Genomic DNA, 225,619 nt, shown 5'->3' with positions numbered 1-225,619 from the left:
GGCGGACTTCCCGCCCGGCGAGAAGTGGGCCTACAACAACTCCGGCTATGTACTGCTCGGCGCCGTCGTCGAGGCCATCTCGGGCAGGAGCTGGCACCAGTCCATCGACGAGCTGCTGCTCAAGTCGGCGCAGATCACCAGCGTGCACTACCAGGCTGGCGACAGGCTCTTCAAGGGCATGGCCCAGGGTTACACGCTGAATGCCCAGCGCGAGGTGGCGCCAGCCGGCTTCCTCAGCATGACCCAGCCCCACGCGGCCGGCGCACTGATCGGCAATACCGAAGGCCTGTGGCGCTGGAACCAGGCGCTGCATGGCGGCAAGCTCATCAGCAAAGCCAGCTACGAGCGGATGACGACGCCCGAAGGCCCGGCCAAGCCCTCGCACTATGGCTTTGGCATCACCACCGCCACGCTGCGCGGCCAGCCGATGCTGATGCATGGCGGCGGCATCCATGGTTTCGTGTCGACGCTGAACTACCTGCCGCAGAGCCAGACGACGATCGTCATCCTTCGCAACAGCGATGGGCCCGGCTTCTCCATGGATCTGGTGGCCCGCAAGCTGGCCGCCTTCGCCGTCGGCGAGCCCTTTGCCGAGCCCAAGGCCGTGGCCGTGGCCGCCGAGCAGCTCAAGTCCGCCGAGGGCGTGTTTGTTCGCGAGGACAAGCAGACCCGCATGTTGCGCGTGAAGGACGGCGTGCTGCACAGCCAGCGCAGCGGCGGCGGCAGCACCGCGCTGATTGCGCTGGGCAATGACCGGTTCGCCCTTCCCGACTCACTGACCGAGCTGCAGATCGAGCGTGGTGCCGATGGCAAGGCCGTGGCGGCGCGTGTCTTCAACAATGGCGAGAGCGCCGACGTCGAGCGCTGGGCGCGCAGCGGCGAGCTGCCGAGCGAGATCGCCTTCATGGCGCTCACGCCGGCCCAGATGCAGGCCCTGGTGGGCGACTACAGCTCGCCGCAATTCGCGGTCAAGGTCTTCATCGACGACCAGGGCCGTCTGCAAGGCCAGGCACCTGGCCAGCCGGCCTTCGAGCTGAAGGCCAGCACGCCGCGCCGCGTGCATGTGCCCCAGGTCGACGCCCAGCTCGACTTCGGCGCCGAGGAGGGCCAGGCCGCTTCGGTGACGCTGATCCAGGGCGGCAACAAGCTCGTCATGCCCAGAAAGTAGTCGTCACACCCACTGCAGCACGACGTCGCTGCGCGGGCAGGCCACGCAGGGCAATACCCAGCCTTCGGCCTTCTCTTCAGCGGAGAGGCCGGGCCAGGGAATGTTGTGCTCGATGCGGCCTTGCAGCAGCTGCGAGATGCAGGTGCGGCAGGTGCCGTTGCGGCAGGACCAGGGCAGCGCGACGCCGGCGGCCAGGCCGGCCAGCATCAGGGGCTGGTCGGCGGCGCAGTCGAAGCTCTCGCCACCGGGCAGCAAGGTCACGCGAAATAGGGCTGTCTCGGACATGACCGCCATCATGCCGTCAGCACCGCTAGCATCCGTGTGCCGGCGGGGCCTGTTCCCCCAATGGCAACGGGTCGCGTTGCGCCCATAAAGGCCGCGAGCAAGGCGCAAACCGCAGCCGGATTGAAGATCCGGCGAGGATTTGCAATGCAGCGCGCGGCCTTTATGGGCACAACCCTTAGGGAAGGCCAGCCGCCAGGGCCACTCGGCGTTGCGCCACTTGCCCGCACATGAGTGCGGGCGGCGTGCCGCGCCTTGATTGACCCTGGCGGCTGGACTTCGCGGCCCATTGCCATTGGGGGAACAGGCCCAAGACCGGCAGCGTTCTCAGGGCGGGGCGAAATTCCCCACCGGCGGTATGTGCGCAAGCACGAGCCCGCGAGCGCCCGATGGTTTCGGCTGTCGGGGTCAGCAGACCTGGTGCGATGCCAGGGCCGACGGTCACAGTCCGGATGAAAGAGATCGCGGAGCGTCGGCGTGCTTGCTTGAGCGGGCACGCCGCTGCTGCGTGCGCTTGCCCTGATTCTGGAAAAACCGTCTTTCAAGAGGACACCATGAATCAGACCCTCAATCCCACCTTCAACCTGACCCGCCTGCCGCGCGTGGCCATCGTGGCCGCCAGCTGGCACAAGGACATCGTCGGCGTCGCCGTGTCGGCCATTCGGCATGAATTCGACCGATGTCGAATCCCCGCGGAACAGGTCACGGTCATCGACGTGCCCGGCGCCTTCGAGATCCCGCTGCATGCCAAGCGTCTTGCGCGCAGCGGCCGCTTCGATGCCGTCATCGCCTGCGGCCTCGTCGTCGACGGCGGAATCTATCGCCACGATTTCGTCGCCCAGACCGTCATCCAGGCGCTGATGGACGTGCAACTGGACACCGACGTGCCGGTCTTCTCCGCCGTGCTGACGCCGCACCACTTTCATGAGCATGGCGAGCACAAGCGCTTCTTTGCCGAGCATTTCTCCACCAAGGGCCAGGAGGTGGCACGCGCCTGCCTCGCGACAATAGCGAGCCTGGACCAGCTGAACGCGCTGGTCGCCTGACCTCGCTACCCGCGCGGCGCACTCGATGCGCCGCGCCTTGAATCCCGACTGCATGCTTGCCGCCCGCTACCTCGCTGGCTACCCGCCCGAACTCATTGCCCAGGCCGAACAGCTGCGGCTGGACGGCCGCCTGGCCGACCATCTCGCCCGCCGCCTGCCTGAGCGCCACGAGGTGCGCAGCGATGGCGCCCTGTTCGACTACGTGCAGGCGCTCAAGGCCCGCCACCTGCGCAATGCCGAGCCGCTGAATTTCGTCGGCTATGACGCCAAGCTGCGCGTGCTGCAGCAGGCGCTGGGCACGCACACCCGCCGCACCCAGGTGCAAGGCTCAAAGCTGAAGATGCGCCGCGAGATCCGCGTGGCCACGCTGTTCAAGGAGGCGCCGGCCGCGCTGCTGCGCATGATCGTCGTGCACGAGCTGGCGCATCTTCGGGAGCTGGAGCACAACAAGCCCTTCTACAAGCTCTGCCAGCACATGGAGCCGGACTACTTCCAACTCGAGTTCGACCTGCGGCTCTATTTGATGAACCAAGAGGAGTCGAAATGATCCTCTTGGCGCCCATGGAAGGGCTGTTGGATCACATCCTGCGCGACGTGCTCACGCGCGTCGGCGGCGTGGACCGCTGCGTGTCCGAGTTCATCCGCGTGACCGACCAGTTGCTGCCCGGCCGCGTGTTCACGCGCATCGTGCCGGAGCTGAGGAACGGTGGGCGCACGGCTGCCGGCGTGCCGGTGCATCCGCAGTTGCTGGGTTCCGACGTGACCTGCCTGGCCGAGAACGCCGGGCGACTTGCCGAGCTGAAGCCCGAGGGCATCGACCTGAACTTCGGCTGCCCGGCCAAGTGCGTCAACCGCCACCGTGGCGGTGCCGTGTTGCTGGACGAACCCGAGCTGATCCACGAGATCGTCTCGGCCGTGCGCCGTGCGGTGCCGATGGACGTGATGGTGTCCGCCAAGATGCGCCTGGGCTATATGGATGACAGCCGCACGCTCGACGTGGCCCGCGCTATTCACGACGCGGGCGCCCAGGAGATCGTCGTGCATGCCCGCACCAAGGCTGATGGCTACAAGCCGCCGGCCTACTGGGAGCGCATCGCCGCCGTGCGCGAGGCCGTGCCCATCACCATCATTGCCAACGGCGAGATCTGGACCGTCGAGCATGCCGAGCTGGCCCGCGAGCGCAGCGGCTGCGAACACCTGATGCTGGGCCGCGGCATGGTGGCCGACCCGGGCCTGGCGCTGCGTGTCGCCGGCGCGCGCGCAGACCCGGTGCCCTGGCGCGAGCTGCTGCCGCTGATGCAGGTCTTCTTCGACCAGGTGCGTGCCACGGTCGCCGCCAAGCATCAGGGCGGTCGACTCAAGCAGTGGCTGCACTATCTGAAGCGCGCCTACCCCGAGGCCGAAGCGGCCTATGCCGAGCTGCGCACCGTGAACTCGGCCGACGATTTGGCGACGCGCCTGTTCGCTGCCTGAGTCACAGCTCGAAGGCCGCGCGCATCGCGTCGGACAGCTTCATGCGCCGACCTTCCTGCGCGAGCCGTTCCACGTCCTCCGTGCTGAACCGCTCCGCCAGCTCTGCCGCGAGTGTCGCGCGGTCGGCAGCCTCGTTGGGCTGGCGCTGCATCTGCCCGTGAGCCTCGAACTCCCGGTCCGCCGCGCCGGCCAGTTGCGCGGCCAGCGCCGTGCGGCCGGCTTGCAGATGCAGCAGCGCCAGCGCGTCCAGCGACACCCACAGTTGGTCATCCACCGCCAGCCGACCCAGGCGGCTTGGGGCTTGCCGCGCCACCTCGCGGGCGCGCTCGAACCGGCCCTGTGCGACCAGCGCGCCGATCAGGTTGCCCATGATGGTGGCCAAGCAGGCCAGGTCGCCGGCATCGCCCGGCTCGGCCAGCAGCGCCTCGCCCAGCTGCACGGCCAGGTCCAGCTCACCGGCGGCACGGGCCTGGTCGGCCAGGTTCAGCCGGGCGCGCATCACGCCGGCGTCAAAGCCACCACGCTCGCACAGCGCCAGCGCCGCCTGGTAGCAACGCCGGGCCTCCTCGTGCCGGCCTGAGGTCAGATGCAGCACGGCCTCGGTCGTCAGGCCGCGCTCCAGCACGGCGGCCGGCCAGCCGGGGCTTTCCAGCGTGCGCGCGGCGGCCAGTGCGGCGCGGGCTTCGGGGCCGTCCACGCGCCAGTTGAAGGCGTGCTCCACCAGGGCCAGGTATTCGCCACGCTCGTCGCCCAGCTCGCGGTACAGCCGGGCGGCGCGCTCGGCGGCGTCGCGCGCCAGGCCCGGGTGGATGGCGCTGTGACAGCGCGCGCAGGCCGACCAGAAACGGGCCAGCTCCGGCTTTGCAATGGTGGTGTCGTCCGCCAGCCGCGCGGCCAGCGCCAGTGCATGCGGGCGGGCCTGCGTGGCGCGGGGCATCCACAGCGGCGCGGCGGCGCCGAACAGGGCCACGGCGCCGGTCAAGTCGTGCTCGCCGGCCCATGCCAGCGCTGCCCACAGCCCGGGCAACTCGGGTTCATAGCGCGATTTCCAGGCGGCATACGGCAGCCGCCATGACTCTTCGTAGGCGTCGTCCAGCAGCCAGCGCAGCCCCGCGCAGTGGCGGGCCTGGGCCAACGCCGTCTCGCCGGCGGCGGCGAGCTTGTCCAGCGCGAAAAGGCGCATGGTTTCCAGCAAGCGCAAGCGCCGCTGCGCCGTGCCGCGGTCGATGCTGACGAGGGATCGCTCGACCAGGCTGAGCACTGCGGCCACCGCGGCTGCGGCAGGCAGCTTGTCGTCGGCCAGCACCAGGGCTGCGCCTTCCAGCGAGAAGCTGCCCGGGAACACGGCCAGGCGGCGCAGCACGAGGCGTTCGCGCTCGGCCAGCAATTCGTGCGACCAGCTCAGGGCTTCGGCCAGCGCATTGCGGCGCGACGGGCTGCGCGCATCGCTGGGAGCCAGCAGCGTCAGCCGCTGGTGCAGCCGCGCGGCCAGGCCGTCCAGCCCCAGCACATCCAGGCGCGAAGCGGCCAGCTCGATGGCCAGCGGGTTGCAGTCCAGCGCCTCGCAGATCTCCTCGGCCCGGTGGCTGACGCCCGCTTCGGCCGCGCCGGTGCGCGCGGCCAGCAGGCGCACGGCGTCGGGCAGGGGCAGCGGCTCCAGGCGGTAGACGCGTTCGCCCTGGGCCTGCAGCGGCAGCTGGCTGGTGATGAGCAGACTGACCCGCTCGGTGTCGCGCACCAGCGTCGAGACGAGCTCGGCGACATCCGCGGCACGGTGCTCGGCGTTGTCCAGCACGATCAGCAGCGCCAGCGCCGACAGCTTGGCCGCCAGCGTCGCGAGCGGGTCCGGGCCGGGTGGCAGGCCCAGCGCGCGGGCCACGGCGGCCACGACGGGCTCGTCCTCGCGCAGCAGCGTCAGGTCCACCCACCAGGCCCCGTCGGCGTGGTCGCCGCGCAGGCTCAGCGCGAGCTCCTGCGCAAGCCGCGTCTTGCCGACGCCTGGGCCGCCGCACAGCGTGACGGCCGGCTGGTCGCGCAGCATGGCCTGCAGCTCGCCCAGCTCAGTCTCGCGGCCGATCAGCGGCGGCAGACGCACCGGCAGACGGCCGCGGGCACCCAGGCCAGGCTCGCTGGGCGCGGCCTCGGCCACATCCAGCACCGGCAGCGCGAAGCGGTAGCCAAAGCCGGGGATGGTCGTGATGGCCTCGGCGCCGAGCAGCTTGCGCAGCACGCCGACCTGCACGGCGAGGTTGTTCTCCTCGACGACGACACCGGCCCAGACGCGCCGCAGCAGCTCGTCCTTGGCCAGCAGTTGCCCGGCCCTCTCGACAAACGCGACCAGCAGCTCGAAGGCGCGCGCCGTCAACGCCACCTCGGCGCCGCGGCGGAACAGCAGGCGCTCGGCCGGAAGCAGCTTGTAGTCGCCGAAGCGGAATCGGTTGGTGGACATCGAAGGGTCGAATTTAGCCAGATTTCAAGCCGGCTAAAGGACGTCGCCCACTCCCTGGAAAGAGGATGGCGTCAGGCCGGTCGACTTCCGGCAGGCCCGCTTCAACAGGAGTTCTCCATGCCCAAGTACGTCATCGAAAGAAACATCCCCGGCGCCGGTCAGCTCACGGCCGAGCAGTTGCAAGGCATTTCCGCCACGTCCTGCGGCGTGCTGCGCGACCTGGGCCCCAGCATCCAGTGGGTGCACAGCTACGTGACCGACGACAAGATCTACTGCGTCTACAACGCGCCAGACGAGGCCAAGGTGCGTGAGCATGCGCGGCTAGGCGGCTTCCCGGCGGACCAGGTCAGCCAGGTGCGCCGCATCATCGACCCGGTGACGGCCGAGGTCTGAGCTTCAGTATTGGAGCTTGGGGTACCAATCGGTGCCCCGCCCCTCGGGCGTGAGGTCCAGCACGGACCACAGCGAGGCGACGTCCGGCGCATCGCGCGGGTCCTGGCCGGGGTCGCCCATGGCCTTGGTCATCTCGCTGGCCCAGAACAACCTGACCTGCTCGCCGTCGCGCCTGAACACCACGAGGGCCGGGTACTCGCTGCCGTCGGGCTGCAGGATGCCAAGATCCTTGGCGTAGTCGTCGCCGACGGTCTGCACGAAGTTGAGATCGCGCCAGCCGCGCTCTTGGGCGAAGGCGTATTGCCGCTCGACCGGCGAGCGGCCGAGGATCTTCAGCGCCACGCGCTGCTTGATGTCGGCGGCATTGCCGTTGACGGCGCCCAGCCAGTTGGTGCACATCGGGCAGGGGCGCTCGCGTTGCGGACCGTACATCCAGAAGTAGGTTACCAGCGTGTCCTTGTCGCCGAACAGCTCGAGCAGGCTGACGTCGAAGGCCTGCTCGTCCTTGAACTTGTAGGGTTTGGCGATGACCGGCCCGGGTGGCAGCGCGCGCCGCTGCTCGGTCAGGCGCGTCATGTGGCGGCGGAACTCGATCTCCTCGGCGAGCAGGGCCTTGCGGGCCTGCTCGTACTCGGCGGAGGCGCCGGGAAAGGGTGTCTTGGCCCGGGAGGCCAGTTCGGTGGCGGAGGTCAGGTCAGGCATGCGGTGTCTCCTGCAACTGTGCAACAGGCTGATGTTGTCCGGCCCGCTCCGCCGGCGACATCGGTCTCGGCCATGCGCCTGTGCAGGCCTGCACCTACAGCGGCACAGGTCCTGGTTGCGGGCGTGCGCCGCCTCATCGACCCGGTCATGACGGCGGTCTGACGCAACGGCGCAGGCCAGGCTGCCCGCTGTCCACCGAGTTGGGGACGGCACGGGCGGCCTGCCGACCGCAAACTGCGGCGCATGACTGCGATGTCCTTCGACGAGCTGCGCACGCTGAGCCAACTGCTGGACGAGGGCCTGGAACTGGCGCCCGCGGCGCGCCCGGCCTGGCTGGCGGCGCTGCCCCTGGGGGCGCTGCGCGAGCGTTTGGCGCAGATGTTGGATCGCCATGACGCCGGGGAGCACGAGGGCTTCCTCGCCGCGCTGCCAGGCCTGGCAGAACCGCTCGCTCTGCGGGCGGGCGAGCGTGTCGGGCCCTATCGGCTGCTGCGCCCGCTGGGCCGCGGCGGCATGGGCGAGGTGTGGCTGGCCGATCGGGCTGACGGCCTGTTCGAGCGCCAGGTGGCGCTGAAATTGCCTCGCGGGCACTGGGCTGACGGCGAGGCCTTTGCCCGGGAGACCGGTCTCGTCGCCCGCCTGGAGCACCCGCGCATCGCGCGTTTGTACGACGCCGGCCTGGAGCCCGGCCCCGACGGCCAGCCGCGGCCGTATCTGGCCATTGCCTACGTCGAGGGGCGGCCGTTGGACGAGGCGGCCGCCGGACTGGCGCTGCCGGCGCGGCTGCGCCTGTTCGTGACGATCGCCCGCACGCTGGCGTATGCCCATGGCCGCCTGGTGCTGCATCGCGATCTGAAGCCGGCCAATGTGCTGGTCGACGCCGAGGGCCGGCCGCATCTGCTGGACTTCGGTATCGCCGCCGTGCTGGGCGTCGTCGGCCCGGGCGCGCCGCCGCCGGCCTGCACGCCGCGTTACGCGGCGCCCGAGTTGCTGCTGGGCGGTGAGCTGAGCGTGCAAGTCGACGTCTATGCACTGGGCGTCATGCTGGGCGAGTTGGTGGCAGAGGCGGGCGATGCCGACCTGGCCGCTGTCGTCGCCCGCGCCTGCGCGACGGAGCCGGGCCGGCGCTACGCCAGCGCCGACGCGCTTGCCGACGAGGTCGAGCGTTGGCTGCGTCAGGAGCCGGTGCAGGCGCGCCCTGCGGCGCCGCTGCGGCGGTTGGGCCTGTTGCTGCGTCGTCGCCGTCGTGCCGCGATGCTGGCTGGCGGCGTGCTGGTTGTGGTTGGCGCCCTGGCCGTGCAATTGGCTGGCCAGCGCCAGCGCGCTGCTCAGGCCGCCGAGCGCGAGAACGTGGCCACGACGTTCGTCGCCGAGATGTTCCGCTTTGGCGCCGAGCCGCAGGCCCGTCATCCTCACGGTGACGGCGAAGTGCCGCTGCTGGAGCGCGGTGCGCAGCTGATTGAGCAACGCTTTGCCGGCGATCCCGCCCAGCGGGCCCGGCTCTACCGCGTGCTGGGCGATGCCTACGAAACCATGGGGGCCGCGCCACTGGCCGTCAACCTGCGGGAGCGTGAACTGGCCTCGCTGCGTGCCCAGGCCGCGCCGGCCGACGAGACACGCGCGGCTGCGCAGCGCCTGGGGCGTGCGCGGCTTGACGCCGGGCGGCCGGACGAGGTGCTGGCGGCCCTGCCCGACACGCCCGGCGACGTGGACACCGGCCTGTTGAAGGCGCGTGCCCTCGTCGATCTGGGTCGCATGGACGAGGCCGAGACGTTGCTGGCGCGCCTGCCCGCGCCAGCCGATGCCGCCGGGCAGGCGTGGCGCCACTTGCTGCGCGGCGAGCTGCTGAACCGCCGTGGCCATGAGCCCGAGGCCCTGGTTGAGTTCCGCGCCGCCGCTGCAGGCGAGGACGCGCTGGCTGCCGCTGAGGCCGGCCTGCGTGGCGCGCGTTGGGCCGCCCAGCAGGGTCGGCACGACGACGCCCTGGCCCTGCTCGCGCCGGCTCTGGCCACGCTGCGCGAGCGCGGTGGCCTGTACGCGGTGCGCGCGGAGGTCGGCGCGGCCAACGTCTGGTCGGCCATGTATGCGACGACGCTGTCGCTGCCTTTCGAGCGCGTGCGCGCCGAGCTTGAGGCCTGCCTGCAACGGCTGCGCGCCCTGGGCGACGGTGTGCCGCCGCTGCTGCTCGCCCAGGTGCAGGGGCATCTGGGCAACCTGCTGTTGAGCTGGGGCGATGTGGCGCAGGGCGCGCCGCTGGTGGAGGCCGACTACACGCAGCGCCTGCGGCTGCTGCACCGCCCGGTCGAACTGACCATTGCGCACGGCCGTGCCGGCGATGCAGCCATGGAGCGCGGGCAGCACGAGTTGGCGGCCCAGCGCTTTGCGCTGCGCCGCCAGGCCCGTGTAGTGGCCGGCAAGGGCCTGCATCCGCTGCTGGCCGGAGATATCCGCAAGCAGGCGCTGAACGCCAGCATGGCGGGTGAGATGGCCGGCGCGCTGCGTTTTCTTGACGAAGCGCCGGCGCCCGAAGCGCTGCGCGGCGCAGGGCACGACCCGGCCTGGTACGAAGAGGTGCTGCGCGAGGCCCGCGCCCGCGTCCTTGTCGACAGTGGCGACGCGGCGCTGGCCCGCCAGGCGCTGGCGCTGGCGTCGCGCCACGATGTCAAGCCGCAGGACGCCATGCTGACGGCCGGCTTCGCCACCGGGCCTGAGCTGCTGCGCGCTGAAGGCCAGTGCCTGCAGCCGGACGCCCGCGCCGGCTTGGCCCGCATGCGCGCCTTCTTCGCCGCGTTGAGCCTGCCGCACCACCCGGCCGCGCCGCAGATCGCGCGCTTGCACGGCGTGGCCGCGCTGTGCGCCTGGCGCGCTGGCGACCGCGACCAGGCCGCGCGCTGGGCCGCGCTGGCCCGCACGGCGCTGGCCACCCAACCGGGTGTCAGCCCCTACTACAGCGCGCCGCTGCACCGCCTGGAAGCCCAGGCGTGCGGGTCTCAGGTGGGCTGCTTGGTGATGCGCAGATAGGGCTTGGGCGCCTTCCAGCCGGCCGGGAACAGCGTCTTGGCGTCCTCGTCGCTTACCGAGCCGGCAATGATGACGTCGTCGCCCTGCTTCCAGTTCACCGGCGTGGCGACCTTGTGCTTGGCGGTCAGCTGCATGCTGTCCAGCACGCGCAGGATCTCGTCGAAGTTGCGGCCGGTGGTCATCGGGTAGGTCAGCATCAGCTTGATGCGCTTGTCCGGGCCGACGATGAAGACCGAGCGCACGGTGGCATTGGTGGCCGCCGTGCGGCCCTCGGAGGTGCCTTCGGTATCGGCCGGCAGCATGTTGTAGAGCTTGGCGACGGCCAGGTCGCTGTCGCCGATCATGGGGTACTTGGGCAGATGGCCCTGGGTCTCCTCGATGTCGGCGGCCCAGCGGTGGTGGTTGTCGACCGGGTCCACCGACAGGCCGATCAGCTTGGCATTGCGCTTGGTGAATTCGGGTTCGATCTTGGCCATATAGCCCAGCTCGGTCGTGCACACCGGCGTGAAGTCCTTGGGGTGGGAGAACAGCACGGCCCACTTGTCGCCGATCCAGTCGTGGAACTTGATCTCGCCTTGCGTGGTCTGGGCGGTGAAGTCGGGGGCGATGTCGTTGATGCGCAGGGACATGGTGGTCTCCGTTGGGGGCTTGGGTGGGGGTGGGGCCTGCTAACACTGCGGCAATTCGCGGCCCATTGCCGCAGTGTTAGCAGGCCCCATGATAGGAAGGAAGCAAGGGCCTGTTCCGCATGAGCTTGATCGAAACAGGTCTATGGAAATCAGGCGGCCAGGCTCGGGACTTCGGCCAGCACGCCCGCCCAGACCTCGGGCGGGATCGCGCGGCGGGCGATCGGGCCGTAGCGCGCCCACTGCTCGGGGGTGCAGACGGTCTTGAGCGAGTGCACGAACACGCGCGTGGCGCCGACGGGTGAGTTCTTGGTGCTGCCGAACGCGGCCAGTGACGCGACGCCGTGGGTCACGAGGTGGTCGAAGCCGCCGTGGGCGATGCCGGCCGACACGCACCACTGGGCGAAGAGGGCGGCCTTGCCTTCCTTGGGCAGGCGGTTAACGAGGGGCATCATGATGTCCTCCTCGTGCAGCAGGTGCGCCTCGGCACAGCCGCGGTAGGCGGCGAAGGCATCGCGCAGCGCGCCGACGCCCAGCGGGATGGCACGCGTCACGGCGGCCTGCAGTTCGTGCTCGTCGACATGCTCGGCGCGGAACATCGCTGCGTTTGCAGCGCCGTCGAAATGCAGGTCCAGCATCGACGTGATGCCGCCGCCCGCGCCCTCCACGCCGTCTTCCATGGCCGCATGCACGGCGATGGCGTCGACATATGCGGCCCAGGCCGGCGCGAAACCGCCCAGGTCGCCGCGCTCGGCCAGCGGCGCCAGCACCTTGGCCAGGTCGTTGCGCAGCACCTCGTGGTAGTTGCGCATGATGGCGGGAACGGAGACTTCGGGTTCGGTCATTGCGGCTCCTGGTGGCGTGTTGCTGTGGGACGAATGCTCGCGGCAGGCGCGGTTCGATGGTTGTTCAACGTTGTTAAACCCGCGGCCTTACAGTGCCCGGCGCAATCACCGGAGCCGCCTTGCCTGCCACCGAACCCGCCCACCCGCCGACCCAGCCGCTGCGCTTCGGCCCGGGCGGCCGCTTCGAGCTGCGCCCGGCGGAGTACCGGCTGCTGGTGGACGGCGAGCCCTCGGCCCTGGGCGGCCGCGCGCTGGACCTGCTGCTTACGTTGGCCGCCCGCCCCGCCGATCTGTTCACCAAGGCCGAGCTGATCGAGCGCGTCTGGCCCGGGCTGGTGGTGGAAGAGGGCAACTTGCGCGTGCAGGTCAACGCGCTGCGCCGCCTGCTGGGCGAGGACGCCATCGCCACCGTGCCCGGGCGCGGCTACCGCTTCACCGCCGCGCGGCACGACGAGGCACAGGCCGCCGCCGCGCCGCCGCCCGCGTCCGACACGACCACGCTGTTCGGCCGCGACGCCGACCTGGCCCGCCTGCGCCAGGCGCTCGCCGCGCCCGGCTGCGTGAGCGTCGTCGGCAGCCCCGGCGTGGGCAAGAGCAGCCTGGCGCGCGAGGCGCTGGCGCGCTGGCCGGGCCGCAGTGCCTGGGTCGACCTGGCGCCGCTGACGCTGCCCGCACAACTACCCGATGGCATCGTCCGTGCCTTCGGCGGCCAGCTGAGCCCGGGCGAGGCGCTGCCCCAGCTGCTCAACCTGATCCCGGCCGACGTCGACCTGCTGCTGGTGCTGGACAACGCCGAGCACCTCGCCGCGGTCTGCGCCGAGTGGGCCGCCCAGCTGGCCACGCTGCCCCGGCTGCGCCTGCTCGTCACCAGCCAGCTGCCGCTGGGCGTGGCCGGCGAACGCCTGCTGCGCCTGGAGCCGCTGCCCGTGGCCGAGGGCGTCGACGGCCCCGACCCCCGCGAGGGCGCGCTGGCGCTGCTGGTGGCCCGCATCCGCGCGGTGGACGCACGCTTCGACGTGTCCGCCAGGTCGCTCCCGCTGCTCGCCGCGCTGTGCCGGCAGCTTGACGGCCTGCCGCTGGCGCTGGAACTGGCCGCCGCGCGCGTGCCGCTGATGGGCCTGCAGGCCGTGCACGACGCGCTGGCCGAGCGCTTCGCGCTGCTGTCCCGTGGCCGGCGCGATTCATCGGCCCGCCACCGCAACCTGCTCGACGCGCTGGACTGGAGCCACGGCCTGCTGGAGCCGGCCGAGCAGCGCCTCTATCGCGCGCTGGGCGTGTTCGCCGGCGGCTTCACGCTGGACCTGGCCGTCACGCTCAGCAGCGACGAGCACACCAGCCGCTGGGACGTCGTCGACGGCCTGGCCACGCTGGTGGAGCGCTCGCTGGTCAGCCTCGACAACCAGGACCCGCCGCGCTACCGCCTGCTGGAGACGATGCGAGCCCATGCGCTGGCCCGGCTCGGCGACGCCGACGGCCATTCCGCACGCCGCCGGCATGCCGTGGCCGTGCTGGCGCTGATTGCACCCAGCGACGATGCGGCGCTGTGGCTGGCCGACATGCAGAACGTCCGCGAGGCCTTCCTGTGGGCGCGCGAGCACGACCTCGCTACCGCCGCCCAGATCGGCGCCCGCGCCGCGCGGGTGATGGTGTTCACCGTCTGGCGCCACGAGGTGACGGAGTGGATGCTGTCGCTGCTGCCCGCGATGGAGGCCCGCGGCGAGGCGGTGCCACCGCAGGTGCAGGCGCTGTGGTGGTCCATGCTCGGCTACCTGCTGCTCATCCGCAGCGACCCGCGCGCCGTGCCGGTCTCGCGCAAGGCCGTCGACCTCTGGCGGCCGCTGGGCAACCCCGCCGAACTGCTCATCGCCGCGGCCCACTGGGTGCGCGCCTTCACCGAGGACGCGCCCGAGCTGGACGAGGCCTGCACGCTGCTGCGCGAGCTGGCCGCGGGCGACGACTCGGCCCCGACGCGGCTGCGCCTGAACGGCGCGCTGGCCGTGGTGGCCCGCCTGCGCCGCGACACCGCCGAACTGCTCGCCTGCATGGAGCGCGAGCAGCTCGCCGCCCGCGAACTCGGCCAGTCACAGCGTGTGCAGGTGGCCGAGAACAACATCTGCCTGACGCTGGTGCGCCTGGGCCGCTTCGAGGAAGGCGCCACGCGCACCCGCGCCCTGCTGGAGGTGCTGGATGCAGACGGCAGTGGCAGCAACGGCAGCCTGCCCTGGGTGCTGAACGCCCTCGTCGAAGCCCTCATCGGCCTGGGCCGGCTTGACGAGGCGCAGGCCCTGCTGCCGCGGTCCCTGGCCGCACAGCGGCGCTTCGGCACGACGGTGGCCTGGCTCGGCATCCTGCCGCTGCTGGTGGCCCACGGCCGCATCGAAGCCGCCTGCCGCCTCGCCGGTCATGCGCGTACGCGCTGGACGGCCAACGACACGACGCTGGACTCACTGGAACTTCGCGCGTTGGACGGCGCGCTGGACGCCGGCCGGGCCTTGCTGGGCAGCGACATCACCGCGGCGCTGGAGGCGGAGGGGAGGGCGTTGGGGGATGAGGCGGTGGAGGGGTTGGTGTTGCGACGGTAGGCGGGTGTGGCTCGTGGCGGCTGCTCAGAGACCGCTTTGCAGCGACTGCCGTCTTTCGCGGCCAGTAGCCGGCTTCTCGGTCCAGGCCACGAAGCCGTCATCGGCTCACCTGTCGACTTGCCACCTGTGATGACCGCTGTCGCGGGTGAAGCAGCCACCCAGGCGGCCTGGCCGCCGCTCACCGCGCCAACCCGCGACGAATGTCTGCTGCCTGACGGGTCGAACGGGTGATCCCGACCGAGAGCGGAAGTCGGCCTTGGTGAAGTGAACAGCCAGAAAGCTGCCGTTCAACGTTGAACATGAGCGGCGGCTGGAAGCGTGCGAAGCGCGTTGGAAGACGTCCGCTCGGTGGAAGGGTTAGCCATTTAGTGCATACCGCATTAGGGCTCTTTGTACGGGCAAGAGGAGCTCCTTTTGCTGATAGCCAACAAAGCCCGAGTACGCCAGCGGATCGAATGAAAGTTCACGCCCAATCGCGAACGGCGGGGTGGGTAGCAGCTTGGGCGAACCCATCTCGGCAAGGAGCGCTTCTGTCAGTGACCTACGAGAGCCTTCCGCACCGGCGGGCCACCCGTCGGTGATCACGATGTCGGCAAATGGTGGCAACTCCTCCGTGAATGTCACGCTTCTCGTTGGTTCATGGAACTGAGCGTCGCAAACGTGCGTGACAGTGAATCCGAGTACGCCGGCCAATTCATGCCAAGAACGGAACACGTTCGTTGGCGGCCCCCAGAGGCAGATTCGAGCTCGCTCCAGCGGAAGCAGTCTTGAGTGGACGTAGTAGGCATCCGTGAGTACTTCGCACGGGTGGCCGACATTGGACATTGCGTTGATCACGGGCCTGCAAGTGGCCTCTGTGAATTCGGCCAGGCGCGCGTGATTGGACTCGCGGATCACGTAAATGTCATAGAACGGATCGAGGTAACCGGCTAGGTCGCAAGCTCGCTCGCCGGTCTTGAGGAAGTTTGGCAGCTCAGTAAAGGCCAACCCAAGTTCCCGGAACGCCTGGATGAAAGTCGTTCGAGTCCGGATGCCGTTACCCTCGAAGGACCAAGCGACCGTGCCAGACAACTGCGTTGGCGGACTGGCCACAAGATCCCAGACCTTGAGAAGGTCGGCGCTGCTGAGATCCGAAAGGCGAAGGAGGTTCATTCGGGTCTAACTTGTTGTAGGTGGATCGTTAACGATTTCTGCCCAACATTCGAGCATGCGATCAAGGTGTCCGCTGGACTGTCGACGCGACAGCAAGCCGACATTGACCACAGACCGCTCCTGGCCGGGACTACCCGTTCGCGAATACGCCGGAAGCGGCCACACAGGCTACCCGACGGCCTGCACGAACTGCTGGATTGCCCTTGCAGCCTCGGTTGGCGCCGCTTGAAGAAGGCAATGTGGGCCAGAGATCTGCACCACGCGCGCCGCAGGCTGAATGGCACGAATGATGTCCCCCGCTGAGGCCGGGACCACGCGGTCCTCGCTCGCACGCAGGTACAGGATGGGAGCGCTGACCCGACCGAAGTCCGAAGCGACATCGACCGAGAGAACGGCCTTCAAACGTGATCGCAGCGCTGTGGCTGAAACACCCGCCAGCGCTGAGCCAAGAGCAGCTCGGAGCTTTGGCGTTTCAAACCGTCCCAAGAGCAGGGCCGCTGCAAGGCGCGTGGGCACCACCTTGACGGGGGCCAGCCCGGTCAGGTTCTTGAGCAGCGATAGACCGGGGTACGGGTTGCGTACAAAGGTGCAGCAAAGGATGAGGCCCATGACCCTCCCGGGGTGGTTCGCTGCCAGTGAGATGGCAATCGGGCCGGAGAAGGATTCACCCAACAAGATCAGCGGACCCTCGGCCGGCAGACTTGCTTCCGCCAAGCGCTCAAGTACGGAATACCCGGCCGGTGGCGCCGATGGATACCGCACCACCTCGACTTGAACCTTGCCAGCTAGCGCCTCTACGAGGGGATCGAACAGCGAGCCTGTGCCATCCATGCCAGGCAACAAAACCAGGGTGGTCATGAAAGGAGTATCGAGCGTAACCGCCGTGTCAACCTGCGATGTGGGACCGACGAACAGGCCGAGGCAAATCCGGCCGAGATGATGTCCGCCCAAGTAATCGGTGTGGTGCCCGAAGGCGACCGCTGGGTCGCCGTAGTTCCTCACGACGAAACACTGCTGTGCATCGGCCCGTTCGATACGCACTCAGCGGCCCACGATGCATATGCGACCGCTGCATCGACGGCACTTCGTAGGGAACCCCGCGGAAGCACGCACACATGAAGGGGAGATGGTCCCTCGAAGCCCGCAAGGCCAACGAGACCTTCAAGCCGGTCTGGATCGGCTGACACTCCCCACGTCGGCTTTACAGCGAAATCGCCCACTGCGTCGCATTGGGCCGGCGCGCGCTGCGAACACTCGAGTCAGGGGGGTGTGCGCAGGATGCCCTAGTTCGACTGCGTCGTATTCTGCGTGCCTCACAAAACGCAGGGAGAAATGCAATGAATGGGTTTGCGGTGAAGAGCTGTGGTGCGCTGGCCTTGCTACTCAGTTTTGCCGGCGCCGCGAACGCGGTGTACGTCGTGGACACGGGTCAACCGGCTAACACGGGCGTTGGATCCACGTCTTCGCCCCTTGGATCCGTGTTAGACGGAACCGTGAGTACTGGGGGGTCGTTCTCGGTCAGTTCATCAACGACTATCTCGGCAATCGAAGGCTTCATGGTCGTGTTCGGAGGTGGCACCTTGGCCGTGTCGTTGCACGCGGGTTCGCCCACCGGCCCGCTGCTCTTCAGCGCGCAGAAAGCCGTTCCCTGGCCAACGGCCTTCCCCTTCGAATGGGTAGGCATTGATGGCTTGAACTGGACAGTCCCTGCGGGCACATACGGTTTCACAATTGGCTCACCTGACTGGTTTTCGGCAAACATGCCATGGGGCGCCCCGATGCCACTCGGCGAAGAATGGCAGGGATTCAACGGCAACTGGAATCGATTCGACGAAATGGACCTTGGCTTCAGAGTCAGCGCAGTTCCGGAAGTTGCACCCCATGCTCTACTGTGTGCCGGCCTAGGTCTGATGTTTGCCATGAGGATCCGCCGCAGGGTCTAACGCGCTTAAGGGGCATCGCTGCAACGTGGCGCGCCTCGACCAGCGACGCGGCTAGCCGCCTTTGACGTCTCGGCCAGGAGCCGTCGCTCGTCAGTGCCATTGGACGGCAGCAAAGTGCCCAAAGCCGAAAATGACCGGGTGGCAGCAGGAGGCTGGGGCTGGCATCCAGTGTCGGCGGCCCATCGACCGCTGCTGCCAGCACCGGTCGTTTGACGGTTTCGCAGTTGCATGACTGATCCACCACCGGAACCGGACCTTGAGAGTTGGTCTTGCCTCAGCCGACCAAAGAGTGAGGTGCGGCCGGGATCAACGGCAGCTCTCCTTTCAAAGCGCTTTCTCGCAACGACGGCACGGCAATTCTCAAGGTCTGCAAGCGCACCATATCAAACGACCTGGAGCGCGGCGAGCTACGTCCGCAGAAATTGTCGCCAGGCATGCGTACTGGCACCATGACGTGTTCTATCAGTGGCTGAACAGGCGTCTGGGTGGAAGTGTGACGCCCTCGTGCGAAGGTGAAGAACATGTAGAGGCATACGGTCTTGTCCTCCCGGATAAGCTGTCGGCTGCAAATATCGAACAACACGCACTGCTGGGGCGTGCCGTCAAGACCGTGGGTTCTGAGTTGGTATCTGCGCCTAAGCCTCGGCGCCAGAGACTAACGGACGCCGAGTGAATCCGCCGCCTCAATGCGCACGTTGGAACCAATCAGCATTGATGTTGGTCAGTTGCCGGCGGTGACCTTGTCACAAGCCCGCCATTCCGCCTTGAGATGCAGAATTTATGTCATCCTTGTACGCAGTCAATTGGATTAGCGTATGAGGTGCGATTACCAACTGAGCTAAGGGTAGCGCACCCCTCAAAGTGCTGATCGCCTCATTCACTATCTGCGACGGCTGAATACGTGCCGGAGTGTTAGCAAATGTCCCGCCAAATAGAGTACGGACCAATATTCGTTGACCGGCTTTGCGGCTTCGATTCAGCACAGATGGGCTATTCAGGAGCTGTCTGCTTATCATTATGTCGCTATTAGGCGAGAGCTCGACTGCCGCTCGAAATGTTACAGAATCGCTGACTGAGCATCCCACGCGATGAGAAATTCCTTGCCGTAACACGTCTTCACAGAACCGAAGAAAATCATCCGAACGAACCTGCCGCACCGCCGGATTATGCAAAAGTAGACAACTGACGCGCGATCTACGAAGCCTGGTCAGGCTCCCCTCCAGACTTCTCCAATACTCGCTGTATGAGTATGCTAATTGAGGCAGCGTGGAATCAATGTTAACGCCGACCTTGGTTGTGATCGCCAGATCCTCTGAGGAAAAATCGCCAAGCGCCTCCTCCGCGATGCCACGGCAGTATATTGGCGCGGTATCAAATGAGCGAAAGCCAAAATCAATCGCTCGCGATAAAAATCGCTGTACGTTGTGTCGGCTGCGGGGGCGCACCTTCAGACCATCGAATACCCCTGCTAGGCGCATTGTGCCTATCACTAGACCGATTTTTCGCGGCGCAATAGAAGCTGCATCTAACATCTGCAGAGCAGTAGCCATTCTTCGTATTTTCTTTCACCGTGGCAGGATCGTCAAAGACTGAAGCAAGCGACTTCCCATAGGGGCATAGACGGATTTCACCAGAAGGTGATATGTAGATTTGGTTGCCGCAACATCGCCCTTGTGAGGGGGGGCTCAATCTACTCTCGAGTCCTTGGTAAAATTCAACAGGTAGAAGAAATCTAGCCTCCAATTTCTTGATATCTTCGCGTAGCACATCGGTGCTGTACCTTGGAAAGCTTCTATTCCTTTGAATTTCTGAAAATACCAAAGGCGAGAACTCGATGGAACACTGAGACGCCTTCACACTTCTATATACGTCGTCAACTTCATTGCCATTTAGGTCGTAAAAAGAGAAGCTAATCGCTCTAGAGTTGGCTTCAGAACACGCCTCAAGCAAGCGCTTGCCGGATTCAAGCGTTCGTGAAGTGCGCCCAATTCTCTGAACGGCACTGGAGTCGACCGATACGGTCACACGCTCAAGCAGTCGCGACATGCGACTTAGCCGCTTTTCACCAATGGCATTGCCGGCGGCAGTTATGATGGATACGGAAATTCCGTACTGGTGCGAAATTCGCACAAACTGCGCAAAACGGGGATGATGTGTCGGCTCACCGCCAGTGAGACAGATTGCAGTTACACCAATATCGCGCAAGCGAGTAAGCGCACGACAATACGTTGCCACCGACATATCCGCTCGACCAGTGTCGGCACGGAAGCAAAACGTACATCCAATCAGACAGCGTTCGGAAACAGATATCAGCGCGGTGCGTCTCATTTCGTCTCACTGAAGACCGGTGTCATCCCAAAGCGCCAACTCCACCAATCGTTGATAAAAGGCGCAGAACTCTGGGTCTGGGAGATCAATGGACGTCAGAAATGCGTCGTTCTTACTTGGACCACCGCAAACCGCTATGGCCGGACATCGCTCGCAATCGCTATACGGTGCAATTTCTTTGTTTAGTCGAGTTAACAGCGAACTGTCAGCGCGAATCTTTTCTATTGGAAATATAAATTCCGGATTTTTCCAATTGATATCGCATATGCTTATTTTCGATCCTGGCAACAAGGCAGCAACTATTGCATTGCCAGCTTGCAAGTGCTCATATGCAGTTGATCGACGAGCGTCTAGTGCTTGATACACACGGTCAGCTGCAGAGTGGAAGATTCCTCCAAGCTGAAGTGCTCTGAAACGAGCATTCACTAAGCTTTCTGCTAGTATTTTTCCGGGAACTTCCCATTTCCCAGTCGCGGGAATTGGTGTGTTTGCATAGAGAAAACGTACGCCTAGCGATGATATGCCGTACTCGACTATTTGATTTAGGTTGTCGTAGTTAAATGGCGTGGGAGTTATATTCAATCCAACCAATATGTCGCCGGCGCCTACCAGCTTTGAGATGCTTCGTTCGATCTTGGAGTCGGCCGGAGTGCCGTTCAAAAGAGTTCGATATTTCTGATTGATTGCGGGCGGGCCGTCATATGAGACTCCGACGCCATAATGAAACTCCTTAAAATGGGAGAGCATTTTATCAGTTATCCGCATGCCGTTTGTTACAACGGTATGTTGTACTCCGCGCACTTTTAATTTCTTTGCGAGACTGCGTGCGAAATGGTCACCGTACTCCATTAGATCAAAACGAATTGTTGGCTCGCCGCCAAACCATTGAATGGAAACCTTGTCTCTCCCTTGGTTAGACTCAAAAAGGAAGGTTAATCCCTCTTCCAGTTCCTCTTGGGTTATATCTTTGGCGCCTGTATTGGTCTGGACAAAGCAGTACTTGCAATCCATATTGCATTTGTCGGTGACGACAATACGAAATCCACATACTCGTTCCGGCGCTGACCGGGGCTGCGAATTGGCGAGTCGAAGCAGTAAAGAGTCGCGGTTGGTCCTGATGGATTCAAGTTCCGAGAAGCCTAGGTCAGTCAATAGGCGTTTGGCTGCCGAATCCTTCCCCGTGTTTAGTGACTTGATTTCACTTGAGTTGAGGAAAACACTTTCAAGTGAGACCGCATCAAGAACAACATAATCACTCCCGGAATTGAAGACCGGATAGCGACTCCACAAAAGATCGTTTGTCGCCGAGTCCATAGTTAATTCTTGGTTTCTGTCTTCTCGGTGGCGATGCTTAGGCTCTTGGTGCATTCCTCAATGAGCTTCGTGTAGCGCCGCTGAAGCGCCTCGGTATTTGATTTTGTGGTTCCATCGGCGAGGACAATGATTCCTGGAAGGGACGGATTCGGCGCAATTACGACGATGCCATGGGGCTTCTGCGATATGGCCAAGATCGCACCGGGAAGTTTTATCCAGTCGACCTTGCTCGCGATACATTCCATGACCTTCTTCTGCTTTGATTTAAAACCCTTTTGCTCACTAAACCAAATGCCAGCCTTGGCTTTCGAATCAGTAACATCGGCCTGAATCAAATGGTCTGTCTTGACACGACGCGCTGTTGCCATGTTGTCCTCCGCGTAGGTTGATTGCAGTTAAGATGCAGGCGATGTTTTAGCTTGTAATGCCGCAATATGAAAGCTGTGTCGCCCAAGATTAACCCTATCCTTAAATTTTGGGATGACGAAATATTGGGCATCGTTTATGAACGCGGAGAGTTCGAGCGCGGGTAGGAACTAGAAGTGGGTATGTCTTGAGCAGTCGGGCTGGTGCCGGCAAGCGAGCAGCCCCGCGCTCAAGTTCCTTGGCTCGCAGCGACATCCCCGGCCGCGATGGGCGGGCCAAAAGTCGCGAATTCGACTGCCAGTTGACGGTGCGACATGCCGCCCACGAAAGCTGGATGACAGCACCAGCCCCGAGACCGGTCATTGAAGACGGCGACCGGACGGATGAGTCGATGACTGGTTCGTGCCGCGTACTGTGGGCTCAGCTCGGGGACGCGAACGACTGCAGCCGCTGTCGGGCCGTCTATCGGTACAGATCTCGAATTTCGGCTTTGGGCACTTTGCGGACGCCCGCGACGCTTGACCTTGCGGCTGCAACGGGTCGGAAGCTGTCAGCGAACGCGCCGAGGCGCAGGCCAGCTTGCAGCCGAAGCAGTCTTCCGGCCCACGCACGTCTTCCAAGACGCATCCCTACCGCGCCACCCCAAAACTGCTCCGATAAGCCCGCGGCGCCAGCCCCAGCCGGGCCTGGAAGTGGTGGCGCAGCGACTGCACGCTGCCAAAGCCCGCCTCGGCCGCAATGCTTTCAACGGGCAGGCTGCTGGCCTCCAGCAGTCGCTGCGCCTCGGCCACGCGCTCGGCGATCAGCCAGTCGCCGGGGGACTGGCCGGTGGCCTCGGTGAAGCGCCGCAACAGCGTGCGCGGGCTCATGGCGCTGGCTACGGCCATGCGCTCCAGCGTCCATGGCGCGCGCAGGTCGGCGCGCACCAGGTCCATCAGGCCGGACAGCCGGTTCGTGCGGTCGCGCGGCACCGGTCGCTCGATGAACTGCGCCTGCCCGCCGCCCCGGTGCGCCGGCATGACGAGGCGGCGGGCGACGCTGTTGGCCGCCTCCACGCCGAAGTCGCTGCGCACGAGGTGCAGCATCAGGTCGATGCCCGCCGCGCTGCCGGCCGACGTGAAGACGCGGTCCTCCTCGGCGTAGAGCACGCCGGCATCGATGTCGATGGCCGGGTGGCGCTCGCGCAGCTTGTCGGCATAGCGCCAGTGCGTGGCCGCGCGGCGGCCGTCCAGCAGGCCGGTGGCGGCCAGCACGAAAGCGCCCGAGCAGATCGACGCCAGCCGCGCGCCGCGCTGCCAGGCCTTGCGCAACCGCTTGGCCAGCGCCTCGGGCACCGGCACGTCGGCACCCTTCCAGCCGGCCATGACGATGAGGTCGGCCTGGTCCAGCAGCTCGATGCCGCCGTCGCTCGTCACGCTCAAGCCGCCGTGGGCGCGCAGCGGCCCGGGCTCGATGGCGGCACTGGCGAAGCGATACCAGCCCAGGCCCATCTCCGGCCGCGCCAGGCCGAAGACCTCGGCGGCAATGGCGAACTCGAAGGTGCACAGGCCGTCGTAGACCGGCGCGACGACAAGCGGCCCCGTCGTCGTTGGCGAAATCTTGTCGATGCTTGTCATGTGCGCCAATTGTGGCGCAGCGCCCCGCTGGGCACGATGACGACACCATCAACCAGGAGCCGAAATGCCCAGCCAAGTCACCGCCATTCCCGCCGCGCCCGCCCATCTGGCCGAGGCCCACTTCGCCGCTGAGTTCACCTTCGAGGCCGACTGCTGGGACGTGCACGATGCGCTGGCCCAAGGCGCCGATTTCGTACTGCTGGACGTGCGCTCCGCCGAGCTGTTCGCCCGCGGTCATGTGCCAGGCGCCATCCACTTTCCGCACGGCAAGCTTGTCGAGAGCAAGCTGGCTGCCTGGTCCAAGGACACCCTCTTCGTGACCTACTGCGCCGGCCCGCACTGCAACGGCGCAGCCCGCGGCGCGCTGCGCCTGGCGCGGTTGGGCCGGCCGGTGAAGATCATGGCCGGCGGCATCACCGGCTGGCTGGACGAGGGCTTCGAGCTGGCGACCGCGGCCGTGCCTGCCTGAGCCCTGGACCGAGGCGCGGCTAGCATGTCGTGATGAAGATCCTCATGACCCTGCTGGCCGCCCTCTGCGTCACAAGCGCGGCCTCGGCCCAGACCCTGACCCTCGAACGCCTCACCGCTGACCCGCCGCTCGCCGGCCGCCTGCCGCGCCAGGCCGAGATCTCGCCCGGCGGGCAATGGGTCAGCTTCCTGCGCCCGTCGGCGGCGGACAGCGAGGTGCTGGAGCTCTGGGCCCAGCCGAGCAGCGGCGGCGAGCCGCGCAAGCTGGTCAGCGCGGCCGACCTGCTCGGCGGCGCGGCCCAGAAGCTCAGCGAGGCCGAGAAGATGGCGCTGGAGCGCCAGCGCATCAACCAGCGCGGCATCACCGGCTACCAGTGGTGCGGCAGCGGCGACAGCGCGTTGCTCTTTCCACTGTCGGGTGACCTCTATCTGGTCAAGTTGAGCGCCGGGGGCCCTGAGGCCCAGCGCCTGACGAACACGCCCGAGGCGCCCAAGCAGGACCCGCGCTGCGCCCCCGACGGCAAGACCCTGGCCTATGTGCAGGGCGGCGAGCTGATGGTGCTGCCCCTGCAGGCCGGCGCACAGCCACGCCCGCTGTTCGGTGCGCGCATGAATCCCCGTGTGACCTGGGGCCTGGCCGAGTTCATTGCCGGGGAGGAACTGGGCCGGCATCGCGGCTTCTGGTGGAGCCCCGATGGGCGTCAGCTGCTGGCGCTGCGCGTCGACGAACAGCGCGTGGGCTTGAAGACGCGGGCGCAGATCTTTGCGGACCGCACCGAGATGACGGAGCAACGCTATCCGGCTGCCGGTGAAGCGAATGCCCAGGTCTCCGCCTTTGTCATCGGCGTTGCCACCGCAGAGGCGCATGCGCTGCAGCTGCCGACCGGCGCCGAGTACATCTCTCGCGCCGGCTGGTTTGCCGACGGCACGCCTTGGCTGCAATGGTTCAACCGCGACCAGACGCGATTGACGCTGACCGAGTTCAAACCCAATGCCGCGCCACGCGACATCACCGTCGAGACCGATGCGGCCTGGGTCGAAGTCCATGACGATCTCATCGAGACGCCGCGCGGCCTGCTCTGGTCCAGCGAGGCAACGGGCCGTCGCCAGTTGCTGCTGGTCAACCGCGCGACCGGACAGCGCACCCCGCTGACGCAGCAGGCCGAAGCGGTGGCGCATGCGGTGTGCGTGGGTGAGCGAGGTGTCGTCTTCGCCGCCGCCGGCGACCGCGGCAGGACCAGGGAGCTTTACCTGCAGCCGCTGGCCGGGGGCAAGGCCCAAGCCTTGTCAGGCATGGCTGAACGCCAGTGGCGCGATGCCAAGGCCGACAGAGCCTGCGCCCGCCTGCTCGTCACCCGCTCGGCCTGGGGCCAGCCACCGCGGCTGGAACTGCGCAGCCTGGGCCGCGACAGTGCCATCGCCCTGGCCGGTGATGCGCCCGACCCGGCGCTGGAGGCCTTCGCCAACGTCCCGCTGGCACTGGACCTGACGGCGGCCGACGGCAGCACGCCGTTGAATGCCTTCTTCTTCGCGCCCGCCAGCCGTCCCGGCCAGGGCAAGCATCCCGCCATCGTGCTGGCCTATGGCGGCCCGGGCTCCGCGACGGTCAACTGGGGCTGGGGCCGCGACATGCCATTGATCGCCTACTGGCAGCAGCGCGGCTATGGCGTGCTGATGCTCGACGTGCGCGGCATGGAGCACCGTGACCGCGCCTTCACGCGTGCCCACTACCGGTCCTTTGGCCAGCACGAAGTGGCCGACCTGTTTGCGGCCGTGCGCCAACTGCCCAGCCGAGTGAACAGCGTGGACCCGACGCGCATAGGCTTCTTCGGCTGGAGCTACGGTGGCTTCCTTGGCGCGCGGGCGATGCTGGATGCCGACACGCCGTTCGCGGCTGCCGTCGCCGTTGCGCCGGTGACTGACTGGACGCTCTACGACACGGCCTACACCGAGCGCTATCTCGGCATGCCGGAGGGCGGCAAAGCGGCGACGTACGCCAGCGCCAATCTGCCCGCTCGCGCAGCGCTGCTGAGCAAACCGCTGCTGCTGGTGCACGGCACGGCCGACGACAACGTGCTGTTCGAGCACACGCTGCGCCTGGTCGAGGCCCTGCAGACCGCCGGCAAGACCTTCGACCTGCAGATCTACCCCGGCAAGGCCCACGGCATCGCCGGCCGCGCAGCGCGGCTGCATCTCTACCGCACGATGGATGCCTTTTTCGAGCGGCATCTGAAGCCAGCGCCATGAGCCTCGTCTACTCGACCGACGTCGGCCGGGTCTGCCCCGGTTGCGGGCAACCCATCGCTCAATGCGTCTGCAAGGCCAAGCTCCGCCCGGCGGGCGACGGCATCGTGCGCGTCAGCCGCGAGACGGCGGGGCGCAAGGGCAAGGGCGTGACCGTCATCAAGGGCCTGCCGCTGGACGACGCGGCCCTGACCGCGCTGGCCAAGCAGCTCAAGGCCCTGTGCGGCAGCGGCGGCACGGTCAAGGACGGCGTCATCGAGATCCAGGGCGACCATCTGGACAAGGTGATGGTCTGGCTGAAGGCGCGGCCCGAGGGCTGGACGGTCAAGCGAGCCGGCGGTTGAGCCCCAACGACAATCGCGGTATGACCGATACCGCTTTCGACCGCCTGCCTCTCAGCCCCGCCATGCTGGCCAACCTCGGCCAGCTCGGCTATGCGCAGATGACGCCCATCCAGGCGGGCAGCCTGCCGCTGGCCCTGGCCGGCAAGGATGTCATTGGCGAGGCGCAGACCGGCTCGGGCAAGACCGCCGCCTTCGCCATCGCGCTGCTGCATCGGCTGAAGGCCGACCTGCCGCGCGTGCAGGCCCTGGTGCTCTGCCCCACGCGCGAGCTGGCCGACCAGGTCACGCAGGAGATCCGCCGCCTGGCCCGCGCGGCCGACAACATCAAGGTGCTGAGCCTGTGCGGCGGCAACCCCATGAAGCCGCAGATCGAGAGCCTGTCCTTCGGCGCCCACATCGTCGTCGGCACGCCGGGGCGCCTCATCGACCACCTGGAGCGCGACACGCTGGACCTGTCGGCGCTGAACACGCTGGTGCTGGACGAGGCCGACCGCATGCTGGACATGGGCTTCCTGGACGACATCAAGGCGATTGCCAAGCGAGCGCCCGCCAACCGGCAGACGCTGCTGTTCTCGGCCACCTTCCCCGAAGGCGTGACCGAGATCGCCGCCAAGTTCATGCGCGAGCCGCAGACGGTCAAGGTCGCGGGTTCAACGAGTGCCGCGGCGTCGACCATCCGCCAGATCGCCTTCGAGGTGGGGGAGGGCGAGCGCCTGGACGCCGTGCCGCGCCTGCTGCGCGCCTTCCGGCCCGAATCGACGATCGCCTTCTGCAACACCAAGCAGCAGTGCCGCGACCTTGAAGCCGTGCTCGCCGCCCAGGGCTTCATCGCGCTGGCCCTGCATGGCGACCTGGAGCAGCGCGATCGCGACCAGGTGCTGATCCAGTTCGCCAACCGCAGCGCCTCGGTGCTGGTGGCCACCGACGTGGCCGCGCGCGGTCTGGACATCGCCAACCTGGCCTGCGTCATCAATGTCGACATCAGCGCCGACGTCGAACAGCACGTGCACCGCATCGGCCGCACCGGCCGGGCGGGCGCGGAAGGCCTGGCGCTGAGCCTGGCCAGCCTGGACGAGATGGGCCGCATCGGCCGCATCGAGCAGCTGCAAGGCCAGGAATTCAAGTGGGAGCCGCTGGATGCCCTGAAGGACGCCCCCGGCGGCCCGCTGCTGCCGGCCATGGACACGCTGCAGATCCTCGGCGGCCGCAAGGAAAAGATCCGCCCCGGCGACATCCTCGGCGCGCTGACCGGCGAGGCCGGCTTTGCCGGCACGCAGATCGGCAAGATCAACGTGACCGACTTCCACAGCTATGTGGCCGTGGAGCGCGGCATTGCCAAGGAGGCGGTGCGCCGGCTGTCGCTGGGCAAGCTCAAGGGTCGCAAGGTCAAGGTCCGCCGGATGGCCGACCTGGAATAGGGCCTGTTAGCGCCACGGCAATGGGTCGCGAAGGCCCGCCGCAAGGGGCCAATCTAGACGCAGCGCGCTGCCCGCACTCGCGTGCGGGCCAGGGCTGCAACAACGAGTGGCCCCTTGCGGCGGGCCTTCCCGAAGGGTTGCGGCCAGAAAGACCGCATGCTGTGTTGCAGATCCTCGCTGGGCATGAGCCCAGCTTACGGTCTGCTGTCGTGCCTGCGGCCTTTCTGGCCACAACGCGGCCCATTGCCGTGGCGCTAACAGGCCCTCTAATTCAGCCCCTGCTTGGCCCGTTCGCGGGCCATGTAGTTGGCTTGATCGCGATCACGATCGCGCTGCACGCGGGCCTCGCGCGTCTCCCAGTCGCCGCAGCTGAAATAGGAGCCACCGAACAGCCAGCCCAGCAGGCTGGAGTCGTCGACAGCTTTCCCTTCACCGCCGGTGCAGACCATCGCCGCCTTGGAGCTGCTCTGCTCGGTCAGTGCTTCCTGCACGAGCATGGAGCGCGACATCAGCACCGAGGCCGGCATGGCCACGGCCAGCAGCACGCCGCCGATGACAACGCCCTTGGCCCAGCGTGGCAGCGCGCCGCTGGCAGGCGCGGGTGCCGCCGCCGCACGCGCGGTTGCCGGTTGGGGCCGGTTGAAGGGAATCGTGGCGGCGAAGGACGTCGCCTCGGTCGCCGTGGTGGTGCCCGAGCGGCCGCCCGCGCCACTCAGCAGCCGCGGCTGGGCAGGTTGTTGGGGCGGATTGGTTGTGGCGGCCGGCATGGGGTTCGAGGGCCCCCGAAAGAGAGCCGAACGCGATGCTAGGGAGGCCGTTGCGGGCGGATTGTGAGCAATTGCAAGGGCGCGGCGCTGAGGGTGGAAATGCGTGGAGGAAGTCACGATCTCCAGTTGCGCCATAACGTGCCCGTTCAGGGGTGGTCACCATTCCCGGGCCTGGCTGGCAGAGCTACATTCGGCCCGTGTCCAGCATCCTCGACCTGCTCAGACGCCGCCTGTTGAAGGGCCTGCCAGCGCTGCTCGCGGTGGCAGCCGGAGTGGCCCATGCGCAGGAACTGACGCTGACGCTGCGTGCGCCTGACAGCGAGGCCGACCTGCGCAACGCCTACATCCGCGATGCGGTGCAGTTGGCGCTGGACAAGACGCGCGCGACCGACGGCGCTTACCGCCTGCAGCTGTCAGCGCCCATGAACAAGCGGCGCGCGCTGCTGGAAGCCGCCCAGCAGGCCGCACCGAACTTCCTCGTCGTCACCGGGCCGGAAGCCGGCCGGGCCGCGGGCCTGGTGCCGGTGCTCTTTCCCATTCATCTGGGCGTGAATCGCTACCGCGTCTGCTTCGTGCACACGCCCCAACGCGCCGTCGTGCGCGAGGCCGATACCTTGAGCGCGGTGGCGCGGCTGCGCCACGTGCAGGGCCGCGGCTGGGCCGATGCGGACATCCTGCGCGCCAACGGCTTCACGGTCGCCGAGGCCAACGGCTACGAGGCGCTGTTCCAGATGGTGGCCATCGGCCGGGCCGACCTGTTCTGCCGCAGCGTGCTCGAGGTCGGCCAGGAAGTGCAGGCCCACACCGGCCTCAAGGGTCTGGCGCTGGACGACAGCCTGCTGCTGTCCTACGACCTGCCGCAATACATCTATACCCATCCCGGCAACCAGCAAGCCATCGAGCGCATTGCGCGCGGCCTGCGCCAGGCCTTTGCTGACGGCTCGCTGCAGGCTCTGCTGCGCCAGCACCTGCAGCCCTCGCTGGCGCTGCTCAACCTGCCTCAGCGCCGGTTGATGACGCTGAACGTGCCCAGCCCGGCCCTCATCGAGATGAACGACCGGCCCTTCCAGATCGACGTGCTGCGCGGGGCGCTGCGTTAGGACATGCTACGGGCGTGACATCTTGGCGCCCGGGCAGTCAAGTGCGGGGGGCAGCAAGTTCAGCTGCGACCTTTTCACGCGCAAGGGCCCCATGCGGCGCCTAGTCTGCAAGCAAGACGAGGTGCCCCATGAACTCACGCCCCATGCCCCTGATGAGCGACAACTACGAGTTGCGTTTCGAATCCCTGTTCCAGGCCGGCCGCGGACTGGCCTTTCCCTGTGATGCGCAGGGTGGCGTGCGGCTGGATTCCCTGAGCGACCGGGCGCGGCAGAACTATCTGTTCGCCCGCGCCGTCGTCGGCCGCGAATACGCCGTGCCCATCGTGCTGCGTTGCGGGGGCGCGCGCGACTGAGGGCTATTTGGAGAAGCTGTCCTTCAAGCCGGTAATCTTGTTGAACACCGGCTTGGTCGCGCTGTGGTCGACGCGATCCGTGACGAAATAGCCGTGGCGCTCGAACTGCCAGCGTTGGTCGGCGGCGGCACCGGCCAGTGAAGGTTCGACGAAAGCCTGCACGACGCGCAGGGAGTTGGGGTTCAGGAACTCGATGAAGTCGCGGCCACCAGCATCGGGCTGGGGCTCTGCAAACAGGCGCTCGTACAGACGCACTTCAGCCGCGACGGCCTCGTGTGCCCCAACCCAGCCAATCGTGCCCTTGACCTTGACGGCATCCGCGCCCGGCGTGCCGCTCTTGGTGTCGGGAATGACCGCCGCCAGCGCCGCGGTGATGTTGCCCGCGGCGTCCTTCTCGGCGCCGGTGCATTCGATGATGTAGCCGGCCTTCAGGCGCACCTTGTTGCCGGGGAACAGACGGAAATAGCCCTTGGGCGGCACTTCGACAAAGTCCTCGGCCTCGATCCACAGTTCGGGGCCGAGCGAGAACTTGCGCTGACCCAGCTCAGGCTTGTGCGGGTGGGCGGCGGTCTCGCAGGGCTCGCGGTGATCGTTGGAACCGAAGACTTCGGCGTAGTTCGTCAGCTTGAGCTTGAGCGGCTGCAGCACGGCAAAGGCGCGCGGCGCCTGCGGCTCGAGGTCGGCGCGCAGGGCCTGGTCGAGCACGGTGTCGTCGATCCAGGCGTTCTGCTTGCTGGCGCCCGTGGCCTCGACCATGGCACGCACGCTGGCCGGCGTGAAGCCGCGGCGGCGCAGGCCCACCAGTGTCGGCATGCGCGGGTCGTCCCAGCCGCTGACGTGCTCTTCTTCCACCAGCTGGCGCAGCTTGCGCTTGCTGGTGACGACGTAGTTCAGGTTCAGGCGGCCGAACTCGATCTGCTGCGGCAGCGGGCGGGCCAGCATGCCGAGGTCGGCCAGGTGCTCCAGCAGCCAGTCGTAGAAGGGGCGCTGGTCTTCGAACTCCAGCGTGCAGATGCTGTGGGTGATGCGCTCCAGCGCGTCCTCGATGGGGTGGGCGAAGGTGTACATCGGGTAGATGCACCACTTGTTGCCGGTCGCGTGGTGCTCCGCATGCTTGATGCGGTAGAGCGTCGGGTCGCGCAGATTGATGTTGGGCGATGCCATGTCGATCTTGGCGCGCAGCACCATGGCGCCGTCGGCGTGCTGGCCGTCGCGCATTTCGCGCAGGCGGGCCAGGTTCTCAGCCGGCGTGCGATCGCGGAAGGGGCTGTTGACGCCGGGGCGGCCGAAGTCGCCGCGGTTGGCGCGCATGTCCTCGGCGCTCTGCTCGTCCACATAGGCATGGCCGGCGTTGACCAGCGCCTCGGCGGCGGCGTACATGAAGTCGAAATAGCTGCTGGCCTCGAACAGGTTGTCGCCCCAGGACCAGCCCAGCCACTGCACCATCTCCTTGATGGCGTTGACGTACTCCAGCTCCTCCTTCTCGGGGTTGGTGTCGTCGAAGCGCAGATGGCAGGCGCCGCCGTAGTCGCGCGCCAGGCCGAAGTTCAGGCAGATGGCCTTGGCGTGGCCGATGTGCAGATAGCCATTGGGCTCGGGCGGGAAGCGGGTGCGGATGCGCGCCTCGTCCAGCGGGCCGGCATTGTGGTGGGCGGCGTCGCCCGGCGTGCCGGCGAAGTGGCGGCCGGCGAACGCGCCGGTCTCGAGGTCGTTCTCGATGCGCTGGCGCAGGAAGTTCGTCGCAGGTGCAGCGGGTGCAGCGGGGTTGCTCATCGTCGGCTCTGGAAATGGAAGCGGGCCGTGTTCCAGGCCCGCAGTGCGCCGATTCTAAGGACGTGGCTGCTGTACCCGCAGCGGCAGCCGCACATGGGCCAGCCCAATGCTGATCCAGACGGCCACGCTGAAGTACAGCGTCATCCAGACGACTTCGCTGCGCCAATGCGCCCAGTCGTGCGAGACCGTCCAGCGGCTGCTGGCATCGGCCACACCCGCCACGAGGCTGGGGTAGGCCCGGCCGGCGGCTTCGTCGGCCAGCCAGCGTGCCCAGTACATGGGCACATCCACCGCGAACATATAGGCCGCGTAGATCGCACCTGCGACGATGGCCAGGCCCAGCCAGCGCCGCGCCGCTCGCGTGGCGTGCGGCCACATGGACAGCAGCGCCAGCACGCTGAGCAGGGCGACCGTGCCCCACAGGGTCTCTTCGACGACATGGCCGATATTGCGCGTCGTCAGCACGGCATACCAGGAATTGACCTCGGCGATGGCGATCAGCGGCAGCACGGCGCCCGCTACCCGGAGGCTGAAGCGGTGCCCGGTCGCCAGCGCCGCGCCGCGCAGCAGCAGTGCCCATTGGGCGGCAAAGCTCAGCTCGGCGATGGTGGCGACGGTGCGGCCGACCAGCACGCTGGACGCCCAGGAATCCACCATGACGAGGCGCGGCACGTCAAAGACCGGCAGCAAGGAGCGGTAGCCGCAGCCCAGCACGTAAAGCGCCGACAGCAGCAACTGCAGGCGCTGGTGGGGCCAGGTGGTGCCGTCGGGGCGGTTGCGGTGCAGCCAGGCGGTCGAGGCCGTCCAGGCGATCAGATTGAGGCCGGCGATGGCGCAGAGCAGGTGCCACCAGTAGGTTGCGTCGAGCATGGTGTTCTCCTCAGCCCGCCTTCGGTGGCCGTCCGGTCTTGACCGGCGCCAGCCGGTCCAGCGCGGCGGCCAGCGCCTTGGCGTCGAGCTGGGCCAGGGCCTGCAAGCCCGCGCGCAGCAGCTCGCTCTTCTTGGCTTCACGCTTCACGTCGTGCAGGCGCAGCTTGAGTTCCTTCAGCAGCGCGTAGTCGGCTTCGGGCATGGTGAAACCGTCGCGCACGAGCTTGGCGCGTTCGGGAGGGGCGGGTTTGCGGGCGTGGCTCATAAAGATGGAAACCGTTTATACGGTTTTCATCCCGGTCCCGCTATCGCGCGGCTACAGGGCTTTGAAACGATTTGCGTGCACGCGGCTGACAGTCAGCTTTTCGGGGCGCAGGCGCAGTTCCAGCAGCACCGTGCCGTTTTCCTGGCGCAGGGCGCGCGCCACGGCGTCGATGTTGACGACGGTGGAGCGGTGCACCTGCCAGAAGCGCTCGGCGTCCAGCTGCGGCAGCAGTTCGCGCAGCGACACGCGCACCCAGTAGTCGCGCTCGGCGGTCACGGCGCGCACGTATTTGTCGGCGGCTTCCAGGTAGACGATGTCGTCCAGCGGCACCAGCTCGATGGCATCGCCGACGGCCGCCTGCAGATGACGCAACCTCGGTGCTGGCGCCCTCACCTGGGTCAGCAACTGGCGCAGCGAGGCCAGCGTCGCGTCGCCTTGTGCCACTTGCTCGGGCTCGGCCAGGCGGGCCTGCAGCCGCGCCACGCACTGGGCCAGGCGCTCGGGCGTGACGGGCTTGAGCAGATAGTCGGCCGCGGCGGTCTCGAAGGCCTGCAGCGCGTACTGGTCATAGGCCGTCACGAAGACGAACAGGGGCAGAGCGCCAGCGTCGTCGGGCCAGTCCTCGCTGATGGCCTGGGCGGCTTCCAGCCCCGTCATGCCAGGCATGCGGATGTCGAGGAAGCAGACCTGGGGGCGGTGCTGCAGCGCCAGCTCGACGGCGACCGTACCGCTGCCGGCCTGGGCGACGATGTCCAGCGCTGGCCACGCGGCGGCCAGTTCGGCGCGCAGGTTCTCGGCGAGCAGGGGCTCGTCTTCGGCGATCAGGGCGGTGGTCATGTCGGAATCTCGATGCGGGCGACGCTGCCGCCGCCGGTTTGAGGTGTCAGCGCGAAGCTGGCGGTATCGCCATAGCGCTGCGCGAGGCGCTCCTTCACCTGCGCGAGGCCGAATCCCGTCCCGACGCCAGTCAACTCGCCGGGCGTGGCCAGACCGGCGCCGCTGTCGGCCACTTCAAGGATGAGGCGCTTGTCATCGCGCGCCGCCGTCACGCGCAGCTCGCCGCCCTCCACATGCGGCTCCAGCCCATGCTTGATGGCGTTCTCCACCAGCGGCTGCAGCAGCAGCGGCGGGATGGGAAGGCCCCCCAGTTCGGCCGGCAGAACCAGCTTCACGCGCAGCCGTTCGCCCATGCGCAGCTGCATCAACGCGAGGTAGTCCGACAGGCGCTCGAACTCCTCGCTCAGTGGGTGCTCGGTGGCGCGGCTGGCTTGCAGCGTGGCGCGCAGATAGGCGATGAGCTGGTCCAGCATGCGCTGGGCTTCGTCGGGCCGCAGCTTGATCAGCACGCGCAGATGGGCCAGCGTGTTGAATAGCATGTGGGGTTCGAGCTGGCTCTGCAGCAGCGTCAGCCGCGCCTCGGCCGCCTGGCGCTGGGCCTGGGCCTGCTCCAGCCGCAACGCGTTCAGCCTGAACAGCGAGAAGAAGAAAAAGGTGCCCAGCACCGACACCAGCAGCACGAAGCTCACCGACACTGCCGCGCGGCCGCCGGGCATGTCCCAGGGCCGGCTGGCGTGCCGGCCGCTGAGGAGGTCGCCCAGCCACAGCCCGCCCGCGTAGCCGGCCAGCGCGCCCAGCAGCACGCAGGGGGCCACCCAGCCCCAGCCGACCCAGCCGTGGCGCAGTTGGGGCGAGTCGCCGCCCCGGCGGCGCAGCAGCAGGGCCACGCCGGCCATCAGCAGGGAGATGTAGAGCGAGATCTGCGCGCCGACGGTGAAGGAATACAGCATCGCAATGCCGAAGCTGCCGCCCTGCAGCAGAAAGTTCAGCAGGCCGACGACGACGCAGATGAGGGCGGTGCCGCCCACATGCGTCGTCCAGTCGTGGTTGCGGTCGGTGGAGGTCATGCGGCCAGCATCATGTGGCCTGCGCACTGGTGCAAGTGGTCTGCGACGAGCGGGGCCGACGCGGCGCGAGGCGCACGGCGTTCAGCGCCGGCGGCTGCCGCTTCCGCCCAGGATGCTGCCCAGCACGCCGCGGATGATCTCGCGGCCGACGGCCGAGCCGATGCTGCGCACGGCCGACTTGGCTGCGGTCTCGGCCAGGCCGGCGTGATGGGCGCCGCGCGGGCCGGTGGTGCCGAAGAGCACGTCTTTGAGCCCGCCCAGCATGCCGCCGCCGGCATCGGCAGGGGCTGGCGCGGCGGTACCGCCTTGGGGAACCTGGCCGCCCGAGGGCGCCGCTGCGGGCTTGCCGGCGAGCTTCTCGTAGGCGGATTCGCGGTCCAGATGCTTCTCGTAGACGCCGGCGACCAGCGAGCTGGCGATGAGCTGCTGGCGCTGGGCCGGCGTGATCGGGCCGATCTGGCTGCCGGGCGGCAGCACGAAGACGCGCTCGGTGATGCTCGGCCGGCCCTTCTCGTCGAGCAGGCTGACCAGGGCCTCGCCGACGGCCAGCTCCATGATGGCGGTGGCAATGTCCAGCCCCGGCTTGGCACGCATGGTGTCAGCGGCGCTCTTGACCGCTTTCTGGTCACGCGGCGTGAAGGCGCGCAGGGCGTGCTGCACGCGGTTGCCGAGCTGGCCCAGCACCGCGTCGGGAATGTCCAGCGGGTTCTGCGTCACGAAGTACACGCCCACGCCCTTGGAGCGCACCAGGCGCACGACCAGCTCGATGCGCTCGACCAGGGCGTCGGGCGCATCCTTGAACAGCAGGTGGGCCTCGTCGAAGAAGAACACCAGCTTGGGTCTCTCCAGGTCGCCGACCTCGGGCAGCGTCTCGAACAGCTCGCTGAGCATCCACAGCAGGAAGGTCGCGTACAGCCGCGGCGCGTTCATCAGCTTGTCGGCGGCCAGCACATTGATGACGCCCAACCCCGATTCCGTCTGCATGAAGTCGGCGATGTTCAACATCGGTTCGCCGAAGAACTTGTCGCCGCCCTGGGCCTCGATCTGCAGCAGGCCGCGCTGGATCGCGCCGACGCTGGCGGCCGAGACATTGCCGTACTGCGTCGTGAACTGACTCGCGTTGTCACCCACATGCTGCAGCATGGCGCGCAGGTCCTTCAGGTCCAGCAGCAGCAGGCCGTTGTCGTCGGCGATCTTGAACACCATCTGCAGCACGCCGGCCTGCGTCTCGTTGAGCGCCAGCATGCGGCTCAAGAGCAGCGGGCCCATGTCGGACACGGTGGCGCGCACCGGGTGGCCCTGCTCGCCGAAGACGTCCCACAGCGTGGTGGGGCAGGCGAGCTTCTCGGGCGCCTCCAGGCCGCGCTCCTTGAGCACGCCGAGCAGCTTCTCGCTCGGGTTGCCGGCCTGGCTGATGCCGGTCAGGTCACCCTTCACGTCGGCCATGAAGACCGGCACGCCCAGTTTGGAAAAGCTCTCGGCGAGTTTCTGCAGGCTGATGGTCTTGCCGGTGCCGGTGGCGCCGGTGATGAGGCCGTGGCGGTTGGCCAGCGCGGGCAGCAGCAGGCACTCGGTCTGCTCATGGCGGGCCAGCAGGATGGGGTCGGCGGGCATGGGGGTCTCCGGATCAGGGGCAGGTAGGCTGCGGCGAGTCTAGCGGTCCGCTTTGACCACTTCGACTCACCGCAGCCGCTGTCCGGAGGCTGTGACGTGCCCGCTGGCGCTCAGCTGGCGCGGCGCTTGGCCAGGCCCAGCAGCACCGAGCCGCCCAGCAGCAGGAGCAGGCCTGACGCCGGCTCGGGCACCGGCGCCAGGTGCACGTCGGCGACGGCCAGCGCCGAGGCGCCGAGCGCGTCGAAGCCGTCGAACACGCCCAGGCTGACGTTGTGTGCCCCGGCGGTCAGCGGCGCGCTGGTGAAGGTCAGGTAGGCCGTCTCGTCGAACAGCGGCGATGCCGAGCCGCCCAGGAAGGTGGCGCTGTTGACGCTGGTCAGCTTGATGACGGTCGTCTTGTCGAGCACGACGTAGGCCGTGTCGTCGGCCGGGGTGCCCGGTGGGTCGTTGCTCATGAACTTCCACTGGAAGATCAGCCGCTCGCCGGCGGCGGCCGTGAAGTCCGCGCTCAGCCCGGAGCCGACGACGGCACCCATGCCGCTGAGCGAGGCGGCCCCGAGCCCGGCGAAGGATTCCAGCGAGGCTGCGGCCACCGCGCTGCCACCGAACAGGAAGCCGGAGGTGTCGGCTGTGCCGAGCACGGCCTGGGCGGTGAAGCCGGCAGGTGGGGCGCCGAACTGGCTGGTTGTGTCCACGGCGACGTTGCCGGCCTTGGCCCAGCCCGTCAGGCCGCCGGTGAAGTCGCCATTGGTGACGCCCGCGGCCATCGCCGTCGATGCCACCAGGCTCAGTGCGGCCAATGTGAATTTGAGTTGCTTCATCAGGGTCTCCAGACAACAGGGTAGGAAAGGGTGGTCGGCGCCTTCAGCGCACGGTGCCGATTTGCGTGATCTGCAGCGTGCTCTGCTGCTCGACGCCGAGGCCGGCCTTCACGCAGTCGAGCGCATTGGTGCTGACTTCGGGCTTGAACGACACGGACTGGCGCGAGCGCAGGTTGGTGCAGGTGACCTTGGCGATGTCCATGCCGCCGACCTGCACGGCCGGCAACTGCGTGTTGACCAGGCCTACCTGCGAGACCTGCACCCGCTCCCCGTGCAGGGAGACGAGACCGGCCTTTTCGCAGTCGAAGCTGCCATCGGTATTGGCTTGAACGCTGACCGACTGGCGGGTGTTCAGGTTGGCGCAGACCACCTTGCCGCGCAGCAGGCCGATCAGGATGCCGTCCACCGGCTTGGCACGCTTGCCGGCCACCTGCAGGAACACGTGGGTGACCAGGTCCTTGGTGACGAAGGTCTTCTTGTCGGCGTCCCACTGCAGCGCATTGGGCTCAACCAGGTCGCCTTCGAGGAAGACCGAGGCGCCGGGGAAGGGGTCCGTCGCCAGCGCGCCCTTCACGTCGGGGTTGACTTCCTGTGCGCCGGCCGTCGCGTCCGTGACCTGGCCACGGAACTTGATGCGCACGTTGTGCCCGTCCTTGAGCAGGTTGCCGAGCACGAAGCGGGCTTCGCCGGGCTTGTCGGTCGAGCCGGCGGGCAGTTCCATGGCCGTCGGCAACTGCAGCTGGCGCCATGGCGTGATCGGCTCCTGCTGGTTGTCGAACAGCTTCACGCCACCCGTGGGGTCGAACAACATGCTGTCGATGTGTGCGGGCCGCGGCAGCACGAAGCCCCGCCAGTTGCGCAGCACCAGATTGGCCGCTGCGAGGTTGGCCAGGCCCAGAATGAAGTTGCCGTCCGCCGACAGGGTGCCGGTGTCGAAAGTGGGCACGCGTGGGTGCAGGGGCAGCGCCGACCCGCCGGCATCCAGCAGGGTCGCGTCGGCGATGACCACCTGGGTCGTGGTGTTGAGGATGTTCTCTTCCGCGAAATGCGTGCCGACGTGGAACTGCTCGGCGCCGCGCACCTGGCCGGCGATGCTGCCGGGCTGGTTGGGGCTGGCCCAGCCCTTGGCGGACTGCCAGGTTACGAAGTAGCGGTGGTAGCTGGTGCCCTTGAAGGTCCGCGTGCCGGACGCCACCACGCTGGGCGGGTTCCAGGGGCTCAGCGAGCCGGTATAGGTGGACACCGGCGTGAGCGTGGTGCTGAGGCTGAGCACCTCCATGCGCAGCCGCGACGCGGTGGCGGAATTGGGGTTGACGAAGTCCCAGTTGGCCAGAGATTGCAGCGTCAGGCCGACGTTGTTGGCCAGGATGCCGAAGTCCTGATCGCTGAAGTGGCGGCGTTCGCCGACGCGATTCGTACAGGGCATGGAAGGCCCGGCGGGCATGATGTGGTGGATGAAGGCGTCCTCGCCGGTGTGCACCACCGCGCTGTGCGAGAGGCCGTAGTTGTGCCCGGCCTCGTGCGCGGCCGTGCCGCCGATGCCCAGGGCCCAGCGGTCCAGCGTGTTGTTGGCGCCGGAAAGCTCGGCGCTGCAGAACACGCCATAGGAGCCGCCGAAGACGCGGGCGTGGTCGATGACGTCGGCGTCGCCGGTGTCCACCGCCTCGGCGATGCCGAACAGTGAGGGGTCGGTGTCAGCGCCGATGGCGACCATGTTGCGCCGCGCCGGCGGCGCGCCCAGCGCGTCCGGGTTGGTCGTCGTGGGTGGCAGCACCTGGACGTTGAACTCGCAGTAGTCGGTGGACACCACGTCGAAGATGCGGTCGCGCAGCTGGGTGGTGGTGCCGGCAGGCGCGCCCGGCAGCGAGCCGATGGCGAAGGTGCGTGCGGGCGAGACGTTGGTCGCGTAGGCGGGAAACGTGGCGTCGTTGGCCGTCGGGTAGTAGAGGAAGAGCTTGTTCGGCTTCATCGCGTCGATGGCGCCGTAGTTGTGATAGCAGACCGGGGCGGCCTGGACGGATGTGGACAGCAGCGCTGCACCTAAGCAGCCAGTCCATCGGAAATGAGCGGACAAACGGGTCATGAAAATCTCCTGAGAGCGGACCCTGGCGGGCAGGGACGACTCAAAGCTAGGCGCCGGCCTGCAGGGCTTCACCCACCCCTCACCCTTCAACGTGAGGAAGACTGCAGCTCTTAGGGGGACGCCCTTAGGGGGAGATTTCTAGGGGGAAGGTCCCAGCGGGCCGGGAGCTCCGCATGCCGCACACCCCCGCAGTTAGGCCAGTCCGGGCTGCGAATGCATGATGAAATTCCGGGCGCGTTGGCGCTGGCGAGGCCGCGGGAAGATGGACGCCCGCGAGCAGGCGGTGGGGTCGGGGACAGGAGGCGGCCTCGTAGAATCGAGGGTTGCATGGCATCTGCGCCGTGCTGCCAAAGGAGCTAGAGCCACATGGCCGGACATTCCAAATGGGCCAACATCCAGCATCGCAAAGGCCGTCAGGACGAGAAGCGCGGCAAGATCTGGACCCGCATCATTCGTGAGATCAGCGTTGCCGCGCGCCAGGGCGGCCCCGACATCAAGGACAACCCGCGCCTGCGTCTGGCGGTGGACAAGGCCAAGGCCGCCAACATGCCGGCCGACCGCATCAAGTACAACATCGACAAGGCCAGCGGCAACATCGATGGCCTGACCTACGAAGAAATCCGCTATGAAGGCTATGGCATCGGCGGCGCGGCCATCATGATCGACACGATGACGGACAACCGCGTTCGCACCGTGGCCGAGGTGCGGCATGCCTTCAGCAAATACGGCGGCAACATGGGCACGGACGGCTCGGTGGCCTTCCAGTTCAAGCATTGCGGCCAGCTGCTGTTCGCGCCGGGCACGTCGGAAGACAAGGTCATGGAAGTGGCGCTGGACGCCGGCGCCGAAGATGTCGTCACCGGCGACGACGGCGCCATCGAGGTGTTGACCTCGCCAGCCGACTACGAAGCCGTCAAGGCCGCGCTGGAAGCCGCCGGCCTGGTACCCGAGCTGTCCGAAGTGACGATGCGGGCCGAGAACACGATCGAGTTGACCGGCGAAGACGCCGAACGCATGCAAAAGCTGCTTGACGTCATCGAAGACCTCGACGACACGCAAGCGGTCTATCACAACGCAGAATTGAACTGATGCGAGTCCTAGTCATTGGCAATGGTGGCCGCGAGCACGCGCTGGCCTGGAAGCTCGCCCAGGGCGAACGCGTCAGCCAGGTGTACGTCGCCCCCGGCAACGGCGGCACGGCGCGTGACGAGCAGATCGAGACCGTGCCCATCGGCATGACCGACGTGAAGGCGCTGGCCGACTTCGCCGTCGAACAGAAGATGACGCTGACCGTCGTCGGCCCCGAGGTCGCGCTGGCCGCTGGCGTCGTCGACGAGTTCCGCTCGCGGGGCCTGCGCATCTTCGGGCCCACCAAGGCCGCGGCCCAGCTCGAGAGCTCCAAGGCCTTCGCCAAGGACTTCATGAAGCGCCATGGCATTCCGACGGCAGCCTACGAAACCTTCTCGGACGCCGCGGCCGCTCACGCCTATGTAGACGGCCGCGGCGCGCCCATCGTCATCAAGGCCGACGGCCTGGCAGCAGGCAAGGGCGTCGTCGTCGCGATGACGCTGGCCGAGGCCCACGAGGCGATCTCGTGGATCCTGGAGGACAACAAGCTGGGCGTGACGCACAACGCCGGCGGTGCGCGCGTCGTCATCGAGGACTTCCTCGAAGGCGAGGAGGCCAGCTTCATCGTCGTCTGTGATGGCAAGCATGTCGTGTCGCTGGCCACCAGCCAGGACCACAAGCGCCTGCTGGACGGCGACGCCGGCCCCAACACCGGCGGCATGGGCGCCTACTCGCCTGCGCCGGTCGTGACGCCGAATGTGCATGCCAAGGTCATGCACGAGATCATCCAGCCGACCATCACCGGCATGGCGCGTGACGGCCATCCGTTCACTGGCTTCCTGTACGCCGGCCTGATGATCGACGAGCACGGCCAGCCGCGCACGGTCGAGTTCAACACGCGCATGGGCGACCCCGAGACCCAGCCCATCATGATGCGGCTCAAGAGCGATCTCTTCGAGCTGATGATGCACGCGACCGATGGCACGTTGGACGAGGTCGAGCTGCAGTGGGACCGTCGCGTGGCGCTCGGCGTCGTGCTGGCGGCCGAGGGCTACCCGCTCAACCCGCGCAAGGGCGACGCCATCAGCGGCCTGCCGGAAGATGACGACGAGGCCATGGTCTTTCACGCCGGCACGGCGATGGTCGATGGCCAGCTCGTCACCAGCGGTGGCCGCGTGCTTTGCGTGACGGCCCTGGGTGAATCCGTGCGCACCGCCGCGCAGAGTGCCTATGAGCTGGCCACGGGCATCCAGTTCGCGGGCCGCCAGTACCGCAGCGACATCGGCCATCGGGCCATCAAGCGTTGAACGCAGCACCCATTGTCCTGACCGGGCCCCTGCGCCCGCATGGCCCGTCCAGCGCCCTGGCGCGCTGGCTGCTGGGCCTGTTCGGCTGGACGGTGGATGCACCCGGCGTGCCAGCGGAGCAGGGCGTCATCCTGGTCTATCCGCACACCTCCAACTGGGACTTCGTCATCGGCCTGCTGGCCAAGTGGGCCGTCGGCATCCAGCTGCGCTTCTGGGGCAAGGACAGCCTGTTCAAGACGCCCTTGCTCAGCCACTGGATGCGCTGGATCGGCGGTGTCGGCGTGGATCGCAGCAGCTCGCATGGCATCGTCGCTGACACGGTGCGCCAGATGCAGGCCGCCGCGGCGCGTGGCGAGCGCTTCTGGCTGGCCGCCGCACCCGAAGGCACGCGTTCGCTGAAGAGCGGTTGGCGCACCGGCGCTTACCAGGTGGCCGTGCAGGCCGGCGTGCCGGTGGGGCTGTGCTATTTCGATTTCGAGCAGCGCGTCGTCTCGGTGACGCGCTTCGTCATGCTGACCGGCGATGTGCAGGCCGACTTCGCGCTCTTTGCCGCCTATTTCGGCACGCGCGTCGGCAAGCGCCCCGAACTGGCCAGTCCGATTCAGCCTCGCTCATCGAACACCGGCCCGCGCACATGAACACCCAAGCCGTCCGCGACTATCTGCTCGAGTTGCAACAGCGCATCGTCACGGCGCTGGAAGGGGTCGACGGCAATGCCTTCGCGTCCGACGGCTGGACACGCGAGCCCGGTGGCCGGCTCGAAGGCGACGGCCTGTCGCGGCTCATCGAGGGCGGCCCGGTCTTCGAGCGCGGTGGCGTCAACTTCTCGCATGTGAAGGGCCGCGTGCTGCCGCCGTCAGCGACGCAGCATCGCCCCGAACTCGCCGGAGCGCCCTTCGAGGCCTTGGGCGTGTCGCTGGTGCTGCACCCGCACAACCCCTTCGTGCCGACGGTGCACATGAATGTGCGTGCCTTCATCGCCTTGCCGCCTGGGCTGCCTGCCGTGACCTGGTTCGGCGGCGGCATGGACCTGACACCCTACTACGGCTACGAGCGCGACGCGCAGCATTTCCATCGCGTCTGCCGCGACGCGCTGCAACCGCATGGCACCGAGCTCTACCCGAAGTTCAAGGCCTGGTGCGACGACTACTTCTTCCTGAAGCACCGCCAGGAGCCGCGCGGCATCGGCGGCATCTTCTTCGACGATTTCGCCGAAGGTGGCTTCGACACGGGCTTTGCGCTGATGCGTTCCGTCGGCGATGCCTTCCTGGCTGCCTATCTGCCCATCGTCGAGCGCCGCCAGGGGTATGCCTATGGCGAACGTGAGCGCGACTTCCAGGCCTATCGCCGTGGTCGCTATGTCGAGTTCAATCTCGTCTGGGACCGCGGCACCCTGTTCGGCCTACAGTCGGGCGGCCGCACCGAATCCATCCTCATGTCCATGCCCCCACAAGTGAAGTGGCGCTACGACTGGGCGCCCGAGCCGGGCACGCCCGAGGCGAAGCTGTACAGCGACTTCCTGCGCCCACGCGATTGGGCCGGCGAAACACCCACCGCACTGTGGCTGTGAAACTGGCAATCTTCGGCGGCAGTTTTGACCCGCCCCATCTCGGCCACCTGGCCTTCGCCCGCTTTGCGCTGGACGCGCTGGCGCCGGACCGCATGGTCTGGCTGCCCGCCGGCCGGCAGTGGCAGAAGCCCGACCAGATCATGGCCGCCGCCGTGCACCGCGCAGGCATGATCAAGCGCCTCATCGCCGGAGAGCCGCGCTTCGTGCTCGATGAGCGCGAACTGCATCGCCGCGGCCCCAGCTTCACGGCCGATACCCTGCGTGAGTTCGCCAGCCAGAACGCTGGCACGGAGTTGATGTTCCTGATCGGCCAGGACCAGTACGCCCGCCTGCCGAGCTGGTACCAAGTTGAAACCATCACCACGCTGGCGACGCTGGTCGTCGTGCCGCGTGCTGGCGAGGCCGTCGTGACCCCTCCGGGCCTGCCGGCACACCGCCTGCAGGTGCTGGCCCTGCCCGAAATTCCCCTTTCGTCCACCGCCGTGCGCGACGCCGTCGCGCGCGGCGAGGACATCAGCCCCATGGTGGGCGCCGAGGTGGCGAGCTATATTGCCTCGCACCGCCTCTACGAGAAGAAGCACTGAATGGACATTCGCAAGCTGCAACGAGCCATCGTCGATGGTCTCGAAGACGTCAAGGCCCAGAACATCGTTGTGTTCAACACCGAGCATCTGTCGCCGCTGTTCGAGCGCGTCATCATCGCCTCGGGCACGAGCAACCGGCAGACCAAGGCCCTCGCGTCCAGCGTGCGTGAAACGGTCAAGGGGCGCGGCATGCAGGTCATGCGCACCGAGGGCGAGGACAACGGCGAATGGATCATCGTCGACTGCGGCGCCGCCGTCGTCCACGTGATGCAGCCCGCCATCCGCGACTACTACCACCTCGAAGAGATCTGGGGCGACAAGCCCGTCAAGCTCAAGCTCGGTAGCACCGAGACCAGGCTGGTCAAGGCCTCCGAGGAGCCCGCTGCCGCACCGGTCAAGACGGCGCGCAAGGCCACGGCGTCCAAGCCCATCACGACCAGGGCAGCGCCCAAACCCGCCGCGAAACCCGCAGCCAAGGCGGGCGCCAACAAGGCGGTGCCGTCGGCGGCCGCCAAGAAGGCGGTTGCCAAGAAGGCCGCGGCGGGCACCCAGGCGCCCAAGAAGGGCGTGACCCGCAGCGTGGGCGTGAAGACGGCGGCCCCCGTCAAGACCGTGAAGGTCGGCGCTGGCCAGGGCGTCGGCAAGGCGGCTACGGCCAAGCGGGTCGCGCCTGCGGCCAAGCCAGCCGCCAAGGCAGCACCTCGCGCGCCTGCCAAGCCTGCCGGCCGCGCGGCGCCGAAAAAGGGCTGATGCGCCTTTTCCTCGTCGCCGTGGGCCAGCGCCAGCCGGCCTGGGCCGACACCGCCTACGAGGACTTCGCCAAGCGCTTTCCGCCCGAGCTCAAGCTGGAGTTGAAGGCTGTCAAGGCCGAGACGCGCGGCAGCAAGACGGCGGAGCAGTTGATGGCGGCCGAGGCCGCACGCATCGAGGCAGCTTTGCCCAAGGGCGTGCGCCGCATCATCCTGGACGAGCGTGGCGAGCGCCGCACCTCAGTGCAGTTGGCTGAGCGGCTGAAGCTGTGGATGGGTGAGGGCCGCGATGCCGCCCTCATCATCGGCGGGCCCGACGGCCTGCATCCCGATCTCAAGGCCACGGCCGACGAGACCTTGCGGCTGTCGGACCTCACCTTGCCCCATGCCTTCGCCCGCGTGCTACTGGCCGAAGGCCTGTACCGCGCCTGGACCGTGACGACCGGCCACCCGTATCACCGCGAATGATTCCAAACTTCATCTACCTCGCCTCGCAAAGCCCGCGCCGCCGCCAGTTGCTGGAGCAGCTCGGCGTCAGGCATGAGTTGCTGCTGCCCGGTGCCGACGAAGATGCGGAAGCGCTGGAGGCGGTCCAACCCGACGAGGTGCCCGAGACTTATTGCGCCCGCGTCACGGCCGCCAAGCTCGATGCGGCGCTGGTGCGCCTCACCGCGCGCGGCCTGCTACCGGCGCCCATCCTGTGCGCGGACACCACGGTGGCCATCGACGGACTCATCCTCGGCAAGCCCGCGGACGACGTCGATGCGGCGCGCATGCTGGCGCTGATGTCAGGCCGCACGCACCGAGTCATCACGGCCGTCGCCGTGGCCGACGCGGCGCGTCGTGTGGCGGCGCTGAATGTCTCTCACGTGGAATTCGCGCCGCTGTCGGCCGCGCAGATCGACCGCTACGTCGCCAGCCGCGAGCCGTTCGGCAAAGCTGGCGCCTATGCCATCCAGAGCCAGGCAGCCGCCTGGATCGTGAAGATTGCCGGTAGCTACTCGGGCATCATGGGGTTGCCCCTCTTTGAGACGGCGCAGCTGTTGGACAAATTCGGCTTTGAGTTCTGACCTGAGTTTTGATGCGTGCCGCCTCCACCGGCGGCACGCATCAGCATTCAAAGGCAAGAGATGGAAGACATCCTGATCAACTGGTCACCGCAGGAGACGCGGGTGGCCGTGGTCGAGAACGGCGCGGTGCAGGAGCTGCACATCGAGCGCACGTTGGAGCGGGGCCTGGTGGGCAACGTCTACCTCGGCAAGGTGGTGCGCGTGCTGCCGGGCATGCAGAGCGCCTTCATCGACATCGGCCTGGAGCGCGCCGCCTTTCTGCACGTTGCCGACCTGCACAGTGCCTCGCAGTTCGGACATGGCCGGCACCAGAACGGCCATGGCGTCGAGGTGCCTCCCACGCCCATCGAGCGCCTCATCTTCGAAGGCCAACCGCTGACGGTGCAGGTCATCAAGGACCCCATCGGCACCAAGGGCGCACGGCTGTCCAGCCAGATCAGCATCGCCGGCCGCATGCTGGTCTATCTGCCGCAGGACGAGCACATCGGCGTCAGCCAGAAGATCGGCTCGCCCGAGGCGCGCGAGGCCTTGCGCGCGCGCATGGTCGCACTGGTGGGGACAAAGGAGCAGGGCGGTGGCGGCGGCTTCATCCTGCGCACGAACGCAGAGGACGCCAGCGACGAGGAGCTCGGTGCCGACATCGCCTATCTGCGCAAGACCTGGCAGCAGATCCGCGCGGGTGCGCTGACAACGCCGCCGGCCAGCCTGTTGCACCAGGACTTGAGCCTCGTCGAGCGCGTGCTGCGCGACCTGACGAGCGAACGCACGGGCTCCATCCGCATCGACTCCAAGATGCAGTACGACGTGTTGCGCGGCTTCGGCGAGACCTTCATGCCGGCCGCCACGGCCAAGCTGGAACATTACCGCGGTGAACGGCCCATCTTCGACCTGTGCAATGTCGATGCCGAGATCGCCCGCGCGCTGGCGCGCAAGGTGGAGCTGAAGTCCGGCGGCTCGCTGGTGTTCGACCAGACCGAGGCGATGACGACCATCGACGTCAACACCGGCGGCTTCGTCGGTGCCAAGAACTTCGACGACACCATCTTCAAGACCAACCTCGAAGCGGCGGGCTCCATCGCCCGCCAGCTGAGGCTGCGCAACCTGGGCGGCATCATCATTGTCGACTTCATCGACATGACGCGTGAGGAGCACAGGACGGCGGTGCTGGCCGAGTTCCGCAAGCAGCTGGGCCGGGACCGCACCAAGGTGACCGTCGGCGGCTTCACGCAGTTGGGCCTGGTCGAGATGACGCGAAAGCGCACGCGCGAGTCGCTGGCGCGCATGCTCTGCGAACCCTGCCCGACCTGCGAGGGCCGCGGCCAGGTCAAGACGGCGCGTTCGGTCTGCTACGACATCCTGCGCGAGATCCTGCGTGAGGCACGCCAGTTCTCGCCCCGGGAGTTCCGCGTCGTGGCCGCCGCCAACGTCGTCGAGATGATGCTCGACGAAGAGAGCGCCCACCTGGCCGGCCTGTCGGACTTCATCGGCAAGCCCATCTCGCTGACCGCCGAGCCGACCAACCAGACGGAACATTACGACATCGTCCTACTCTGAAGTGGCGCGGCACTGCGGCAGAATTCCGGACCGCACTGCAAAGTCCACTGCATGATCTCTCGCCGTCTCAGCCTTGCCGCGCTTGCGGCCTTTCCTGCCGCCTCGGCCCTGGCCCAGGTGCGCATCGACATCGCCGGCACGGGCGGCACCCGCATCCCGGTGGCCATCGTCGATTTCCGCGATGACGCCAAGGCCTCGGCCCAGCCGATCGCCGCCATCGTGCGCGCCGACCTGGAACGCAGCGGCCTGTTTCGCAGCGTCGATGCACCCACCGGGCTGAACGAGACGAGCAGCCCGGCCTGGCCCGACTGGAAGGCCCGCCAGGCCGATGCGCTTGCGGCGGGTTCGATCACCCGCCTGGCCGACGGACGGCTGGATATCCGCTTCAAGCTCTGGGACGTCGTCAACCGCACCGAGCTCCTCGGCGAAGCGCATGCCGTGCATCCCGATGATGCCCGCCTTGCCGCGCATCGCATCGCCGACACCATCTACCAGAAGCTCACCGGCGAGCGCGGCGTGTTCGCCACCCGCATGGCCTATGTGACCAAGGCCGGCCCGCGCTACAGCCTGGTCGTTGCCGACGCAGACGGCGAGGGCGCCAAGGTCGCATTGACCAGCCCCGATCCCATCATCTCGCCAGCCTGGGCGCCCAATGGCCGCGAACTCGCCTACGTGACCTTCGAAAGCCGCAAGGCCACGGTGCGCGTCCAGGACGTGCAGACTGGCGGCCGCCGCGTGCTGGCCGACTTCAAGGGCACCAACAGCGCGCCGGCCTGGTCGCCCGATGGCTCGCAGCTCGTGCTCAGCCTGTCGCGCGACGGGGGGACCCAGCTCTTCGTCATCAACCGTGACGGCTCGGGCCTGCGTCGCCTCACGCAAAGCGGCGCCATCGACACCGAGGCCTGCTACTCGCCCGATGGCAGCAAGATCTTTTTCGTTAGCGACCGTGGCGGCGGCCCGCAGATCTACCGCATGCCGGCCAGTGGCGGCGCGGCCGAGCGTGTGACCTTCAACGGCAACTACAACATCAGCCCGGCGGTCAGCCCTGACGGCCGCACGCTGGCCTACATCACCCGCATCAGTGGTGCCTTCCGCCTGTCGGTGATGGATCTCGGCACCGGCCAGTCACAGCAGATCAGCGAAGCCAACGACGACGAAAGCCCGGCGTTCGCGCCCAATGGCAAGCTCATCGTGTACGCGAGCCGTGCCGGCGGCAAGGAAGTGCTGATGACGACGACGCTGGACGGCAAGATGAAGACGCCGCTGCTCGTCACTTTGGTAGAGGTTCGTGAACCCACGTGGGGTCCTTTTACACGCCAGTAACTTGACAGTTCGCACCGTGTTGGACAATGGCGCGCCCGCGCCGCCGATGGCGCTGCGCCCCCCCATCCCCCGCCCCCTGTCTGTTGTGGAGACTATTCGAATGAAACTGACCCGCTATGCGCTCACTTTGATTGCCGCCGCCGCCTTGGCCGGCTGCAGCTCCGCCGTCAAGTTGGACGAGCCCGCGCCGGTCGAGACGCGCCAGCCCACACCGCCCCCGGCGACACCTGAGCAGCAGCCGACAACCGCGCAGACCGCTGTCCCGACGGTTGACCTGTTCAGCCAGTACACCCAGGAAGTCAACAAGGGCGCCAATCGCGTCGTCTACTTCGACTACGACAGCGACGTCGTCAAGGAAGAGTACCGCCCGCTGGTCGACCTGCACGCCAAGCGCCTGAACGCCAACAAGCGCGCCGCGTTGAACCTCGAAGGCCACACCGACGAGCGCGGCGGCCGCGAGTACAACCTGGCCCTCGGCCAGCGCCGTGCCGAAGCCGTTGCCAAGTCGCTGACGCTGCTGGGTGTCGGCGCCAACCAGGTGGAAGCTGTCAGCTACGGCAAGGAGCGCCCTGCCGCTCAAGGCAGCGGCGAAGAAGTCTGGGCCAAGAATCGTCGCGTCGAGCTCAAGGACAAGTGAAAGTGATGCGCGCTCTGCGACTGTCGCTGATGACGCTGGCCGCGAGCGCGGCTTTCATGCAGCCCGCAAAGGCGGGCCTGTTCGAGGATGATGAAGCCCGCAAGGCCATCCTCGAGCTGCGTGGCACGGTGAAGGCCAACGAGGACGCTGCCAAGCAGCGTGCCGAACAGCTCAACACGCTGGTCCAGGATCAGTTGCAGCCGCTGCGCCGCAGCATGCTGGACCTGAACGGCCAGATCGATGCGCTGCGCAGCGAGATCGCCAAGCTGCGTGGCGCCAACGAGCAGCTCGCTCGCGACCTGGCCGACACCCAGCGCAAGCTGGCCGATCAGTCGCAGTCCGTCGAGGCTCGATTCAAGCCGCTGGAGCCGCAGAAGGTCAGCCTCGATGGCCGCGAATTCCAGGTCAACCCTGACGAGCGCAACCAGTATGAAGCCGCCATCGGCCTCGTGCGCCGTGGCGACTTCGCCGAGGCTGTCGCCGCGCTCAATGCCTTCCTGAAGCGCTACCCCGCCAGCGGCTATACCGACTCGGTGCGCTTCTGGCTCGGCAACGCCCAGTACGGCAAGCGCGACTACAAGGACGCCGTTGCGACCTTCAAAGCTTTCATCGCCGGCAATCCTGACCATCCGCGCGCGGCCGAAGCCCTGCTCGCGCTGGCCAATTGCCAGATCGAGCTGAAGGACAACAAGTCCGCCCGGCGCAGCCTCGACGACCTCATCAAGGCCTATCCCGGCACCGAGGCCGCCCAGGCCGCCAAGGAACGGTTGGCGGCACTGCGTTGATGTCCGCTGATCAGCTGGACGCTGATCTGGAGCGCCGCTTCGGCGGCCTGCGCCGTCTGCACGGCGACGTCGCCTACCAGCGCCTGCGCGCCGCGCGCTTCGCGGTCGTCGGCCTGGGCGGCGTCGGTTCCTGGGCCGTCGAGGCCCTGGCGCGCAGTGGCGCGGCGGAGCTGACGCTGATCGACCTGGACCAGGTTTCCGAATCCAACATCAACCGCCAGATCCAGGCTCTCGGGTCGACCGTCGGTATGGCCAAGGCTGAGGCGCTGAGGCAGCGTATTGCCGACATCCACCCCGGCTGCGCGGTGCACGTCGTCGAGGAATTTGTCGAACCCGAGAATTGGCCCGCGCTGATCGGCGATGCGGAGTTCGACGGGCTCATCGACTGTTGCGACCAGGTCCGCGCCAAGGCCGTGCTGGCTGCCTGGGCGCGTGAGCTTGAGCTGCCCTTCGTCACCGTCGGCGCCGCCGGTGGCAAGCGCGAGCCGCATCGCGTGGAGCTCGACGACCTCAGCGCCACGACTCACGATCCGCTGCTGGCGTCGCTGCGCCAGCGCCTGCGCAAGCACCACGGTGCGGCGCGTGCCGGGAAAATGGGTGTCGCCTGCGTGTACTCACGTGAGCCGGTGCATCTGCCGCAGCAAGGTGAGGGCGAAGCCTGTGATGTTGACGGCAGCCTGAACTGCCATGGTTACGGCTCCAGCGTCACCGTCACGGCGACCTTTGGCCTGTGCGCGGCAGCCGAGTTGCAGCGCCTGCATCTGAGTCGAAAACCGGGCTGACGGCAATTCAAGGATTTCTTGCGGAGCCTCTAAAAACCTGCCTATAATGGCGGGCTCTGCTTGACACGGGACGTTAGCTCAGTCGGTAGAGCAGCGGACTTTTAATCCGTTGGTCGCAGGTTCGAATCCTGCACGTCCCACCAGAATTTAGAGCGACGATTCGACGGAATCAACGCTACAATCTTTGGCTTAGCTTCGGTCCCCCGAAGTTGAATCAGGGCTCTTAGCTCAGTTGGTAGAGCAGCGGACTCTTAATCCGTAGGTCGAGTGTTCGAGTCACTCAGGGCCCACCAAAATTTAAGAAGCAAAAAGGCACTTGGCGAACCGCCAAGTGCCTTTTTTGCGTTTGGGCGTGGCGTCGGGAGACGTCGCAGCAGCGCGAGGTTCAGAGCCCCAGCAGGGCCTTGGCGCGCGCCAGATGCTCCAGGCGATCGTCCAGCCCGTTGTAGCCGCCATTGATCCGCTTGGTGACAGCCTTGGCGTCGTCGGCTTCGGCGAGCGGGCCGATGCCACGCGTCTTCCAGAACCAGCAGGCCACGTCGACGCAGGCGAACGGGTCCTGGGCCAGCTGCGTGGGGTCGCTGATGTAATCGGTGCCGGTGAACTTGCTGTAGTCCCGGTAGTTGTTGCGACCGGTGAGCTGGATCAGCCCGCGGCCCTTGAAGCGTGGGCCGTCGCCGGGCTCCGTGTTGCCGAGATCGGTGCGGCCGTCATAGGCGTTGCCGCTGGCCAGTTCCTCGGAATAGAGCAGCGAGCCGGACTCGTGTGCGAGCTGGGCGATGAAGTGAGCGATCTGCCGCGGCGTGTCGATGCCATAGCGTGTCATGCCCTTCACCAGCGGCTCGAAGTAGAGGTCGATGCGCTTTTGCATGGCCCGTGGCATCACGATGCCGAGCTTCTCCTTGGTCGCGCCGGGAGGCAGGCCCGCCAGCAACCGCGTCATCGTGGCGTCGCCCGGTGTCACCAGGCCATCCGACTCCGGCAGGCCCATGGCCTGGGTCTCGAAGGCACGGATCGCGTCGATGGTGTTGGGGCCGATCTGCCCGTCCACCCCCAACTGCTTGAGCGCTGCGCCGCTCCAGGCCTCGCTGTTCATGTTGAGCAGGACCTGGACGATGCGGACATCGGCGACATCGTTGCGGGCACCCAGCCCGACGCTCTTGGCAATGCACATGGCAACGGCTCCCATCAGGAAGAAGAGGTGTCGACCTTATGCGCCCGCCGCCGCCAGCGAATCCCCAATCAGGATGAGACAGCGATGGCCCGCAACTGCCGGTCCCACCAGGGCGTGTCGCCGATCTCCGCGCGCAGGTGGTCGATGAAGAGCCTGGTTTTGGTGGCGTGGCCGCAGCCGGGCAGGCGCACCGCGTGGATGCGCCAGGCGGGCAAGGGTTGGCAGTGGCTGCCGCTGGACTAAAGCAGCCAGGTGCGCTGAATCAGGGCAAAGGCCGGATGCTGACGCCCAGGCTGCCGGCCGGGTGGGCCTCGTTGAAGAGCTGCCACACGCGCCCGTTGCGTGCCATCTGGCCGAAAGCCTGGCGCAGCAGGCGCCGGTCGGCTTCGACGAGGCCGCGGCGTGACAGATACAGGCCGCTGGCGTGCCAGCCCAGTTCCTCCAGCGGCTCGACACGCAGGCGCTTCAGCAACGGCGTCAGCTCGGGCTCATTGACCAGCGTGCCGACCAGGATGGACGCCGTCATGACGCTGGCCTGGGCCAGGCCCTGGCGCAGTGCGCGGGCGACGCCGGTGGGGTCGGCCTCCTCGACGAGGCGCTGGCGCTGGCGCAGCGTTGCGATGGCACCGTCATAGGCCGGACCGAAAGAGAAGCCGCGCACGACGACGAGCTTGTAGTCCGGCTGGGCCAGCAGCTCGGCCAGCGAGCGCGGCACGGGCGTGTCGGCGTCCAGGGTCAGCAGGCTGGCCCGCACCTGGATCAGTGGCACGAACTCGCCCACGGCATCACGTGCGGGATTTGATGAGGCCGGCATGAGGATGTCGGCCTGACCAGCGTCGAACATCGTTTGCAGCCGCGCCCGTGGCACCTTGTGGATATTGAACTGGCAGGGCGCGCTGGCCGCCACTTCGCGCAGCAGCGTCGGATAAATGCCCTGGGCGCGCCCGTCCTCGAAGCTGACGCTCAGGCCGATAGGGGCCATGGGTACGTTGAGGGGGCGCGAGCAGCCGGCCTCGGCGGTCATTGCCACCAGCCAGCCCAATAGCCACAAGCCCGATCGCACCCTTGCGTTCATGCCCCTCGATCCCGAGATTCTTGTGGCCCATTGTGCGCGACCCGGCGTTCCAGCGCATCAAACAGCAGTTGCACGATGACGGCCAGGGCCGCGGCGGGCAGGGCGCCGGCCAACATCAGCTTGCTGTCGTTGACGGCCAGGCCCGCGACGATGCGCTCGCCCAGGCCGCCCGCGCCGACGAAGGCCGCGACGGTGGCCGTGCCGACGTTGGTGACCGCTGCCGTCTTCACCCCTGCCATCAGCGTCGGCAGGGCCAGTGGCAGCTCAATGGCGCGCAGCGTCTGGCCGCGGGTCAGGCCCAGCGCCAAGGCGGCATGGGTCAGCCCGCCAGACACGGCCTGAAGCCCGGCATGGGTGTTGCGCACGATGGGCAGCAGTGCATAGACGAACAGCGCCAGCAAGGCCGGCACGAAGCCGATGCGGCCAACCAGGGCAATCAGGAAGGCCAGCAGGGCGAGCGAAGGCAGGGTCTGCAGCAGGCCCGTCACGGCCATGACGGGCGCCGCCAGCCGCGGCAGGCGATGCGCCGCAATGCCCAGGGGCACGGCCACGGCCACGGCCAGCGCGAGCGAGGCCAGCACCAGGGCCAGATGCTGGGCGAGCAGCTTGGGCAGATCGGGTGCAAACAGTCGGTCCATCAAGCCCTGGTGTCCCGTGCCGCCCGAGTCTGACCGCAGGAAGCCGTGCGCCACGTCGGCAAAGGGCCGGCCGTCCAGCTCGGCGGCGGCGTTCAGGCGGGTCATTTCGGCTTCGGGCAGGCGGCCGGCCAGGCCCTGCAACGGCTTGTCGTCGACCGCCGTCCGCATCAGCAGCACCGCGTCGTAGCGCGGGAAGAAGCCGCGGTCATCGCGCAGCACCCGCACGGGCTGGCGGGCGAGCTGGGCGTCGGTGGTGTAGACGTCGATGAGGTCGACCTGGCCATTGGCGAGGGCTTGATACGCCAGGCCGTGGTCCAGGCCGGCGCCGGGTTGCAGCTTCAGGCCGTAGGCGCGCTGCAGCGCCGGCCAGCCGTCGGCGCGGGCCAGGAACTCGTGCGACAGGCCAGCCTTGAGTGCCGGCGGTGCCTTGGCGGCAAGCTCCGAGATCGTCGTGATGCCCAGCCGCGCCGCGTCGGCCTCGCGCAGGGCCAGGGCATAGCTGTTGTTGAAGCCCAGTGGCACGCCGGCCTTCAGGCCCAGCGGCTTCAGCCACGCGTTGATCTGCGCCAGCGGTGCCTGCGCATCCGCAGATGACTCGCGCTTGAGCAACTCGCGCACGATGGTACCGGTGTACTCCGGGTAGAGATCGATCTGGCCTTGCTGCAGGGCCGCGGCCAGGATGGCGGTATTGCCCAGGCCCTGGCGGTGTTCAGCGGCGACACCCTGACCGACCAAGGTCTGCGTGACGATCTCGCCCAGCAGATAACTCTCGGTGAAGCGCTTGGAGCCGACTTGCAGCGCCGCTGGCGCGGCCTGCGCCATGCCGGCAAACCACGCGGTTAGCAGGGTCAACAACCAAAGTGCTTGCCGGCTGGTGCTCATTGCCGCATGGTGCCTCATGGCATGCGTCGCAATGTCAGACAAGGCCTACACGCGGGCCCCTTCGTGTCCGAATGCAACGAAGCCAGGTTCTCTCTACAGTTGAAGGCATCGTTTTCAGAGGAGGTCATCCATGTCTCGCGCCACCGATCATCTGCTGCGTCAGCACCTGGACAGCCTGGGCGTTCACCTGCGCCAGTGCCGCACGCTGTCAGACCGCAAGCAGCGCATGCTGTGCTCGCTGGAATTCCTGGACAGCGCCATCGGCGACCGGCTGTTCACGACCGTCGTCCTGGGTAGCGTCCTCATGGCCGTGGTGTTGAGCTTGGTCGTCTGATCCTCCCCTGATTCGCTACGGCGGCCCCTTTCGGGGCCGCTTGCTTTTTGGGGCTTCAAAACGCTGCCGCCGGTTCCGGCCTGCGGGCCGGCAGGGCATCGGTGACTGGCACCCAAAGCTGCAGGTCGCCTTCGACCTCCCCGAGCGCCAGCGTCGATCCTGGCACCAGGGTGCGGTAGCCGGCGGGCGGCGCGGTGCCGGCGCCCGTCGGGGCACGCTGCAGCAGCAAGTCGATACGCCGACCCTGGTGCACCAGGCGCAGCCGCGCCTCGGGCCAATGGGGCGGCAGGCAGGGCTGCACGCGCAGCAGGCCATCGGCCAGCTTGACGCCGCACAGCGACTCGACCGCCGCGCGCAGCAGCCAGCCGGCGGCGCCCGTGTACCAGCTCCAGCCACCGCGGCCGGCGTGCGGCGCGGCGGCTTCGATATCACCGGCCACGGCGAAGGGCTCCAGCCCATAGGCCGCGCCGTGTGCCCCGCGGTGGGCCGGGCTGATGGCCGTGAAGGCCGCCCAGGCGCGCTCGGCCTGACCGAGCTTGGCGCTGGCCATCAGGGCCCAGGTGGCGGCGTGGTTGTACTGGCCGCCGTTCTCGCGCACGCCGCCGGGGTAGGCCTGGATGTAGCCGGCTGGTGGCTGGTGGTCCTTCAGCGGCGGCCACAGCAGGCGCAACAAGTGGGCGTCGCGGTCATGCAGCTCGCGCCAGGCGCTGTCCAGGGCCAGGCGGGCGCGGTCGGCCTCGGTGGCGCCGGTCAGCACGGCCCAGGCCTGCACGATGAGGTCGATGCGGCATTCGCTGTCGTCATGGGTGCCGAGGACGCTGCCGTCATCGAACCAGCCGCGGCGGTACCAGCGGCCGTCCCAGGCCTCGGCGTCCAGGGCCTTGGCCAGCTTGTCGCGTGCCTGGCGCCAGCGCGCCGCGCGGGCCTGCTCGCCGCGGGCGATGGCCAGCGGGTGCAGGGCGTCGATGACGGCGCACAGGAAGAAGCCCATCCACACCGACTCGCCCTTGCCCTCGGCGCCGACGCGGTTCATGCCGTCGTTCCAGTCGCCGGTACCGAACAGCGGCAGGCCATGGACGCCGACGGGCAGGCTGACATCGATGGAGCGCGCGGCGTGCTCGTAGATGCTGGCCTGCTCGTCGCTGATGGCCGGCACCTCGTAGATGTCCTCGGCGCCCTCGGGCACGGGGCGTCCCTGCAGGAAGGGCAGCATCTCGTCGGCCAGCGACGTATCGGCGGTGCGCTCGACGTACAAGGCCAGCGCCAGCGCCAGCCACAGCCGGTCGTCCGCGAAATGCGTGCGCACGCCGGCACCGGCCGGCTCATGCCACCAGTGCTGCACGTCGCCGGGCGGGAACTGGTGGGCTGCGTGGCGGCGAATCTGCGCGGCCAGGCGCTCGGGTGCATGCTGCACCAGGGACATGGCGTCCTGCAGCTGGTCGCGGAAGCCGAAGGCGCCGCCCGCCTGGTAGAAGCCGGCGCGCGCCCAGATGCGGCAGCCCAGCACCTGGGCCGGCAGCCAATGGTTCACCAGCGCGTCGAAGGCGGGGTCGGGCGTGGCCACCTGAACGGGCGCGCTCAAGGCCCGCCAGACCTCGCGCTGGGCGGCCAGCCGGTGCAATGGGTCGGCCGCCCAGGCGTTGGCGGCCTGCTCGCGGGCCGCGGGCAGGCTCTGCGCATGGCCGAGCAGCACCGTGCCATGCCAGGCGTGGCCGGCTTCCAGTCGGATCGGCACCGCGAGCAGGGCCGCCGGGTCGGTGGCAGCACCGGCCTGGCCATCCAGCGCGTGCGGCATGACGAGACGGCCTTCGTCGTCGAACAGCAGGCGGCGGTCGCCGCTGGCCTCAATGGCGGCCGTCCACGGGTGCGGCCGGTTCAGGTCGGGCGTGAAGCCGGCGTCCGCGGGCCAGGGCCACAGGGCCTGATCGCTGGCCAGGCTGTTGATCTGGTCGGCCGTCGCATCGCCCTCGCGGGTCGGGCGCAGTGCCATCCAGGCCGTGTGGCCGCCGAAGCCATTGAGCCCATCGGCCTGCGTGGCCAGGGCCAGCAGCGGACCGTCGCCCTGGGGCGGTTCCAGTCGCGTCACGACACTGCGGCGCGCACCACTGTCCATGCCCAGCTGCCACTGCGCGGCGGCCAGCAGCCGCAGCAGGCGCGGCGGGCGGCCGGGCGCCGCGTGCAACTCCACCTGGCATTGCTTGACGGCGGTTGTTGCGTCCACCGTCCAGCGCAGGCGCACCACCATGCCTGGCAGCTGGAAAGCCATGGCCGTAGCTCCTGGCAGGTGGGACACGTTCTGGTGCGGGCTGGCGCGGCCGAGCAGCCAGGCCTTGCCGCTGGACAGGCAGTGCAGGATCAGCCATTCGCCGGGCGAGTCCAGCAGCGCGTCGTTGGACCAGGGCGTGATCTGGTGCAGCCGGCTGTTGCCGGCCCAGGCCATGCCGGCACCGCGCTCGGACACCTGGCAGCCGAAGTTCTCGTTGGCGATGACGTTGATCCACGGCCGCGCCGGCTGGCTTTGCTCGGTCAGCTCGAAGCGGCAGGCACCGCTGTCGGCCTCGAAGTCGCTGTCTGGCGCCTCGGCGCCGGGCGGGGCGGCGAGGGCGGACACCAGCGTCGCGCCGGCGCCGCGCCGGGCCTTGGCGGCTTGCTCGTGGCTCTGGCCCAGGCGCTCGAGCTGCTGGGCCAGCGGCCGGCCATCGGCGAACCAGCGCACGCGCGCCAGCATGTTGAGGGCAAAGCGCGTGTCCGGCCCCACGGTCTCGTCCGACAGCACATGCACGCGGCAGCGCCCATGGGTTTGCTGCTCGGCCAGCGACCGCAACGCGCGCGACACCGGCGCCAGATAGGACGGCGGCTCGGCGTCCAACACGACGACGTCCACTGGCAGCGGGCTGCCCTGGGCCTGCAGCAGCGCGCACAGCTCGCGCACCATGATGACGCCGGTGGGATCGGCCACGCGCATCAGGATGATGGGGTCGTCCCCCGAGATGCCATGGCGCCACAGCGCATCGCGCTCGTAGCCGGTCTCGGGCAGAGGCAGGTTCTCGCGGGCGGCCTGCGAGGTCAGCAGGGTCTGCAGCGTGAGGCCGGCCCGCCAGGCGCCCGGCGCGAGGCTGGCGCCTTGGGTGCGCACGCCGGCCATGGTGTGGGCCAGCGTCAGCGCACGCTCGACGAGGGCCGGCTGACGCAGCTTGTCCAGCAAGTGGCTGAGCGTCTGCGGCTCGCGAGCGGCGGCGGTGGCCAGCGTCAGCGTCACGCTGGCACCGGGCGGCAGCTGCAGCACCAGGTGCAGCAGCGAGATCGGGTCGTTGCCGGTGTCCAGCATGCCAGACGCGGTGTTGAGGCCGGTCACATCGGTGCCCAGCAGCGCTTGCACGCCGGCATGCGCAATGACGCCGCCGGGCTGGCCGGGCATGCCGCCGCGGGCCAGCCAATGGGCACGGTCGGCACCGGCGCGCACACGGTCCAGCCGCGCGCCGCCCTCGAGCTCCACGCCCACCAGCGCATGCACCGCGTGCAGGGGCGCCTCGTTGGGACTGCGCGGCAGGCGCTGCCAGTTCAGGGCCTGCTGGCCCGGTTCCCAACGTGCCTGGAGGAAGAGCTTGCCGAAAGCCGGGTGGGCCAGGTCGGCCTTGGCCGGCGCCAGCACGGGCTCGAAGCTGGATACCAGCGCCAGGCGGCGCGGCCGATGGGCGAGGTTGCGCAGCGTAATGCGGCGCAGCTCGACGTCGTCCTCGACGGCCACCCAGGCCTCGGTGTGGGCGTGCAACTCCTCGCCCTCGGCCGTGAACTGCGCGCTGGCGGGGTGCAGGCGGCAGCCATAGCGCCATTGCGGGCCGGGCGTGGGCCGCAGCGTGAGCGATCGCCAGGGGCTGGACTCGGGCGCGCCGTTCCAGTGCAGGTCCAGGTCGCGCAGATGCAGGTGGTGGCCGAGCAGGTCCTGCGGCAGATCGTCGCGCCAGCGGCTCACCAACACCAGTGAACCCGGCTCGCCCCAGACCAGCGTGCCGCCGCCATGCTCGCGCACCATCGCGCTGAGACGCCCATGGCCCAGCCAGGCGGTGGCGGGCAGGGCGCGGCCATGCAGCTCGGGCACGACCAGCGAGATGCGGGCGCGGCGCGGTGCGCTTCGAGTCGGCTGTGGCGGCGGTTCGCGCAACGGCGCCACCTTGTGCGGCGCGCGCTCGTGCAGCAGCCAGCGCACGGCGCACAGCCGCGGCTCGGCATCGGCCCAGCGCTGCGGCGCGCCGCCGCACAGCACCTCGGTCAGCGCGACGAGGGACATGCCGTGGTGGTGGGCCATCGTCGTGCCGATGCGCTGGAAGCGACGCCCTTGCGGGGGTGTCTCGCTGGTGGCTTCGGGCTGGCGGCCGACTGTGTAGTCCAGCGCCTCCATGAAGCCGCCCTCATGGCGGGCACCCAGGGCCTGCAGCGCGCGCAGGTTGGCGACGGCCGCGCGCGGCATCACCATGGTCGCCATCAGGCTGGCATAGGGTGCAATGACGATCTCTTCCACCGGCGTGTCGCGCAGTGCCAGGCTGGCCACGCCCTGCGGGCCGTACTGGTAGGCCAGGCTCCGGTCGCGCTTGGCATAGGCGCTCTCGGACACGCCCCAGGGCAGGCCGGCCGCACGCCCGGCGCGGATCTGCTCCATGACGGCCGCGCGAGCGGCTTCCGCCAGCGCGCTACCGGTGGGCTCGTCCAGCACCAGCGAGGGCATCAACATCTCGAACATCGAGCCCGACCAGCTCTTCAATCCGGTGACGCGGCCACGCGAGAAGAAGGGCCGGCCCAAAGCGCCCCAGTGCGCCGGCGGGATGTCGCCCTTGGCGATGGCTACCAGGCTGGCCAGCCGAGCTTCGGAGGCGAGCAGGTCGTAGTGGTTCTGGTCCAGCCGCTCGGTACCGGGTTCGGAGCCTTGCGCCGCGACGGCGCCGATGTGCAGCAGGTGGCGCTGCGGGTCGTAGAGCCAGCTGAAGTCGTGGGCCAGCGCAAGGGCGCGCGCCCGCATGGCGACGGCGTTCAGCGCCTCGGCCACGGCCGGCGGCGGCGGCATGCCCTCGCCCCCGCGCGCAAAGCCCTCGCAGGCCGCCGCGACCACCAGCAGATGGGCGCAGAGGTTGCCGCTGTCCACGCTGGAGATGTAGGGTGGCTCCAGCACGCCCAGGCGCTGGGTGTCGATCCAGTTGTAGAAGTGGCCGCGGTGGCGGGGCAGCTTGTCCAGCGTGTCCAGCGTGCGGCCGATGCGCTCGGCCAGGCCGACGTCATGCAGCCAGCCGAACTCGCGCGCGCAGCAGGCCGACAGCAGGTACAGGCCGATATTGGTGGGCGAGGTGCGGTGGGCGACGGCGATGTCGGGGTCGAACTGAACGTTGTCGGGCGGCAGATCGTTGTCGTCCTTGGTGACCCAGCGTTCGAACCAGCGCCAGGTGTCGCGGGCGACGCTGAGCAGGTACTGGCGCTCGTCGTCGGTGATGGCCTCGCGGCGCGGCCGGGCGCGCGGCCGGCTGGCCAGGCCTATCCACAGCGGCGTCAGTGCCCAGGCCAGCAGCAGCGGCAGGGCCTGGTCCCAGTCGACGGGGCGGCCGATCAGGGCCGGCGTCATCAGCAGCAAGGCCAGCGCGCCGGTGGCAAAGGTCACATGCTTGTGCTGGCGCCACAGCGAGCGCCAGTCGGTGCGCGCCGCGGCTTCCGCCGCGTCGGCGGTGGTCCATTCCAGCAGATGCTGGTGGCTGACACGCTGGCGCCACAGCGCGCGCACGATGGCGTCGATGCTGAGCCAGCTTGCCGCCGGAAGCAGTGCGATGTGCCAGACGACGCCGCCGATGGCACGCCCGAGTTCAATGGCCGCCTGCCGGTAAAAGCGCGGCAGGGAGATGCGGTCGCCCGACGGCGCGCAGGCCGCCAGGGCGCCCATCAACGGCCCGGCGCCGAAGGTGGCGGCCACCAGCCCCAGCGCCCACGCCGGCGCCAGGCCCAGGCCCATCCACGACGCGACCAGCAGCAGCAAGGCGGCCGGGGCGACGAGGGAGCGGCGCAGGTTGTCCAGCATCTTCCAGATGTGGATGCCGTGCAGGCCCCAGCGGCGCGGGTGGCCGAGGAAGGGCAGCAGCTGCCAGTCACCGCGCGTCCAGCGGTGGATGCGCGAGGCCGCCACGTCGGCATGCATGGGGGCGGGCTCCACCAGCACCACGTCGCTGACGCCGGCGCAGCGCATCAGCGAGCCTTCCAGCAGGTCGTGGCTGAGCACCTGGCCCTCGGGCATGCGGTGGGCCAGTACCTGCGCTGCGGCCTGCACGTCGATCAGTCCCTTGCCGGCGGCGCTGCCTTCGTCGAACAGGTCCTGGTAGACCTCGGAGCTGGCGGCGCTGTAGGGGTCCAGCCCCGGCTGGCCGGCGAACAGGCTGTGGAACCAGGTGCCATGCACCGTGGAGCTGCCGGCGGCTGTGGCCAGCGGCGTGGCGACGCGTGGCTGCAGCATGCCGTGGCCGCGCACGACGGTGACGGCGCCGCTGGATGTGCGGCTCAACCGTGGGCGGTTCAGCGGGTGGGCGGCGATGGCGACCAGCTCGCGCAGCGCGCCGGGGGGCAGGGCGTTGTCGGCATCCAGCGTGATGATGTGGCGGATGTCCGGTGCGGGCGTGGACAGCTCGCCCAGGTCGACAAAGCGGTCAGGCAGCAGCTCGGGCGGCTGACCGGCCAGCAGGGCGGCCAATGCCTCGGTCTTGCCGCGCTTGCGCTCCCAGCCGATCCAGCGCTGCTCGGTCTCGCTCCAGCGCCGCTCGCGGTGCAGCAGCAGGAAACGCGGCCGGCCCTCGCAGGCCGTGCCGTGGCGCTGGTTCAACGCCTCGATGCCGGCGCGCGCCTGGGCGAGCAGGCCCGCGTCCTGGGGCTGGTGCTCGGCCTTGGCATCGGTCCAGTCGCTGAGCAGCGCGAACTGCGCCTCGTCTTCCAGGTTGGCCAGGTGGTGGCGCTCCAGCTGGGCGAGCAGGGTCGCGATGCCCTTGGAGCGCGTCAGCATGCAGGGAATGACAACCAGGCTGCGCGCCCCGGCCGGAATGCCGTGATGCCAGGTCAGGCGCGGCAGCTGCGCCGGCGCTGCGGACTCGCTGATGAGGCGGTTGGCCAGCGCAACCACGGCCTCGCTGGCCGGCAGCAGCGACAGCAGCACGGCCGCCACCACCATGGGCCAGCCGGCGCCCGGGGGCAGGCCCAGCAGCAGCAACGTCAGCTCGGCCAGGATCAGCAACCCTGCCAGGCTGGTCAGATAGAGGGCGACACTGTGGCGGCGCAGCCCGGCGGCAAAGCGCTCGCCGGCGGTAGGCTTGAGGCGAAGTTCGCTCAGCAGGCGTTCGCGGCCAGGGCCGGACAGCCAGTACAGCGGGGCGCGCTCTTCTGCGTCCTCGGCCCAGGCGGGGTCGTTGCAAAGCAGGCGCAGCACCTGGGCCACGTCGGCCTCGGGTACGTTGTGGCGCTCGGTCAGGGCCTCGATGGCGTGCATGGCCATGTCGCGCGTGGCCTCGTGCTCCTGGCGGTAGACGGCAATGTGGCCCAGGGCGCGCAGCGTCGGGTGCACAGCCTCGAACAGTCCGGCCCAGTTGGCCGCGCCGAGGTTGCGCAGGCTGCTGATGGCGTTGCGAATGCTCTGGTGGTCGGCCGCGCTCTCGGCCTGCTCGCTGGCCTGCGCAGCGGCTGGGTCGGGCAGCGCCTCGGCCAGCCAGGCGTGCACGGCCGCCCAGGACGAGTCATCGGAGTCACGCTGCTCGGCTTGGCCCAGGGCGCGGTCGGTCAGCCGCTCGTGCAGGCGCAGGGCCAGGGCCGTGATGGCAGGGTCGCGCGGCCAGGCCGATTGCCATTGCTGCAGCTGATTGCGCACCGCTGCCGCGTCCAGCTGCGGCAGCGCCTCGAACAGGTGCTGGGCGGCGCGGCGCGCCAGATGACGCCAGGCGGCGCGCTCGGCCAGGCGGCGCAGGTTCTCCACCAGCACGACGCGCAGCGTGGACGGCAGGGCCCACAGCTCGCGCAATGTCAGCGCCTCGGCCTCGTGGTGGCCGGCCAGGAAGTGGTGCAGCAGGGCCAGGTCCAGCGAGCTGTCCGCGTGGGCCACCCAGGCCCAGGCGACGCCATAGATGCGCGGCAGGCCCTGAAGCGGTTCGTCGGCCAGCCGGGGCAGGCGCTGGAAGTAGCTGCGCGGCAGGTCGTGCAGCACCTCGTCGAGCTGCTGCTGCACGATGCGGGCGTTGTCCAGCAGCCAGGCGTGGGCGGGGTCGATGTCGGCCTGCAGGCCTTCCTCGGACAGCACGCTCAGGGCGGCGGCCCAGACCTGCAGATTGCTGCGCAGCCGCGGCGAGAAGGGGCGGGGCTGCTGGCGCGGGTCGTCCACCCGCTGGGCCGCGGCCAGGCTGCGGCCATGTTCGGCAAAGCGGTCGGCACCGAACTGCACCGCTCGTACCGGGGCAGCGGCCGCTTCGGCGCCGCCGGCGAGGCGTAGGAAGGCTTGTGCAGCGCCGGTGGGCGTCAGGTCATGCGGCGGGTGTTGCGGCGGTGCGGACATGCTCCGACTTTGGGTGCCGGCGCGCCGCCGGCACAGCAGCATGCGTCGCGTGTCTCTGTCAGCGCAGTCCTACATCTCCCCCATGAAAAACGTGGGTTCTGCCGCATCGTGGAAAGGCAGCAGCTTTTGTCAGCTCGGACAGGCCGTTTTGGGCGGCCTTGACCCTGGCCAGCTCAGGCTTCGCTGCGCAGGCGCGAGGCCAGCTCGACGTAGGCCGGTTCGACGGGCATGGGCCTCGCGTCCGCCAGGTGCGCCCGCAGCACGCGCCTGAGCGTCTCGGGCTGCGGCGTCAACGGCCCGGCGAAGCGGATGTGCTCGCCGTCGGCGATGAGCAGCGTGGGGAAGGTCTCGATGTCCAGGTCGCCGATGAGTTCGGCTTCGTCCTCGATGTCGATCCAGCGCACATGCAGGCCGGCCTGGGGCAGTTCGGCGCAGGCGGCTTCGAAAATTTCTTGGTAGGACTCGCAGGTGCGGCACCAGGCGGCGCAGAGGCAGGCGATGTGCAGGGGCATGGGCCAATATGGTGCCATGGCGGGACAACGGGCTGTCGTCGTGCTGGAATTCGCAGACTATGCTGCCCTCAACCCACGGAGAGACCAGATGCACAACAACACGCTCCAACCCGCATTCCTGAGTTCGCTGATGACAGCCGGAGCGAACCTCGAGCTTATCTACAACGACCTGGCGCCTCATGCCAACGACAGGATGACGGCGGCGTTGGCACTGGCCAAGCACGCCAAGGAAACTCAAAGGCAGCTCAGGTTCATCGGCATCAGTGCCGGTACGTCGGGCATCAAGCATCTGGCCGAGGAGGGTGAGGGCTACGTCACCTTCTCTCTCGTGTACTGATCGTCAATCGAGCGCCGCCAGTGCCGGCTCTGGGCCATTGCCCATTGCGCGAAGGCTTGCAGCTCGGACGAGCCTTCCCGGTCGGCCCATTGGCAGAGGTAGAAGCCGCGCCCCCGATGACAAAAAGCCGCTGAAGGCACGACGAACCGCCCGGCGGCCAACTCCATTTCTTCGCTCGGGATGTTCGGCACCGCACGGAGATCGCGTTAGACAGGGCGTACGGTGAGCTGCATTGCGTCGACTTGCCCGCCGGGCTGGATGACGCAGGGCGAGGGAGCCGAACTTGATGAATATCTTGACCGTGAGGCACCGCATCCTCGCCAGCTTCGCCGCCGTGCTGGTGTTGATGATCGTCATGGGCGCCGTCATCTATTCCCGCCTCGCTCGCGTGGCGCAGGACGCGACCGTCATCCAGAAGGAGGCCTTGCCCGGCATGCTGTACAGCAGCCAGCTGCTGGCCGCCTGGCAAGAGAACTTCGCGTTGACCCAGGAGCAGGTGTTCGAGAAGGATGAAACCGAGGCGCGCAAGATCGAGTCGCAGTTGCAGGTCAACCGGGCTCGGCTGGAGACCCTGGCCAAGAGCTACGAGAGCACCATCTTCTCGGCCGAGGATCGCGAGAACTACGAGGCGTTCAAGAACCTCCACGTTGCCAATCCTTACCTGCGCACGCAGGACGACATCCTGAAGCTGAGCGCGGCCAGCAAGCGCGACGAGGCCCGGGCGCTGCTGCACAGCCAGCTTGACCCGCAGTACAACAAGCTGCGCGCCGCCGTGCAGTCCGTCGTCGACTACAACATGGCCGATGCCGAGGCGGCAGGCCGGCAGATCATGAGCGCGGTCGCAATGGCCAACATGGCCATCCTGGTCAGTCTCGCCGCGGCACTGTTGCTGGCGCTTGCGCTCGGCTATGTCCTGCTGCAATCGATCACCCGGCCGTTGCACCGGTTGCTCACCGCCACCGACGCGATCAGCACCGGTGACTTGACGCAGCGGATGAACCTGGAGCGGCGCGACGAGTTCGGCACGCTGGCGCAGGGGTTCAACCGGATGACGGAGAAGCTGACGGAGCTGTTCGGCCAGGTCCAGCAGTCCGGCATCCAGGTCAACACCTCGGCGACCGAGATCGCCGCCACATCCAAGGAGCAGCAGGCCACCGCCAGCGAGATCGCTGCGACGACCACCGAGATCGGCGCCACCTCCAAGGAAATTTCCGCCACGTCGCGCGCGCTCGTGAGGACGATGAGCGAGGTGTCGCAGGTCGCCGAGGAGACCGCCTTGCTCGCCGGCGGCGGGCAGGAAGGTTTGCAGCGCATGAGCGAGACCATGCACAACGTGATGGAGGCGGTCGGCTCGATCAACGCCAAGCTCGCCGTGTTGAGCGACAAGGCCGGCAACATCAACCAGGTCGTCACCACCATCACCAAGGTGGCCGACCAGACCAACCTGCTGTCGCTGAACGCGGCCATCGAGGCCGAGAAAGCCGGCGAATATGGGCGCGGGTTTGGCGTGGTTGCCACGGAGATCCGCCGGCTCGCCGACCAGACCGCAGTCGCCACCTACGACATCGAACAGACGGTCAAGGAGATGCAGTCCGCGGTGTCGGCCGGCGTGATGGGCATGGACAAGTTTTCCGAGGAGGTGCGCCGCGGCATGCAGGAGGTGCAGCAGGTCGGCGCGCAGCTGTCGCAGATCATCTCGCAGGTGCAGGCCCTGGCGCCGCGTTTCGAGGCCGTCAGCGAAAGCGTGCAGACGCAGGCGACCGGCGCCGAGCAGATCAGCCAGGCACTGACACAGTTGACCGAAGCCGCCCAGCAGACCGTCGACTCGCTGCGCCAGTCGGGCCAGGCGATCGACGGCTTGCACCAGGCGGCTGGCGGGCTGCGCAGCGGCGTCTCGCGCTTCAAACTGGCGCAGGCCTGAGGCCCGAGGGCCGGCCGGATGCTGTTCATCCTCTTTCAGATCGGCAGTGAACGCTACGCCCTCGACGCGGGCCAGGTCGTCGCCGTCCTGCCGCGGCTTGGCGTGAAGGCGATCCCGCTCGCGCCGTCGACGGTGGCCGGCCTGTGCGACTACCGAGGTGTGCCGGTGCCGGTCATCGACCTCAGCGAACTCGCGCTCGGCCGCCCGTCAGCGAACCGCCTGAGCACGCGCATCGTGCTCGTGACTTTCCCCGGTCCGGCAGCCGGCCCGCACCTGCTCGGCCTGCTGGTCGAAAGGGCGACGCAGACGCTGCGCCGCGAGCCGGCGGAGTTCGTTGCGGCCGGCGTCAACGTCGACGCAGCGCCCTGGCTCGGCCCGGTGACGACCGACGCGCAGGGGCTGATCCAGCGCGTCGAGGTGCAGGGCCTGCTTCCGGCGTCGCTGCGCGCGATGTTGTTCGACGAGGCCGGGGCAGCGTGATGGACATGACCCGTTTCGAGCAATTGCTCAAGCAGACGATGGGCCTGGATGCGGCCTCGATCGGTTCGGCGGCCGTCGAGCGTGCGGTGCAGGAGCGGCTGTCGGCCTGCGGGCTGGCGGACGCGCAGGCCTACTGGGAACGGCTCTGCGGCTCGAGCGTCGAGTTGCAGGAACTCATCGAGGCGGTGGTCGTGCCCGAGACCTGGTTCTTCCGCGACCCGGCAGCCTTCGTGGCGCTGGCGCGCCTGGCCGGCGAGGAAGCGCCTGCTCAGGCGCAGGGCGTGCTGCGCTTGCTGAGCGTGCCGTGCGCGACCGGCGAGGAGCCCTATTCGATGGCCATGGCATTGCTCGACGCCGGCTTTCCGGCCAATGCGCTGCGCATCGATGCCGTCGACATCAGCCTGCGTGCGCTGGCGCGGGCGCAGGTTGCGGTCTACGGCCGAAATTCGTTTCGCGGCAGCGACCTGGCGTTCCGTGATCGCCACTTCATCGCGACGGCGGGCGGCCACAGCCCGACGGAGGCGGTGCGCGGGCTCGTGCAATTTCGACCGGGCAACCTGCTGGACGGCCTGGTGGCCGGGACGGGGCTCTACGACGTCATCTTCTGCCGCAATGTGCTGATCTACTTCGACCGCGCCACGCAGGACCGCGCCATCGCGGTGCTGGGCCGGCTGCTTGCGCCGCGCGGCTGGCTGTTCGTCGGCCCGTCGGAGACGGCCCTGCTGTCGGATCACGGCTTCGTCTCTGCAAAGCTTCCGCTCGCGTTTGCCTTCCGCAAGGGGCCGGCGCCCGGCAGCGTCATCAAGCTCCGTGCAACCCCGGCGCCACCCAGGCCCGTACGTGCTCCGGCCCCGGTGGCCGCGCCCCCGCGGCCCGCTCGGCCCCGGGTGGCGCCCCCCGCTACCGCGCCGCAGGCGACTGTGCGGGCCGAAGCGGCGACGGGCATAGCCCACGCACAGCGCCTGGCCGACCAGGGCCACCTCGCCGAGGCTGCGTCGCACTGTGAAGCACATCTGCGCGAGCACGGGCCTACGGCCGATGCGTTCAATCTGCTCGGCCTGGTGCGCGACGCAAGCGGCAACACGGGCGATGCGGCCGACCAGTACCGCAAGGCGCTCTATCTGAACCCGAATCACCACGAGGCGTTGATCCACCTTGCCCTGCTGCTGCAAAAGCAGGGCGACGCGGCCGGCGCGCGGCGCTTGCAGCAGCGCGCGAGCCGGCTGCAACCAGGCGGGGCTTGACATGAACATGCAAGTGGCCCTGGACGACTGCTGGAACCGCATCGGCATTCGCGGCGATGGTTCCTGCCCGGAACTGAAGCAGCACGTGCACTGCAGCCACTGTCCAACCCACGCCGCCGCCGCGCTGGCCTTACTTGACCGGCAGGCGCCGCCCGGCTACCTCGCCGACTGCACCCGCCACATGGCGCAGGCTCACGAGGCTGGGCTGGCCGAGGTGGGCTCGGCGGTCATCTTTCGCATCGGTGCCGAATGGCTGGCCCTGCCGACGCCGGTGTTCCAGGAAGTCGCCGCCTTGCCGGCGATCCATTCGCTGCCGAGCCGGCGCGGCGGCGTCGTGCAGGGTGTGGCCAACGTGCGGGGCGAGTTGCTGGTCTGCGTATCGCTGGGCAGCGTCCTCGGCCTGGCGCACGTCGCCGAGACGGGGCACGCACGGCAACGCCTGACACTGCGGCGCCTGGTGGTGATCGGCCTGGACGGCCAGCGCCTGGGCTTCGCGGTCGACGAAATGCACGGCATCCGGCGCTTCGATCCGGCCACGCTGAAGCCAGTGCCTGCCACCGTCGCGCGTGCCACGGCGACCTACTCCAAGGCGATCCTGGCCTGGCACGAACCCGCCACCCGGCCGCCCGAACGCGGGCGAACCCCTCGAGAAGCGCCAGGGGGCAGCAATGAGCGCGCGGTCGGCCTGCTCGACGAGCAACTGCTGCTCTACACCATTCAACGGGGCCTCGCATGAGCCCCGCCCGGCCGCCCGAAGGGGCTCATTCCCGCTTGGCGGGATGGCGCGCAGCGCCTAGGGAGCCCCAATGAGCAGCGTCGATCTCAGCGACCTGTCGATGCTGGACCTGTTTCGCATCGAAGTGGAGAACCACGCCCCGTTGCTGACGCAGGGACTGCTGGCCCTGGAGCGCAGTCCGGACGCCGCCGACCAGCTCGAGTCCTGCATGCGCGCCGCCCATTCGCTCAAGGGTGCCGCCAGCATCGTCGGCATTGGCGCCGCGGTGGAAGTGGCGCATGCGATGGAAGACTGCTTCGTCGCCGCTCAAACGGGCCGGTTGCGGCTGCGCCAACGTCAGATCGACCCGTTGCTCGCGGGTGTGGACCTGCTCGCGCGCCTGGGCCGGACCGCCGGGACGGACCCTGGCGACGCGCTGCAGGTGAAGGCCTTCGTCGAGGCCCTGAAGACCGCGATGCTGGCCAGCGACGAAGACGACCCGGCGCCCGACGCGGCAGCGCCGGTGCTGGAGGCAGCGGTGGCGCCCCCCGCGGCGGTGCCGGTGCGCGACGCCTCGGACCGCGTCGTGCGCGTCACCGCCGACAACCTGAATCGGCTGCTCGGGCTGGCCGGCGAATCATTGGTGGCCGCAAGGTGGCTCACGCCCTTCGCCAACTCGCTGCTGCGGCTCAAGCGGCTTCAGCATGAGGCTGCGCAAGAGCGGGCCGCACCGCCCGAGGTCAGGCGCCGCATGCTTGAGTGCGAGCAGCTGTTGGCTCAGGGGTTGGCCGATCTGGAAACTTTCGAGCGGCGCTCGGCCGACCTCTCGCGCCGGTTGTACGACGAGGCGGTGGCCTGTCGGATGCGGCCATTCGCCGACGGTGTTCAAACCATGCCCCGCATGCTGCGCGACCTGGGGCGTTCGCTGGGCAAGCAGGTCAGGCTCGACATCGTCGGTGCCGCGACGCCGGTGGACCGCGACGTGCTCGAGAAGCTGGATGCACCGCTTGGCCACCTGCTGCGCAATGCGCTCGACCATGGCATCGAATCGCCCGCGCAGCGACATGCCGTGGGCAAACCCGCGGAAGGCGTCGTGCGGCTCGAGGCGCGCCACAGCGCCGGGGCGTTGCAGATTACCGTGTCCGATGACGGCGGCGGCATCGCCTTGGAGGCACTGCGCAGCGCCGTCGTCGAGCGCCGCCACGCCAAGCCCGAGGTCGCGGCCGAGCTGTCGGAGTCCGAGCTGCTGGAGTTCCTGTTCCTGCCGGGTTTCACGCTCAGCCGGCGGGTGACCGAGGTCTCCGGGCGGGGCGTCGGGCTCGACGTCGTGCAGGACATGGTCAAACAGGTGCGCGGCAGCGTTCGCGTGTCGACGCAGCCGGGCCTGGGCACGCGCTTCCAGCTGCAATTGCCGCTCACGCTGTCGGTCGTGCGCACCCTGCTCGTGCACATCGGCGGCGAGCCCTACGCCTTCCCGCTGGCGCGCATTTTCCGCGCCCTGAAAGTAGCGCCACAGCGGGTCGAACTGCTCGAGGGGCGGCAGCACGTCGAAGTCGACGGGCGACGCGTCGGCCTGGTCACTGCGCACCAGTTGCTGCAGGTGGACGCGCCCCGGGCCTTGGCGGGCGACTTGTCGGTCCTCGTCGTCGGCGACCACGAGGACATCTATGGCCTGGTGGTGGACCGTTTCCTCGGCGAATGCGAGCTGGTGGTGCAGGCGCTCGACCCGCGCCTGGGCAAGGTCAAGGACGTCAGCGCCGGCGCGCTGATGGAGGACGGATCGCCGGTGCTCATCATCGACATCGAGGACATGATCCGCTCGGTGCAGAAGCTGATTGCCTCCGGCCAGCTGAGCCAGGTGCGGCCAGGCACCGGCGCCGCCGGGGCGAGCAAGCGCAAGCGCGTGCTGGTGGTCGACGACTCGCTGACGGTGCGTGAACTCGAACGCAAGCTGCTGGCCCAGCACGGCTTCGACGTCGAGGTGGCCGTCGACGGCATGGATGGCTGGAATGCGGTGCGCACCGGCCACTTCGACCTGCTGGTGACCGACATCGACATGCCGCGCATGGACGGCATCGAGCTGGTCACGCTGGTCAGGAAGGATCCGAACCTGAAGTCGCTGCCGGTGATGATCATGTCGTACAAGGATCGCGACGAGGACCGCCGGCGCGGGTTGGAAGCCGGGGCCAACCACTACCTGACCAAGGGCAGCTTTCAGGACGAGACGCTGCTGCAGGCGGCCGTGGATCTGATCGGCGAGGCGGTCGTCACATGAAGATCGCCATCGTCAACGACCTGCCGCTTGCCGTGGAAGCCTTGCGGCGCGTGCTGGCGCTGAGGCCGGAACACCGCGTCATCTGGGTGGCCGAGAACGGCGCGCAGGCGGTGCAGCGCTGCGCGGAACAGCGGCCCGACCTCGTGCTGATGGACCTGCTGATGCCGGTGGTCGACGGGGTCGAAGCGACACGGCGCATCATGGCCGAGACGCCGTGCGCCATCCTGCTCGTCACCTCCAACATGGGTGCCAACACCGCCCGCGTCTTCGACGCGATGGGCCACGGCGCGCTCGACGTCGTCGACACGCCGACGCTGGCCGGCACCGACCCGCACGCAGGCGCCGCACCGCTGCTGGCGAAGATCGAGATCATCGGCAAGCTGATCGGCGACAGCGCCCCGGCCCGGGTCGACGCTGCCCGGTCCGCTGCGAGGTCGCGCAAGAGCTGCCCGCAACCCTTGATCGCCATCGGCGCCTCGGCGGGTGGCCCGGCGGCGCTGGCCACCTTGCTGCACGGCCTGCCGGCAGATTTCCCGGGTGCCGTCGTCATCGTGCAGCATGTGGACGAGCAGTTCGCCGCCGGCATGGCGCAGTGGCTCGGGCAGCATTCGACGCTGCCGGTGCGGGTGGCCGCGGAAGGCGACCGGCCCGCCGCGGGCGTGGTGTTGCTCGCCGCCACCAACGACCATCTGCGGCTTGTGGCGGGCGGGTGCCTGGCGTACACGCCGATCCCGCGGGAGTACGTCTACCGTCCCTCGGTCGACGTGTTCTTCCACAGCGCCTGTGCGCTGTGGCGGGGTGGCGTCGTCGGCGTGCTGTTGACCGGCATGGGACGCGACGGCGCACTCGGTTTGAAGGCGCTGCGCGACCAGGGGCACCACACCATCGCGCAGGACCAGGCGAGTTGCGCCGTCTACGGCATGCCGAGGGCCGCCGTGGCGCTGGACGCTGCGGTGGACGTCCTGCCCATCGACGCGATCGCACCGCGGCTGCGCGCTGCACTTTCCATGCAACCAGAACCAGGAGGCCATGATGATCGACCTTGATATGAAGAGCCTCGACCTCCCGAAGCCATCGGCGGCCAGGCGCCGTCCCGTCATGGTGCTGCTGGTCGACGACCAGGCGATGATCGGCGAGGCCGTGCGCCGCGCGCTGCTGAGCCACGCGGACATCGATTTCCACTACTGCGCCGATCCCGGGAAGGCGATCGCCTTGGCCGAGCAGATCGGGCCGACGGTGATCCTGCAGGATCTGGTCATGCCCGGCATCGACGGCCTGACGCTGGTTCGCCGCTACCGCGCCAACGCGGCCACCATGGACATCCCGATCGTGGTGCTGTCGACCACCGAGGACCCGGCGGTGAAAAGCGAAGCCTTCGAGGCCGGTGCCAACGACTATCTCGTCAAGCTGCCGAGCCAGGTCGAGCTGGTGGCGCGCATCCGTTACCACTCCAGGGGGTATTCGATCCAGTTGCAGCGCGACGAGGCGTACCGGGCCCTGCGCGAGAGCCAGCAGCAGCTGACGGAGTTGAACATCGAGCTGCAGCGGTTGACCTACGTGGACGGGCTCACCGAGATCAGCAACCGGCGCCGCTTCAACGAGCACATCCAGATGGAATGGAGCCGGGCGCTGCGCGACCAGAGCACGCTCTCCGTGCTGATGGTCGATATCGACGATTTCAAGCAGTACAACGACACCTACGGCCACCCGGCCGGCGACGAGGCCTTGCAGAAGGTGGCAGGCACCTTGCACCTGAATGCCAACCGCTCGACCGATCTCGTGGCGCGCTACGGTGGCGAGGAGTTCGCGCTGGTCATGACGACCACGCCGGCGGCCGGGGCCAGTTTCATGGCCGAAAAACTTCGCCTGGCCGTGCAGGACCTTGAACTGGCGCCGGGCGATTCGGCGCCCGCCCGACACCTCACGGTGTGCATCGGCGGCGCCTCGATGATCCCGCAGCGCGGTGGCTCATCCCTTGAACTCATCGAAGCCGCGGACAAGGCACTCTACGAGGCCAAGCGAGGCGGGAAGAACCGCGCCGTGATGCAGGAGCGCAGTCATTGATGGACCGCCGCGGGACGAGGGTTACGTCACCTTCTCTCTCGTGTATTGACCGTCAGTCGAGCGCGGCCAAGGCCTGGCGCCGCCAGCGCCGGCTCTCGGCCACCGCCCATTGCGCGAATGCATGGAGCTCGGAAGAGCCTTCCCGGTCGGCCCGCCGGCAGAGGTAAAAGCCGCGCCCCGACGACACCCAGCCGCTGAACGGCACGACGAGCTGCCCGGCGGCCAGCTCCCTTTCGATGAGGCAGAGCTGCACGACCGCGATGCCCATGTCGGCGACGACGGCCTCGATCAGTGCAGCGGCCAGGTCGAAGCCCGAGGCCAGTTGGGGCTGGCTCGCCTGCACGCCCTGGGCCTTGAGCCAGAGCGCCCAGTCGGCGGGATGGGCGCTGTGGTGCAGCAGCGGGTGCTGCAGCACGTCTTGCGGCCGGGTCAGCCGGGCAGCGCGCGAGGGGCGGCACACGGGGACCAGTTCGCGCCCGAGCAGGTATTGCGCGACGACGCCTTCGGGCCAGCGGCTGTGTGCGCTTGGCTTGGGGTTGATCCAGCAGTCGACGTCGTCGCGCTCGAAGCGGTCGTCGTGGCGCCAGCGGCGGAACTCGAGCTTGAGCTGCGCATGCTGCGCTTGCAACGCCGGCAGCCGCGGCACCAGCCAGCGCGCGTACAGCGACGGCACGGGCGCCATGCGCAGTGACGGGCCGGCAGGCGCCGCGTGCAAGGGAACGGCCCGTTCCAGCATGTCCAGGGCGGGCTTGATGCGGGCAAGGTAGCTGGCGCCCTCGGGCGTCGGGGTGACCTGGGCGCCGCCGCGCGCCAACAGCGCCAGGCCCAGCTCCGACTCGAGCCGCTGCACCGCCCGGCTGACTGCGCCCTGGGTGACGGACAACAGCTGCGAGGCGGCGGAGAAGCTGCCCAGCTCGGCCACGGCGACGAAGGCATGGAGTTCGGCCAGCGACGGCGAGCGAAAGCGCATGGGAGGGCCTGTTCGCACTACGGCAATGGGTCGCGAAGGCCCGTCGCCAGTGGCCAATCAAGGCGCAGCGCGCCGCCCGCACTCGCGTGCGGGCCAGCGATGCAACGCCGAGTGGCCCCTGGCGACGGACCTTCCCGAAGGGTTGTGACCAGAAAGGCCGGATGCTGTGTCGCAAATCCTCGCCGGGTAATGACACGGCTTGCGGTTTGCGACTTGCCTGCAGCCCTTCTGGTCACAACGCGACCCATTGCCGTAGCGCGAATAGGCCCTATTACATCACTGCATAGGGTGGGGAAAACTTGTCGATGGGCGTTGTGAAAGGTCGCTGGCACAGTCCGCTCGGTCCCAGCTCCACGTCCTCGACATGCAACTTCGTACATTGATCGCCGCCGCCGCGTTGCTGGCGGCTTCCCTGGCCCAGGCGGCGCCCACGTCCCAGCAACTGCAGGACCTGGCGAAGCAGGAGCAGCCCGCGCTGCTGGAGACCTTGCGAGCGCTGGTCGAGATCGAGTCCGGCAGCAAGGACCTGGACGGCCTGGCCGCGGTGGCCGGGCTGATCGCCGGGAAGCTCAAGGCCCTGGGCGGCGAGGTGTCGATGATCGAACCCACGGAGGTGTACCGCATGGAGGACACGCCGGAGCGTCAGGGCCAGATGGTGAAGGCGCAGTTCAAGGGGCGGGGAAGCAAGAAGCTGCTGCTCATCGCCCACATGGACACCGTCTACCTGAAGGGCATGCTGAAGGACCAGCCCTTTCGCATCGAGGGCGAACGCGCCTACGGCCTGGCCATCGCGGACGACAAGCAGGGCGTGGCCACCATCCTGCATGTGATCGCGCTGTTGCAGAAGGCGGGCATTGACGACTACGGCACGCTGACCGTATTGATCAACGGCGACGAGGAGATCAGCTCACCGGGCTCGCGCGCGACCATCACGCGCACCGCGGCTGACCAGGACATGACGCTGTCCTTCGAGGGCGCCGGCGCGCAGGGCGGTGTGCGCCTGGCGACCAGCGGCATCGGCTCGGCCTATCTGAGCGTGGAAGGCCGCTCCTCGCACGCCGGCGCAAGGCCGGAGGGTGGCGTCAACGCGTTGACGGAACTGGCTCATCAACTGCTGCAGATGCAGGACTTGTCAGAGCCGGCCACGGGCCTGAAGCTGAACTGGACGATGGCCCAGGCCGGCACCAACCGCAACGTGATCCCGGCCCAGGCCACGGCCCAGGCCGATGCGCGCGCCTTGCGTGTGGCGGACTTCGACCGCCTGGAGAAGGAACTGCAGCGCCGCGTGCAGCAGCGGCGCCTGGCCGACGCCAAGGTGCAGCTCAAGTTCGAAGTGCGCCGCCCGCCGCTGGAGGCCACCGAGGCCTCACGGGCGCTGGCCAAGCGTGCCCAGGCCATCTACGCGGAGCTGGGCCTGGCGATGCAGGTGGCGGAGGTTGCCACGGGCGGCGGCACGGACGCCTCCTTCGCGGCGATGCAGGCCCGAGGACCGGTGATCGAAGGCCTGGGTCTCACGGGCTTTGGCGCCCATTCCAACGATGCCGAGTACGTCGACATCCGCTCCATCGCCCCGCGGCTCTATCTCGTGACCCGACTGATCATGGAGATGTCGGGCGCGAACCCTTGAGGCAACCTGATTGGGGTCGTGCGCATTTGGGTGAAGATCCCCACCGAGTCCGGCAATGTGCGCGCCGCTCGACGTGGCCGCCTCCAGGTCAGGTCTCGGCCACCAACGGCTATTTCTCAGAGGAAACGTTCGGCAAGGTCATGACCACCTGGGGACGGATCGGTAGAGCGCTCGCTGCTGTTTGGGTCTGGCCTTCCTTCAATGCTGCGCTGTCGGAGAGGATACTGACAGCCTCGTCAAGAAGCGCATCGTTGATGGTCTTCCGGGTTTTCTCAGCGGCGAGATCCTTGTCCAGCTGGCGTTCGTTGAACTGCAAGCCGTCGTCGACCAGCGTGCCGCTCGCGCCCCTTCCCGCTTCACCCAGCTGGGCAGCCAGGCGCTTCTCCGAGGCAGCACGTTCTTTGCGTCGAACTGATTCACTGAGCGAAATCACGTTGTTCTTGCGACGCTCCTGTGCCTTGGCCACATCCTGCAGCAGGTTCTGGAAGTCAAGGGCGTGCTCGACGCGGGCTGCGTGCCAAGCCAACAGGCGGGGCAACTGCGTTTTGACGTCACCCACAGGCGAGTAGTCCACGGCTCGAATGTTGGTCCACGGCAGGGCATTGACGTAGCTCGACTCTCCGAACTCGGTGTCGTCGCTGGTTTGCGGAAAGAGGATGTCTGGCGTCACGCCACGGAGTTGGGTCGTCCCGCCATTCACCCGAAAAAACTGAGCGATGGTGAACTTCAGTTCACCGTACGTCGGCGCTGCGTTCTTGGCGATCTGGTCGAGGTTGGCGAGGGTCTGGACGGTGCCCTTGCCGAAGCTGCCCTCGCCGATGATCACGCCGCGACCGTAATCTTGGATCGCCGCGGCGAAGATTTCTGACGCCGAAGCCGAGCCCCTGTTGATCAGGACGCCCAGCGGCCCGCTCCATGCCAAACCAGCCTCGGCGTTCTTCTCGACAGTGATGTTGCCTCTTGCATCTCGGGTCTGAACGACCGGCAACTTGCCAACGAACATGCCCGTCAGGTTCACCGCCTGGCGCAGCGACCCGCCGCCGTCATTGCGCAAGTCGATCAACACGCCATCTACTTTCTGGGCCTTCATGTCGAACAGCAGCTTGCCCACGTCGTGCGCTGCGCCGCGGTAGTCCTTGTCGCCCTTTCTGAGTGCGTCGGTATCCTCGTAGAACGAAGGCAGGGTGATCACACCGACCAGGCGCTTGCCAGCGCCCGTCGTGACGGAATAGATCTTGGCCTTGGCGGCGCTGTCCTGCACTGTGATGGTGTTGCGGACCAGTACGACGGTCCTGTTCGGCGCATCGGGCCCGCTGTCGGCCGGCAGGACGTCCAGCCGAACCGTCGAACCCTTCATGCCCCGGATCAACGCCACCGTGTCGTCAAGGCGCCTGCCGACGACATCCTCCATGGCGCCGGTGGCGCCTTGCGCGACGCCCACGATACGGTCGCCGACCTTCAACTGGCCCGACAGGCTCGCGGGCCCTCCTGGCACCAGCTCCCGGACGGTGGCGTAGTCGTCGATCTGCGTCAGAAGCGCGCCGATGCCCACCAGGGACAGTCGCATGGAGATGCCGAAGTTTTCCGCGGCGCGCGGTCCCAGGTAGTTCGTGTGTGGGTCGATCGCCATCGTGTAGGCATTCATGAAGGCCTGGAAGGCGTCGGCGCTTGTGATCTTGCCCAGGTTCTTCGATGCGCTTTCGTAGCGCTTGTCGAGAATCTTCACGATGGCCGGGTCGTCCCTGCCGGCAAGCTTGAGCCGCAACCACTCGTTCTTGACGCGCTTGCGCCAGAGGTCTTGGGACTCTGCTTCGGTCGCAGGCCAAGGCTGATCCTTGCGCTCGACCGTCAAAGATTCGTCTTGCCCGAAATCGAACCCCTTCTTGAGCAAGGTGCGGCCATAGGTCAGCCGCTCAGCCACCCGGCGTTCGTACAGGTTGAAGACCTCGAACGGCACCCGCAGATCCTCAGCCAGGATCGCGTTGTCGAGCAAGATGCGGTCGCCTGAAAGGCGATCGATGTCGGACTGCAGGAAGTACAGTTTCTCCGGATCGAGCGCCTTTAAATACTGGTCGAAGATCCTGGCCGACAACGCGTCGTCGAGCGAGAGGGGTCGGTAGTGGTAGCGAGACAGCAGGTCCGCAGCCAGATGGGCCGACTTGGCCTGCTGTGCCTCCGGCTTCAGCATCTGCGGGAAAGCCGCCGCGGAGCCTTCGGCAACAACTTGGGTTGCAGCCGTCAGCACGAGCACGAATGAAATCAGCGCTTGCTTCAATGTCACTTAATCCATTTGAACCAAAACATAGTCACAGGCCAGGCTTGACCAGCAACGATCGACGTCTGACCCGCCGGTCAGCGGCGGCTCTCATCCAAATCATTTGATGGACGTCCCCACGTTGACCTGCCCGGCCTCGATGGTGCCATGTTGCCTGGTCCGAGCACCGGGCGCGACGGAGACGGTCGTGCCGGCATGCGATTGCCGCCGCTCAGCCCGAGCGCGAGAAAGGGCGACGGCCGTTCTTGCAAGCCATTCAACTCAATCGTTTGCGGCGGTGGGCAAAACGGCCGGAGGCGAAGCGTCGATCCTCCCCACGTAGAAGCTGCCGTCGTAGCCGAGCCGATCTTTCGGTGGCCGCAACGAAATTGAATACCGCGCGCCTCGCTGCGTCGGCATGGATAGCACTACATGCGGCTCACACTGGCTGGCGGCGCAGTTCCAGGCCGTCCCTTGGTCGTACTCCGCCACGAGGGAAATCGGGCGGAGGTCACGTAGCAGAAAGCCCATGGGCTCCATGGCCGGATCGAACATGTTGCCTTTGGCCAAACTGGTGTGGAGGTCTCCCGTCAGCACGACGACGTGAGAGAAAAGCCCCGTAGCGGTCAGCGCACGGACGTTGCGGCTCATCGTCAGGTCGTCCCCGTCGATCGCGCGGACAGTGATCTTGCGAGTCGGCGTGGCTTTGTTGTGCTGCCGCACCTCATCGAGCAGCACAAGCATGGCCATGCTGGTACGCCCATCCTGTTCATGCGCGGGCTTTGACCAATCGCGGGAACCGAACAACGCCTTGCGTGCACCGCCCCGGCCATCGCTATCAAGGAAAGCGTCGATTGCCGCTTGGTTTTCCTCTGGCCATTCGAGCGCGAGCGCCACGCTTCTCGCCTGAGCAGCCAAGTTGCAGACATAGGCGCTTACGAAATCCGGTATCTGGCGCGTGCCGTGCAGTTCGCCCAATAGGAGCAGAGAGCTGTCACGCAGGCGCTGGGGAATATCGACAGTCGTCTTGCATGGCGCACCATGCGCAATTCCGGTGAACGCTGCGGCGCTCAACAGAACGAGAAGTGTTTGGCGAGAGAACATTCAGGCTCCAGGGCTATGAACCGACGAAGGTAGGAACGCGCACTCGCGACCTATCCAAAATCGTAGAGCGCGAACCGTTTGTCTCCGTTGGCTCTTTTCACCTTCTGCGGACAGTCTGGCTACGGCTCGGGACGGCAAGGTCAACAGCATGGCTCGCGGATGGATCGGACACTGGCCACAATCCCGACATGCTAGGCGTGGCGTCTTCAAAGCAGTTGTTTCTACCCTTCGCAGGCCGCTTGTCCGGTTCGCTGTCTGGTGTGCGCAGCTCAGCGATGCTGCTGGCCGCGCTGGCCGCACCTCTTTACTGCATCGCGGCGCCCGGCGATGACGCCGCTGGCGCCAGCCCGGTACCCTTAAACCTCAAGCTGCCCCGCTCTCCTGCTCGGGCGTTCGCGACCACCAAACCAAGCGACGCCCCAGCGGCATCCGAACATCGCGGACTACGTCTTGAGCCGCGAAAATCCATAGTCGAGCGGGGCGTCGAAGGCAGTCGTGATGCGCTGATCGCCTGTCAGAACGGCGCCTATCCCGGCGCGACTGTTGCGGCCCATGGTGCGCAGGTCAATGGTGGCGACTCTCAGCCGGGGCACTGCTACCGGTTCTGACGTTTGGAATCGGTTCATCTGCGTCTTTCGCTTTGAGTCGCTCCATCTGCCGGTTAGCAAGCTTTGCGGCGAACGGCGGCAATCAGCCTGAATCCGCCGTCGGTGCTGCAGCGGTTGCCGTCGCTCGCGTCAAAGGGCCAGGTTCAGGGTGCGCGGCATGAAGCAGTCATCGACTCATCGGACTTCGCCGCTCCTTCGATGCCCGATGTAGGGCGCGCAGCGGTCATCCAGCCTCGCGGGCAGCGGTTCACGTCGTCAATTATTGGTAGTGGTTCCAGGCATCGGCCTACACGTGCGGCGCGGTGACCTCGGTACGGTGCGGTGAATCGACCCACCTCGTGAGCCCGCCATGCCGACCTTGCCAATTTCACCGCTGAAGATGGCTGCCGCGCTGCTGTGTTGCGCCTGCGTCGCGTCGCCGGGCGTGGCCGCCACGCACCGCGCCCGCGCCACCCCGTCGGCGGCACCGCAGACGCTGGAGGCGTTCAACGCTGCGTCGCTGGTGCCTGGACACGGTCACGCGGTGGGTGCCCACGCGGTTGCCCGCGCCCAGGTGCTTCTGGATCGGGCGTGGTTCTCACCGGGCGAGATCGATGGCCACCAGGGGCGAAACCTGCAACGCGCGCTGATCGCGTTTCAGCGAGCCAGGGGCCTGAAGGTCAGCGGCCGGCTCGACGCGGCCACCGCAAAGGCGCTGGAACAGGGCGATACGGGCGGTGCGTTCGCGACCTACACCATCACCGACAAGGACGTGGCCGGCCCCTACACCCGCACACCCGCCGACATGGCCGAGCGCGCCAAGCTGAAGTCGCTGGACTACGAAACCGTCGGCGAGGCGCTGGCGGAGCGCTTCCATCTCAGCGAGTCGATGCTTGCGTCGCTCAATCGTGGCCGGGCGAAGGATTTCAAGGCCGGCGACGAGTTGATCGTGCCCGACGTCTCCGCGCGCCCGCCGGTCGGCGGCGCCGCGGTCAGGATCGAGATCGAGAAGAGGGCCAAGACCCTGTGGGTGCTCGGCGCCGATCGCAAGGTGCTGGGGGCGTTCCCGATCAGCATCGGCGGGCCGCAGGACCCGTTGCCGCTGGGTGTGCTGAAGATCGTCAGCGAGGTGCCGAACCCGACCTTCACGTACAACCCGGCGCTGCTGAAGAACGCAGCCAAGGACGCGCAGAAGGCGGAGGTCGCGCCCGGCCCCAACAACCCTGTCGGCAACACGTGGCTGGGGCTGAGCAAACCGCACTGGGGCATCCACGGCACGCCGAACCCCGCGCAGTTGGGCCGCGAGGAAACCAATGGCTGCATCCACATGACGAACTGGGACGCGCAACGTCTGGCCAAGCTCGTGAAACCGGGCTTCGAGGTCGACATTCGGCCCTGACTTCGGCTGCAAGGCAGGTTGCACGCAATGGCACTCCTACCGCCTCGCCACGGCGCGTCCCACGCGGCAATGGCCTTGCTGCTGGCCTGCGCCAGCGCTTGCAGCGAGCGCCGCGCGCCAGTGCCGCCGCCAGTCCAACCTCAGGTGACCGCGCCGGCGGTGCGGGTCGAGGCACCCGCGGTGCCTTCGTCCTGGCCTGCAACGGCGGTCACAGCCGCGTCAGGCCCGGTGGACGTCGCCGTCACGCCTGCCGACATCGCCGACCTGCAGGGCCGCGATTTGTCCATTCCGCTACCTGGCGTGTGGGCTGCCAACCTGACGGATACCTTCGGCGACGGCCGCACGAAAGGTGCCCATGAGGCGCTGGACATCCCGGCCCCGATGCGCACACCGGTGCTGGCGGTGGAAGACGGCGTGGTGGCCAAGCTGTTCACCAGCCAGCGCGGCGGCCTCACGGTTTACCAGTTCGACCCCGCGTCGCGCTACGCCTACTACTACGCCCACCTCGACGGCTACGCGCCGGGCCTGGTGGAGGGCCAGTCGCTGCGCCGTTGCCAGTTGGTCGGCTACGTGGGCCTGACCGGCAATTCGCCGGCCGGTGCACCGCACCTGCACCTGGCGATCTTCAAGCTCGAGCCGAAGCCACGCTGGTGGCGCGGTGCGCCGGTGAATCCCTACAACGTGCTGCGCGGCTCGCGGCCTTGCTCTGCGGGCGGCTAAGCCAGCACCACTCGCTCAGTCCCTGACAGCTAAGCCAAGGCCGGGTGGCCGACGATCTGCCGCAGCACCCGCTCCTCCAGCTCCGCAAACCCCGCCGCCGTGCGCGAGCGCGGCCGTGGCAGCGAGACGGTTGCATCCAGCGCGATGCCGCCACGGTCGATCAGCAGCACGCGGTCGGCCAGGGCCACGGCCTCGGCGACATCGTGGGTGACGAGCAGGGCCGTGAAGCCGTGATGGCGCCAGAGCTGCTCGATGAGGCGGTGCATCTCCAGCCGGGTCAGCGCATCCAGCGCGCCCAACGGCTCGTCAAGCAGCAGCAGGCGAGGGCGGTGCACGAGAGCGCGGGCGAGTGCCACGCGCTGGCGCTGGCCGCCTGACAGCGTCGCCGGCCAGTCGCTGCCGCGGCCGGCGAGGCCAACCTGGGACAGTGCCTCCATCGCGCGGTCCCTGGCATCGGGGCCGGCGAGGCCGAGCGCGACGTTGTCGACAACGCGCTTCCAGGGCAGCAGGCGGGCGTCCTGGAACATCAGCCGGCGCTCGCCAGCCGTTCCCGCTTCGACGAGGCCGGCGCTCGGCGAGTCCAGCCCGGCGATGAGCCGCAGCAGCGTGCTCTTGCCGCAGCCGCTGCGGCCCACCAGCGCGACGAACTCGCCCGGCGCGACGGTCAGGTCCAGGTCCTGCAGCACATGGCGTGTGCCGAAGGATTTGGCAACGCCGCGCAACTGCAGCGCCAGGCCCTGCGAGGTGCTGCGCGCCGGCGTATCGGCAACCACGGGCTCACGCGGCAGCACGGGCGTGTCGAATTCAGTGAGCCACATGGTCAGTTCCCCTCGGCGGCATAGCCGCGGTGCCAGGGCAGCCAGGCCTTCTCCAGCCCGCGCGCGACGACGTCGGCCAGCTTGCCGAGCACGGCGTAGAGCAGGATGCCGACCAGCACGATGTCGGTCTGCAGGAATTCGCGCGCATTCATCGTCAGGTAGCCGATGCCGGCCTGGGCCGACAGCGTCTCGGCGACGATCAGCAGCACCCACATCAGCCCGAGCGAGAAGCGCAGGCCGACGAGGATGGACGGCAAGGCGCCGGGCAGGATGACCTGCCGGTAGAGCTGGAAGCCCGACAGGCCGTAGCTGCGCGCCATCTCGATGAGGTCGCGGTCGACGTTGCGGATGCCGTGGAAGGTGTTGAGGTAGACCGGGAAGAACACACCCACGGCGACCAGCACCAGCTTGGCGGCTTCGTCGATGCCGAACCACAGGATGACCAGCGGGATCAAGGCCAGCGCGGGGATGTTGCGCACCATCTGCAGCGTCGTGTCCAGCAGCGTCTCGGCCGCGCGCCAGGTGCCGGTCAGCAGGCCCAGCAACAGGCCGAGGCCGCCGCCGATGGCCAGCGCCGAGAAGGCCCGCGCCGTGCTGACGGCGACGTGATGCGCCAATTCGCCCGAGCGCAGCAGCTGCCAGAAGGCGGCCAGCACCGCGGCGGGCTCGGGCAGGATGCGCGCAGACAGCACCCCGCTGCGCGAGGCGATCTCCCAGGCGACGAGGAGAGCTGCGGGCAGCAGCCAGGGGATGAGGCGGCGCAACATCGGTTCAGCTCGCGGAAACGGCCTTGGGCACGTAGCTGTTGGCCACGACTTCGCCGAACGGGCCGGTCAGCACGGGCGCGGTGAGCTTCTCGCGCACGCCCAGCGGCAGCAGCGGGAACACCAGTTCCGCAAAGCGGTGGGCCTCGTCCAGATGCGGATAGCCGCTGAGGATGAAGTACTCCAGGCCGATGTCCGAGTATTCCTTGATGCGGTCCGCCACCTGCTGCGGGCTGCCCACCAGGGCCGTGCCCGCGCCACCGCGCACCAGGCCCACGCCGGCCCACAGATTCGGCGCGATCTCCAGCCCCTGGCGCACATCGGCCTTGTTGAACTGACCACCGTGCAGTTCGGCCATGCGGCGCTGGCCGACCGAGTCCATGGTCTTGAAGCGCGCCTGGGCGGCGGTGACGGTGGCTTCGTCCAGCTCGGACAGCAGCTCGCCGGCGGCGCGCCAGGCTTCATCTTCGGTCTCGCGCACGATGACATGCAGGCGGATGCCGTAGTGCAGGCGGCGGCCTCGTGCCGCGGCGCGTTCGCGCACGTCGGCGAGTTTTTTCTCGACCTCGGCCGGGGGTTCGCCCCAGGTCAGGTAGGTGTCGACCTGATCCGCAGCCAGGTCGTGCGCCGGGCCTGAGGAGCCGCCGAAGAACACCGGCGGGTAGGGCTTGTTGATGGGCGGGTAGAGCACCTTGCCGCCCTTGACGCTGAGATGCTCACCATCCAGGTCCAGCGGCTCGCCGGTGTGCGAGCGGGCCAGCAGTTCGCGCCAGATGCGGATGAACTCGGCGCTCTGCTCGTAGCGCGCCGCGTGATCGAGGAACTGCCCGTCGCCGGCCAGCTCGTCGGGGTCGCCGCCGGTGACAAGGTTGACGAGCAGGCGGCCGCCCGAGAGGCGGTCCAGCGTGGCGGCCATGCGGGCGCTCTGCGACGGCGCGACGAGGCCGGGCCGCAGCGCGACAAGGAACTTCAGGTTCTTGGTAGCGTCGATGAGGCTGGCCGCGACGATCCACGAGTCTTCGCAGCTGCGGCCGGTGGGCAGCAGCACACCCTCGTAGCCGAGGCTGTCGGCGGCAATGGCGATCTGCTTGAAGTAGGCATGGTCGGCCACGCGGGCGCCGCGCGAGCTGCCGAGATAGCGGCTGTCGCCGTGGGTGGGGATGAACCAGAAGATCTTCATGCTTTCACCTGTGCAATGGCATCGGCAACGCGGATGGGGCGGGGGATCAGCGCGAGCTCGGCGAAGGCGTCGGCCACCTGTTGCTGTTCGCGGACCAGGTCGGGCGTGAGCGGTCCGACGGGCGCGGCACCGCGGCGCTCAACCATGCGCTGCACGATGGCCACGGGCAGGCCGGCGAATTCGGCGTAGCGCTGCACCGCGTCCTTGCGATCGGTGCGCACGCGCGTGTCGGTGTCGGTCAGGGCCTGGAACAGCGTCTTCACCAGGGCCGGCTGCTGGCTCAGCGCGCGCGACGCCAAGTAGAAGGTGTTGTTGCTCGTCAGGCCGCGGCTGGTGGCCAGCGCGCGCAGCTCGCCGCTGATCTCGGCGGCGGCGTAGTAGGGGTCCCACACGGCCCACGCGTCCACCGAGCCGCGCTCGAAGGCGGCGCGGGCGTCGGCGGGTGGCAGGTAGACAGGCTGGATGTCGGCCCAGGCCAAACCAGCCTTCTTCACGGCCTGCACGGTCAGGAAGTGGGCGCTGCTGCCCTTCTGCAGCGCCACGCGTCGGCCCTTCAGGTCGGCCAGCGTCTTCAGCGGCGAATCGGGCTTGACGAGCACGGCCGAGCTGTCCGGCTTGGGCGGCTCGGCGCCCACGTAGACAACGTCTTTGCCCGCGGCCTGCGCGAACACCGGTGGCGCGTCGCCGGTGGCGCCGAGGTCGACGCTGCCCAGTGCCAGGGCCTCCAGCAACTGCGGGCCGGCGGGGAACTCGGTCCACTGGATGCGGGTGCCAGGCAAACGCTGCTCCAGCAGACCGTAGCTCTTCAGCAGGGCGAGGTTGAGCGAGCCCTTCTGGAAGCCAATGCGAAGTTGCGTGGGTGCGTCGGCCTTGGCGCGCGTCCAGACGGCGGCCGTCGTGGCCAGGATGGCGATGGCCGCACGGCGCGTGGCGTGGGCGCTCATCGCGCGGCCTCCGCAACGGTGGTGGCGGGCAGCGCGTCGGCGACGCGGGTGGGCTTGGGAATCAGGCCGAGGGCGTGGAAGGCGTCGGCGATCTTCTGCTGCTCGGCGGCGACGGCCGGGGTCAGCGGCTTCACGCCGAACTGGTAGCGCGTCAGGCTCTTCTCGACGACCTCGGGCTCCAGTCCCTGCAGCGGCGCGATGACAGCCGCCGCGGCCTTGACGTTGGCCTTTACATAGGCGGCCTGGGCCTGGTTGTCGTCAAACAGCGCCTGGATGACCTGCGGGTGCTGCTGCGCGAAGCCACGCTCGGCCAGGTAGTAGGCGTAGTTGTTGACCAGGCCGCGGCCGTCCTGCAGCAGGCGCGCACCGCTCTGCTTTTCGACGGCGGCGAGGAAGGGGTCCCAGATCACCCAGGCATCCACCGCACCTCGCTCGAAGGCGGCGCGTGCATCGGCCGGCGGCAGGTAGACGGGCTGCACGTCGCTGTACTTCAGGCCCTGCTTCTCCAGCGCCTTCACGAGCAGGTAGTGCACGTTGCTGCCCTTGTTCAGCGCGATCTTCTTGCCCTTCAGGTCGGCCAGCGTCCTGATGGCGGAATCCTTGGGCACGACGATGGCTTCGGCTTCGGGCGCGGCGGGATCAAAGCCGATGTAGACGAAGCGTGCGCCGGCGGCCTGCGCAAAGATGGGCGGCGCCTCGCCGACAAAGCCCACGTCGACGGCACCGACGTTCAGGCCCTCGAGCAACTGCGGGCCGGCCGGGAACTCCACCCACTTCACGGCGACGCCGAGGGAGCTGAGCTTCTTCTCGAGCGAGCCCGAGGACTTCTGCAGCGTCAACAGGCTGGCGGATTTCTGGAAGCCGATGCGTAACGTTGTCTGGGCAGAAGCGTGCAGGCTGGTAGCCGCGATCAGCAGCGGCGCGGTCCAGCGAAGGACATGTCGAAGAGAGCGGAAAAGCATGAAGAGCGTCCTGTGCAAAAAGATCCCGGCGCTCGGGCGCACCCGATCAGCGCCCGAGCGCCGGGATGAAGTCGCCGGTCCCGTGCGGGAGGCGAGGAGACAAGCGGTGGTGAAGCTGGCCTTGCGGCGTCGACAGCTGAGTGGGCTCTGGCGAGTTCCGCATTCGTGGCGTCAGCGGAGCGAGGGCACGGTCCAGCCGTGCAATCAGATCGGGCTCCGGCACGAAGCCGCCGGCCTCATGACGGCGCAATTGAGCGTCAGTGGCGAATACGCCGTCGAGCACATGGCGGGCGCCCAGGGCCGACAGCACGGGCTTGAGGGCATAGTCCAGTGCCAGGAAATGAGCCGCGCTGCCCCCCGTGGCCAGCGGCAGCACGACCTTGCCTCGCAGCGCATCGGGCGGGAGCAGATCGAGGAAGACCTTGAGCAGGCCGCTGTAGGCCGCCTTGTAGATGGGTGTGCCGACGACGACCAGGTCGGCCTGCTCGACGGCCTGCACGGCGGCGGCTATCGCCCGGTCCTGCAGGTCCGCCGTCAGCAGCGCTGCGGCGGGCAGCTCGCGCACGAGGATGTCGTCGTGATGCGTGGCGCGGCCTTCCAGGCGCGTCAGCGCGAACTGCGTGAGCCAGGCGGAGCGCGAGCGTTCGCTGGGGCTGGCTGAGAGGCTGGTGATGTGCATGGCGGCCGGTGTCGGTTGATGCCTTGCACGATAGGGAACCCGCCTTCCTCGCGGAACGAAGGAAAGCGGGGATGCTTATTCGCAGAGCGTTGGCGCGTGTTTGGCTGGCGGCCCGTGCACGACGGTTGCGCCACAGCACCGCGGGCCTAGCCGCCGCCGCGTTCAACAGGCGCGCAAGCCCCCTCGAGGGTGTCGATCAGCTTCGCGAGCTGCACCTGTCTGGCCCGTTCATCGCGCGCCGTCAGCAGCTTCAGGATCCATGCGTACTGGCGCGTGCGGCCGAGCGACTCGAACGCCGCGCTGGCGAGCGGGTGGCTCGCCAGCGCGACGGCCAGGTCGTGCGGAATGCCGGCGGTGCGCTGCGGCGCATAGGCGGCGGCCCAGCGGCCGTCGGCCCGGGCTGCATCGATCTCGGCCTGGCCCGTGGCCCGCATGCGGCCCGCGGCAGCCAGCACCGCCACCTTGTCCACATTGATCTGCGACCAGCGGCTGCCCGGGCGGCGAGGCACGTACTTCTGCAGGTAGTGGCGCTCGTCCAGCGCCCTGCGTTGGCCGGAGATCCAGCCGAAGCAAAGGCCCACGTCGACCGCCTCGTCGCTCGTCAGCGAGGGCAGGCCCGACCCCTTCCTGGCAATCTTGAGCCAGACGCCTCCCTGGAGATCGACATGCGCCTCCAGCCAGGCCTCGAATTCGGCGGCGTCGCGAAAAGCGATCACCGGTGCTTCAGCCATGGCCGTCGTCCGGCGCCTGCCGCCAGGCGAGCACGATGAGCAGGGTGAACGCAATGCCTGCCGCAATCGTGCAGGCGGCGTGGGCGATCCCCTGGGCACGCGCCGCGCGCAGCGCCTGCGCGGCCACCCCGCCGCTGGCGTGGTTGGCAATCAACACCAGCACCGCGAGACCGACGGCCGCACCGATGCCTGAAGAGGTGGAGACGATGCCCGAGGCCACGCCTTGCCGGTCGTCTGGGACACCTTGGGCCGCCGCGATGAACATGGCCGTGAACATGGCGCCATCGCCGAGGCTGACGACCACCATGCCAGGCAGCAGGTCCAGGTAGCCGGCGTCGGGCCGGGCGGCCAGGCCGATCATGAGCGCGCCGGCGGCGCCCACGAGCAGCGCGCCTGCCATCGTGCGGCGCAGGCCGAAGCGGGTGGCCAGCCGGCCGGCTGCCGCCGACGCCCCGGTCACGACGGCCGTGGGCACCAGGAAGGCCAGGCCGGCGTGCAGGGCGTCGTAGCCGAGCACATCCTGAAAGAAGAGGGACAGGAAGTAGAGCAGCGTGCCGAAGGTGGCCATGAACAGTGCGGCGACGACCGCGGCGAGTGCAAGCCAGCCGTTTCGCAACAGGGCCAGCGGCAGGATCGGGTCGGCGCTGCGCCGCTCGACGGCGACGAAGGCCCCGGCCAGCGCGAGCCCGGCGAGCAGGGCGGCGAGGATCCATGGCGATGTCCAGCCCAGCTCGGGCCCCTGGACCAGGGCCAGGACGATGAGCGTGACGCAGGCCGTGGCGCTGATTGCGCCGGGAAGGTCGAACGGCCGCGACAGGTCGAGCGGCCCGTCGTGCGCGATCAGCGCGAAGGTGGCCGCCAGCGCCGCACCGGCGAGGGGCACGTTGACGAGGAAGACGGCCCGCCACCCGAAGCCGCTGGTCAGCGCCCCGCCCGCCAGCACGCCGACCACCAGCCCAGCCGCGCCCGCGCCGGCCCAGAAGCCGAGTGCCTGGTTGCGGGCCGGGCCTTGTTTGAACAGCACGTTGATCAGCGCCAGGGTGCTGGGGAACACGAGGGCGCCGCCGAGGCCCTGGAAGGCACGGGCCACCAGTTGTTGCGCCGTGCCGGTCGCCAGGCCTCCGGCCAGGGACGCCAGGCAGTACAGCAACAGTCCCACCGCCAGAACCCTGCGCCGGCCCAGCAGGTCCGACGCGCGGCCGCCGAGCAGCAGGAAACCGCTCGACGCAATCGCGTAGGCACTGATGACCGATTGCAGTGTCTGGGACGAGTAGCCCAGGTCCCGGCCGATGTCCGGCAGCGCAACCACCACGATGTACTGGTCGAGAGAGACGATGAACATGGCCAGCGACAGCAGCAGCAGGACGGCGCGTGTTCGCCGGCGTTCGTCGTGGCTGCTCACAGCCGCTCCCGCAGCACCAGCACGACGCTGCGTGGCTCGGTGCCGCGCCGCATGCCCAGCGTGATGCGATCGCCATCCGCCCGGGTGCGCAGCAGCGCCCGTGTCGCGGACAGCTCATCGGCCTGCACCGCCCGGCCGTCGAGGGTGAGGAGCCGGTCACCGACGGCAACCCCTGCCGCCTCCGCCGGGCCGCCGGGAGAGACGTGGGCCACGACGAAGCCTTCGTCGGCCGCGTTGAGCCACATGCCCGAGCGATCGAAGCGGCCCGCGTCGACAGGCGGCGGCACGATGGGCTTGAGATACATGCGCTGGCGCGAGTAGTCGAAGCTGGTCACGAAGCGCTTGAGCAGCCCGCTGCCGATGTTGCCGTCGAAGTTGGCATCGCTGAAGGAGCCGGCCCTGGCGCCCGACAGCGCCGCCACCGGCGCGTTGATGGTGACCGGCCCGAGCGACAGCGACGGCAGCCGCACGACCTCCGACATCGAGGGGCCGCCGACGCCCCAGCCGGTCATGGCGGTGACGGCGCCGGGGAAGCGTTCGCGCAGGCGGCGGGCGGCGACGAAGGGGCTCGTGAGGTCCACCTCGCTGCGCGAGCCGGTGTCGATGTCGAACAGCGCCGGGATGTCGCCCACCCTGCCTTCCACTTGCGGCAGGTGGTCGTAGAACTTGAACGGGATGGCCGTGCCCGCGTCGCCGGCATCGAAGGCGTCAAAGCGGCTGAACGTCAACGTGCTGTGCTGGTAGTCGATGCGCAGCGCCAGGCGGCGCAGCAGCTCGAAGCCGACCATGCCGTCGACCCGGATGCCTTCGACAGCCGGGTCGTAGATGTCCATGGTGATCGCCGTCTGGTCTTGCATGCGGACCGGGCCGAGCGCGATCTCGCGCACCTTCGCATAGCCGCTGGTCGTCGTCTTCTCGCCGGCGCCCGCCGACGGTGAGGCGCCCTGGGCGTTCAGGCCCGCCTCGGCTACCACGCGGGACGAAAGGATGGTGTGGCCACCCGTGTCGACGATGAAGGTGTAGGGGCCGTGGCCGTTGACGTGCGCCTCGACGTAGATGTGGTTGTTCAGCAGCCGGAACGGCACGCTGGCCCGGCGGGCGCCGTCGGCCAGGGTGACGCCCTGCGGCGGGTCGGGCGGCATGGCGTAGGCGGTGCGGGGCCGCCGCGGTGGCGAGCTGACGTCGAGCAGCCGCATCGTCGCCAGGCCGGACTCGCCGGTGCCGCCGTCGACGATGACGCGGCCAGCCAACTGCGCGCCGCCCTGGCGGACGTAGTCCTCGTAGGTCGTGCGGGTGTCGAAGAACATCTGGCGCTCGGCGATGCGGGCGAGCAGCCCGCTGCCGGCGTCGAACCAGGCGTCAAAACGCGAGCCGCCGCGAGGCGTCACGGCGAGATGCTCCAGGGCGCGGCCGTCCAGCGTCTCGCGGCCCAGTGCCTCGATGCGGGCGCCGCCGCGATCCCGGCGCCACCACAAGTTGGCCAGTCGGTAGGCTTCGTTGATCGCCAGGCGCACCCGGTCACCGCCCTGCTGGGGCGTGCAGGCGCCCGAGATGTCGCGCATCCACGGCAGGCGGCCGTCGAAGCCGTTCGCCACGGTGATCGGGCCGAGTTCACTGTCCGTGACGAAGGCGCCGCTGGCGGTGTCGAACCGCGTGACGACGGTGCCAACCAGCCCCTGGCCCGAATAGGCGTAGCGCAAGGCCAGGCTGCCTGCCTTGGTGGGTTCACCTGTCGCCGCCCGGTGCGCGGCCAGCACGTGCTGTGCGGTGGCCGCACCCGACGCGCATGGCAGGGCCAGCAGGGCGGCGGCCGTCCACAAGGCGCGCAAACTCGAAAACATGGTCATGCAGGCATCCCTCAGAATGAGGCCAGTTTGTGGCCGATTGCATAGCCTGTCTTGAACCGAATTCACCTGCCAAAGGGAGCACCTGGCGGACCCGGCGCGCCCGGCGCCGCCTGCCGCCCGCTGACCGCCGGGCCGATGCGCCATCCGCCGCGCGAGCGGCTGGGCCGGCACCGGCATGACGAAGCCTTCGTCGCCCTGGTGCTCGCCGGCGGCTATGTCGAGGCGGGCGACACGGGGCGGCACCACTTGCGGGCGGGGGATGTACTCGCCCACCGCCGCTGGGAGTACCACCTGGACGAAGTGGCCGGCAGTGGCGCCCAGGTGCTGATCCTGCCCTTGCCCACCGCCTGGGAAGCTGCCACCCATGCCGTCGCCAGCGATCCGGACGCGGTGGTTCGGCTGGCGGAACGGGACCTGCATGCGGCGCTGGACCTGCTGACCGCCAGCCTGACGGAGTTGCCGATTCCCGCTTCGGACTGGCCCGACCTGCTGGCGGCACGGCTGCGCCAGGATCCTGATGCACCGGTGGCTTCGTGGGCGCGCGAACTCGGCCTGCACCCGGGCAGCCTTGCGCGCGGCTTCCGCCAGGTCTTCGGCGTGACGCCGGCGGCTTACCGCCTGTTCCAGCGCACCCATCGCGCGCTCGGCCACATCGCCCGGGGCGACGCCGGCCTGGCCGCCGTGGCCGCCCAGTGCCGCTTCGCCGACCAGGCGCACATGAGCCGTGCCATCCGCCGCATGACCGGGCTGGCGCCCTCCCAACTGCGCGGCACCCTCAGTGGTGGGGGCGACCGGCCGACGGGATGATGTCTTGCTGGCTCAGCGCACGCCCTGCAGCGCGGCGCCGCGAGCCCGCACGACGGGCCAGTTCGCGACGATCTTGGTGGGAGTCAGCTGGACCTCGCCCTTTTCCTCGGCAGCCAGCACGGCCTCCTCGGATTTGAGTGTGTGCGGTGTGACGCCGGGCTTCCAGCGCACCATGACCAGCACCCACAGCGGGCTGTAGGTCGCGTCGGCATTGGCGCCGCCCACGGGCCTCGGGATCGAGGGCAGCACGGTGGCCTGCTCGTCGCCCGGGAACTTGTAGGCCTTCTCGACGGGCATGCCGGGCTTGAGCGTCTGGGCCAGGGCGGGCACGTAGTTGATGCCCTGCTTCTTGGCGATGCCGGGGTCGGAGATGTCCGTGCTGACGTAATGCACGATCTCGCCCTCGAACCACGCTTCCTTCAGGGGCAGGGTGACTTCGTCGGCTGCCCAGCTGGTGGCTGTGCCCAGCAGCAGGGCAGCACTCAGTGCACGGATGACGGGTTTAGGCATTGCGGTTCCTCGTAGAAGGCGAGACGCGATTCTTGCGCACTGGCGGCAGCTCTGATCGAGCGCCTGGACCTCAAGATTGCCGGACGATCTCAACACCCACGTTGACGAGGATCAGTTGCCCACCCATCAAGCGGCGGATTTCGCATTGAGCCGCCTGTCATCGATGCCCGGCGGCCCGGGCAGCCAGCTGTGTCTGCAGCTGCGTTGATACAGCCGAGTGAACTCGCGCCCCTTCTGTGCCTTTGCAACAGCGTGGGCGGTGCCTATCGTGATTCATCGCTTTCGAGCCTTCACGAAGGAGCACCCATGCAACGTACCGCCACCTTGTTCCCAAAATCTGTCGTCACCGGCTCGACGTCGCGCTTGGGCGCATGGCTGCTGAACCTGAGGGACGCGTTCACACGGGATGACGACGAGCGCTTTCTTAGCGAAGCCCGGGATCTCGCCGATCTGGAAAGACGGCTGCGACGCCTGGAACAGGGCCGCTCAGAGCGCTTTGGCCCGCTTCCTGGCGTTTTGTGAGGCCGCATCGATGCTTCGTGGTCCCTCCGACAGGAATCGAACCTGTATCTGCCGCTTAGGAGGCGGCCGTTCTATCCATTGAACTACGGAGAGCACCGTTGGCGCCGTGAAGGCGCCGGTCAGGCGGCGCGCATTCTCGCATGGGGTCTCGCGGGCTTTCTGGCAGCATCCGCCTACTCAAGGAGACACGCGACATGACGCACCAAGGAAGCTGCCACTGCGGCCACATCAAGTTCGAGGTCGAGGGCGAGATCGGCTCCGCCTTGTCCTGCAACTGTTCGATCTGCCAGCGCAAGGGATCGCTGCTGTGGTTCGTGCCGCGCAGCGCATTGAAACTGCTGACGCCGGAGCAGAACGCCAGCAGCTACACCTTCAACAAGCATGTCATCCAGCATCGCTTCTGCCCGACCTGTGGCATGCATCCCTATGGCGAAGGCAAGGGGCCGGACGGCTCGGCGATGGCAGCCATCAACATCCGCTGCCTGGAGGACATCGACCTGAAGGCCGTGCCCGTCACGGAGTTTGACGGGCGCTCGAAATAGGCCTTTAGAACTGCGCGACCAGATGGGGTTGGCCGGCCACCCGCGTCAGCACGCGGCGGGGCTGGTGCAGGGTGCCGCCACGCGTCGCGCGTGCGACAGCGGCCTGGACGGCGTCCAGCAGGGCGGTGAGAAGCGGGCGCTCGCCATTGCAACGCGAGCGGGGAATGACCAGGGCGAGGTCCATGGCCTCGCTGCCTTGCAGTTCCAAGCTGGCGTGAACGACCAGCGTGGACGGGGTACTGAGGGAGACGTCGAGATCGGCATCGACAAGATCGGCGGCGACCGGCAGATGGGGCACGGTCTGCGCAGAGAGTGAGTCTGTGAACATGGCCTGAATCCTCGCGGAGGGTCTTGGCGCCCGCTGTCGGGCAGACCAGGGTGGGGCTGTAGGACGGCGCCTGATTGCTCAGGAATGCATCACCGGCAGGGCCTGCTTGACGGTCGGTTTGTCGAACAGGCGGCCGATCAGTGCCCGCGCAAAGAAGTAGTCGTTGCGCAGCTTGTCGCCGAGGGCATCAAGGCCGACGCGGCCCTGACGGTCGCAGGGGATGTCCAGGCCGGCGCCCTGGTAGGTCAGTGGCTCGAAGTGCAGCAGGTGGGTGAGCTCTGGCTCAGCCCGCAGGGTTTCGGCGATGGTCGCCTTGTGCGCGGACTGAGGAAGCGGCAGCGAAGCGGGTGCTGTTGGCGTAGTGAGCTGGACCTGGGTCATGGTGAACCTCCATCGGAATCAACAGGGGTTGATGAAACAACTTTGGTCTCAACGGGGTTTCAGATGTGTAGGCAGGCCGGGATGGCGTAGGGGTGCGCCATCGCGTCGCCTTGTAGGAGGCCGCTGGCGATTGGCGGATGCAGTGCGGGCCTTGGCGCGGCGTTGTCTGACAGCCCGGAGCCCGCGGTGCAGGGATCGCGGGCTGAGCGCCGGGCCGCTCCCAAGCCGGCCCGCGGGCGATGTGCTTGCGGCTCAATGCCGCAAGCATCGCCGTCCCCTCGGGGGACCGACCAGGCCGCCCGCGTTCAGCGCGACGGACTGGGCGAGGGGCATCAATTCAATCCCATTTCCACTGCCAGATGAGATCGAGCGCGTTGTCGTCCCCACCCTGGGCCCGCAGCGTGAAGCGTTGGGCGATGCGATAGATGAGCTGCCAGGAACCTGTCGTTGCATTCAGGCCGCGTTCATAGCCGACATACCAGCGCCGCGAGATCTGCTTGCCCAGGCGCACGATGGTGGCCTTGGTGTCATCGTCGCTCTGCGACAGCGAGAGCTCATCCAGCCCCAGGTTGCGCAGCACCTTGCCTGTCGGGCCTTCGCCTTCGCCGCTGAGCAGGGCCAGGGCGGCGCGCTGCAGCAGGGCCGTGTCGGTGCGGCCCAGGCCATCGGGGCCGCGGCCGAGCAACAGCCAGGAGAGCTTGTCGGTGTCGCTCATCTCGGGCGAGGAGTACAGGCTCACGCGCGGCGCCAGCGCCGTACCACCCACGTAGACGCCGACGCGCACGTCGAGGTTGGGCCGCACGGCCAGCAGGTCCAGCGACGGGTTGTCGTAGGCGCCGGTGAAGCTGATGTCGCCGCGCTCGATGTCCAGCTTCTGGCCATAGGCCGCGTACTGGCCGCCGTCGGCGTCGAGCTTGCCCGTGACGCGCAGCGGGCCGTTGTTCTGGCTGACCTGCAGCTGGCCGCGCAGCGTCGTCGCCAGGCCCCGGCCGCGTACCTTGAAGTCGCGGCCGAAGTCCAGCGCGACGTTGACGACGCTGTTGCGCGCGGCCTTGGGTGCGGGTGGTGCGGTGGGCGCCGCGTCGCGCGGGCCGCGCAGCACTGTGACGTCATCGGCCAGCGCGGGCGCGTCGCCGCGGCTGAAGTCGAACAGGCCTTCGTCGGCGCGCAGCTTGCCTTCCAGCTTGAGCCCCTTGGCGTCGAGGTCCAGCGCCGCCTGGCCGCTGGCGACGAGGCGGCGGTCCACGCGCGACAGCACGCGCAGCTTGTCGGCCGTCATCTCGATGTGGGCCTTGGGCTGGGCGCCCAACTCGGCCGTGCCGCTGGCGCGCAGCCAACCATCGCCGCCGCGCGCTTCGAGCTTGGAGAGCTCGGCATGCTGGCCCTTCAAGTCGAGCGTGAAGCGGCCCTCGGTCACATCCACGCCGAACAGCAGATGACGCAGCGCCAGGTTCTCGCCTTCGGCGCGGCCATTGAGGTCGGGGGCGCCCAGACGGCCGGAAAGCTGCACGGTGGCCGCCGCGCGGCCGCCCAGGCGCCAGCCGGCCGGCACCCAGCTGCCCCAGGTGGCGAGGTTGGCGATATTGGCCTGCAGCACGCCTTGCACGGGCGTCTGCGCGTCAGGCCAGAGCTTGGCCGGGCGCAGCGTCACCGCGCCGCCCAGGCTGCCAAGTTCGCTGCCGGCCACACCCTGCGCGAACTGCCACAGGCCGTCGCGCACATTCACCGCCAGGCGCAGGTCGGTCAGTCCCAGCGCACGCTGGCCAAACTCGTCGGTCACGCGCAGGTCGCCGCTCTGGCGTTCGATGAGCAGTTCGGCGGTGAGCCGATCATTCAGCAGCAGCGAGGCATGGCCCGTCACGCGCAGGTCGCCGCCCCAGCCGAAGTCGGGTTGCCAGCGCGCCATCAATGGCGCGGCGGCCACGTCCTCGAGCTGCAGTTCGGCGCGGGCCTCGGGGCGTTCGCCGCCGGTCCAGCTCAGGGCCTGCCAGCGCACGAAGGCACCGCCCACCTCGGCGCGGCCGGGCTCGGCCTGCAGGCGTGGGCCGTCGCTAGCCCAGCGCAGGCCGATGTCCTTGGCCGCCAGCAGTGGCGGCGTGTTGGGGCGCAGCGGGCCGATGGCTATGCGCGCAACGCGGCCGCTCCAGGCCTGCCCATCCCAGCGGCCACGGGCCTGGAGCTGGGCGTTCAGCGTCAGGTCTTGCGAGTCGCGCGCCGATGCATCTCGAATGATCTTGCCGCTGACCTCGGCCTTCACATCGTGGGCGCTGCGCCGGCCTTGCAAATCGAGCTTGGCGCTGTTCAGCTGGGCGAGGGGGTCGCGCAGCTGGCTGATGTCCAGGTTCAGCGCGACCGGGCCATCGCCATCGGCGCCGGGCAGGGGCAGCTCCCAGCGCGCCTTCAGGGCGGCGATGCTGGTGCCCAACGCCTTGGCGGAGGCCAGCGACAGCTTGCCGCTGCCGCCGACCTGCCAGCCTTTGATGCCGCGCACCAGTTGGAAGCTGCCAACACCCTCGCCCTGGCCGGCGATCGGCTGCTGGTCAAACAGCGCCAGCAGCGGGTTCAGCTCGGCCAGCGCGCCGGCCTTCAGTGCGGCAGTGCCGGTGATGGCTTCGGCCCGAGCCTGGCCGCTGGTCTGCACGCGGTTGTTGCCCAGTCGCCCGTCGATGTCGAAGGCCGCCGCGTCGGCGGCGCGTTCGCGCTGCAGCTTGATCCGGCCTTCGAGGGGCAGGCCGGCGAACTGGCTGGGCAGCAAGCGGGCATAGACGTTGCCGCTAAGCGTGGCGAGGGTCTTGCCGCGCACGTCCACATCGGCCTCGGCACTGAGTCGTGTCGGGCTGGGCAGGCGAGCCCAGGCCGTACCGGGTGCGCCGCGCCACAGCAGATGCGGGTCGAACTGGCGCAGCTGAACCTTGAGTTGCGCGGCACCGGCGGTGTCGACGCGACCGCTGGCCTGCAGCGTGGCGTCGCCGCTGGCCAGTTGGGCGTCCTCGATCTGCCACTTCGTGCCCTCGCCCCGGGCTTTGGCCTTCACGCGCAGCGGGCGGTTCTGCACCGTGCCGGCGAGGTCAAGCTTGGCGCTCAAGGGGCCGGCCTTGCTGCCCGCGAGCGTGAGTGGCCCATCCAGGCGCGCCGGCGTCGCACGCGCGTCCAGCGCTTCGGGGCGCAGGCCCTGCACACGGGCGTCGAGCTGCCATCGGCCATCGGCCTCACGCGCTCCCTTGCCTTGCACTCGACCACCGCCGGGCAGCTCGGCATCCAGCGCGGTCAGGCGCAGGCTGGTGGGCTGGTCAGGCCGGCCGGCCAGCGCAATGACCAGGCGGTTGACGGGCAGGGCGCCCTGGTCCCAGCGGCCGGCAGCGGCGTTGTGCAGGTCGGCCTGCAGCGTGGCTTCGGCGTCGCGGGCGGGCGCCTTCAGCTGAGCGTCGCCGCTCAGGGCCGTGCGCGGCAGGCCAGGCATGAGGGCCGCCAGGTCGAGCTTGTCGGCCTTCAGTTGCAGCGCGTTGACGGGCCAGGGCGCAAAGGGCTGGACTTCGCCGTCGGCCTTCAGTGTCTGGTGCGCGGCCTCCAGCTCGGCCTTGGCCTTGAGCCTGGCCAATGGGCCGGTGACTGCAGCGACGGCTGACCACGGCAGGTCGGTCGCTTCGGCCTGCTGCACGCGCAGCGTCGCGTCGGTCTGCAGCGGCGCGGCACTCTCGATGCGGGCCTTGCCGGCCAGCGTCAGGTGTTGCCAGCGAGCAGCCTTGAGCTCGATGCGATGGGTGCCGCGGCGGGGCAGGTCCAGCTGGGCGTCCAGGCCGAGCAACGGTGCCTGATCGGGCGCCCAGCTCAGCTTGGCGATGCGCAGACTGGCAATCTGCACGCCCAGTGGCAGTGTGAGGTCCGGCGGAAGGACGATGGGCTTGTCGCTGGCCTGGCTGCGGATGACGACCTCGTCCACGGCCAGCTCGCGCGCCAGCAGGAGGCCGGCGCTGGGGCTGACGCCCAGGCCCTTCCAGCGCAGTCCGCGCAATTCGGCCGAGCCACCGGCCCAGGTGAGGATGAGGCGACGCGCGCTGAACTCGCCCATCAGTGAGCCCTCGGGGGCCTCGATCTGCACACCGGGCAGATGGGCCAGCAGCCAGGCACCACCGGAAGGGCGCTGCAGCAGCCAGGCGACGAAGCCGGCGATCAGCACCAGCACCAGCGCCAGCGCGATCAGGGCGGCACGCAGGATGCGCAAGGATCGCCTCACAGCGTGATCCCCACACTAAAGTGCAGCCGCCATTTGCCCGTCTCCTGCGCACGCGCCAGGTCCACGCGCAGCGGGCCGACGGGGCTGCGCCAGCGCACGCCGGCGCCATAGCCGACGACAGCGCGGTAGTCCTGCCAGCGCGAGGCAGCATTGCCGGCATCGACGAAGACGGCGCCCCACAGGCTGGGGAAGCTCGGCATGATGGGGTGCGCGATTTCCAGGCTGCCGGTGGCCAGCACGCGGCCGCCGACGGTCAGGCCGTTCTTCTGCGGGCCCAGGCTGCGGTAGGCATAGCCGCGCACCGACTCGTCGCCGCCGGCCAGGAAGAGCAGCTTCTCGGGCACGCCGACCTGTTCCTTCGATACCACCTGCGCCACCTCGGCGCGCGCCGACGCGAACCAGCCACCGAAGGGCTTGTAGACGCCCAGCTTGAACTGCATGCGGCCGAAGGGACCGCTGTCGTCGGTGCCGCCGCCCTTCGCATAGCCGAAGCCGACAAGGGCCAGGGCCTGGTGGCCGTCGGTGGGCAGCAGGGTGCTGTCCAGGCGGCGGCGTATCCACTGCTGGTTGATGGAAAGGGCCAGGTTGGTGTTGACCTCGCTGCCGGCGGTCTCGCGGGCACGCAGCAGCTCGACATAGCTCAGGCGCTCGTCGCGCGTCGACTCATAGAGGCGGCCCAGGCGCACGCCCAGGTTGGTGGCGATGGTGTCGCCGGTGCGGTCCTGCTCGTACTGCAGCGAGGCGAGGTTGCGTTTCAGGTCGGGTTGGGGGTGGGAGCTCAGTTCCAGCTCGCCGCCGCGCAGGTCGCGGCTGAATTGCAGCTTGGTGCGGGCGCGCACGGGTAGGTCGAAGGGGCGGCGGTGCAGATGCTCGACGCTGATGCTCTGGCCGGTGTTGCTGTGATAGCCCACCGCCACCGTGGCCTGCTGCAGGGCCGACTCGGTCAGCGTGACTTGCACGGGCGTGGTGCCGTCAGCGTTCGGGGCCTCGGGCAGCAGTTGCACGCGCACGGCGTCGAAGAGCTGGGTCTTGGCCAGGCGCTCCTGGAACTCGGCGAGCTTCTGCTCGGTGTAGTCATCACCGGTGTCGAAGCCGGCGAGGCGCTCGACGGCATTGCGGCTCTGGCGCTTGAGCCCTTCGATGCGCAGCGCACCGAGCTTCGCACGGTTGCCGCTGGCCAGCACGAGGTGGAGCTCGGCGGTCTGCGTGTCGGGATCGACGCGGGCGGCCGTCTCGGCCCAGCGCGCCAGCGGATAGCCGCCATTGCGCGCGCGCAGCAGCAGATCGCTCTTGGCCGAGGCCCATTGCGACTGCGTGAAGGCGGCGCCGTTCTTCAGCGTCCAGGCGCCGCGCAGGACCTCGCGCAGGGCTTGAGCTTGCTCGTCGGCCAGGCCTTCGGTGAACTCGAGCTCAAGCTTGTCGACCCTTGTCACCGGGCCCGGCTTGACGGTGAGCAACAGCCGCGTTTCGTCTGCCGGGTCGCGGTCCACGTCGGCCTTGGCGTTGAAGTAGCCCTCGGTTTCCAGCAGCGTCTCGGCCTGGGCGGGCGCGGCCGCAGCCAGGCGGGCCAGTTCCACCCGGCTCAGCGCCGCCTCGCTGGCGCGGTAGCGGGCGAGGTCGAGGTTCTGGGCCAGCAACGTGCGCAGGCGCGTGGCCTCGCGGCCTTCGCCGTCGATGCGGATGTCGACGCTGTAGACGGCGGGTGCGTCGGCCGGTATGTCCGGCGCCGGTGGGGCAGGGGCCTGCGGCGGAGCCTGCGTGGCACAGGCACTCAGCAGCACTGCGGCGAGCAGTGCAAAGAGACGCTTCATTTGCTGAGCAGCCGCATCGCGCCTTCGAGTCCGGAAAGGGTCAGCGGGAACATGCGCTGCTGCATCAGCTGCTGGATCAGCGCGATGCTCTGCCGGTACTGCCAGACGCCTTGCGGCTCGGGGTTGATCCATGCGTACTTGGGGAAGGCGTGGGTCAGGCGTTGGATCCATTCCGCGCCGGGCTCGTCGTTGTTGTATTCGACGCTGCCGCCGGCTTGCAGGATCTCGTAGGGGCTCATGGTCGCGTCGCCGACGAAGATGAGCTTGTAGTCGCGGTTGTATTTGCGGATCAGGTCGAAGGTGTTGAGCTTCTCGGCGAAGCGCCGCCGGTTGTTCTTCCAGACGAAGTCGTAGACGCAGTTGTGGAAGTAATAGAACTCGAGGTGCTTGAACTCGGTCTTGGCGGCGCTGAAGAGTTCTTCCACGCGGCTCACGTGTTCGTCCATCGTGCCGCCCACGTCCATCAGCAGCAGCACCTTGACCTTGTTGTGGCGCTCGGGCTGCATGCGGATGTCCAGCATGCCGGCGTTGGCGGCGGTGCCGTGGATGGTGCCGTCCAGGTCCAGCTCCAGCTCCGACCCCTCGCGCGCAAAGCGGCGCAGGCGGCGCAGGGCCACCTTGATGTTGCGCGTGCCGAGTTCCAGCGTGTCGTCGTAGTCGCGGTAGGCGCGCTGCTCCCAGACCTTGACTGCGCTCTTGTTACCCCCCGAGCCGCCGATCCGGATGCCTTGCGGGTTGTAGCCGCTGTTGCCAAAGGGACTGGTGCCGCCGGTGCCGATCCAGCGGTTGCCGCCCTCGTGGCGCTCCTTCTGCTCCTCGAAGCGTTTCTTGAGCGTTTCCATCAGCTCGTTCCAGCCCATCTTCTCGATGGCAGCCTTCTGCTCGGGCGAGAGTTCGATCTCAAGCTGTTTGCGCAACCACTCCAGCGGCACGTCGGCCGTGAAGTCGGTCAGCATCTCCACGCCCTTGAAGTAGGCGGCGAAGGCGCGGTCGAACTTGTCGAACTGGGTCTCGTCCTTGACCAGGGACGTGCGGGCCAGGTGGTAGAAGTCGTCGATGCTGGCCGTGCCGCCGTTGTCGGGGCCGCCGATGACGCCGGCCTGCAGCGCTTCCAGCAGCGTCAGGTACTCGGGCACCGTCACCTTGAGCTTGGCGGCACGCAGCGTGTAGAAGAACTGGATCAGCATCGGTGCGGACTCGGGGACTGCAGGTCGAAAACGATTATGCAGCGCGAGTCTCGCCGGAGTTAGGGATGCCGTCTTTCGGGCCGAGCGCCGGGCCGCTCCCTAGCCGGCCCGCGCTGGCGATGTGCTTGCGGCTCAATGCCGCAAGCATCGCCGTCCCCTCGGGGGCTGAGGCCGGACACGACAAGTCCTGTGGACTTGTCGTGCCTGCCGAAGAGAAGCCGCTTTGCCGGCTTCGCGGTCTGCAAGACCGGTCAGACGCACCGCGTTCAGCGGGGTGCGGCTGGACGAGGGGTATCAGTTGCAGGGCACCACGCGGAACTCGACACGCCGGTCCAGGGCATCCACCGCGTTGTCGCTGCCGCTGCCGACCAGGTTCTCGCGCCAGCCCATGCCGCTGGCCTTGACGCGCTGGGCCAGGGGCGAGGCTTCGGCCGCCAGGCGCTGCTGGATGAAAGTGGCGCGTTGCAGCGAGAGCGCGTCATTGGTCTGCTCCGAGCCGGTGTGGCTGGTGTGGCCGACGATGACCATGCAGACGCGGGCGCCGGCGCCCTCCCTGGCGATCTGCCTCAGCCACATCGGATAGGCGCCGCTGACCTTGGGGTCGGACCAGAACTCCGTGCTGCCGGGGTTGAACAGGAACTTCACGTCCAGCTTGTTGGCGCGCAGCCCGTAGGCCACGATCTGGCCAAAGGCGGCCTCTGCCTCGGCGGTGCGCCCGAGCCGGACGTTGTTGAGGTAGATGCCGTTGAGTGTGCGCAGCTGCTCGCCGCCCGTCTGATTGCGGGCCTCCTGGTACTTGGTCAACGATTCCGGGTAGCGCTCGGCGTTGTAGAGGGAGCCGGCCTCGTTGATGACGCTGGCCACCGCGACGCGTTCCATGTAGACGCTGTTGGCCGAGCTGCCAGGCGCTGTCAGCGCCGTGCTGATGTAGCCGTCCACCACCTTGTCCTTCACCAGCACCGGGCTGTCCTGGTAGATCGCCAGCGGTGTGTGGTTGAGGCCGTCGTCGCGGGCCAGCGCCGAGGCCTGGGCCATCACCTGGCCCGTCTTGATGTCCACCAGGGCCAGGTTGATTTGCAAGGATTTCTTGCCCGGCACCCCCAGCAGGCGCGTCAGCGTGCCGGTCAGCAGATACTGGACCTTGGACAGGTTCTCGGTCCTGAAGGGCAGCAGGTCGAAGCTGCCTTCCTTGCGCGCCGCCAGACGCTCGGCGATGCGGCGTTCGAGCAACTGCGTGGTCTGGGTCTGCTGGCCGCTTGTCGCGTCGATCATGGGATCGACGACGACGCTTTTCTTGGCAATCTTGGACTCCACCTTTGCCAGGAAGGCGGGCAGCTTCTGAGTCTGGCCCACCAGGCCATCGGTGGCGACGACGACGGCTTCGCTGAAGGACAACTCGTTGGTCGAGACGGTCGGCTGTTTCGGCGCCGTCTCCAGGCAGCCGGCCAGCAGGGCCATGCAGCCCAGCATCGCGGCACGCCCCAGCTGCACTGAAAAATTGATGCGATTCGTGTGGCCAGCGCTACTCATCGACATTCCTTTTTCAGGTAAGCGGTCTCACTCGCCGTTAGCGGTTCCAGTGAGGCTTTTTGCAGAATATCACTGCACTTTGCGCCCTTCGCCTCGGAGGGCGCAGGAGCGGTCACGGCAGGGCGCGGCTTGGGTGCGGCCGGCGCCACGGCGATGGGCGTCGGCGCCGAGGCTGTGGGTGCCGGCGCGGGAGCAGGTGGCACGGGGGCGGTGGAGGCGGGCGTGTCCGGTGCAGAGGCCGCCGAGGCAGCCTGGACTGGGCTGGAAGCGATCGGCGCTGGAGCTGGAGCCGCAGCGGCGGCCGACGCCGGCGCGGGTGGCGGCGCCAGCTCGGCGGGCGCCGGTGCCCAGAGCAAGGCATATCCGCCCCAGGCGGCCGCGGCCAGGCCCACCACGCCCGCCGCGCTCAGGAGGAGAGCGCGGCGCGGCGGGGCCGGCACGGACGCCTGTGCAGGCACGGCGCTGGACGCTGGAAGAGCTGTCGGCGGGGGCGGGGCAGGCAGCACCGGGGGCGCCGCCGCCGCAGGCAGCTGCGTGCGAGCCACGGCGGGCGGCGGCGGTGGTTCGGGGCGTGTCGGCTCCCGCGGCGCGAGCAACGGGCTGATCGGTGCGACCTGGGTGGGGTCGAAATCCGGCAGCAGCACCGTTTCGTCGCCAGTCGGGAGGCCCAAAGCCTGCAGCTCGAGCAGATCGATGACCTGCGTGTCGCCGGCAGTGAGCAGGGTCCGGAACTCGGCAATGGATTGCGGGCGGTCCTTGGGGTGGATGGCCAGCGCACGGTCGACGGCCGCGAGGAAGGCGTTGCCGCAGCGACCCGCCGCCACGGTGGCCAGCGGTTGCAGCTGGTCGTTGAGCAGCCGCTCGACGGAAGCCACCGTGCGGCGGCCGCTGATGGCTGCGTAGAGCACGCTGGCCAGCGCGAAGATGTCGGTCCATGGGCCCTGGGTGACGCCAGGCATGTCCCCGTATTGCTCGATGGGCGCAAAGCCCGGCTTGAGCATGGCGGTCAGCGCATGCGTGAGATCGCCGATGACGCGGCGTGCGGCGCCGAAGTCCAGCAGCAGCGGCCCGTGGTCGGTGAGCAGGATGTTGTCCGGCGCGATGTCGCGGTGGTAGCAGTGCTCGTTGTGCAGCACCTCCAACGCATCCAGCAGCGGCATCAGCCAGGCGCGCACCTCGGTTTCGGTCGACGGCCGGCCGAGCCTGGTCAACGCCTCTTTCAGCGTCTGCCCCTGGTAGTAGGGCATGGCCATGTAGGCGGTGCCGTTGCCCTCCCAGAACTGATGCACCTTGAGCAGCGCCGGGTGGTCGAAGCGAGCCAGCAGCTTGGCCTCGTTGACGAAGCTCCGCAGCCCGATCGCAAAGGTCTCAGCGTGATTGGGCGACTTGACCAGCACCGTCAGCGAATTGCCGGCGCGTGCTGCCATCGACGAGGGCAGGTATTCCTTGATGGCGACCTGCCGCTCCAGCGCGACGTCGGTGGCGAGATAGACGATGCCGAAACCGCCTTCTCCCAGCACCCGGTCAATGCGGTAGTCGTGGATGCGCGTGCCGGACGGCAGGGTGTGGCCCGGCGTCAGCTGGACCTCCACGGCGATGGTGGGCTCTACCGGGTCTTCTGGGGTTTTGCGCCCGGGTGGACCGCCAGCCGCTTCGCTCATTGCTGCGGGCGACCGGACGGCGGCGCTTCATGCAAGGCAGGCAGCGTGCAGCAGAACTGGATCAGCATGGAGCACAGCATGGAGCAGGGCCGGGATCGAAGTTCTGCGGATTATGCAGAGCCGACACCTTCTCGCCCGCCTGCTGGACGTCGGGCTTGTCCTAAGCGGTGTAGCGGGCCAGCCAGTTGAAGAACTCCCCGTACCAGAGCCGGCTGTTGCGCGGTTTGAGCACCCAGTGGTTCTCGTCCGGGAACCAGACCAGCCTCGAAGGCACACCCAGCGATTTCAGTGTGTTGTAGTAGGCCAGGCCCTGGGCATCGGGCACGCGGTAGTCCAACTGGCCGTGCATGACGAGGGTCGGCGTCTTGAAGTGCTTGGCGAAGGCATGCGGGCTTTGGGCGGCGACACGGGCCGGATCATCCCAATAGGCCGCGCCCAGCTCCTTGCGATGCCAGCTGTAGGCGTCGTCGGCGTACATGGCCTGCCAGTCGTAGCAGCCGGCGTGGCAGACGTAGGCCTGATAGCGGCCGGCCTTCACGTGGCCGTTCATCCAGGCCACCATGTAGCCGCCATAGCTGCCGCCAGCGGCGACGACGCGCTTGCGGTCGACCCATGACTTCTTCAGCAGCCAGTCAGTGCCGGCCTCGACATCCTGCAACTCGTACTCGCCCCAGTGGCCGGTGATGCTGTCCAGGAACTCGTGGCCGAAGCTGGATGAGCCGTGGTAATTCACGCAGGCGACGACATAGCCCTGGCTGGCGAACACCTGATGGTTCCAGCGCCAGTGCCAGCTGTCACCGAAAGCAGTGTGCGGGCCGCCGTGGATGACGTGCATGACCGGCCACTTCTTCTTCGGATCGAAGCCCGGCGGGTAGGTCAGCCACATCTGCACGTCGTCGCCGCGCGCACCCTGGATCGTGACCTCCTCGTGGCGGCCGAAGCTTTGGGCCGCGAGGCGCTCGTCGTTCAGCGACTCGATGCGGCGCAGGCCATCGTCGCCCAGCACCGACAGCCGCGGCGGGAACTGCATGCCGTCGTGGTTGACGACGAGGAAGCCGGCCGACAGCGCGAAGCTGCCGACATGGCCTCCCTCGAAAACCCGATCGGCGGTGCGGTCGCCGAGCGCGAACTGCCAGAGGTGGCGGCGGCCGCGCTCCTCCGCGGCGAAGTACACCGCCTGGTCGTCCTCGGCCCAGCGCAGCGGTGCGCTGACCTCATGGTCCCAATCCTCGCTGAAGACGGCCCAGCGGCCCTGCTGATCCAGCACGGCGAGCTGGTTCGGATGGTTGTGGCCCAGGGCCTGGTGGCTGGCCAGGAAGGCGAGGTGAGCGCCGCCATGGCTGTAGCGCGGCGCGGCGAAGTCCCAGTCGCCGTCCTGCAGCAGCGTCTGGCCCTGGCGCGTTCTCACGTCGATCTCGGCCAGCGCAAAGCGGCCGTCCAGCTTCTTCTCGGCGGTGGGGTCGAAGGCGAAGGCGATGCGCCGGCCATCGGGCGACACGTCGAAGCAATTCACATCCGGCTCGGCGCGGCTCAGCTCCCAGGCCGTGCCCTCGAACAGGTCGCGCACCTTGCCCGTCTCGACATCCATCACATGCAGGTGCGGCACACGGTCCATCGGCAGGTGGTGGTCCCAGAAGCGGTAGAAGGCCTCGTCGGTGACGTAGGCGCTTTCCTTGCGGCTCTTGAAGTCGCGCAGCCGCGCGGCCTGGGCTGCGCCCTTCAGATCGGGCCAGACCCAGGACACGAAGGCGATGCGCCGGCCGTCGGGGAACCACTTGAAGGACTCGACGCCCGTGGGCACTTGGCCGACGCGGCGCGCCTCGCCGCCGTCCGGCGGGATCACATAAAGCTGCGTCTCCTCGTCTCTCACGCCGGCCTGCTCGCGCTTGGCGGTGAAGGCGATCAGGTCGCCGCGCGGGCTCCATTGCGGGTTGCCGTCCTTCTCGCCCGCTTCGGTCAGGCGGCGCGGCTCGCCGCCCAGCGTCGAGAACAACCACAGGCTGCTCTGCGCGCGGTTGGCCTCCATCGAGTAGCGCGTGACACCGGCGGCGGCCTGGGCACCATCGGGGCTGAGGCTGGGTTCGCCGATGCGATCCAGGGCCCAGAGTGCATCGACGTCAAAGGCCTTGGATTGTCTTTTCATGTTCGCTGTCGAGTCAGTTGCCAGTTCAGGTGCGCCTTGACCTCGGGCCATTCGCCCACGGTCAGGCTGTACATGACGGTGTCGCGCACCGTGCCGTCGCGGCGCAGCGCATGGTGGCGGATCACGCCGTCGCGCCTGGCGCCCAGGCGCTCGATGGCGCGCTGCGAGGCGTGGTTGAAGTTGTCGGTGCGCCAGCCCACGAGCTTGGCGCCCAGGGTTTCGAAGGCGTGGGTCAGCAGCAGCAGCTTGGCGGTCGTGTTGACGGCGCTGCGCTGCACACGCTGGGCATACCAGGTGTAGCCGATCTCGACGCGCTCGATGGCCGGCACGATGTCGTGATAGCTCGTTGACCCCAGCACCTCGCCGGTGGCGGCATCCAGCACGGCGAAGGGCAGGCGGTGGCCGGCGGCCTGCCCGGCCAGGGCCGCTTCGACGTAAGTGACGGCCTCGTCGGGCGCAGGCACGCTGGTGAAGCGCAAGTTCCACAGTTCGCCGTCCGCGGCCGCGGCCTGCAGGCCGGGCACATGGTCCAGCGTCAGCGGCACGAGGTGGATGGGGCCGGCGGCCAGCGTCACGGGCAGGACGGGTTTCATGGCTTGTCCTTCAGCATCAGCCGCCGCGCCAGTAAGCGGCCGCCGCCGCAGCCGGCGACGATGAGCAGCAGGCCGACGAGCTGCTGCGCATTCCAGTCGGTGCTGGCGATGAAGTCGATGCCGAACTGCCGGCCCAGCCACCAGCCGGCCAGCGCGCCAAGCACAAAGCCGACGGCATCCGCCAGCCCTTCGCGCATCGCGCGGTCGAAGTCTTGCTGCGCCATCAGCGGTTATTGCGCTGCATGAAGACGAGCTTCTCGAAGAGCGTCAGATCCTGCTCGTTCTTCAGGAGCGCCCCCACCAGCGGCGGGATGCTGACCTTCTCGTCCTTGGCTTGCAGCGCGTCCACCGGGATGTCTTCGGCCAGCAGCAGCTTGAGCCAGTCGATCAGCTCCGATGTGCTGGGCTTCTTCTTCAGGCCGGGCAGGTTGCGCACGTCGTAGAAGTTCTTCAGCGCCGCAGCGAGCAGGTCTTTCTTCAGCTTCGGGAAGTGCACGTCGACGATCTTCTGCATCGTCGCCGCGTCGGGGAACTTGATGTAGTGGAAGAAGCAGCGGCGCAGGAAGGCATCTGGCAGCTCCTTCTCGTTGTTGGACGTGATGAAGACCAGGGGCCGGTGCTTGGCCTTGATCAGCTGGCGCGTCTCGTAGACATAGAACTCCATGCGGTCGATCTCGCGCAACAGATCGTTGGGGAACTCGATGTCCGCCTTGTCGATCTCGTCGATGAGCAGCACGACCGGCTCGTCGGCCTCGAAGGCCTGCCACAGCACGCCTTTGACGATGTAGTTCTCGATGTTGCGAACGCGCTCGCTGCCCTCGATGCCGGCGAGCTGGCTGTCGCGCAACCGGCTGACGGCGTCGTACTCGTACAGGCCCTGCTGGGCCTTGGTGGTGCTCTTGATATGCCACTGCAGCAGCGGCATGCCTAAAGCGCCGGCCACTTCCTCGGCCAGCATGGTCTTGCCGGTGCCGGGCTCGCCCTTGATGAGCAGCGGCCGCTGCAGCGTCGCCGCGGCATTGACCGCGAGCATCAGGTCGGCCGTGGCGACGTACTGGTCGGAACCTTGGAATTTCATTGGGAAAACCGGGGCAAAACCCGAACTGAAGAGGGGCCGGACCAGTATAGGAGGCCTCCTATAATCGCCGCCGCTCCGGAACACGACACCAACCCGAACCTCTTGGGACCATGAAAAAACTGCTGCAGATCTCGCTCGCCCTGGCCACCGCCTTTGCTGCCCTCGCAGCCCAGGCCCAGGACGTGAAGGCCGGTGAGACCAAGGTCGCGATGTGCATTGGCTGCCATGGCATCGTCGGCTACCAGGCCAGCTTCCCCGAGATCCACAAGGTGCCGATGATCGCGGGCCAGAACGCCAAGTACATCGTCTCGGCCCTGCAGGCCTATGCCAAGGGCGACCGCAAGCACCCGACGATGCGCGGCATTGCCGGTTCGCTGAGCGAGCAGGACATGAACGACGTGGCCGCTTTCTACGAGCAGCAGGCCAAGCTGCCGGCGGTGGCCGACAGCATTCCGGCCGCGCCGGCCAATGTGGCCGAGCTGCTGACCAAGGGCGCCTGCGTGTCCTGCCACGGCGCCAACTTCAGCAAGCCCATCGACCCGAGCTACCCCAAGCTGGCTGGCCAGCACGCCGACTACCTGACCGTCGCGCTGAAGTCCTACAAGACCGAGAAGAACCCCGGGGTGGGCCGCAGCAACGGCGTCATGGCCGGCCAGGTCAAGCAGTTCAGCAACGCCGAACTGAAGGCCATCGCCAGCTACATCAGCACGCTGCCGACCGAACTGGCCACCGTGCCGCAGGGCAAGTTCCGCTGATCCGGCGCGACCGCCGCCCGACCGAGCCGCCTTCAAGGCGGCTTTTTGTTGCCCGCGGCAAAAGCGTGCAGGGCTGCACGATCGTTGCACGGCCTTGCCTGCGTCACGCACGGATACTGGTGCGCATAGACGACGCTGTCATGTTGAAGAAGATCTCGACCTCCGACGTGAGGCTGGGCATGTATCTCCAGGCGATGGAGGGGGCCTGGCTCTCCCATCCGTTCTGGAAGACCAAGTTCGTGCTGGCCGATGCCGCCGACCTTGCCGCCCTGCAGGCCAGCGGCGTGTCGGCCGTCTGGATCGACGTCAGCAAGGGCGGGGATGTGACTGCGCCTGCGCCAATCGCCGCCGCGACCGTCGCTTCGCCGCCCACGCCGCCCGCCACAGCCGCCCCTCAGCCGCGCGTCAGCATGGAGTCCGAGCTCGACCGCGCCACCCAGGTGCTGGGCCGGGCCAAGGTGGCCGTCATGGCGCTGTTCAACGAGGCGCGGTTGGGCAAGGCCATCGACACCGAAGTCTGCCTGCCCATCGTCGACGAGGTCACGTCCTCGCTGGCGCGCAACCCGTCAGCCTTCCTCAGCCTCGCGCGGCTCAAGGACAAGGACACCTACACCTATATGCACTCGGTCGCCGTCTGCGGCCTGATGGTGTCTCTGGGCCGGCAGATGGGGCTGTCCGATGCCGAAGTGCGTGAAGCTGGCCTGGCCGGGCTGCTGCACGACGTCGGCAAGATGCAGATGCCCATGGAGGTGCTGAACAAGCCCGGTGCGCTGACCGACGCCGAATTCGACGTCATGCGCGGCCACCCCGAGCGCGGCTTCGACCTGCTCAAGGACGGTGCCAAGGTGCCGCCCTCGGCCCTGGACGTCTGCCTGCACCACCACGAGAAGATGGACGGCAGCGGCTACCCGCACAAGCTGGCCGGCGACCAGATCAGCCTGCTGGCGCGCATGGGCGCGGTCTGCGATGTCTACGACGCCATCACCTCGACCCGACCCTACAAGAACGCCTGGGACCCGGCCGGCTCGCTGCAGCGCATGTCACAGTGGAAGGGGCAATTCGACCCGGCCGTCTTCCAGGCCTTCGTGAAGAGCGTCGGCATCTACCCGACCGGCACCCTGGTGCGCCTGCAGTCGGGTCGCCTGGCGGTGGTGGTCGAGCAGAACGCCACTTCACTGGTCGCGCCGCGCGTCAAGGTCTTCTACTCGACCAAGTCGAGCATGCCCATCCCGTTGCAAGTCATCGACCTGGCCACGTCCACCGACCGCATCGCCGGCCGCGAGCCGCCCGAGGACTGGAATTTCACCCACCTGGACGAGCTCTGGAACCCGAACGCCAAGCGGTAACGAAGGGGCTTTGACGGCCTCCTAAACTGCCAGCCCTGCAGTTGGGAGATGGCAATGAAGCGATGGCTGGGTGTAGCTCTTTTGGCATGGACCTGCGGTGTGTCCGCGCAGACGCTGCGTTGGGCCAGCCAGGGCGACCCGCAGACCATGGACCCGGACTCGCAGAACGAGAGCCTGACCAATATGGTCAATGGCCAGATCTACGAGCGACTGACGAATCGCGACGCCAAGCTGGGCCTGGTGCCAGGCCTGGCCATCGAATGGAAGCAGACCGGGCCGCTCGCCTGGCGCTTCAAGCTGCGCGCCGGCGTCAAGTTCCACGATGGCACGCCGCTGACGGCGGATGACGTCGTCTTCTCGGTGCAGCGCGCCAAGGAGCCCACCTCGCAGATCGCCGTCTGGGCCAACGCCGTCGGCACGGCCAGGAAGGTCGACGACCTGACGGTGGACTTCCAGCTGACCACTTTCAACCCCATCTTCCTGCAGCACATCGACCAGTTGTGGATCATGAGCCGCAAGTGGTGCGAGGCGCACAAGGCCACCAAGCCGCTGGACTTCAAGAACAAGGAAGAGAGCTTCACGGCGCTGAACACCAACGGCACCGGCCCCTTCATGCTGGCCAGCCGCCAGCCCGGCATCAAGACCGTGCTCAAGCGCAACCCGAACTGGTGGAACAAGTTTGAAGGGAACGTCCAGGAGGTCGTCTACACCCCCATCGCGACGGACGCGACCCGTCTGGCCGCTCTGGTGTCGGGCGAAGTCGATTTCGTGCTCGACCCCGCGCCGCGCGACATTGCGCGCCTGCGCAACACCGCTGGCGTCAAGGTCATCGAGGGACCGGAAAACCGCCTCGTCTTCATCGGCATGGATCAGTCGCGCGACAAGCTGCTCTATGGCAACGTCCCCGGTGACAAGAACCCCTTCAAGGACGTGCGCGTGCGCCGGGCGCTGTACCAGGCCATCGACATCGACGCGCTCAGGACCAAGCTGATGAGCGGCCTGTCGGTGCCCACCGGCGCGCTGACTCCGTCCGGCATCGCCTCCTTCGACGACCCGGCCCTGCAGGCCCGCCTGCCGCACGACCTGGCCGGCGCGAAGAAGCTGATGGCCGACGCGGGCTATGCCGATGGCTTCGAGGTGACGCTGGACTGCCCCAACAACCGCTACATCAACGACGAGGAAATCTGCACGGCCCTGGCCTCGATGTGGGCCCAGCTGAAGATCAAGGTCAAGGTCAACGCCATGCCCCGCGTCATCTACTTCCCCAAGCTGGAGAAGTACGACACCAGCCTGTACATGTACGGTTGGGGCGGCTCGGTGACGGATGCCGAGAGCATCCTGACGCCGCTGTACCGCACGCGCGGCGACAAGGGTGTGGGCAACTACAACTTCGGCGGCTTCCGCAACGACAAGGCGGACGCGCTGGCGGCTCAATCGAGCGTCGAGCCGGACGCCAGGAAGCGCGAGCAGCAGATCCGCGGCGCGCTGACCGAGCTGCGTGAGCAGGTCAACATCATCCCCTTGCACCGCCAGGTGGTGCCGTGGGCGGCGCGTGCGAATGTCACGGCCATCCACCGGCCCGACAACTGGCTGGAGCTGGCCTGGGTGCAGATCAGCCGCTGATTTCGGCCCTTTAACGGCCCACCACCCGGGGGGCTGGCGCGGCACACTGGCCCAAGCCCAGATTCACGCCCGCGCCATGCTGTACCGCCTTGCTGCTTTTGCCCTGACCCTGCTGCTCGCCTCCTGCGGAGGCGGCGGTGGCGGTTCGGACACGCCTGTGCTGGACAAGCCGCCCACGTTGCGCGGCGTTGCCGCCACGGGCGCGCCTCTGGTCAATGCGCAGATCAGCGTCGTCGATGGCCAGGGCAAGGCCGTCGGCACGGCCACCACCCATGGCGCAGACGGCAGCTACAGCCTGACGCTGAGCACCAGCAGCCCCGCCGCGCCCTTGTTTATCCAGGCGCGCGGCATGGATGCCGCCGGCACCATGCAGGTGCTGCATTCCACCGTGCCGACCATCAGCGCCGCCATGGTCGGCCACGTGACGCCACTGACCAACGCCGTCGTCGCGCTGTCCTTGGGTACCGAGCCGGCGCCGGTATTCACGGCCGCCGCCACCAGCACCAGCCAGTTGACCCAGATGGCCAGCGCCGCGGCCGCTGCAGGCACCTTCCTGAAAACCCTGGTCAAGACCCAGGTCAGCGACCTGAAGATCACCGACGCCACGGCCCTGGACCTGCTGGCGGATTCGACCTTTGCCGCCAACAAGGGCGCCCACGACCTGCTCATCGAGAGCGTGCGCATCGACCTCGCACGCTCCAAGCTCAACGTGCCGGTGCTGCAGATCGGCAACAAATTCCTCGCCGCACCGACGGCCGAAGTCGTCGTCGAGCTGCCCACGGCTCAGACCGAGTTGCTCAAGGCCACCGGCACGCCGGCCACCGCCATCACCTCGACGTTGAAGGCCGCGACCAGCGCGACGACGCTGCTCGGCACCTTGTCGGGTCTGGATGACCTCGGCGCGGCGCTGAACCAGCTGATCGCCCAGGGGCGCGACGTCAGCACGCTGCTGAACTCCGTCCTCGTCACCGGTTACGACAAGCACAACGGCCGCAGCAAGGCCGACATCGCCGGCATCCTGTCGACCTACACGACGGGCAACCGCCAGTTTGGCCGCTTCCAGCTGCTGGGCTGCGCCGACGATGCACCGACCGCCGGCAACTGCGCCAAGGTGCTGGTGGGCGCCGTCATCAGCGATTCCACCGGTGCAGTCGTCGACCTTTTCAGCGACGCGGTCAGCTACAACAAGTCGGCCACGACGACCAACAAGTGGAACCTGATCGGCAACGGCAAGAAGCTGGCCGTCGGTGTGTATCCGCTGGGCTTCCTGGCGCTGAATGCCGATGGCACGGCCAGCGGTGCCGTGGTGCCCAACCCGGGCATCGGCCTGCAGGTCGAGGTTCAGGCGCAGACGGCCGATCCCGTGCCCGGCATTCCGGCGACGCAGCTGCTCAGCTCGGCCACGGTGCAGTTGCCCGGCGGCTTCAGCATTCCCTTCGGCTATTGCAACCGGCTCCTGCTGTGCGTGTCGTCCACGCCGGGCGCCACCAACCTGATCCCGACCGGCGGCGTGGGCGACATCGCCATCCAACGCTCGGCGGTCGGCTGGATCGGCAGCGCGGACAGCGTGCGTGGTGCCAAGTTCATCGCCAGCTACACGATTTCCGGCGTGGCCGAGACGCGCAACGCCTGGCTGCGCGCCGACGTGCTCGGCGAGCCGGCTGCCACGCGCTTCCCGAGTGTTGACAGCGTGTCTGCAGCCAGCCCGGTGTCCGCCGCCTCGCTGCAGAGCGGCACCCGGGTGATCAACTGGGCCGCCTGGGCCGCTGCCAACCCCGACCTGCGCCTCATCGAGATCAAGCGCGTCTTCACGCCGACCGTCGGCGGAGCGCCCACGGTGCTGGACACGAGCGTGCCGCTGCCGCCCAGGACGGTGGCGACGCTGAGCACGGCGTACACGCCGGTGGGCAGCGTCACATCGGAGCTGTGGCTGCAGGCCATGGACGCGCAGGGGCGACGTTTCCATACCCGTTACACCGGCAAACCGTGAATTGAGTCGCGGACCGGCTCGCAACCGGCGTTGTTGTGAAATGTGACAGCGACTGCGGACGGGGCCAAAGCTAAGCTTTCGGCACCGTTTCCCATCGCCGCCGACGTCTGCCGGCGACCGCCCTTGTGAAAAGCCGCCTAATTGCGCTGGCGTGGTTGTCCACGCTGGCCCTGACTCCAGCGGCTCAAGCCGCTTCCGCCGCCGACGCCTCGGATGACCAGGCGCTTGAAGCGCTTCTGAAACGGGAAGTGCAGGGCCCGTCCCGCTATGCCCAGAGCCTGATGGATGCGCCGGCGTCGGTCAGCGTGCTGGAGCGCGGCGTGTCCGATGCCCTTGGCCACCAGACCGTGGGTGACCAGCTGGCCCGCCTGCCTGGCGTTTACCTCGGCAACTCGCGCACCTACAGCAGCCTGGGCCTGCGCGGCTTCAATCGGCCGGGCGACTACAGCGCCCGCCTGCTGATGGCCATCGACGGCCAGCGCGTCAATGACGCCATCTATGACCAGGGCCTGCCGCAGCTGGAACTGCCCATCGTCGCCGAATGGGTCAAGCGGGTGGAACTCGTCCACGGCCCGGGCTCCTCGATCTACGGCAGCAATGCGCTGCTGGGCGTCGTCAATGTCGTGACGCTGAACGGCGCCGACGCGCCGGGCCTGACGGCCCAGGGCAGCGTGGGCGATAACGGCATGCGCCGCGCCGAGATGCATTACGGTGCCGCCGCCGCGGACAGTGATTTGTTCATCGGCCTGAACCTGCAGCGCACCGCCGGCGAGGACCTTTTCCTGCCCGAACTCGGCACGGCCGATGGCTGGGTGCGTGGTCTTGATGGCGAGCGCCAGGTGGCGCTGCTGGCCAAATACCGCAACGGGCCGTGGCGGGTCGCGTTGAACGCGGTGCGTCGCGACAAGGATGCCGCGACCGCACCCTACGGCACCGAGCCCGGCGCGCCCGGCACTCACTACACCGACAGCCTGGTGCTCGGCGAGCTCAGCTACGACGAAGGCTGGCAGGGCGATGTACGCCGCTCTGCACGGCTCAGTGTGGCGGGCTATGAATTCCTCGGCAGCTATGTCTTCGGGCCGGTGCCTCAACTCGTCAACAAGGACGAGGCTCGCGCCCAATGGACGACGCTGGAGGCGCGCATGCTGTGGCGAGGCCTGCTCAACCATCAGCTGATGTTCGGCGCCGAGCTGCGCACCTCGCCCCAGGGCCTGCAGCGCAACTACGACGTCGACCCCTATGCGCTGCGCCTGGATTCGCGCGTCACCCAGGACGCCGCGGGCGTCTACGCGCAAGACCAGTGGCGGCTTTCATCGGTGCTGCAGCTGACCACCGGCCTGCGCCTGGACCATGTGAGAGGCTTCGCGCCAGCCATGTCGCCGCGCGCCGTGCTGGCGCTGCGGCCCGACGAGCGGGAGTCCTTCAAGCTGATGTGGGCGCAATCCTTTCGCACGCCCAATCTGTACGAGCGCTTCTACGACGACGGCGGGGTTTCCCAGCTGCGCAGCAACGACCTGAAGCCCGAGCGCCTCAACTCCGTCGAAGCTGCCTGGGAGTACGTGCTCCACAGCGGCCATGCGCTCAGCGCCAACGCCTACTACACGCGCATGAACCGGTTGATCGAGCAGCAGCCCGTCGGCAGCGAGAGCGAGGCGGTGGTGCAGTACCGCAATGTCGGCAGCGTCAGGTTGCGGGGCGTGGACGTTGGCGTCGAAAAGCGCGCGACGGACGGCTGGCTCTGGCACATCAGTGCGTCCTGGATGGACGGCCGCGACGACGCCGGCCAGCGCCTGAGCAATTCGCCCTCGTGGATGTTCAAGGGCGACCTCGTCTCACCGGTGTGGCAGCGCTGGCAGCTTGGCACGGAGTGGAACCTGCTCGGCCGCCGCAGCGGCCGCGTCGAGGTGCCGACCAGCGCCCTCGTCAACGCCCATCTGCGCTATCACGTCGATCCGCGCCAGAGCCTGGCCCTGCACCTGAGCAACGCGCTGGACCGCCGCATTTTCGACCCGTCGACCCCCGACACGTCGCTGAGCGCCATCCCTCAGCCCCGGCGCGCCTGGCGCCTGGACTGGCGCTTCACGCTCTGAGCCTGGCCATGCGCGGCAGTCGAGCAGCGGTGAGGGGATGGGTGGGCTGGCGTGCCGGCTGCGCGATCCTGCTCGGCCTGCTGTCGGCCCAGCCGGCCGCGGCGCAGAACGCCAGCCCGGAAGCCTTGAAAGCCGAGGTTGTCTACCGCCTGCTGATGTTCGTCACCTGGCCCGCCGACCGCGAGCTGGCGGGGCGGCCGCTGCAGCTGTGCACCGTCGGCGAGGGCCGCATGGACAGCGCGCTTCAGTCCCTGGCGGGTCGACCGATCCGGCACCTCACCGTCGATGTGCGCCATCAGGCCCGCGCCGACCAGCTTGCCGGCTGCCATCTGCTCTACCTGCCCACGCCTCAGCCGGCGCTGCGCCCGGTGTTGGCCGACCTGCCGGTGCTCGTCATATCGGATGTGGCGGTGATGCTGGAGCAGGGTGCCATGATCAACCTGCAGATTGAAGACGGCCGTATCGTCTTCGACGTGGACCTCGACGCCGCGCGCCGCGTCGGCCTGGCCATCAGCACCAAGCTGCTGCGCCTGGCCCGCTACGTTCGCCACCAGACGACATCGCCGTGAAGCCGCAATTTGCCGATGCCTTCGATCGCCTGCGCGAACTCGTGGTCGCGCTGGCCGCCTTGCTGGTCTTCGCACTGCTGCTCAGCGTGCTGCAGTACTGGCGCCTGCATGACCGCCAGCTCGAGGACCTGCGCACCCAGGCCGACATCGTCGCGCAGACGGTCTCGGCGGCGCTGGTCTTCGACAGCCGCAGCGATGCCGGCGAAAGCCTGGCTGCCCTGCAGCAGAGCCCGTCCATCGTGCATGCCCGGCTGCTGAAGGGCGATGGCGCCGTCTTCACGCAGTTCTCGCGCACCGCGGCCGAGGTCACCTGGTTGCACGAGGCCGCCGGCACGGTGAGCGTGCAGGTGCCGGTCATGGCCGACGGCCGGCGAGTCGGCATGCTGGTCGTGGAGGCCAGCCGCCTGCCGATGTGGATGGACGTGGGCCAGTTCCTCGCCGCCACCATGGGCACCCTGCTGGCCACCGCCGGGTTGGCCTGGTGGCTGTCCAAGCGGCTGCGGGTGCAGATCAAGGAGGTCGAGCGCCGCACTCGCTATCTCGCGCGCTTCGACGCACTGACCGACCTGCCCAACCGTGAGCACCTGCGCGGGCTGCTGGAGCGTGTGCTGCACCACCACGGCCGCACCACCCTGCTGATCCTGGACCTCGACGATTTCAAGCGGATCAACGACCAGCATCGGCACGCCGCCGGCGACGCCGTGCTGCAGGCCATTGGCCAGCGGCTCAGGCTGCTGCGCCGGCCCGGCGACCAGATTGCCCGCCTGTCCGCCGACGAATTCGCACTGCTGCTGGTGCCGGGCCTGGAAGACGAGGCGCTGCGCAGCCATGTCGCCCAGTTGCAGGCCGAACTCACGCAGCCGGTGCTGCACGACGGCCATTGGCTGCACCTGCATGTCTCCAGTGGCGGCGTCTCATTGCCCGAGCACGCGCGTGATGCGAGCGAGGCCTTGCGCAGTGCCGATGCAGCGCTGCGGCATGCCAAGCAGATCGGCAAGGACAGCTTCCAGCTCTTCACGCCGCAGATCGGCGAAGCGCTGCGCCTGCGGCTGGCGCTGGAGCACGATATACGCGAAGGCCTGGCGCAGGGGCAGTTCTGCCTGGCCTACCAGCCGCAGTACGACGCCGCGCGCCGCATCCACGGCTTCGAGGCGCTGGCGCGCTGGCACCACCCGCAGCGGGGCTGGGTGCCGCCGGCCGAATTCATCCCGGTGGCAGAGAACTCGGGCCTGATCGTCGAGCTCAGCCTGGCGCTGCTGGCCGTGCTGCGCCGCGACCTCGACGGTCTGCGCGCCCGGGGCCTGGCCTGCCCGCCGGTGGCCGTCAACCTGTCCTGGGAGCAATGCCGCAAGCCCCAGCACCGCGAGCGCTTCCTGCAGCAGCTCAAGACGCTGCAGCTGGGGCCGGACGAGATCGAATTCGAGCTGACGGAAAGCGCCGGCTTCGAGGACATCGACAAGCCCGATTCCTTCGTCTTCACCTTGCAGGGTCTGGGCTACAACCTGGCCATCGACGACTTCGGCACGGGCTACAGCTCGCTGGCCTATCTGCGCCGCATCCGCTGCCGCAAGCTCAAGATTGACCGCCTCTTCGTGCACGGGCTGTCGGGCAATGCCGACTCCCACATGCTGGTCGAATCCATGGTGCGCGTCGCGCACGCCATGCGCATGGTCGTCGTGGCCGAAGGCGTGGAATTGCCGGCGGACGAGGCGGCCCTGATCGCAATGGGCTGCGACCTGATGCAGGGGTTTGCCTTCTGCAGGCCGGTGCCGCCGGACGAGATGCCAGGATTGCTGTCGGTCGACTGATCCGGCAGGCCGTTGCTCCCATCGGGTCGTCTGTCCGGCCGATCTGCGGTTCGTCGCCTGGCCGTTGTCGATCTCAAGCGTGCTCAACAGAATTGCGCGCACCGCCACCCCTCCGACCTGCAAGGATGCGCAATTGAACAAGCTGCTACGCAACGATCAGGGCCGCCTGCGCAGCGGCTGGTGGATCCTTCTCTTCATGGCCATCTTCCTGGCCAGCCAGTGGGTGTACCGGCCGGTGTCTCACGGCTTGCAGCAGATCGGCGTCGCCAAGGCCTGGCTGTCGCCGCTGCCGGTCGTGTTTCTGCTGGGGGTGACGTGGATCTGCATGCGGCTGCGTCGGCAGCGTCTGGCGGGCGTGGGGCTGGCGCTGGATGGGTCGTGGGGGCGGCAGTTGCTGTTGGGCGTGGCTTTCGGGGCCGCGCAGATGGCGGCGGTCACGGCGTTGATCTTGCTCGCGGGCGGCGTGCGCTTCGAGCTGGACCCGGCGCGTAGCCTCGCGGCGCTGGCTTATGGCGCCTGGGTATTCCTGTGTGTGGCCGTGCTGGAGGAGCTGCTGTTCCGCGGCTTCGTGCTGCAGCGCATGGTGGAGGGCCTGGGGGCGCGCTGGGCGCTGGCGCTGATGGCCGCGCTCTTCGCCGTCGCCCACCTGGGCAACCCAGGCATGGACGGCATCACGGTCGCGACGGCGACGCTGGACAACGCGCTGGGCGCCCTGCTGCTCGGTCTGGCCTGGCTGCGCACCCGCAGCCTCGCCCTGCCCATCGGTATCCACTTCGGCTGGAACTGGATGCAAGGCTCGGTGCTGGGCTTGGACGTGAGTGGCCTGGCCCAGGCCGGATGGCTGCACCCCCAACTGCTCGACCGGCCGCAATGGCTCAGCGGTGGCACCTTCGGACCGGAGGCGAGCGTCTTCGCGGTGGTGGTTGACCTGGCCGCGGTGCTGTTGCTGTGCCGGTGGAAGGGCATGGCGCGCAGGCCGTCCGCGGTGGCGGCTTGAGCGTCAGCGCTCGGATTTCATCGGCCCCGATGCCGCCAACCCACGCTCGCAGGCAGCCTTCTCACTTGCGCTGCTGATGGCCACGCACCGCGCTGCGCCCTCGTTCACACGACCGGGCACGCTGCCGACAGGCGCCGATGCGGGAATGGCAGCGAGGGGCATGACGTTCTTGTTCCTGAGCGGGATGGAGATCTGCGGAATCACCCGTTCCTCGGGGCGCTGGTTGCCGGGCTCCTTGGCGTTCTCGGACGCCGTGATGGCCGCGTTGCGGGTCGGAACCTGTCTTGAGGCTGCGGTCATGGGCGCCGAAGCCGGTGCAGACGCCGGCAGTGGCGCGGCGGGTTGAGCGCATGCGGCACCCGCGACGACCGTTGCCAGGATGCCGCCGAGGAGGGAGTCGAAGACGAATCTCATGGGGCACCGCACCGGCAGTTGCTATGCGGCAAGTTTGGTTCCGTGGTTGGGCGGCGTATGTAGGAGGCCGCTGCGAAACGCTGTGCGTGACGCCCGGTTGCACGAAATGATGTGTACGGCCCCTCGTGCGGCCCGTTTCCTGGCTAGGCTCATGGGCGCACCGGCTTCCGGATAAATCCAATGAAACGCAGAGACATCCTCCAATGGTCCGCCTCGGCGGGCGGCCTGAGCCTGATTGGCGGCACGCCTTCACCAGCATCGGCGGCGCTGCCCGTTCCCAAGCCCACGCTGCCGCAGAAGGCGGACCTGCTCAGCGCCGCGGCCCGCCGGCTCCAGCTCGTCAGCCAGCAGGCGCTGTACCTCTGGACCGAATCCCACCTCAACCTCGCCGGCGTGCCGATGGCGGCCGTGGTGCCGGCGGGCGAGCTGCCGACGCTGGAACATCAGCTCAAGACGTCGGCGCTGGCAGTGGAGGCGGTCACCAATCTGGCGGCCTCGATGGCGCCCAGCGGGCTCGCTGCCAGCAGCCTGCAGACGCTGGATGGCTTGAGGAGCCGGCTCGCGGCCGCGCAGGCGAGCTTCGACAGCGTCTCAGCTGCCAACGCTGGCGTGCTGAGTCTGCCCGCGGCCGTGCTCACGCTGCTGACCAACCTCACGGCGGCCGTGGGCGACATCGCGACGCAGCTCCGGCAGATCCACTACCAGCTCACCGTGCAAGTCTCTACGGCGCCGCAGCCCAAGACGGTGGCGCAGTACGACGCGCTGTTCGTGACGCTGGACAAGCCGGCGATAGCGAGCCTGCTGCATGACGACGACACCTTCGCGTACATGCGTGTGGGCGGGCCCAACCCCATGCTGATCCGGCAGGTGGCTGCGCTGCCGGCAAAGTTCCCGCTGAGCGATGCGCAATACCGCCAGGCGATGGGTGGTGAGGGCAACAACGACGGCCTGCTCGACGCCGCCGGCAGTGGCCGGCTCTACCTGCTGGACTATGAAAGCCTGGGCGGCATGGCGCCGGCCGGCCCGGTGAACAAGCCGCTGACGGGCGCCGGCTACGGCTATGCGCCCATCGCGCTGTTCGCGCGCCCCCAGGCCGGCCGCTCGCTGGTGCCGGTCGCCATCCAGTGCGGGCAGGACCCGGCCCTCAGCCCCCTGGTGCTGCGGGCCACCGATCCGGCCAACGCCAACGCCTACTGGGCGTGGCAGTCGGCCAAGACCGCGGTGCAGGTGGCCGACTTCAACTATCACGAGATGTTCGTGCACCTGGGCCGAACGCACCTGATGTCCGAGGCCTTCGCGATGGCCACGCAGCGCCAGCTCGCGGTCGTGCACCCGCTGAACCGGCTGCTCGCGCCCCACCTCGAGGGCACGCTGTTCATCAACGATGCGGCCGCGCTGGTCATCATGGGGCCGCTCACCACGGGCGACACCATCCTGGCCGCGCCCATCGAGACGCTGCAGCGCGAATGCGGCCGTGATCGCCTGGCCTTCGACTTCTACGACAACATGCTGCCGAACGATCTGCGCGCACGCGGCGTGGATGACGCCGGTCGGCTGCCGGACTACCCCTACCGCGACGACGCGCTGCTGGTCTGGAACGCCATCCAGCAATGGGTGAGCGAATACCTCGCCGTGTACTACGCCAGCGACGCCGACGTGACGAGCGACTACGAACTCAAGGCCTGGGCCAGCGAGCTGGCCGTGAGTGGCAAGGTCATGGGCTTCCGGCCCATCACCACGCGCAGCCAGCTTGCCTTGGTGGTGACGGCCATCATCTTCAATGCCAGCGCCCAGCACGCGGCCGTCAACTTCCCGCAGTCCTCGTTGATGACCTACGCCCCGTTCTACGCCGGCGTGGGCGGCGCATGGGCGCCTGCCGGCGCGGTGGGGCAGGGCGAGGCCACCTGGTCGCAGATGCTGCCCAGCCGGCTGGCGGCGCAGGAGCAGATCCTGCTGTTCCACATCCTCGGCGGCGTGTACTACCGCATGCTGGGCGAATACCGCGACAACGCACCCCCGTATCCGCCAGTGCTGCTCGACCCCGCCATCACCCGGCCCGGCGGCCCGCTGGAGCGCTTTCGCAGCGCGCTGGCCGGCGTCGAGAACACCATCCGGCAGCGCAACCTGGCGCGCACGCGGCCGTATGAACACCTCCTGCCGAGCCGCATCCCGTCGAGCACCAACATTTAGCGTGACGCGAGGCGGTCGCGGGCGTCGCCTCAGTTCGACCCGTGCCCGTAGCTGAAGGCGCGCGTGATCGTCCAGGCATTGCCCTGCTGGCGCCACAGCATGGTGAACTCGGCGCGGCCCTCGCAGGGATGCGTCGTGCCGCCCGGCTTGTAGTGGCAGAAGCGATGCTCGCCGCGGGCCAGCGCACCGAAGCCCTTGATCGGCCACACCTTCAGCGTGCCCGGCACGAGCTCGCGCTGGAACTTGCCGCAGACATGGGCCCGGGTCTGCGCGATCATCACGTCGCGCGTCCACGTGACGCCGCCGAGGTCGTGATAGAACTCCACGGCAGGGTCGAAGAAGCTCGCGTATTTGTCGAGCTGGCCGGGTGCCTCGCAATGGTTGAAGGCCTCAAAGGCCGCGGCGTCGAGCGCGGCGATCGTGGCACTGAGATCGGCCTCGGCCGGCGAGGGCTCCGCCGCGTGGGCGGCCATGGCGACGCCAGCGAGCGCGCAAGCGAGAAAGCGGTGGCGTAGAGAGTTCATCGGTCTGCCTTGGGACGCGTGAAGAAGGCCGCATCCTCGCGATGGCCTGCCGGTGCCGCCATCGTGCTGCGACAGTCGGTGGCAGGGTGCCGACAGGCCGTCGATGGGGCACGACGAAACGTGCCGTGCAACGCTCCATCCGTTCGGCAACGCCACCAACGCGCCTCGCGCTATGGCTTGGCTCCGAGCACAACCGGCACCGTGTCGATCAGGCGGCGAGACACCACCATGGGCGAGGTCGATTCAAAGAACTTTCTGAAGTGCGCGGTCTGGATGTGCTGTGCGTAGGCTTCTTCGTCTGCATAGATCTCGAAGACGCGTATGTGGTTCGGCCGGTCCCGTTCGGCCACGGCGTAGAGGGCCAGGACTTTGGGCTCGGTCCGCACAGCGGCTTCGACGCCCTCCGCGATGGCTGCCTTGAAAGCCTCGAGTTGCGCCGGATCAATCTCAAGCTCGGCGATTCTGATGAAGGGCATCTTCGACTCCACGGCGTTTGCGACGCTCGAAAGGACCAGCATGGAAAGTGTCGACGCGACGGCAATCGCGACGGCGCGCGTGCTCATGAGTGACGGCTTGCGATTCCACACGGCGTCCATCCCTTCTGTCGGCGTTCTGCCTGCGCGTTCAGCGCTCGGAACTCATGTCAGCGGGCGGCCCGCAGCGGACTGAAATCGTAGGTGGCCACCCGCGAAGCCATTGGAGAAGGAAAGTCGCGGCTGATGCGCCGCCACTTCTACAAGGTCTGGGTCTTCAAACGCTCAAGCGGCGCTAGCGTTCGACGGCGCCCGGAAGCTTGGACACCAGCGTGTCGATCGCCAGGCGAAGACGCAAGGGCATGTGCTGGCTGACCGGCCAAAGCGCATGGCATTCAACCGACGCATGCGGGCGCTCCTCGAAGAGCGCGACGAGGCTACCGCCTTGCAGACTGTCCCGAACGAGCCAATGCGGCAGCCATGCGATCCCGAGCCCGGCGGCAGCCGCGTCGGCGACGACGGCAAGGTCATCGAAACGGAAACGGGAACTCAAGGTGACCTCGATCAACTTGCCTTCGGCGTCCGGCAGCGTCCAGGGCTGCACATAGTCGGCCCGCCAGTACAGCAGGGCGTCATGCCCATCGAACGACTGGGTGTCGGCGGGGCGGCCGTGAGCCGCGAGGTAGTGCGGCGAGGCGCACAACACCTTTCTCTGGCTACTCAGCCGGCGGCTGCGAAGCTGCCCCGTCGCCGGCCCCAACTTGCCGTTGCGGATCGCGAGATCGATGCGCTCGGCAACGATGTCCGTCGGGCGATCACTGAAGCACAGGTCGAGTTCCAGCTTCGGGTGTTCGCGCGCGAGTTCCAGCAGGATGGGTGCCACGCAAAGCCGACCGAACAGCACGGGCATCGCGACGCGCAGCCGCCCGCTGACCTCGTGCCGGCCGGATTCAAGCAGCGCCTCCGCTTCGCGGAGCTCATCCATGGCGCGAACGCAGCGCTCGTAATAGATCTGGCCGTCTTCGGTCAGGCTCAGCGCCCGCGTCGTGCGGTGAAAGAGCCGCACGCCCAGCCGGGTTTCGAGCCGTGCAATGGCCTTGGCGACAGCGGAACGCGTCAACGCCAGCCGCTCTGCGGCGCGCGCAAAGCCACCGGCATCCACCGTTTCCACAAAAACCGCCACGCCGTCGAGTCTGTCCAGCATCGTTCTATTGTCGAATTTTCGGAATCATAACCAAGACGTTAATGCGCCACTGACGAATTAATGGAAACCGTAGCATGCCGCGAGCGTCCCGCCACGGGGACCGGCCTGATCCGTTCTTCTACAAAAGACCACTCATGAAACTGCTTTGCCTCGACATCCCCCAGCCCGGCGCCACGCTGGAACAGTACCAACCGCACCTGCACGGCGAAGCCCGCCACGGCTGGCAGCTCTACAAGAGCGGCATCGTCCGTGACATCTATTTCCGCCAGGACCGCCCGGGCGTCGCCATCCTCGCCGAGGCCGAGTCCGTGGAAGCCGCCAGGAAGGCCCTGGCCGAGTTCCCGCTGGCCAAGGCCGGCCTCATCGGCTGGGACGTCATTCCGCTGGGCCCGTTCCTGAACTGGGAAATGCTTTTCGCCGCCGGCAACGCCTGACCCTTCAAGCACTGCATTCAGGAGGTTCTTCATGGTCCAAGCCGTCTCGTTTGCGAATCGAGCGATCCAGCTCTCAGGGCACCTTCATCTGCCGGACGACTTCCTGGAAGACAGGCAATACCCCGCCCTCGTCGGCATTCACCCCGCCGGCGGCGTGAAGGAACAGACGATAGGCCTGTATGCCAAGCGGCTGGCGGCACATGGCTTCGTCGTTGTCGTCTTCGACGCCTCCTACCAGGGTGCGAGCGGCGGCGAACCCCGCCTGCTGGAGGACCCGTCGGCGCGCGTGGAAGATGCCCGCGCGGCTGCCGACTTTCTCTCGACGCTGCCCTACGTCGACGTGGAGCGCATGGGGGTCTTCGGCGTTTGCGCCGGCGGGGGATACGCGCTCGCCGTTGCCCAGTCGGAGCGCCGCTTCAAGGCGGTGGGCGTCGTCAGCGCCACGCCGATGGGCGAGGCAGCCAGGACCATCGTTGGCAATCCCATCCCTGCTGCTGCCTTGATAGGAACACTGCAAGCGGCGGCGCAGCAACGCACCGCCGAAGCCCGGGGTGCCGAGCCTCTCTACGCCCCGTTCGTTCCCGAACAGCTGGCAGACATCGACGACAACACGCCGACCTTTCTTCGCGAAGCCTACGACTACTACCGCACACCGCGGGGCCAGCACCCCAACTCCAAGGGCCGCTTCCTGATGACCAGCCTCGACAAGATGCTGGCCTTCACGGTCTTCCACCTGATTCCGGACCTGCTGACCCAGCCGCTGCTGCTGATCGCCGGGAGCATCGCCGACACCAAGGTCTACAGCGAGCAAGCGTTCGCGCTGTCGAAAGGCCCGAAAGAGCTGTTCGTCATCGAAGGCGCCACCCACGTCGCGCTCTACGACCGGCCCGAATACGTCGATCAGGCGATCGCCAAGCTCGCCTCCTTCTTCAGCAACCTGTGATCACAGCCATCGCCCATGACCCGACAAGCTTCTGAACTCAAGCCCATCCTCTTCGTCGTCACCAGCAACCCGGTCAAGGGGGCGACAGGCATCCCCACCGGCTTCAACCTGGCGGAGGTCACGCACCCGCTGGAGAAGCTGCAGCAAGCCGGCATCCGCGTCGAGATCGCCTCCATCCAGGGCGGCGCGGCGCCGCTCGACGGGCTGGAGGACATGACGGACCCGGTGGTCGCTCGCTATTGGGCGGATGCCGATTTCCGCCACGCCATTGCCAACACGCTGCGCATCGACGACGTCGACCCTGCGCGCTACTCGGCGGTCATGTTCGCGGGCGGCCACGGCACGATGTGGGACTTCCCTGACAGCGCCGGCGCGCAGAAGGTCATCCGCGAGATCGACGCGGCTGGCGGCATCGTCAGCGCCGTGTGCCACGGCCCGGCGGCCCTGGTCAATGCACGCCGTGCCGACGGCAGCCTGCTGGTGGCGGGCAAGCGCGTGGCGGCCTTCACCGATGGCGAGGAAGAGGAAGTCCAGTCCACCCACGTCGTGCCCTTCCTGCTGGCCTCCACGCTCAACGAGCGCGGCGCGTTGCACCAGGACTCACCCAATTGGTCCAACAAGGTGGAGGTTGATGGCCGGTTGATCACGGGCCAGAACCCGCAGTCCGCCGCCAGCCTCGGCGAAGCGCTGCGCGACGCGCTGCTGGCGTGATCGGCTGCCGAGGCACGACATGAAGTTGATCTGCGTCGAAGAGCACGTGCTGGATGCCGCCATCGGCGCGGCGTCGCAAAGCCTCGTGCGAGCCGAGGCGCCCTATCTCGCTGACTGGGGCAGCCGCGTCATTGACGGCCAACACGTCGCCGATCTCAGCCGCCCGCATGTCGTCGCACCCGGCGAGTCGGCGCGCAAGGCGCTGGACATGGGCGCGGCCCGCCTGGCCGACATGGACGCGGCAGGCATCGCCATGCAAGTCCTCTCCTACGGCGGCTTCCCGCAGCTGCTGCCGGCCGCCCAGGCCATAGCCCTGAACCGCGCTGCCAACGACAAGCTGGCCGCGGCCGCGCAAGCCCATCCCTCGCGATTCGCCGGGTTTGCCACGCTGCCCTGGCAGGCGCCCGAGGCCGCCGCGCGCGAGCTGGAGCGGGCCGTGAAGGAGCTGGGCCTCAAGGGTGCGCTCATCAACGGGCGCCCCGGCGAGACCTTCCTGGACGACCCGCGCTACGCCCCCGTGCTGGCTGCGTTCGACGAGCTGAACGTGCCGCTGTACGTTCACCCCGGCCTGCCACTGCCGGCCGTGCAGGCGCCGTACTACGGTGGCTTCGAGCGCGAACTCAGCGCACGCCTGTCGATGTTCGCCTGGGGTTGGCACAACGAGGCCGGCATCCAGGTCGTGCGCATGCTGCTCGCCGGGGTGTTCGACCGCTACCCCCGCTTGCAGGTCATCAGCGGCCACTGGGGCGAGATGGTGCCCTTCTTCCTGCAAAGGCTGGAGGACGCCATCCCTCAGGAAGCCTCCGGCCTGAAGCGCCCCATCGCGCGGACCTACCGCGAGCACGTCTACGTGTCGCCCAGCGGCATGCTCACATTGCCGCACTTCCAGTTCATCCATGCGCTGATGGGTGCGGAGCGCATCCTGTACTCCATCGACTACCCCTACCAAAGCCTGGACGGCGCGCGCGCCTTCATCGAGGGCCTGTCAGTCAGCGACGCGGACAAGGCCCTGATCGCCCATGGCAACGCCGAGCGCCTGCTTGGCCTGGAGAGCTAGGCCCAGGACAGTCGAACAAGCGCACGAATCGGCGCGGGGCTCGAAGAGATGGACTGCGTGGTGCCGCGGTAGGAGCTGATGGCGCCGATCAGCCCATTCATGGCCGAAGGTCGACTTGGCCGGCCGGCTGAAGCACCGGCATCATGCCCACAACAAAGTCGATGAAGGCTCTGACCTTGGCCGGAACGTGGGTCCGGCTGGGGTAGTAGACATAGAGGGGAAATGTCTCGTCAGCCCAGTCCGGCAAGACGGGCTCCAGCGTGCCCGCTCGCAGATGCGAATCGACCCCGAGGTCGATCACCTGGGCGATCCCGTGGCCCGCGAGACAGGCCCCAATCTTGATTCCGGCGTCCGTGACCGTCAGGTTGCCGCGAACGGCCACCTTCACTTTCTCATCGCCACGCCAGAACTCCCACTCGAAGGGCCTGCCGGTGGCGGGATCGATGGCGACGATGCACTCATGATCGTCGCCCACCAGATCCTGCGGCGACCTGGGTCGACCGCGGCGCGCCAGATAGGACGGCGCGGCAACGGTCAGAACGCGCGGGCTGTAGAGCCTGCGACAGACCAGGGTCGAGATGGATGGAGGCCCAAACCTGACGGCGAGATCAAATCCGTCGCTCACCAGGTCCGAGAGACCGTTCTTGGTCTCCAGCCTCAGTTGAAGAGACGGGTGGGCCTTCAGAAACTGCGCCAGCTCCGGCGCCAACACGAGGCCGGCAAACCGGGCATCGCAGGCGACGCGCAACGTGCCGTTGACGGCCGAGGCCTGGTCAGAGGCGGCGGCCGTCGCATCCTCTATCCCCTGCAGCAGGGGCAGCACCTTGGAGAGCAACGCATGCCCGGCATCCGTCACTTCAACGTGTCGGCTTGTGCGATGCACGAGCTTGGCGCTGAGGCGGTCTTCCAAGCGCTGGATCGAGCGGCTCACCGCGGGCTGCGTCTTGCCCAGCCGAGAGGCAGCACGGCCGAAGCTCTTCGATTCGGCGACCGCATTCAGCGCCAGCAGGCCGATGACAAGCGCTCCATCAAGGTCATCCATGGTCGATGTGTTCTGGTAATGGCAGCGATAACCAGTTCGCTGTAGCCGGGCGCGGAAGGATTCCTCACTATACGAATCGTTCGCCCATTGATGAAAGCCTGCGATGACCCAGACCCAAGCCGTAGCCACTCTGATCGAGGACTATTTCAATCTGGCCTATGAGCCGAAGAGTCGTGACTTCAACAAGGTCTTCCACCCGAACTGCTTTGTGCAGTGGCTTGACGGGGGGCGGTTGAACATGCTGTCCTCACAGGACTATGCGGCGCTCATCCATGGAAGGCCGAGCCCCCAGTCGACGGGTGCGCCGAGGGACGAAGCAATCCTCTCGGTCGAGCACATCTCGGACAGCCTTTCAACAGCGAACGTGAGGGTGCGGATCGGTCAGAAGCTGTTCAACGACCACTTCGTCCTGCACAAGGTGGAGGGCAGCTGGCTGATCACGGTCAAGGCATCCTTTGTGGCGGGCACCTTCGACTGAAGCGTCTCTTGACGCTATGCCTGGCTGCTCTGTGCCGAGTCCTGGGCCTCGACGAAGGCGCGGCGGAATACAAGCGGCTCTGCGATGCCGTCGATGGGCGCATGGGATGCACCGGTGCCTGCAATGACGAGGGTGCCAAAGTTGAGCATTCGGCCCATGAGGGACTGATTGACCTGAATGCTCTCCACCTTGTTGATGTTGATCTCGATCGTGTGGCGACGGATGAACCCGTGTTTGACGATCACTCTCTTGGTGGTCACGGCCAGCTCGGTTGACCTGATGCGAACGTAGGCGGCCACCCAAAGGATGAGCCCAAGGCCAAAGGCGGGCAGCAAGAGCAGGCCGAACAACAGCAAGTGCCAAACCGACCAGAGGCTGGTGCGCCCCAGATGGACGACTCGCTCGCCGGGCACGAGAACCTGATCGACGTAACGTGACATGGCGAGATCCGGTGAGTTGGCATCGCGGATTGGACGCGAGTCCTGCCGATTGATGCAAGGAACATGCACCGCGCTCTTGCTTCTCGAGCTGGCGGAGGCTGTGAGATTGCCGCACCTGGCGGTGCGTCCAAGGCCGCTGCGCGGCCTTGCCGAACTCACGAAAACCTGGCGGAAGCGGTGAGATTCGAACTCACGGAAGGCTCACACCTTCGACGGTTTTCAAGACCGTTGGATTAAACCACTCTCCCACGCTTCCAGCGGGACGCGCATTCTACGGTGCCTTGGCTCAGCCGCCCGGCTGCTGCGCCTGTTCGCAGTCCACCTGGATGATCTCGCGCTGCAGGCCGTCCACCCGCGCCGCCGTCAGCTTGCCACCCCAGACGCAGCCCGTGTCCAGGCCAAGCAGGTGCGGCTGGTCCAGCAGCCCCAGCGTCGACCAATGGCCGAAGGCGATGGGCGTGTCGGCGGTCCTGCGGCCTGGCACGTCGAACCAGGGCATGAAGCCTTCAGGTGCCGCGCCGGCGCCGTCCTTGGTCTTGAAGTCCATCTCGCCGTCGGCGCTGCAAAAGCGCAGCCTCGTCAGCGCGTTGACCGTGAAGCGCAGCCGCGCGGTGCCGGCGAGGTCGGGGTCCCAGCGCGCCGGCTCGTTGCCGTACATGGCGTGCAGGAAGTCGGGCAGGGCAGGGCCGCGCAGCACGGCCTCGACGTCGGCCGCCAAGGCCAGGGTGTCGTCGCGGCTCCATTGCGGCACAACGCCGGCGTGCACCATCAGCCAGCCGGCCTCGTAGACGGCCATGCGCTGCTGGCGCAGCCAGTCCATCAGCGCCTCGCGGTCGGGCGCGGCCAGGATGTCGTCCAGCGTGTCGCCCCGGTGCGGGCGGCGCACGCCGTGGTGGGCGGCGAGCAGGTGCAGGTCATGGTTGCCCAGCAGGCAGGTCGCCGTCTCGCCCAGGCCGGCCAGGCGGCGCAACGTCGTCAGCGAGGCCGGGCCGCGGTTGACGAGGTCACCCAGCAGCCAGAGGCGGTCGCGTGACGGGGAGAAATCGATCTGCCGCAGCAAGCGCTCCAGCGCGTCGCAGCAGCCCTGGAGGTCGCCGATCAGGTAGTTCATGTGCGGATTGTCCCGGTCCCCGGAGCGAGGGATCGCACGGTGGGTTTGGTCATGGCCTTCTGATAGTCTCCCGGGCTTCGTTTTTGCCTTGCGCCACCTGGGGTTTTCCCCGGGGTCTGGCGCCTTCGATGGATACCGCTCTCGTTCTCTTTCTGATCCTGATCAACGGCCTGTTCGCGATGTCGGAGATGGCGCTGACCGCCAGCCGCAAGGCGCGGTTGCAGGTGATGGTGGAGAGTGGCGAGGGCGGTGCGCAGGCCGCGATGGACCTGCATGACAACCCGACCAAATTCCTGTCGACGGTGCAGATCGGCATCACCGGTATCGGCGTGCTGAACGGCATCGTCGGCGATGCGGCCTTCTCCGGCCCGCTGTCGCGCTGGCTGACTGAGAGCTTCGGCTTGAACCCGCATGCCACCGACATCGCCGCGACGGCGCTGGTCGTCATCATCATCACGCTGCTGACCATCGTCTTCGGCGAGCTGGTGCCCAAGCGCATCGGCCAGATCTACCCGGAGACGGTGGCCCGCCTCGTCGCGCCGACGATGAACTTCATCTCCATGGCCGCGCGCCCGCTGGTGAAGGCGCTGAGCTTCATGACCGAGGCGACGCTGGGCCTGCTGGGCTTGCGCAACAAGGGCCAGCGCGGTGTGACGGAAGAGGAGATCGCCGCCAGCCTGGAAGAAGGCCGCGACGCCGGTGTCATCGAGGAGCATGAGCACCAGATGGTGCGCAACGTGTTCCGCCTGGACGAGCGTCAGGTCGGCTCCATGATGATTCCGCGGGCCGAGATTGCCTGGCTGGAGGTTGATGCGACGCCGGCCGAGGTGCTGGCCGTCTTGCGCGAGCATGGCTTCAACCGCTACCCGGTCTGCCGCGGTGGCCTGGGCGAGGTGCTGGGCGTGGCCAATGCGCCGGCGCTGCTGGCCGGCATGCTGGAGGGCTTGCCGCTGGACCTGATGGCGGGCCTGGAGCCGCCGCTGTTCGTGCCCGAGACGTTGTCGGGCATGGAGCTGCTGGAACATTTCCGCGTGTCGGACGCGCCCCTGGTCTTCGTCGTCGATGAGTACGGCGAGGTGCAGGGCGTGATCGCCGTGCGTGACGTGCTGGAAGCCATTGCCGGGGAGTTCAATGCCCCGAGTGACGGTGACGCCTGGGCGGTGCAGCGCGAGGACGGGAGCTGGCTGATCGACGGCCTGATCCCGGTGCCCGAGCTGAAGGACCGCCTGGAGCTGAAGGAACTGCCCGAAGAGGACCGTGGGCGCTACAACACCCTGGCCGGCATGATCATGCTGTTGCTGGGGCGCTTGCCGCGCACGACCGATGTCGTGGAGTGGGACGCGTGGAGATTCGAGGTCGTGGACCTCGATGGCAAGCGTGTAGACAAAGTGCTGGTCAGTCGTCTGGCCGAGGAAACTGGAGAGAGAGAAACATGAGCAACCCCCCGATGTACGGCGAAATGCAGCCGCTGGATCGTGACGTCCACAAGAACCTGAAGCTGGACACCGACCAGTCCGTCGTGAGCCGCGTGGCCGATCAGAACTCGGTCTTCCTCGCCGCCGTCGAGTTTGCCGACGCCTGCAAGGAATACCCGATCGTCTTCGTGCGCGCCGGCAGCCCCGGCCCGGATGGCAAGCAGCCCGTCGCGCCTCTGGCCGTGCTGGGCCTGCGCGCGGGCTCCAACCTCTTCGTCGAGGGCGACAAGTGGACCGGTGGCTACGTGCCCGCCTATGTACGCCGTTATCCCTTCGTGATGGCCCGCATGGACGAAAGCTCGAACAGCATGGCCGTCTGCTACGACATGAAGTGGCCGGCCTTCAACGAGACGACCGGCGAGGCCCTGTTCAAGGACGGCCAGCCGACCGAGTTCCTGCTGAACGCCAAGGCCTTCCTGGAAAACTTCGAGCAGGAAGCCGAGCGCACCCGCCTGATCTGCAACCTGCTCGTCGAGATGGACCTGCTGCAGGACATGCGCTTCGAGGCGACCTTGCCCAACGATGAAAAGCTCGACGTCGAGGGTTTCATGGCCCTGGACGAGAAGAAGTACGCCGAGCTGGCCGACGACAAGGTGCTGCAGCTGCACCGCAACGGCCTCATCGCGATGATCGAGATGCACCGCCTGTCGTTGACCAACATGAACCGCCTGGTGGGCAAGTACGTGGTCTGATCCCGCAGCGCCTTCGCTCCCGAGGCCACGCCGCGCGTGGCCTTCTTTCTTGCCGTGGTCCCCGAATACCAGGGCGCGGTCGTTGTCGCATTTCTCGGCGACAGGGAAATCCCTGATCCCCCCGATTTAGATGTATCGGTCTGTGAGCTTCAATGAAATGCGTCATTTCAATCCCTAGACTCCGCCGCTCGGTGCGTTGGGCACCAAGGATGTAGTCGATGACGCCCATGTTCGAAGAAAGCCGCCGCACGCCGCTGAATCCCTTCGGCGGACCGCCGCTGGAGCTCAACAGCGATTTCGGAGCGCTGGAGGGTGACGCCTACGAGCTCGTCGAACGCCGTTACGGCGATCGCGGCCTGGCGGTGAAGCGGGAGACCTACACCAGCCGAAAGGAAGATGGCGACATCATCTGCACGGCGCGCAACGGCGACAACATCATCGGCACGCTGTCGGTGCGTTTTGACGGTGCCGGCGGCCTGCACGCCGACCTGCTCTTCGAATCCGAGCTGGCCGAATGGCGTTCCGCCGGCGTCAAGCTCTGCGAATTCGGCCGGCTGGCTGTGGACAAACATGCCTTCGAGCCCAAGCGGGTGCTGGCCCAGGTGTTTCACCTCGGCTATCTGCACGCCCACCGTCGCGCGCGTTGCGAGCGCCTCATCATCGAGGTCAACCCGCGCCACGTCGCCTTCTACCGTCGCTGGTTGGGCCTGCTGCCCTACACGGCGGCCCGGCACAACCCGCGCGTGAACGCGCCGGCTGTGCTGATGAGCATCGATCTGGCGACCGTGCGCGAGCAGATCGCGCTGTGGGGCGGCCGGCCTGAGCTGCTGACCCAGGCCCGTTGCCTTTATCCGTTGGCTTGGGACGAGGCCACCGAGGCCTCCATGCTGGCCAAGTTGAGCTGAGCGGTCAGCAAGGTCCGCCCTGGCGCCATGCCAGCCAGCTGCTCCGCGGCAAGCGGCGCAGTGGCGAATTCCTGCTGCAGGCGTTGCAGCAGATCATCACGATCCGGCGGCGGCGCACCGCAGGACGTGCGTGCCGCGATGGCACGATCCAACGCCCCTTCCAGACCATTGCATTGCACCGAGAACGAGGTGTGGTGAGGCTGACCATGCTGGTCGGTCCAGGTGGCCACGACGCGCAGCACCGGTCCGATCGTGCGTGTCACCCATTCAAAGCGTATGCCGGCGGTGCGTGTGCGGCTGCGCCGCATCAGCCGGCCCGTGCTGCTACCGCCCGGCCGGCGTGCGCGCTCCAGGCGCATGTCGTTCAGGAAGCGCCCGGCCGCGCCCATGGCGGTGGCTTCGGTCATGGAGGAAGTGCCCATGAGGTCAATCGTCATCGCAGAACTCCGAGTTGCTGAATAAACCCGCCGGTCTGTGGCAAACGGGATGCCAGCTCAAAGCAATGGCTCCACCAGGCGGGCAAATCCCTGCAGCAGGCGCTGGCCCAGGCCGCGCTTGGCCCATTGCGCCGCGTCGATGCGCTGAGATACCTGCAGGTCGCGGGCGAACAGCGCCTGCATCTGCTGGCCGAAGTCGTCGCCGAGGACGATGACGTCGACCTCGTTGTTGCCAACGATGCTGCGCCAGTCGAGGTTGCTCGAGCCGACGCTGGAATAAACGCCATCCACGACGGCCGTCTTGGCGTGCATGACGGACTCCGTCATTTCGTGGATCTGCACGCCGGCTTCCAGTAGCTGGGCATAGCGCGAACGCGCGGCGTGCAGCACCATGGCGACGTCGCTGCGGCCCGGCAACACGAGGGAGACGGCCACGCCGCGGCGGGCCGCGTCGCACAGGGCCCGGATGAGCTCGGGCCCGGGTGCGAAATAGGCCATGGTCAGCTGCACGCTGCGCTGCGAGGCATCGATGGCGTGCAGCAGCGCCGTGTAGCTGGGGTTGATGCCATTGGCCGGATCGCCCGCCACCAGCTTGACGACGCGCTGCCCGGGTGTGGCCACACTGGGCGGCGGGGCGGGCGCCAGTTCGCCGGGGCAACCCTGCAGGGCCCAGGATTCGCGGAACAGCACGGCCAGGGCCGACACCACGGGGCCGCGCAGCTCCACCTGGGTGTCGCGCCAGCCCTGCTTGTCGGCGTCGGCCGGCGGCTGTATTGGCGCACCCTTCGCGCTGCGCGCTGTCCCGCCAGGCGGGAGCGGAGCCCCTTCGGGCGGCCGGGCGGGGCCCCTGCGGCGGGCGCTGCTGAAGGAGCCTTCGGCGTAGACGTTGCTGAGGTTGATGCCGCCGGTGAAGGCCACGTCGCTGTCGGCGGCCAGCATCTTGCGGTGGTTGCGCTGCAGCACGCCCCAGTGGCCCGGTCGCTCCAGCGGATTGATCGGGTTGAAGGCGCACACGGCGACGCCGCCCTTGCGCAGGCGGTCGAAGAAGGCGCCATCCGTGCCCATCGAGCCCAGGCTGTCGTACATCAGCGCCACGCTGACGCCCTCGGCGGCCTTGCGCAGCAGCAGCTCGCCGATCTCGGCGGCTACGCCCTCGTCCTCGATGATGTAGAACTCCACCAGCAGGCGGTGGCGGGCGGCGGCGATGGCCGCCTTCATTGCTGCAAAGGTGGCGGGGCCGTCGACCAGCAGCTTGGCCGTGTTGCCGCGCAGCAGCTGGGTGTCGCCCCTGGCTGCCAGCGCGCCGAGATGGCGTTCCAGCAGCGCGCCATTGCCCTCGTCGCGCACCCGGGCCAGGTCCCTGGCCTCGACGGCATCGGAGACGGGGCCGTCACGGCCCTGCAGGGTGACGCGGTCTGCGGTCAGGCGCGCCGACGCTGGCTGCACCTGACGTTCCTGTTCCAGCAAGGTGCCGCAGGCCACCGTGCCCGCCAGGGAGAACACCACCGCGAGGGCCCAAGCCCAGCCGCCGAGGTGCCAGCCGCGAGATTGCTTCATGAGGCCCGCCAATGCACCAATGTTGAGCTTGCAGGGCAGGCGGTGTGCCCGCCCAGGCCCAGCTTGCAGAAGCCGGTGAGGTCAAGCGGCTGCAGGGGGCGGAGCAACCGGTAGAAGTTGCAGCAATGCTGGCGGCACGACCTCAGGCGTCGGTGGGCGTCGGGCGACCGCCTTCGCCTTCCCAGGTTTGCACGGCGACCGGTGCTCGCGCCGAATGGGCCCTGCGACGGCGGTGGTGGTGGCCATGGCAGGCTCGCCAGGCCAGCACGAGCACGGCACCCAGTGCCAGCGCGTCCAGCAACCGCGTCAACGAGAGACCGGCGGGATCATGGCAATCAGCGTCTTGTAACAAGGGGTTGCTCATGGGCGGGCATAACGTTACGGTGGGCGGCCAGCTGAGGGCAGCTGGCATGCCTGACGGGGATTACTGGTGGATACACGCCCCGGCCGGGCAAAGTTTTTCTGACGGGGGTGGAATGTGTTGAAAATGACTGCTCCCGTAGCGCCTGGGTCACCGTAACAAAGCTGGAAGGAAACGATGCCGCATGCCCTGGTAGTGGACGATGACCATGATTCAGCCGCCTCCCTGCGCGAGTTGATCGCGGGCGAGCAGTTCACCGTGGCGGTCGCTCACAACTTGCGCGATGCGCGCAAGCAGCTCTCGCTGCAGCAGCCCGACATCCTGCTGCTGGACCTGCGCCTGCCCGACGGCAATGGCATGGACCTGCTGGCCGACCCCAAGCTGGTGGCCAATTCGGAGGTCGTGCTTTGCACTGGCCACGCCAATCTGGAGACCTCCATCCAGGCGCTGCGCCTGGGGGCGGCCGACTATCTCGTCAAGCCCGTCAACCTCAAGCAGTTGCAAGGGGTGCTGTCGCGCATCATGAAGCCGGCGACCCTGCAGGCCGAGGTGGAGGATCTGACTGCCAATCTGGACGAGTCCGGTCATTTCGGCCATCTCTGGGGCCGCAGCGCGCCGATGAAGCGCATCTACGAGCAGATCTCGCGCGTGGCGGGTACCAGCGTGTCGGTCTTCATCACGGGCGAGTCGGGTACCGGCAAGGAGGTGGTGGCGCAAACCGTGCACGACCTCAGCCGCCGTCGCAAGCGCCCCTTCCTGGCCGTGAACTGCGGGGCCATCAGCCCCAACCTGATCGAGAGCGAGATCTTCGGCCACGAGAAGGGCAGCTTCACCGGTGCCGAGCGCCAGCACCAGGGCTTCTTCGAGCGCGCCAGCGGTGGCACTCTCTTCCTGGACGAGATCACCGAGATGCCGCTGGAGCTGCAGGTCAAGCTGCTGCGCGTGCTGGAGACCGGGCGCTTCATGCGCGTGGGCAGCACCACCAGCCAGGAGACCGACGTGCGCATCGTCGCGGCCACCAACCGCCTGCCCTACCAGGCGGTGGCCTCGGGCAAGTTGCGCGAAGACCTGCTCTACCGCCTGAACATCTTCCCGATCGCGCTGCCGCCGCTGCGGGACCGCATCGCCGACATCCCGCTGCTGGCCAACCATTTCCTGGCCGCCATCAGCGAGCAGGAAGGCACCGTGCGCCGCTTCTCGCCCGAGGCGCTGGCGACCTTGGTGGGTTACCCCTGGCCGGGCAATGTGCGCGAGCTGCGCAATGTCGTGCAGCGCGCTTATGTGATGGCCCAGGGCGAGCTGATCGATGAGACCTGGCTGCCCGGCAGCGAAGAGACGGGAGTCACTTCGACTTGGGGAGGCCAGGGGCCGCAAGACCTGCCAGTGGCATCGCCGGTCGGTATCCCGCCGTCGCCTGCTCGGCTGCCCGAGATGCTGAACGCCGATGCCGACATGCCCTTCATCACCCTGCCCATCGGCTCCAGCGTGGCGCAGGCCGAACGCGCGCTGATGCTGGCCACGCTGCGCCACTTCAACCACCACAAGGAACGCACAGCTGCGGTGCTGGGGATCAGCCTGAAGACGCTGTACAACCGGCTGAAGGAATATGCAGCCGAAGGCAGCGCGGCTGCGGATCTCGGCGGCCCCCCGCAGCGCGACTGAGCGCGGGCACGGCGCGCGGATTGCCCCCACTGCATTCCGACACTCTGATGAAGGAAGCACCATGGGTCACGCAGATTGGGTTGACGATGCGGCCGATGCTTCGCGGCATGGCCTGCAGAAGGCGCAGAACGCCGCGCGGCGCGGCCTGGACCATCTGGCCGACGGCGTGAGCGAAGCGCGCGACGCCATGGCGCCGGTACTGCGCAACATGCGCTCCGGCGTCTCGCAGGTTCGCGAGCGGACCGTGGGCTATGTGCGCGACGAGCCGGTGCGCTCCGCCCTCGTTGCGGCGGCGGTCGGCACACTGGTGTTTGCGCTGTGGCACCTATTGAGCTCGCGCAGCAGCTCCCGCTGATGCCCCGCTAGCACCCGCGCCATCTGCGCCGCCTCGGCCAGGCGCAGCGGCGTGCGCGTGCGCAGGGCCTCGTCGAGCAGCCGCGTCCAGCAGCGCACCACGGCGCGGTGATCCGCGTCGCCCGGATGCAGCTCCAGGCGCAGCAGCGGCGCCTCGCGGGCGCGGCGCGCCTGCAGGCTGTTCCAGGCCAATGACAGCCCGCGGCGCCAGGCCGTGCGTGTGCTGAACACCAGGCTGGGCGCCGGCAGCACATGCCGGTGTGGCAGGGCGATGACCTCGGTCAGCGTGCAGGTGTGGCGAAAGCCTGCGTCGGCAACGGCTTGCAGCGCAGGTGGGGCGAGCAGCCAGGCCGGCGCGACGAAGCCGTCCATGGGCAGACCGTGGTCGCCGGCCCAGGTACGGCCCTCGCGCAGCCGTTGCATGGCCTGCGGGTGGGACAGGGCGGCAAACTCGCCCTCGCCCGCCGTGTAGTGGCGGCGTAGCAGATAGTCGCCCAGGCCGCGCAGCGGCGGGCCTTCGTCGCTGTGGGTGAGGCCGTGCAGCAGCAGTTCATGGCCGGCGCCGGCCATGCCGCGCAACCAGCGCAGATAGCGCGGCGGCACTTCCGCATTTCCGTGCATGCGAGGCACCACGAGCAGGGACAGCGGCAGCCGCACGCCGGCATGGCTGGCACAGCGGCGCAGTTCAGCCAGCACGCGCAGGCAGCCGTCCCAGCGCGCCGGTGACACGTCGTGCAGCACGACGCACACGGCGCCGGCCGCTCGGGTCGGCGCCGTCAACGCTGGCGTGCCAGCCGATTGGCCAGCGGCAGAGCCGGGTTGCGGGCCGGCGCAACCAGTGTGGGCTGGCGGCCGAGCAGGGCGGTGTAGCGCCGCGTCATCTGCGCCATCACGTGCGGCCAGTCCTGCGCTTGGGCGCGCGCCAGGGCGTTGCGGCGCTGAACCGCCTGGTTGCCGTCCAGGCTGGCGTCCATCGCTTCAGCCCAGGAGCCGGCCCGCGGCCGGTCCACCAGCAGTCCCGCTTCGCGCGCCAGTTCGGCCAGGCCGCCGGCACTGGCGACCACCACCGGCGTGCCGCAGGCCATGGCCTCGAGCACACCCAGGCCGAAGGTCTCCTGGTCGCCGGCGTGCACGTAAGCATCGCAGCTGGCCACCATGCGGGCCAGTTGCCGGCTGTCGTGTTCCGGCGGCAGCACCAGCACCTGTTCGCCAAGCGGCGGCGCCGGCCCGTCGCCCACGGCCAGCAGCACATGGCCGCGCCCCAGCAGGGCGACCGCATCGGCCAGCAGCTGCAGGTTCTTCTCCAATGCGAAGCGGCCGGTGTAGATGAACAGGCGCGTATCCGGCGCCAGGCCGTGGTCGCTGCAAAACTGCAGCCGCCAGGCGGCGTCGCGCGCGCAGGGCGTGAAGGCCGAGCAGTCCACGCCCAGGGGCTGCAGCGTCACGCGCGGCACGCCCCAGGACTGCAGCAGCTGCACCATGCCGCTGCTGGGGGCCATGACGAGATCGAAATGGCGGTAGAGGTTGACCAGATAGCGCCGGGCCCAGCGCTCGGCGCCGCGCCCCAGGCGTGTGCCTTCGGGGCCGCCCGCCAGGCGCGCCGCCAGCTGGGGCAGGTTGCTGTGGCAGAAGGCCACGGCCGGGATGCGCAACTGCTCCGCCGCGGCCAGCGACGCCCAGGCCAGTACATAGGGGTCGGCGGATTCGACGATGTCGGGCGCGACGAATTCGATCTGCCGCAGCGCACGGCCCCGGCCCAGCACCATGCGGTAGCCGCCGCTGCGGGGCAGGGGCATGCCGCCACAGTCCACCATGCCGGGACCCTGGGCGCCGGGCGCGATGACCGTGTGCCGCCAGCCCAGCGGGCGCAGCCGCTCATGCTTGGCCGTCAACACGCGCCGCACGCCGCCCGTGGCGCCCCAGAACATCGATACATCCAGCAGATGGGGGCCCGCACCAGGACGCGTCTCCTGGACCTGCTGCTCGGGCACGGCGTGGTTCGCATGCATTGCGGCGCGGAGGCAATCGGCATGCCTGGCACGTCGCCTGCCTGGGCACGGCATGCCCAACCCGCCGTCATCCCGGGCCCCGGAGGTTCGCCAGGCGCGCCAGGCCGGCCTGCGCTGGCTCAGCGATACGGGTCCCGGCATCCGCCGCGAGCCGGCGACTTCCGGCGGCTTCCAATACCGGGACGCCCGCGGCCGGCGTGTCCGTGACGACGCCACGCTCGCGCGCATCCGCAAGCTGGCCATTCCACCGGCCTGGCAGCAGGTCTGGATCAGCCCGCATGCCGACAGCCATCTGCAGGCCACCGGCCGCGATGCGCGCGGGCGCAAGCAATATCGTTATCACGCCGACTGGATGGCCGACCGCGGCCAGACCAAGTTCGACGGCCTGCTGCGCTTTGGCGCTGTGCTGCCACGGCTGCGCCGACGCGTGCAGCGCGCGCTGGCGGGGCAGGGCGAGCCCACCCGCGAGCGCGTGCTGGCCACTTTGGTGCGCCTGCTGGACACCACCTGGCTGCGCATCGGCAACAGTGCCTATGCGCGCGAGAACGGCTCCTACGGCCTGTCGACGCTGCGCAACCGCCATGCCGGCGTGCAGGGTGACGCCATCCGGCTGTCCTTTGTCGGCAAGAGCGGCGTGCGCCACTCGGTCAGCGTGAGCGACCGCCGTGTCGCCCGCATCGTGCGCCGCTGCCGCGAGCTGCCCGGCCAGGAGCTGTTCCGCTATCTCGACGAGGGCGGCCAGACCCATGCCGTCGACTCCGCGGACGTCAATACCTGGCTGGCCGAGGCCGCCGGCCGGCGCGTGACGGCCAAGGACTTTCGCACCTGGCATGGCAGCGTGCTGGCCCTGCAGTTGACGCTGCAGGCCTGTGCCGAGGGCGCCGAGCCCTGCCGGCCGCAGCAACTGCTGGCAGCCGTGGCCAAGCGCCTGGGCAACACCCCAGCGGTTTGCCGCAAGGCTTACATCCACCCCCGCGTGCTGGCCCTGGGCGACGCGCTGGGCGATGAGGCGGCCCGCGCCGCGCTGCGCGCCCAGCCGTGGGCGGCGGCGCCTTCGGCCCGGTCCGGCCTGAACGCCGCCGAGCGCCAGTTGATGGCCCTGCTGCGCTCCCGGGCGGCCGCTCGGTCGACCTGAGCAGCAAGGGCCAGGAAGGGGCGGGCATTCCACTTGCCATGACGGCGGAATGCAACAGCCGGAGTGAAGCGTCGTGCGCATCGCCTATGTCACCGAGACCTTTCCGCCGGAGATCAACGGCGTGGCCCTGACGGCCGAGCGCGCCCTGCGGCATCTGCGCGACGTCGGGCACGAGGTGCAGCTGATCCGGCCGCGCCAGCCGGGTGAAGCGGCCCGCCGCGACGAGCGCGAATGGCGCTGCGGCGGCGGTCCCATCCCGATGTATCCCGAGCTGCGCTACGGCTTGGCCACGTCGGCGGGGCTGCGCGCGCTGTGGCGCGAATGCGGCGGTCCGCCCGATCTCGTACACGTGACGACACCCGGCCCGCTGGGCTGGGCCGCGTTGCGCGCTGCGCACGCCGAGGGCGTTCCCCGCAGCGCCGACTTCCGCACCAACTTCCACGCCTATTGCGGCCACTACGGCCTGGGCTGGCTGGAGACCGTCGTGCTGGGCTATCTGAAGCGCCTGCACGGCATGGCCGACCTCAACTTCGTGCCGACCGCGGAGCTGCAGCGTGAACTCGCCGCCCACGGCTTCCAGCGCCTGCGGCTGCTTGGCCGGGGCGTCGACGCCAAGCTGTTCTCGCCTGATCGCCGCGACCTGCGGCTGCGCCGCGAATGGCGCATCGGCAACGATCACCGCGTCATGCTCTATGTCGGCCGGCTGGCGCCGGAGAAGAACGCGAGCCTGGCGTTGCAGACCTTCGAGCGCCTGAGCGCCCGCCGTCCGGGGCTGCGCATGGTGGTGGTCGGCGACGGCCCGCTGCGCGCGAAGCTTGAGCGCACTCACTCGACGGCGCGCTTCGTCGGCATGCAGACGGGCCTCGCGCTGGCCCGCCACTACGCCAGCGCCGACGTCTTCCTCTTTCCCAGCCAGACCGAGACCTTCGGCAATGTGACGCTCGAAGCCCTGGCCAGCGGCCTGGCCGTCGCCGCGTTCGACACCGGCGCCGCCGCCCAGCATGTGCGCGACGGTGTCAGTGGCTGCCTGGCACCGGTCTGCCAGGGCCTGGACGCCGCCGATGCCTTCCTGGATGCGGCCACCCGCGCCCTGGATGCCTCCGCGCCCGACGGCCTGCTGCGCATGGAAGCGCGGCTGGACGCCCTCCAGGCCGACTGGGGCAGCGTGCAGCGCCGCTTCGAGCAGCAGCTGCTGCAACTGGCTGCGGCCGCCCGGACCGTGCCGCGCTATGCCGCCCTGGCTTGATGCCGATCGCCTGCGCAGCGCCGAGCTGGACCTGCGCGTAACGGCTGGCCTGATGCTGTGCTGGAGCGCCTGGTGAGCTCCGTTGCTGCCACGCGGCACGCCGTGCCATCGCCGACGACGCCGCGGGCGTTCAGCTGCGCCTGCGGCCGGCCGGTGTTCTTCCGCAACAGCGAATGCCTGGCCTGCCACCGGCCACTGGGTTATGCCCCCGCTCGGGGCCAGTTGCTGGCGCTGGAGGCGGCACCGCGCTCAGGCCGCGGCGGCTGGCGCGAGGCCGGCGTGCCGGCACGCCGCGCGCCCCGCTACGCGCGCTGCGGCAACCTGGACAGCGCGGCCGCATGCAACTGGCTGCTGGACGTCACGGAAGTGATGGCCGGCTTGACGCTGTGCCGCTGTTGCCGGCTGACGCGTACCGTGCCGGACCTGTCCCAGCCCGAAGCCGGCCTTTGGTGGGGGCGCATCGAAGCGGCCAAGCGCCGCCTGGTGTCGTCGTTGATCGGCCTGGGCCTGCCGGTGCTGTCGCGCGCCGAGGATGCCGAGGAGGGCCTGGCCTTTGACCTGCTGCTGGCGCCACCCGAAGGCCCGGCCGTCATCACCGGCCATGCCGACGGCGTCATCACGCTGGACGTGTCCGAGGCCGACGACGCGCGCCGCGAGGCCCGGCGCCACCAGCTCGGCGAGCCCTACCGCACGCTGCTGGGCCATCTGCGCCACGAGACCGGCCACTACTACTGGCAGCGCCTCGTCGAGCCGACGGACTGGCTGCCCGCCTGGCGCGAGCTCTTCGGCGACGAGCGCGAGGACTATGGCCAGGCGCTCCAGCGCCACTACGCCAACGGCGCGCCCCCCGACTGGGGCCAGCGTTTCGTCAGCGCCTACGCCAGCGCCCACCCCTGGGAGGATTGGGCCGAGACCTGGGCGCACTACCTGCACCTGGTCGACACGCTGGACACGGCCCGCAGCTTCGGCCTGGATGGCGAGCGCGTGGAGTTGAACTACGAGCGCTTCGACGCCAACCTGGTGGCGGATGCCGGTTTTCTGCAGCTCATCAACAGCTGGATGGAACTGACCGGCGTGCTCAACGAGCTGTCACGCAGCATGGGCGTGGCCGACTTCTATCCCTTCGTGCTGTCGGCGCAGGCGGTGCGCAAGCTGCACCTGGTGCACCGCGTCGTGCAAGGTGCTCGGTCATGAGGTTGGGCCGCCCACTGCTGTGCGCATTTTTCGCGCCCGGGCAGCGGCCCCGGCGCGGGGCCGCTGCCAGGCCTTAGTTGCGGCCGCGGCGCGGAGCTCGCGTGCCGTCCGCGGGCCGTGAAGACGGTTGCGTCATGCGGGCATGGCAGTGCCCGCGGCAGCTCTCAGCGCCAGTGCGGCGCCAGTGCGACCGGTGCCGGCCGGGTGTGCAGCTCAGGCAACTGCGGCGGCGGCGAGGGATGGGTACCCACCCGCGCATCCAGGCGAGCCAGCACCTCGTCGACATTCAGCGGCTTGGGCCACAGTTCGCAGAAGCCCCAGTCCTCGACCGGGAAGTTGACGTCGGCCGTCACGGCCACGGCTGGCACCGACTCGCAGCCAGGCAGCGCCCGCAGCAGGCCGAGCAACCGGCTGCCGTGGCAATCGGGCAGGCCCAGGTCGAGCAGCAGCAGGGCGGGGTGCAGGCCGGCCGCCATGCAAAGCGCCTCTTCGCCCGTGGTGGCGACGAGGAGCTCCAGCTGAGGCCGTCTTTCCAGAATCGCGGCCATCAACAGCGCATTGACCGGGTGGTCCTCGACATAGAGAACGGGTCGGCGGGCTGGGCTGGGCATGGGTCCTCCGGAATGAAAGCTCAGGCCTGGTGGCAATCCGCGTGCCCGGCGCCGCGATGCAAGCCGGGCACCGCCCTTGCCACTGACGGGCTCTCGCCAACCAGGGCCCATCTATGTCCACTTCCGCCGCCACCACCGACGCGCCGCGCAGCTTCGGCGTCTTCAAGCCGGTCGGCCACGTCGTCATTTCATTCCCCGAGGCGGGCCAGGCCGCCCGCGCCGGCCAGGCCATGGCCGACTTCGGCCTGCCTGACGGCGCGGTGCGCCACTACAGCGACCAGGAGATGCTCAGGCAGATCGACGAGGACATCGCCCACGCCAGCCCGCTCGCCTCGGTGGGACAGGAGATGAATCTCGTGCTCGCCCACCGCGCGCTCGCCGCCAAGGGCTACCACTGGCTGGTTGTCCGTGTCGCCAATGACGACCAGGCCATCCAGGTGGCCCGGGCCGCCCAGGGCTGCGGCGCCGAGCGCGCCCAGCACTATGGCCACTTCATCATCGAAGAGCTCATCGAGCGGCCCGGCAACATCGCCCAGGTCGCCGAATCGCCCGACCGCGGCCTGGACGCGCAGACGCCCTCGGGCAAGGAAACCGAAGCGGCCCAGTTGAAGAAGAAGGACCCACGATGACGACAGTCGACAAGACCCTCCAGACCCAGCGCGCCATCCAGAAGCGCCAGGACCAGGCCGATGCCGGGCAAGCCAAGCAGGGCAAGAAGGAAGAGGAGAGCGGCGCCATGCAGGCTGGCGCCCGCAAGCAGCCCGAAACCCTGCCGGCCCAGCATCTGCAAAAGCCCGGCCGCGAGGCCGACCTCGAACTCGCGCCGCGCTTCCTGGCACCCGACTACCGCGGCAGCGGCAAGCTGCAGGACTTCGTCGCCCTCATCACCGGCGCCGACTCCGGCATCGGTCGCGCCGTGGCGGTGTTGTTCGCGCGCGAGGGCGCCGATGTGGCCGTGGCCTACCACTCCTCCACCGAGGATGCCGAAGAGACTCGCCGCTGCATCGAGGCCGAGGGCCGCCAATGCCTGCTGCTGCAGGGCGACGTGAAGGACAGCCGCTGGTGTGAGGGCGCCGTCGACCAGGTCATGGAGCGCTTCGGCAAGATCGACGTGCTCGTCAACAACGCCGCCTTTCAGGAGCACGCCTCCTCGCTGGAGGATCTCGACGATGAACGCATCATGGAGACGCTGGACACCAACATCGGTGGCTATCTGCGCATGGCCCGCGCGGTGCTGCCGCATCTGAAGGCAGGCGGCTCCATCATCAACACCGGCTCGACGACCGGCCTGCGGGGCAGCGCCAAGCTCATCGACTACTCGGCCACCAAGGGCGCCATCCATGCGCTGACCAAGTCCCTGGCCAGCAACCTCATCGAGCGCGGCATCCGCGTCAATGCCGTCGCGCCGGGGCCGGTGTGGACGCCACTGAATCCGGCCGATTCGCCCGCCGACAAGGTGGCCGAGTTCGGCAAGCAGACCGACCTGAAGCGTGCGGCCCAGCCGGAGGAGCTGTCGCCGGCCTATGTCTTCCTCGCCGCGCCGGTCTGCGCCGGCTACATCACCGGCATCGTGCTGCCCGTGACCGGCAGCGTCGGCGCCATCTGAGCACGCGGCTGGCAAGCCCTGCTGCAAGTTCTTCCGCCGCCCGCAACGCGCGAGCGGCACCCCGTTTGCCTGATGCCGGTGACTTCACCTCGACCAGGAGCACACCATGAATCTGATTGTCTGGCTCATCTCCGGGGGCATCATCGGCTGGATTGCCAGCCTGCTGATGCGCACCGACGGCGAACAGGGCGTCATCCTCAACGTCCTGGTCGGCATCGTCGGCGCAGCCATTGGCGGCTGGCTGATCTCGCCCATGGTCGGCATTCCGAGCATCAATCAAGACGCTCTCAGCCTGGGTGCTCTCGTCGTGTCCCTGCTGGGCGCGGTCGTGCTGCTGGCGATCGTCAACCTGATCCGCCGCGGCACCCTGCGCTGAACCGTCACCCGCTTTCCAACCCCAAGGATCACCATGGCCACCACCACTGCCAATACGCCCTTCCCGACCTCGTCGGTCTCGCCCGCCACGCCCGCGCCTGCCGCAGCCGCCATCAACGACACGGCCGCCAAGGCCGGTGACGCCGTCGACAAGGGCGCAGCCGTCGGTCACGACGTGCTGAACCGCGTTGTGCAAGGTGCGCACAGCGCCATCGACCGCGTGGCCGAGACGGCCGCCCCCGCCGTGCAGCGTTTGCAGGACGGCGTGCAGGCCGCTAGCGAATCGCTGAGCCAGCGCGCCAGCGATGCGCGCGACCTGGGGGATGAATGGGCCGAGAGCCTGCGCAGCACCGTGCGCGAGCATCCGCTGGCCGCCATCGCGACGGCCCTGGCCGTCGGCGTGCTGGTTGCCCGGCTCGCCCGCTGAGGCGGCCTTGGCCGACTCACCGCAAGACCAGCCCGCCCCACTGCTGGAGCAACTGCAGTCGCTGTGGCGCGAGTTGCCTGGCCTGGTCAGCGACCGGGTCGAGCTGCTGTCGCTGGAGCTGCAACGCGCGGTCCAGGCGCTGGCCCAGATCGTTGCACTGATGGTGGCCGTGGCCATCCTCGGTGTGACGGTCTGGCTGGTGCTGTGGGCCGGCGTCATCCGCCTGCTGGTCGCGGCCGGGCTGCCGCTGGAGGTGGCCCTGCTGCTGGCCATCGCCGTCAACGGGCTGGCCATCGTGCTGGCGCTGCAACGCGTGCGCAGCCTGTTGCCCAGGTTGCGCCTGCCCGCAACGCGGCGCCACCTGATGCTGGCTCCCGACCCACAACCCAATGAGGCCAGCGATGAACGCGCCGCTGCCTGAACCCGATATCGATGCCCGCATCCTGGATGTCGAGCACCGGCTGATGGCGCGCGAGGCCAGGCTGCACGCGGGTGTCGAAGGTCTCACGGGCCAGCTGCGCCACCGCTTGCAACCCAGGAAGCTGCTGCTGCCGGTGGGTGGCGCACTGCTCGCCGTTGCGGCGCTGCTGGCGCTGCGCCGGCGCCCTCACGCCGAGCCCGCAACGCCGCGCCCCACCGGCGCGCTGCGGAACATTCCCTGGCTGCGCCTGCTTGGCCTGGCCTGGCCGCTGCTGCCCGAGCGCTGGCGCGGCCGCGTCAGCCCCGCTGCGGCAAGCAGCTTCGTGACGCTGGGGCTGCCCCTGGTCGAGACCTTGCTCGGCACGCATCGGGCCGAGCCACTGGCCACCGTTGCCGAGGTCGACCTGGCGCAGCTCAGTGGCCGCTGGTTCGTGGTCGGTGAATTGAAGGCGCACGGTGCGCCGGCGTTGCAGCCGCCGGAGTTCGGCCTGCTGCCGCGCGACGACGGGCGGCTGGATCTGCTGGAACGCCGGGTCGACGGCAATGGCACCCACGGCAGCGAGGCCTTGGTGGAGCCGGTGCCAGGCGGCCATGGCGCCCGGCTCAGGATCAGCCACTGGCCCGAGGCGTTGCGCTGGCTGCCGCTGGCTTGGCTCGAGCATGGCGTGCTGCATGTCGATCCGACTTATGACGAGGCGCTGATTGGCAGCACCGGACGGGACGCGCTGTGGTTGCTGTCACGCCGACCGACGCTGGTCGCGCAGCGCCGCCAAACGCTGGTGCAGCTCGCGCGGGATCGCGGCTTCGCGGTGGAAAAGCTGCGCTTTTACGACGCCGGCTGATCCGCGGGCACGGCGGCACACGCCTTGCCTGCGATGGGTGCGGGGCCGTCCCGCGTTTCACAGCCGGAGGTTTTCATGGCACGCAGCAGCCTGCTAGGTATCGATTCCGCCGCGGCCGAGCCCGCCGGCCGCGACAAGGCGAGCCTGGGGCCCAGCGACAGCTCGGACAGCGGCAGCGACGTGGCGGGCATGGACGGTGAAGACGACGGCACCGACCCCGGCCTGCCCGTCGACGTGGCCCTGCGCGACGATCAGGTGGCGCCCTTGCCGCTGGGCGAGTCGCTGCCGTCCAGCGAAGGCGAGACGGGGGTGCGCGACGGCGCCGACATCGGCGTGGACCGCGTCTTCACGCCGGGCGAAACCGATGACACCGAAGCGTTGCTCACGGCCATCGACGAAGCGCCGCAAAGCGAGGACGACGAGGAAGATGAAGAGGAGGAGCAGGAGGGTGAGGCCAGCCGGGTCAACACCGCTGCCAAGCCTCGCCAGCGCGCCACCAAGGCCGCGCCGGCGCAAACCGACAGCGAGGAGCGGCCCGGCGATGCCGATGCCGAATCCTCGCACCGCCCCGGCCGAAGCTAGGGCGGCTGCACGCTCAGACGGCGGCGCGGGCCTGATCGCGCAGCGTGCGCACCTGCAGGTGGTTGCGCTTCACGCCTTCGTACTGGCGCTCCACGACCATGCGCACATCGGGCGGCAGGGCCTCTTCCAGCGCCTTGCGATAGGCGCTCATCGCGCTGTCCTCACCGCGCTCGGTCTCCTCGAGGATGGCCTTGTCGGTGTAGCCGGCCAGCGTGCCCTTCACGGCCACCCAGCCGCGGTGCATTGCACCGGCGGCGGTACCGCTGTCCTCGGCCTTGCCGCCCAGGCGCACGACCTGCGACTGCAGTTCGGTGGCAGCCTGGCGGCACTCCTCGGCGCGGCGCTCGAAGGACTGCTTGATTGCCGGGTCCTTCAGGTATTCCGCCGAGGCGTGGAAACCGTATTCACCGTCCTTGCAGGTTTCGATCAAGTCGTTCAGTGTGTCGATGATGTCGTCGTTGCTCATGGCAGATCCTTTCAGGGTTCGATGAAGACGCGCCGGCCGCCCGCAGGCATACCGTGCGTCCAGCCCTGGCATCGGCATTTGGCATGCCCGCGCCTGCCGCGGTGGCTGAGTTGTCGTTACGGCGTGTGGCCGGCCGTGGGCGGCGGGTGGGCGATGCGTGCCGCCGCGAGGGCCGCCTGCAGCGCGGCCAGCAGCTCGGCCGGCGCGCAGGGCTTGTGCAGGGTGATGAACTCGCCTTCGCCAATGGCCGAGTTGTTGAAGCCGGTGATCAGCACCACCGGCAGGCGCGGGCGGTGCTCGCGCAGCCGGCGCGCCAGAGCGACCCCGTCCATGGCGCCGGGCATGACGACGTCGCTCAGCACCACATCCGCCCCGGCCCCGTCGTCCAGCAGGCGCAGGGCGGCGCCCACCTCGGCGGCGCGCAACACGCGGGCACCATGGGCCATCAGCAGTGCCGCCGTCACGTCACCCAGGGCCTCGTCATCCTCGACCAGCAGCACCGTGGCGCCGGCAATGCTTTGCGGGGCCGTGTCGGCAAAGGCCGGCATCTGGTTGTCCTGGGCGTTGCTCGCCACCGGCAGCAGCAGCGACACCGTGGTACCCACGCCCGGCGTGCTGGCCAGGCGCGCGGTGCCGCCGGCCTGGGTCGCGAAACCATGGACCTGGCTCAGCCCCAGGCCGCTGCCCTGACCCACGCCCTTGGTCGTGAAGAAGGGCTCGAAGGCATGCTCGACCAGGGACGGATCCAGCCCCATGCCGTCGTCCCCCACGGTCAGCAGCACATAGTCCCCCGGCGGCAGGCCTTCCTTGTCGTGCGCCTCGGCATTGCTGGCCCGCAGCCGCAGCTCGCCGCCCGTCGGCATCGCGTCGTGGGCATTCAACGCCAGGTTGACGAGAGCGAGATCCAGCTCGTTGGCGTCCACCCGCACCGGCCAGACGTTGGCCGCCACCTGCACCTGGATCTCGATGCGCCGCCCGAGCACGCTGCGCATCAGCTCCTGCACCTCGGGCAGGTAGCGGGCCAGCGACAGGGTCTGCACCCGCACCGGCCGGCGGCCGGAAAAGCGCAGCAGATGCTGGGTCAGCGCGCTGCCCTTGTCGACCGAGCGCTGCGTGGCGCGCAGCGGCCCCTGCAGCTCGGCGGCGCTGGGGTGGCGCTGCATCAGGTGCATGCTGTTGCTGATGACGCCCAGCAGGTTGTTGAACTCGTGCGCCACGCCGCCGGTGAGCCGGCCCAGGGCGACGACGCGCTGGCTCTGGGCGCCCCGCTGCTCGACATGGCGCGTGCGCTCCACGGCCTGGGCCACGCTGAGTTCCAGCTCGGCGCGGCTGGTCTCCATGTCGCGCGCCGCGCTGGCCAGGGCCTCGGCCACCTCGTCGCACTCGGCCATGCCGGTCGGGGCGGCCTGCACCGGCCGGCCGGCCTGCAGGTCCTGGGCGAGGCGCTTGAGAGCGCCTATCGGCCGCTCGATGCGGCGGGACACCCAGATGGCGCCGGCCATGGCCAGGGCCAGCAGTGCCAGCGCGCCCACCGCCACGCGTTGCACGGCCTGGGGCACGCGGCCGGCGAATTCCTCGCGCGGCATGGCGCTGACATAACTCCAGCCGAGGGCCGAGGTGCTGAAGTAGCCGGCCGTGGCGCGGCCGTCCAGCGAGATCGATTCGAAGCCGCCTTCGCGCGCCGCCGCCATGCGCTGACGCAGGTCGGCGCGTCCCTCGCGGCCGACATAGGCCGCGCCGCCGGGCAGCCGGGCCACGAGGCGGCCGCTGCTGTCCATGACAGCGCCTATCCAGCCCGGATGCGGCGACTGCGCCTGCAGGACGCGCTGCAGCTCCGAGGGCCGCACCGTGACGACCAGGTTGTAGACCAGGCGGCCGTCGCGGGTCACCGGCTCCACCCAGGCGGCATGCGGCTCCGGGGGCACGCCCGTGGGAGTGGGCGCAACGGGTTGCAGCGGCAGCATGACGGGGGTGGCACTCAGCGCCTCAGGCGCGCTGGATTCGGCGCTGGCGCCGTCGCCCGGCCGGGTGCTCAGCAGCAGCTTGCCCGGTGCCCTCAGCTCAACCCAGCCGCTCAGCCCCTGCATGGCTCGCCGGGCCAGGCGCTCGAAGGCCAGGCGGCTCTCCTCGCGCAGCGGCCCGGGGCCGTCCAGCGCGGGTGACTGCGCCAGCACCTGGGCGATGGCCGCGCGGCGCGACAGCTCGCCGTCGACCAGCAGGGACAGCGCGCGGGTCGTGTCGCGCAGCGTGCGCTCATGCGCGTCGCGTTCGGTCTCGTAGATGCTGGCAATCAGCCAGGCGACGCCCAGCATGCCGGGCAGCAGCACCGACAGCACGAGCAACAGCAAGCGGGAACGAATGGTGACCGGCATGGCGGGTCCAGGTGCGGGCAGGCGTGAGCTGATTGCACGGACGCAACCATAGCGCTGTGGCGCGCCCCGGCCACGAAGAAGTATCAGGCCGCCTTGGCAATTGGCGTGCCCGACTGCGTGCGGCGGAGCCACCGCCCCTAGGTGTAGTGCTTGCGTGAGCGGGATTTCGATGGCGGCCCGCGCAGCAGCGAGCCCAGCGACGGCGACGGTGCGTGCCGGTCGCCCTCCAGGAAGCGCCGCAGCAGCGCCAGGCCCCGCTGGCGCTGGCACACGCTGCGCAGCCCGATCAGCAGCGGCACGGCGATGAGGGCGCCGACGATGCCCCACAGCCAACCCCAGAACAGCACCGACAGGAAGACCGACACAGTACTCAGCGACAGCCGGCGCCCGACGATGATCGGGCTGACGATGTTGCTTTCCACCGCATGGATGGCCATGAAGGACAGCGTGGGGCCGAAGATTTCCGGCCCCGTCTCGAAGGTCGCGATGCCGGCGAGCAGCAGCAGCACCATCAGCGCCATCGGGCCGAGGTAGGGAATGAAGCACAGCAGCGCGGCGATGCAGCCCCACAGCGTCGGGTTGGGCAGGCCCAGCAGCCACAGCACCAGGGCCAGGATGACGCCCACGACCGCGTTGATGATGCCGACGGCGGCGAGGTAGTGGCTGATGTCGCGCTGGGCTGCGCGCACGCCGCCCAGCAGCAGCGCGCGGGTGCGCCGGCGCGGCAAGGCCTCGATGCTGCGGGACAGCAACCATTGCTCGGAAGCGAGCAGGAAATAGGTCAGGATGACCGTGGCCGCGGCTGCCAGCAGGAAGGACAGGCCCCGTGTCAGCACCAGGCCGGTCAAGGCCACGCCTTCGGTGGCCAACCGTTCCTTCAAAGGGTCCGATGCTGGTGTCGCCGCCACCCGGCCGAGCCGCGTGGCGGGCTGCGGCGGGCTCAAGCCCGGAATGGCGGCCCGCAGCTTCTCCAACTGCTCCAGCAGCTGGGCGACGGTGGTGGGCGCGGCCTGCCACCAACTGGCGGCCGGGCGCGCCAGGCTGCTGGCCACGGACACGGTGGACAGCAGCAGTGCCAGCACCAGCAGCAGTGCGCCGATGGAGGGCGGCACGCCGCGGCCGTGGAGCCAGCGCACGGCAGGCGCCAGCGCGAAGGTCAGCATGACGGCGATCAGCACCGGCGCCAGCAGCGGCCGGGCCTCGCGCACGGCGAAAACCAGGGCGACAAAAAAAATGCCGCGCAGAGCCCAGGCGCTGCGCGGCGGTTGGGACGGCTCGAGTCGCGGATCAGGCGCCGTCATGGGGTCCCCGACCTAGTGTGGAGTCACCCTGGCGGCCGCCGTGGCTGGGGTCTGCATGGCGCTCACTTCTCCGGAGGGCGCACGATGATGTTGTTGCGCACTTCCTTCACGTCGGGCGTGCTGCGGGCGAGCTGGCCGGCGCGATCTTTCTCGGCCTGCGAAGTGGCGAAGCCGGCGAGCTGCACGGTGCCCTTGAGTGCCTCGACCTGGATGCGCATGGCGCTGACCTGGCTGTCTTCGGCGAAGCGTGCCTTCACGCGGGTCGCGACGGTGGCATCGTCGACATACTGGCCCACGGTGCTCTGGCCGCTGGTGACCGCGCAGCCGCTGGTGCCGAGGGTGGCCAGCGCGACCATCGAGACGATGAGGATCTTCTTCATGCGTTCTCCTATTGCGAGGGATCTCGCGCCCGGCCAAGGGCAAGGGCTGTGCCTGCGCTGGGTTGAAAGGCGAAAAGGGCTGCAGCGGCCGGCGTCGAACATGCCGTATCAGGCGGCACGCTTTGCCGAAATTGCCCGTTCGGGGAGGCCGCCCCGGTAAATCTTGCAGCGGCGCGGCGCCCGTGGGCGGGGCGTTCCATGGGCTTCACGCTTGCCATGCGCCGCTATTCCCTGGGGGCGGAGCCAAACTGTTTCGGGATGCGACAAGCAACGCTCGCCGGCACGGAGGTTGCATTGACTGAAGTTCCCGCGCGCCGTCCACGCACGGCGCGGCAAAAGCGACGTTGCCTACAGGAGCACCCGTGCCCTCCATGGACCTCCGTGCCGACCACCGGCAGACCCAGACCCTGTCCCCCCGACTCCAGCATGCAGTGCGTCTGCTGCAGATGTCCTCGCTCGACTTTGCTGCGATGCTCAGAGACACCCTGGGCCGCAACCCTTTCCTCGAGACCGAGGAGGGCGAGGCCGGTGACGGAGAGGGCAGCACGGCGCTGCCGCTGGCTACCGGCACCGAGGCCGGCCCGATGGAGCAACCGTCGGCCCTTTCCAGCCTGATGGAGGAGGGTGTTTCGGCCGATGCCGGTACCGAGCTGCCCGCTGCGGCCAACGATCCCGACACCAGCGGCGGGCCCGAGGATGGCAGTGACCGGGACCTGTGGGCGACCGACAGTGCCGGGCAGCGCCGCGCCGAGGACGGCGAACTCAGCGCGCTCGACATGATGGCCGTCGAGACCTCGCTGGCGACGCATCTGCACGGACAACTGAACGTGCTGCCGCTGTCCGATCGAGACCTTGCGCTGGCGCGCACCATCGTCGAGTCGTTGGACGACGACGGCTATCTGCGCACGCCGCTGGAGGAGCTGATCGACGTCACCGGCCTGGAGCCGGCGCCCGAGCTGCAGGAGATGCAGTTCGCGCTGAGGCTTGTGCAGTCGCTGGACCCGGCGGGCGTGGCGGCGCGCGACGTCGGCGAGTGCCTGCTGCTGCAGCTGCCCGGCATCGACTGCGCCGACACGCGGGCCCTGGCCCAGGACATCGTCACCAACCACCTGCCGGCGCTCGCGGCGCGCGACGTGGCTTCGCTGGCGCGCCAGTTGGGCGAGTCGCCGGCGCGCGTCGAGGCGGTCTGCGACCGCATCCGCCGCCTGGACCCGCGGCCGGGCTGGCGCTTCGGCTCCACGCAGGTGCCGTATGTCGTGCCCGACGTGATCGTGAAGAAGGTGCGCGGCCATTGGACCGTGCAGCTCAACCCGGCCATCGTGCCCCGCGTCAGGCTGAACCAGGTCTATGCCCAGCTCTTCCAGCGCCACCGCACGGCGGCCAACGCCGAGCTCGGTGCCCACCTGCAGGAGGCGCGCTGGACGTTGCGCAATGTCGAGCAGCGCTTCTCGACCATCCTGGACGTGGCCGAGGCCATCGTCAGGCGCCAGCACAACTTCCTGGACTACGGTGCCATGGCGATGAAGCCGCTGGGCCTGCGCGAGATCGCCGAGGAAGTGGGCATCCACGAAAGCACCGTCTCGCGTGTGACCAACAACAAATACATGGCCACGCCGGTGGGCGTGCTGGAGCTGAAGTACTTCTTCAGCCGCGCCATGATCAGCGCCAATGGCAGCGCCTGCTCCGGCACGGCGATCCGTGGCCTCATCAAGGACATCATCGAGGCCGAGAGCCCGGATGCGCCGCTGTCGGATGCCGAGATCACGCGTCAACTGGCCCAGCAGGGCCTGGTGGTGGCGCGGCGCACCGTCACCAAGTACCGCCAGATGCTGAAGATCGAGGCGGTGGACCGCCGTCGACGCGTGGCTTGACACGCCCCTCGTCCGGTCTCGCCCTGCTGAACTCGGGCGTGCCCAGCCGGTCCCCCAAGGGGACGGCGATGCGTGCCGGGTTGACCGGCGCGCACATCGCCTAAGCGGGCCGGCTTGGGAGCGGCCCGGCGCTCGGCCCGAATGCACCCGCTGAGATGACTTAGCGCGGCGCCACGCGCCAGATGGCATTGCCCACGTCATCGGCTACCAGCAGCGCGCCGCGAGCATCGACGGCCACGCCGACCGGGCGGCCACGGGCCTCGCCATCTGCGCTCAGAAATCCCGTCAGCACGTCCGCGGGCAGGCCCTGCGGATGCCCGTTTGCAAAGGGGATGTAGACGACCTTGTAGCCCGCGAAGGGCTTGCGGTTCCAGGAGCCGTGCAGGCCGACGAAGACACCTTCGGACGAGCCACCGGGAAGCAGCTTGGGCACGGGGCTGGTTCCTGCAGCAGTCAGGCCCAGCGCGGCGACGTGAGCGCCCAGCGCATAGTCGGGCACGAGGGCTTTGGCGACGAGATCGGGTCGTGGCGGCTGGGCGCGGCTGTCCACATGGGCGCCGTACCAGCTGTAGGGCCAGCCGTAGAAGCCGCCATCGCGCACCGAGGTCAGGTAGTCGGGCACCAGGTCGCTGCCGAGCTCGTCGCGTTCATTGGCCACGGTCCACAGCACCGGTGCGCCGCCGGGCGCGGCCATCCAGGCCATGCCGTTGGGATTGCGCAGGCCGGTGGCGAAGAGGCGTTTGGCGCCGCTGCTGCGGTCGATCTCCCAGATGGCGGCGCGACCTTCCTCGGCCTCGATGCCATGCTCGGCCACATTGCTGTTGGAGCCGACCGTCGCGTAGAGCTTGCTGCCGTCGGGGCTGGCGATGAGGCTCTTGGTCCAGTGGTGGTTGCGCGTGCCGGCGGGCAGGTCGGTCAGCTTGCGGCCGGGGCCGCTCAGGCTCGTCTGACCAGGCATGTAGCTGTATTCCCAGACCGCATCGGTGTTGGCCACGTAGAAGCGATCACCAACCAGGGCCATGCCGAAGGGCGAGTTCAGGTCCTGCAGGAAGACGGTCCTGACCTCGGCGCGGCCATCGCCGTCGGCGTCGCGCAGCAGCGTGACGCGGTTGGCGCTGGGCGTGGCTGAACCGGCCTTGGCCATCAGCTTCTTCATCACCCAGCCCTTGAACCCCTTGCCTTCGTCCGGCCGTGGCGGCGCGTTCGTCTCGGCCACGAGCACGTCGCCGTTGGGCAGCACATGCAGCCAGCGTGGGTGCTCCAGCCCGCTGGCGAAGGCTTGGGCCTGCAGGCCTGGCGCGGCGATCGGTGCCTCGCCAGCCGCCCAAGGGCGGGTCGAGGCGACGTGGGCGGTTGGCACCAGGGTCTGCACCGGTTCGACCAGGGTGGGCCGGGGGCCGACGTCAGCACCCTGAGGCAGGCGGGCGCTCTCGCCGCAAGCAGTCAGGGCCGCGGCGGCCAACAGCAATAGGCAGCGTGTGTTCATACGCAGGTCTGGCAAGCCAGATGCCCGACAGATGCCCGGCGGATTTGCGGCGCAGATGGCCGCGGCCGTGCCGCTGGCTTGAGTGGCCCTCAGTGCGGCGCCGTGGCGTCGCCAGGCGCGGAGATCTCGCGCAGGGCGCGGTCGATGTGACCGGACTCGCGCACCGCCAGGTCGCCCAGCGACACGATGCCGATCAGGCGCCCGTTCTTGTCGACCACCGGCAGGCGGCGCAGCTGGCGGGCGCCCATCAGGCGCTTGGCGTCCTCGGCATCCTGATCGGCGGTGCAGGTCTGGACCTCGGGGCTCATGATGTCGGACACGCAAGCCTGGTCGGGATTGAGGCCGTCGGCGATGCCGCGCACCGTGATGTCGCGATCGGTCAGCATGCCGAGCAGGCGTTCACCGTCGCAGACGGGCAGGGCGCCGACGTCCAGTTCCTGCATGCACTGCGCCGCGCGGCGCAGGCTTTCCTGCGGCTGGATGGTGCGCACCTGGGTGGACATGATTTCGGCGATGGTCGACATGATGGTCTCCTGGGTGAGGCGGACAGCGGGCAAGACCGCGGGCCCGGCGCAGGCGAGCCCGCGTTGCCGCGGTCGGTCGGTCAATGGAAGAAGAGATAGACCAGCAGCAGCACGATGCCCGGCACGCCGAGCAGCCACGCGAGAAGATATTTGCCCATGATGATCTCCGGTGAGGTGGGGTAGGCAAAGCTTCGCTGCAACGGCAGCGGTGGGACAGCGGACGAGGCGCGACAGGCACGTAGGAAGAGCGGCAGCCGACCTGGTCGATGTTGTCAGCGGGCGCGCCATGGGGCGGCCCGCTGGCTTTGCTGAGCCGCGACGTAGGACTGGACCCACCCGCCGACCCGGCCCAGGCCGGCCCGGGTGCACTGCCTGGCTCGTTAGTCTGACGCCAGTCCCCTAGGCAAGTCGTCACGGGGGTCGTCACAAAGGAGCACACCATGAACACCGATCAAGTCAAGGGCAGCGTCAAGGACATCGCGGGCAAGGCGCAACGCAAGCTGGGCGAGGCCATTGGCAGCACCGAGCAGCAGGTCAAGGGCGCCGCGACCCAGGTCGAGGGCAAGGTCCAAAAGGCCGTGGGCGATGCCCGCGAGGTCGTCAAGGACGCCCGCGACCAGCGCAAGATCTGATTGCGCCGCACGCCATGCCCCCGCCGCCGGACCTCAGGGTCCGGCGGCGCTTTTTCTGTCGAGAGGTACACCATGCGTTCTTCCAAGATTCCGTTGCGCAGCGGCGCGACGGCCACCCTGATCGTGGCGGCCCTGCTGGCCGCTGGCTGCTCGTCGATGAGCGAGCGTGAACAAGGCACCGCCAAGGGTGCCGGGGCCGGTGCTGTGGCCGGCGCCATCATTGGTTCGGTGACCGGCGGCAGCGCCGGGCGTGGGGCCGTCATTGGCGGCGCTGTCGGCGCGGTTGCCGGCAACCTGTGGTCCAAGCGCATGGAGGACAAGCGCGCCGCCCTGGCCCAGGCGAGCCAGGGTACCGGCGTCGAGGTCGCGCGCACTGATGACAACCGCCTCAAGCTCAACGTGCCCAGTGACGTGTCCTTCGACACCGGCCGCGCCGACATCAAACCGCAGATGCGCCCGGTGCTCGACGAGATCGGGCGCAACCTGGACCCGGGTGTGCATGTGACTGTCGTCGGCCACACCGACAGCACCGGCAGCGATGCCATCAACGAGCCGCTGTCGCGCGAACGCGCTGCGGCCGTGCGCGACTATCTGTCGGCCCGCGGCGTGTCGAGTTCGAGAGTCACCGTGGCGGGGCGTGGCTCTCACGAGCCGGTGGCCGGCAACGACACCGAGGCCGGCCGTGCCGCGAACCGTCGCGTGGAGATCTTCCTGGCTGAACAGGGCTAGAGCCAGGAGCCACCAGCCCGTAGTGGGCGCACCGCGATTGATCAATGAGGGTTGGTGCTAGGCATCCTCGGGCGGCAAATCGACCACCCTTCGCGCATTTCGACCGATTGGAAGATCCATGCGCAAGAGCGTTGCCGTCGTTGTTGCCGGCCTGGTGGCCGGTGCCCTGGACATCGTGGCGGCGTTCGCGAGCTATGCGGCGCAGGGCGCCACCGTCGAAGGCATCCTGAAATACATCGCCAGCGGGCTGCTGGGTGCCTCCGCCTTGCAGGGCGGCATGGCGATGGCGGGACTGGGGCTGCTGTTCCACTTCTGCCTGACCACGGCCATGGCTGCGGTCTTCATGGCTGCGGCATTGCGGTTGGGCGCGCTGACGACGTACCCCTGGCTATGGGGCAGCGTCTACGGCCTGCTCACCTGGGTGGCGATGGTCTACGTCGTCGTCCCGCTGTCAGCGGTCAACGGCTGGCAGCTTCCGCACGGGTGGAACATCGTCAGCGGCCTGCTGTCGCACATCTTCTATGTCGGCGTTCCCATCGCCCACATCACGCGCCATGCCTTGCGCCCGCGGGCGGCCTGAGCGTTCTGGTTCGCGCCGACTCAGTCGGGCCGATGCCAAGCCACATCAGGCGTCGCCTGCGGCTGCATGACGCTGCCCGGGGCTGACGCGAAAGAGGGCAGGCGGGCGGTGGCGAGCTTCTCGACATAGTCGGCCAGCGCGGGCCAGTCGAAGAAGCGCGCGTCGGGCTCCCGCAGGGGTGAGCGACGCCAGACGGTCTCGCCGCCACTGTCGAAGAGCAGGCCCTGGCAGCCCGCGCGGTGGCCGGCCTCGACGTCATCCAGCCTGTCGCCCACCATCCAGGAGCGCGCCAGGTCCAGGCCGTAGCGGTGAGCGGCGCGGATCAGCATGCCGGGTGCCGGAATGTGGCACAGGCAGGCCGGGCGGCCTTCGTCGTCGGGTGCGTGGGGGCAGACTTCCACGCCCTCGATGCGCACGCCGAACTCCTGCTGCAGCCGTTGCAGCAGGACCTGCTGCAGGCGCGCGAACTCCGCCCTGGTGAAGCGGCCGCGCGCCAGGCCGCTCTGGTTGGTGACGATGACCAGGGCCAGCCCCGCGCGTTGCAGCCTGGCCAGGGCCTCGCCAGCGCCGGGCATGAAGCGCAGCAGCAGCGGGTCGGCGTTGTGGGGTGCGCCCTCGACGAGGGTGCCGTCCTTGTCGACGAAGAGGCAGGGCCGCAATGGCGCGCGGGCCGGCGCCGGCCGCTGCAGGTCGCGCAGTGTCAGACCGCTCAAGGCATAGGGTGCATAGCTCATGGGCGCACCTTGGGCTCGGCAAGGGCGGAGGTCGGGAAACGGCAGTCGCTCATGTCGGGGGTCCGGGCTGAAGAAGGTGCGGCACCGCTCCCGGCAATCGGCGTGCCCGCCCCGGAACGACGCTGCCGCAGCGCTTCATGACGGCGGCAACATGAGCCTGCTTGCCCTGGCGACGCGATGCGTCCCGGCGTCCTACACAGCGATGCGGCGCTGTTCCCTGACCCGCCGCAGGCCGGCCGGCGTAGCTTGTCGGGACACAGGAGATTCCATGGCCACATCCGCCCGCTCTATCGCTTCCCTGACCCTGAGTTTCGGCCTGGTCAACGTGCCCGTGCGCCTGTTCTCGGCTACCGAGGCGGGCGCTGACATCCGCTTCAACCTGCTGGCCAAGGACGGCGCGCGTCTCAAGCAGCAATACGTCAACGAGCGCACGAAGAAGGTTGTCGAGCGCAAGGATATGGTCAAGGGCTATGAGGTCGAGGACAACCAGTTCGTGCTCTTCACGCCGGAGGAGCTCAAGGCGCTGGAAGAGGGCAGCAGCCATGTCATCGAGATCGTCAGTTTCGTGCCGCTGGCTTCCATCGACCCGCTGTTCTACGATAAGAGCTATCTGCTCGCGCCGGACAAGCGCGGCGACAAGCCCTACGCCCTGCTTGCCGAAGCCTTGCGCCGCTCAGGCCGCTGCGCGCTGGCCAAGTGGTCCTGGAAGGCCAGGCAGTACGTGGTGCAGGTGCGCGCCAATGATGACGGGCTGATCCTGCAACAGCTGCGCTATGCCGCCGAGGTGCGCTCGCTGGCCGACCTCGACATCCCCAAGGCCAGCATCTCCAAGCCGGAGCTGCAGCTGGCCCTGCAGCTGGTGGAGCAGATCGCGGCGGACAGCTTCGAGCCGGCGCTGTTCCACGACGAGGAGAAGGACCGGGTGCTGGCTGCCATCGAAGAGAAGGTCAAAGGCCGCAAGATCGTCGCTTCCACGCGCGAGGAGCATGGGCCGACAGGCGGCGGCCAGGTCATCGACCTGATGGACGCACTGCGCGCCAGCCTCGGCAGCAAGCCTGCTGGGAAGCCCGCCGTGAAGGCCGGCGGCAAGACGTCTGCCAAGGTCACGCCAATGCCGGCGCGCAAGGCGGCCACGCGCGATGCCGCCGAACCCGAGGCCGCAGCCCCCAAACGGCTGCGGGCGCGCAAGTAGCGCCTGACCCATGAGCAAGCCCCGCCCCGCCACCGCCGAGGCGCCATTGGCGCGCTACAACGCCAAGCGCGATTTCAGCGGCACCGCCGAGCCCAAGGGGAGGCTGGGGCGCCGCAAGTCCAAGGCCTTGGGCTTCGTCATCCAGAAGCACTGGGCCTCGCACCTGCACTACGACTTCAGGCTCGAACTGGACGGCGTCATGGTCAGCTGGGCCGTGCCCAAGGGGCCGAGTTTCGACCCCGCGAAGAAGCAAATGGCCATCCATGTCGAGGACCACCCGGTCAGCTACAACAGCTTCGAGGGCGAGATTCCCAAGGGGCATTACGGCGCCGGCACCGTCATCATCTGGGACCGCGGCAGCTGGACGCCGGTCGGCGACCCGCGCGAGGGCCTGGCCAAGGGCAAGCTGATCTTCGAATTGCATGGCGAGAAGCTGGCCGGGCTGTGGGAGCTGGTGCGCATCTCCAAGCCGGGCGAGAAGAAGCAGGACCAGTGGATCCTGTTCAAGAAGCGCGGCGATGCCTGGGCGCGGCCGACGGCCGAATACGACGTCATCAGCGCCTTGCCGGACAGCGTCGTGGAAAAACCCCTGGGCCCCGTGGAGGAGCGTGAACCGCGGGTGCGCGCACAGCCGCAGACGGCCGGCCCCGATCTGTCCCGCGCAAGGAAGGCGCCGTTCCCGAAGACGCTCGAGCTGCAGCTGGCAACGCTGATTGCCGCTGCGCCCGCAGACGGCGACTGGGTGATAGAGAACAAGTTCGACGGCTATCGCATGGGCGTGCGCATCAGCAAGGGCAAGGTCGCGCTGATCACGCGCAATGGCAATGACTGGACCGCGAAGCTGGCGCCGCTTGTCGATGAACTCGAGAAGCTCGGCATCGATCAGGCCTGGCTGGACGGTGAGATCGTCGTGTTGAACGAGCATGGCGTGCCGGACTTCAACCGGCTGCAGAACGCCATCGACAACGCGCGCACGCAGGACATCGCCATGTTCCTGTTCGACCTGCCCTTCCTCGGCGACACCGACCTGCGCGAAGTGCCGCTGCGCAGCCGGCGCGCGGTGCTCAAAGAGCTGCTCGAAGGCCGCACCTCGGCCCGCGTGCGCTTCAGCGATGAGCTGCCGGCGGCGCCGTCGCAAGTGCTCGCCGCGGCCTGCCAGCTGGGCCTGGAAGGCGTGATGCTGAAGAAGGCCGACTCGCCCTATGTCTCCCGGCGCAGTGACAGCTGGCTCAAGCTGAAATGCCAGCGCCGCCAGGAATTCGTCGTCATCGGCTTCACCGACCGCACGAACTCGCCCCAGGAAGTCGGAGCCCTGATGCTGGGCTATCACCAGGACGGCAAGTTGCGCTCGGCCGGCTCGGTCGGCACCGGCTGGGCCTCGGCGCAGGGGCGCGAGCTGCACCGGCAGTTGAGCAAGCTGCAGACGAAGACGCCGGCCATAGCCCCGGCGGCCGTCGAGCCGGGCCGCTGGTCGCGCCGCGCCCGGGGTAGCGAGCGCTGGGTGCGGCCGGAGATGGTGGTGGAAGTGGCCTTCGGCGAGTGGACGCCCGATGGCCATATCCGGCATGCGAGATTCGTTGGTGTGCGCGCCGACAAGGCGCCCAAGGCGATCCAGCGCGAGCAGGCCGCGGCGGTACGGCCTTCGCCCAGGACGAGCGTCAAGATCAGCCACCCCGACCGGGTCATCGACACCTCGACCGGGCTGCGCAAGATCGACCTGGTGCACTACTACGAGAGCGTCGCGGACCGCATCCTGCCGCACCTGAAGAACCGCCCCGTCTCCCTGGTGCGTGCACCGCAGGGCATCAGCGGGCAGCTGTTCTTCCAGAAGCATTCGGACAAGGAGATCCCGGGCATCACGACCCTCGATCCGGCGCTGTGGCCGGAACACGAGGCGCTGATGTCCGTCGACAGCGTCGAAGGGCTCATCAACGCCGCCCAGCTCAATGTCGTCGAGTTCCACACCTGGAACTCCAAGGTCGGGCGCATCGACCTACCGGACCGGATCGTGTTCGACCTGGACCCGGGCGAGGGCGTCAGCTGGGCGCATCTGCAGGAGGCGGCCGCCCTCACGCACACCATGCTCGAGGAGCTGGGCCTGAAGGCGTGGCTCAAGACCAGCGGTGGCAAGGGCCTGCATGTGGTGGTGCCGCTGGCGCCCAAGCTGGACTACGACACCGTCAAGGATTTCTCGCAGGCCGTCGTGGCCCACATGGCCGAGACCCTCCCGCAGCGCTTCGTCGCCAAGAGCGGCGGCAAGAATCGCGTTGGCAAGATCTTCATCGACTACCTGAGGAACGGGCACAGCCAGACGACGGCGACGGCGTTCTCTGCGCGGGCCCGGCCGGGATTGGGCGTCTCCATGCCCGTCAGCTGGGAGCAGCTCGGCTCACTGAAGAGCGGCGCGCAGTGGACCATCACGACGGCGCGCGAGTACCTGTCCTTCGAGAAGGAGGACCCGTGGCGCGACTACGCCAAGTCGCGGCAGACGCTGGCCACGGCGAGAAAGCGGCTCAAGCTGCCGTAGGCTCGCCCGCCAGCACGCGCTTCAGCGGTGCGCCGCTGACGGTCTCCTGCCCGAGCAGCAACTCGGTCAATGCGTCCAGGCGGTCACGCTTGTCCTCCAGCACGCTGCGGCATTCGGCCTGGGCACTCTCGAGCAGGGCGCGGGCCTCGTCCAGCAGCGACTTCTGTACGTCGGGGCCGATGAGTTCCTTCGGCACGCCGGCCATGCTGAGCAAGCCGAAGGTCTTGCCAAAGCCCATGGAGCCGATCATGTTGGTGGCGAGCTCGGACGCGCGCTTGAGGTCGTCGGCCGCGCCGGAGGAGGTGTTGCCGAAGGCGATCAGCTCGGCCTCGCGGCCCGCCAGCATCATCGCCAGGCGGGAGCGCAGCTCGCGTTCGCCGTACAGCGGCTCCTCGTGGGTGCGGGTCACATAGGTCACGCCCAGGGCCGGGCCGCGCGGCTCGATGCTGACGCGCTCGACACTGCCGGCCTCCAGCACATGGGCCACCAGCGCATGGCCGGATTCATGGAAGGCGATGCGGCGCAGCGTCTCGGGCGTGATGATGTCCTTGCTGTTGCTCACCTCGCCGCCGAGCTGGTGCGTCTCCAGCGACTGGTAGACGCGCTCCTCGCTGACATGGGCTTCACCCGCTTCAGCGGCGTAGGCGGCGGCGCGGTTCACGCAGTTGGCGATGTCCGCCGGCGACATGCCGGCCGCGGTGCGGGCGATCGATGGCAGGTCCATGCCCGTCGATGCCTTGATCTGGCCCAGGTAAAGGTCGAACAGCTGCTGGCGCTCGGGCACCGTGGGCATGGCCGTGCGCACGATGAGGTCGAAGCGGCCAGGCCGGCGCATGGCCTCGTCGATGTTGTCTATGTGGTTGGTGGCGCCGACGATGACGACATTCTCCAGCGAGGAGAAGCCGTCCATCTCCACCAGCAGGCGGTTGATGATGCGGTTCTGCTCCTGCTCGCCGCCGCCCCCGCCGGCTTCCTTGCCGTTGCTGCGCCGGCCGATGCCGTCGATCTCGTCGATGAAGACGATGCAGGGCGCTGCGTCGCGGGCCTTCTTGAAGAGCTCCTTCACCTTGCCGATACCGGCGCCATAGAACATGGAGCTGAAGTAAGAGCCGTCGACGCTGATGAAGCTGGCGCCGCATTCGCCGGCCAGGGCCTTGGCCAGCAGCGTCTTGCCGGTGCCCGGCGGGCCGTCAAGCAGCACGCCGCGCGGCGCCTTGGCGCCCACGGCGGCGTATTGCTTGGGATCCTTCATGAAGGCTGCGACGCGTCGCAACGCCTTCTTGGCCTCTTCGGCGCCGATGACGTCGTCGAAGCGGGTCTTGGGCTTGTCGGCCAGGCGCGTACGCTGGCTCAAGGGGCCGCGCAGCTGCAGATAGACCAGCGGGCCGGCGATCAGCAGCATGACGAGCAGCGGCGCCAGCGCGCTCCCGGCCCGCTCCAGGGACTGGAACAGGCGCTGGCCGCCGGTACGCGCGTCGACGTCGATGTCGGTCAGCGCAAAGCCTTGGGCCACGCTGAGTTCGCCCAGGCGTGAGCCGATCTCGTTCTTGCAGCCCAGGCCGCAGTCGATGAGCCGCGTGCTGAATTGATGGCCGGCGCGGTCGGTGTAGAGCACCAGGCCGCCGCTGACACCGACGGCCGCAACGTCCTTGGCCTGCAGGGCGCGCTCGAACTCGGAAGCTTCACGCGGGTGGGCCAGCCATTGTTCGGGCGAGCGCTCGAAGCTGAGGGCGGTGGCGTTCTTGCGGGCCTGCACCTCGCTGGTCGTGCGCTCGTGCAAGGTCGACAGGCCGAACAAGGCCAGCAGCGCCGTGACGACGATGGCGGCAATGATGAGTTTCTGACGCAAGCCCGGCGTGGGGGTGTTGCTGGCGCTGTCCATGGTGTGCGGGCGACTTCGGGAACTGCAATCCATGCAGACTAACGGCCCGGTGCCTGCGCCGCGCGTGCGTTATCGAGGTTGGGCTGAGGTCGTTTGCAACAGCTGTTCCAAGTGCGGAAAACTGCCCAGAACGCAAAAAGGGCCTGATCGCGAGATCAGGCCCTTGGTGCTTCTTCTTGTTCTGGTGCCGGCAAGAGGAGTCGAACCCCCGACCTTCGCATTACGAATGCGCTGCTCTACCAACTGAGCTATGCCGGCCTCACGCTCAACCGATGGTCATTCCCCAGCGGCCAGCGAAGCCCGAGATCATAGCGCAACTGCATTGAGCCGCCAAGATCGGCTTGCTTTTCGGGCGTCAGGACGCAAACTCCGGCGCATGAAAAAGATCAGGAATCTGCTGCTGGGGGCGTGGATGCTGGGTGCCACGGCGCTGACCCAGGCCGAGGATGGGCGCTTCGACGTCGCCACCCGCGAGGGCGTTGTCACGCCGGTGTTCTGGCAGGCTGCCGAAGCGGCGCGGGCGACGGTGTTGCTGTTTCCCGGTGGCAGCGGCGGCTTCGGGCGCATCGAAGCGGGCCGGCCAACGAGCCGCAATTTCCTGGTCCGCTCCGCAGGGGAGTTCGCCGCGCGCGGCTACAACGTCGCCATCTTCGGCAAGCCGAGCGACACGCCCGATCTGGGCTACAGCGAGCGCATCTCGGACGCCCACATGACCGACATCCGCGAAGTGCTGAAGGCCGTCAGGCAGAAGTCGCCATTGCCGGTCTGGTTGGTCGGCACCAGTCGTGGAACGGTGTCGGCCACGGCGGCGGCCATCCGATTGCAGGGGGAGATCGCCGGCCTGGTGTTGACGTCCAGCATCGTCGCCTGGGACAAGCCGGGCGCCGTGCCGCGCCAGGAGTTGTCGGCCATCCGCGTGCCGGTGCTGGTGCTGCACCACGCCAAGGACCAGTGCCGGCAGACTCTGCCTCATGACGTGGGCTACATCCCGCGCGGGCTGACGGCTGCGCCAGTGAAGAAGCTGGTCGTGGTCGACGGCGGCGCCGACCCGACGGGCGACGCCTGCGAGGCCCTCCACTGGCACGGCTTCATCGGCATGGAGGCCGAGGCCGTCCAGCTCATCACAGGCTGGATGGACCGGCCTATGCCATAGACGCTTCTTGGTACGCTTCTCAGGACGCGTCGAGATGATAGGCGGCGATACGCTCGACCTCGTTCTTGGAGCCCAGGGCCACGGCCACGCGTTCGTGCAGCTTGGTCGGCTTCAGGTCCATGATGCGTTCACTGCCGGTGGTGGCCACGCCGCCGGCCTGCTCGACGAGGAAGGCCATCGGGTTGGCCTCGTACAGCAGGCGCAATTTGCCGGGCTTGTCGGGCTCGCGCTGGTCCCAGGGGTACATGAAGACGCCGCCGCGGGTCATGATGCGGTGCACGTCGGCCACCATGCTGGCGACCCAGCGCATGTTGAAGTCCTTGCCACGAGGCCCTGTGGAGCCGGCCAGGCATTCGTCGATGTAGCGGCGCACCGGCGGCGCCCAGTGGCGCAGGTTGGACATGTTGATCGCGAATTCCTTGGTGTCTTCGGGAATCCTGACCTGGTCCTGCGTCAGCACCCAGGAGCCGGTCTCGCGGTCCAGCGTGAAGACAGCCACGCCGTCGCCCACCGTCAGCACCAGCATGCTCTGCGGTCCGTAGACGCAGTAGCCGGCCGCCGCCTGCTGCTTGCCGGGCTGCAGGAAGTCTTCTTCGCTGACGCCACGCGAATGGCCCACCTTGCGCAGCACGCTGAAGATGGTGCCGATGGACACGTTGACGTCGATGTTGCTGGAGCCGTCCAGCGGGTCGAACAGCAGCAGGTATTCACCCTGGGGGTAGCGGTTGGGCACGACGTAGATGCCGTCCATCTCCTCGCTGGCCATGGCCGCGAGGTGGCCGCCCCATTCATTGGCCTCGATCAGCACCTCGTTGGCGATGATGTCGAGCTTCTTCTGCACCTCGCCCTGCACGTTCTCGCTGCCGGCGGTGCCCAGCACGTCGCCCAGCGCCCCCTTGTTGACGGCGATGGCGATGCGCTTGCAGGCGCGGGCGACGACCTCGATCAAGAGGCGCAGTTCCTGCGGGATGTGGCCGTGCTCGCGCTGCTGCTCGACGAGGTATTGGGTCAGGCTGGTTTGACGAGACATCGATCAGCCTCCCGAGGCCAGCGCGCGTTCGACGATCTCGCGCACGTCGCTCGACAGATCAGGCTTGGCGGCAACGCGCGCGACGGCCTCGCGGGCGGCGCTGCGGTAGGGCTCGGCCAGCACGGCCCAGCGGTCCATCGCGCGGGCGAGGCGGCTGGCGAGCTGCGGGTTGATGGCGTCGATGGCGAGCACCTGTTCGGCCCAGAACACATAGCCGGCCGCGTCGGCGCGGTGGAACGCAGCCGGGTTGAACATGTACAGCGAGGCCAACAGGCTGCGCGCACGGTTCGGGTTCTTGAGTGTGAAGTCGGCATGCTTGGTCAGCGCCTTGGCACGCGCGAACACACGGCCATCGGCCTCGGGCGCGCGCGCCTGGAGCGAGAACCACTTGTCGACCACCAGTGCATCGTCCTTGAACAGCGCGTGGAAGCGCTGCAGGGCCGGTGCGGCCAGCTCGGCGTTTGCGTTCACCAGGGCGGCCAGCGCGCCGAGACGCTCGGTCATGTTGGACGCGTCCTTGAAGCGCTGGTAGGCCTTGCCCGGCCAGACGGTGTCGCCCGTGGCCTGCGCATCCAGCACGAGCATGGACAGGGCCAGGTTGGCCAGCGCCCGCTTGCCGGACGAGACCGGGTCGGGCGTGTAGCCACCGCTGATCTGGTTGGCCTCGAAGGCCGCGGCCCAGTCGTCGCGCAGGGCGGCGGCGAGCTGGGTTTGCGCGGCCATGACGGCAGCGTGGATGGCCTGTGGGTCGACGACGTCGAGCTGCTCGGCGATATAGGCCTCGCCAGGCAGGGTCAGGGCCAGTTCCTTGAAGGCCGGGTCCAGCTCGGGATGGTTGAGCAGGACCCGCATCGCGTCGATGAAGACGGGGCTCAGCACCAGCGGCTGGCCCGCGCGCAGCGAATGCAGGATGCGGTTCAGCGCCAGGCGCTGGCCGGCTTCCCAGCGGTTGAAAGGGTCGCTGTCGTGGCGCATCAGCACGATCAGGCCGGCGTCGGACAGGCCGTCCTCCAGCACCACCGGCGCCGAGAAGCCGCGCATCAGCGAGGGCACGGGCTCACTGTCGATGTTCTCGAAGACGAAGGTCTGCTCGGCCTGGTCCAGTACCACCACGCCCTCGGTGTCGCCCTGGACGTTCACGGGCAGGGCGGCGCCGTGGCGGTCCAGCAGACCCATGACGATGGGGATCACCTGGGGCTGCTTGTCGCCCTGGCCCGGCGTGGCGGGTGTGGTCTGCGTGAAGCGCAGCGTGAAGGTGCGGGCGGCGGCGTCATGCTCGCCGCGGGCGGTCACGCGCGGCGTGCCGGCCTGCGAGTACCAGCGCTTGAAAGTGTCCAGGCGCGTAGCGAGGCCCGAGCCGGGGTTGGCGTCGGCAATCGCCTGCGCGAAGTCGTCGCAGGTCACGGCCTGGCCGTCGTGGCGCTCGAAGTAGAGCTTCATGCCCGCCTCAAAGCCCCTGCGGCCGACCAGCGTCTGGTACATGCGCACGACCTCGGCGCCCTTCTCGTAGACGGTGGCCGTGTAGAAGTTGTTGATCTCGCTGTAGCTGTCCGGGCGCACCGGGTGGGCCATGGCGCCGCTGTCCTCGGGGAACTGCGCGGCGCGCAGCTGGCGCACGTCCTGGATGCGGCAGACGGCACGGGCCGACGGCGTGCCGGCCATGTCCATCGAGAACTCCTGGTCGCGGAAGACGGTCAGGCCTTCCTTGAGCGACAGCTGGAACCAGTCGCGGCAAGTGACGCGGTTGCCGGTCCAGTTGTGGAAATACTCGTGGGCGACGATGGACTCGATGCGGTTGAAGTCCGCATCCGTTGCGGTGGCGGGCGAGGCGAGCAGGGCGCTGGTGTTGAAGATGTTCAGGCCCTTGTTCTCCATCGCGCCCATGTTGAAGTCGGACACGCCGACCACCATGAAGCGCTCCAGGTCCAGCGGCAGGCCGAAGCGGGCCTCGTCCCAGACGATGGAGGCGATCAGCGAGTTCATCGCATGCTCGGTCTTCTCCAGGTCGCCGCGGCGCACGTAGACCTGCAGCAGGTGGTCCTTGCCGGCGCGGGTGCGGATGCGCTGCTCGCGCGCCACCAGGTCGCCGGCGACGACGGCGAACAGATAGCTGGGCTTGGGGAAGGGGTCGGCCCAGACGGCGAAGTGGCGGCCGTTGTCGAGCGTGCCGCTGTCGACGAGATTGCCGTTGGACAGCAGCACCGGGTAGAGGGTGGCGTTGGCGCGCAGCGTGACCGTGTAGACGGCCATCACGTCGGGGCGGTCCAGGAAATAGGTGATGCGGCGGAAGCCCTCGGCCTCGCATTGCGTGAAGAAGCTGCCGCCCGAGGTGTACAGGCCGGAGAGGGCCGTGTTCTTGTCCGGGCAAGTGGTGTTGCGGATCTCGAGCGCGAAGTCGGCGTCGGGTGCGCCTTCGATGATGAGCTCGTTACCTTCCTGGCGGAAGGAGACGCTCGCGCCGTCGATCAGCACGCGCAGCAGGTTCAGTTCCTCGCCGTGCAAACGCAGCGGGCCGTGGGGCACGGCGCGGTTGCGCTCGATCTGCATCTTGCTGGTGACCAGGGTCTTGGCCGGGTCGAGATCGAAGGTCAGGTCGACCTTGCGGATCCAGAACGCCGGTTGCTGGTAGTCCAGGCGTTGGATCAGGGTGGCATTGCCTTCACGCATTGGGGCTTCCTTGGAAATCGGTCAGTTCAGTCGAAGCGCTGCGCGCCAGCCGGAACGCGGGCGCGCAGTGCTTCAGGGAGGGCATCAAACGCCCTGTTTCAGCGACTCCGTGATGAACGGGTCGAGATCGCCGTCCAGCACCTTCTGCGTGGCAGACGTTTCGTAGTTGGTGCGCAGGTCCTTGATGCGGCTCTGGTCCAGCACATAGGAGCGGATCTGGTGGCCCCAGCCGACGTCGGTCTTGGTGTCTTCCAGCTTCTGCTGTTCTTCCTGGCGCTTGCGCATCTCATGGTCGTACAGGCGCGAGCGCAGGCGCTTCCAGGCGACGTCGCGGTTGCTGTGCTGGCTGCGGCCGTCCTGGCACTGCACGACGATGCCGGTCGGGATGTGCGTCAGGCGCACGGCCGAGTCGGTCTTGTTGATGTGCTGGCCACCGGCGCCCGAGGCGCGGAAGGTGTCGGTGCGCACGTCGGCCGGGTTGATGTCGATCTCGATGCTGTCGTCCACCTCGGGGTAGACGAACAGCGACGCGAACGAGGTGTGGCGGCCACCGGAGCTGTCGAACGGGCTTTTGCGCACGAGGCGGTGCACGCCGGTCTCGGTGCGCAGCAGGCCGAAGGCGTACTCGCCCTCGACCTTGATGGTCGCGCTCTTGAGGCCCGCCACGTCGCCGGGCGTCTCGTCTTCCAGCGTCGCCTTGAAGCCCTTGCGCTCGCAGTACTTCAGGTACTGGCGCAGCAGCATGCCGGCCCAGTCGCAGGCTTCGGTGCCGCCGGCGCCGGCCTGGATGTCGATGAAGCAGTTCAGCGGGTCGGCCGGGTTGTTGAACATGCGGCGGAACTCGAGTTCCTCGACCTTGGCCTGCAGCGCGGCGGCGTCCTGCTCGATGGCCAGCATGCCGGCTTCGTCGCCTTCCTCGCGGCTCATCTCGAACAGCTCGGTGTTGTCCGCCAGCGAGCTGGTCAGCGTCGTGATCGTGTCGACGACGGCCTCCAGCGTGCGCTTTTCCTTGCCCAGTTCCTGGGCACGCTTCTGGTCGTTCCAGACGTTGGGATTCTCGAGGGAGGCGTTGACCTCGTTCAGTCGCAGTGCTTTGCGGTCGAAGTCAAAGATACCCCCTTAGCGCGTCGGTACGCGCTGTGAGGTCGGCCAGGTTGTTGCCGATTTGGTTGATGTGTTCGATGTCCATGACGGTCGCTTGGTTCTTGGCGAAACGCGGATTTTCTCATGGGTGAGAATGGCCGCCATGACAGCTCCGCTGCGCGACGACTATTGGCGCCGCACCCGCCGCCTGACGGTGTGGTTGCTGCTGGCCTGGGCCATCGTCGGTTTTGCGCCGGTGTTCTTCGCGCGCGAACTCAGCGTCGAGGTGTTCGGCTGGCCGCTGGCCTTCTGGCTGGCCTCGCAGGGTGCGCTGCTGGGCTTTTGCGCCATCGTCATCGTCTACGCGAGACAGATGGACAAGTTGGAGGCCGAGTTCAGCGAGCCTCGGTCCTGAACAGGCGCCGGGCTTCGGCCTCGCCGACATAACGCGCGTAGAGCTGCTGGATCCAGCCTTCGCGCCTCAGCAGGGTGATCTGGGCCTGCAGCAGCTGAACGTCGTCCTCGGTGACGGTGGTGCGGTTCAGGTAAAGGCCGATGGGTTCGGTGCCGGCCTCCGGCAGGTCGACGACGATGCTCTGCGCTGGCAGTGCGCCATCCCGCTTGAGCTTGGCATGGATCATGTTGGGAATGATGGCTGCCTGGATGCGCCCGGCCGTCAGCTTGGCCGCCAGGTTGTTGAAGTCGGGCGAATACTCGGCCTGGCGCGAGGCCAGCAGCGGTGCGATCCGTTCCTCCAGCACATCACCTACGCGCACGCCACGGACGATTCCGAGCTTGAGGTCGGGCCGGCCGACAAAGGCCTCCAGCGAGCGCGGCCCGCGCTCCGACGCGACGATCAGATCCAGTTCCGTGAAGGCATAGGGCAGGAAGTGCCCGACCCGGTCGCGGTCGGCGGCGCGCATGGCCGAGGTCAGCACGTCGATGCTGCCGTGCTCGAAGTCCAGCAGCACGCGCGCACGAGGCGCGTAGCGCAGGGTCAGCTTGCAGCCACTGCGCCGGGCCAGCTCGTCCAGCAGATCGGGCACGACGCCTTGGATATGGCCGTCGCGCAGGAAGGCTGAATAGCCGAGGTCGGAGATGCCGACGCTGAACTCTCGCGAGCAGCCCGCCTGCGCGCCAGTGGCAGCCAGCGCGAGCAGCAACGCGATGGCAGGCTGCCTCATGTCTTCGACAGGAAGGTCTCGAGCACCGCGGCCAGCGCCTCGGGTTGGTCATGATGCAGCATGTGGCCGGCGTCCGGCAGCACGGCCTTCTCCAGCTGTGGCACCAGGGCCAGGCGGGCCTCGAAGTCTTCGCGCGGGTAGCGAGTGCCCCAGAAGCGCGTCAGCTGGTCGTCGCTGCCCTCGACCCACAGCGTGGGCGCGGTGATGCGCTGCCAGCAGGCCAGCACCTCGGCCTTGCGGTAGAGCATGGGATTGGCCAGCTTGTGGGCTGGGTCGGCATTGAGCTGGAAGCCCTCGGGCGTTTCACGCGACCAGTGCTGGGCCAGCCAGGCGGCCTTGTCGGCGGCCAGGCGGGGGTTGTTCTTGCGCAGCCGCTCGGCCACATCGGCCAGCGTCGCATAGGGCCGCAGCGAGGGCGGGTCCTTCAGCTCGTCCAGCCATTTGGCCAGGCGCTCGGGCGAGGCGGCGGGCGAGATGTCGGGCATGCCAAAGCCTTCGAGATTGACGAGGCGACGGATGCGCTGCGGACGAACCCCGGCATAGCTCATGGCCACATTGCCGCCCATGCTGTGGCCCAGCAGGTCCACCGGCGCGCCCGGGCTCAGCGCATCGAGCAGGGCGTCGAGGTCGCCGAGGTAGTCCGGGAACCAGTAGCTGTCGGCACCCGTCGTCGCACTGAGGCCGAAGCCGCGCCAGTCCAGCGCGATGACCTCGCGCTCCTGCTGCAGCGCATCGACGACGAACTGGAAGGACGCGCCGACGTCCATCCAGCCATGCACCATGACCAGGGGCGAGTGGCCGGCCGAGGGCTGGCCCCAGCGCAAGATGTGGTGGCGCAGGCCGCGCAAGCTCAGAAATTCGCTGCGATGGGTGCGGCGCGGGGAATAGACATCGGGCATATCCGCACTGTAGGACACGGCAGTGCACTGACAATGGCCACCATGCCCGCACCCCGCCACGACATCCGCGCCGCCGAGCCGCGCGATCTGAAAGCCATCGTCCAGTTGATCAGCGAGCTCGCCGAGTTCGAGAACCTGACCCATCTGTTGCAAGTCACGCCAGAGAAGCTCGAGCCGCATCTGTTTGGCGATGCTCCCGCGGCCGAGTGCCTGGTTGGCATGGTGGACGGTGAGGTGGTCGCCTTTGCGCTGTTCTATACCAACTTCTCGACCTTCCTGGCCAAGCCCGGCCTCTATCTGGAAGATCTGTATGTGCGCCCAGCCCACCGCCGCAGCGGCCTGGGCAAGGCGCTGATCATCGAGCTGGCCCAGACAGCCTGCGAGCGCGGCTATGGCCGTTTCGACTGGACGGTGCTGGACTGGAATGAGGACGCCATCCGCTTCTATGAAGGCCTGGGCGCCGACGTCATGCCGGAGTGGCGCATCTGCCGCCTGACCGGCGATGCGCTGGAGCGCTATGCCGACGGCGACCGGCCGAGCATGTGGTCGCCGTCCGCCTGGTTGGGCCTCTGAACAGACACTGCCGGTCCGTCTTTTAGGGGCCGAGCGCCGGGCCGCTCCCTAGCCGGCCCCTCTGGCGATGTGCTTGCCGGTCGATCCGGCAAGCATCGCCGTCCCCCTGGGGGACCGACTGGGCGTGCCGCGTCCAGCGGGCAAGACCAGGCGAGGGGCTCCCTGCTCAGTGCAATCCATTAGCCCGGGCATTGCCGGGCTGGCTAGCATTCGCCCCCTTGTCCCAACCGGGGGTGGCCCATGGCGGAAGACCGATACGAGCAGCTGCACGGCGCCTTTCGCTGGCAGGTGCCCCAGGACTTCAACATCGCCGAGGCCTGCTGCGGCCGCTGGGCGCGCGACACGCCCAACGCCACGGCCATTTATTTCGACAGCGAAAGCGGCTGCCGAGCCCACTACAGCTACGCGCAATTGCAGCGGGCCGCCAACCGGCTGTCCAACGCGCTGCTGGACCAGGGTGTACGCCGCGGCCATCGTGTGGCCATCGTGCTGCCGCAGCGCTTCGAGACGGCCGTCGCCCACATCGCGATCCAGCAGATTGGCGCGGTCGCCATGCCACTGTCCATGCTTTTCGGCGCCGAGGCGCTGGAGTACCGGCTGCAGGACAGCGGTGCCGTGCTCGCCATTGCCGCCTGCGAAGCCCTGCCGGCCCTGCGCGAGGTCAAGGCGCGCTGCCCGGCGCTGCGCCGCATCCTGGTCGTGGGCGAATGCCCGGTGGATTGCGACGAGCTGCCGTGGATGCAGGCCCTGCAGGCCGAGGAGGCGCGCTTCAAGCCGGTGGCCACTCAGGCCGACGACCCGGCCATCCTGATCTACACCAGCGGCACCACCGGCAACCCCAAGGGTGCACTGATCCCACAGCGGGCGTTGATCGGCAACCTGACTGGCTTTGTCGCCAGCCAGAACTGGTTCGGCTTCGATCCATTTCCCGATGTCACTGAGACGATCAGGCCCTCTTCCCTGGGGAAGAGGGAGCGGGAGATGGGAGGCGGCAATGAAGGGCCTCGGCCCAGCAAAGGGCTCCAGAAGACGGACGCCGTCTTCTGGAGCCCTGCCGACTGGGCCTGGACCGGCGGGCTGATGGATGCGTTGTTGCCCACGCTCTACTTCGGCCGCCCCATCGTCGCCTGGCAGGGCCGTTTCTCTGCGGCCAAGGCCTTCGAGCTGATGGCGGCCTACGGCGTCACGCATGCCTTCCTGTTCCCGACGGCGCTCAAGGCCATGATGAAGGCCGAGCCTCGCCCGAAGCGCCATGCGCTGAAGCTGCGCGCGCTGATGAGCGCCGGCGAGGCCGTTGGCGACGCGGTGTTCAACTGGTGCCGCGATGCGCTGGGGGTGCCGGTCAACGAGATGTTCGGCCAGACCGAGATGAATTACGTGGTCGGCAACTGCCAGGCCCTGTGGCCGGCCAAGCCCGGCAGCATGGGCCGGGCCTACCCGGGCCACCGCGTGGCGGTCATCGATGATGAGGGCCGGGAATGCGCGCCCGGCGAGACCGGTGAGGTGGCCGTGAACGCGTGTGACCGCCATGGCGCGCCCGACCCGGTCTTCTTCCTCGGCTATTGGAACAACGAGGCCGCGACGAAGGCCAAGTTCACGGGTGACTGGTGCCGCACTGGCGACCTCGCCCGCAGCGACCGGGACGGCACGCTCTGGTACGAAGGCCGGGCGGACGACGTCTTCAAGGCGGCGGGCTATCGCATCGGCCCCGGCGAGATCGAGAACTGCCTGCTCAAGCATGCGGCCGTGGCGAATGCGGCTGTCGTGCCCAAGCCGGATGCCGAGCGCGGCGCGCTGGTGAAGGCCTATGTCGTGCTGGCCGAGGGCCATGCTGGCAGCACCGCGCTGGTGGAGGCCCTGCAGGCCCATGTGAAGGCGCGCCTGGCGCCCTACGAGTACCCCAAGGAGATCGAGTTCATCGACGCGCTGCCGATGACGACGACGGGGAAGGTGCAGCGGCGCGTACTGCGGCTGCGCGAGCAGGAACGGGCCGAAGCTCGATCTGATTTAAGCCGCGCGGTTGCGCAGCCTCAGCAGGCTCAGCCCCAGCAGCACGAACAGCCCGCCTGAGATGCGGTTGAACAGCCGCAGATGTCGCGCCTCGGTCAGGAAGCGGCGCAGCTGGCGGAACAGGCCGACATAAAAGGCGTGGGACACCAGGGCCAGGGCGGTGAACGTGATCGTCAGCAGCACGGTCTGCAGGACCAGGGACTCGCCAGGCACCAGGAACTGCGGGAACAGCGCCGTGAAGAACAGGATGGCCTTGGGGTTGGTGACGGCCACGCCCAGGCCTTGCAGGAAGAGCTTGCCCGGCGTCGTTGGCTGATGGGTAGCGGCCGACGCATCCAGCCGCAGCGGGGCGCTGCGCCATTGCTTGATGCCGAGGTAGATGAGATAGCCCGCGCCGACGATCTTGACGACCAGGAAGGCCGAAGCCGATACCGCCAGCAGCGCGCCCATGCCGGCCGTGGCCGCACCGGACACGACGAAGAGGCCGGCCGCATTGCCCAGCGAACTGAACATCGTGTGGCGCGGCCCGACGGCGACAGAGTTCGAGATCGCGAGCAGCACGCCGGGGCCCGGCGAGAAGCAGGTCAGCAGGGCGACGCCGCAGAACAGCAGCCAGGTCGAGAAGGGCATGGCGGGATCGGGAGATTCAGAGCCGGCCAGTCTAGGGACAAGCGCAAGACCGCGTGCGTTGGTGGTGCAATCGCCAGATCAGCGTCCAGGTCTTGCCGCCGTCGGTGCTGCCTTCCCCGTCCCCATCGAAGCTGTCGGGTTCGATGTCGTAGAAGCGCATGCGCTGGGCCTCGAACTGCTCGCCCGCCGAGTCAGAAATCAAACAGTTCGGCCGGCGCGGCGGCTTGGGCGGGCGAGAGCAGGGCGGCAAACAGGGCAGCGGCGAGGAACTGGCGCATGACAGGTGTGGGCAGTGATGGAGGCACCGGCCTGGGCGTGCAGCGCCGGCAGCGGTGTTGCAGAAATTGCTGCGCGACACCGGTTTGTCGAAAACGATGCCCAGCGTTCGTCGTAGCGTGGGCACCCCCGCGGGCGCCTGTTCGCAACTTCGAGGACCGCCATGCCGCTCCAGATCATTGACCGACCCGCCGTCACCGTCGTGGGCCTGCAGATCCGCACGACGCCGATGTCACCCGATATCCCGGCCCTGTGGCCGCGCTTCGTGGCCCGCATTCCCGAGATCGGGCAGGCCACCGAGGCCAGGACCACCTACGGCGTCATGCACAACCAGTCCGACGCCGGCTTCGACTACCTCGCCTGCGTTGCCGTCGAGCCGTCGGCCGCCGTGCCGGCGGGCATGACGAAGCTGACGTTGCCAGCCGGGCGCTATGCCTTTTTCAGCGTCCCGCTGTCGGGGCTGGGTGAGGGCTTCGGCGACATCTTCGAGCGCCAGCTGCCGGCTTCGGACTATGTCCAGGCCGCCGGTCCGCTGTTCGAGCGCTATGGCCCCGACTTCTGCCCCGATGAGCCCGACTCGCTGGTCGAGGTCTATCTGCCCGTGGCAGCCAAGGGCGGTTGAAGAAGGGAGGGTATGAGGATTGCCGCGGCTGTGCGGCCGCGCAGCCGACCCGTGGCCTGAACTTCGGCCTGAACTTCGCGCAGGCGCTGCGCGATGCCGCTCACTTGCACTTGTAGGGCTTGCCGACCATGCCGATCGCCCGCGGGGCGACGCTGCCGTTGAACTGGTCCATGTCGGCAATGCGTGAGCGGAAGATTTCGACGCAGGTGTTGCCGCGGCGCATGACGGTGCGGCGGTCCCCGAGTGCGCCGACAGCCTGGGAGCGGTTCTCGCCGGTGCTTTCCTCGACCCAGGCGCCTGCCCCGCCGGTGGCGTCAGCGATGCGGTCCTCGAACGTCGGCCGCGCCGTGTTGCTGCGCGGGTCGCTCAGCGCCGGGTTGCGTGCGGCGGCTGACGACGCGGCATAGCCGGGCGGCAGAGTCAAACGCAGCGCCGTGCGTGGCGGCTCGGCCGGTGCCGTGGTGGCAGGAACGGTTTCGGCCGGCGCGGTGGGCGCAGGGATGGCGGCGCCAGGCGCCTCGGTCCTGAAGGGCAGGGGCGCGATGTCGGGAAGCTCGGGCTCCGGCTTGCGCGGCACTGGGGCGATGGACGGCGCAGGCGGCGGCGCCTGCTGCAGGCGTGGCGCCAGCAGGCGCACCGTCGTCACGCGCCGCTCGCCGGGGTGGTGCAGCGGTGGCGGCCGGTGCAGCCACAGCGCGGCCAGCAAGGCCAGGTGCAGCCCGCCAACCAGGCCGCGCGCGATCCAGCGGTGGTTCATGCCTTACAGCTTGACGCTGAGCTTGCTGCTGGCCGGTGGCAGCAGCCGGGCCGCGTCGGGCCAGCTCTCCTGGCCGGTCAGCAATGTGCAGGGGCGGCCCTTCTCGCCGGGCTTGGCGTCTGGGTCGCGCTCGCCCACTGCCTGAGGCAGCGGCAAGCCGAGCAGTTGGCCACTCTCACGCCACTCCAGCTCCCAGGTGGGCGTGGCCGAGCACACGCGCACGGCTTCGATGCGCGGGAACAGCCAGCGCAAGTACCAAGGCAGCAGTTCCTCGCGCAATGTGCGCGCGACGCGCAAGGTCTGGCGCACCTTGGCCATCGTCAGCTGTTCGGGCGGAACGGTCAGCTCGATGGTGCCGCGCACGGCCATCTGGCCCTTGGGCGCGTTGGTCGCGAAGTCGGCCGTCCTGGCCTCGGCCTCGGGCAGCAGGGGCAGGTCGAAGCGGCCCTCGCCGTCGACCGGGATCGGGTGGTCGGCCTCGTCGCTTCGCACCACCATGCGTAGCTCAGGCAGAGGCAGTTTGGTCTTCTCGGCGTCGACCTTGAAGTCCATGCGGAACAGCCCCTCGCCGTGCTTGCTCAGCTTGGTCAGCAGCTCGTTGATGCGCGCATAGGGCAGCACGCTCTTGTCGCGCTTGAGGTCGGTCTGGACGGGCGGCAGGACTTCGGTCTGCGCGTGGGCGGCGCAGGCCGCGAGCAGCAGGCAAGGGATCAGAAAGCGCATGGGCAGGAAGCAGGTCAGGGTTCTTCGGGCGGCTCGGGGCCGGGTTCCCAGGCGAGCAGATCGCCCGGCTGGCATTGCAGGGCGTCGCAGATGCGCGCCAGCGTGTCGAAGCGCACGCCGCGCACCTTACCGCTCTTGAGCAGGGACAGGTTCGCCTCGGTGATGCCCACGCGCTCCGCCAGCTCGCGCGAGCGCATCTTGCGGCGCGCGAGCATGACGTCGAGGGTGACGACGATGGGCATCAGACGAACTCGGCGTTCTCGTCGGCGACTCGCGCGGCTTCGTGCAGCACTTGGGCCAGGGCCAGCAGCAGCAGGCCGAAGAGCAAGGCGAGATAGTGATCACCCGACAGGCCGAACCACAGCTGACGCTCGCCCTTGGGATTGCCCCAGGTCAGGGCGAGGATGGCCAGCGTCTGGCCCAGCGGCTGGGCGGCGGCCAGTGCGCATAAGCCCAGGCCGAGGCGGCGCAGGTGCTGGGCCGGCCGGCGCGCCAGCAACTCGCCCTGGGCGAAGCAGCCGAACAGCGACCACATCTGCCACAGCGCGAACAGGCTTGCCAGCGTGGGCAGCATGGAGGCTGCAAGACCCCACAGCCGCGTGCCCATGTCGAGCTGTATGCGGCTGAGGTTCCAGGTGCGTGCTGCCACGTCAGCCACCCAATCGGCCTCCGCCCAGAAGATGAAGGGCAGGGTGCCGATGACCACGACGCCGAGCAGGCAGAGCAGCCGCACCACCCAGGCCAGGCGGCGGATGCGCCGTAAACCATCGGCAGAAAAGGAGTCGGGCATGGTGGCCTAGGGCAAACACGGAAAACTTACTGTAAAACAATAATTGCTTGCTGTGATGGAGTAAGTTTTACCTCCCCGAGAATGAAGGGATGAGCAAGAAGATCGCCCATGTCAGCGAAACCCCGGCAACCCAGGCGCTGAAGCGTGCCGGCGTCGCCTTCACCGAGCACGTCTACGACTACATCGAGCACGGCGGCACGGCCGAGTCGTCCAAGCAGCTGGGCGTCGAGGAGCACGCCGTCGTGAAGACCCTGGTCATGCAGGACGAGAAGGCCGAGCCGCTGATCGTGCTGATGCACGGCGACCGCACGGTCAGCCTGAAGGAGCTGGCACGGCAGATCCCTTGCAAGAAGGTCGAGCCCTGCAAGCCCGAAGTGGCGCAGCGCCACAGCGGCTACCAGGTCGGCGGCACCTCGCCGTTCGGCGTGCGCAAGGCCATGCCGGTGTTTGTCGAGGCTTCGATCCTGGTGTTGCCGAAGATCTGCATCAACGGCGGCCGGCGCGGCTACCTCGTCGGCATCGAGCCAAAGGTCCTGACCGAGCTGCTGGATGCGCGGCCGGTGACCTGCGCGAACTGAACCGGCGCGGGCGCGCGGCTTGCCTGGCAGGCGGCCATGTGGGCCACCGTCCTCCAGACCCTGCAGTCCGAGTTCTCTGATGCGCCCGATGTGGAGCAGGTCACCCGCCTCACGACGCGGCTGCTGCTCGCGGCGCTGCTGGGTGGTGTGCTCGGTTATGAGCGCGAGCAAAAGGGCAAGGCGGCCGGCATCCGCACACACATGCTGGTGGCCATGGGCGCTGCCTTGTTCGTGCTGGTGCCGCAGCTCGGCGGCATGTCCGTGGCCGACATGAGCCGGGTCATCCAGGGCATCGTCACCGGCATCGGCTTCCTCGGCGCCGGGGCCATCATCAAGCACCGCACCGAGGAAGACACCCAGGGCCTGACGACGGCGGCCGGCATCTGGATGACGGCAGCGATCGGCGTGGCCTGCGGCCTGGGCCGGGAGACGACGGCGCTGATCAGCGCGCTGCTGGCCCTGGTGGTTCTTGCGGTGCTGCCGCGGCTGGTCGGCCGGGGCAGGCGCTGAGCGTTCGCGGTCTCGTCCTACGGGATGCCTGGCGGGCGCTCGCGAAACTGCCTTCGATGTCGACGCGAACCTCCGCCATGAACGGTCGCGAGACGCTGGACCTGGCGTACTCCCAGCTGGAGGCCCTGCTGCCCAGGCGTGCCGCGCGCTGCCTGGCTTGGTTGCACAGCCCCCGGGCGGTGTGGGTGCGCATCCCGGCTGGCCTGCTGTGCATCGCCGCGTCGGTGTTCTGGTTTCTGCCCATCATCGGCATCGAATGGTTGCCGCTGGGACTGCTGTTGCTCGCGGAGGACCTGCCGTTCCTGCGCAAGCCGGTTGGGCGCTTCATCCTGTTCCTGCTGGAGCAGGGGCGGCGGCTGCAGGTCTGGTGGCGGGCCCGGCAGCATTGACATGGCCGGGCTGCACGACAATGCCGCCCCATGCAAACCGTCCTCCCTCTGCTGGCCGCCCTCGTTGGCTACCTTGTCGGCTCGCTGTCCTTTGCCGTCATCGTCAGCCGCGCCATGGGCCTGTCGGACCCGCGCTCCTATGGCTCGGGCAACCCTGGCGCCACCAACGTGCTGCGCTCAGGCAACAAGGCTGCGGCCATCCTGACGCTGGTGTTCGATGCGCTCAAGGGTTATCTCCCCGTGCTGGCCGTGCTGATCTGGGGCCCCAGGTACGGCCTTGGCGAGGGCACGGCGGCGCTGGTGGGCCTGACGGCCTTCCTTGGCCATCTGTGGCCGGTGTTCTTCAGGTTCCAGGGCGGCAAGGGTGTGGCCACGGCGGCCGGCGTCATCTTCGGGCTCAACCCCCTGCTAGGGGTTGCGACGCTGGCGACCTGGCTCATCATTGCCTGGTTCAGCCGCTATTCGTCCCTGGCCGCCATCGTGTCGGCCGCCTTCGCGCCGATGTATCAGTTGCTCATTTGGGAAGCCGGCCCGGCCGCGCTGGCCCTGATCATCATGGGCTTGCTGCTGGTGTGGCGCCACTCGGCCAACATCAAGAAATTGCTGGCCGGCACCGAGAGCAAGCTCGGGCACAAGGCAGAGAAAGCTGTGCCGGCATCGCATCCCGTCAAATCCACCAAGCACCGGAAGAAAGCATGACCGCCTCCACCCCCGTTGAACGTTTCGACATCGGCGCCCGCCTGTCGGAGATGGCCGTGTACAACGGCGTCGCCTATCTGGCCGGCCAGGTGCCCGAGGACGCCAGCGCCGACGCCACCGGCCAGACGGCCCAGGTGCTGGCCGCCATCGACAAGCTGCTGGAGCGCGCCGGTACCGACAAGAGCCGCATCCTGCGCGCCCAGATCTACCTGGCTGACCGCGCCGACTTCCCCGGCATGAACGCCGCCTGGGACGCCTGGGTGTCGGCCGGCCACACGCCGCCGCGCGCCACCGTCATCGCCGGCCTGGCGCGGCCAGAGTGGAAGGTGGAGATCGTCATCACGGCGGCGGTCTGAAGGGCTACGCCGGTGCGCCCTGTGCGCGCCGGCGCCAGAACTCCGCGTCGATCAGCTGCTCCGCCCCGGTGCGTGCGTTGATCAGCCAGAACTGACGCCCGTCGGCGCTGATGCGCGCCACCTCGCCCACCTGCCGCCCGGCGGCCACGCGCCGCCCCAGCGCATTGGCGGGAAAGCCCGGCTCGCGCGCCAGTTCCTGCAGAGGCAGGGCGTCCCGGGTGTCGCCGGCCAAGCGCAGCCGCTGCACCAGCGGCGCCAGCAGCGGGCTGGCCGCATCGGCGGGCGACACGAACAGCACCAGCTTGGCCTGCGCCCGGCTCAGCGCGACGTTGAGCAGGCGCTGTGCCTCGTCGCCGTGCAGGAAGGGCTGGGCGCCATCCGCGGGGTCGAACAGCACCACCGGCGCCTCGCTGCCCTGGGCGCGGTGCACGGTGCTGACCCGCAGCGCCTCCGGCAGGCCGCGCGCACGCAGTCGCTGGCGGATCAGCGCCCGTTGCGCACGGAACGGCGTCAGCACGATCAGCTCCTCGGGCTGCCAGGAGCCGCTGGCCAGCGCACGCTCCACCAACTCGGCAATGGCTTCGGCCGAGTCGCGCCGCACCGGCCCGCGCTCCGCGGCCGACCAGCCGCCATCCGTCTTCAGATGGTGGACATGCACATGCACGTTGGCGCCGATGTCGCCCAAACTGCGTTGGCGAGCAGCCTGCCAGCTGGCCGAAGCCTCGGCGTCTGCCGCCACGCGCAGCGCGCCGTCGTAGAACAGCTGGCTGACCAGCTCGCCGATCGGCGGCGCCATGCGCGACTGTTCGTCCAGCAGCGCGACGGACGGCCCGCGCGGCATCTCCGTAAACGCCGAGCGGCCCAGCCAGCGCCGGGCCAGACGGTCGTCGCTGCGCAGCACCGGCGACAGCTGCTGGGGGTCACCCGCAAACAGCCGGGCGCGGCCCAGCGGCATCAGCACAAGGGCATGCGCCAGGCTCACCTGGCTGGCTTCGTCGAACACCAGCAGGTCGAAGGGCGGTTCGCCATCGGGCTGCAGCTCGCGCAGCGTCTTCAGCGTGAAGGCTGCGCGCGTCGTCGTCATGCTGGCCAGGCGGCAGCGTTGCAGCACCTTCAGCGAAGCGGCGCGCAGCTCGTCGCGCAGTGCGGCGACGCGGTCGGCCCAGGCCTTGAGCGCGAGCGCATCACGGGCTGATGGCCGCTGGCCTTCAGCGCGAGCCAGGCGGGTGATGAGATCGCGGTCCTGCGTCGGGATCAAGTGTTCACGGCCTTCGTAGGCCGTGGCGGCGAAGCGTGTGCCCAGGCGCTGCACTTCGGCGCGCAGGTGCTCGCGGCGGCCCTTGTGCAGGGCCTTGTCGACGGCCAGCGTGGCCTGGTCCACCGCTTGGTTGGTGGTGGACAGCAGCAGCACGCGGGCGTGCGGGTGGCGGTCCAGGTACTCGGCCAGCAGCACGCCCAGCGTCGTCGTTTTGCCCGTGCCCGGTGGTCCCCACAGAAAGCCGCTGCTGTGGCCCGCCAGCGCCAGCGCTGCGCGTTGCGCCGGGCGCAGCCAGCGAAAGGGCTCGCCCGTCAGCGCCGTGCCGCCGCACAGTGGCCGCGGGCGCGACAGGTCGGGCAGGCAGGCCAGCGCCTGCTCGGCCCACGGCGTGTCCCACCAGGCGTCGGCCACCGCATTCAGGAAGCGCGTCGGGTAGAGGCGGATCAGGTGCCCGGCCGGCGGCGGTGGGCCGCTGGCGTTCTGCAGCACGAGCTGGTCGTCCTCGGCCAGCACGGCCAGCACGCTGGCGCCGCCTTTGCTCGGCGCGCCCCACCACGCAGAGGCGCCGTCCAGGCTGTCGTCCAGCAGCGCCTGCGCCGAGGCCACACCCGGCCGCTGGCCCTCGGCGAACACATAGCCCGGCTCCAGCGTCACCCGCCACAGCACGCCGTCGCGCTCGCTGTGTAGCACCTTGAAGTCGTAGTACTCGGGCGTGGCCGAAAGCTCGGCGTTCAGCGCCGCGCGGAGGTCGGCGAGGCTCATTGCAGGGGGGCGGATTCGGGGAGGCGGCACTGTAGCGGCCTCCTCGCTCAGAAGGTATTTTTCGGCGGCTGGAAGTTGGCGGGCAAGGCCGTGGGGGTCAGCTCCAGTGCGAACTTTTCGTCCGAGCCGGCGCGGGTCATCTCGATGCGGGCCTTCTGACCCCAGGCCGACATCACGCTGGGGTGGCCGAGTTCCACGCCCGGCTCGCCATGGCTGATCTGAGTCTTGATGAGCGCCGAGTCGCCGGCCTTTTTCGGCCACAGCGTGATCGATAGCGGCTCCTTCACCCAACCTGGCTCGTCGCCGGCCATGGCTTCGAGCCGCAGCATCACACGCTCGCCGTCGCGGCCGATGACGCGTGCCTCGACGGTCGACTTGTCGCCACCCTGGCTGCGCTCCACCTTCAGCTGCAGCTCGATGAAGCCGGCGCCGGCTGCGGGAGGTGGGCTTTCCGCCGCATAGGCCAGAGTGGAGACGGCGGCCACGCCGGCTGCGAGCAGCAGCGCGCGGCGGCGGTTCAGGGGTAGGGGGCGGTTCAGCATCGCGATCCTTTCGACGAGGGGGTGGGAGCTGCCCCAGCGGCTGGCCAGCGGCGCGCCGTGGGGCGTGAGATCGTGGGCCGTGAGCAGGGCCCGCGTGTAGTCGGCCTGCGCGCCGGGCCGGGCCGCCAGCACGGCGGCATCGCAAGCCAGTTCCTGGTCCGCCTGCATACGGCGCGCGGCCCACCAGGCCAGCGGGTTCCACCAGTGCAGCGCCGTCAGCGCGCAGGCGAGCAGGTTCCAGAGGTTGTCCAGTCGGTCGCGATGCACCTGCTCGTGGGCCAGGATCAGCTCGCGCTCGGCAGGCGAGAAGCGCTGTTCGAAATCGACGGGCAGCGCGACGCGCGGCCGCAGCAAGCCGACGAGGGCGGGGCTGCTGCCGGCCGGCAGTTGTTGGCCCAGGCGCGTCAGCCGCCATTGCCGCCAGAACTGGGTCGCGGCGAAAAGCGATGCGCCGCCCAGCCACAGCGCCAACCAGGCTGCCGCGTGATCCGGCGGCGGCGCTGGCAGCGCAGGCGCGGCCAGCGTCTGGGCGCTGCCCGTGGCCTGCAGCACCACGCGCAGCGGCTCCTGAGCCGGCCGGGGCAGCAGCAGCGTCAGCAACAGCGCCGGCACCAGCAGCCAGGCCGCGTAGGCGCTGCCTGCGCCCAGGCGCCTCAGCAGCAGCGGCCGCAGCGCGGCGATCAGCATGACGCCTACGCTCAGCAACAGAGCCTGCTGCAGCAACACCACCAGCAGCCGCTCACTCATGCCCCTGCTCCTTCAGCAGCGCCTTCAGCGCCGCGATGTCGTCCGCGTTCAGCTTGCGTTCCGACGCGAACTGCGCCACCAGCGGCGCCAGGCGCCCGCCGAACAGCCGGTCGATCAGCGACAGGCCGGTGTCGGCCACCCAGGCGTCCTCGGGTACGGCAGGCGCGTACAGAAAGCGCCGGCCGTCGCGCTCGGCCGTCACGGCGCCCTTGCTCAGCAGCCGGTTCAGCAGCGTCTTCACGGTGGCAAGCTGCCAGCCTTGCCGGGGCCCGAGCACCGCGGCGATCTCGTCGGCGGCCTGGGGAGCGCGCTGCCAAAGCAGGCGCATGACCTGGGCTTCGGCGTCGCTGATGGGGGTGGGTGGCCTGGTCATTGATTACGAGCGTAAACTATGGCGAATGATTACGTGTGTAAACGATGTCGTCAAGCTCCTTGTCACAGTCGCGCCATATCGCCCGCCTAGGCTCGCGGCCTACAGCCGCCGTTGCGGCCGGGAGCCCTCGTGAGCCACATCGAAGACGAACTGGTGAAGCGCATTCACCGCGACCTGCAGGACGATTTCGACGAGGAACTGGAGCTTGAGCTCGAGGACCGAGAACACGGTGTGATGGCCAGCGACGCGCCGGCCGGTGAAGCCATCGAGCGGCGGCGTTACTTCCGCGAGCTGTTCCGCCTGCAGAGCGAACTGGTCAAGCTGCAGGACTGGGTGCAGCACACGGGCCACAAGGTCGTCATCCTGTTCGAGGGCCGCGACGCGGCGGGCAAGGGGGGCGTCATCAAGCGCATCACGCAGCGGCTGAACCCGCGCGTGTGCCGAGTGGCCGCGCTGCCGGCGCCCAACGACCGCGAGCGCACGCAGTGGTACTTCCAGCGCTATGTGTCGCACCTGCCGGCGGCCGGCGAGATCGTGCTGTTCGACCGCAGTTGGTACAACCGCGCCGGTGTCGAGCGCGTGATGGGCTTCTGCACCGACGAGCAGTACGAGGAGTTCTTCCGCTCGGCGCCCGAGTTCGAGCGCATGCTGCAGCGCTCGGGCATCCAGCTCATCAAGTACTGGTTCTCGATCAGCGACGACGAGCAGCGCGTGCGCTTCCTGGGCCGCATCCACGACCCGCTCAAGCAGTGGAAGTTGAGCCCCATGGACCTGGAGTCGCGCCGGCGCTGGGAGGCCTACACCTCGGCCAAGGAGGTGATGCTGGAGCGCACCCACATCCCCGAATCGCCCTGGTGGGTCGTGCCGGCGGACGACAAGAAGCGCGCGCGGCTGAACTGCATCCATCACCTGCTGGGCCAGATGCCCTACCAGGAGGTACCGCACGCCGACATCGATCTGCCCGCGCGCGAACGCCGCGAGGACTACCTGCGCAACCCCGTGCCGGACGACATCATCGTTCCCGAGGTTTATTGAGCCGGTCTAGCATGGGGCCATGAAGTGGCCCCCGCTTTCGCTGCTCGTCGTCGTTGCGCTGACCGCGCTGGCCTCCTGGGCCTGGCGCGGGCATGTTGCAGCGCAGGACGGCGAACTGCTGAAGCAGCGCGCCAGGCCGGGCGATATCCGCATGATCTCGTCCGAGACCTGCCCCTATTGCCTGGCGGCGCGGCGCTGGATGACTCAGGAGGGCGTGCCCTTCAGCGAGTGCTTCATCGAGCGCGATGCCCAGTGCCTGAGCGACTACCAGGCCCTGGGCGCCGTCGGCACGCCGACCCTGGTCGTGCGCGGCCAGCGCGTCATCGGCTTTGACCGGGCACGGCTGAAGGAGATTCTGGAATAGGCCGAGCCGAGTCGGCAGTACTGGCTCAGCAGTACTGGCGACTCGGCTCGACGGTGGTGGGAAAGGACGTCATTCGCATGTTCAGACGGCGCCCGGCTCAGCCGCGCTTTGCGGTGGTCTTGGCGGCAGCCAGGGTCTGGCGGGCCAGCGTGGCTTCGCTGAAGCCGATGACCACGACGCGAGGCAGTTGAGCCACTTCACGCTGGGCGTAGCCGGTCACGACGACGCGCGGCAGCTGGGCGGTCACTTGAGTTTCAGCGCGGACGGCCTTGCCGGTGACGACAACGCGTTCCAGCTTGACGGTGGGCTGCGGGGCGGCCTGGGCGGCAATGGCGGAGAAGGCAAGGACGGTGGCGGTGAAGGCAGTTTGCAGGCTCATGATGGACTCCAGCTTGATCTTCACGTGGTCCTGCCGGGTGCTGTATTGCGTGGCGACAGGTCTGTCTCGTTTTAAAAGGATGATCATGAGCAAGGATTTGGGCAAGAAGGCGGTTGCGCTGATCTGCGTCATCGCGCTGCCGTGGTCGGCAATGCAACGCANCGCCGATGCGCCCAAAGCTGATGCGCGCGTTCGCATGCTGATTCCTTCACGCCGCCGCCCCGTCAGCACCTCGTCGACGTCGGCCAGGAAGGTGTAGACCGTCCAGGGGATGTAGTAGACGCCGGCGCGGCAGCTGGGCGGTCACTTGAGTTTCAGCGCGGACGGCCTTGCCGGTGACGACAACGCGTTCCAGCTTGACGGTGGGCTGCGGGGCGGCCTGGGCGGCAATGGCGGAGAAGGCAAGGACGGTGGCGGTGAAGGCAGTTTGCAGGCTCATGATGGACTCCGTTCGGTGGGTTTCGAACCGCGTGATTGCTTGTTCGATGGAGTCAGTTTCGGCAATGGGAAGCGACTCTTCCACGGGCCTGCGATCAAGCGCGAGCCACGTTGGATGAACTGCAAGCGGGGCGGACAAACTGCGGAAAATACGGTCGATCGTCGGTGCAGGCGTGTCGGCAGCCCCCATGCAGAAGCCGCCCTTGGGCGGCTTGTCGATGTCTGGCGCGAGGTTTGCAAAACGCGCGAGGCCCCGATGGGGCCCCGTGGTTGGGTGCAAAGCCCTGAGGGCCGAGCCGAGTCGGCAGTACTGGCTCAGCAGTACTGGCGACTCGGCTCGACGGCGGTGGAAAAAGACGTCATTCGCATGTTCAGACGGCGCCCGGCTCAGCCGCGCTTTGCGGTGGTCTTGGCGGCAGCCAGGGTCTGGCGGGCCAGGGTGGCTTCGCTGTAGCCGACGATCACGACGCGAGGCAGTTGAGCCACTTCACGCTGGGCGTGGCCGGTCACGACGACGCGCGGCAGCTGGGCGATCACTTGAGTTTCAGCGCGGACGGCCTTGCCGGTGACGACAACGCGTTCCAGCTTGACGGTGGGCTGCGGGGCGGCCTGGGCGGCAATGGCGGAGAAGNTCACTTGAGTTTCAGCGCGGACGGCCTTGCCGGTGACGACAACGCGTTCCAGCTTGACGGTGGGCTGCGGGGCGGCCTGGGCGGCAATGGCGGAGAAGGCAAGGACGGCGGCGGTGAAGGCAGTTTGCAGGCTCATGATGGACTCCGTTCGGTGGGTTTCGAACCGCGTGATTGCTTGTTCGATGGAGTCAGTTTCGGCAATGAGCCCGCGCCCTTCCAGGCCGCTGCGATCAAGCGCGAGAGCCGCCGGATGAAATGCAGGCGCGGCGGATGAACTGCGGGGAAATCCCGCGCAGCGGCATCAGTCCAGTTGCAGGCCCAGCCGGCCCAACTCGCCGCGCCCCTGGCGCACCAGCACGGGCTCGTCGCCCTGGCTCAGGTCCAGCACCGTGGTCGGCTGGGCCGGGCAGGCGCCGGCGTCCAGCACGAACTGGAGTTGGCGGTCCAGCCGGGCGCAGACGTCGGCGGCGTCGTTCATCGGCTCGGTCTCGCCGGGCGGAATCAGCGTCGTCGACAGCAGCGGTTCGCCGAACAGGGCCAGCAGCTCCTGGAGGACCTTGTGCTCTGGCACCCGCAGGCCGATGGTGCGCCGGCTCGGGTGGGAGAGCCGGCGCGGCACTTCCTTGGTGGCCGGCAGGATGAAGGTGTAGGCGCCGGGCGTGGCGAGCTTGAGGAGCCGGTACTGGCGGTTGTCCACCATCGCGTAGGTGGCCAGCTCCGACAGGTCGCGGCACAGCAGCGTCAGGTGGTGCTTGTCATCCACGCCGCGCACGCGGCGCAGGGCTTCGGCTGCACCCTTGTCGTTGAGGTGGCAGACAAAGGCATAGCTGGAGTCGGTCGGCACGGCACCGATGCCGCCGGCCTGCAGCATCTGCGCGCATTGGCGCAGGAAGCGCGGCTGGGGGTTGTCGGGGTGGACTTCGAAGAGCTGGGCCATCAGTGATGAATCCGACCAGCCAGTTCAGCCCACACCGGTGTCAGCTTGGCCGGCAGCGGTGGCAGCGTGCCCAGGTCGATGCGGCTTTCCTCGGGGCAGTGGAAGTCCGAGCCGCGGGAGGCCAGCAGGCCGAACTCGATGGCTGTATCGGCGTATTGAACGAACTCCGCCGGCGTGTGGCTGCCGGTGACCACCTCGATGCCACGCCCGCCGTGAGCCATGAACTCGGTGATCAGTGCGTATTCTTCCGTCGGCGTGAAACCATAGCGGCCCGGATGGGCGATGACGGCGATGCCGCCGGCGCGGCTGATCCAGCCGACTGCGTCCTTGAGCGCGGCCCATTTGTGCGGCACGAAGCCGGGCTTGCCCTCCGTCAGGAAGCGGCGGAACACCTCGGGGATGTCGCTGCAATGGCCGGCATCGACGAGAAAGCGCGCGAAATGGGTGCGCGAGATCAGGTCAGGGTTGCCGACGTACTTCAGCGCGCCCTCGAAGGCGCCGTGGATGCCCACCTCGGCCAGGCCGGCAGCCATTTCCCGGGCGCGCGGTTCGCGGCCGCCGCGGGTGGCACGCAACCCCTCGATGATCTCGGGCGCCTCATGGTCGAAGCCCAGGCCGACGATGTGCACGACGCGGCCGGCGAAGCTGACCGAGATCTCGGTGCCGGTCAGGTAGGCCAGGCCGTTCGCCCGTGCCGCGGCGATGGCGCGGGTCTGGCCGCCGATCTCGTCGTGGTCGGTCAGCGACCACAGCGCCACGCCGCCCGCCTTGGCTCGTTCGGCCAGGGCCTCGGGCGTCAGCGTCCCATCCGAAATCACGGAATGGCAGTGCAGGTCGGCGTTCAGGGTGGGGTCGAGGTTCACCGCGCCATTGTAGGAAGCGCTTCTCACCCCTCCTGCTCAAGCGGCCTTCCGGTGGCCCTGACCCTGACGTGAGCGCAAGCGCAAGTTGCTGGTGGCGGAAAAAGCTCAGGCCGCGAGCAGGGCGCGCTGCGGCGTGCGGCGGTCGACAAAAAAGCGGCTGCCGCCGGCGCGCCCTTTGGCGACGCGCTTGGGTTCGGCCAGGGCGGCGCTCAGCGCGTGGGCGCTGTCGAAACTGCCGGGCAGATGCAGTACCGCGCCGGCCGAGATGGTGGGCAGCGGGTGGAAGCTGGGCTGGTTCTGCCGGTTCAGCGTGATGTAGCCACCAGCGGTCAGGTGTTCGGCGGAGAAGAAACTGCGCACGCCGGCATCGAAGGCCTGGCAGACGCGGGTGAGCCTGTCCTCCCAGTCGGTGCTGCCCAGCACCATGACGAAATCGTCGCCGCCGATGTGGCCGACGAAGTCCAGCTGCGGATCGGCCGCCTGGGTCAGCACGCGGGCGGCCAGGCGGATGATGTCGTCGCCGATGCGGTAGCCGTAGACGTCGTTGAAGGGCTTGAAGTGGTCGATGTCCCAGACGACGGCGGCAAAGGTTTCACTGGCCTCGATGAGGCGGTCCAGGTGGTTGTCGATGGGCACATTGCCAGGCAGCAGCGTCAGCGGGTTGGCATAGCGCGCCGAATGCACCTGCAGGTCGGACACGGCCTTGAGCAGGTCGGAGCTGCGGCCCGAGCCGAGGTAGCAGCCGTCGCGCGTGACGATGAAGCCGTCGACGAGCAGCCGTTCGTCGAGGTTGGCCATGGCGTCGCTCATTGCGCGCAGCGGCGTGCTGACGTCAAACACGAGCGGGTTGGGGTCCATCAGCTCGACGCAGCTGCGCTTGTCGAAGATGTCCATGAAATAGCGCTCGGTGCTGCGCTTGAGCACATGCAGGGAGCGCAGCACGCCAATCGGCCGCTGCTGGGCGTCCAGCACGGGGATGGCGAGCAGTTGCTCGTCACGGTGGAAGAGGTCGACGATGCTGCGGCAGTTGGTCTCGGGCGTGACCGTCAGGCCGCGACGCGCCAGCTGGGCGGCACTGGTGATGGCGCCCTGGGTCAGCGGCAACGCGAGGTCGTTCTGCAGCAGGCGCGGCTGGGCGTCAGCGGCCAGTCGGCCGCTCCATTGGGCGCTCAGGCTGGCGCGCGGCGTCGCGCTCGGGCGAGCGAACAGATAGCCCTGGCAGATGGTCAGCCCCAACCGGCGCAGCACGTCCAGGTCGGGCTCCTGCTCCAGACCCTCGGCGACCACTTCGCAGCCGCTGGTGGCGGCCATCTCGACGATGGAGCGCACGAACTGCTGCTTCAGCGGCTCCTGGGCGATGCCGTCGATGAAGTGGCGGTCGATCTTGACGAAGTCCGGCCGCATCTCCATCCAGCGGCGCAGCGAGGCGAAGCCCTCGCCGAGGTCATCCAGCGCCACACGAAAGCCGAGGTCGCGCAGCGCCTGCAGCGCATCGTCGAGCTGGGCCAGGTCCTCGATGGGGCGGGTTTCGGTGAGCTCGATGACGACGCGCGAGGTCGGCAGGCCGAGTTCGGCCAGCTCGGCCGCCAGCAGGCCGGCATGCTCACGCGCGCCGAGCAGGGTGTCGGCTGTCACGTTCAGGAAGAGCTGGCCCGGCAGCCCCAGGGCCTTGAAGCGCTGGATGGCGCGGCGAATGATGAGGTGTTCCAGCTCGACGAGGCGGCCCAGCCGGGCGGCGGCCTCGAACAGCACCAGGGGCGAATGCAGCGGGCCGTCGGCAGGCGCGCGGGTCAGTGCCTCGAAACCAAAGATGTCAGCCCTGTCGATGGCGACCAGGGGCTGGAAGTGAATGTCAAAACTGCGCTGCTCGATCAGGCGATCGAGAGCATCGGCAAGGGGATCGGGCGCGGTGGCGCGCATGAGGAGGCTCCGGGCTGGCTGGCCGGGCGGATTCTTGAAAGCGTCCGTGACACTCCGGTGACTTGGGGCGGCAGGGCGTGCGTCCCTGCCAACTCCGTCACGCCTCAGCCTTCGGCGCAGGCTTCAATGACGTATTGGACGCGCTGCTGGCCCTGCCATTCGTCCAGGCTCAGTCGGTAGGCCAGCGTGACGCGCTCGGGCAGCATGTCGACGTGGTTGAACCAGATGGCGTCGATGAGCTGGCCGCCGCGGCGCAGGCGCAGCTTCAGATGCTTCTCGCCAACGAGGCGCTGCGAGATCAGCTCGAAGCGATCACAGAACACCGGCGCCTCGAAGCCCTGGCCCCAGACCTGGGCGTCCAGCAGGCGTGCGGTCTCGGCCGTGGCGACATCGGGCGCGAGCGAGCCGTCATGGCGCAGCGTGCGGGTCAGGTCCTGCTCGTTGAGCCATTCCTCGGCCACGCGCGCGAAGGCCAGCGCGAAGCGGTTCACATCGTCGACCGCCAGCGTCGCGCCGGCCGCCATCGCATGGCCGCCGAACTTGGCCAACAACTCGGGCTCACGCTTGCTGACGAGGTCCAGCGCATCGCGCAGATGGAAACCCGGAATGGAGCGGCCCGACCCCTTGAGGTTGCCGTCGGCACCGCGCGCGAAGACGAAGGTGGGGCGGTGCACGCGATCCTTGATGCGCGAGGCGACGATGCCGACGACACCCTCGTGGAAGTCGGCATCGAACAGTGCCACCGCCGGGGGCAGGGCGCCCTGCAGCGCCTCGACCAGGGCATCCAGCCGCGCCTCGGCCATCTCGCGCATGCCGCTCTCGATCTCGCGGCGCTCGCGGTTGATGGCGTCGAGCTGGGTGGCGAGCTGCAGCGCCCGCTCGGGGTCATCGGTGGTCAGTGTCTCGATGCCCAGCGTCATGTCGGCGAGGCGGCCGGCCGCGTTGATGCGGGGCCCGAGCGCAAAGCCGAGATCGAAGCCCTGGGCCTTGCTCGCGTCGCGCTTGGACGCGCTGAAGAGCGCCATGACGCCCGGCTGCGCACGGCCGGCGCGCATGCGCTTGAGGCCTTGCGCAACGAGGCGGCGGTTGTTGGCGTCGAGCTTGACGACGTCGGCCACCGTGCCGAGAGCCACGAGGTCGAGCAGGCCGTCCAGGCGCGGCACCTCCGTGAACGCGCCCCGGGAGCGGAGTTCAGCGCGCAGGCCCATCAGCACATAGAAGGCCACACCGACGCCGGCCAGCGACTTGCTGGCGAAGGTGCAGCCCGGCTGGTTGGGGTTGACGATTGCCGAGGCGTCCGGGACGACGACGACGCCATCGACCAGGGCGGGCAGGTGATGGTCGGTGACCAGCACCTTCAGCCCCTGGGCGCGGGCGTGCGCCACGCCGGCGAGGCTGGCGATGCCGTTGTCCACCGTCACGAGCAGGGAGGGCTGCTGCGCCATCGCCAGGTCGACGATGGTGGGCGTCAGCCCGTAGCCGTGCACGGCGCGGTCCGGCACGACATAGCCGAGCTGCTCGGGCTGCGCGCCGAGCAGGCGCAGGCCGCGCAGCATGACGGCGCAGGCGGTGGCGCCGTCGCAGTCGTAGTCGGCCACGATGACGAGGCGCTCGCCGCCCTGGATGGCGTCGGCCAGCAGCCGGCCGGCCTCCAGCAGGCCTTTCAGGTCGGTGGGCGGCAGCAACTGGGCCAGGCTCTCGTCCAGCTCGCCCGCCTCGCGCACGCCGCGGGCCGCGAGCAGGCGGGCCATCAGGGGTGCGACGCCGGCCTGCTCGAGCGCCCAGGCCGTGCGCGGCGGCACGTCGCGTTCGACAAGACGAGGTGAAGTCATAGCGCCTCCAACACGGCGCTCACATCGGGCGTCTGCCAGCGCCGCTTCAGCCTGTCGATGAAGGACAGCGGCCGGGTCGTGAAACGACGCGCGAATCGTTCGCCGCACAGTGTCAGGCTGGTCAGGGGCTGTGCCAGCGGCCCGGCGTCCAGGCGCTGCCAGGCCTCGGCCCAGGCCGCGAGGTCGCCGTTGAGCAGCGGCTCGGTCAGGCGGGCATCGACCGTCACGTCGGCGGCCTTGCCGTTGCTGCGGCCAATGTCGCCGATCCAGACCGAGTTGACGGGATGCTCGCCGCGTGCTTCCCGCTCGAGGTTCAATGCGTGCTCATGCAGCAGCATCTGGGCCTCGTTCTGCCAGCGGCGCAGCACGCGGTTCTGCGGCAGCCAGGGCTCGATGGGCCGGCCGGCGGCGCGCTCGATGCTGGCAGCGCGCAGGTCATCCAGCGCTGTGGTGTGGCCAATAGCCCAGTGCGTGGCGTCCAGCAGCCGCCATTGCCAGCCTTCGGACTCGGGCCAGAGTTCGCGCAGCAGCGCCGTGAAGCGCGCCGCGTCGGATTCGGAGAGCCGCAGCGCCGCGGGCGGCAGCACATCGACGCCATCGCTGCCGACGGCCAGGTGCACGGGGCTCATCAGCGCCCAGGCCAGCTCGGGCCCGGCATCGACGGCCCAGGCCGCGGCGCTTGGCTCGGCTTGCTGGCGCAGCGCTGCCAGCGCGATGTGATGCGGCGGCTGCGGCGATAGCTCGTCGCTCCCCCAGGTCTCGGCCGGAGTGAGCCGGTTCAGCTGCGCAGCCAGGTTGGGCAGGGGCAGGGTGCCGAAGGCATGCCGCGCGGCTTCGTCCAGCGCGCTGGCATGGGGGATCATCAGGTGCATGGGCCTGGATTATCCCGGGGGCATTTCAAGCCGTTGTCACACAAGCTTCATACACTTTTCTTCATGACCGACCCGACCCCGCTGAAGCTGCTCAACCGTGAGCAGGCCATTCTTGAATTCAATCGTCGCGTCCTTGCCCAGGCCCAGCGTGAAGATGTGCCGCTGCTGGAGCGGCTGCGCTATGTCTGCATCGTGTCGAGCAACCTGGACGAGTTCTTCGAGGTGCGCTTCGCCGACATGCTGGAGGCCGTGCGCGATCCGCTCAGCGCCGTGACGGGCCAGGACGTCGACCGCGTCGGCCGCGCGGCGCACACGCTGATCGACGAGCAATACCTGATCTTCAACGAGCAGCTCACGCCGCTGCTGCGCAAGCGGCGCATCGTCGTGCTCAACCACGCCGACCGCGACGAGCCGCAGCGGCACTGGGTGGCCAAGTATTTCGAGCGCGAGGTCAGGCCGCTGCTGGTGCCCGTGGGCCTGGACCCGGCCCACCCCTTCCCGCAGGTGGCCAACAAGTCGCTGCACTTCATCATGAGGCTGTCGGGCAAGGACGCCTTCGGCCGCGACAACCGCATCGCCATCGTCAAGGTGCCGCGCGTGCTGCCGCGCGTCATCAAGCTGCCGGCCAACCTGAGCGACGGCCGCCAGGCCTTCGTGCTGCTGACCAGCGTCATCCGCGCCCACCTGGAAGATCTCTTTCCCGGCCGCAAGGTCGAGGCCTTCTCGCAGTTCCGCGTCACACGCGACTCCGACCTGGAAGTGGATGAGGAGGAGATCGCCAATCTGCGCCACGCGCTGCGCTCCGGGCTGACGACGCGCCATTTCGGCCGCGCGGTGCGGCTGGAGGTGGTCAACACCTGCCCGGCCGAGCTGTCGGAGTTCCTGCTCGAGCAGTTCGGCCTGCCGAATGCGGCGCTCTACCGCGTCAACGGCCCCGTCAACCTGGTGCGGCTGAACGAGCTGATCGACCAGACCGACGCGCCGCCGCTGCGCTTCACGCCCTTTGAACCGGCCTGGCCGACCGGCCGGCTGCCGCGCCACAAGTCCATCTTCGAGAAGCTCAAGAAGGGCGATGTGCTGCTGCACCACCCCTTTGAGAGCTTCGACCCCGTCGTGCAGATGCTGCGCGAGGCGGTGGTCGACCCCGAGGTGCTGGCCATCAAGCAGACCATCTACCGCACGGGCGCCAAGTCGGAGCTGATGGACCTGCTGATCGAGGCGGCGCGGCGTGGCAAGGAGGTCATGGCCGTCGTGGAGCTGAAGGCGCGCTTCGACGAGGAAGCCAACATCAACTGGGCCGAGCGGCTGGAGGCCGTCGGCGCCCAGGTCGTCTACGGCATCGTCGGCTACAAGACCCACGCCAAGCTGCTGCTGATCACGCGGCGCGAGAACGGCAAGCTGCGCCGCTACGGCCACATCTCCACCGGCAACTACAACCCCAAGACGGCGCGCCTGTACACCGACCTCGGCCTGCTGACGGCCGATGCCGACCTGACGGCCGATGCCGATTCGGTGTTTCGCCAGCTCGCGTCCCTGGGCAAATTCAAGGCGCTGCGACGCATGCTGCTGGCGCCCTTCAACATGCACAGCCGCATGCTGGAGCTGCTGGCCCAGGTGGAGGCCGCGGCCCTGGCCGGCTACAAGGGCGCGCGCGTCGTCGTGAAGATCAATGCACTGACCGATGCCGAGCTCATCCACGGCCTGCTGCGCACGGCCCAGGCCGGCGCCAAGGTCGACCTCATCGTGCGCGGCGCCTGCATGCTGCCGCCGGGCCTGCCGGGCATCAGCGACAACATCGTCGTGCGCTCCGTCGTCGGGCGCTTCCTGGAACACACGCGGGTGCTGTATTTCCGCTGGGCAGAGGGCACCGAGGCTGACCCTGGCGAGGCGCTCTTCCTGTCCAGCGCCGACTGGATGAGCCGCAACATGTTCCGCCGCATCGAGGTGGCCTGGCCGGTGCAGGACGCGCGCCTGCGCCAGCGTGTCATCGATGAAGCTTTGCAGCCCTATCTGCACGACACCATGGACGCCTGGCAGCTCGGTCCCGATGGCCGCTCGGCGCGCATCAGTGACAGCGGCGTCAGCGCCCAGCAGGCCTTGATGCGGCGCTATTCAGAAGGGTAGACCCGCCATGGACCTGATCCTGTGGCGCCACGCCGAAGCCGAAGTCATCGCCCCTGGCCAGGATGACCTGCAGCGCGCGCTGACCCCCAAGGGCGAGCGCCAGGCCCGGCGCATGGCGGCCTGGCTCAACCATCGCCTGGCCGCAACGACGCGCGTGCTCGTCAGCCCTGCGCTGCGCTGCCGGCAGACAGCCGAGGCCCTGGGCCGCGAGGTGCGCATCCTGCCGTCCATCGCGCCCGATGCGCCGATCTCGGCCCTCATCGAGGCCTCGCGCTGGCCCAAGTCGGTTGAGCCGGTGCTGATCTGCGGCCACCAGCCGACGCTGGGCCTATTGGCTGCCCATTTGCTGGCCGGCGTGGACCAGGAGTGGGCCGTCAAGAAGGGCGCCGTGTGGTGGCTGCGCTGGCGCCAGCGCGACGGCGAACCCGAGGTGACGCTGCACGCCGTCCAGGGGCCCGATGCGCTTTAGAGGTGACGAACCTCTTCGGGCTTGTTCCACCAGTTGTTGTGCAGCCCGTCGTAGTACTGCACCGGCGCGGCGACCAACTCCTCGGCGGGCACATCGTCGAGGCAATTCACCTTGACCGACACGAAGGCGCCGCCGACCTGTTCGATGTAGCCGTGGCCGTAGGACCGCACGCCGCAGGTCTTGCAGAACAGGTTGTGCACGCTGTTCGAGCCGAACTGGTAGTCGCTCTGCGCGTCCTCGCCGGCCAGCAGCCGGAAGGCGTCGGGCTTGACGCTGGCGCTCCAGTTGCGCGTCTTGAAGCAGATCGAACAGTTGCAGCGGCCGGTGCCGGCGGCGAGGTCGAGATCGACTTCGAAGCGCACGGCCTTGCAATGGCAGCTGCCGGTATAGGTCTTGAGCATGGCGGTCTCCGGGTGTGGAGCCGGCATGTTCGCTCAGTCGTGCTGTCAGCGGCTGGCAGCAGAGGCTGGTGCCGCTGGCGGAGTGAGGACGACGCGCACGCGCGAGCCCGTGCGCGGCACATGGCCCATCAGTTCCTGGCGCTGCCAGGCATAGAACTCGGCGATGCGCAGCTTGGCCGGGGGCTGTTTCCAGCTGCCGCGCCAGTGCACGGTCCAGACGTACTCCGGCAGATAGCCGGCCGCGTCGATGCGCATCAGCGCGTCCATGTAGGCGCTGGACTTGGGTGCCTTTTGCAGCAGCTCCCGCCAGATGACGAGCAGCGTCCGGCGCGCGGTCATCTCACCTTCGAAGCTGGGTTCCAGGATGCCCAGCGGTGCCTGTGCCAGCGCACCGCTCTGGCTGGCCCAGTTGGCCAGACCGACGGCATAGGCCAGCCAGACGACGCTCTCGTTGGGATCGTCCGACGAGTCGATTTCGATCGCGGTCGATTTGCCGGCGTCTTCGCCCCAGGCAGGCAGCGCCATGCAGAGCGCCGCGAGGCAGGCGAGCAGCCGGCGACGCGAGCTCACGCCACGACGAGTTCGAGCAGCCCGCTGCGGGCCCAGGTCTCGGCCTCTTCCTTCAGCAGGAAGCGCGTGCGCGCTTGGCCGGCCGACCCGCCCTTGGGCAGTTGCAGCGTGAGCCGCTTGCCGTCGCGCGCCAGTCCGGGGCTGCCTGGTGCCTCCGTGCGGGCATGGCAGAGGATGACGGCCAGGCGCAGCGCGATGAGCTGGTCCAGCAAGCTGGGATCGCTCAGCTGCGCTTCCAGCTTGCGCAGGCCGCCGCGCTGGCCCAGGGCCAGGCCTGCCAGGCGCTGCAGCTGGTTGGTTGAGAAGCCCGCCGCGTCGACATGGGCGATGACATAGGCGCTGTGGCGGTGGTGGTCGTGGTGGGAGACCAGCATGCCAACTTCATGCAGGGCCGCGGCCCAGCTCAACTCGCGCAGCAGCTCAGGCGCGGGCTTGAGCGTGAGCTGGTGGTAGAACAGCTCGGCCTGGCTGGCCACACGCTCGGCCTGCGCCATGTCCACGGCAAAGCGCTCCTGCAGCTCGGCGACGGAGTCCGCCCGCGGGTCGCGCGCGCCGCTGGGCTGCAGGCGCTCTACCAGATCGAAAATGACGCCCTGGCGCAGCGCGCCCTTGGTGGGCAGCAGCTCCTCGATGCCGAACTGGTTCAGCAGCGTGTAGAGGATGCACAGGCCACCGGCGACGACAGGACGGCGGTCGTCCTTGAGCCCAGGCAGTTGCAGCTTGTCCTGCGAGCCGGCCGCCAGGCATTGGGCGATGCACCAGCGCAGCGCGTCCGGCGTGATGCGGCCGTCGGTCTTGCCGCTGGCTGCCAGGATCTGCGACACCGCGCCCACCGTACCCGAGGAACCCAGGGCTTCCTGCCAGAGCTCGGGGCGGAACAGCGTCAGCGCTTCTTCCAGCTCGGCGCCGGCAGCCACCTGGGCGGCGCGGAAGGCCTCGGCCGTGTAGCGGCCGTCGGCGAAGAAGCGCACCGACAGCCCGACGCTGCCGACGCCGAAGGACTCGGCCAGCAGCGGCTTGCGGCCGCGGCCCAGGATCATCTCGGTGGAGCGGCCGCCGATGTCGATGACCAGGCGGGGCTTGTCGGAGGGCTGCAGCCGGGCGACGCCGGCAAAGATCAGCCGCGCTTCCTCGCGGCCGGCGATGACCTCGATGGGGTGGCCGAGCACGGCCTGGGCGCGGGCCAGGAAGGCGTTGCGGTTGCGCGCCTCGCGCAGGGTCTGCGTCGCAACGGCGCGGATGCGTTCGGGCGCGATGCCGACGAGCTGCTCGCCGAAGCCCTGCAGGCAATTCAGGCCGCGCTGCATGGCCTCTTCGGTCAGCATGCCCTGTGCGTCCAGGCCGGCGCCCAGGCGCACGGCCTCCTTGATGTAGCTGACGCGCTGGTAGCGCTCGCCCGACAACCGGGCCAACTCCAGGCGGAAGCTGTTGGAGCCGATGTCGATGGAGGCCCAGATTCGGCCGGCTGGATCAGGGCGCGTCGTCATGGCGGCGGATTGTCGGGGCAAAATTTGGCGCTCCCTTCGTATCTCACCCTGGAGCCCCCACCTTGAAAGACGAGATCGACAGCCTCACGCCGTCCCGCGACTTCAGCCGCCGCAGCTTTGTGCAGACGACGGTGAGCAGTGGCTTCGCAGCGGCCGTGCTGCCGGTGACGGCCCAGACGATCACCACCGACACGGCGGGCCTGGAGGCGGGCCCGGTCAGCATCCCCGTGGGCGACTTCCAGATGCCGGCCTACCGGGCGGCGCCTGCCGGCCGGAAGAACCTGCCGGTCGTGCTGGTGGCCTGCGAGATCTTCGGCGTGCACGAGCACATCGCGGACGTCTGCCGGCGGCTGGCCAAGCAGGGCTACCTGGCCATCGCGCCCGAGCTGTTCGCCCGCCACGGCGATGCCGGCGCCTACACCGACATTCCCAAGCTGGTCAGCGAGGTCGTCGCCAAGGCGGCCGACGCCCAGGTCAACGGCGACCTGGACGCCACGGTCGCCTGGGCGGCTGCGAACGGCGGTGATCCAGCCAAGCTGGCCATCACCGGCTTTTGCTGGGGTGGGCGCACGACCTGGTCCTATGCGGCCCACAACTCCAGGCTGACGGCTGCAGCCGCCTGGTACGGCCCGGTGGCACGCAACTACAACGCTGGCGACAAGACCGTCATCGAGCGCGCCGCGAGCATCAAGGCGCCGGTGCTGGCGCTGTACGGCGCGGCCGATGGCGGCATCCCGGTCGAGACGCTGACCCAGCTCGAAGCCGCGCTCAAGGCGGCGGGCAACACGAAATGCGAGTTCGTCGTCTACCCCGACACGCCGCATGGCTTCTATGCCGACTACCGCCCCAGCTACCGCAAGGCCGCAGCCGACGACGCCTGGGCGCGGGCATTGGCCTGGTTCAAGAAATGTGGTGTGGCTTGACCCGTCTGCTACGCTGACCGCCCTCGGGCCGCAGTCCATGGCTGTGGCCCGTTGCTTTTGCCTGATTCCATGACCCTTCTCTACATCGTGCTCGCCACCTTCGCGGGCGGGCTGCTGTCGGTGCTCGTTGCCGCGAGCCTGACCGTCGGCGTGCTGACCCGCCTCGTCAAGAGCCTCGTCAGCCTGTCGGCCGGCATCCTGCTGGGCACGTCGCTGTTGAACGTGCTGCCCGAGGCCTTCGAGAGCCACACAGCCAAACCGCAGGTGCTGTTCGCCGTGCTGCTGGGCGGCCTGCTGTTCTTCTGGCTGCTGGAGAAGGTGGAGCTTTACCGCCACGTCCACCATCACGAGGGCGACGGCCACCATCACCACCACCACTTCGACGCCGAGCAGGCCGGCCGCGGCGGCCTGACCGTGCTGGTGGGCGACAGCATCCACAATTTCTGTGACGGCGCCATCATCGCGGCCGCCTTCCTGGCCGACACGCGGCTGGGCTTCGCCACGGCGCTGGCCATCGTCGCCCACGAGATCCCGCAGGAGGTGGGCGACTACATCGTGCTGCTCAACGCCGGCTTCAGCCGCGGCAAGGCGCTGCTGTTCAACGCGATCTCGGGCATGGCGGCGGTCGTCGGCGGCGTGCTGGGCTACTTCCTGATCGGCGGCTTCGAGGGTGTGCTGCCCTATCTGCTGGTGCTGGCGTCCAGCAGCTTCATCTACATCTCGGTGGCCGACCTGCTGCCCCAACTGCAGCAGCGCCTGGCCTGGCGAGAAACCTTTGCCCAGGTCGCGTGGCTGGGCGTGGGCCTGGGCGTGGCCTTCGCGGTGTCCCAGCTGCTGCATGGCACTCATTGACGCAGGGTTGCGCGGCGCGCTGGTTGCCGTGCTGATCCTCGTGGTGCTGGTGCTGCTGCCGCATTGGCGGCATGCACGGCACGCCGATCTCGTGCGCACGGGCATTGCGCTGTCGCTGTCCTCCGCCGTGCAGGCGGTTTCTGCCTCGCCCTGGGCCGAACACGAGCTGCGCTGCGCCGTCCAGGCGCCCGGCATCGGCATCTCGCTCGGCTCCGCCGTGCTGTTCTGGCTGTTCGCGCGCGCCGTCTTCGAGGACGGCTTTCGCCTGCGCGCCTGGCATGGCGTGCTGTGGGCTGCCGTTGCGCTGTTCGGCGCGACGATCTGCCTGTGGTGGGGCTGGTGGCCCGCCCTTGTGCTGTTGCGGGCCTTGCCCATTGCTTTCGCGGCACTGGGCCTGGCCGCCGTGGTGGGCCCATGGCGGGTGGATCTGGTCGAAAAGCGCCGGCGCTTGCGCGGCCTCGTCGTGGGCGGTGGCGCAAGCTATGCCGTCGTCATGGTCGCCCTGCGCATCGGCGCACCGAACGGCACGTTGAGCGGTGCCGCGGCACTTGGCGACGTGGCCATGATGCTGACGCTGACCAGCCTCGTCGCCTGGCAACTGTTGCGGCCGCGCGTGTCGGGCCTGTGGGACGAAGACGTCGCGCCGCCGCCACCTCCCGCGCTGCCGGCCGAGGACCCGCAGGACCGGGCGTTAGCCGCCGCGCTGGCCAGGCTGATGGGCGAGGGCCGCGGCTACGCCCAGGAGGGCTTGAGCCTGGCCAGCCTGGCCGAGCAGCTCGGCACGCCGGAGTACCGGCTGCGCCGCGTCATCAACCAGGGCCTGGGCCATCGCAACTTCAACGCCTTCGTCAACGGCCTGCGCCTGCTTGAGGCCAAGCGCCGCCTGGCCGACCCGAGCGAGCGCCAGCTGCCGGTGCTGACCATCGCGCTGGACGTGGGCTTTGGCTCCATCGGCCCCTTCAACCGCGCCTTCAAGGCCGATACCGGCCTGACGCCGACCGAATTTCGCCAGAAAGCGCTGGCCGATTCTTAAAAACGCCTCGGCGTTTCGTCAAAAGCAGCGCCGAAACCTGCAAAGCGCGGGTTTCGGTCAGACATAGCGGGCAGGGTGGCCGAGGCTGAGGGCTTCTCAACTTCCGAGGAGCCAGCCATGTTCTTCCGCTTCCTGCTCACCAGCCTGGCGCTGAGTGCCTCCGCGCACGCCGCCACCGTCGGCACGCTGACCCTGCCCGCCGACGATGACGGCGGTGCCGTCACGCTGTTCTATCCCACGGCGGCCGCCGGCCGCCCTGAAACGCGCGGCGACCTGCAGCTGATGCTGGCACCCGACGCGCCACCGGCACCCGGCAACGGCCGCCTCATCGCCATCTCGCACGGCTCGGGCGGCGGCCCCTGGGTGCACACGACCCTGGCCAAGGCCCTCGTCGAGGCCGGTTTCACGGTCGTGCTGCCCCTGCACCGAGGCGACAACTGGACCGACCCCGGCCGCCCCGGCCCCGACAGCTGGAAACAGCGCCCCGCCGAGATCAGCCATGCCATCGACCGCGTTGCCGCCGACCCACGCTTTGCCGGCCTGAAGCTGGACCGCGTCGGCGGCTTCGGCATGTCGGCCGGCGGCCACACCATGCTCAGCCTGGCCGGCGGGGCCTGGTCGCCCGAGCGCTTTCGCGCCCATTGCGAGAAGGACCTGGCGGAAGACTTCTACAGCTGCATCGGCCTGGCCACGCGGCTGACCGGCGGTCCGCTGGATGGCCTCAAGCTCTGGGTGGCCCGGCACGTGCTCGACTGGAAGTTCCGTGACGCGACGCCGCAGGTCCACAACGACCCGCGCATCGCCGCCGTCGTGGCTGGTGTGCCGGCGGCAGCCGACTTCGATCTGGCGACCCTCGCCAAGCCGCGCGTGCCGCTGGGTCTGATCACCGCCGACGGCGACCGCTGGCTGCTGCCGCGTTTTCACAGCGACCCGTTGATCGCCGCCTGCCAGGGCTGCGAGTTGATCGCTGCGCTGCCGGGCGCCGGCCATGGCGCCTTGCTTGCACCGCCGCCGACGCCCGACGGCCTTGGCCGACTGGAATGCGACCTGCTGTGTGACCCGCCGGGGTTTGATCGATCGGTGACGACTTCGTTGTGGTTGGGCCGAACGGTGAGCTTCTTTCGCAGACATTTGCTTGGTACCGAAGTGTGACTATTTGAAACGGAAGCTAAACAACCGGACTCGTCCCTGGATTACCTAAGTAATACCGATCCTTGGGAGAGAGACATGGTTTCAGTGGTCACCGGCAGTGGCAACGGTTTGGTCAACACGTCCAAGGACGTGTTGGGCGGGGCGGGCGGGATGGGACAGGCCGCCACGGGGCGTGCCGGCGAACAGATCACCGTCAATGCAGCCAACGGCAACCTCGTCATCCAGGACCGCGACGAATACCTGGTGGGCGTCGGTCCGGACGTCGACCTGCTCCGTACCTACAACAGCCAGGGCGGCTGGGACGGCGATAACGGGGATGGCTGGCGCGTCGGCTACTACCGGCGCGTGTCGGGGCGCGTGGGCACCGTCAACACCACCGGCAGCAGCATCAAGCGCACCGATGCGGACGGCCATGAGGCGTCGTACTCCTTCGACACCGCCACCGGCAAGTACCTCACGGCCGAGGGCTCGGGCCAGTTCGACAGCCTGAGCTACAGCGCCGGCGTCTGGACCTGGACCGATGGCGATACCGGCACGGCAGAAACCTACGCCAATGTCGACGGGGAGATCTACCGGCTCTCACAGGTCAGCGACGCCCAAGGCAACCTGGTCAAGGTTGACTACGACGGCGGCGGCCTGATCAGCAGCCTGTCCACCTTCAAGGCTGGCAGCTCAACGGCCGACGAAGTGGTGACGCTGAACTACACCGGCACGCAGCTGTCCAAGATCACCACCAGCTACAAGGATGCGCAGGGCGCGCAACAGACGCGCAGCGTCACCAGCTACGGCTACACCGGTGGACGGCTCAGCCTGGTCACCACCGACCTGACGCCCGAAGACACCACCGACAGCAGCACCTACACGGTCAGCTACGGCTACGACACCAACGGCCGGCTGCAGACCCTCACTCAAAAGGATGGCAACACACAGACCATCGACTACTGGCCCGACAGCCGCGTCAAGTCCATCACGGACGATCAGAACCGCAAGACCGGCTTCGTCTACGACACCACCAACCGCACCACCACGGTGACCGACGCCCTGGGCCAGGTCACCACGCTCAAATACCTCGGCGGCGTCAACAGCGGCCAGTTGGAAGAGATCAGCGGGGCATTGCTCGGCGGCGTCAGCTTCAAACAGAGCTACACCTATGACAACGGCGACGTGCTGACCAGCACCAACGCCAAGGGCGAAGTCACGACCTACGAGTACGCCGGCGCCGGCAAGCTGGCACGCCGGACCGATGCGGCGGGCAACGTGCTGGAGCGCACCTACACCAGCACGGGCCTGCTCGCCACAGAGACGACCTACACCGTTGCCGACCCGGACGGCGTCGCCGGCCCGCTCAAGGCCAGCGGTGCGCGCACTACCCAGTACATCTACGACACGACGCAAATCGCCAAGCGGCGCCTGGCCTATGTGCTGGGCCCGCAGGGCGAAGTGACACGCTACGTCTACAACGGCTGGGGGCTGCTCGCACGCCAGGTGCAGTACACAGCTGCTGTTTTCAGCGACCCCAATCCCAGCTTCACTTCGCTCGAGAGCTGGGTGAACGGTCCCCAGGCGCAGAGCCTGGATCGCCAGATCGTCGAGTTCGACTACGACCTGCGCGGCCTGGTGAAGGAGCAGCGCCGCTACACGACGATGGCCCTGTCCAACGGCGTTGCCACGCCGGGCGGGGCGATCAAGACATTCACCAGCTACGACGCTTTTGGCCGGCTGCTCTCCAGCAAGGACATCAACAACAACGGCACCACCTATCTGTACGACGGGCTGAACCGCGTGACCAAGAGCGTGGACGCTAACGCCGCGATCACGCTCTATACCTACGCTGATTCGGATCGCAAGACCTCCGTCAAGCTGGACAACGGCCTGACCACGGTACAGATCTTCGACACGATGGGCCGCCTCGTGTCCAGCGACTTGCTCGGCGCCGTCAGCCAGACGGCGCTGGGCGCCACCAAGTACTTCTACGACGCGGCGGGTCAGCTGCGCCGCGTGCAGGACGCCACCAGCGTCTCCAGCCACACCCTGTACGACGTCAGCGGTCGCAAGAGCGCCGACATCGCCGCCAACGGCCAGCTCACCGAATACCTCTACGACGGCGCGGGCCGGCTGATCCAGACGGTGGCCTACGCCACGCTGGTGAGCGAAGCCACGCGGGCCAGCTTGAGCGACGCCCAGGGCCAACCCACCGCCAAGACGGTGGCAGACGTCCGTCCCGCGGTCGATGCAACGAATGACCGCGTCACGACCTTCTGCTACGACGCCGCCGGCCGGCTGGCCGGCACGCTGGACGCCGACGGCTACCTGACCGAGAACAAGTACGACGGCACCTCGGCCCTGACAGCCCAGACCCGCTATGCCACCGTCTTGAGTGCTGCTGCCGTGAGCGCCGCACGCCTGATTGCGAGCTCGGGTACCACGCAAGCCAATGTGCCTACCCTGCCGACGCCGACTGCCGACGCGGCGCGCGACCGCACGACCCGCAACCTGTACGACGCCACGGGGCGCCTTGCAGCCCGTGTGGATGGCGACGGCGGCCTCACCGTCTGGAAGTACGACGCGGCGGGCAACATGCTCTCGCAACTGCGCCGCTCCGCCCTTCTGAGCGATGCACAGCGTGCCAATCCTTCGCTGGCCGACTTGCAAGCCCTCGCGCCATTGAGTGACGACGAGTTCACTCAATGGGTCTATGACACAGCGGGCCGCCAAATCGCCCAAGTCAATGCCGAGGGTTACCTCACGGAGTACAAGTTCGATACCGCAGGCCGGCCCGCGGGAGGCATCAGTTATCTCACCCAGGCCATCAAGCCTGTGATCAGCGGGAGCCCGGCAAGCTTGAAGTTGTTCAAGACCGGCGACCTCACCGCGGCCCTGCGGACCTCGTTGAGCAGTCCCAAGTTGCCCCTGTCCACCAGCAAGACGTACAACAACCGGGGTTTGCTGGAGCAGGAGACGGCAGCGGACGGCACCGTCACCTTCTACGACTACGACAGCCTTCAGCGCCTCAAATCCACCACGCTGGCCAAGGGCTCGGGCGAGGAGCGCAAGCAGAACATCAGCTACGACGACTGGGGCCGCGTGCAGAGCACGCAGATCGAAGGCGATGCCACAAGCACCACTTCCACCTACGACGCTGCAGGCCGCCGAACCAGCGTGACCGATGCGCGCGGCAACAAGACCTTCTTCTACTACGACGCGCAAGGCCGTCAGGTCTACGCCATCCTGCGCGACCCGATCAAGGGTGGCGAGGTCACGGAGACGATCTACAGCAACTTCAGTGAAGTGCAGGCCACGGTCACGCGCAGCCAGCGACTCTCGGTGGCCGACGCCACCGGTCTGGTAGGTGGCAAAGCTGACACAGCGGTTGTGAGCCGTGCGCCTGCAGCTGACATCTCGCTGTCAAGCGCGATTGCCGCGCTGAACAACGCCGGCCTGGACAACCGCAGTGCGGTGACCTTCAACCAGCGCGGCCTCATCCAGCAGGCCATTGATGCGCTGGGCAACAAGGCCGACTACAGCTACAACGCCTTCGGCCAGCTCAGCAAAGAGATCCGCGACATCGATCCTGTGGGCACCGCCAACGCGCGCCGCCTCACGCTGGACTATGGCTACGACCGGCGCGGCAACGCCACTCGAACCGAACGCGGCGGCCCGGGGCTGGCAAGCGCCGTGATCACGGGCGCGACCTTCGACGCACTCGGTCGGCTCTACAACACCACCGACGAACTCAGCCGGATCACTCAGTACACCTATCTGCGCGACGGTGGCACTGGCCGCAAGATCACGATTGCCGGGCCGGCCGGCACCACATCGACCACGTACGACGCGCTGGATCGAACGGTCACCCGTGTTGATCGCACCATCAGCACCGTCACCTACACCCATGACGCCGTCAATCGCAAGCTGACGGTAAAGACGGCGGCAGGTATCCAAACCGTCACCGAGTACAACCGCCACGGGCAGGTCTACAAGGTCACCGACGGCGCCGGGGCGACCACCACCTACGCCTACGACGCCCACGGTAACTTGCTTACCGTGACGGATGCGCTGGGCAACGTCACGCAGAACGGCTACGACGCCAACGACAACCTCATCCAGGTCGTTCAAGGACTGAAGGCCAACGCCGGCGGTGCCCCGATCAATGACGGGGCCGCCAGCACGACGAGCTACAGCTTCGACGCCGCCAACCGCGTGCTGATACAGACGGTGGACCCGCTGGTCAACGGTGTGGGGCTGAACCTGCAGACCCGCTACGAGTACGACGGACAGGGGCGCAAGCTCAAGATCACCGACCCTCGCGGCACCGTCACAACGCAGGTCTACAACGCCAGGGGTGAACTTGCCGACGTCATCGTCGACGACGTGACCGGCGGGCTCAAGCTCAAGACCAGCTACAGCTACGACGCCCAGAGCCGAGTGCTCACCGTCATCGACGGAGCCGGCACGACCTCCGCCCGCAAGGTGGCCTATGCATACGACATCCTGGGCCGACGCACGTCCGAGACCGTCGACCCCGACGGGCTGAAACTCAAGACCAGCTACGAGTACGACGCGGCCGGGCGTCTGCTGTTGAAGCGTGACTCGCAGAACAACGTCACGGCCCGCTACAGCTACGACAACGCCGATCGCCTGCGCTACGGCGTCGACGCCCTTGGTGCCGCCACGCGATATGACTACGACGGTGAAGGCCGTGTCACGGCCATCCGGGCCTATGCCACAACGCTGGCGGCGGGCTGGGCCAGCAAGACCTACGACGAACTGCGTACTGCTCTGGACATATTGAGCGCCGGCCCGGCCGAGCAGCTCAGCATCAATTCCTACGACGGCGATGGCCGTTTGATCTACAGCGTCGACGCCCTGGGGCAGGTCACGGAACGCAAGTACGACGGTGCCAACCGGCTCGTGTTGGAACGCAGGTACGAGCAGATCATCACTGGGGGCAGTGTGGGCATGTCGGCCTCCGCGATCTATGGGAAGCTGGTCAAGGTCGATGCCAAGGATCACGTCACCCGCTACGCCTACGACAAGGTTGGCAATCAGCGGTTCGTCGTCAATGCAGAAGGCTTCGTGAGCGAGCGGCGCTATGACGCGGCAGGCCGGATCGTGGCGAGCGTGGAGCACGAGCAGCCCTGGACCTGGAGCGTCGGCACCGTGCCAAGCGAGGCTGACCTCGCGGCGATCTATTCGCCGACCAAACGCGAGTTCAACAGGGACATGGACGGGCTAGGGGGCTCCGTCGGCATATGGGAAGCCGGGCGGCTCAAGCTGGTCAGCGAGCCGCTGCCGAACGGTGGCTATGCGCTCATGACCAGCCCAAAGCAGATGCCGGTGGGGTCTGTACTCAAACTCGACTATCAGCCGGTTCACCTCCAGCAGACGACGCACATCATGCTCAAGGATGGGGCTGGTGGTATGAGCCGAGCGGCCCTGATTTTCAAGAACAACGGCCACGTCTATACCCAGTGCCGACAGCTACCCGCCGGAACGTTTGTGGAGGTGGACATCGGGGTCTACGTTCCGGGCAAGACGTACAGCATCGAGATGGAGTCAACCGCCACCGGCGCGCGCGTCTTTGTCTATGAAAAAGGCACGTCGCGCGCCAGTGGCTTGGCGGCAACGATTGTCGAGCCGACGACGGACTGGCAGTCCGTTCGGGTTGAGTTTGCCGTCTCGCGTGCCTCAGACCTGCCAGCAGGTCAAACGATCAGCTACGTCGACAACGTCGAGGAGATCCCGCCGCTCAAAGGCCGCGTTACTCAATTTGCCTACGACGCAGCGGGCCGCCAGCGCTTTGCGATTGACGCGGAAGGCTATGTCACCGAGACGCGCTACGACGACGCCAACGCCCGCACGACGGCACTGCGCTATGCCAGCCGCCTGAGTGGCAGCGGCAGCTACACGCCTGCTGCCTTTGCCCCCGTGCTGAACACGTTGACGGTTGCACTTCCGGGTCTGGGTGCGGCGACCAGCGTCATCCGTGAACTCGACCGCGCCGGGCGACTGAGCGTTGAGACCGATGGCAATGGCGTGCAGACCCAGTTCACCTATGACGCCGCCGGCCGGCTGGAGACCGAGGTCCTGGCTGGCAACGTGGTGGGGCAAGCCAGCACGACGCGCTACGCCTACAACGGCGCCGGCCAACGCATCTCGATCACGCGCGCCGACGGCACGGCACTGGCCAGCACCACGCGCTTCGAGTACGACGCCCAGGGCCGCCTGTGGCACGAGATCGACCCCCGCGGCGTCGCGCTGACCGAAGGCACCGGCGCCTGGGAGCAGGCCGAGCGCGCGCGGCTGGGCTACGCCGCTGACCTCTCCACCCTGGCCGCCGATGCCAAGGCCGCGGCGCAAACCGCGCTGCGCAAGCTCTACACCACCGACTACGGCTACGACGCCGCCGGCCGCGTCACGACAGTCACCGACGCGCTGGGCGGCGTCACCGCGACGGACTACGACGCCTTCGGCCACGCCAGCGTCATCACCGATGCACGCGGCTACAAGCGCTACCAGGTCTACGACAAGGCTGGGCGCCTACTGCAGACCGTCGATGCACAGCGCTACCTCACTGCCTATGGCTACGACGCCTTCGGCAACCTCACCAGCAGCTTGCGCGTGGACGCCAAAGTGCAAGGCACGCTCTCGGGCGGCCAAGCCGTCGTTCTGGCCACCGCGGCGCAGGCCAATGGGGCCTACGTGCTCACCGCCGCCACGGCAGACGCCCTCACGAGCCGCACCTACGACCGCAACGGCCGCCTGCTCCAGGAGACCGACGCCGAGAACTACGTCGAGGGTACCGATGTGCTGGACGCATACGGCCAGCGCCTGAGCGTCAAGAACAAGCTCGGCGCCACCGTCACCTACACCTACGACCGCCTCGGGCGCCTGCTCACCGAAACCCTGCCTGTGCAGGCCAAGGACGGCACCGGCGCGCTCAAGAACGTCGTCAACGAATACCAGTACGACAGCCGCGGCAACCGCATCACCAGCATCGAAGCCAAGGGCCTGCCGGAACAGCGCACCACGCAGATGGCCTACGACGCCAATGACCGCCTGGTCCGGCGCATCGGCATGAGCTACACGGCCACCGCCGCCGACGGCAGCACCAGCACCGTCACGCCGGCCGACGCGATGCGCTACGACGCCCGCGGCAACGTCATCGAGCAGGTCAGCCACGGCCAGCTCCAGGCCGACGGCCTCACCGTCAGCGGTGGCAGGCGCTCCGTGGCCTGGTACGACGCGCTCGACCAAAAGACGCTGGAGATCAGCGCCGACCGCGTCGCCTCGCGCGCCAGCTACGACGCCGCGGGCAACCAGGTCGTGCAAACCGTCTACGCCACGCGCATCGCCGACGGCGTGACCCTCGACCCGGTGGGCAGCGCGCCCGCGGCCACCGCCGACACCGCCAACGACCGCACGCTGCGCACCCTGTACGACGCGCTCAACCGCAAGACCCAGACCTCGCTGGACAACCTCTACGCCTGGAGCAGCGGTGACGGCACCAACCTCGTCATCAGCGGCCTGACGCCGAAGAACACGGTGCTGCAGAGCTTCTTCTACGACGCGGTGGGCAACCTCACCGAGCGCAAGGATGGGCGGGACAACTCCAGCTTCGAGTACTTCGACGGCAACGGCCGGCGGACCCTGTCCATCGACGCCGGCGGCGCGGCCGTCGCGTGGGAGTACGGCCACGCGGGCAACGTCGCCACCAAACAAACCCGCTACGCCGCGATGCTGCCGGGCGGCTACGCCCGCCAAGCCGACAAGCTGGCCAGCGCCGGCGCCACCAACGACCCGGCGCAGCTCATCCCCGTCATCGCCGGGCAGTTCGTGCCTACCGGCGAGCAAAACCGCATCACCGAGGTCAGCCTGGACCGGCTGGGCCGCGTCACCGAGCAGCGCCTCTTGAACGTGGCGCAGGACACCGTCGACGCCAGCGGCACCCGCACGCAGAGCACGACGACCGCCATCACCCGCTACCAGTACAACGGCCTGGGCGCCGTCACGCAGACCCAGGCGCTGGCCGCGGAGGTCGGCACGACCCTGACCTGGGAGCAGACCGACATCACCTACGACGCCCTGGGCCGTGAGACACGGCGCGAGGCGCCGGGGTATGTGGACTACCTGAACGCCAACGTCCGTCCGACCACCGATACCGAGTACGACGGCCTGGGGCAGGTCAGGCGGCGCATCCAGCGCGGCAGGGACACCACCGTCGAGACGGACGACCGCATCACGCTCAGCGGCTACGACGCCAACGGCCTGCTCGTGCAGACGACGGACGCCGCCGGCGCCATCACGACCTATGCCTACGACGCCAACGGCAACCTCGCCCGGCGCGTGAACAAGGACGTGCGCCGCTCGGACAGTACCGCCAGCGCCCCCAAGCTGCGCGACATCATCACCAGCTACGAGTTCGACGCGGCAGGGCGCATCGTCGTGGAGAAGCATTGGGAGAGTGACAAGACCGCCGCGGCCGAGACCCGCAAAACCCGCTACAACGCCTTCGGCGAGTTCAGCGCCAAGGGCATCGGCGACGGCTGGGAGGAATTCGCCGAGTACTCCACGCTGGGCAAGGTCGTGAAGACGAATTCGGGCGACGGGGCAATCAAGTTCTACGTCTATGACGCCAACGGGAATATGACCCGCGAGATCCGCGGCAATGGCGACGCGACCTACAAGGTGGCCGGGCTGGACGTGGCCATCGACCTGCGCAGCCTCACCCTGCAGCAGGCCACCTCCGGCAAGCGCAACCCGGCCGACACCGCCTTCTTGCCGCTGTATTCGCGGGTCTCCGTCTACAACGCCCGCAACCTCATCACCCAGACCATTGATCCGCAGATCGATGTGCTCAAGAGCGCGGTGACGATGCAGTCGCAGTTCAATACTGCATGGGTGCCGGCCTGGCAACCGCCGAATGCATTGGTGCAGTCGGCAACGATATTGCCGCGGGCGCAGAACTTTACATTGACCAACGGCACGGTTCCCAAGCTCAATATCACCCAGCCGGGCAGCAGGCAACTACTATTTTCGTTCGATATAAACGAAGGTCTTAGCGATTTTAGTCCTACAATTTTCTCGCTGGACAATAGTGGAGTATTCTCCTTGAACTTGGAGAGCTTCAAGGGTAAGGGGGTCCAGTATTTTCAGTACGCCGCCATTACCAGCACAAGCTCGTACCCCATAGGTCGAACTCTTGCTATGGGCCGCGGCACCTTCGAAGTCGATGGTGCAGGAAATATTGCTTGGACTGATTTGCCCGCGAAAGATAACGATCGTCAAGTAGGATCGGTAAAATTTTCCGTCATTGCTTCGAATCCAGGGGGGTGGGTCGAACGAAGCTATCAACTGACCGACGCGTCGGGTGCATTTTTGGAAGGAAGCACCTCCTACTCCTCACCTTATCTTGAAACGGAAATGGTGGTTGGGAAATATCGCCCGACAGGAACGGCGCCTTCCCCGAAGATTCTTTATCTTAAGGTGAATCAATTCTGGAATTCTGAATTGGTATCAAAGACAATTACGATAAGAATATATAATGACGGTACGATTTCAACAACGGATGTTGTTGATCCCACGGTGATGCCGATCGAATTCTACGTTCAAGGTAGAAATATCAAGAATGCGAACATTACGGTCAACGGAATCACTCGTAGAGTAACTGGTACTTATGAGCCCACGCAAGGGGGGCGATCGGGCTACACATGGTTCCGCCTTGATGCGAGGGATATGGTTTCTGCCGGTTGCATATATTCATATTCCGTTGATATGCTGAATGCCGATGGGACTATTTTCCGTGATGAGGTCGGCAACCCCTTGCGTCAGGAGGGTAAGGTCGACATTGACGGCAGCGGTGCTGCAAGGCTCCTGCAACAGGTGCAGCTTTTGAACACCGGTGAGAAGGTCACCATCAAACGCTTCCAATCCTTCAACGCCTTCGGCGACGTGGTGGAGGAGCGCGACGAACGTGTCGCCGAACGCATGCTTGCCGCCATCAACGACGACCGCAAGAGCAAGAACCAGTCCGCGCTGACCGCCCTGACCACCGACCAACTTGCCAGCGCCAAGACCACGCTGCAATACAACACCCAGGGCCAGCTCATCGCCAAGCTCGACCCCGAGACCTTCGTCACCGCAGAAAACGGTTACCGCTACCGCGCCCGGCCCATCACCCGGTTCGGCTACGACCTGCTGGGCCGGCACACCACCATGCTGCAAGGGAGCACCACGCTCGACCCCAACGGCAACCTCAGCCGCGTGCAATACCTGGCCGGCAGCCGCGGCGACGATGCCCTGGTCATCAGCGAATTCGATGCTGCCGGTGGCAGCGCCGATGCCTACAACGCCACCGGCGGCGGCATCCGCACGAGCCAGTACGACATCTTCGGCGACGCCCGCAAGACCACCGACGCCGAGGGCGCCGTCACCGAACGCAGCTACGACAAGCGCGGCCTGCTCACCACCGTCACCCGCAAGGGCGTGCAGCGCCTGGCCAACGCCACCAGCGACACCCTCGCCACCGGCCGCGACCTCAGCGACACCTACGCCTACGACGAACTCGGCCAGCGCCTGACCGCCACCAACGCGCTCAACATCACCACCCGCACCGACTACGACGCCCTGCAGCGCGTCGTGCAGACCGTCTCCGGCAACGGCTTCGTCACGGGCTACACCTACGAGCTGCGCCAGGCCGGTGCCAGCGGCATCACCAGCGTGGCTGGCGCCGGCGGTGCGGCCACCACCACCGGCGGCTACGTGCGCACCACGCTGCAGACCGACGGGCGCAGCCTCATCGACAAGGTCGACTACTTCGGCCACACCACCTGGCACCAGGACCTCAGCGGCGCGCAGTTCACCTACACCTTCAACAGCGCCGCCCAGCTCGTCAAGCAGACCAGCACCGTACACACGGGCCAGAGCACCAGCCAGAACGTCGACTACACCTACTACGCCAACGGCTACATCCGCTCCTTCACCGACAACACGCAAGGCATCACCAGCGAGTATGCCTACGACAACGCCGGGAACCGCGTGGCTGAGGGCACCTTCAGCCTTGTCAACGGCACCAAGACGACCGCCTACCAGAACGCCACCATCACCTACGACGAGCTCAACCGCATCTCGCGCGTGCGCGATGCCAACTTCTTCGACGTGGCCTACGAGTTCGACGCCGTCGGCAACCGCCGCCGCATCACCGCCACCTACTGGGACGGTCTGGCCGGGCTACTGGGCGGCGGCACGCAGGACTACTGGTACGCCTACGACAAGCTCAACCGCTTCGTCGTCAGCAAGGGGCGGCTGGAGACCGGCGCCGGGGTGGCCACCACGACGCGTGGCACCGGTCTGGCCGACACCGGTGTTGTCATCAAGCGCGGCACCGAGGGCACCCAGCTGGGTTATGACAAGGTCAGCCAGCGCCGCCTCGCGACCTACACCTACCAATCAGGCAACGTTGCGCAGACCATCGACGAGACATACGGCTACAGCCAGGACGGCTACCTGCAAACCACCAAGCAGGGCACGACGCTCGTGGCCACCCGCAAGCTCGACGACATCGGCCGCACGGTGCTGCTGACCGACCTGCAAAACAAGCAGTCCACTGCCAGCACCTACGACAAGGACAACCGGCTGCTCGCGCAAAGCTTCATCGGCAAGATCGACAACCTTGGTGATACCAGCGGCAACTTCACGCTGACGTACAAGTACTACACGAGCACTGCCGACACGACTACCAGCGACACCGGCACCGGAGCGCTCGCTTCGAGCGTTCAGCAACCCACCAGTGGCTTCAGCACCACCACGACCTACCAGTACAAGTATTGGGACTCCGAGCAGCAGTCCAAGATCACAAAGGCCGGGGCGGGTCAGGAAAACTATACGACCCTAGGCTACGACATCAACGGCCATATCAGCAGCACCTTCGACGATGGCAGTGGAGTCAGTCGCAGCTATGTCACCAACGCCAACGGCCAGGTGCTTCGCCGCTCGGGCACCAACGGAACACACTACTTCTACTACGCCGACGGCCATCGCGTCGGGGACGTGGGCAACACGCCTGACGACAAGTCGCGAGTGAGCTACGCAGAGGAGCTGGCGCGCCGCGGGTCGGCTGAAACCGCAGACCAGCGCCGCGAGCGCTACAAGAATCCCAGTCCCGTGACCAGCGCGGATTTCGACCAGAACTACGAGCCTATCAACGACAACTTCCCCGGCAACGCCGCCAGCAGCTACACCGTGAGGCGTAACGGCGAGACGCTGCGTGACATCGCCCAGGCAATGTGGGGTGACTCCAGCCTCTGGTATCTGATCGCCGAGAGCAACGGCATGCTGACCGACGGGGCACTCGTGGCTGGCCGTGTGATCGTCATTCCCAACAAGGTCACCAACATCCACAACAACGCTTCGACCTGGCGGCCGTACAACCCGGGGGAGGCGATTGGGGCCGTCGACCCGACACTTTTCAGTCAGAGCGCCCATAAGAAGCTGATTGAGAGCATGGACTGGCGAGAGGCGCATCCCGTGGAGCCCCTCGTGCACCCGCACGGTCGTTGGATCAGCGGTAACAGGAGCTTTGTTCAGTCCTACGACAGTGGCGAGAGCAGTGGTCAGAGCGCCAACAGGCGAAACGCGGACAGCGCGGCGAGCGTCGGCTATTACGACTTCAATCGGTCGGCGAGTGCGGCTACGCCGCTCTCAGCCGATGCGGTCACCCAGGCGTTGTTCAGTGCCAGCTACAGCGGTACAGGCAATTGGACTTCCGACGTGGAGTCCGGTGCAACGAACAACTGGTCGGCGAATCAGATGCTGAGCAGTAGCTACAGCTTCTCGGCGTCGCTGGAGCCGCAATTGTCCAGTTGGGGCAGTGGTTTCAGTTTTGGTGTTGTCAGTGTTGGAAACTTGGACTGGCGTGACGTGGGGTTGGGCGGGCTTGGCAGTGCAATTGGTGAGAGCCTGACGAGCCAGAGCAAAGACTACAGCCGCTGGGGCAGTGACGACACCGAAACCCAGCGCTTGCTGGCGCGGTATCCGGCTCCTGCCGCTTTAAGAGCAGCCGGCGCGGCGGATGAGGATGATGGTGCGCCTGTGGCCCGAGCCATCCCATTGGGCGGTGGCCGATATCGCATGGCCGATGGGAGCATCAGAAGGATGTCGGTGGAGGCATCCGAGCCGCGCGCGCTGGTGGACTTTGCTGCCGATACGGCGTCTCGCCGGGCGCGCGCTGCAGCCGACGGGCCCGTTCTTGGTCAAGTTCTGTCAAGTCTTCGTATTGACTCGACGTTGCGAGCGGCAACTCCAAGCGCGTTGACCAAGCTCGACGGCAGTTCCGTTACATACTCGTTCGACCTCAGCACCAAGCAGGCCTACTGGAATCTGGGTGAGGACAACGTGCTTCGAGCTATCCCGAAGGCCTACAAGCAGCCAAACTTGGATGAGGCCGCGCGCGCCGACCCGAACAATCCGTTCGCCCACCTTACTGACAAGGTGACTGACTTTGCGCTGACTTCGGCGTTCGGTACAGCAAGCATCTTCACTGGGGGAGCAGCCTTTGCTGGATTGGCGCGCCTGGGGTGGCTTGGAGCGCGTAGCGCGATGGTAGTGAGCAGCATGGCCGGCGACGCCGCGTTGCAAGGTATGCAAATCGGGACGAATAGCCTCTCGAATGGTCGTTACGGGATCCAAGACTTCAGCTGGGGCGAATTGGCACTGGCAGGCGTGCTGCCGATCGCACTAGGAGGTGGCGCGGCAGTCCGAGAATTGGCGACTGAATTCCGGAGCATGGGATTGCCTGATTGGAACATCCGACCAGCACAGCTCAGGTTCGGGCAGGCCAATGCATTCCCTCCGTTATTCGAACTGGAGCGCTTTTCCAATACTGTTGATCCCGTCCAAGCTCGGATTGGCGAACTGCTTCTAGAAGGGCATGGAGTGCAGCGTCATGGAGCCCAGGTGACTCGAATGCAATTAGAAGGGCGCGTTGTGGAGGGACTTGATCCAATGACTGGCACGCCAATCGATGGTGTGCATGGAGGTGACCATGGCTATGCTAAACATGCTACCAAAATAGTCAGCGACGAAGCGTATGTATTTTCGGAACGCTATGCCCGAAATAGCCAGAAGTTTCTAGACGCCACCTCGGGCTCTATAGACGGTCGAGCGGAAATCAAAATACCGCTTAAAGAGATTTATGGGGCGGATTTTAGAGACTTTGTATTTGGTGTTAGTAGGTATGGGTCAAAAAATAATCCATTAGGTTCAGGTGCTACCGTCTTTCTTGATAATTCCTATATGGTAATTAGATATAAGCAAAATTCAACAGGGGTATGGAGATTTAACACTATGTTCCCTGAGCCGGGAGTGCTATGATGCAATTAGAAAATCCGATTGGTCGCATTTTGCGGAGCTTTTGTCATGTTGAGTGGTACGAAGTTGACGAGTTGGCGGAGCTTGTTAAGGGTGGAGTTGCGAAATTCGATATTGGCGCCCTGAAGAATCAATTTGAATACTTAATTGCCAATCCTCAGGGGATTGCTAACGGGATAAATGAAATCACCGCGAACGAATTCGAGTCAGATGCTGAGGCTCGAATTTGGTTAGAAAGGATCTATCAGAAGGTGTTTTATTGAACATGGGATTTCCAAGGTTCGCACGCCGTTCGCACGGTTCACGGTTCGGCGGTTCGGCGGTTCGTTCGGCGGTTTTCGGTTTTCGGTTCGCGCGGTTCGAGACCGCTGCATAACTTCCCTGACGCGCGGTATTGAAGGGTGCGGTGCAATGGCGCCATGGACAGCTTCTTCCTCATGGGCGCCAAGCCTTTGGTTCAGGACTCGCCAACGATGAAGTTGCACGAGCTGCTGGACTGGGACGAGATCGCGCACAAGCTCAAGGGTCTGTACAAGGCCACGCACGGCGGCGGTCCCGAGCCGAGACCGCTGCACGACTGCCCGCAGAGCGAGTATCGGAAGCCCAGCCGCGCGGGGATCTCAAGATGCGCAATCGAGATCGAGTTTTCGGGCCGTTTTTAGTGCTTTTCGAGGCCGTTTCCGGCCGCTTTGGCCCCTCAGGACGGACTACTGCTTGGACACGGCTGCAGTCGCCCGCTTTGCAGCTTCCTCATCGCTTTGAGCAAGTTCACGCCGAGTGCCGCCCAGACCATTGGCGCCTGCGTCTTGGCCACCCCGAAGTACCGCGCCCGGTTCAGGTGGAAGCGCCGCTTCATCGTGCCGAAGCCTTGCTCGACCTTGTAGCGAAGCGTGGCGATGGCCCGGTTCATCTGCGTCTGCAGCGGATGCACGGGATTGCCTCGGCTGCCTTTGAACTGGATTAGATCGCCAATGCCCTTGGCATTCAGGTACTCGCGGTTCGCCCCGCTCGCGTAGCCCTTGTCTGCCAGCACGCCCTCGGCTGGATGCCCTGTGCGATGAGTGCGTCAACGATGCCGGGCAGCTTGACCTCAGCCTGGTTGGCCGGATGCATTTCGACATGCTCGACATAGCCATCTTCGGTGTCTACGGCGCTGTAGCCGCGATACCCGAAGAACGCGTCCTTGCCCTTCTTGACCCAACGCGCCTCATCGTCGACTTCGATATGTTGATTCGGCCGCGCTGCGCTCTCGATGACGGTCGCGTCGATGATCGCCCCGCGGCTGCCAGCCACCTTCAGGCCTTTGCGAGTTGCACGTTGACTCGGCACAGCAGTACCTGGTCGAGTTTGGTGGTCACGAGCCGGTTGCGGAATCGGCAGATCGTGGTGGCGTCTGGCAAGGCGCCGTCACTGGGTTCGAAGCCCGTGAATACCATGAAGTCCAACCGGACCTTCAACGCATGCTCGAGCTGCGTGTCGGACAGTCCGTGCCACTGGCCCAGCAGCATCAGCTTGAACATCGACAACGGCGCATACGGCTCGGGACCGCCGCCATGCGTGGCCTCGCGCTTGTACAGACCCTTGAGCTTGTGCGCGATCTCGTCCCAGTCCAGCAGCTCGTGCAACTTCATCGTTGGCGAGTCCTGGACCAAAGGCTTGGCGCCCACGAGGAAGAAGCTGTCCATGGCGCCATTGCACCGCACCCTTCAATACCGCGCATCAGGGAAGTTATGCAGCGGTCTCCGCCCGAGAAAACCGTCTGTTCCCCAGCCCGTCCACTCATTGCGGGCGCGACGGCCCCGCACAGGTCTTGTGGCTACGTGCCCGTGGTCGCCACGCGCGACACGCTCCAAACCCATCTGGCTCGCGCTGCGGGCGCTGCGAACTCCTTCAACTCCGAGGCGGAATCGACGTGGGCAGTGACCTGTAACCCGCCACCCTACCAAGGCAACAGAGAAAAATCCGCACAACCCCAGGGCTCAGCCCTCTGTGACGTTAGGGCAGGGCGCCGTCCACCCAGGCGCCCAACTGGGCAGCCGTCATCGCACCGCTCTGCCGCCCAACCTCACGGCCGCCAACAAACAGAACGGTCGTCGGAATGCTGCGGATCTGCAGGCTGGCGCTGGTGCGCTGCATCGCTGTCCACCTTGACGAAGCGGATGTCCGGCCGGTTGGCGGCGAGTTGCTCGAAGTGCGGCGCATAGGAGCGGCACGGTCCGCACCAAGCGGCCCAGAAGTCCACCAGCACCGGCGCCTCGGTGCCCTGGAGGTAGGGGCCGAGGTCAGCATCACTCAGCGCCACGGGCTTGCGCGGCGCAACGGGGCCGCCGCAGCGCCCGCAGGTGGGATCGTCGGCCAGGCGTTCGTCGGGCACGCGGTTGCGGGTTCCACATTGGGGGCAGACGAGCAGCATGGGGTGAATTTAGTCCACCGGACTGGGTGTGGCTGCGTGCGCGCCGCCGCATGCCCGCGTAGGCCTCGCCTGACAGCGAAAGCTCAATGCCGCGCCTGGTTGCGGCTCAGCGCCACCTCAAAACCGCTCGACGCCTATTTGACGATCAGCACCGGCGTTTCAATATGCGACAGCACCTTCTGCGCCTCGCTGCCCAGCAGCAGGGCCGCGAAGCCCTTGCGGCCGTGCGAGGCCATGACGATGAGGTCCACGTTCTCGGCCTTGGCGTGGTCGACGATGGCCTCCCAGGCGTGCAGGGCCTCGGTGGTGTGCCCACGGCAGGACAGGCCCTGTGCCGCTGCTGCCGCGCTGACGGCCTCGACGCGCTGGGTGGCGACGCGCAGCTGTGCGTCGATGAACTCCTGCGGCGGCACGGGCTGGATCTCGGAGACGGCGCTGTAGGGGAAGGGCTCCATGACGCTGAGCGTCAACAGCTGGGCGCCGTGAATCTTGGCGAGCTGGATGGCGGTGTCCACCGCGTGGGCGGTGATGTCGGAGCCGTCAGTGGGGACGAGGATGCGCTTGAACATTCGGTCCTCCAGTCGTTACGAAGAACCACAGTGTGGCCGATCAGGCGCCGGAATGCTTGTCGGAGATCAACGCTTTGCTCATCCCCTGGCCTAACCTTTGGCGATAGGGCGGGCCGGGTCTGACGACCATTCGCTCCAGGAGCCGGGGTAAAGCAGGCTGTCGCCCAGGCCGGCGTGGGCCATGGCCAACAGGTTGTGACAGGCGGTGACACCGGAGCCGCATTGCTGGACCACCGCGCCGGCACTGTGCGGTGCCAGCAAAGGCTGGAACTCGGCACGCAGTTGGGCCGCAGGCTTGAAGCGGCCGTCGGCGCCGAGGTTGTCCTTGAAAAAGCGGTTGCTGGCGCCGGGGATGTGGCCAGCGGCCTTGTCCAGCGGCTCGACCTCGCCACGGAAGCGCTCGGCGGCGCGGGCGTCGATGAGGCGGACGTCGCCGAGCTTCTTGAGCAGCGTCGCTGCGTCGATCTGGCCGACCAGCGGCTGGCCGGGTTGCCAGTCGGTCGGCGTGGCAGTTGGGACATCCGCCGTCATTTCGCCGTCCCAGGCGCCGTCCAGCACGGCCACCTCGGCATGGCCCAGCCAGCGCAGCATCCACCAGATGTGGGCGGCGTAGGGGCCGCCCTGGCGGTCATAGGCGACGACCTGGCGGCCGGCGCTCATGCCCAGGCGGCGTATCAGCGCGGCGAAGGCCTCGCGCTCGGGCAGCGGGTGGCGGCCGCGGAAGGACCCGTCGGGGCCGGTCTTGTCGCCGCAGAGGTCGCGGTCCAGGTGCAGGTAGAAGGCGCCAGGGATGTGGCCGGCCGCGTAGGCGCGCTCGCCAGCGTCGGTGTCGGCGAGGTCGAAGCTGCCTTCGAGGATCAGCGGGTTCGAGAGCGCGCGGAGTTCGGTGGTGGAAATCAAGGTCGTGAACGACATGTCGAAGCTTCCAGTGTGGTGACTTACCCAGTGACTGCCGCGGAACCGGCTTTGCTGGGCCGCTGGCAGTGCCCCCTTGAGGGGGCGCGCGAAGCGCGTAGGGGGTGGGCCAGTCCCTTCATGACTCAGCGGGGTTGAACTGGCTGTCTTTTGGCGGCGGGGCGACCTTGGAGCGCAGCAGCGTCGCCGCAAGGCCGGCGCCGATGATGAGCAGCATGCCGAAGGTGGCGTGCCAGGTCAGTGGGTCCTTGAACAGCAGCATGCCGTAGATGAAAGAGAACACGATGCCCAGGTATTGCAGGCAGGCGTTCACCAGCGGGCGGCCGATGGAGTAGGCGCGCGTCAGGCAGACCTGGGCGGTGGTGGCCAGCACGCCGACGGCGAGGAGCAGGAAGGCGCCCCACAGCGTGTGGCTCTGCAGGCCGCCCTGGGTGACGGCCGTGATGACGGCGCCGGCCACGCAGCCGCCGACCGAGAAGTAGAAGACGATGCGCAACTCGGGCTCGCCGACGCGGCCCAGGGCCGTGACCTGCAGATAGGCCATCGCGGCGATCATGCCCGACAGCAGGCCGGCCAGGCCGTACCAGAGCTGCTGCTGATCCAGCGTCGGGCGCAGGATCAACGCGACGCCGACGAAGCCCAGCAGCACGGAGGCCATCAGCCGCCAGTCCAGGCGCTGGGCGCCCATCAGCACGGCGCCGCCGAGCAGGAAGAGGGCCATCCAGACCGAGGACATGTAGTTCAGCGTCATGGCCGTGGCCAGCGGCAGGTGGCTGATGGCGTAGAACCACAGGCACAGCGAGGTGACGCCGGAGATGCTGCGCCACAGATGCATGCCGGGCAGGCGGGTCTTGAGGCTCAAGCCCTGGCGGTGCGACAGCAGGGCCATCATCACGGAGCCGACCAGGCCGCGGTACATGACGATCTCGCTGGCCGCATAGAACTCGCTGGCCAGCTTGACGCAGACGCCCATGGTGGCGAACAGCAGCGTCGCCGCGACCATGAGCACCGAGGCGGGCATCAGAGAGGCGCGCCGATCTCGTTCCGGAACCATTCATGGAAGTGCTGCATGCCGTCTTCCATCGGGCTTTGATAGGGGCCGGTCTCGTTGTCGCCGCGCATCATCAGCGCCTTGCGGCCGGCATCCATGCGCTCGGCAATCTCGTCGTCCTCCACGCAGGTTTCCATGTAGGCGGCCTGGTGGGCCTCGACGAAATCGCGCTCGAAAGCGGCGATCTCCTCGGGGTAGTAGAACTCGACGAGGTTGACGGTCTTCTGCGGCGACACCGGGTGCAGCGTCGACACGACCAGCACATGCGGGTACCACTCCACCATGATGTGCGGGTAGTAGGTCAGCCAGATCGCGCCGGCCTCGGGCGGGCGGCCCTCGCGGAACTTCAGCAGTTGGTCGTGCCAGCGCTGGTACACGGGCGAGCCGGGGCGCTCCAGGTCCTTGTGCACGCCGACGGTCTGCACCGAGTGATGCTTGCCGAACTCCCAGGCCAGGTCGTCGCAGCTGACGAAGCCGCCCAGGCCCGGGTGGAAGGGGCCGACGTGGTAGTCCTCAAGGTAGACCTCGATGAAGGTCTTCCAGTTGTAGTTGCACTCGTGGACCTGGACCTTGTCGAGCACGTAGCCGCTGAAGTCCAGTTGCGCCCGCGGGCCCAGCTTGCTCAGCTCGGCGGCGACGTCATGGCCGTTGTCCTCGAACAGCAGGCCGTTCCATTCCCGCAGCGGGTAGCGGTTCAGGTTCAGGCAGGGGTCTTCGGCAAAGTGCGGCGCACCGATCAACTCGCCCTGATGTGAATATGTCCAGCGGTGCAGCGGGCAGACGATGTTGGCCTGGGTGTTGCCGCGACCCTTGAGCATCAGCGCCTGGCGGTGGCGGCAGACGTTGGAGATCAGCTCGATCCCCTGGCTTGAGCGCACCAATGCCCGGCCTTCGCCCTCCTGCGGCAGGGCGTAGTGGTCACCGATTTCGGGGACGGCCAGTGCATGGCCGACGTAGCGGGGCCCTCGCTGGAAGATGCTGGCCTGCTCGCGCTGGAACAGATCGGGGTCGAAATAGGCGCTCACCGGGAGCTGGGTCTGGCTGCGTTTGAGCGCCGAGACGGGAAGACTCAGGTCGGACATGATCCAGGCGGGTCTTTCAGGCGGGTAGAGGTGCTGCGTCCCTCCGGCGCATCTCGGGGCTGCCGAGTCGGCCAGGTTGCTAGGTGTGAAAAGGGGAGCCCGAAGGCACGCGCGTGCGCGCTCGAGCGAGAGGTCCGGGATTCTACGCATGCCCGCGTCCTCCGTCCGACGGTTACGTCCGCAGGCACCAAGCTGAGGAAGCCCGCTGACTACAATTGCTGTTTCGCGTTTTGAAATGACCAAGTCCTCTCCCCGCACCAAGGCCGCCTCGAGCGACGGCGATGCCGACCTCAGCTACGAGCAGGCGCTCGACGAGCTGGAGCGCATGGTGGCGGCCATGGAGGGGCAACAGCTGCCGCTGGACCAACTTCTGCACAGCTACAAGCGGGGCGCCGAGTTGCTGGCTCTGTGCCGCGGGCGGCTGCAGGCGGTGGAACAGCAGGTCAAGCTGCTGGACGGCGCCGAACTGAAGGCCTGGGAGGGCCCCGAATCTTGAATGCACAGGACTTTGACCGCTGGGTGCAGGCGTCTTTGAACGCCTTCGAAGCGGCGCTGGATGATCTCGTGCCCGCCGCCGCACCGGCTGGCCTTGGCGAGGCGATGCGCTATGCGGTGCTGGGCGGTGGCAAGCGCCTGCGCCCGCTGTTGGTGCTGGCGAGTTGCGCGGCCGTGGGCGGCGACAGCTTTGCGGCCATGCGCGCAGCCTGCTCGGTCGAGCTCATCCACGCCTATTCGCTGGTGCATGACGACATGCCCTGCATGGACAACGACGTCATGCGCCGCGGCAAGCCGACGACGCACGTCGCCTTCGGCGAAGCCCAGGCCATGCTGGCGGGCGACGCGATGCAGGCCCTCGCCTTCGAGGTGCTGACGCCGGACACGGGCATTGCTCCCGCCCTGCAGGCGCGGTTGTGCTCGCTGCTGGCCCGCTCGGCCGGCCACGACGGCATGGCCGGCGGCCAGGCCATCGACCTGGCCAGCATTGGCAAGCGACTGGACGAAACCACGCTACGCGACATGCACCGCCGCAAGACTGGTGTGCTGCTGCAGGCCAGCGTTCTGATGGGCGCGGCCTGCGGGTCGGTGTCGACGCAGGCGACCCAGTCGCTGTCCGACTACGGCGCGGCGCTCGGCCTGGCCTTCCAGGTTGTCGACGACATCCTCGACGTGACCCAGGATTCGGAAGTGCTGGGCAAGACCGCCGGCAAGGACCAGGACGCCAACAAGCCGACCTATGTCAGCGTGCTGGGCCTGAACGCCGCGCGCGCGCTGGCTCAAGCGCTG

The 225,619-nt window shown here is 68.0% G+C and carries 205 protein-coding genes, 5 tRNA genes and 1 riboswitch (2 of these 211 running past the window's edge); of the genes, 103 read left to right on the top strand and 107 right to left on the bottom strand.

From position 1 onward, the window contains the following. A protein-coding gene (locus ASC91_RS17160; RefSeq protein ID WP_162247808.1) for a serine hydrolase crosses the window boundary here: on the top strand, positions 1-1,168 show its 3' portion. Its footprint begins 503 nt before the window's first position; the window shows 1,168 of its 1,671 coding nt (coding positions 504-1,671); its start codon lies beyond the left edge, outside the window; its stop codon occupies positions 1,166-1,168. Positions 1,169-1,171: 3 nt separating this feature from the next. Here ASC91_RS17160 and ASC91_RS17155 read toward each other — a convergent pair whose 3' ends face one another. Then, complete coding sequence (locus ASC91_RS17155; protein ID WP_056199737.1) at positions 1,172-1,453, bottom strand: 2Fe-2S iron-sulfur cluster-binding protein; 282 nt, start codon at positions 1,451-1,453, stop codon at positions 1,172-1,174. 316 nt (positions 1,454-1,769) lie between these two features. After that, positions 1,770-1,918, top strand: a riboswitch (FMN riboswitch). Positions 1,919-2,004: 86 nt separating this feature from the next. Here ASC91_RS17155 and ASC91_RS17150 point away from each other — a divergent pair. The 3 genes from ASC91_RS17150 to ASC91_RS17140 are packed head-to-tail and all read left to right on the top strand — an operon-like array spanning position 2,005 to position 3,969. Continuing rightward, the gene (locus tag ASC91_RS17150) at positions 2,005-2,496 is read left to right on the top strand and encodes a 6,7-dimethyl-8-ribityllumazine synthase (protein ID WP_056199072.1); all 492 of its coding nucleotides are present in this window, start codon (positions 2,005-2,007) and stop codon (positions 2,494-2,496) included. A gap of 52 nt (positions 2,497-2,548) precedes the next feature. Beyond that, positions 2,549-3,043, top strand: a complete 495-nt coding sequence (locus ASC91_RS17145; protein ID WP_056199069.1) for a YgjP-like metallopeptidase domain-containing protein — start codon at positions 2,549-2,551, stop codon at positions 3,041-3,043. After that, on the top strand, positions 3,040-3,969 hold the full coding sequence (locus tag ASC91_RS17140; RefSeq protein WP_056199066.1) for a tRNA-dihydrouridine synthase: 930 nt from the start codon (positions 3,040-3,042) through the stop codon (positions 3,967-3,969). Before ASC91_RS17145 ends, ASC91_RS17140 begins: the two co-directional genes overlap by 4 nt. Before the next feature lies 1 nt (position 3,970). Here ASC91_RS17140 and ASC91_RS17135 read toward each other — a convergent pair whose 3' ends face one another. Continuing rightward, positions 3,971-6,418, bottom strand: coding sequence for a winged helix-turn-helix domain-containing protein (locus ASC91_RS17135; RefSeq protein WP_056199064.1), 2,448 nt, complete (start codon positions 6,416-6,418; stop codon positions 3,971-3,973). Positions 6,419-6,535: 117 nt separating this feature from the next. Here ASC91_RS17135 and ASC91_RS17130 point away from each other — a divergent pair, with 117 nt between their 5' ends. Continuing rightward, on the top strand, positions 6,536-6,811 hold the full coding sequence (locus ASC91_RS17130; protein WP_056199060.1) for a DUF4242 domain-containing protein: 276 nt from the start codon (positions 6,536-6,538) through the stop codon (positions 6,809-6,811). Between the two features lie 3 nt (positions 6,812-6,814). Here the strand turns inward: ASC91_RS17130 and ASC91_RS17125 are convergent, their stop codons facing one another. Beyond that, the gene (locus ASC91_RS17125; RefSeq protein WP_056199059.1) at positions 6,815-7,513 is read right to left on the bottom strand and encodes a DUF899 family protein; all 699 of its coding nucleotides are present in this window, start codon (positions 7,511-7,513) and stop codon (positions 6,815-6,817) included. A 243-nt stretch (positions 7,514-7,756) separates the two neighbouring features. Between ASC91_RS17125 and ASC91_RS17120 the strand changes: the two genes are divergently transcribed. Further along, a complete protein-coding gene (locus ASC91_RS17120; protein WP_082532745.1) occupies positions 7,757-10,534 on the top strand; it encodes a serine/threonine-protein kinase in 2,778 nt (925 codons plus the stop codon). Here ASC91_RS17120 and ASC91_RS17115 read toward each other — a convergent pair. Beyond that, a complete protein-coding gene (locus ASC91_RS17115; protein ID WP_056199054.1) occupies positions 10,504-11,163 on the bottom strand; it encodes a peroxiredoxin in 660 nt (219 codons plus the stop codon). The two genes, ASC91_RS17120 and ASC91_RS17115, sit on opposite strands and share 31 nt — an antisense overlap. Positions 11,164-11,312: 149 nt before the next feature. Then, a complete protein-coding gene (locus ASC91_RS17110) occupies positions 11,313-12,005 on the bottom strand; it encodes a hemerythrin domain-containing protein (RefSeq protein ID WP_056199051.1) in 693 nt (230 codons plus the stop codon). Between the two features lie 119 nt (positions 12,006-12,124). Here ASC91_RS17110 and ASC91_RS17105 point away from each other — a divergent pair, with 119 nt between their 5' ends. Continuing rightward, complete coding sequence (locus ASC91_RS17105; protein WP_056199048.1) at positions 12,125-14,587, top strand: winged helix-turn-helix domain-containing protein; 2,463 nt, start codon at positions 12,125-12,127, stop codon at positions 14,585-14,587. Between the two features lie 357 nt (positions 14,588-14,944). Here ASC91_RS17105 and ASC91_RS17100 read toward each other — a convergent pair whose 3' ends face one another. Both ASC91_RS17100 and ASC91_RS17095 read right to left on the bottom strand, forming a co-directional pair. Then, entirely contained in the window at positions 14,945-15,739 is a 795-nt protein-coding gene (locus ASC91_RS17100; RefSeq protein ID WP_056199045.1) for an ornithine carbamoyltransferase, read from the bottom strand. 168 nt (positions 15,740-15,907) lie between these two features. Beyond that, positions 15,908-16,780: an alpha/beta fold hydrolase gene (locus ASC91_RS17095; RefSeq protein WP_235532014.1), complete on the bottom strand. Its 873-nt coding sequence runs from the start codon at positions 16,778-16,780 to the stop codon at positions 15,908-15,910. Between the two features lie 296 nt (positions 16,781-17,076). On the opposite strand from ASC91_RS17095, the gene ASC91_RS29520 reads away from it, so the two are divergent. Beyond that, the gene (locus tag ASC91_RS29520; protein WP_157281718.1) at positions 17,077-17,682 is read left to right on the top strand and encodes a hypothetical protein; all 606 of its coding nucleotides are present in this window, start codon (positions 17,077-17,079) and stop codon (positions 17,680-17,682) included. A 743-nt stretch (positions 17,683-18,425) separates the two neighbouring features. Here ASC91_RS29520 and ASC91_RS30945 read toward each other — a convergent pair. The 5 genes from ASC91_RS30945 to ftrA form a co-directional block, all read right to left on the bottom strand. Continuing rightward, entirely contained in the window at positions 18,426-19,172 is a 747-nt protein-coding gene (locus ASC91_RS30945; RefSeq protein WP_394326328.1) for an aldo/keto reductase, read from the bottom strand. Then, on the bottom strand, positions 19,075-20,010 hold the full coding sequence (locus ASC91_RS30940) for a radical SAM protein (protein WP_082532785.1): 936 nt from the start codon (positions 20,008-20,010) through the stop codon (positions 19,075-19,077). The genes ASC91_RS30945 and ASC91_RS30940 overlap by 98 nt, the downstream gene beginning before the upstream one ends. 6 nt (positions 20,011-20,016) lie before the next feature. After that, the gene (locus ASC91_RS28880) at positions 20,017-21,324 is read right to left on the bottom strand and encodes a radical SAM protein (protein WP_162247806.1); all 1,308 of its coding nucleotides are present in this window, start codon (positions 21,322-21,324) and stop codon (positions 20,017-20,019) included. Positions 21,325-21,326: 2 nt separating this feature from the next. Next, the gene (locus ASC91_RS29515) at positions 21,327-21,692 is read right to left on the bottom strand and encodes a hypothetical protein (RefSeq protein WP_157281716.1); all 366 of its coding nucleotides are present in this window, start codon (positions 21,690-21,692) and stop codon (positions 21,327-21,329) included. Positions 21,693-22,319: 627 nt separating this feature from the next. Beyond that, positions 22,320-23,306, bottom strand: coding sequence for a transcriptional regulator FtrA (gene ftrA, locus ASC91_RS17085; protein WP_056199039.1), 987 nt, complete (start codon positions 23,304-23,306; stop codon positions 22,320-22,322). Between the two features lie 64 nt (positions 23,307-23,370). Here ftrA and ASC91_RS17080 point away from each other — a divergent pair, with 64 nt between their 5' ends. Genes ASC91_RS17080 through dbpA form a run of 4 tightly spaced genes read left to right on the top strand, consistent with a single transcriptional unit; the run spans position 23,371 to position 27,780 of the window. After that, complete coding sequence (locus tag ASC91_RS17080; RefSeq protein WP_056199037.1) at positions 23,371-23,775, top strand: rhodanese-like domain-containing protein; 405 nt, start codon at positions 23,371-23,373, stop codon at positions 23,773-23,775. 32 nt (positions 23,776-23,807) lie between these two features. Continuing rightward, positions 23,808-26,021, top strand: a complete 2,214-nt coding sequence (locus ASC91_RS17075) for an alpha/beta fold hydrolase (RefSeq protein WP_056199034.1) — start codon at positions 23,808-23,810, stop codon at positions 26,019-26,021. Beyond that, the gene (locus ASC91_RS17070) at positions 26,018-26,362 is read left to right on the top strand and encodes a translation initiation factor Sui1 (protein WP_056199031.1); all 345 of its coding nucleotides are present in this window, start codon (positions 26,018-26,020) and stop codon (positions 26,360-26,362) included. The genes ASC91_RS17075 and ASC91_RS17070 overlap by 4 nt, the downstream gene beginning before the upstream one ends. 20 nt (positions 26,363-26,382) lie before the next feature. Then, a complete protein-coding gene (gene dbpA / locus ASC91_RS17065) occupies positions 26,383-27,780 on the top strand; it encodes an ATP-dependent RNA helicase DbpA (protein WP_056199030.1) in 1,398 nt (465 codons plus the stop codon). A 266-nt stretch (positions 27,781-28,046) separates the two neighbouring features. On the opposite strand, the gene ASC91_RS17060 is transcribed toward dbpA, so the two are convergent. After that, positions 28,047-28,547 carry a hypothetical protein gene (locus ASC91_RS17060; protein ID WP_056199027.1) on the bottom strand — a complete coding sequence of 167 codons (501 nt, stop codon included), beginning with the start codon at positions 28,545-28,547 and terminating at the stop codon, positions 28,047-28,049. A 197-nt stretch (positions 28,548-28,744) separates the two neighbouring features. On the opposite strand from ASC91_RS17060, the gene ASC91_RS17055 reads away from it, so the two are divergent. Together ASC91_RS17055 and ASC91_RS17050 are read left to right on the top strand one after the other, a co-directional pair. Beyond that, positions 28,745-29,647, top strand: a complete 903-nt coding sequence (locus ASC91_RS17055; protein WP_056199024.1) for a hypothetical protein — start codon at positions 28,745-28,747, stop codon at positions 29,645-29,647. Between the two features lie 128 nt (positions 29,648-29,775). Then, the gene (locus ASC91_RS17050) at positions 29,776-30,000 is read left to right on the top strand and encodes a hypothetical protein (protein WP_056199021.1); all 225 of its coding nucleotides are present in this window, start codon (positions 29,776-29,778) and stop codon (positions 29,998-30,000) included. Positions 30,001-30,003: 3 nt separating this feature from the next. Here the strand turns inward: ASC91_RS17050 and ASC91_RS17045 are convergent, their stop codons facing one another. From ASC91_RS17045 to ASC91_RS17010, 8 genes are all read right to left on the bottom strand, one after another. Then, positions 30,004-31,773, bottom strand: coding sequence for a glutamine--tRNA ligase/YqeY domain fusion protein (locus ASC91_RS17045; protein ID WP_056199018.1), 1,770 nt, complete (start codon positions 31,771-31,773; stop codon positions 30,004-30,006). Positions 31,774-31,827: 54 nt separating this feature from the next. Then, positions 31,828-32,643, bottom strand: a complete 816-nt coding sequence (locus ASC91_RS17040; RefSeq protein WP_056199016.1) for a hypothetical protein — start codon at positions 32,641-32,643, stop codon at positions 31,828-31,830. A 10-nt stretch (positions 32,644-32,653) separates the two neighbouring features. Beyond that, on the bottom strand, positions 32,654-32,908 hold the full coding sequence (locus tag ASC91_RS17035) for a hypothetical protein (protein ID WP_056199013.1): 255 nt from the start codon (positions 32,906-32,908) through the stop codon (positions 32,654-32,656). A 51-nt stretch (positions 32,909-32,959) separates the two neighbouring features. Then, entirely contained in the window at positions 32,960-33,745 is a 786-nt protein-coding gene (locus tag ASC91_RS17030) for a LytTR family DNA-binding domain-containing protein (protein WP_056199011.1), read from the bottom strand. Continuing rightward, complete coding sequence (locus ASC91_RS17025) at positions 33,742-34,812, bottom strand: sensor histidine kinase (protein WP_056199009.1); 1,071 nt, start codon at positions 34,810-34,812, stop codon at positions 33,742-33,744. The genes ASC91_RS17030 and ASC91_RS17025 overlap by 4 nt, the downstream gene beginning before the upstream one ends. Before the next feature lie 81 nt (positions 34,813-34,893). After that, positions 34,894-36,426: a helicase HerA-like domain-containing protein gene (locus ASC91_RS17020; protein ID WP_056199006.1), complete on the bottom strand. Its 1,533-nt coding sequence runs from the start codon at positions 36,424-36,426 to the stop codon at positions 34,894-34,896. A 110-nt stretch (positions 36,427-36,536) separates the two neighbouring features. After that, on the bottom strand, positions 36,537-37,247 hold the full coding sequence (locus ASC91_RS17015) for a PEP-CTERM sorting domain-containing protein (protein WP_056199003.1): 711 nt from the start codon (positions 37,245-37,247) through the stop codon (positions 36,537-36,539). A gap of 43 nt (positions 37,248-37,290) precedes the next feature. After that, a complete protein-coding gene (locus ASC91_RS17010) occupies positions 37,291-39,330 on the bottom strand; it encodes a hypothetical protein (RefSeq protein ID WP_157281714.1) in 2,040 nt (679 codons plus the stop codon). A 366-nt stretch (positions 39,331-39,696) separates the two neighbouring features. On the opposite strand from ASC91_RS17010, the gene ASC91_RS17005 reads away from it, so the two are divergent. The 15 genes from ASC91_RS17005 (at position 39,697) to ASC91_RS16935 (ending at position 51,052) form a co-directional block, all read left to right on the top strand. Beyond that, positions 39,697-40,419 (top strand): YebC/PmpR family DNA-binding transcriptional regulator, encoded by a 723-nt coding sequence (locus ASC91_RS17005; RefSeq protein WP_056198998.1) that lies wholly within the window; start codon positions 39,697-39,699, stop codon positions 40,417-40,419. Beyond that, a complete protein-coding gene (gene purD / locus ASC91_RS17000) occupies positions 40,419-41,705 on the top strand; it encodes a phosphoribosylamine--glycine ligase (RefSeq protein ID WP_056198997.1) in 1,287 nt (428 codons plus the stop codon). The genes ASC91_RS17005 and purD overlap by 1 nt, the downstream gene beginning before the upstream one ends. Beyond that, entirely contained in the window at positions 41,702-42,343 is a 642-nt protein-coding gene (locus ASC91_RS16995) for a 1-acyl-sn-glycerol-3-phosphate acyltransferase (RefSeq protein WP_056198994.1), read from the top strand. The genes purD and ASC91_RS16995 overlap by 4 nt, the downstream gene beginning before the upstream one ends. Continuing rightward, positions 42,340-43,275, top strand: a complete 936-nt coding sequence (gene hemF / locus ASC91_RS16990; RefSeq protein WP_056198991.1) for an oxygen-dependent coproporphyrinogen oxidase — start codon at positions 42,340-42,342, stop codon at positions 43,273-43,275. Before ASC91_RS16995 ends, hemF begins: the two co-directional genes overlap by 4 nt. Then, positions 43,272-43,859, top strand: coding sequence for a nicotinate-nucleotide adenylyltransferase (gene nadD / locus ASC91_RS16985; protein WP_056198987.1), 588 nt, complete (start codon positions 43,272-43,274; stop codon positions 43,857-43,859). The genes hemF and nadD overlap by 4 nt, the downstream gene beginning before the upstream one ends. Next, positions 43,860-44,609, top strand: coding sequence for a ribosome silencing factor (gene rsfS / locus ASC91_RS16980; RefSeq protein ID WP_056198984.1), 750 nt, complete (start codon positions 43,860-43,862; stop codon positions 44,607-44,609). It begins immediately after the preceding gene. After that, complete coding sequence (rlmH, locus tag ASC91_RS16975; RefSeq protein WP_056198982.1) at positions 44,609-45,076, top strand: 23S rRNA (pseudouridine(1915)-N(3))-methyltransferase RlmH; 468 nt, start codon at positions 44,609-44,611, stop codon at positions 45,074-45,076. The genes rsfS and rlmH overlap by 1 nt, the downstream gene beginning before the upstream one ends. Next, positions 45,073-45,678 (top strand): nucleoside triphosphate pyrophosphatase, encoded by a 606-nt coding sequence (locus ASC91_RS16970; protein ID WP_056198979.1) that lies wholly within the window; start codon positions 45,073-45,075, stop codon positions 45,676-45,678. Before rlmH ends, ASC91_RS16970 begins: the two co-directional genes overlap by 4 nt. Positions 45,679-45,738: 60 nt before the next feature. Further along, a complete protein-coding gene (gene rng / locus ASC91_RS16965) occupies positions 45,739-47,232 on the top strand; it encodes a ribonuclease G (RefSeq protein ID WP_056198977.1) in 1,494 nt (497 codons plus the stop codon). Between the two features lie 51 nt (positions 47,233-47,283). After that, on the top strand, positions 47,284-48,555 hold the full coding sequence (tolB, locus tag ASC91_RS16960; protein WP_056198974.1) for a Tol-Pal system beta propeller repeat protein TolB: 1,272 nt from the start codon (positions 47,284-47,286) through the stop codon (positions 48,553-48,555). A 100-nt stretch (positions 48,556-48,655) separates the two neighbouring features. Beyond that, the gene (gene pal, locus ASC91_RS16955) at positions 48,656-49,192 is read left to right on the top strand and encodes a peptidoglycan-associated lipoprotein Pal (protein WP_056198972.1); all 537 of its coding nucleotides are present in this window, start codon (positions 48,656-48,658) and stop codon (positions 49,190-49,192) included. 5 nt (positions 49,193-49,197) lie between these two features. Continuing rightward, complete coding sequence (gene ybgF / locus ASC91_RS16950; protein WP_056198969.1) at positions 49,198-49,977, top strand: tol-pal system protein YbgF; 780 nt, start codon at positions 49,198-49,200, stop codon at positions 49,975-49,977. Beyond that, entirely contained in the window at positions 49,977-50,759 is a 783-nt protein-coding gene (locus ASC91_RS16945) for a ThiF family adenylyltransferase (protein WP_056198965.1), read from the top strand. Before ybgF ends, ASC91_RS16945 begins: the two co-directional genes overlap by 1 nt. A 67-nt stretch (positions 50,760-50,826) precedes the next feature. Continuing rightward, a tRNA-Lys gene (locus tag ASC91_RS16940) sits at positions 50,827-50,902 on the top strand. Positions 50,903-50,976: 74 nt separating this feature from the next. Then, positions 50,977-51,052, top strand: a tRNA-Lys gene (locus tag ASC91_RS16935). Between the two features lie 92 nt (positions 51,053-51,144). Here the strand turns inward: ASC91_RS16935 and ASC91_RS16930 are convergent. The 4 genes from ASC91_RS16930 to ASC91_RS16920 all read right to left on the bottom strand — a co-directional run bounded on the left by ASC91_RS16930 (position 51,145) and on the right by ASC91_RS16920 (position 54,528). Next, positions 51,145-51,948, bottom strand: a complete 804-nt coding sequence (locus ASC91_RS16930) for a glycoside hydrolase family 19 protein (RefSeq protein ID WP_200955295.1) — start codon at positions 51,946-51,948, stop codon at positions 51,145-51,147. A 53-nt stretch (positions 51,949-52,001) separates the two neighbouring features. Continuing rightward, entirely contained in the window at positions 52,002-52,148 is a 147-nt protein-coding gene (locus ASC91_RS29510; protein WP_157281712.1) for a hypothetical protein, read from the bottom strand. 47 nt (positions 52,149-52,195) lie between these two features. After that, the gene (locus tag ASC91_RS16925; RefSeq protein ID WP_162247805.1) at positions 52,196-52,915 is read right to left on the bottom strand and encodes an ABC transporter substrate-binding protein; all 720 of its coding nucleotides are present in this window, start codon (positions 52,913-52,915) and stop codon (positions 52,196-52,198) included. 89 nt (positions 52,916-53,004) lie between these two features. Further along, positions 53,005-54,528 (bottom strand): glycine betaine ABC transporter substrate-binding protein, encoded by a 1,524-nt coding sequence (locus tag ASC91_RS16920; protein WP_394326327.1) that lies wholly within the window; start codon positions 54,526-54,528, stop codon positions 53,005-53,007. Between the two features lie 130 nt (positions 54,529-54,658). Between ASC91_RS16920 and ASC91_RS16915 the strand changes: the two genes are divergently transcribed. After that, positions 54,659-54,862 (top strand): hypothetical protein, encoded by a 204-nt coding sequence (locus ASC91_RS16915; RefSeq protein ID WP_056198956.1) that lies wholly within the window; start codon positions 54,659-54,661, stop codon positions 54,860-54,862. A 55-nt stretch (positions 54,863-54,917) separates the two neighbouring features. On the opposite strand, the gene ASC91_RS16910 is transcribed toward ASC91_RS16915, so the two are convergent. Continuing rightward, positions 54,918-63,419, bottom strand: a complete 8,502-nt coding sequence (locus ASC91_RS16910; protein WP_056198954.1) for a GH36-type glycosyl hydrolase domain-containing protein — start codon at positions 63,417-63,419, stop codon at positions 54,918-54,920. Positions 63,420-63,592: 173 nt separating this feature from the next. Next, on the bottom strand, positions 63,593-63,931 hold the full coding sequence (locus tag ASC91_RS16905) for a co-chaperone YbbN (protein ID WP_235532012.1): 339 nt from the start codon (positions 63,929-63,931) through the stop codon (positions 63,593-63,595). Between the two features lie 88 nt (positions 63,932-64,019). On the opposite strand from ASC91_RS16905, the gene ASC91_RS16900 reads away from it, so the two are divergent. The 8 genes from ASC91_RS16900 (at position 64,020) to ASC91_RS16865 (ending at position 72,967) form a co-directional block, all read left to right on the top strand. Further along, positions 64,020-64,268 (top strand): hypothetical protein, encoded by a 249-nt coding sequence (locus tag ASC91_RS16900; RefSeq protein ID WP_157281708.1) that lies wholly within the window; start codon positions 64,020-64,022, stop codon positions 64,266-64,268. Between the two features lie 286 nt (positions 64,269-64,554). Beyond that, on the top strand, positions 64,555-66,189 hold the full coding sequence (locus ASC91_RS16895; protein WP_056198944.1) for a methyl-accepting chemotaxis protein: 1,635 nt from the start codon (positions 64,555-64,557) through the stop codon (positions 66,187-66,189). Between the two features lie 18 nt (positions 66,190-66,207). Next, on the top strand, positions 66,208-66,669 hold the full coding sequence (locus ASC91_RS16890; protein ID WP_056198943.1) for a chemotaxis protein CheW: 462 nt from the start codon (positions 66,208-66,210) through the stop codon (positions 66,667-66,669). Beyond that, positions 66,669-67,913 (top strand): protein-glutamate O-methyltransferase CheR, encoded by a 1,245-nt coding sequence (locus ASC91_RS16885; protein ID WP_056198940.1) that lies wholly within the window; start codon positions 66,669-66,671, stop codon positions 67,911-67,913. Before ASC91_RS16890 ends, ASC91_RS16885 begins: the two co-directional genes overlap by 1 nt. Position 67,914: 1 nt before the next feature. Further along, positions 67,915-68,649 carry a chemotaxis protein CheW gene (locus tag ASC91_RS16880; RefSeq protein WP_056198938.1) on the top strand — a complete coding sequence of 245 codons (735 nt, stop codon included), beginning with the start codon at positions 67,915-67,917 and terminating at the stop codon, positions 68,647-68,649. Positions 68,650-68,719: 70 nt separating this feature from the next. Next, complete coding sequence (locus tag ASC91_RS16875) at positions 68,720-70,903, top strand: hybrid sensor histidine kinase/response regulator (RefSeq protein WP_056198936.1); 2,184 nt, start codon at positions 68,720-68,722, stop codon at positions 70,901-70,903. Beyond that, positions 70,900-71,949, top strand: coding sequence for a chemotaxis response regulator protein-glutamate methylesterase (locus ASC91_RS16870; RefSeq protein WP_056198933.1), 1,050 nt, complete (start codon positions 70,900-70,902; stop codon positions 71,947-71,949). Before ASC91_RS16875 ends, ASC91_RS16870 begins: the two co-directional genes overlap by 4 nt. After that, entirely contained in the window at positions 71,933-72,967 is a 1,035-nt protein-coding gene (locus ASC91_RS16865; protein ID WP_394326326.1) for a diguanylate cyclase, read from the top strand. The genes ASC91_RS16870 and ASC91_RS16865 overlap by 17 nt, the downstream gene beginning before the upstream one ends. A gap of 52 nt (positions 72,968-73,019) precedes the next feature. Here ASC91_RS16865 and ASC91_RS16860 read toward each other — a convergent pair whose 3' ends face one another. Beyond that, entirely contained in the window at positions 73,020-73,937 is a 918-nt protein-coding gene (locus ASC91_RS16860; RefSeq protein WP_056198928.1) for a LysR substrate-binding domain-containing protein, read from the bottom strand. A 364-nt stretch (positions 73,938-74,301) separates the two neighbouring features. Here ASC91_RS16860 and ASC91_RS16855 point away from each other — a divergent pair, with 364 nt between their 5' ends. After that, on the top strand, positions 74,302-75,564 hold the full coding sequence (locus tag ASC91_RS16855) for a M20/M25/M40 family metallo-hydrolase (RefSeq protein WP_056198924.1): 1,263 nt from the start codon (positions 74,302-74,304) through the stop codon (positions 75,562-75,564). A gap of 109 nt (positions 75,565-75,673) precedes the next feature. Here ASC91_RS16855 and ASC91_RS16850 read toward each other — a convergent pair whose 3' ends face one another. Next, positions 75,674-77,845: a carboxy terminal-processing peptidase gene (locus tag ASC91_RS16850; RefSeq protein WP_056198921.1), complete on the bottom strand. Its 2,172-nt coding sequence runs from the start codon at positions 77,843-77,845 to the stop codon at positions 75,674-75,676. A gap of 255 nt (positions 77,846-78,100) precedes the next feature. After that, a complete protein-coding gene (locus tag ASC91_RS16845) occupies positions 78,101-78,922 on the bottom strand; it encodes a hypothetical protein (protein WP_157281706.1) in 822 nt (273 codons plus the stop codon). Positions 78,923-79,161: 239 nt separating this feature from the next. Between ASC91_RS16845 and ASC91_RS29505 the strand changes: the two genes are divergently transcribed. From ASC91_RS29505 to ASC91_RS16835, 3 genes are all read left to right on the top strand, one after another. Then, the gene (locus ASC91_RS29505) at positions 79,162-79,530 is read left to right on the top strand and encodes a hypothetical protein (RefSeq protein ID WP_162247804.1); all 369 of its coding nucleotides are present in this window, start codon (positions 79,162-79,164) and stop codon (positions 79,528-79,530) included. Positions 79,531-79,879: 349 nt separating this feature from the next. Then, positions 79,880-80,908 (top strand): L,D-transpeptidase family protein, encoded by a 1,029-nt coding sequence (locus ASC91_RS16840; protein WP_082532738.1) that lies wholly within the window; start codon positions 79,880-79,882, stop codon positions 80,906-80,908. 27 nt (positions 80,909-80,935) lie between these two features. Further along, on the top strand, positions 80,936-81,628 hold the full coding sequence (locus ASC91_RS16835) for a M23 family metallopeptidase (protein ID WP_157281702.1): 693 nt from the start codon (positions 80,936-80,938) through the stop codon (positions 81,626-81,628). 29 nt (positions 81,629-81,657) lie between these two features. On the opposite strand, the gene ASC91_RS16830 is transcribed toward ASC91_RS16835, so the two are convergent. From ASC91_RS16830 to ASC91_RS16790, 9 genes are all read right to left on the bottom strand, one after another. Next, the gene (locus tag ASC91_RS16830; protein ID WP_056198905.1) at positions 81,658-82,446 is read right to left on the bottom strand and encodes an ATP-binding cassette domain-containing protein; all 789 of its coding nucleotides are present in this window, start codon (positions 82,444-82,446) and stop codon (positions 81,658-81,660) included. 2 nt (positions 82,447-82,448) lie between these two features. Next, positions 82,449-83,213: an aliphatic sulfonate ABC transporter permease SsuC gene (gene ssuC / locus ASC91_RS16825; RefSeq protein ID WP_056198904.1), complete on the bottom strand. Its 765-nt coding sequence runs from the start codon at positions 83,211-83,213 to the stop codon at positions 82,449-82,451. A 4-nt stretch (positions 83,214-83,217) separates the two neighbouring features. Beyond that, positions 83,218-84,390 (bottom strand): FMNH2-dependent alkanesulfonate monooxygenase, encoded by a 1,173-nt coding sequence (ssuD, locus tag ASC91_RS16820; RefSeq protein WP_056198900.1) that lies wholly within the window; start codon positions 84,388-84,390, stop codon positions 83,218-83,220. Beyond that, positions 84,387-85,334, bottom strand: coding sequence for an aliphatic sulfonate ABC transporter substrate-binding protein (locus tag ASC91_RS16815; RefSeq protein WP_056198897.1), 948 nt, complete (start codon positions 85,332-85,334; stop codon positions 84,387-84,389). The genes ssuD and ASC91_RS16815 overlap by 4 nt, the downstream gene beginning before the upstream one ends. Beyond that, positions 85,331-86,296 (bottom strand): sulfonate ABC transporter substrate-binding protein, encoded by a 966-nt coding sequence (locus ASC91_RS16810; RefSeq protein WP_056198893.1) that lies wholly within the window; start codon positions 86,294-86,296, stop codon positions 85,331-85,333. The genes ASC91_RS16815 and ASC91_RS16810 overlap by 4 nt, the downstream gene beginning before the upstream one ends. Before the next feature lie 46 nt (positions 86,297-86,342). Continuing rightward, positions 86,343-86,975, bottom strand: coding sequence for an NADPH-dependent FMN reductase (ssuE, locus tag ASC91_RS16805; RefSeq protein WP_082532737.1), 633 nt, complete (start codon positions 86,973-86,975; stop codon positions 86,343-86,345). A 146-nt stretch (positions 86,976-87,121) separates the two neighbouring features. Beyond that, the gene (locus ASC91_RS16800) at positions 87,122-87,706 is read right to left on the bottom strand and encodes a YdeI family protein (RefSeq protein ID WP_056198890.1); all 585 of its coding nucleotides are present in this window, start codon (positions 87,704-87,706) and stop codon (positions 87,122-87,124) included. Then, the gene (locus tag ASC91_RS16795) at positions 87,699-89,108 is read right to left on the bottom strand and encodes an MFS transporter (protein WP_235532011.1); all 1,410 of its coding nucleotides are present in this window, start codon (positions 89,106-89,108) and stop codon (positions 87,699-87,701) included. The genes ASC91_RS16800 and ASC91_RS16795 overlap by 8 nt, the downstream gene beginning before the upstream one ends. Further along, positions 89,105-90,955, bottom strand: coding sequence for an aspartyl protease family protein (locus tag ASC91_RS16790; protein WP_056198887.1), 1,851 nt, complete (start codon positions 90,953-90,955; stop codon positions 89,105-89,107). The genes ASC91_RS16795 and ASC91_RS16790 overlap by 4 nt, the downstream gene beginning before the upstream one ends. 135 nt (positions 90,956-91,090) lie before the next feature. On the opposite strand from ASC91_RS16790, the gene ASC91_RS29830 reads away from it, so the two are divergent. Beyond that, positions 91,091-91,762: an AraC family transcriptional regulator gene (locus tag ASC91_RS29830; RefSeq protein WP_056198884.1), complete on the top strand. Its 672-nt coding sequence runs from the start codon at positions 91,091-91,093 to the stop codon at positions 91,760-91,762. A 12-nt stretch (positions 91,763-91,774) separates the two neighbouring features. Here ASC91_RS29830 and ASC91_RS16780 read toward each other — a convergent pair whose 3' ends face one another. Continuing rightward, positions 91,775-92,272 carry a hypothetical protein gene (locus ASC91_RS16780; protein ID WP_056198881.1) on the bottom strand — a complete coding sequence of 166 codons (498 nt, stop codon included), beginning with the start codon at positions 92,270-92,272 and terminating at the stop codon, positions 91,775-91,777. 306 nt (positions 92,273-92,578) lie between these two features. Between ASC91_RS16780 and ASC91_RS16775 the strand changes: the two genes are divergently transcribed. Then, positions 92,579-92,794, top strand: a complete 216-nt coding sequence (locus tag ASC91_RS16775; RefSeq protein ID WP_056198878.1) for a DUF3563 family protein — start codon at positions 92,579-92,581, stop codon at positions 92,792-92,794. A gap of 18 nt (positions 92,795-92,812) precedes the next feature. Here the strand turns inward: ASC91_RS16775 and ASC91_RS16770 are convergent. Further along, positions 92,813-92,887 (bottom strand) — tRNA-Arg (locus ASC91_RS16770). Between the two features lie 101 nt (positions 92,888-92,988). Here ASC91_RS16770 and ASC91_RS16765 point away from each other — a divergent pair. After that, entirely contained in the window at positions 92,989-93,336 is a 348-nt protein-coding gene (locus ASC91_RS16765; RefSeq protein ID WP_056198875.1) for a GFA family protein, read from the top strand. A 4-nt stretch (positions 93,337-93,340) separates the two neighbouring features. On the opposite strand, the gene ASC91_RS16760 is transcribed toward ASC91_RS16765, so the two are convergent. The 11 genes from ASC91_RS16760 to ASC91_RS16710 form a co-directional block, all read right to left on the bottom strand. Further along, positions 93,341-93,664: a hypothetical protein gene (locus ASC91_RS16760; RefSeq protein WP_056198872.1), complete on the bottom strand. Its 324-nt coding sequence runs from the start codon at positions 93,662-93,664 to the stop codon at positions 93,341-93,343. Between the two features lie 78 nt (positions 93,665-93,742). Then, entirely contained in the window at positions 93,743-94,045 is a 303-nt protein-coding gene (locus tag ASC91_RS16755) for a hypothetical protein (protein ID WP_235532010.1), read from the bottom strand. A gap of 337 nt (positions 94,046-94,382) precedes the next feature. Then, positions 94,383-98,279 (bottom strand): translocation/assembly module TamB domain-containing protein, encoded by a 3,897-nt coding sequence (locus ASC91_RS16750; RefSeq protein WP_157281698.1) that lies wholly within the window; start codon positions 98,277-98,279, stop codon positions 94,383-94,385. Next, positions 98,276-100,090, bottom strand: a complete 1,815-nt coding sequence (locus tag ASC91_RS16745) for an autotransporter assembly complex family protein (protein ID WP_056198867.1) — start codon at positions 100,088-100,090, stop codon at positions 98,276-98,278. Before ASC91_RS16745 ends, ASC91_RS16750 begins: the two co-directional genes overlap by 4 nt. Then, positions 100,087-101,277 (bottom strand): VWA domain-containing protein, encoded by a 1,191-nt coding sequence (locus ASC91_RS16740; RefSeq protein ID WP_056198862.1) that lies wholly within the window; start codon positions 101,275-101,277, stop codon positions 100,087-100,089. The genes ASC91_RS16745 and ASC91_RS16740 overlap by 4 nt, the downstream gene beginning before the upstream one ends. A gap of 294 nt (positions 101,278-101,571) precedes the next feature. Then, entirely contained in the window at positions 101,572-102,807 is a 1,236-nt protein-coding gene (locus ASC91_RS16735; RefSeq protein ID WP_235532009.1) for an OmpA family protein, read from the bottom strand. Next, positions 102,804-104,468: a serine/threonine-protein kinase gene (locus tag ASC91_RS30675; RefSeq protein WP_056198856.1), complete on the bottom strand. Its 1,665-nt coding sequence runs from the start codon at positions 104,466-104,468 to the stop codon at positions 102,804-102,806. Before ASC91_RS30675 ends, ASC91_RS16735 begins: the two co-directional genes overlap by 4 nt. Positions 104,469-104,628: 160 nt before the next feature. Further along, complete coding sequence (locus tag ASC91_RS16725; protein ID WP_056198853.1) at positions 104,629-106,611, bottom strand: S9 family peptidase; 1,983 nt, start codon at positions 106,609-106,611, stop codon at positions 104,629-104,631. Then, positions 106,608-107,204 carry a GNAT family N-acetyltransferase gene (locus ASC91_RS16720; protein ID WP_056198851.1) on the bottom strand — a complete coding sequence of 199 codons (597 nt, stop codon included), beginning with the start codon at positions 107,202-107,204 and terminating at the stop codon, positions 106,608-106,610. The genes ASC91_RS16725 and ASC91_RS16720 overlap by 4 nt, the downstream gene beginning before the upstream one ends. Beyond that, entirely contained in the window at positions 107,201-107,428 is a 228-nt protein-coding gene (locus ASC91_RS16715) for a hypothetical protein (RefSeq protein WP_056198848.1), read from the bottom strand. The genes ASC91_RS16720 and ASC91_RS16715 overlap by 4 nt, the downstream gene beginning before the upstream one ends. After that, complete coding sequence (locus ASC91_RS16710; RefSeq protein ID WP_056198845.1) at positions 107,428-108,282, bottom strand: MoxR family ATPase; 855 nt, start codon at positions 108,280-108,282, stop codon at positions 107,428-107,430. The genes ASC91_RS16715 and ASC91_RS16710 overlap by 1 nt, the downstream gene beginning before the upstream one ends. A gap of 110 nt (positions 108,283-108,392) precedes the next feature. On the opposite strand from ASC91_RS16710, the gene ASC91_RS16705 reads away from it, so the two are divergent. The 8 genes from ASC91_RS16705 to ASC91_RS16670 all read left to right on the top strand — a co-directional run bounded on the left by ASC91_RS16705 (position 108,393) and on the right by ASC91_RS16670 (position 119,460). Further along, a complete protein-coding gene (locus tag ASC91_RS16705; protein ID WP_056198843.1) occupies positions 108,393-109,037 on the top strand; it encodes a cytochrome c in 645 nt (214 codons plus the stop codon). 140 nt (positions 109,038-109,177) lie between these two features. Then, positions 109,178-110,383, top strand: coding sequence for an HD-GYP domain-containing protein (locus ASC91_RS16700; protein ID WP_056198841.1), 1,206 nt, complete (start codon positions 109,178-109,180; stop codon positions 110,381-110,383). A gap of 54 nt (positions 110,384-110,437) precedes the next feature. After that, positions 110,438-112,006, top strand: a complete 1,569-nt coding sequence (locus tag ASC91_RS16695) for an ABC transporter substrate-binding protein (protein ID WP_056199716.1) — start codon at positions 110,438-110,440, stop codon at positions 112,004-112,006. 76 nt (positions 112,007-112,082) lie between these two features. After that, positions 112,083-113,996, top strand: a complete 1,914-nt coding sequence (locus ASC91_RS16690) for a hypothetical protein (RefSeq protein WP_056198838.1) — start codon at positions 112,083-112,085, stop codon at positions 113,994-113,996. 125 nt (positions 113,997-114,121) lie between these two features. Continuing rightward, on the top strand, positions 114,122-116,086 hold the full coding sequence (locus ASC91_RS16685; protein WP_157281696.1) for a TonB-dependent siderophore receptor: 1,965 nt from the start codon (positions 114,122-114,124) through the stop codon (positions 116,084-116,086). A gap of 8 nt (positions 116,087-116,094) precedes the next feature. Next, positions 116,095-116,655 carry a YfiR family protein gene (locus ASC91_RS16680; RefSeq protein ID WP_082532734.1) on the top strand — a complete coding sequence of 187 codons (561 nt, stop codon included), beginning with the start codon at positions 116,095-116,097 and terminating at the stop codon, positions 116,653-116,655. After that, on the top strand, positions 116,652-118,463 hold the full coding sequence (locus tag ASC91_RS16675; protein ID WP_056198823.1) for a bifunctional diguanylate cyclase/phosphodiesterase: 1,812 nt from the start codon (positions 116,652-116,654) through the stop codon (positions 118,461-118,463). The genes ASC91_RS16680 and ASC91_RS16675 overlap by 4 nt, the downstream gene beginning before the upstream one ends. 133 nt (positions 118,464-118,596) lie before the next feature. After that, positions 118,597-119,460, top strand: coding sequence for a CPBP family intramembrane glutamic endopeptidase (locus ASC91_RS16670; protein ID WP_056198820.1), 864 nt, complete (start codon positions 118,597-118,599; stop codon positions 119,458-119,460). Between the two features lie 3 nt (positions 119,461-119,463). On the opposite strand, the gene ASC91_RS29500 is transcribed toward ASC91_RS16670, so the two are convergent. After that, entirely contained in the window at positions 119,464-119,874 is a 411-nt protein-coding gene (locus tag ASC91_RS29500) for a hypothetical protein (protein WP_157281694.1), read from the bottom strand. Positions 119,875-120,054: 180 nt separating this feature from the next. Between ASC91_RS29500 and ASC91_RS16660 the strand changes: the two genes are divergently transcribed. After that, complete coding sequence (locus tag ASC91_RS16660) at positions 120,055-122,064, top strand: lipoxygenase family protein (RefSeq protein ID WP_056198814.1); 2,010 nt, start codon at positions 120,055-120,057, stop codon at positions 122,062-122,064. A 29-nt stretch (positions 122,065-122,093) separates the two neighbouring features. Here ASC91_RS16660 and ASC91_RS16655 read toward each other — a convergent pair whose 3' ends face one another. From ASC91_RS16655 to ASC91_RS16645, 3 genes are all read right to left on the bottom strand, one after another. Then, positions 122,094-122,588 carry a nuclear transport factor 2 family protein gene (locus ASC91_RS16655; RefSeq protein ID WP_056198811.1) on the bottom strand — a complete coding sequence of 165 codons (495 nt, stop codon included), beginning with the start codon at positions 122,586-122,588 and terminating at the stop codon, positions 122,094-122,096. 170 nt (positions 122,589-122,758) lie between these two features. Beyond that, positions 122,759-123,151 (bottom strand): putative quinol monooxygenase, encoded by a 393-nt coding sequence (locus ASC91_RS16650; RefSeq protein WP_235532008.1) that lies wholly within the window; start codon positions 123,149-123,151, stop codon positions 122,759-122,761. Between the two features lie 205 nt (positions 123,152-123,356). Continuing rightward, positions 123,357-124,265, bottom strand: a complete 909-nt coding sequence (locus tag ASC91_RS16645) for a LysR family transcriptional regulator (protein ID WP_056198808.1) — start codon at positions 124,263-124,265, stop codon at positions 123,357-123,359. 134 nt (positions 124,266-124,399) lie between these two features. On the opposite strand from ASC91_RS16645, the gene ASC91_RS16640 reads away from it, so the two are divergent. Genes ASC91_RS16640 through ASC91_RS16625 form a run of 4 tightly spaced genes read left to right on the top strand, consistent with a single transcriptional unit; the run spans position 124,400 to position 127,410 of the window. Then, positions 124,400-124,699 carry a hypothetical protein gene (locus ASC91_RS16640; RefSeq protein ID WP_056198805.1) on the top strand — a complete coding sequence of 100 codons (300 nt, stop codon included), beginning with the start codon at positions 124,400-124,402 and terminating at the stop codon, positions 124,697-124,699. Between the two features lie 31 nt (positions 124,700-124,730). Then, positions 124,731-125,642, top strand: coding sequence for an alpha/beta hydrolase (locus ASC91_RS16635; RefSeq protein ID WP_056198803.1), 912 nt, complete (start codon positions 124,731-124,733; stop codon positions 125,640-125,642). 15 nt (positions 125,643-125,657) lie between these two features. Further along, positions 125,658-126,353 carry a type 1 glutamine amidotransferase domain-containing protein gene (locus ASC91_RS16630; protein ID WP_056198800.1) on the top strand — a complete coding sequence of 232 codons (696 nt, stop codon included), beginning with the start codon at positions 125,658-125,660 and terminating at the stop codon, positions 126,351-126,353. A 19-nt stretch (positions 126,354-126,372) separates the two neighbouring features. Further along, complete coding sequence (locus tag ASC91_RS16625) at positions 126,373-127,410, top strand: amidohydrolase family protein (protein WP_056198797.1); 1,038 nt, start codon at positions 126,373-126,375, stop codon at positions 127,408-127,410. A 97-nt stretch (positions 127,411-127,507) separates the two neighbouring features. On the opposite strand, the gene ASC91_RS16620 is transcribed toward ASC91_RS16625, so the two are convergent. Further along, complete coding sequence (locus ASC91_RS16620) at positions 127,508-128,452, bottom strand: LysR family transcriptional regulator (protein WP_056198794.1); 945 nt, start codon at positions 128,450-128,452, stop codon at positions 127,508-127,510. A gap of 103 nt (positions 128,453-128,555) precedes the next feature. Here ASC91_RS16620 and ASC91_RS16615 point away from each other — a divergent pair, with 103 nt between their 5' ends. Continuing rightward, a complete protein-coding gene (locus ASC91_RS16615; RefSeq protein ID WP_056198791.1) occupies positions 128,556-128,930 on the top strand; it encodes a nuclear transport factor 2 family protein in 375 nt (124 codons plus the stop codon). Between the two features lie 14 nt (positions 128,931-128,944). Here ASC91_RS16615 and ASC91_RS16610 read toward each other — a convergent pair whose 3' ends face one another. From ASC91_RS16610 to ASC91_RS16600, 3 genes are all read right to left on the bottom strand, one after another. Further along, on the bottom strand, positions 128,945-129,370 hold the full coding sequence (locus tag ASC91_RS16610; RefSeq protein WP_056198788.1) for a PH domain-containing protein: 426 nt from the start codon (positions 129,368-129,370) through the stop codon (positions 128,945-128,947). A gap of 166 nt (positions 129,371-129,536) precedes the next feature. After that, positions 129,537-129,626: transfer RNA gene (locus ASC91_RS16605), tRNA-Ser, on the bottom strand. Positions 129,627-129,656: 30 nt separating this feature from the next. Beyond that, entirely contained in the window at positions 129,657-130,481 is an 825-nt protein-coding gene (locus ASC91_RS16600) for a symmetrical bis(5'-nucleosyl)-tetraphosphatase (RefSeq protein ID WP_056198784.1), read from the bottom strand. A 128-nt stretch (positions 130,482-130,609) separates the two neighbouring features. On the opposite strand from ASC91_RS16600, the gene ASC91_RS16595 reads away from it, so the two are divergent. The 3 genes from ASC91_RS16595 to ASC91_RS16585 all read left to right on the top strand — a co-directional run bounded on the left by ASC91_RS16595 (position 130,610) and on the right by ASC91_RS16585 (position 133,553). Then, on the top strand, positions 130,610-131,917 hold the full coding sequence (locus tag ASC91_RS16595; RefSeq protein WP_056198781.1) for a hemolysin family protein: 1,308 nt from the start codon (positions 130,610-130,612) through the stop codon (positions 131,915-131,917). Further along, positions 131,914-132,648 carry a SapC family protein gene (locus ASC91_RS16590; protein WP_056198778.1) on the top strand — a complete coding sequence of 245 codons (735 nt, stop codon included), beginning with the start codon at positions 131,914-131,916 and terminating at the stop codon, positions 132,646-132,648. Before ASC91_RS16595 ends, ASC91_RS16590 begins: the two co-directional genes overlap by 4 nt. Positions 132,649-132,866: 218 nt before the next feature. Next, positions 132,867-133,553: a long-chain N-acyl amino acid synthase gene (locus tag ASC91_RS16585; protein WP_157281690.1), complete on the top strand. Its 687-nt coding sequence runs from the start codon at positions 132,867-132,869 to the stop codon at positions 133,551-133,553. On the opposite strand, the gene ASC91_RS16580 is transcribed toward ASC91_RS16585, so the two are convergent. The 3 genes from ASC91_RS16580 to ASC91_RS29495 all read right to left on the bottom strand — a co-directional run bounded on the left by ASC91_RS16580 (position 133,496) and on the right by ASC91_RS29495 (position 135,911). After that, positions 133,496-133,990 (bottom strand): hypothetical protein, encoded by a 495-nt coding sequence (locus tag ASC91_RS16580; protein WP_056198770.1) that lies wholly within the window; start codon positions 133,988-133,990, stop codon positions 133,496-133,498. The genes ASC91_RS16585 and ASC91_RS16580 overlap by 58 nt on opposite strands. A 57-nt stretch (positions 133,991-134,047) precedes the next feature. Continuing rightward, positions 134,048-135,547, bottom strand: coding sequence for a phosphatidylserine/phosphatidylglycerophosphate/cardiolipin synthase family protein (locus tag ASC91_RS16575; protein WP_056198768.1), 1,500 nt, complete (start codon positions 135,545-135,547; stop codon positions 134,048-134,050). Positions 135,548-135,689: 142 nt separating this feature from the next. Beyond that, positions 135,690-135,911, bottom strand: a complete 222-nt coding sequence (locus ASC91_RS29495) for a hypothetical protein (protein WP_157281688.1) — start codon at positions 135,909-135,911, stop codon at positions 135,690-135,692. A gap of 174 nt (positions 135,912-136,085) precedes the next feature. Here ASC91_RS29495 and ASC91_RS16570 point away from each other — a divergent pair, with 174 nt between their 5' ends. After that, entirely contained in the window at positions 136,086-137,570 is a 1,485-nt protein-coding gene (locus ASC91_RS16570) for a sigma-54 dependent transcriptional regulator (protein WP_056198765.1), read from the top strand. Positions 137,571-137,631: 61 nt separating this feature from the next. Continuing rightward, positions 137,632-137,925, top strand: a complete 294-nt coding sequence (locus ASC91_RS29490; protein ID WP_157281686.1) for a hypothetical protein — start codon at positions 137,632-137,634, stop codon at positions 137,923-137,925. On the opposite strand, the gene ASC91_RS16565 is transcribed toward ASC91_RS29490, so the two are convergent. Further along, positions 137,820-138,704, bottom strand: a complete 885-nt coding sequence (locus tag ASC91_RS16565; protein ID WP_082532732.1) for a DUF2334 domain-containing protein — start codon at positions 138,702-138,704, stop codon at positions 137,820-137,822. The two genes, ASC91_RS29490 and ASC91_RS16565, sit on opposite strands and share 106 nt — an antisense overlap. Continuing rightward, complete coding sequence (locus ASC91_RS16560) at positions 138,701-139,933, bottom strand: glycosyltransferase (RefSeq protein WP_056198758.1); 1,233 nt, start codon at positions 139,931-139,933, stop codon at positions 138,701-138,703. The genes ASC91_RS16565 and ASC91_RS16560 overlap by 4 nt, the downstream gene beginning before the upstream one ends. 52 nt (positions 139,934-139,985) lie before the next feature. Between ASC91_RS16560 and ASC91_RS16555 the strand changes: the two genes are divergently transcribed. From ASC91_RS16555 to ASC91_RS16545, 3 genes are all read left to right on the top strand, one after another. Beyond that, positions 139,986-141,068, top strand: coding sequence for a DNA topoisomerase IB (locus tag ASC91_RS16555; protein ID WP_082532731.1), 1,083 nt, complete (start codon positions 139,986-139,988; stop codon positions 141,066-141,068). Between the two features lie 73 nt (positions 141,069-141,141). Further along, positions 141,142-142,314, top strand: a complete 1,173-nt coding sequence (locus tag ASC91_RS16550) for a glycosyltransferase family 1 protein (protein ID WP_056198755.1) — start codon at positions 141,142-141,144, stop codon at positions 142,312-142,314. A gap of 72 nt (positions 142,315-142,386) precedes the next feature. Then, a complete protein-coding gene (locus tag ASC91_RS16545; RefSeq protein WP_157281680.1) occupies positions 142,387-143,508 on the top strand; it encodes a putative zinc-binding metallopeptidase in 1,122 nt (373 codons plus the stop codon). A gap of 164 nt (positions 143,509-143,672) precedes the next feature. Here ASC91_RS16545 and ASC91_RS16540 read toward each other — a convergent pair whose 3' ends face one another. Then, positions 143,673-144,119, bottom strand: coding sequence for a two-component system response regulator (locus ASC91_RS16540; RefSeq protein ID WP_056198749.1), 447 nt, complete (start codon positions 144,117-144,119; stop codon positions 143,673-143,675). Positions 144,120-144,232: 113 nt separating this feature from the next. Here ASC91_RS16540 and ASC91_RS16535 point away from each other — a divergent pair, with 113 nt between their 5' ends. The 7 genes from ASC91_RS16535 to ASC91_RS16505 all read left to right on the top strand — a co-directional run bounded on the left by ASC91_RS16535 (position 144,233) and on the right by ASC91_RS16505 (position 148,371). Beyond that, positions 144,233-144,748: a hypothetical protein gene (locus ASC91_RS16535; RefSeq protein WP_056198747.1), complete on the top strand. Its 516-nt coding sequence runs from the start codon at positions 144,233-144,235 to the stop codon at positions 144,746-144,748. After that, positions 144,745-145,725: an SDR family oxidoreductase gene (locus ASC91_RS16530; protein WP_056198744.1), complete on the top strand. Its 981-nt coding sequence runs from the start codon at positions 144,745-144,747 to the stop codon at positions 145,723-145,725. Before ASC91_RS16535 ends, ASC91_RS16530 begins: the two co-directional genes overlap by 4 nt. A gap of 106 nt (positions 145,726-145,831) precedes the next feature. Further along, a complete protein-coding gene (locus tag ASC91_RS16525; RefSeq protein ID WP_056198742.1) occupies positions 145,832-146,101 on the top strand; it encodes a GlsB/YeaQ/YmgE family stress response membrane protein in 270 nt (89 codons plus the stop codon). A gap of 33 nt (positions 146,102-146,134) precedes the next feature. Further along, positions 146,135-146,527, top strand: a complete 393-nt coding sequence (locus ASC91_RS16520; RefSeq protein ID WP_056198739.1) for a YqjD family protein — start codon at positions 146,135-146,137, stop codon at positions 146,525-146,527. Positions 146,528-146,534: 7 nt separating this feature from the next. Further along, on the top strand, positions 146,535-146,948 hold the full coding sequence (locus ASC91_RS16515; protein ID WP_235532007.1) for a phage holin family protein: 414 nt from the start codon (positions 146,535-146,537) through the stop codon (positions 146,946-146,948). Further along, positions 146,929-147,789 carry a lipocalin family protein gene (locus ASC91_RS16510; RefSeq protein WP_056198734.1) on the top strand — a complete coding sequence of 287 codons (861 nt, stop codon included), beginning with the start codon at positions 146,929-146,931 and terminating at the stop codon, positions 147,787-147,789. Before ASC91_RS16515 ends, ASC91_RS16510 begins: the two co-directional genes overlap by 20 nt. Before the next feature lie 75 nt (positions 147,790-147,864). Then, complete coding sequence (locus ASC91_RS16505) at positions 147,865-148,371, top strand: hypothetical protein (protein WP_056198731.1); 507 nt, start codon at positions 147,865-147,867, stop codon at positions 148,369-148,371. A gap of 13 nt (positions 148,372-148,384) precedes the next feature. Here ASC91_RS16505 and ASC91_RS16500 read toward each other — a convergent pair whose 3' ends face one another. The 4 genes from ASC91_RS16500 to ASC91_RS16485 form a co-directional block, all read right to left on the bottom strand. Beyond that, on the bottom strand, positions 148,385-148,837 hold the full coding sequence (locus ASC91_RS16500; RefSeq protein WP_056198727.1) for a PA2169 family four-helix-bundle protein: 453 nt from the start codon (positions 148,835-148,837) through the stop codon (positions 148,385-148,387). A 116-nt stretch (positions 148,838-148,953) separates the two neighbouring features. After that, positions 148,954-151,209 carry an ATP-binding protein gene (locus ASC91_RS16495; RefSeq protein WP_056198725.1) on the bottom strand — a complete coding sequence of 752 codons (2,256 nt, stop codon included), beginning with the start codon at positions 151,207-151,209 and terminating at the stop codon, positions 148,954-148,956. A gap of 137 nt (positions 151,210-151,346) precedes the next feature. Then, the gene (locus tag ASC91_RS16490; protein ID WP_056198720.1) at positions 151,347-152,510 is read right to left on the bottom strand and encodes an AI-2E family transporter; all 1,164 of its coding nucleotides are present in this window, start codon (positions 152,508-152,510) and stop codon (positions 151,347-151,349) included. A 62-nt stretch (positions 152,511-152,572) separates the two neighbouring features. Continuing rightward, the gene (locus tag ASC91_RS16485) at positions 152,573-152,890 is read right to left on the bottom strand and encodes a BON domain-containing protein (protein ID WP_056198716.1); all 318 of its coding nucleotides are present in this window, start codon (positions 152,888-152,890) and stop codon (positions 152,573-152,575) included. Positions 152,891-153,252: 362 nt separating this feature from the next. Here ASC91_RS16485 and rpoN point away from each other — a divergent pair, with 362 nt between their 5' ends. Further along, on the top strand, positions 153,253-154,761 hold the full coding sequence (rpoN, locus tag ASC91_RS16480; RefSeq protein ID WP_056198713.1) for an RNA polymerase factor sigma-54: 1,509 nt from the start codon (positions 153,253-153,255) through the stop codon (positions 154,759-154,761). A gap of 160 nt (positions 154,762-154,921) precedes the next feature. Here rpoN and ASC91_RS16475 read toward each other — a convergent pair whose 3' ends face one another. Both ASC91_RS16475 and ASC91_RS16470 read right to left on the bottom strand, forming a co-directional pair. After that, positions 154,922-156,247 (bottom strand): sorbosone dehydrogenase family protein, encoded by a 1,326-nt coding sequence (locus ASC91_RS16475; protein WP_056198708.1) that lies wholly within the window; start codon positions 156,245-156,247, stop codon positions 154,922-154,924. Positions 156,248-156,336: 89 nt separating this feature from the next. After that, complete coding sequence (locus ASC91_RS16470) at positions 156,337-156,771, bottom strand: CBS domain-containing protein (RefSeq protein WP_056198705.1); 435 nt, start codon at positions 156,769-156,771, stop codon at positions 156,337-156,339. A 440-nt stretch (positions 156,772-157,211) separates the two neighbouring features. Between ASC91_RS16470 and ASC91_RS16465 the strand changes: the two genes are divergently transcribed. From ASC91_RS16465 to ASC91_RS16455, 3 genes are all read left to right on the top strand, one after another. Next, entirely contained in the window at positions 157,212-157,403 is a 192-nt protein-coding gene (locus tag ASC91_RS16465) for a CsbD family protein (protein WP_056198702.1), read from the top strand. Positions 157,404-157,475: 72 nt separating this feature from the next. Next, positions 157,476-158,132 (top strand): OmpA family protein, encoded by a 657-nt coding sequence (locus ASC91_RS16460; protein WP_082532726.1) that lies wholly within the window; start codon positions 157,476-157,478, stop codon positions 158,130-158,132. A gap of 118 nt (positions 158,133-158,250) precedes the next feature. Further along, positions 158,251-158,712 (top strand): hypothetical protein, encoded by a 462-nt coding sequence (locus ASC91_RS16455; RefSeq protein ID WP_056198699.1) that lies wholly within the window; start codon positions 158,251-158,253, stop codon positions 158,710-158,712. A gap of 20 nt (positions 158,713-158,732) precedes the next feature. Here the strand turns inward: ASC91_RS16455 and ASC91_RS16450 are convergent, their stop codons facing one another. Next, positions 158,733-159,446: an HAD-IIIA family hydrolase gene (locus ASC91_RS16450; RefSeq protein WP_056198695.1), complete on the bottom strand. Its 714-nt coding sequence runs from the start codon at positions 159,444-159,446 to the stop codon at positions 158,733-158,735. Positions 159,447-159,714: 268 nt separating this feature from the next. Here ASC91_RS16450 and ASC91_RS16445 point away from each other — a divergent pair, with 268 nt between their 5' ends. Together ASC91_RS16445 and ligD are read left to right on the top strand one after the other, a co-directional pair. Beyond that, a complete protein-coding gene (locus ASC91_RS16445) occupies positions 159,715-160,638 on the top strand; it encodes a Ku protein (protein WP_056198692.1) in 924 nt (307 codons plus the stop codon). A gap of 10 nt (positions 160,639-160,648) precedes the next feature. Continuing rightward, positions 160,649-163,165: a DNA ligase D gene (gene ligD / locus ASC91_RS16440; RefSeq protein WP_056198689.1), complete on the top strand. Its 2,517-nt coding sequence runs from the start codon at positions 160,649-160,651 to the stop codon at positions 163,163-163,165. Here ligD and ASC91_RS16435 read toward each other — a convergent pair. Continuing rightward, positions 163,152-165,047, bottom strand: coding sequence for an AAA family ATPase (locus ASC91_RS16435; RefSeq protein WP_056198686.1), 1,896 nt, complete (start codon positions 165,045-165,047; stop codon positions 163,152-163,154). The two genes, ligD and ASC91_RS16435, sit on opposite strands and share 14 nt — an antisense overlap. Before the next feature lie 182 nt (positions 165,048-165,229). Beyond that, positions 165,230-165,305, bottom strand: a tRNA-Thr gene (locus tag ASC91_RS16430). Between the two features lie 118 nt (positions 165,306-165,423). Between ASC91_RS16430 and ASC91_RS16425 the strand changes: the two genes are divergently transcribed. After that, a complete protein-coding gene (locus ASC91_RS16425) occupies positions 165,424-166,200 on the top strand; it encodes an alpha/beta hydrolase (protein WP_056198683.1) in 777 nt (258 codons plus the stop codon). Between the two features lie 19 nt (positions 166,201-166,219). Here the strand turns inward: ASC91_RS16425 and ASC91_RS16420 are convergent, their stop codons facing one another. The 3 genes from ASC91_RS16420 to prfB all read right to left on the bottom strand — a co-directional run bounded on the left by ASC91_RS16420 (position 166,220) and on the right by prfB (position 171,086). Further along, the gene (locus ASC91_RS16420) at positions 166,220-167,230 is read right to left on the bottom strand and encodes a class 1 fructose-bisphosphatase (RefSeq protein WP_056198682.1); all 1,011 of its coding nucleotides are present in this window, start codon (positions 167,228-167,230) and stop codon (positions 166,220-166,222) included. Between the two features lie 3 nt (positions 167,231-167,233). After that, positions 167,234-169,897: an aminopeptidase N gene (gene pepN / locus ASC91_RS16415; protein WP_056198675.1), complete on the bottom strand. Its 2,664-nt coding sequence runs from the start codon at positions 169,895-169,897 to the stop codon at positions 167,234-167,236. 84 nt (positions 169,898-169,981) lie between these two features. Continuing rightward, positions 169,982-171,086, bottom strand: a protein-coding gene (gene prfB, locus ASC91_RS16410; RefSeq protein WP_157281678.1) for a peptide chain release factor 2 whose coding sequence is annotated in 2 segments (ribosomal slippage) — positions 169,982-171,004 and positions 171,006-171,086 — 1,104 coding nt in all. Because the reading frame shifts where the segments join, the coding sequence is not laid out codon by codon here. 57 nt (positions 171,087-171,143) lie between these two features. On the opposite strand from prfB, the gene ASC91_RS16405 reads away from it, so the two are divergent. Continuing rightward, a complete protein-coding gene (locus ASC91_RS16405; protein ID WP_056199696.1) occupies positions 171,144-171,395 on the top strand; it encodes a DUF4212 domain-containing protein in 252 nt (83 codons plus the stop codon). Here the strand turns inward: ASC91_RS16405 and ASC91_RS16400 are convergent. Then, the gene (locus tag ASC91_RS16400; protein WP_056198670.1) at positions 171,376-172,164 is read right to left on the bottom strand and encodes an ABC transporter substrate-binding protein; all 789 of its coding nucleotides are present in this window, start codon (positions 172,162-172,164) and stop codon (positions 171,376-171,378) included. The genes ASC91_RS16405 and ASC91_RS16400 overlap by 20 nt on opposite strands. Then, a complete protein-coding gene (locus ASC91_RS16395) occupies positions 172,161-173,081 on the bottom strand; it encodes an alpha/beta fold hydrolase (protein WP_394326325.1) in 921 nt (306 codons plus the stop codon). Before ASC91_RS16395 ends, ASC91_RS16400 begins: the two co-directional genes overlap by 4 nt. Positions 173,082-173,096: 15 nt before the next feature. On the opposite strand from ASC91_RS16395, the gene ASC91_RS16390 reads away from it, so the two are divergent. Together ASC91_RS16390 and ASC91_RS16385 are read left to right on the top strand one after the other, a co-directional pair. Next, positions 173,097-173,636 (top strand): GNAT family N-acetyltransferase, encoded by a 540-nt coding sequence (locus ASC91_RS16390; RefSeq protein WP_200955294.1) that lies wholly within the window; start codon positions 173,097-173,099, stop codon positions 173,634-173,636. Between the two features lie 240 nt (positions 173,637-173,876). Next, on the top strand, positions 173,877-175,706 hold the full coding sequence (locus ASC91_RS16385; protein ID WP_082532725.1) for an acyl-CoA synthetase: 1,830 nt from the start codon (positions 173,877-173,879) through the stop codon (positions 175,704-175,706). On the opposite strand, the gene ASC91_RS16380 is transcribed toward ASC91_RS16385, so the two are convergent. After that, the gene (locus ASC91_RS16380; protein ID WP_056198663.1) at positions 175,644-176,276 is read right to left on the bottom strand and encodes a LysE family translocator; all 633 of its coding nucleotides are present in this window, start codon (positions 176,274-176,276) and stop codon (positions 175,644-175,646) included. The genes ASC91_RS16385 and ASC91_RS16380 overlap by 63 nt on opposite strands. Positions 176,277-176,307: 31 nt before the next feature. Further along, positions 176,308-176,478 carry a hypothetical protein gene (locus ASC91_RS29485; RefSeq protein WP_157281674.1) on the bottom strand — a complete coding sequence of 57 codons (171 nt, stop codon included), beginning with the start codon at positions 176,476-176,478 and terminating at the stop codon, positions 176,308-176,310. Between the two features lie 237 nt (positions 176,479-176,715). Between ASC91_RS29485 and ASC91_RS16375 the strand changes: the two genes are divergently transcribed. Further along, positions 176,716-177,174: a GyrI-like domain-containing protein gene (locus tag ASC91_RS16375; RefSeq protein ID WP_056198660.1), complete on the top strand. Its 459-nt coding sequence runs from the start codon at positions 176,716-176,718 to the stop codon at positions 177,172-177,174. Positions 177,175-177,274: 100 nt separating this feature from the next. Here ASC91_RS16375 and ASC91_RS16370 read toward each other — a convergent pair whose 3' ends face one another. From ASC91_RS16370 to ASC91_RS16355, 4 genes are read right to left on the bottom strand one after another with little or no spacing between them, the layout of a single operon-like run. Then, complete coding sequence (locus ASC91_RS16370) at positions 177,275-177,931, bottom strand: hypothetical protein (protein ID WP_056198658.1); 657 nt, start codon at positions 177,929-177,931, stop codon at positions 177,275-177,277. Positions 177,932-177,934: 3 nt separating this feature from the next. Continuing rightward, positions 177,935-178,654 (bottom strand): hypothetical protein, encoded by a 720-nt coding sequence (locus ASC91_RS16365; protein ID WP_056198656.1) that lies wholly within the window; start codon positions 178,652-178,654, stop codon positions 177,935-177,937. 14 nt (positions 178,655-178,668) lie between these two features. Then, positions 178,669-178,896, bottom strand: a complete 228-nt coding sequence (locus ASC91_RS16360) for a helix-turn-helix transcriptional regulator (protein ID WP_056198653.1) — start codon at positions 178,894-178,896, stop codon at positions 178,669-178,671. After that, the gene (locus ASC91_RS16355) at positions 178,896-179,444 is read right to left on the bottom strand and encodes a DUF2975 domain-containing protein (RefSeq protein WP_056198651.1); all 549 of its coding nucleotides are present in this window, start codon (positions 179,442-179,444) and stop codon (positions 178,896-178,898) included. The genes ASC91_RS16360 and ASC91_RS16355 overlap by 1 nt, the downstream gene beginning before the upstream one ends. 89 nt (positions 179,445-179,533) lie before the next feature. Between ASC91_RS16355 and ybaK the strand changes: the two genes are divergently transcribed. Genes ybaK through ASC91_RS16330 form a run of 5 tightly spaced genes read left to right on the top strand, consistent with a single transcriptional unit; the run spans position 179,534 to position 181,976 of the window. Beyond that, positions 179,534-180,022 (top strand): Cys-tRNA(Pro) deacylase, encoded by a 489-nt coding sequence (gene ybaK / locus ASC91_RS16350; protein WP_056198648.1) that lies wholly within the window; start codon positions 179,534-179,536, stop codon positions 180,020-180,022. Between the two features lie 36 nt (positions 180,023-180,058). After that, positions 180,059-180,532, top strand: a complete 474-nt coding sequence (locus ASC91_RS16345; RefSeq protein ID WP_056198645.1) for an MgtC/SapB family protein — start codon at positions 180,059-180,061, stop codon at positions 180,530-180,532. Positions 180,533-180,588: 56 nt separating this feature from the next. Continuing rightward, the gene (locus ASC91_RS16340) at positions 180,589-180,921 is read left to right on the top strand and encodes a hypothetical protein (protein WP_056198643.1); all 333 of its coding nucleotides are present in this window, start codon (positions 180,589-180,591) and stop codon (positions 180,919-180,921) included. 30 nt (positions 180,922-180,951) lie between these two features. Beyond that, entirely contained in the window at positions 180,952-181,620 is a 669-nt protein-coding gene (gene plsY, locus ASC91_RS16335; protein WP_056198642.1) for a glycerol-3-phosphate 1-O-acyltransferase PlsY, read from the top strand. Next, a complete protein-coding gene (locus ASC91_RS16330; RefSeq protein ID WP_056198641.1) occupies positions 181,617-181,976 on the top strand; it encodes a RidA family protein in 360 nt (119 codons plus the stop codon). The genes plsY and ASC91_RS16330 overlap by 4 nt, the downstream gene beginning before the upstream one ends. 4 nt (positions 181,977-181,980) lie before the next feature. Here the strand turns inward: ASC91_RS16330 and ASC91_RS16325 are convergent, their stop codons facing one another. Genes ASC91_RS16325 through ASC91_RS16315 form a run of 3 tightly spaced genes read right to left on the bottom strand, consistent with a single transcriptional unit; the run spans position 181,981 to position 185,658 of the window. Next, positions 181,981-183,996, bottom strand: a complete 2,016-nt coding sequence (locus ASC91_RS16325; RefSeq protein ID WP_056198640.1) for a DEAD/DEAH box helicase — start codon at positions 183,994-183,996, stop codon at positions 181,981-181,983. Between the two features lie 47 nt (positions 183,997-184,043). Next, the gene (locus ASC91_RS16320; protein WP_056198638.1) at positions 184,044-185,285 is read right to left on the bottom strand and encodes a M56 family metallopeptidase; all 1,242 of its coding nucleotides are present in this window, start codon (positions 185,283-185,285) and stop codon (positions 184,044-184,046) included. Beyond that, complete coding sequence (locus tag ASC91_RS16315; protein ID WP_056198634.1) at positions 185,278-185,658, bottom strand: BlaI/MecI/CopY family transcriptional regulator; 381 nt, start codon at positions 185,656-185,658, stop codon at positions 185,278-185,280. Before ASC91_RS16315 ends, ASC91_RS16320 begins: the two co-directional genes overlap by 8 nt. A gap of 129 nt (positions 185,659-185,787) precedes the next feature. Here ASC91_RS16315 and ppk2 point away from each other — a divergent pair, with 129 nt between their 5' ends. Further along, positions 185,788-186,693: a polyphosphate kinase 2 gene (gene ppk2 / locus ASC91_RS16310; RefSeq protein ID WP_082532723.1), complete on the top strand. Its 906-nt coding sequence runs from the start codon at positions 185,788-185,790 to the stop codon at positions 186,691-186,693. A 19-nt stretch (positions 186,694-186,712) separates the two neighbouring features. After that, positions 186,713-187,057, top strand: a complete 345-nt coding sequence (locus tag ASC91_RS16305; protein ID WP_056198630.1) for a glutaredoxin family protein — start codon at positions 186,713-186,715, stop codon at positions 187,055-187,057. 97 nt (positions 187,058-187,154) lie between these two features. Here ASC91_RS16305 and ASC91_RS16300 read toward each other — a convergent pair whose 3' ends face one another. The 7 genes from ASC91_RS16300 to ASC91_RS16265 all read right to left on the bottom strand — a co-directional run bounded on the left by ASC91_RS16300 (position 187,155) and on the right by ASC91_RS16265 (position 194,930). Continuing rightward, complete coding sequence (locus ASC91_RS16300; protein WP_162247802.1) at positions 187,155-187,436, bottom strand: hypothetical protein; 282 nt, start codon at positions 187,434-187,436, stop codon at positions 187,155-187,157. A 208-nt stretch (positions 187,437-187,644) separates the two neighbouring features. Next, a complete protein-coding gene (locus ASC91_RS29480; RefSeq protein ID WP_157281670.1) occupies positions 187,645-188,064 on the bottom strand; it encodes a hypothetical protein in 420 nt (139 codons plus the stop codon). A gap of 743 nt (positions 188,065-188,807) precedes the next feature. Next, positions 188,808-189,443, bottom strand: a complete 636-nt coding sequence (locus ASC91_RS16285) for an L-threonylcarbamoyladenylate synthase (RefSeq protein WP_056198614.1) — start codon at positions 189,441-189,443, stop codon at positions 188,808-188,810. After that, positions 189,443-190,306, bottom strand: a complete 864-nt coding sequence (locus ASC91_RS16280; RefSeq protein ID WP_235532006.1) for a 3',5'-nucleoside bisphosphate phosphatase — start codon at positions 190,304-190,306, stop codon at positions 189,443-189,445. Before ASC91_RS16280 ends, ASC91_RS16285 begins: the two co-directional genes overlap by 1 nt. 105 nt (positions 190,307-190,411) lie before the next feature. Then, a complete protein-coding gene (locus tag ASC91_RS16275; protein WP_056198611.1) occupies positions 190,412-192,226 on the bottom strand; it encodes a bifunctional diguanylate cyclase/phosphodiesterase in 1,815 nt (604 codons plus the stop codon). A gap of 104 nt (positions 192,227-192,330) precedes the next feature. After that, positions 192,331-194,058: a single-stranded-DNA-specific exonuclease RecJ gene (recJ, locus tag ASC91_RS16270; protein WP_056198608.1), complete on the bottom strand. Its 1,728-nt coding sequence runs from the start codon at positions 194,056-194,058 to the stop codon at positions 192,331-192,333. Next, positions 194,055-194,930, bottom strand: a complete 876-nt coding sequence (locus ASC91_RS16265) for a hypothetical protein (RefSeq protein WP_056198606.1) — start codon at positions 194,928-194,930, stop codon at positions 194,055-194,057. The genes recJ and ASC91_RS16265 overlap by 4 nt, the downstream gene beginning before the upstream one ends. A 63-nt stretch (positions 194,931-194,993) precedes the next feature. Between ASC91_RS16265 and ppk1 the strand changes: the two genes are divergently transcribed. After that, a complete protein-coding gene (ppk1, locus tag ASC91_RS16260; protein WP_056198602.1) occupies positions 194,994-197,054 on the top strand; it encodes a polyphosphate kinase 1 in 2,061 nt (686 codons plus the stop codon). 7 nt (positions 197,055-197,061) lie between these two features. Beyond that, on the top strand, positions 197,062-197,523 hold the full coding sequence (gene sixA / locus ASC91_RS16255; protein WP_056198599.1) for a phosphohistidine phosphatase SixA: 462 nt from the start codon (positions 197,062-197,064) through the stop codon (positions 197,521-197,523). Here the strand turns inward: sixA and ASC91_RS16250 are convergent. Genes ASC91_RS16250 through ASC91_RS16240 form a run of 3 tightly spaced genes read right to left on the bottom strand, consistent with a single transcriptional unit; the run spans position 197,520 to position 199,981 of the window. Continuing rightward, positions 197,520-197,924 (bottom strand): GFA family protein, encoded by a 405-nt coding sequence (locus tag ASC91_RS16250; protein ID WP_056198595.1) that lies wholly within the window; start codon positions 197,922-197,924, stop codon positions 197,520-197,522. The genes sixA and ASC91_RS16250 overlap by 4 nt on opposite strands. A gap of 45 nt (positions 197,925-197,969) precedes the next feature. Next, positions 197,970-198,494 (bottom strand): hypothetical protein, encoded by a 525-nt coding sequence (locus tag ASC91_RS16245; RefSeq protein WP_157281668.1) that lies wholly within the window; start codon positions 198,492-198,494, stop codon positions 197,970-197,972. Next, on the bottom strand, positions 198,491-199,981 hold the full coding sequence (locus ASC91_RS16240; protein WP_056198589.1) for a Ppx/GppA phosphatase family protein: 1,491 nt from the start codon (positions 199,979-199,981) through the stop codon (positions 198,491-198,493). Before ASC91_RS16240 ends, ASC91_RS16245 begins: the two co-directional genes overlap by 4 nt. A gap of 62 nt (positions 199,982-200,043) precedes the next feature. On the opposite strand from ASC91_RS16240, the gene ASC91_RS16235 reads away from it, so the two are divergent. The 7 genes from ASC91_RS16235 to ASC91_RS30360 all read left to right on the top strand — a co-directional run bounded on the left by ASC91_RS16235 (position 200,044) and on the right by ASC91_RS30360 (position 218,967). Further along, positions 200,044-200,904: a dienelactone hydrolase family protein gene (locus tag ASC91_RS16235; RefSeq protein WP_056198587.1), complete on the top strand. Its 861-nt coding sequence runs from the start codon at positions 200,044-200,046 to the stop codon at positions 200,902-200,904. 69 nt (positions 200,905-200,973) lie between these two features. After that, positions 200,974-201,756: a ZIP family metal transporter gene (locus ASC91_RS16230; protein WP_056198584.1), complete on the top strand. Its 783-nt coding sequence runs from the start codon at positions 200,974-200,976 to the stop codon at positions 201,754-201,756. After that, positions 201,743-202,789, top strand: a complete 1,047-nt coding sequence (locus ASC91_RS16225) for a helix-turn-helix domain-containing protein (protein ID WP_082532722.1) — start codon at positions 201,743-201,745, stop codon at positions 202,787-202,789. The genes ASC91_RS16230 and ASC91_RS16225 overlap by 14 nt, the downstream gene beginning before the upstream one ends. 117 nt (positions 202,790-202,906) lie before the next feature. After that, positions 202,907-203,941, top strand: coding sequence for a dienelactone hydrolase (locus ASC91_RS16220; RefSeq protein WP_056198576.1), 1,035 nt, complete (start codon positions 202,907-202,909; stop codon positions 203,939-203,941). A gap of 75 nt (positions 203,942-204,016) precedes the next feature. Next, a complete protein-coding gene (locus ASC91_RS16215) occupies positions 204,017-218,308 on the top strand; it encodes a DUF6531 domain-containing protein (RefSeq protein ID WP_056198573.1) in 14,292 nt (4,763 codons plus the stop codon). Continuing rightward, positions 218,305-218,568: a hypothetical protein gene (locus tag ASC91_RS29475; RefSeq protein WP_157281666.1), complete on the top strand. Its 264-nt coding sequence runs from the start codon at positions 218,305-218,307 to the stop codon at positions 218,566-218,568. Before ASC91_RS16215 ends, ASC91_RS29475 begins: the two co-directional genes overlap by 4 nt. Positions 218,569-218,724: 156 nt before the next feature. Then, a complete protein-coding gene (locus tag ASC91_RS30360) occupies positions 218,725-218,967 on the top strand; it encodes a hypothetical protein (protein ID WP_056198570.1) in 243 nt (80 codons plus the stop codon). A gap of 35 nt (positions 218,968-219,002) precedes the next feature. On the opposite strand, the gene ASC91_RS30670 is transcribed toward ASC91_RS30360, so the two are convergent. The 8 genes from ASC91_RS30670 to ASC91_RS16180 form a co-directional block, all read right to left on the bottom strand. Further along, positions 219,003-219,338, bottom strand: a complete 336-nt coding sequence (locus ASC91_RS30670; RefSeq protein ID WP_157281664.1) for a transposase — start codon at positions 219,336-219,338, stop codon at positions 219,003-219,005. Beyond that, positions 219,290-219,598 (bottom strand): transposase, encoded by a 309-nt coding sequence (locus tag ASC91_RS30665; protein ID WP_162247801.1) that lies wholly within the window; start codon positions 219,596-219,598, stop codon positions 219,290-219,292. The genes ASC91_RS30670 and ASC91_RS30665 overlap by 49 nt, the downstream gene beginning before the upstream one ends. 2 nt (positions 219,599-219,600) lie before the next feature. Next, positions 219,601-219,990: a transposase gene (locus tag ASC91_RS29455; RefSeq protein ID WP_157281660.1), complete on the bottom strand. Its 390-nt coding sequence runs from the start codon at positions 219,988-219,990 to the stop codon at positions 219,601-219,603. 380 nt (positions 219,991-220,370) lie between these two features. Next, positions 220,371-220,718 (bottom strand): thioredoxin domain-containing protein, encoded by a 348-nt coding sequence (locus tag ASC91_RS16200; RefSeq protein ID WP_327082883.1) that lies wholly within the window; start codon positions 220,716-220,718, stop codon positions 220,371-220,373. A 134-nt stretch (positions 220,719-220,852) separates the two neighbouring features. Further along, complete coding sequence (locus tag ASC91_RS16195; RefSeq protein ID WP_056198567.1) at positions 220,853-221,287, bottom strand: universal stress protein; 435 nt, start codon at positions 221,285-221,287, stop codon at positions 220,853-220,855. Between the two features lie 90 nt (positions 221,288-221,377). Then, on the bottom strand, positions 221,378-222,202 hold the full coding sequence (locus ASC91_RS16190) for a sulfurtransferase (protein WP_056198564.1): 825 nt from the start codon (positions 222,200-222,202) through the stop codon (positions 221,378-221,380). A 118-nt stretch (positions 222,203-222,320) separates the two neighbouring features. After that, on the bottom strand, positions 222,321-223,223 hold the full coding sequence (locus tag ASC91_RS16185) for a DMT family transporter (protein WP_235532005.1): 903 nt from the start codon (positions 223,221-223,223) through the stop codon (positions 222,321-222,323). After that, positions 223,223-224,335: an SRPBCC family protein gene (locus ASC91_RS16180; RefSeq protein WP_056198561.1), complete on the bottom strand. Its 1,113-nt coding sequence runs from the start codon at positions 224,333-224,335 to the stop codon at positions 223,223-223,225. Before ASC91_RS16180 ends, ASC91_RS16185 begins: the two co-directional genes overlap by 1 nt. A 235-nt stretch (positions 224,336-224,570) precedes the next feature. Here ASC91_RS16180 and xseB point away from each other — a divergent pair, with 235 nt between their 5' ends. Continuing rightward, the gene (gene xseB / locus ASC91_RS16175; RefSeq protein WP_056198557.1) at positions 224,571-224,831 is read left to right on the top strand and encodes an exodeoxyribonuclease VII small subunit; all 261 of its coding nucleotides are present in this window, start codon (positions 224,571-224,573) and stop codon (positions 224,829-224,831) included. Beyond that, positions 224,828-225,619 carry the 5' portion of a polyprenyl synthetase family protein gene (locus tag ASC91_RS16170; RefSeq protein WP_056198553.1) on the top strand. Its footprint extends 96 nt past the window's final position, so the window shows 792 of its 888 coding nt (coding positions 1-792); its start codon is at positions 224,828-224,830; its stop codon lies off the right edge, out of view. The genes xseB and ASC91_RS16170 overlap by 4 nt, the downstream gene beginning before the upstream one ends.

It is taken from the genome of Pelomonas sp. Root1237, assembly GCF_001425055.1.
GTDB lineage: Bacteria > Pseudomonadota > Gammaproteobacteria > Burkholderiales > Burkholderiaceae_C > Pelomonas.
This window is presented reverse-complemented; position numbering and strand designations above follow the sequence as displayed.

Coding starts and splice junctions, on each gene's coding strand:
- ASC91_RS16740 (WP_056198862.1), bottom strand. CDS start 101,277: ATGCTGATCCAGTTCTTCTACACGCTGCGTGCCGCCAAGCTCAAGGTG.
- ASC91_RS16250 (WP_056198595.1), bottom strand. CDS start 197,924: ATGCTCAAGACCTATACCGGCAGCTGCCATTGCAAGGCCGTGCGCTTC.
- ASC91_RS16525 (WP_056198742.1), top strand. CDS start 145,832: ATGAATCTGATTGTCTGGCTCATCTCCGGGGGCATCATCGGCTGGATT.
- ASC91_RS17155 (WP_056199737.1), bottom strand. CDS start 1,453: ATGTCCGAGACAGCCCTATTTCGCGTGACCTTGCTGCCCGGTGGCGAG.
- ASC91_RS16570 (WP_056198765.1), top strand. CDS start 136,086: ATGCCGCATGCCCTGGTAGTGGACGATGACCATGATTCAGCCGCCTCC.
- ASC91_RS17110 (WP_056199051.1), bottom strand. CDS start 12,005: ATGACCGAACCCGAAGTCTCCGTTCCCGCCATCATGCGCAACTACCAC.
- ASC91_RS16600 (WP_056198784.1), bottom strand. CDS start 130,481: ATGAACTACCTGATCGGCGACCTCCAGGGCTGCTGCGACGCGCTGGAG.
- ASC91_RS17040 (WP_056199016.1), bottom strand. CDS start 32,643: ATGCTCGACGCAACCTACTGGTGGCACCTGCTCTGCGCCATCGCCGGC.
- ASC91_RS16840 (WP_082532738.1), top strand. CDS start 79,880: ATGCCGACCTTGCCAATTTCACCGCTGAAGATGGCTGCCGCGCTGCTG.
- ASC91_RS16420 (WP_056198682.1), bottom strand. CDS start 167,230: ATGTCTCGTCAAACCAGCCTGACCCAATACCTCGTCGAGCAGCAGCGC.
- ASC91_RS16490 (WP_056198720.1), bottom strand. CDS start 152,510: ATGACGGCGCCTGATCCGCGACTCGAGCCGTCCCAACCGCCGCGCAGC.
- ASC91_RS16520 (WP_056198739.1), top strand. CDS start 146,135: ATGGCCACCACCACTGCCAATACGCCCTTCCCGACCTCGTCGGTCTCG.
- ASC91_RS29490 (WP_157281686.1), top strand. CDS start 137,632: ATGGGTCACGCAGATTGGGTTGACGATGCGGCCGATGCTTCGCGGCAT.
- ASC91_RS16560 (WP_056198758.1), bottom strand. CDS start 139,933: ATGCATGCGAACCACGCCGTGCCCGAGCAGCAGGTCCAGGAGACGCGT.
- ASC91_RS29515 (WP_157281716.1), bottom strand. CDS start 21,692: ATGGCAACAGCGCGTCGTGTCAAGACAGACCATTTGATTCAGGCCGAT.
- ASC91_RS16875 (WP_056198936.1), top strand. CDS start 68,720: ATGAGCAGCGTCGATCTCAGCGACCTGTCGATGCTGGACCTGTTTCGC.
- pal (WP_056198972.1), top strand. CDS start 48,656: ATGAAACTGACCCGCTATGCGCTCACTTTGATTGCCGCCGCCGCCTTG.
- ASC91_RS16715 (WP_056198848.1), bottom strand. CDS start 107,428: ATGGCGCAGCAAGACTTCGACCGCGCGATGCGCGAAGGGCTGGCGGAT.
- ASC91_RS16220 (WP_056198576.1), top strand. CDS start 202,907: ATGTTCTTCCGCTTCCTGCTCACCAGCCTGGCGCTGAGTGCCTCCGCG.
- ASC91_RS17120 (WP_082532745.1), top strand. CDS start 7,757: ATGACTGCGATGTCCTTCGACGAGCTGCGCACGCTGAGCCAACTGCTG.
- ASC91_RS16540 (WP_056198749.1), bottom strand. CDS start 144,119: ATGCCCAGCCCAGCCCGCCGACCCGTTCTCTATGTCGAGGACCACCCG.
- ASC91_RS29520 (WP_157281718.1), top strand. CDS start 17,077: ATGAATGGGTTTGCGGTGAAGAGCTGTGGTGCGCTGGCCTTGCTACTC.
- ASC91_RS16610 (WP_056198788.1), bottom strand. CDS start 129,370: ATGTCACGTTACGTCGATCAGGTTCTCGTGCCCGGCGAGCGAGTCGTC.
- ASC91_RS16380 (WP_056198663.1), bottom strand. CDS start 176,276: ATGCCCTTCTCGACCTGGCTGCTGTTCTGCGGCGTCGCCCTGCTGACC.
- ASC91_RS16485 (WP_056198716.1), bottom strand. CDS start 152,890: ATGAAGAAGATCCTCATCGTCTCGATGGTCGCGCTGGCCACCCTCGGC.
- ASC91_RS16400 (WP_056198670.1), bottom strand. CDS start 172,164: ATGAGGCAGCCTGCCATCGCGTTGCTGCTCGCGCTGGCTGCCACTGGC.
- ASC91_RS16425 (WP_056198683.1), top strand. CDS start 165,424: ATGAAAAAGATCAGGAATCTGCTGCTGGGGGCGTGGATGCTGGGTGCC.
- ASC91_RS30940 (WP_082532785.1), bottom strand. CDS start 20,010: ATGAGACGCACCGCGCTGATATCTGTTTCCGAACGCTGTCTGATTGGA.
- ASC91_RS16625 (WP_056198797.1), top strand. CDS start 126,373: ATGAAGTTGATCTGCGTCGAAGAGCACGTGCTGGATGCCGCCATCGGC.
- pepN (WP_056198675.1), bottom strand. CDS start 169,897: ATGCGTGAAGGCAATGCCACCCTGATCCAACGCCTGGACTACCAGCAA.
- ASC91_RS16330 (WP_056198641.1), top strand. CDS start 181,617: ATGACCGCCTCCACCCCCGTTGAACGTTTCGACATCGGCGCCCGCCTG.
- ASC91_RS17045 (WP_056199018.1), bottom strand. CDS start 31,773: ATGAGCAACCCCGCTGCACCCGCTGCACCTGCGACGAACTTCCTGCGC.
- rng (WP_056198977.1), top strand. CDS start 45,739: ATGGAAGACATCCTGATCAACTGGTCACCGCAGGAGACGCGGGTGGCC.
- ASC91_RS16865 (WP_394326326.1), top strand. CDS start 71,933: ATGATGATCGACCTTGATATGAAGAGCCTCGACCTCCCGAAGCCATCG.
- ASC91_RS16360 (WP_056198653.1), bottom strand. CDS start 178,896: ATGCCCATCGTCGTCACCCTCGACGTCATGCTCGCGCGCCGCAAGATG.
- ftrA (WP_056199039.1), bottom strand. CDS start 23,306: ATGACAAGCATCGACAAGATTTCGCCAACGACGACGGGGCCGCTTGTC.
- ybgF (WP_056198969.1), top strand. CDS start 49,198: ATGCGCGCTCTGCGACTGTCGCTGATGACGCTGGCCGCGAGCGCGGCT.
- ASC91_RS17050 (WP_056199021.1), top strand. CDS start 29,776: ATGAACTCACGCCCCATGCCCCTGATGAGCGACAACTACGAGTTGCGT.
- ASC91_RS16585 (WP_157281690.1), top strand. CDS start 132,867: ATGACGCCCATGTTCGAAGAAAGCCGCCGCACGCCGCTGAATCCCTTC.
- ASC91_RS17060 (WP_056199027.1), bottom strand. CDS start 28,547: ATGCCGGCCGCCACAACCAATCCGCCCCAACAACCTGCCCAGCCGCGG.
- ppk1 (WP_056198602.1), top strand. CDS start 194,994: ATGACCGACCCGACCCCGCTGAAGCTGCTCAACCGTGAGCAGGCCATT.
- ASC91_RS16745 (WP_056198867.1), bottom strand. CDS start 100,090: ATGAAGCGTCTCTTTGCACTGCTCGCCGCAGTGCTGCTGAGTGCCTGT.
- ASC91_RS16910 (WP_056198954.1), bottom strand. CDS start 63,419: ATGTCCGCACCGCCGCAACACCCGCCGCATGACCTGACGCCCACCGGC.
- ASC91_RS16475 (WP_056198708.1), bottom strand. CDS start 156,247: ATGAACACACGCTGCCTATTGCTGTTGGCCGCCGCGGCCCTGACTGCT.
- ASC91_RS16300 (WP_162247802.1), bottom strand. CDS start 187,436: ATGAGCCTGCAAACTGCCTTCACCGCCACCGTCCTTGCCTTCTCCGCC.
- ASC91_RS16510 (WP_056198734.1), top strand. CDS start 146,929: ATGAACGCGCCGCTGCCTGAACCCGATATCGATGCCCGCATCCTGGAT.
- ASC91_RS16635 (WP_056198803.1), top strand. CDS start 124,731: ATGGTCCAAGCCGTCTCGTTTGCGAATCGAGCGATCCAGCTCTCAGGG.
- ASC91_RS16830 (WP_056198905.1), bottom strand. CDS start 82,446: ATGTGGCTCACTGAATTCGACACGCCCGTGCTGCCGCGTGAGCCCGTG.
- ASC91_RS17005 (WP_056198998.1), top strand. CDS start 39,697: ATGGCCGGACATTCCAAATGGGCCAACATCCAGCATCGCAAAGGCCGT.
- tolB (WP_056198974.1), top strand. CDS start 47,284: ATGATCTCTCGCCGTCTCAGCCTTGCCGCGCTTGCGGCCTTTCCTGCC.
- ASC91_RS16215 (WP_056198573.1), top strand. CDS start 204,017: ATGGTTTCAGTGGTCACCGGCAGTGGCAACGGTTTGGTCAACACGTCC.
- ASC91_RS16700 (WP_056198841.1), top strand. CDS start 109,178: ATGTTGAAGAAGATCTCGACCTCCGACGTGAGGCTGGGCATGTATCTC.
- ASC91_RS16945 (WP_056198965.1), top strand. CDS start 49,977: ATGTCCGCTGATCAGCTGGACGCTGATCTGGAGCGCCGCTTCGGCGGC.
- ASC91_RS16285 (WP_056198614.1), bottom strand. CDS start 189,443: ATGGCCCAGCTCTTCGAAGTCCACCCCGACAACCCCCAGCCGCGCTTC.
- ASC91_RS16315 (WP_056198634.1), bottom strand. CDS start 185,658: ATGACCAGGCCACCCACCCCCATCAGCGACGCCGAAGCCCAGGTCATG.
- ASC91_RS17075 (WP_056199034.1), top strand. CDS start 23,808: ATGAAGATCCTCATGACCCTGCTGGCCGCCCTCTGCGTCACAAGCGCG.
- ASC91_RS16340 (WP_056198643.1), top strand. CDS start 180,589: ATGTCGACGCGAACCTCCGCCATGAACGGTCGCGAGACGCTGGACCTG.
- ASC91_RS16190 (WP_056198564.1), bottom strand. CDS start 222,202: ATGTCGTTCACGACCTTGATTTCCACCACCGAACTCCGCGCGCTCTCG.
- ASC91_RS16185 (WP_235532005.1), bottom strand. CDS start 223,223: ATGCCCGCCTCGGTGCTCATGGTCGCGGCGACGCTGCTGTTCGCCACC.
- ASC91_RS16390 (WP_200955294.1), top strand. CDS start 173,097: ATGGCCACCATGCCCGCACCCCGCCACGACATCCGCGCCGCCGAGCCG.
- ASC91_RS16450 (WP_056198695.1), bottom strand. CDS start 159,446: ATGAGCTATGCACCCTATGCCTTGAGCGGTCTGACACTGCGCGACCTG.
- ASC91_RS16705 (WP_056198843.1), top strand. CDS start 108,393: ATGAAAAAACTGCTGCAGATCTCGCTCGCCCTGGCCACCGCCTTTGCT.
- ASC91_RS16200 (WP_327082883.1), bottom strand. CDS start 220,718: ATGCTGCTCGTCTGCCCCCAATGTGGAACCCGCAACCGCGTGCCCGAC.
- ASC91_RS16345 (WP_056198645.1), top strand. CDS start 180,059: ATGTGGGCCACCGTCCTCCAGACCCTGCAGTCCGAGTTCTCTGATGCG.
- ASC91_RS16535 (WP_056198747.1), top strand. CDS start 144,233: ATGTCCACTTCCGCCGCCACCACCGACGCGCCGCGCAGCTTCGGCGTC.
- ASC91_RS29480 (WP_157281670.1), bottom strand. CDS start 188,064: ATGGGGGCTGCCGACACGCCTGCACCGACGATCGACCGTATTTTCCGC.
- ASC91_RS16470 (WP_056198705.1), bottom strand. CDS start 156,771: ATGTCGACCATCGCCGAAATCATGTCCACCCAGGTGCGCACCATCCAG.
- xseB (WP_056198557.1), top strand. CDS start 224,571: ATGACCAAGTCCTCTCCCCGCACCAAGGCCGCCTCGAGCGACGGCGAT.
- ASC91_RS16650 (WP_235532008.1), bottom strand. CDS start 123,151: ATGAGCACGCGCGCCGTCGCGATTGCCGTCGCGTCGACACTTTCCATG.
- ASC91_RS17115 (WP_056199054.1), bottom strand. CDS start 11,163: ATGTCCCTGCGCATCAACGACATCGCCCCCGACTTCACCGCCCAGACC.
- ASC91_RS16615 (WP_056198791.1), top strand. CDS start 128,556: ATGACCCAGACCCAAGCCGTAGCCACTCTGATCGAGGACTATTTCAAT.
- ASC91_RS16760 (WP_056198872.1), bottom strand. CDS start 93,664: ATGTTCACAGACTCACTCTCTGCGCAGACCGTGCCCCATCTGCCGGTC.
- ASC91_RS17100 (WP_056199045.1), bottom strand. CDS start 15,739: ATGAACCTCCTTCGCCTTTCGGATCTCAGCAGCGCCGACCTTCTCAAG.
- hemF (WP_056198991.1), top strand. CDS start 42,340: ATGAACACCCAAGCCGTCCGCGACTATCTGCTCGAGTTGCAACAGCGC.
- ASC91_RS16645 (WP_056198808.1), bottom strand. CDS start 124,265: ATGCTGGACAGACTCGACGGCGTGGCGGTTTTTGTGGAAACGGTGGAT.
- ASC91_RS17080 (WP_056199037.1), top strand. CDS start 23,371: ATGCCCAGCCAAGTCACCGCCATTCCCGCCGCGCCCGCCCATCTGGCC.
- ASC91_RS16725 (WP_056198853.1), bottom strand. CDS start 106,611: ATGAAAAGACAATCCAAGGCCTTTGACGTCGATGCACTCTGGGCCCTG.
- ASC91_RS17140 (WP_056199066.1), top strand. CDS start 3,040: ATGATCCTCTTGGCGCCCATGGAAGGGCTGTTGGATCACATCCTGCGC.
- ASC91_RS16655 (WP_056198811.1), bottom strand. CDS start 122,588: ATGAACTCTCTACGCCACCGCTTTCTCGCTTGCGCGCTCGCTGGCGTC.
- ASC91_RS16325 (WP_056198640.1), bottom strand. CDS start 183,996: ATGAGCCTCGCCGACCTCCGCGCGGCGCTGAACGCCGAGCTTTCGGCC.
- ASC91_RS16370 (WP_056198658.1), bottom strand. CDS start 177,931: ATGAACCACCGCTGGATCGCGCGCGGCCTGGTTGGCGGGCTGCACCTG.
- dbpA (WP_056199030.1), top strand. CDS start 26,383: ATGACCGATACCGCTTTCGACCGCCTGCCTCTCAGCCCCGCCATGCTG.
- ASC91_RS17135 (WP_056199064.1), bottom strand. CDS start 6,418: ATGTCCACCAACCGATTCCGCTTCGGCGACTACAAGCTGCTTCCGGCC.
- ASC91_RS16620 (WP_056198794.1), bottom strand. CDS start 128,452: ATGGATGACCTTGATGGAGCGCTTGTCATCGGCCTGCTGGCGCTGAAT.
- ASC91_RS29475 (WP_157281666.1), top strand. CDS start 218,305: ATGATGCAATTAGAAAATCCGATTGGTCGCATTTTGCGGAGCTTTTGT.
- ASC91_RS17015 (WP_056199003.1), bottom strand. CDS start 37,247: ATGAAGCAACTCAAATTCACATTGGCCGCACTGAGCCTGGTGGCATCG.
- ASC91_RS16320 (WP_056198638.1), bottom strand. CDS start 185,285: ATGAGTGAGCGGCTGCTGGTGGTGTTGCTGCAGCAGGCTCTGTTGCTG.
- ASC91_RS16855 (WP_056198924.1), top strand. CDS start 74,302: ATGCAACTTCGTACATTGATCGCCGCCGCCGCGTTGCTGGCGGCTTCC.
- ASC91_RS16880 (WP_056198938.1), top strand. CDS start 67,915: ATGAACATGCAAGTGGCCCTGGACGACTGCTGGAACCGCATCGGCATT.
- rsfS (WP_056198984.1), top strand. CDS start 43,860: ATGGACATTCGCAAGCTGCAACGAGCCATCGTCGATGGTCTCGAAGAC.
- ASC91_RS16695 (WP_056199716.1), top strand. CDS start 110,438: ATGAAGCGATGGCTGGGTGTAGCTCTTTTGGCATGGACCTGCGGTGTG.
- ASC91_RS16230 (WP_056198584.1), top strand. CDS start 200,974: ATGACCCTTCTCTACATCGTGCTCGCCACCTTCGCGGGCGGGCTGCTG.
- ASC91_RS16790 (WP_056198887.1), bottom strand. CDS start 90,955: ATGACCATGTTTTCGAGTTTGCGCGCCTTGTGGACGGCCGCCGCCCTG.
- ASC91_RS16575 (WP_056198768.1), bottom strand. CDS start 135,547: ATGAAGCAATCTCGCGGCTGGCACCTCGGCGGCTGGGCTTGGGCCCTC.
- ASC91_RS17125 (WP_056199059.1), bottom strand. CDS start 7,513: ATGCCTGACCTGACCTCCGCCACCGAACTGGCCTCCCGGGCCAAGACA.
- ASC91_RS17025 (WP_056199009.1), bottom strand. CDS start 34,812: ATGACCTCCACCGACCGCAACCACGACTGGACGACGCATGTGGGCGGC.
- ASC91_RS16555 (WP_082532731.1), top strand. CDS start 139,986: ATGCCCAACCCGCCGTCATCCCGGGCCCCGGAGGTTCGCCAGGCGCGC.
- ASC91_RS16590 (WP_056198778.1), top strand. CDS start 131,914: ATGAGCAACCCCCCGATGTACGGCGAAATGCAGCCGCTGGATCGTGAC.
- ASC91_RS16445 (WP_056198692.1), top strand. CDS start 159,715: ATGGCCACATCCGCCCGCTCTATCGCTTCCCTGACCCTGAGTTTCGGC.
- ASC91_RS16505 (WP_056198731.1), top strand. CDS start 147,865: ATGGCACGCAGCAGCCTGCTAGGTATCGATTCCGCCGCGGCCGAGCCC.
- rlmH (WP_056198982.1), top strand. CDS start 44,609: ATGCGCCTTTTCCTCGTCGCCGTGGGCCAGCGCCAGCCGGCCTGGGCC.
- ssuC (WP_056198904.1), bottom strand. CDS start 83,213: ATGTTGCGCCGCCTCATCCCCTGGCTGCTGCCCGCAGCTCTCCTCGTC.
- ASC91_RS16925 (WP_162247805.1), bottom strand. CDS start 52,915: ATGGCCCCTATCGGCCTGAGCGTCAGCTTCGAGGACGGGCGCGCCCAG.
- ASC91_RS16225 (WP_082532722.1), top strand. CDS start 201,743: ATGGCACTCATTGACGCAGGGTTGCGCGGCGCGCTGGTTGCCGTGCTG.
- ASC91_RS16920 (WP_394326327.1), bottom strand. CDS start 54,528: ATGAGCACCAGCCGGCAAGCACTTTGGTTGTTGACCCTGCTAACCGCG.
- ASC91_RS16835 (WP_157281702.1), top strand. CDS start 80,936: ATGGCACTCCTACCGCCTCGCCACGGCGCGTCCCACGCGGCAATGGCC.
- ASC91_RS16305 (WP_056198630.1), top strand. CDS start 186,713: ATGAAGTGGCCCCCGCTTTCGCTGCTCGTCGTCGTTGCGCTGACCGCG.
- ASC91_RS16365 (WP_056198656.1), bottom strand. CDS start 178,654: ATGCGCTTTCTGATCCCTTGCCTGCTGCTCGCGGCCTGCGCCGCCCAC.
- ASC91_RS16375 (WP_056198660.1), top strand. CDS start 176,716: ATGCCGCTCCAGATCATTGACCGACCCGCCGTCACCGTCGTGGGCCTG.
- ASC91_RS16970 (WP_056198979.1), top strand. CDS start 45,073: ATGATTCCAAACTTCATCTACCTCGCCTCGCAAAGCCCGCGCCGCCGC.
- ASC91_RS29830 (WP_056198884.1), top strand. CDS start 91,091: ATGCGCCATCCGCCGCGCGAGCGGCTGGGCCGGCACCGGCATGACGAA.
- ASC91_RS17010 (WP_157281714.1), bottom strand. CDS start 39,330: ATGACCCGTTTGTCCGCTCATTTCCGATGGACTGGCTGCTTAGGTGCA.
- ASC91_RS16275 (WP_056198611.1), bottom strand. CDS start 192,226: ATGCGCGCCACCGCGCCCGATCCCCTTGCCGATGCTCTCGATCGCCTG.
- ASC91_RS16265 (WP_056198606.1), bottom strand. CDS start 194,930: ATGCACCTGATGATCCCCCATGCCAGCGCGCTGGACGAAGCCGCGCGG.
- ASC91_RS16385 (WP_082532725.1), top strand. CDS start 173,877: ATGGCGGAAGACCGATACGAGCAGCTGCACGGCGCCTTTCGCTGGCAG.
- ssuD (WP_056198900.1), bottom strand. CDS start 84,390: ATGAAGATCTTCTGGTTCATCCCCACCCACGGCGACAGCCGCTATCTC.
- ASC91_RS16530 (WP_056198744.1), top strand. CDS start 144,745: ATGACGACAGTCGACAAGACCCTCCAGACCCAGCGCGCCATCCAGAAG.
- ligD (WP_056198689.1), top strand. CDS start 160,649: ATGAGCAAGCCCCGCCCCGCCACCGCCGAGGCGCCATTGGCGCGCTAC.
- ASC91_RS16240 (WP_056198589.1), bottom strand. CDS start 199,981: ATGACGACGCGCCCTGATCCAGCCGGCCGAATCTGGGCCTCCATCGAC.
- ASC91_RS16580 (WP_056198770.1), bottom strand. CDS start 133,990: ATGACGATTGACCTCATGGGCACTTCCTCCATGACCGAAGCCACCGCC.
- ASC91_RS29495 (WP_157281688.1), bottom strand. CDS start 135,911: ATGAGCAACCCCTTGTTACAAGACGCTGATTGCCATGATCCCGCCGGT.
- ASC91_RS16710 (WP_056198845.1), bottom strand. CDS start 108,282: ATGAAATTCCAAGGTTCCGACCAGTACGTCGCCACGGCCGACCTGATG.
- ASC91_RS17150 (WP_056199072.1), top strand. CDS start 2,005: ATGAATCAGACCCTCAATCCCACCTTCAACCTGACCCGCCTGCCGCGC.
- ASC91_RS16495 (WP_056198725.1), bottom strand. CDS start 151,209: ATGCCGGTCACCATTCGTTCCCGCTTGCTGTTGCTCGTGCTGTCGGTG.
- ASC91_RS16845 (WP_157281706.1), bottom strand. CDS start 78,922: ATGTTCTCTCGCCAAACACTTCTCGTTCTGTTGAGCGCCGCAGCGTTC.
- ASC91_RS16680 (WP_082532734.1), top strand. CDS start 116,095: ATGCGCGGCAGTCGAGCAGCGGTGAGGGGATGGGTGGGCTGGCGTGCC.
- ASC91_RS16915 (WP_056198956.1), top strand. CDS start 54,659: ATGTCTCGCGCCACCGATCATCTGCTGCGTCAGCACCTGGACAGCCTG.
- ASC91_RS16405 (WP_056199696.1), top strand. CDS start 171,144: ATGACAGCTCCGCTGCGCGACGACTATTGGCGCCGCACCCGCCGCCTG.
- ASC91_RS16460 (WP_082532726.1), top strand. CDS start 157,476: ATGCGTTCTTCCAAGATTCCGTTGCGCAGCGGCGCGACGGCCACCCTG.
- ASC91_RS16870 (WP_056198933.1), top strand. CDS start 70,900: ATGAAGATCGCCATCGTCAACGACCTGCCGCTTGCCGTGGAAGCCTTG.
- ASC91_RS16690 (WP_056198838.1), top strand. CDS start 112,083: ATGCTGTACCGCCTTGCTGCTTTTGCCCTGACCCTGCTGCTCGCCTCC.
- ASC91_RS16780 (WP_056198881.1), bottom strand. CDS start 92,272: ATGCCTAAACCCGTCATCCGTGCACTGAGTGCTGCCCTGCTGCTGGGC.
- sixA (WP_056198599.1), top strand. CDS start 197,062: ATGGACCTGATCCTGTGGCGCCACGCCGAAGCCGAAGTCATCGCCCCT.
- ASC91_RS16465 (WP_056198702.1), top strand. CDS start 157,212: ATGAACACCGATCAAGTCAAGGGCAGCGTCAAGGACATCGCGGGCAAG.
- ASC91_RS17020 (WP_056199006.1), bottom strand. CDS start 36,426: ATGCCCGCCGACCCCATCCTGCTGGCCCGCCATGAGCAGACCGAGTGC.
- ssuE (WP_082532737.1), bottom strand. CDS start 86,975: ATGCACATCACCAGCCTCTCAGCCAGCCCCAGCGAACGCTCGCGCTCC.
- ASC91_RS16720 (WP_056198851.1), bottom strand. CDS start 107,204: ATGAAACCCGTCCTGCCCGTGACGCTGGCCGCCGGCCCCATCCACCTC.
- ASC91_RS16905 (WP_235532012.1), bottom strand. CDS start 63,931: ATGCCCCTGCACATCGCCTGCCTCTGCGCCGCCTGGTGCCGCACCTGC.
- ASC91_RS16180 (WP_056198561.1), bottom strand. CDS start 224,335: ATGTCCGACCTGAGTCTTCCCGTCTCGGCGCTCAAACGCAGCCAGACC.
- ASC91_RS16755 (WP_235532010.1), bottom strand. CDS start 94,045: ATGACCCAGGTCCAGCTCACTACGCCAACAGCACCCGCTTCGCTGCCG.
- ASC91_RS16455 (WP_056198699.1), top strand. CDS start 158,251: ATGCGCAAGAGCGTTGCCGTCGTTGTTGCCGGCCTGGTGGCCGGTGCC.
- ASC91_RS16595 (WP_056198781.1), top strand. CDS start 130,610: ATGGATACCGCTCTCGTTCTCTTTCTGATCCTGATCAACGGCCTGTTC.
- ASC91_RS16435 (WP_056198686.1), bottom strand. CDS start 165,047: ATGGACAGCGCCAGCAACACCCCCACGCCGGGCTTGCGTCAGAAACTC.
- ASC91_RS16900 (WP_157281708.1), top strand. CDS start 64,020: ATGCACAACAACACGCTCCAACCCGCATTCCTGAGTTCGCTGATGACA.
- ASC91_RS16355 (WP_056198651.1), bottom strand. CDS start 179,444: ATGCCCGACTCCTTTTCTGCCGATGGTTTACGGCGCATCCGCCGCCTG.
- ASC91_RS30360 (WP_056198570.1), top strand. CDS start 218,725: ATGGACAGCTTCTTCCTCATGGGCGCCAAGCCTTTGGTTCAGGACTCG.
- ASC91_RS16860 (WP_056198928.1), bottom strand. CDS start 73,937: ATGCGCTTTCGCTCGCCGTCGCTGGCCGAACTCCATGCCTTCGTCGCC.
- ybaK (WP_056198648.1), top strand. CDS start 179,534: ATGAGCAAGAAGATCGCCCATGTCAGCGAAACCCCGGCAACCCAGGCG.
- ASC91_RS16895 (WP_056198944.1), top strand. CDS start 64,555: ATGAATATCTTGACCGTGAGGCACCGCATCCTCGCCAGCTTCGCCGCC.
- ASC91_RS16890 (WP_056198943.1), top strand. CDS start 66,208: ATGCTGTTCATCCTCTTTCAGATCGGCAGTGAACGCTACGCCCTCGAC.
- ASC91_RS29500 (WP_157281694.1), bottom strand. CDS start 119,874: ATGAGATTCGTCTTCGACTCCCTCCTCGGCGGCATCCTGGCAACGGTC.
- ASC91_RS17030 (WP_056199011.1), bottom strand. CDS start 33,745: ATGACCACCGCCCTGATCGCCGAAGACGAGCCCCTGCTCGCCGAGAAC.
- ASC91_RS16800 (WP_056198890.1), bottom strand. CDS start 87,706: ATGGCTGAAGCACCGGTGATCGCTTTTCGCGACGCCGCCGAATTCGAG.
- ASC91_RS16765 (WP_056198875.1), top strand. CDS start 92,989: ATGACGCACCAAGGAAGCTGCCACTGCGGCCACATCAAGTTCGAGGTC.
- ASC91_RS16195 (WP_056198567.1), bottom strand. CDS start 221,287: ATGTTCAAGCGCATCCTCGTCCCCACTGACGGCTCCGACATCACCGCC.
- ASC91_RS16500 (WP_056198727.1), bottom strand. CDS start 148,837: ATGAGCAACGACGACATCATCGACACACTGAACGACTTGATCGAAACC.
- purD (WP_056198997.1), top strand. CDS start 40,419: ATGCGAGTCCTAGTCATTGGCAATGGTGGCCGCGAGCACGCGCTGGCC.
- ASC91_RS16815 (WP_056198897.1), bottom strand. CDS start 85,334: ATGAGCGCCCACGCCACGCGCCGTGCGGCCATCGCCATCCTGGCCACG.
- ASC91_RS16735 (WP_235532009.1), bottom strand. CDS start 102,807: ATGAGTAGCGCTGGCCACACGAATCGCATCAATTTTTCAGTGCAGCTG.
- ASC91_RS16660 (WP_056198814.1), top strand. CDS start 120,055: ATGAAACGCAGAGACATCCTCCAATGGTCCGCCTCGGCGGGCGGCCTG.
- ASC91_RS16640 (WP_056198805.1), top strand. CDS start 124,400: ATGAAACTGCTTTGCCTCGACATCCCCCAGCCCGGCGCCACGCTGGAA.
- recJ (WP_056198608.1), bottom strand. CDS start 194,058: ATGACTTCACCTCGTCTTGTCGAACGCGACGTGCCGCCGCGCACGGCC.
- ASC91_RS17070 (WP_056199031.1), top strand. CDS start 26,018: ATGAGCCTCGTCTACTCGACCGACGTCGGCCGGGTCTGCCCCGGTTGC.
- ASC91_RS17130 (WP_056199060.1), top strand. CDS start 6,536: ATGCCCAAGTACGTCATCGAAAGAAACATCCCCGGCGCCGGTCAGCTC.
- ASC91_RS16775 (WP_056198878.1), top strand. CDS start 92,579: ATGCAACGTACCGCCACCTTGTTCCCAAAATCTGTCGTCACCGGCTCG.
- plsY (WP_056198642.1), top strand. CDS start 180,952: ATGCAAACCGTCCTCCCTCTGCTGGCCGCCCTCGTTGGCTACCTTGTC.
- ASC91_RS17035 (WP_056199013.1), bottom strand. CDS start 32,908: ATGAGCCACGCCCGCAAACCCGCCCCTCCCGAACGCGCCAAGCTCGTG.
- ASC91_RS28880 (WP_162247806.1), bottom strand. CDS start 21,324: ATGGACTCGGCGACAAACGATCTTTTGTGGAGTCGCTATCCGGTCTTC.
- ASC91_RS16930 (WP_200955295.1), bottom strand. CDS start 51,948: ATGGGAGCCGTTGCCATGTGCATTGCCAAGAGCGTCGGGCTGGGTGCC.
- ASC91_RS16630 (WP_056198800.1), top strand. CDS start 125,658: ATGACCCGACAAGCTTCTGAACTCAAGCCCATCCTCTTCGTCGTCACC.
- ASC91_RS29455 (WP_157281660.1), bottom strand. CDS start 219,990: ATGGACAGCTTCTTCCTCGTGGGCGCCAAGCCTTTGGTCCAGGACTCG.
- ASC91_RS16810 (WP_056198893.1), bottom strand. CDS start 86,296: ATGCTTTTCCGCTCTCTTCGACATGTCCTTCGCTGGACCGCGCCGCTG.
- ASC91_RS17145 (WP_056199069.1), top strand. CDS start 2,549: ATGCTTGCCGCCCGCTACCTCGCTGGCTACCCGCCCGAACTCATTGCC.
- ASC91_RS16885 (WP_056198940.1), top strand. CDS start 66,669: ATGGACATGACCCGTTTCGAGCAATTGCTCAAGCAGACGATGGGCCTG.
- ASC91_RS30675 (WP_056198856.1), bottom strand. CDS start 104,468: ATGAGCGAAGCGGCTGGCGGTCCACCCGGGCGCAAAACCCCAGAAGAC.